General features: G+C 67.7%; 211 protein-coding genes, 4 tRNA genes, 1 other RNA gene and 5 pseudogenes (2 of these 221 only partly in view). 100 read left to right on the forward strand and 121 right to left on the reverse strand.

Translation table 11 applies throughout. The annotated features are described in order from the left end of the window. On the reverse strand, positions 1-87 hold the 5' end (the start) of the coding sequence (glgX, locus tag MJO54_RS20990; protein ID WP_434085420.1) for a glycogen debranching protein GlgX. Its footprint begins 2,046 nt before the window's first position; the window shows 87 of its 2,133 coding nt (coding positions 1-87); the start codon lies at positions 85-87; the stop codon falls past the left edge of the window. Positions 88-311: 224 nt separating this feature from the next. Here glgX and malQ point away from each other — a divergent pair, with 224 nt between their 5' ends. Genes malQ through MJO54_RS21005 form a run of 3 tightly spaced genes read left to right on the forward strand, consistent with a single transcriptional unit; the run spans position 312 to position 5,500 of the window. After that, entirely contained in the window at positions 312-2,309 is a 1,998-nt protein-coding gene (gene malQ, locus MJO54_RS20995; RefSeq protein ID WP_240175418.1) for a 4-alpha-glucanotransferase, read from the forward strand. A gap of 30 nt (positions 2,310-2,339) precedes the next feature. Beyond that, a complete protein-coding gene (treS, locus tag MJO54_RS21000; protein ID WP_064889265.1) occupies positions 2,340-4,151 on the forward strand; it encodes a maltose alpha-D-glucosyltransferase in 1,812 nt (603 codons plus the stop codon). Further along, on the forward strand, positions 4,148-5,500 hold the full coding sequence (locus tag MJO54_RS21005; RefSeq protein WP_240175419.1) for a maltokinase N-terminal cap-like domain-containing protein: 1,353 nt from the start codon (positions 4,148-4,150) through the stop codon (positions 5,498-5,500). The genes treS and MJO54_RS21005 overlap by 4 nt, the downstream gene beginning before the upstream one ends. Here MJO54_RS21005 and glgB read toward each other — a convergent pair. The 3 genes from glgB to MJO54_RS21020 form a co-directional block, all read right to left on the reverse strand. Further along, entirely contained in the window at positions 5,493-7,697 is a 2,205-nt protein-coding gene (gene glgB / locus MJO54_RS21010) for a 1,4-alpha-glucan branching protein GlgB (protein ID WP_105295056.1), read from the reverse strand. The two genes, MJO54_RS21005 and glgB, sit on opposite strands and share 8 nt — an antisense overlap. 7 nt (positions 7,698-7,704) lie before the next feature. Then, entirely contained in the window at positions 7,705-9,717 is a 2,013-nt protein-coding gene (locus MJO54_RS21015) for an alpha-1,4-glucan--maltose-1-phosphate maltosyltransferase (protein ID WP_065153015.1), read from the reverse strand. A gap of 93 nt (positions 9,718-9,810) precedes the next feature. Beyond that, on the reverse strand, positions 9,811-11,937 hold the full coding sequence (locus MJO54_RS21020; protein WP_396876971.1) for an acyl-CoA dehydrogenase family protein: 2,127 nt from the start codon (positions 11,935-11,937) through the stop codon (positions 9,811-9,813). A 224-nt stretch (positions 11,938-12,161) separates the two neighbouring features. On the opposite strand from MJO54_RS21020, the gene kstR reads away from it, so the two are divergent. The 4 genes from kstR to MJO54_RS21040 are packed head-to-tail and all read left to right on the forward strand — an operon-like array spanning position 12,162 to position 16,281. After that, positions 12,162-12,833, forward strand: coding sequence for a cholesterol catabolism transcriptional regulator KstR (gene kstR, locus MJO54_RS21025; protein WP_046283520.1), 672 nt, complete (start codon positions 12,162-12,164; stop codon positions 12,831-12,833). A gap of 16 nt (positions 12,834-12,849) precedes the next feature. Further along, the gene (locus tag MJO54_RS21030) at positions 12,850-14,115 is read left to right on the forward strand and encodes an MFS transporter (protein ID WP_046283521.1); all 1,266 of its coding nucleotides are present in this window, start codon (positions 12,850-12,852) and stop codon (positions 14,113-14,115) included. A gap of 4 nt (positions 14,116-14,119) precedes the next feature. After that, positions 14,120-15,040: an MBL fold metallo-hydrolase gene (locus MJO54_RS21035; protein ID WP_046283522.1), complete on the forward strand. Its 921-nt coding sequence runs from the start codon at positions 14,120-14,122 to the stop codon at positions 15,038-15,040. Further along, positions 15,037-16,281 (forward strand): ArsB/NhaD family transporter, encoded by a 1,245-nt coding sequence (locus MJO54_RS21040; protein WP_046283538.1) that lies wholly within the window; start codon positions 15,037-15,039, stop codon positions 16,279-16,281. The genes MJO54_RS21035 and MJO54_RS21040 overlap by 4 nt, the downstream gene beginning before the upstream one ends. 1 nt (position 16,282) lies before the next feature. Here the strand turns inward: MJO54_RS21040 and MJO54_RS21045 are convergent, their stop codons facing one another. The 3 genes from MJO54_RS21045 to cysS are packed head-to-tail and all read right to left on the reverse strand — an operon-like array spanning position 16,283 to position 19,521. Further along, positions 16,283-17,146, reverse strand: coding sequence for a glycerophosphodiester phosphodiesterase (locus tag MJO54_RS21045; protein WP_434085421.1), 864 nt, complete (start codon positions 17,144-17,146; stop codon positions 16,283-16,285). 23 nt (positions 17,147-17,169) lie between these two features. After that, on the reverse strand, positions 17,170-18,111 hold the full coding sequence (gene rlmB / locus MJO54_RS21050) for a 23S rRNA (guanosine(2251)-2'-O)-methyltransferase RlmB (protein ID WP_046283524.1): 942 nt from the start codon (positions 18,109-18,111) through the stop codon (positions 17,170-17,172). Next, positions 18,112-19,521, reverse strand: a complete 1,410-nt coding sequence (cysS, locus tag MJO54_RS21055) for a cysteine--tRNA ligase (RefSeq protein WP_046283525.1) — start codon at positions 19,519-19,521, stop codon at positions 18,112-18,114. Between the two features lie 126 nt (positions 19,522-19,647). Between cysS and MJO54_RS21060 the strand changes: the two genes are divergently transcribed. Then, positions 19,648-20,511, forward strand: coding sequence for a hypothetical protein (locus MJO54_RS21060; protein WP_131812796.1), 864 nt, complete (start codon positions 19,648-19,650; stop codon positions 20,509-20,511). Between the two features lie 17 nt (positions 20,512-20,528). Here the strand turns inward: MJO54_RS21060 and ispF are convergent, their stop codons facing one another. The 3 genes from ispF to carD are packed head-to-tail and all read right to left on the reverse strand — an operon-like array spanning position 20,529 to position 22,199. After that, a complete protein-coding gene (gene ispF, locus MJO54_RS21065; RefSeq protein ID WP_046283527.1) occupies positions 20,529-21,005 on the reverse strand; it encodes a 2-C-methyl-D-erythritol 2,4-cyclodiphosphate synthase in 477 nt (158 codons plus the stop codon). Next, positions 21,002-21,667: a 2-C-methyl-D-erythritol 4-phosphate cytidylyltransferase gene (gene ispD, locus MJO54_RS21070; RefSeq protein ID WP_046283528.1), complete on the reverse strand. Its 666-nt coding sequence runs from the start codon at positions 21,665-21,667 to the stop codon at positions 21,002-21,004. The genes ispF and ispD overlap by 4 nt, the downstream gene beginning before the upstream one ends. A 43-nt stretch (positions 21,668-21,710) precedes the next feature. Further along, the gene (carD, locus tag MJO54_RS21075) at positions 21,711-22,199 is read right to left on the reverse strand and encodes an RNA polymerase-binding transcription factor CarD (RefSeq protein ID WP_013830798.1); all 489 of its coding nucleotides are present in this window, start codon (positions 22,197-22,199) and stop codon (positions 21,711-21,713) included. A gap of 271 nt (positions 22,200-22,470) precedes the next feature. On the opposite strand from carD, the gene MJO54_RS21080 reads away from it, so the two are divergent. Together MJO54_RS21080 and radA are read left to right on the forward strand one after the other, a co-directional pair. Then, complete coding sequence (locus tag MJO54_RS21080) at positions 22,471-23,019, forward strand: copper chaperone PCu(A)C domain-containing protein (RefSeq protein WP_233428723.1); 549 nt, start codon at positions 22,471-22,473, stop codon at positions 23,017-23,019. 48 nt (positions 23,020-23,067) lie between these two features. After that, entirely contained in the window at positions 23,068-24,474 is a 1,407-nt protein-coding gene (gene radA / locus MJO54_RS21085; protein ID WP_046283529.1) for a DNA repair protein RadA, read from the forward strand. Positions 24,475-24,481: 7 nt separating this feature from the next. Here the strand turns inward: radA and MJO54_RS21090 are convergent, their stop codons facing one another. Together MJO54_RS21090 and MJO54_RS21095 are read right to left on the reverse strand one after the other, a co-directional pair. Further along, positions 24,482-25,246 carry a hypothetical protein gene (locus MJO54_RS21090; RefSeq protein ID WP_046283530.1) on the reverse strand — a complete coding sequence of 255 codons (765 nt, stop codon included), beginning with the start codon at positions 25,244-25,246 and terminating at the stop codon, positions 24,482-24,484. Between the two features lie 90 nt (positions 25,247-25,336). Beyond that, complete coding sequence (locus MJO54_RS21095) at positions 25,337-25,966, reverse strand: carbonic anhydrase (RefSeq protein ID WP_046283531.1); 630 nt, start codon at positions 25,964-25,966, stop codon at positions 25,337-25,339. Between MJO54_RS21095 and MJO54_RS21100 the strand changes: the two genes are divergently transcribed. Beyond that, positions 25,965-26,903 carry an iron-sulfur binding domain-containing protein gene (locus MJO54_RS21100; RefSeq protein ID WP_046283532.1) on the forward strand — a complete coding sequence of 313 codons (939 nt, stop codon included), beginning with the start codon at positions 25,965-25,967 and terminating at the stop codon, positions 26,901-26,903. The two genes, MJO54_RS21095 and MJO54_RS21100, sit on opposite strands and share 2 nt — an antisense overlap. On the opposite strand, the gene MJO54_RS21105 is transcribed toward MJO54_RS21100, so the two are convergent. After that, entirely contained in the window at positions 26,870-27,631 is a 762-nt protein-coding gene (locus MJO54_RS21105) for an alpha/beta fold hydrolase (protein ID WP_256364639.1), read from the reverse strand. The two genes, MJO54_RS21100 and MJO54_RS21105, sit on opposite strands and share 34 nt — an antisense overlap. Positions 27,632-27,654: 23 nt before the next feature. On the opposite strand from MJO54_RS21105, the gene mhuD reads away from it, so the two are divergent. Genes mhuD through MJO54_RS21120 form a run of 3 tightly spaced genes read left to right on the forward strand, consistent with a single transcriptional unit; the run spans position 27,655 to position 29,994 of the window. Next, a complete protein-coding gene (gene mhuD, locus MJO54_RS21110) occupies positions 27,655-27,972 on the forward strand; it encodes a mycobilin-forming heme oxygenase MhuD (protein WP_024442369.1) in 318 nt (105 codons plus the stop codon). A gap of 4 nt (positions 27,973-27,976) precedes the next feature. Beyond that, the gene (locus MJO54_RS21115) at positions 27,977-29,323 is read left to right on the forward strand and encodes a serine hydrolase (protein WP_192830553.1); all 1,347 of its coding nucleotides are present in this window, start codon (positions 27,977-27,979) and stop codon (positions 29,321-29,323) included. A 17-nt stretch (positions 29,324-29,340) separates the two neighbouring features. Continuing rightward, a complete protein-coding gene (locus tag MJO54_RS21120; RefSeq protein WP_046283533.1) occupies positions 29,341-29,994 on the forward strand; it encodes a dihydrofolate reductase family protein in 654 nt (217 codons plus the stop codon). 67 nt (positions 29,995-30,061) lie between these two features. Here the strand turns inward: MJO54_RS21120 and clpC1 are convergent, their stop codons facing one another. The 14 genes from clpC1 to ftsH all read right to left on the reverse strand — a co-directional run bounded on the left by clpC1 (position 30,062) and on the right by ftsH (position 44,902). Further along, complete coding sequence (clpC1, locus tag MJO54_RS21125; RefSeq protein WP_046283534.1) at positions 30,062-32,581, reverse strand: ATP-dependent protease ATP-binding subunit ClpC; 2,520 nt, start codon at positions 32,579-32,581, stop codon at positions 30,062-30,064. A 409-nt stretch (positions 32,582-32,990) separates the two neighbouring features. Then, entirely contained in the window at positions 32,991-33,326 is a 336-nt protein-coding gene (gene lsr2 / locus MJO54_RS21130; protein WP_024442366.1) for a histone-like nucleoid-structuring protein Lsr2, read from the reverse strand. Positions 33,327-33,441: 115 nt separating this feature from the next. Beyond that, positions 33,442-34,965, reverse strand: coding sequence for a lysine--tRNA ligase (gene lysS, locus MJO54_RS21135; RefSeq protein ID WP_046283535.1), 1,524 nt, complete (start codon positions 34,963-34,965; stop codon positions 33,442-33,444). Positions 34,966-35,016: 51 nt separating this feature from the next. Beyond that, entirely contained in the window at positions 35,017-35,829 is an 813-nt protein-coding gene (locus MJO54_RS21140) for a type III pantothenate kinase (RefSeq protein WP_105295053.1), read from the reverse strand. A 2-nt stretch (positions 35,830-35,831) separates the two neighbouring features. Then, positions 35,832-36,248 carry an aspartate 1-decarboxylase gene (gene panD / locus MJO54_RS21145; RefSeq protein ID WP_064889251.1) on the reverse strand — a complete coding sequence of 139 codons (417 nt, stop codon included), beginning with the start codon at positions 36,246-36,248 and terminating at the stop codon, positions 35,832-35,834. Next, on the reverse strand, positions 36,248-37,210 hold the full coding sequence (gene panC, locus MJO54_RS21150) for a pantoate--beta-alanine ligase (protein WP_105295052.1): 963 nt from the start codon (positions 37,208-37,210) through the stop codon (positions 36,248-36,250). The genes panD and panC overlap by 1 nt, the downstream gene beginning before the upstream one ends. Next, positions 37,207-38,109: a Rossmann-like and DUF2520 domain-containing protein gene (locus MJO54_RS21155; RefSeq protein WP_064889249.1), complete on the reverse strand. Its 903-nt coding sequence runs from the start codon at positions 38,107-38,109 to the stop codon at positions 37,207-37,209. Before MJO54_RS21155 ends, panC begins: the two co-directional genes overlap by 4 nt. 128 nt (positions 38,110-38,237) lie before the next feature. After that, positions 38,238-39,599, reverse strand: a complete 1,362-nt coding sequence (locus MJO54_RS21160; RefSeq protein WP_240175420.1) for a DUF6779 domain-containing protein — start codon at positions 39,597-39,599, stop codon at positions 38,238-38,240. Between the two features lie 105 nt (positions 39,600-39,704). Continuing rightward, positions 39,705-40,190, reverse strand: coding sequence for a DUF3180 domain-containing protein (locus MJO54_RS21165; protein WP_064889247.1), 486 nt, complete (start codon positions 40,188-40,190; stop codon positions 39,705-39,707). Further along, a complete protein-coding gene (gene folK / locus MJO54_RS21170; RefSeq protein WP_105294376.1) occupies positions 40,190-40,708 on the reverse strand; it encodes a 2-amino-4-hydroxy-6-hydroxymethyldihydropteridine diphosphokinase in 519 nt (172 codons plus the stop codon). Before folK ends, MJO54_RS21165 begins: the two co-directional genes overlap by 1 nt. Next, complete coding sequence (gene folB, locus MJO54_RS21175) at positions 40,705-41,094, reverse strand: dihydroneopterin aldolase (RefSeq protein ID WP_105294375.1); 390 nt, start codon at positions 41,092-41,094, stop codon at positions 40,705-40,707. The genes folK and folB overlap by 4 nt, the downstream gene beginning before the upstream one ends. After that, entirely contained in the window at positions 41,087-41,923 is an 837-nt protein-coding gene (gene folP / locus MJO54_RS21180) for a dihydropteroate synthase (protein ID WP_105294374.1), read from the reverse strand. Before folP ends, folB begins: the two co-directional genes overlap by 8 nt. Further along, on the reverse strand, positions 41,920-42,498 hold the full coding sequence (folE, locus tag MJO54_RS21185) for a GTP cyclohydrolase I FolE (RefSeq protein WP_046286499.1): 579 nt from the start codon (positions 42,496-42,498) through the stop codon (positions 41,920-41,922). The genes folP and folE overlap by 4 nt, the downstream gene beginning before the upstream one ends. A 16-nt stretch (positions 42,499-42,514) precedes the next feature. Then, a complete protein-coding gene (ftsH, locus tag MJO54_RS21190) occupies positions 42,515-44,902 on the reverse strand; it encodes an ATP-dependent zinc metalloprotease FtsH (RefSeq protein ID WP_105294373.1) in 2,388 nt (795 codons plus the stop codon). Positions 44,903-45,041: 139 nt separating this feature from the next. Between ftsH and MJO54_RS21195 the strand changes: the two genes are divergently transcribed. From MJO54_RS21195 to MJO54_RS21205, 3 genes are read left to right on the forward strand one after another with little or no spacing between them, the layout of a single operon-like run. Next, the gene (locus MJO54_RS21195) at positions 45,042-46,016 is read left to right on the forward strand and encodes an alpha/beta fold hydrolase (RefSeq protein WP_396876946.1); all 975 of its coding nucleotides are present in this window, start codon (positions 45,042-45,044) and stop codon (positions 46,014-46,016) included. Continuing rightward, a complete protein-coding gene (locus tag MJO54_RS21200; protein ID WP_240175421.1) occupies positions 46,013-47,218 on the forward strand; it encodes an LLM class flavin-dependent oxidoreductase in 1,206 nt (401 codons plus the stop codon). The genes MJO54_RS21195 and MJO54_RS21200 overlap by 4 nt, the downstream gene beginning before the upstream one ends. Next, positions 47,218-48,234, forward strand: coding sequence for a zinc-binding dehydrogenase (locus MJO54_RS21205; RefSeq protein WP_240175422.1), 1,017 nt, complete (start codon positions 47,218-47,220; stop codon positions 48,232-48,234). The genes MJO54_RS21200 and MJO54_RS21205 overlap by 1 nt, the downstream gene beginning before the upstream one ends. Here the strand turns inward: MJO54_RS21205 and MJO54_RS21210 are convergent. Then, positions 48,224-49,102: an SCO6745 family protein gene (locus tag MJO54_RS21210; protein ID WP_064889285.1), complete on the reverse strand. Its 879-nt coding sequence runs from the start codon at positions 49,100-49,102 to the stop codon at positions 48,224-48,226. The two genes, MJO54_RS21205 and MJO54_RS21210, sit on opposite strands and share 11 nt — an antisense overlap. 65 nt (positions 49,103-49,167) lie before the next feature. Here MJO54_RS21210 and MJO54_RS21215 point away from each other — a divergent pair, with 65 nt between their 5' ends. Beyond that, positions 49,168-49,908 (forward strand): SIMPL domain-containing protein, encoded by a 741-nt coding sequence (locus MJO54_RS21215; protein WP_046286971.1) that lies wholly within the window; start codon positions 49,168-49,170, stop codon positions 49,906-49,908. 125 nt (positions 49,909-50,033) lie between these two features. Beyond that, positions 50,034-51,332: pseudogene (locus MJO54_RS21220) on the forward strand (HNH endonuclease signature motif containing protein); the annotation flags it as partial. Positions 51,333-51,356: 24 nt separating this feature from the next. Here the strand turns inward: MJO54_RS21220 and MJO54_RS21225 are convergent. From MJO54_RS21225 to MJO54_RS21235, 3 genes are all read right to left on the reverse strand, one after another. Continuing rightward, entirely contained in the window at positions 51,357-52,655 is a 1,299-nt protein-coding gene (locus tag MJO54_RS21225) for an IS256 family transposase (RefSeq protein ID WP_240175972.1), read from the reverse strand. Positions 52,656-53,287: 632 nt separating this feature from the next. Beyond that, the gene (gene gjpA, locus MJO54_RS21230) at positions 53,288-54,142 is read right to left on the reverse strand and encodes an outer membrane porin GjpA (RefSeq protein ID WP_240175424.1); all 855 of its coding nucleotides are present in this window, start codon (positions 54,140-54,142) and stop codon (positions 53,288-53,290) included. A gap of 131 nt (positions 54,143-54,273) precedes the next feature. Next, positions 54,274-55,092, reverse strand: coding sequence for a class I SAM-dependent methyltransferase (locus MJO54_RS21235; RefSeq protein WP_065152703.1), 819 nt, complete (start codon positions 55,090-55,092; stop codon positions 54,274-54,276). Positions 55,093-55,275: 183 nt separating this feature from the next. On the opposite strand from MJO54_RS21235, the gene MJO54_RS21240 reads away from it, so the two are divergent. The 7 genes from MJO54_RS21240 to MJO54_RS21270 are packed head-to-tail and all read left to right on the forward strand — an operon-like array spanning position 55,276 to position 64,402. Then, positions 55,276-56,703 carry a PPE family protein gene (locus MJO54_RS21240; protein WP_259602751.1) on the forward strand — a complete coding sequence of 476 codons (1,428 nt, stop codon included), beginning with the start codon at positions 55,276-55,278 and terminating at the stop codon, positions 56,701-56,703. A 19-nt stretch (positions 56,704-56,722) separates the two neighbouring features. Further along, the gene (gene scoE, locus MJO54_RS21245) at positions 56,723-57,592 is read left to right on the forward strand and encodes a (3R)-3-[(carboxymethyl)amino]fatty acid oxygenase/decarboxylase (RefSeq protein ID WP_065152704.1); all 870 of its coding nucleotides are present in this window, start codon (positions 56,723-56,725) and stop codon (positions 57,590-57,592) included. After that, positions 57,589-58,152 (forward strand): FcoT family thioesterase, encoded by a 564-nt coding sequence (locus MJO54_RS21250; RefSeq protein ID WP_065152705.1) that lies wholly within the window; start codon positions 57,589-57,591, stop codon positions 58,150-58,152. The genes scoE and MJO54_RS21250 overlap by 4 nt, the downstream gene beginning before the upstream one ends. Positions 58,153-58,177: 25 nt before the next feature. Then, entirely contained in the window at positions 58,178-59,710 is a 1,533-nt protein-coding gene (gene fadD10 / locus MJO54_RS21255) for a fatty acid--CoA ligase FadD10 (protein ID WP_082977572.1), read from the forward strand. 4 nt (positions 59,711-59,714) lie between these two features. Next, the gene (locus tag MJO54_RS21260) at positions 59,715-59,948 is read left to right on the forward strand and encodes an acyl carrier protein (RefSeq protein ID WP_064888688.1); all 234 of its coding nucleotides are present in this window, start codon (positions 59,715-59,717) and stop codon (positions 59,946-59,948) included. Further along, a complete protein-coding gene (locus MJO54_RS21265) occupies positions 59,935-64,056 on the forward strand; it encodes an AMP-binding protein (RefSeq protein WP_105294949.1) in 4,122 nt (1,373 codons plus the stop codon). The genes MJO54_RS21260 and MJO54_RS21265 overlap by 14 nt, the downstream gene beginning before the upstream one ends. Before the next feature lie 13 nt (positions 64,057-64,069). After that, on the forward strand, positions 64,070-64,402 hold the full coding sequence (locus MJO54_RS21270) for a heavy-metal-associated domain-containing protein (RefSeq protein WP_133164974.1): 333 nt from the start codon (positions 64,070-64,072) through the stop codon (positions 64,400-64,402). Positions 64,403-64,430: 28 nt separating this feature from the next. On the opposite strand, the gene hpt is transcribed toward MJO54_RS21270, so the two are convergent. Genes hpt through dacB form a run of 4 tightly spaced genes read right to left on the reverse strand, consistent with a single transcriptional unit; the run spans position 64,431 to position 68,436 of the window. Further along, positions 64,431-65,057 (reverse strand): hypoxanthine phosphoribosyltransferase, encoded by a 627-nt coding sequence (gene hpt, locus MJO54_RS21275; protein ID WP_396876556.1) that lies wholly within the window; start codon positions 65,055-65,057, stop codon positions 64,431-64,433. A gap of 30 nt (positions 65,058-65,087) precedes the next feature. Then, positions 65,088-66,050 (reverse strand): tRNA lysidine(34) synthetase TilS, encoded by a 963-nt coding sequence (gene tilS, locus MJO54_RS21280; RefSeq protein ID WP_046284379.1) that lies wholly within the window; start codon positions 66,048-66,050, stop codon positions 65,088-65,090. Next, on the reverse strand, positions 66,029-67,063 hold the full coding sequence (locus tag MJO54_RS21285; RefSeq protein ID WP_082108243.1) for an Rv3626c family coenzyme F420 biosynthesis-associated protein: 1,035 nt from the start codon (positions 67,061-67,063) through the stop codon (positions 66,029-66,031). Before MJO54_RS21285 ends, tilS begins: the two co-directional genes overlap by 22 nt. After that, positions 67,060-68,436, reverse strand: a complete 1,377-nt coding sequence (dacB, locus tag MJO54_RS21290) for a D-alanyl-D-alanine carboxypeptidase/D-alanyl-D-alanine endopeptidase (RefSeq protein ID WP_046284377.1) — start codon at positions 68,434-68,436, stop codon at positions 67,060-67,062. The genes MJO54_RS21285 and dacB overlap by 4 nt, the downstream gene beginning before the upstream one ends. Before the next feature lie 79 nt (positions 68,437-68,515). Here dacB and MJO54_RS21295 point away from each other — a divergent pair, with 79 nt between their 5' ends. Then, complete coding sequence (locus MJO54_RS21295) at positions 68,516-69,004, forward strand: inorganic diphosphatase (protein WP_024441707.1); 489 nt, start codon at positions 68,516-68,518, stop codon at positions 69,002-69,004. On the opposite strand, the gene MJO54_RS21300 is transcribed toward MJO54_RS21295, so the two are convergent. Next, positions 68,985-69,683, reverse strand: coding sequence for a TetR/AcrR family transcriptional regulator (locus MJO54_RS21300; RefSeq protein ID WP_204368926.1), 699 nt, complete (start codon positions 69,681-69,683; stop codon positions 68,985-68,987). The genes MJO54_RS21295 and MJO54_RS21300 overlap by 20 nt on opposite strands. 110 nt (positions 69,684-69,793) lie before the next feature. On the opposite strand from MJO54_RS21300, the gene MJO54_RS21305 reads away from it, so the two are divergent. Beyond that, positions 69,794-70,231: a nitroreductase/quinone reductase family protein gene (locus MJO54_RS21305; RefSeq protein WP_046284376.1), complete on the forward strand. Its 438-nt coding sequence runs from the start codon at positions 69,794-69,796 to the stop codon at positions 70,229-70,231. On the opposite strand, the gene MJO54_RS21310 is transcribed toward MJO54_RS21305, so the two are convergent. Then, the gene (locus MJO54_RS21310; protein ID WP_046284375.1) at positions 70,220-71,209 is read right to left on the reverse strand and encodes a TerC/Alx family metal homeostasis membrane protein; all 990 of its coding nucleotides are present in this window, start codon (positions 71,207-71,209) and stop codon (positions 70,220-70,222) included. The two genes, MJO54_RS21305 and MJO54_RS21310, sit on opposite strands and share 12 nt — an antisense overlap. 78 nt (positions 71,210-71,287) lie before the next feature. On the opposite strand from MJO54_RS21310, the gene MJO54_RS21315 reads away from it, so the two are divergent. From MJO54_RS21315 to MJO54_RS21330, 4 genes and pseudogenes are all read left to right on the forward strand, one after another. Beyond that, entirely contained in the window at positions 71,288-72,562 is a 1,275-nt protein-coding gene (locus tag MJO54_RS21315; RefSeq protein WP_174549755.1) for an MATE family efflux transporter, read from the forward strand. Between the two features lie 27 nt (positions 72,563-72,589). Further along, positions 72,590-73,288, forward strand: coding sequence for a polyprenyl-phospho-N-acetylgalactosaminyl synthase PpgS (ppgS, locus tag MJO54_RS21320; protein ID WP_064888671.1), 699 nt, complete (start codon positions 72,590-72,592; stop codon positions 73,286-73,288). Beyond that, a pseudogene (locus MJO54_RS21325) lies at positions 73,285-73,617 on the forward strand (DUF2304 domain-containing protein); the annotation flags it as partial. The gene ppgS and the pseudogene MJO54_RS21325, both read left to right, overlap by 4 nt. A gap of 168 nt (positions 73,618-73,785) precedes the next feature. Beyond that, positions 73,786-73,956: an Rv1535 domain-containing protein gene (locus MJO54_RS21330; protein WP_165797910.1), complete on the forward strand. Its 171-nt coding sequence runs from the start codon at positions 73,786-73,788 to the stop codon at positions 73,954-73,956. Positions 73,957-73,966: 10 nt separating this feature from the next. On the opposite strand, the gene MJO54_RS21335 is transcribed toward MJO54_RS21330, so the two are convergent. Next, entirely contained in the window at positions 73,967-78,535 is a 4,569-nt protein-coding gene (locus MJO54_RS21335) for a cation-translocating P-type ATPase (protein ID WP_105295261.1), read from the reverse strand. A gap of 147 nt (positions 78,536-78,682) precedes the next feature. Beyond that, positions 78,683-79,627: an NAD-dependent epimerase/dehydratase family protein gene (locus MJO54_RS21340; protein WP_064888668.1), complete on the reverse strand. Its 945-nt coding sequence runs from the start codon at positions 79,625-79,627 to the stop codon at positions 78,683-78,685. Between MJO54_RS21340 and MJO54_RS21345 the strand changes: the two are divergent. From MJO54_RS21345 to MJO54_RS21380, 8 genes and pseudogenes are all read left to right on the forward strand, one after another. After that, positions 79,593-81,453, forward strand: a pseudogene (locus MJO54_RS21345) (hypothetical protein). The gene MJO54_RS21340 and the pseudogene MJO54_RS21345 overlap by 35 nt on opposite strands. Before the next feature lie 18 nt (positions 81,454-81,471). Next, a complete protein-coding gene (locus MJO54_RS21350; protein ID WP_064888687.1) occupies positions 81,472-82,716 on the forward strand; it encodes an APC family permease in 1,245 nt (414 codons plus the stop codon). Continuing rightward, positions 82,692-86,696, forward strand: a complete 4,005-nt coding sequence (locus MJO54_RS21355) for a Pls/PosA family non-ribosomal peptide synthetase (RefSeq protein WP_205843435.1) — start codon at positions 82,692-82,694, stop codon at positions 86,694-86,696. Before MJO54_RS21350 ends, MJO54_RS21355 begins: the two co-directional genes overlap by 25 nt. Then, positions 86,693-88,048 carry a M1 family metallopeptidase gene (locus tag MJO54_RS21360; RefSeq protein ID WP_046284368.1) on the forward strand — a complete coding sequence of 452 codons (1,356 nt, stop codon included), beginning with the start codon at positions 86,693-86,695 and terminating at the stop codon, positions 88,046-88,048. Before MJO54_RS21355 ends, MJO54_RS21360 begins: the two co-directional genes overlap by 4 nt. Before the next feature lie 106 nt (positions 88,049-88,154). Further along, entirely contained in the window at positions 88,155-89,420 is a 1,266-nt protein-coding gene (locus MJO54_RS21365; RefSeq protein ID WP_240175425.1) for a PPE family protein, read from the forward strand. Beyond that, entirely contained in the window at positions 89,417-90,631 is a 1,215-nt protein-coding gene (locus MJO54_RS21370; RefSeq protein ID WP_240175426.1) for a PPE domain-containing protein, read from the forward strand. The genes MJO54_RS21365 and MJO54_RS21370 overlap by 4 nt, the downstream gene beginning before the upstream one ends. 27 nt (positions 90,632-90,658) lie before the next feature. Beyond that, positions 90,659-91,423 (forward strand): response regulator transcription factor, encoded by a 765-nt coding sequence (locus MJO54_RS21375; RefSeq protein ID WP_046286242.1) that lies wholly within the window; start codon positions 90,659-90,661, stop codon positions 91,421-91,423. Next, positions 91,420-92,928: a sensor histidine kinase gene (locus MJO54_RS21380; RefSeq protein WP_105295267.1), complete on the forward strand. Its 1,509-nt coding sequence runs from the start codon at positions 91,420-91,422 to the stop codon at positions 92,926-92,928. Before MJO54_RS21375 ends, MJO54_RS21380 begins: the two co-directional genes overlap by 4 nt. Here the strand turns inward: MJO54_RS21380 and MJO54_RS21385 are convergent. Then, complete coding sequence (locus MJO54_RS21385; RefSeq protein WP_105295256.1) at positions 92,908-94,206, reverse strand: thioester domain-containing protein; 1,299 nt, start codon at positions 94,204-94,206, stop codon at positions 92,908-92,910. The two genes, MJO54_RS21380 and MJO54_RS21385, sit on opposite strands and share 21 nt — an antisense overlap. 288 nt (positions 94,207-94,494) lie before the next feature. Between MJO54_RS21385 and MJO54_RS21390 the strand changes: the two genes are divergently transcribed. From MJO54_RS21390 to epsC, 4 genes are read left to right on the forward strand one after another with little or no spacing between them, the layout of a single operon-like run. Then, positions 94,495-95,418: a family 2A encapsulin nanocompartment shell protein gene (locus MJO54_RS21390; RefSeq protein WP_046286244.1), complete on the forward strand. Its 924-nt coding sequence runs from the start codon at positions 94,495-94,497 to the stop codon at positions 95,416-95,418. After that, on the forward strand, positions 95,405-97,057 hold the full coding sequence (locus MJO54_RS21395; protein WP_105295255.1) for a family 2A encapsulin nanocompartment cargo protein cysteine desulfurase: 1,653 nt from the start codon (positions 95,405-95,407) through the stop codon (positions 97,055-97,057). The genes MJO54_RS21390 and MJO54_RS21395 overlap by 14 nt, the downstream gene beginning before the upstream one ends. Before the next feature lie 34 nt (positions 97,058-97,091). After that, on the forward strand, positions 97,092-98,027 hold the full coding sequence (cysK, locus tag MJO54_RS21400) for a cysteine synthase A (protein ID WP_046286246.1): 936 nt from the start codon (positions 97,092-97,094) through the stop codon (positions 98,025-98,027). Positions 98,028-98,035: 8 nt separating this feature from the next. Continuing rightward, positions 98,036-98,620: a serine O-acetyltransferase EpsC gene (gene epsC / locus MJO54_RS21405; protein WP_046286247.1), complete on the forward strand. Its 585-nt coding sequence runs from the start codon at positions 98,036-98,038 to the stop codon at positions 98,618-98,620. A 7-nt stretch (positions 98,621-98,627) separates the two neighbouring features. Here the strand turns inward: epsC and MJO54_RS21410 are convergent. The 3 genes and pseudogenes from MJO54_RS21410 to MJO54_RS21420 all read right to left on the reverse strand — a co-directional run. Next, a pseudogene (locus MJO54_RS21410) lies at positions 98,628-99,389 on the reverse strand (class I SAM-dependent methyltransferase); the annotation flags it as partial. Positions 99,390-99,551: 162 nt separating this feature from the next. Then, positions 99,552-99,627: transfer RNA gene (locus tag MJO54_RS21415), tRNA-Thr, on the reverse strand. A gap of 29 nt (positions 99,628-99,656) precedes the next feature. Next, the gene (locus tag MJO54_RS21420) at positions 99,657-100,883 is read right to left on the reverse strand and encodes a DNA polymerase III subunit delta' (protein WP_192830658.1); all 1,227 of its coding nucleotides are present in this window, start codon (positions 100,881-100,883) and stop codon (positions 99,657-99,659) included. A 69-nt stretch (positions 100,884-100,952) separates the two neighbouring features. Here MJO54_RS21420 and MJO54_RS21425 point away from each other — a divergent pair, with 69 nt between their 5' ends. Next, on the forward strand, positions 100,953-102,584 hold the full coding sequence (locus tag MJO54_RS21425) for an adenylate/guanylate cyclase domain-containing protein (protein WP_165797911.1): 1,632 nt from the start codon (positions 100,953-100,955) through the stop codon (positions 102,582-102,584). Position 102,585: 1 nt separating this feature from the next. On the opposite strand, the gene topA is transcribed toward MJO54_RS21425, so the two are convergent. The 3 genes from topA to MJO54_RS21440 form a co-directional block, all read right to left on the reverse strand. Continuing rightward, the gene (gene topA, locus MJO54_RS21430) at positions 102,586-105,402 is read right to left on the reverse strand and encodes a type I DNA topoisomerase (RefSeq protein ID WP_064888683.1); all 2,817 of its coding nucleotides are present in this window, start codon (positions 105,400-105,402) and stop codon (positions 102,586-102,588) included. 116 nt (positions 105,403-105,518) lie between these two features. Then, positions 105,519-106,130 (reverse strand): hypothetical protein, encoded by a 612-nt coding sequence (locus tag MJO54_RS21435; protein ID WP_105295219.1) that lies wholly within the window; start codon positions 106,128-106,130, stop codon positions 105,519-105,521. A gap of 126 nt (positions 106,131-106,256) precedes the next feature. Continuing rightward, positions 106,257-106,460 carry a cold-shock protein gene (locus MJO54_RS21440; protein ID WP_005138711.1) on the reverse strand — a complete coding sequence of 68 codons (204 nt, stop codon included), beginning with the start codon at positions 106,458-106,460 and terminating at the stop codon, positions 106,257-106,259. A gap of 369 nt (positions 106,461-106,829) precedes the next feature. On the opposite strand from MJO54_RS21440, the gene MJO54_RS21445 reads away from it, so the two are divergent. Both MJO54_RS21445 and MJO54_RS21450 read left to right on the forward strand, forming a co-directional pair. After that, complete coding sequence (locus MJO54_RS21445) at positions 106,830-109,193, forward strand: DNA 3'-5' helicase SftH (protein ID WP_105295218.1); 2,364 nt, start codon at positions 106,830-106,832, stop codon at positions 109,191-109,193. 297 nt (positions 109,194-109,490) lie between these two features. Continuing rightward, on the forward strand, positions 109,491-110,528 hold the full coding sequence (locus MJO54_RS21450; RefSeq protein ID WP_064888656.1) for a PAS domain-containing protein: 1,038 nt from the start codon (positions 109,491-109,493) through the stop codon (positions 110,526-110,528). Here the strand turns inward: MJO54_RS21450 and MJO54_RS21455 are convergent. The 7 genes from MJO54_RS21455 to ssd all read right to left on the reverse strand — a co-directional run bounded on the left by MJO54_RS21455 (position 110,525) and on the right by ssd (position 115,153). Then, positions 110,525-110,836: an Rv3654c family TadE-like protein gene (locus tag MJO54_RS21455; RefSeq protein ID WP_065152722.1), complete on the reverse strand. Its 312-nt coding sequence runs from the start codon at positions 110,834-110,836 to the stop codon at positions 110,525-110,527. The two genes, MJO54_RS21450 and MJO54_RS21455, sit on opposite strands and share 4 nt — an antisense overlap. Positions 110,837-110,852: 16 nt before the next feature. Further along, positions 110,853-111,203 (reverse strand): TadE family type IV pilus minor pilin, encoded by a 351-nt coding sequence (locus MJO54_RS21460; protein WP_240175427.1) that lies wholly within the window; start codon positions 111,201-111,203, stop codon positions 110,853-110,855. Between the two features lie 3 nt (positions 111,204-111,206). Then, positions 111,207-111,398, reverse strand: coding sequence for a DUF4244 domain-containing protein (locus MJO54_RS21465; protein ID WP_024441735.1), 192 nt, complete (start codon positions 111,396-111,398; stop codon positions 111,207-111,209). 95 nt (positions 111,399-111,493) lie between these two features. Continuing rightward, the gene (locus MJO54_RS21470) at positions 111,494-112,084 is read right to left on the reverse strand and encodes a type II secretion system F family protein (protein WP_174549753.1); all 591 of its coding nucleotides are present in this window, start codon (positions 112,082-112,084) and stop codon (positions 111,494-111,496) included. Then, the gene (locus tag MJO54_RS21475) at positions 112,081-112,893 is read right to left on the reverse strand and encodes a type II secretion system F family protein (RefSeq protein ID WP_105294914.1); all 813 of its coding nucleotides are present in this window, start codon (positions 112,891-112,893) and stop codon (positions 112,081-112,083) included. The genes MJO54_RS21470 and MJO54_RS21475 overlap by 4 nt, the downstream gene beginning before the upstream one ends. Further along, on the reverse strand, positions 112,890-114,074 hold the full coding sequence (locus tag MJO54_RS21480; protein ID WP_105294913.1) for a TadA family conjugal transfer-associated ATPase: 1,185 nt from the start codon (positions 114,072-114,074) through the stop codon (positions 112,890-112,892). The genes MJO54_RS21475 and MJO54_RS21480 overlap by 4 nt, the downstream gene beginning before the upstream one ends. Further along, positions 114,071-115,153 (reverse strand): septum site-determining protein Ssd, encoded by a 1,083-nt coding sequence (gene ssd, locus MJO54_RS21485; RefSeq protein WP_105294912.1) that lies wholly within the window; start codon positions 115,151-115,153, stop codon positions 114,071-114,073. Before ssd ends, MJO54_RS21480 begins: the two co-directional genes overlap by 4 nt. Before the next feature lie 427 nt (positions 115,154-115,580). Here ssd and MJO54_RS21490 point away from each other — a divergent pair, with 427 nt between their 5' ends. Continuing rightward, positions 115,581-116,447 carry an HAD-IB family hydrolase gene (locus tag MJO54_RS21490; RefSeq protein WP_046284857.1) on the forward strand — a complete coding sequence of 289 codons (867 nt, stop codon included), beginning with the start codon at positions 115,581-115,583 and terminating at the stop codon, positions 116,445-116,447. Between the two features lie 436 nt (positions 116,448-116,883). Here the strand turns inward: MJO54_RS21490 and MJO54_RS21495 are convergent, their stop codons facing one another. Then, a complete protein-coding gene (locus MJO54_RS21495; protein ID WP_046284850.1) occupies positions 116,884-117,630 on the reverse strand; it encodes an oxidoreductase in 747 nt (248 codons plus the stop codon). A 22-nt stretch (positions 117,631-117,652) separates the two neighbouring features. On the opposite strand from MJO54_RS21495, the gene acs reads away from it, so the two are divergent. Beyond that, positions 117,653-119,623, forward strand: a complete 1,971-nt coding sequence (acs, locus tag MJO54_RS21500; protein WP_234821539.1) for an acetate--CoA ligase — start codon at positions 117,653-117,655, stop codon at positions 119,621-119,623. A 48-nt stretch (positions 119,624-119,671) separates the two neighbouring features. On the opposite strand, the gene MJO54_RS21505 is transcribed toward acs, so the two are convergent. Next, positions 119,672-120,388 (reverse strand): chymotrypsin family serine protease, encoded by a 717-nt coding sequence (locus MJO54_RS21505; RefSeq protein WP_105295168.1) that lies wholly within the window; start codon positions 120,386-120,388, stop codon positions 119,672-119,674. A 306-nt stretch (positions 120,389-120,694) separates the two neighbouring features. Here MJO54_RS21505 and MJO54_RS21510 point away from each other — a divergent pair, with 306 nt between their 5' ends. Then, complete coding sequence (locus tag MJO54_RS21510) at positions 120,695-121,246, forward strand: phage holin family protein (protein WP_046285052.1); 552 nt, start codon at positions 120,695-120,697, stop codon at positions 121,244-121,246. Then, on the forward strand, positions 121,246-122,211 hold the full coding sequence (locus MJO54_RS21515; RefSeq protein WP_065152724.1) for an alpha/beta fold hydrolase: 966 nt from the start codon (positions 121,246-121,248) through the stop codon (positions 122,209-122,211). Before MJO54_RS21510 ends, MJO54_RS21515 begins: the two co-directional genes overlap by 1 nt. Before the next feature lies 1 nt (position 122,212). On the opposite strand, the gene marP is transcribed toward MJO54_RS21515, so the two are convergent. Genes marP through nth form a run of 4 tightly spaced genes read right to left on the reverse strand, consistent with a single transcriptional unit; the run spans position 122,213 to position 125,595 of the window. Beyond that, positions 122,213-123,406, reverse strand: coding sequence for an acid resistance serine protease MarP (marP, locus tag MJO54_RS21520; RefSeq protein ID WP_046285054.1), 1,194 nt, complete (start codon positions 123,404-123,406; stop codon positions 122,213-122,215). Next, complete coding sequence (locus tag MJO54_RS21525; RefSeq protein ID WP_082108311.1) at positions 123,403-124,224, reverse strand: NUDIX hydrolase; 822 nt, start codon at positions 124,222-124,224, stop codon at positions 123,403-123,405. The genes marP and MJO54_RS21525 overlap by 4 nt, the downstream gene beginning before the upstream one ends. Further along, positions 124,224-124,847 (reverse strand): TlpA family protein disulfide reductase, encoded by a 624-nt coding sequence (locus MJO54_RS21530; RefSeq protein WP_064889314.1) that lies wholly within the window; start codon positions 124,845-124,847, stop codon positions 124,224-124,226. Before MJO54_RS21530 ends, MJO54_RS21525 begins: the two co-directional genes overlap by 1 nt. Before the next feature lie 13 nt (positions 124,848-124,860). Next, positions 124,861-125,595: an endonuclease III gene (gene nth, locus MJO54_RS21535; RefSeq protein WP_105295172.1), complete on the reverse strand. Its 735-nt coding sequence runs from the start codon at positions 125,593-125,595 to the stop codon at positions 124,861-124,863. Positions 125,596-125,727: 132 nt separating this feature from the next. On the opposite strand from nth, the gene MJO54_RS21540 reads away from it, so the two are divergent. Next, a complete protein-coding gene (locus tag MJO54_RS21540) occupies positions 125,728-125,868 on the forward strand; it encodes a hypothetical protein (protein ID WP_165604556.1) in 141 nt (46 codons plus the stop codon). Between the two features lie 104 nt (positions 125,869-125,972). Then, positions 125,973-126,647 carry a cAMP-activated global transcriptional regulator CRP gene (crp, locus tag MJO54_RS21545; protein WP_013830875.1) on the forward strand — a complete coding sequence of 225 codons (675 nt, stop codon included), beginning with the start codon at positions 125,973-125,975 and terminating at the stop codon, positions 126,645-126,647. Between the two features lie 84 nt (positions 126,648-126,731). Here crp and MJO54_RS21550 read toward each other — a convergent pair whose 3' ends face one another. The 3 genes from MJO54_RS21550 to sp36 are packed head-to-tail and all read right to left on the reverse strand — an operon-like array spanning position 126,732 to position 128,141. Then, positions 126,732-127,508 (reverse strand): MBL fold metallo-hydrolase, encoded by a 777-nt coding sequence (locus MJO54_RS21550; protein ID WP_046285056.1) that lies wholly within the window; start codon positions 127,506-127,508, stop codon positions 126,732-126,734. A gap of 7 nt (positions 127,509-127,515) precedes the next feature. After that, the gene (locus tag MJO54_RS21555; RefSeq protein ID WP_046285057.1) at positions 127,516-127,983 is read right to left on the reverse strand and encodes a RidA family protein; all 468 of its coding nucleotides are present in this window, start codon (positions 127,981-127,983) and stop codon (positions 127,516-127,518) included. After that, entirely contained in the window at positions 127,980-128,141 is a 162-nt protein-coding gene (gene sp36, locus MJO54_RS21560) for a Sp36 family protein (RefSeq protein WP_105295166.1), read from the reverse strand. Before sp36 ends, MJO54_RS21555 begins: the two co-directional genes overlap by 4 nt. Before the next feature lie 47 nt (positions 128,142-128,188). Here sp36 and bagA point away from each other — a divergent pair, with 47 nt between their 5' ends. Continuing rightward, entirely contained in the window at positions 128,189-129,211 is a 1,023-nt protein-coding gene (gene bagA, locus MJO54_RS21565) for an ATPase BagA (protein ID WP_046285058.1), read from the forward strand. Next, the gene (gene bagB / locus MJO54_RS21570; RefSeq protein WP_046285059.1) at positions 129,208-130,359 is read left to right on the forward strand and encodes an ATPase BagB; all 1,152 of its coding nucleotides are present in this window, start codon (positions 129,208-129,210) and stop codon (positions 130,357-130,359) included. Before bagA ends, bagB begins: the two co-directional genes overlap by 4 nt. 31 nt (positions 130,360-130,390) lie before the next feature. Here the strand turns inward: bagB and MJO54_RS21575 are convergent, their stop codons facing one another. Further along, the gene (locus MJO54_RS21575; RefSeq protein WP_046285060.1) at positions 130,391-130,726 is read right to left on the reverse strand and encodes a WhiB family transcriptional regulator; all 336 of its coding nucleotides are present in this window, start codon (positions 130,724-130,726) and stop codon (positions 130,391-130,393) included. A 427-nt stretch (positions 130,727-131,153) separates the two neighbouring features. Here MJO54_RS21575 and ponA2 point away from each other — a divergent pair, with 427 nt between their 5' ends. The 6 genes from ponA2 (at position 131,154) to MJO54_RS21605 (ending at position 137,018) form a co-directional block, all read left to right on the forward strand. Further along, positions 131,154-133,574 (forward strand): transglycosylase/D,D-transpeptidase PonA2, encoded by a 2,421-nt coding sequence (gene ponA2, locus MJO54_RS21580; RefSeq protein WP_046285061.1) that lies wholly within the window; start codon positions 131,154-131,156, stop codon positions 133,572-133,574. A gap of 38 nt (positions 133,575-133,612) precedes the next feature. Continuing rightward, positions 133,613-134,578, forward strand: coding sequence for a metallophosphoesterase (locus tag MJO54_RS21585; protein ID WP_046285062.1), 966 nt, complete (start codon positions 133,613-133,615; stop codon positions 134,576-134,578). Further along, positions 134,575-135,681: an L-cysteine desulfhydrase Cds1 gene (gene cds1, locus MJO54_RS21590; RefSeq protein ID WP_046285063.1), complete on the forward strand. Its 1,107-nt coding sequence runs from the start codon at positions 134,575-134,577 to the stop codon at positions 135,679-135,681. Before MJO54_RS21585 ends, cds1 begins: the two co-directional genes overlap by 4 nt. 339 nt (positions 135,682-136,020) lie before the next feature. Then, positions 136,021-136,094, forward strand: a tRNA-Pro gene (locus MJO54_RS21595). A 162-nt stretch (positions 136,095-136,256) separates the two neighbouring features. Then, positions 136,257-136,514, forward strand: coding sequence for a DUF3297 family protein (locus tag MJO54_RS21600; RefSeq protein ID WP_046285064.1), 258 nt, complete (start codon positions 136,257-136,259; stop codon positions 136,512-136,514). A 93-nt stretch (positions 136,515-136,607) separates the two neighbouring features. Continuing rightward, entirely contained in the window at positions 136,608-137,018 is a 411-nt protein-coding gene (locus MJO54_RS21605) for a hypothetical protein (RefSeq protein ID WP_046285065.1), read from the forward strand. Between the two features lie 285 nt (positions 137,019-137,303). Here MJO54_RS21605 and MJO54_RS21610 read toward each other — a convergent pair whose 3' ends face one another. After that, complete coding sequence (locus MJO54_RS21610) at positions 137,304-137,768, reverse strand: GatB/YqeY domain-containing protein (RefSeq protein WP_046285066.1); 465 nt, start codon at positions 137,766-137,768, stop codon at positions 137,304-137,306. 25 nt (positions 137,769-137,793) lie between these two features. Between MJO54_RS21610 and MJO54_RS21615 the strand changes: the two genes are divergently transcribed. From MJO54_RS21615 to MJO54_RS21635, 5 genes are read left to right on the forward strand one after another with little or no spacing between them, the layout of a single operon-like run. Next, complete coding sequence (locus MJO54_RS21615; RefSeq protein WP_234821538.1) at positions 137,794-139,047, forward strand: hypothetical protein; 1,254 nt, start codon at positions 137,794-137,796, stop codon at positions 139,045-139,047. A gap of 10 nt (positions 139,048-139,057) precedes the next feature. Then, positions 139,058-139,666: a DUF4129 domain-containing protein gene (locus MJO54_RS21620; RefSeq protein ID WP_046285068.1), complete on the forward strand. Its 609-nt coding sequence runs from the start codon at positions 139,058-139,060 to the stop codon at positions 139,664-139,666. Beyond that, on the forward strand, positions 139,663-140,772 hold the full coding sequence (locus MJO54_RS21625) for a DUF4350 domain-containing protein (RefSeq protein ID WP_046285069.1): 1,110 nt from the start codon (positions 139,663-139,665) through the stop codon (positions 140,770-140,772). Before MJO54_RS21620 ends, MJO54_RS21625 begins: the two co-directional genes overlap by 4 nt. Then, the gene (locus tag MJO54_RS21630; RefSeq protein ID WP_046285070.1) at positions 140,769-141,746 is read left to right on the forward strand and encodes an AAA family ATPase; all 978 of its coding nucleotides are present in this window, start codon (positions 140,769-140,771) and stop codon (positions 141,744-141,746) included. The genes MJO54_RS21625 and MJO54_RS21630 overlap by 4 nt, the downstream gene beginning before the upstream one ends. After that, positions 141,743-143,062 carry a DUF58 domain-containing protein gene (locus MJO54_RS21635; RefSeq protein ID WP_046285071.1) on the forward strand — a complete coding sequence of 440 codons (1,320 nt, stop codon included), beginning with the start codon at positions 141,743-141,745 and terminating at the stop codon, positions 143,060-143,062. Before MJO54_RS21630 ends, MJO54_RS21635 begins: the two co-directional genes overlap by 4 nt. Before the next feature lie 22 nt (positions 143,063-143,084). On the opposite strand, the gene MJO54_RS21640 is transcribed toward MJO54_RS21635, so the two are convergent. Next, positions 143,085-144,077, reverse strand: a complete 993-nt coding sequence (locus MJO54_RS21640) for a stage II sporulation protein M (RefSeq protein ID WP_046285072.1) — start codon at positions 144,075-144,077, stop codon at positions 143,085-143,087. Positions 144,078-144,301: 224 nt separating this feature from the next. Here MJO54_RS21640 and MJO54_RS21645 point away from each other — a divergent pair, with 224 nt between their 5' ends. Further along, positions 144,302-145,132 carry an RDD family protein gene (locus MJO54_RS21645; RefSeq protein ID WP_105295165.1) on the forward strand — a complete coding sequence of 277 codons (831 nt, stop codon included), beginning with the start codon at positions 144,302-144,304 and terminating at the stop codon, positions 145,130-145,132. Positions 145,133-145,335: 203 nt separating this feature from the next. Next, positions 145,336-146,115, forward strand: coding sequence for a PadR family transcriptional regulator (locus tag MJO54_RS21650; protein WP_046282732.1), 780 nt, complete (start codon positions 145,336-145,338; stop codon positions 146,113-146,115). Positions 146,116-146,130: 15 nt separating this feature from the next. On the opposite strand, the gene MJO54_RS21655 is transcribed toward MJO54_RS21650, so the two are convergent. Together MJO54_RS21655 and glpK are read right to left on the reverse strand one after the other, a co-directional pair. Beyond that, positions 146,131-146,841, reverse strand: coding sequence for an HNH endonuclease family protein (locus MJO54_RS21655; protein ID WP_240175428.1), 711 nt, complete (start codon positions 146,839-146,841; stop codon positions 146,131-146,133). Positions 146,842-146,861: 20 nt separating this feature from the next. Beyond that, positions 146,862-148,379, reverse strand: coding sequence for a glycerol kinase GlpK (glpK, locus tag MJO54_RS21660; RefSeq protein ID WP_046282751.1), 1,518 nt, complete (start codon positions 148,377-148,379; stop codon positions 146,862-146,864). A gap of 293 nt (positions 148,380-148,672) precedes the next feature. On the opposite strand from glpK, the gene MJO54_RS21665 reads away from it, so the two are divergent. Then, positions 148,673-150,943 (forward strand): DUF7159 family protein, encoded by a 2,271-nt coding sequence (locus MJO54_RS21665; protein WP_105295163.1) that lies wholly within the window; start codon positions 148,673-148,675, stop codon positions 150,941-150,943. Positions 150,944-150,962: 19 nt separating this feature from the next. Here the strand turns inward: MJO54_RS21665 and egtE are convergent, their stop codons facing one another. The 9 genes from egtE to MJO54_RS21710 form a co-directional block, all read right to left on the reverse strand. Continuing rightward, on the reverse strand, positions 150,963-152,045 hold the full coding sequence (gene egtE / locus MJO54_RS21670; RefSeq protein ID WP_105295162.1) for an ergothioneine biosynthesis PLP-dependent enzyme EgtE: 1,083 nt from the start codon (positions 152,043-152,045) through the stop codon (positions 150,963-150,965). Continuing rightward, positions 152,042-153,010, reverse strand: coding sequence for an L-histidine N(alpha)-methyltransferase (egtD, locus tag MJO54_RS21675; RefSeq protein WP_105295161.1), 969 nt, complete (start codon positions 153,008-153,010; stop codon positions 152,042-152,044). Before egtD ends, egtE begins: the two co-directional genes overlap by 4 nt. After that, complete coding sequence (gene egtC, locus MJO54_RS21680; RefSeq protein WP_105295160.1) at positions 153,007-153,708, reverse strand: ergothioneine biosynthesis protein EgtC; 702 nt, start codon at positions 153,706-153,708, stop codon at positions 153,007-153,009. The genes egtD and egtC overlap by 4 nt, the downstream gene beginning before the upstream one ends. Continuing rightward, positions 153,708-154,988, reverse strand: a complete 1,281-nt coding sequence (gene egtB, locus MJO54_RS21685; protein WP_105295159.1) for an ergothioneine biosynthesis protein EgtB — start codon at positions 154,986-154,988, stop codon at positions 153,708-153,710. The genes egtC and egtB overlap by 1 nt, the downstream gene beginning before the upstream one ends. Next, positions 154,985-156,271 carry an ergothioneine biosynthesis glutamate--cysteine ligase EgtA gene (egtA, locus tag MJO54_RS21690; RefSeq protein ID WP_105295158.1) on the reverse strand — a complete coding sequence of 429 codons (1,287 nt, stop codon included), beginning with the start codon at positions 156,269-156,271 and terminating at the stop codon, positions 154,985-154,987. The genes egtB and egtA overlap by 4 nt, the downstream gene beginning before the upstream one ends. 64 nt (positions 156,272-156,335) lie before the next feature. Then, positions 156,336-156,989: a sensor domain-containing protein gene (locus MJO54_RS21695; RefSeq protein WP_234821537.1), complete on the reverse strand. Its 654-nt coding sequence runs from the start codon at positions 156,987-156,989 to the stop codon at positions 156,336-156,338. Next, positions 156,982-158,430 carry a catalase gene (locus MJO54_RS21700; protein WP_046282724.1) on the reverse strand — a complete coding sequence of 483 codons (1,449 nt, stop codon included), beginning with the start codon at positions 158,428-158,430 and terminating at the stop codon, positions 156,982-156,984. The genes MJO54_RS21695 and MJO54_RS21700 overlap by 8 nt, the downstream gene beginning before the upstream one ends. Before the next feature lie 134 nt (positions 158,431-158,564). After that, complete coding sequence (locus tag MJO54_RS21705) at positions 158,565-158,936, reverse strand: hypothetical protein (RefSeq protein WP_046282723.1); 372 nt, start codon at positions 158,934-158,936, stop codon at positions 158,565-158,567. Positions 158,937-159,017: 81 nt separating this feature from the next. Next, positions 159,018-159,353 carry a hypothetical protein gene (locus tag MJO54_RS21710; RefSeq protein WP_046282722.1) on the reverse strand — a complete coding sequence of 112 codons (336 nt, stop codon included), beginning with the start codon at positions 159,351-159,353 and terminating at the stop codon, positions 159,018-159,020. A gap of 228 nt (positions 159,354-159,581) precedes the next feature. On the opposite strand from MJO54_RS21710, the gene MJO54_RS21715 reads away from it, so the two are divergent. The 3 genes from MJO54_RS21715 (at position 159,582) to MJO54_RS21725 (ending at position 162,418) form a co-directional block, all read left to right on the forward strand. Then, entirely contained in the window at positions 159,582-160,322 is a 741-nt protein-coding gene (locus tag MJO54_RS21715; RefSeq protein ID WP_133164997.1) for a hypothetical protein, read from the forward strand. A 192-nt stretch (positions 160,323-160,514) separates the two neighbouring features. Further along, on the forward strand, positions 160,515-161,243 hold the full coding sequence (locus MJO54_RS21720) for a helix-turn-helix domain-containing protein (RefSeq protein WP_133164996.1): 729 nt from the start codon (positions 160,515-160,517) through the stop codon (positions 161,241-161,243). 338 nt (positions 161,244-161,581) lie between these two features. Next, positions 161,582-162,418 carry an Ntn hydrolase family protein gene (locus MJO54_RS21725; RefSeq protein ID WP_105295154.1) on the forward strand — a complete coding sequence of 279 codons (837 nt, stop codon included), beginning with the start codon at positions 161,582-161,584 and terminating at the stop codon, positions 162,416-162,418. A 203-nt stretch (positions 162,419-162,621) separates the two neighbouring features. Here the strand turns inward: MJO54_RS21725 and MJO54_RS21730 are convergent, their stop codons facing one another. The 14 genes from MJO54_RS21730 to MJO54_RS21795 form a co-directional block, all read right to left on the reverse strand. Next, positions 162,622-167,196 carry a phage tail tape measure protein gene (locus tag MJO54_RS21730; protein WP_105295153.1) on the reverse strand — a complete coding sequence of 1,525 codons (4,575 nt, stop codon included), beginning with the start codon at positions 167,194-167,196 and terminating at the stop codon, positions 162,622-162,624. Between the two features lie 12 nt (positions 167,197-167,208). Next, entirely contained in the window at positions 167,209-167,454 is a 246-nt protein-coding gene (locus tag MJO54_RS21735) for a hypothetical protein (protein WP_105295152.1), read from the reverse strand. Positions 167,455-167,674: 220 nt separating this feature from the next. After that, a complete protein-coding gene (locus MJO54_RS21740) occupies positions 167,675-168,331 on the reverse strand; it encodes a hypothetical protein (protein ID WP_105295151.1) in 657 nt (218 codons plus the stop codon). Between the two features lie 13 nt (positions 168,332-168,344). Further along, positions 168,345-168,764 (reverse strand): helix-turn-helix domain-containing protein, encoded by a 420-nt coding sequence (locus MJO54_RS21745; RefSeq protein ID WP_105295150.1) that lies wholly within the window; start codon positions 168,762-168,764, stop codon positions 168,345-168,347. Next, complete coding sequence (locus tag MJO54_RS21750) at positions 168,754-169,065, reverse strand: hypothetical protein (RefSeq protein ID WP_105295149.1); 312 nt, start codon at positions 169,063-169,065, stop codon at positions 168,754-168,756. Before MJO54_RS21750 ends, MJO54_RS21745 begins: the two co-directional genes overlap by 11 nt. Positions 169,066-169,122: 57 nt before the next feature. Further along, a complete protein-coding gene (locus tag MJO54_RS21755) occupies positions 169,123-169,317 on the reverse strand; it encodes a DNA-binding protein (protein ID WP_105295148.1) in 195 nt (64 codons plus the stop codon). 49 nt (positions 169,318-169,366) lie between these two features. Beyond that, positions 169,367-170,101, reverse strand: a complete 735-nt coding sequence (locus tag MJO54_RS21760; RefSeq protein ID WP_240175429.1) for a DUF2637 domain-containing protein — start codon at positions 170,099-170,101, stop codon at positions 169,367-169,369. Continuing rightward, complete coding sequence (locus MJO54_RS21765) at positions 170,098-171,720, reverse strand: hypothetical protein (RefSeq protein ID WP_234821535.1); 1,623 nt, start codon at positions 171,718-171,720, stop codon at positions 170,098-170,100. Before MJO54_RS21765 ends, MJO54_RS21760 begins: the two co-directional genes overlap by 4 nt. Continuing rightward, complete coding sequence (locus MJO54_RS21770) at positions 171,717-172,088, reverse strand: DUF2742 domain-containing protein (RefSeq protein ID WP_105295146.1); 372 nt, start codon at positions 172,086-172,088, stop codon at positions 171,717-171,719. The genes MJO54_RS21765 and MJO54_RS21770 overlap by 4 nt, the downstream gene beginning before the upstream one ends. Continuing rightward, positions 172,085-172,771 carry a DUF6011 domain-containing protein gene (locus MJO54_RS21775; protein ID WP_205843433.1) on the reverse strand — a complete coding sequence of 229 codons (687 nt, stop codon included), beginning with the start codon at positions 172,769-172,771 and terminating at the stop codon, positions 172,085-172,087. Before MJO54_RS21775 ends, MJO54_RS21770 begins: the two co-directional genes overlap by 4 nt. Beyond that, entirely contained in the window at positions 172,771-173,199 is a 429-nt protein-coding gene (locus tag MJO54_RS21780) for a DUF6907 domain-containing protein (RefSeq protein ID WP_491562442.1), read from the reverse strand. Before MJO54_RS21780 ends, MJO54_RS21775 begins: the two co-directional genes overlap by 1 nt. Further along, on the reverse strand, positions 173,196-173,504 hold the full coding sequence (locus MJO54_RS21785) for a hypothetical protein (protein WP_133164995.1): 309 nt from the start codon (positions 173,502-173,504) through the stop codon (positions 173,196-173,198). Before MJO54_RS21785 ends, MJO54_RS21780 begins: the two co-directional genes overlap by 4 nt. Beyond that, positions 173,501-173,752, reverse strand: coding sequence for a hypothetical protein (locus MJO54_RS21790; protein WP_105295144.1), 252 nt, complete (start codon positions 173,750-173,752; stop codon positions 173,501-173,503). Before MJO54_RS21790 ends, MJO54_RS21785 begins: the two co-directional genes overlap by 4 nt. 168 nt (positions 173,753-173,920) lie before the next feature. After that, on the reverse strand, positions 173,921-174,133 hold the full coding sequence (locus MJO54_RS21795; RefSeq protein ID WP_234821534.1) for a helix-turn-helix transcriptional regulator: 213 nt from the start codon (positions 174,131-174,133) through the stop codon (positions 173,921-173,923). Positions 174,134-174,219: 86 nt separating this feature from the next. On the opposite strand from MJO54_RS21795, the gene MJO54_RS21800 reads away from it, so the two are divergent. Both MJO54_RS21800 and MJO54_RS21805 read left to right on the forward strand, forming a co-directional pair. Beyond that, on the forward strand, positions 174,220-174,840 hold the full coding sequence (locus MJO54_RS21800) for a helix-turn-helix domain-containing protein (RefSeq protein ID WP_105295142.1): 621 nt from the start codon (positions 174,220-174,222) through the stop codon (positions 174,838-174,840). After that, positions 174,827-176,047, forward strand: coding sequence for a tyrosine-type recombinase/integrase (locus tag MJO54_RS21805; RefSeq protein ID WP_105295141.1), 1,221 nt, complete (start codon positions 174,827-174,829; stop codon positions 176,045-176,047). The genes MJO54_RS21800 and MJO54_RS21805 overlap by 14 nt, the downstream gene beginning before the upstream one ends. A 2-nt stretch (positions 176,048-176,049) precedes the next feature. Here MJO54_RS21805 and MJO54_RS21810 read toward each other — a convergent pair whose 3' ends face one another. The 3 genes from MJO54_RS21810 to MJO54_RS21820 form a co-directional block, all read right to left on the reverse strand. Further along, entirely contained in the window at positions 176,050-177,186 is a 1,137-nt protein-coding gene (locus MJO54_RS21810; RefSeq protein WP_105295140.1) for a DUF4185 domain-containing protein, read from the reverse strand. Positions 177,187-177,250: 64 nt separating this feature from the next. After that, positions 177,251-178,288: an aspartate-semialdehyde dehydrogenase gene (locus tag MJO54_RS21815; RefSeq protein WP_046282720.1), complete on the reverse strand. Its 1,038-nt coding sequence runs from the start codon at positions 178,286-178,288 to the stop codon at positions 177,251-177,253. Beyond that, positions 178,289-179,554: an aspartate kinase gene (locus tag MJO54_RS21820; RefSeq protein WP_046282719.1), complete on the reverse strand. Its 1,266-nt coding sequence runs from the start codon at positions 179,552-179,554 to the stop codon at positions 178,289-178,291. A gap of 281 nt (positions 179,555-179,835) precedes the next feature. Here MJO54_RS21820 and leuA point away from each other — a divergent pair, with 281 nt between their 5' ends. Both leuA and MJO54_RS21830 read left to right on the forward strand, forming a co-directional pair. Then, positions 179,836-181,653 carry a 2-isopropylmalate synthase gene (gene leuA / locus MJO54_RS21825; protein WP_105295139.1) on the forward strand — a complete coding sequence of 606 codons (1,818 nt, stop codon included), beginning with the start codon at positions 179,836-179,838 and terminating at the stop codon, positions 181,651-181,653. A 40-nt stretch (positions 181,654-181,693) separates the two neighbouring features. Further along, a complete protein-coding gene (locus MJO54_RS21830) occupies positions 181,694-183,523 on the forward strand; it encodes a sigma-54-dependent Fis family transcriptional regulator (protein WP_105295138.1) in 1,830 nt (609 codons plus the stop codon). Here MJO54_RS21830 and MJO54_RS21835 read toward each other — a convergent pair. Then, positions 183,505-184,614, reverse strand: a complete 1,110-nt coding sequence (locus MJO54_RS21835) for an alpha/beta hydrolase fold domain-containing protein (protein WP_105295137.1) — start codon at positions 184,612-184,614, stop codon at positions 183,505-183,507. The two genes, MJO54_RS21830 and MJO54_RS21835, sit on opposite strands and share 19 nt — an antisense overlap. A gap of 108 nt (positions 184,615-184,722) precedes the next feature. Continuing rightward, positions 184,723-185,721, reverse strand: coding sequence for a DEDDh family exonuclease (locus tag MJO54_RS21840; RefSeq protein ID WP_046282716.1), 999 nt, complete (start codon positions 185,719-185,721; stop codon positions 184,723-184,725). Between the two features lie 73 nt (positions 185,722-185,794). On the opposite strand from MJO54_RS21840, the gene MJO54_RS21845 reads away from it, so the two are divergent. The 7 genes from MJO54_RS21845 to MJO54_RS21875 all read left to right on the forward strand — a co-directional run bounded on the left by MJO54_RS21845 (position 185,795) and on the right by MJO54_RS21875 (position 191,925). Then, entirely contained in the window at positions 185,795-187,015 is a 1,221-nt protein-coding gene (locus MJO54_RS21845) for a Mur ligase family protein (RefSeq protein ID WP_064891143.1), read from the forward strand. A gap of 45 nt (positions 187,016-187,060) precedes the next feature. Next, complete coding sequence (locus tag MJO54_RS21850; protein WP_192830531.1) at positions 187,061-187,771, forward strand: type 1 glutamine amidotransferase; 711 nt, start codon at positions 187,061-187,063, stop codon at positions 187,769-187,771. Between the two features lie 13 nt (positions 187,772-187,784). Further along, entirely contained in the window at positions 187,785-189,074 is a 1,290-nt protein-coding gene (locus MJO54_RS21855; protein WP_064891145.1) for a PucR family transcriptional regulator, read from the forward strand. A gap of 106 nt (positions 189,075-189,180) precedes the next feature. Then, the gene (locus tag MJO54_RS21860; protein WP_240175430.1) at positions 189,181-190,404 is read left to right on the forward strand and encodes an alkane 1-monooxygenase; all 1,224 of its coding nucleotides are present in this window, start codon (positions 189,181-189,183) and stop codon (positions 190,402-190,404) included. Next, complete coding sequence (locus MJO54_RS21865) at positions 190,404-190,577, forward strand: rubredoxin (protein WP_105295136.1); 174 nt, start codon at positions 190,404-190,406, stop codon at positions 190,575-190,577. The genes MJO54_RS21860 and MJO54_RS21865 overlap by 1 nt, the downstream gene beginning before the upstream one ends. Next, positions 190,574-190,756 (forward strand): rubredoxin, encoded by a 183-nt coding sequence (locus tag MJO54_RS21870; protein ID WP_105295135.1) that lies wholly within the window; start codon positions 190,574-190,576, stop codon positions 190,754-190,756. Before MJO54_RS21865 ends, MJO54_RS21870 begins: the two co-directional genes overlap by 4 nt. Next, complete coding sequence (locus tag MJO54_RS21875) at positions 190,753-191,925, forward strand: NAD(P)/FAD-dependent oxidoreductase (protein WP_105295134.1); 1,173 nt, start codon at positions 190,753-190,755, stop codon at positions 191,923-191,925. Before MJO54_RS21870 ends, MJO54_RS21875 begins: the two co-directional genes overlap by 4 nt. On the opposite strand, the gene MJO54_RS21880 is transcribed toward MJO54_RS21875, so the two are convergent. The 3 genes from MJO54_RS21880 to MJO54_RS21890 all read right to left on the reverse strand — a co-directional run bounded on the left by MJO54_RS21880 (position 191,922) and on the right by MJO54_RS21890 (position 193,848). Beyond that, complete coding sequence (locus MJO54_RS21880) at positions 191,922-192,770, reverse strand: type IV toxin-antitoxin system AbiEi family antitoxin (protein WP_105295133.1); 849 nt, start codon at positions 192,768-192,770, stop codon at positions 191,922-191,924. The two genes, MJO54_RS21875 and MJO54_RS21880, sit on opposite strands and share 4 nt — an antisense overlap. A gap of 130 nt (positions 192,771-192,900) precedes the next feature. Beyond that, positions 192,901-193,512 carry a recombination mediator RecR gene (gene recR / locus MJO54_RS21885; RefSeq protein WP_046282710.1) on the reverse strand — a complete coding sequence of 204 codons (612 nt, stop codon included), beginning with the start codon at positions 193,510-193,512 and terminating at the stop codon, positions 192,901-192,903. Then, positions 193,513-193,848 carry a YbaB/EbfC family nucleoid-associated protein gene (locus MJO54_RS21890; RefSeq protein ID WP_024443029.1) on the reverse strand — a complete coding sequence of 112 codons (336 nt, stop codon included), beginning with the start codon at positions 193,846-193,848 and terminating at the stop codon, positions 193,513-193,515. It abuts the gene before it with no gap. Between the two features lie 119 nt (positions 193,849-193,967). On the opposite strand from MJO54_RS21890, the gene MJO54_RS21895 reads away from it, so the two are divergent. Genes MJO54_RS21895 through MJO54_RS21905 form a run of 3 tightly spaced genes read left to right on the forward strand, consistent with a single transcriptional unit; the run spans position 193,968 to position 197,475 of the window. Beyond that, positions 193,968-194,741, forward strand: a complete 774-nt coding sequence (locus MJO54_RS21895; RefSeq protein ID WP_105295132.1) for an Rv3717 family N-acetylmuramoyl-L-alanine amidase — start codon at positions 193,968-193,970, stop codon at positions 194,739-194,741. Positions 194,742-194,794: 53 nt separating this feature from the next. Then, on the forward strand, positions 194,795-196,174 hold the full coding sequence (locus tag MJO54_RS21900; RefSeq protein ID WP_105295131.1) for an FAD-binding oxidoreductase: 1,380 nt from the start codon (positions 194,795-194,797) through the stop codon (positions 196,172-196,174). Beyond that, positions 196,171-197,475, forward strand: coding sequence for a class I SAM-dependent methyltransferase (locus MJO54_RS21905; RefSeq protein WP_064891155.1), 1,305 nt, complete (start codon positions 196,171-196,173; stop codon positions 197,473-197,475). Before MJO54_RS21900 ends, MJO54_RS21905 begins: the two co-directional genes overlap by 4 nt. Positions 197,476-197,488: 13 nt before the next feature. On the opposite strand, the gene MJO54_RS21910 is transcribed toward MJO54_RS21905, so the two are convergent. Then, entirely contained in the window at positions 197,489-198,712 is a 1,224-nt protein-coding gene (locus tag MJO54_RS21910; protein ID WP_105295169.1) for an FAD-dependent oxidoreductase, read from the reverse strand. A gap of 81 nt (positions 198,713-198,793) precedes the next feature. Between MJO54_RS21910 and MJO54_RS21915 the strand changes: the two genes are divergently transcribed. Then, a complete protein-coding gene (locus tag MJO54_RS21915) occupies positions 198,794-200,104 on the forward strand; it encodes a class I SAM-dependent methyltransferase (protein ID WP_064891157.1) in 1,311 nt (436 codons plus the stop codon). A gap of 4 nt (positions 200,105-200,108) precedes the next feature. On the opposite strand, the gene MJO54_RS21920 is transcribed toward MJO54_RS21915, so the two are convergent. The 4 genes from MJO54_RS21920 to ffs all read right to left on the reverse strand — a co-directional run bounded on the left by MJO54_RS21920 (position 200,109) and on the right by ffs (position 204,133). Continuing rightward, positions 200,109-202,055: a DNA polymerase III subunits gamma/tau gene (locus MJO54_RS21920; RefSeq protein WP_240175431.1), complete on the reverse strand. Its 1,947-nt coding sequence runs from the start codon at positions 202,053-202,055 to the stop codon at positions 200,109-200,111. A gap of 54 nt (positions 202,056-202,109) precedes the next feature. Beyond that, positions 202,110-202,730, reverse strand: a complete 621-nt coding sequence (locus tag MJO54_RS21925) for a CHAP domain-containing protein (RefSeq protein WP_105295344.1) — start codon at positions 202,728-202,730, stop codon at positions 202,110-202,112. Position 202,731: 1 nt separating this feature from the next. Next, a complete protein-coding gene (locus tag MJO54_RS21930; protein ID WP_064891161.1) occupies positions 202,732-204,006 on the reverse strand; it encodes an aspartate aminotransferase type Ic in 1,275 nt (424 codons plus the stop codon). 32 nt (positions 204,007-204,038) lie between these two features. Further along, positions 204,039-204,133, reverse strand: an RNA gene (gene ffs / locus MJO54_RS21935) — signal recognition particle sRNA small type. A 372-nt stretch (positions 204,134-204,505) separates the two neighbouring features. On the opposite strand from ffs, the gene MJO54_RS21940 reads away from it, so the two are divergent. The 3 genes from MJO54_RS21940 (at position 204,506) to MJO54_RS21950 (ending at position 206,781) form a co-directional block, all read left to right on the forward strand. Further along, positions 204,506-204,591: transfer RNA gene (locus MJO54_RS21940), tRNA-Ser, on the forward strand. Positions 204,592-204,672: 81 nt separating this feature from the next. Continuing rightward, on the forward strand, positions 204,673-205,413 hold the full coding sequence (lucA, locus tag MJO54_RS21945) for a lipid uptake coordinator LucA (protein ID WP_064891163.1): 741 nt from the start codon (positions 204,673-204,675) through the stop codon (positions 205,411-205,413). A gap of 30 nt (positions 205,414-205,443) precedes the next feature. Then, entirely contained in the window at positions 205,444-206,781 is a 1,338-nt protein-coding gene (locus MJO54_RS21950) for a DUF4226 domain-containing protein (RefSeq protein ID WP_105295345.1), read from the forward strand. A gap of 38 nt (positions 206,782-206,819) precedes the next feature. On the opposite strand, the gene MJO54_RS21955 is transcribed toward MJO54_RS21950, so the two are convergent. From MJO54_RS21955 to MJO54_RS21970, 4 genes are all read right to left on the reverse strand, one after another. Further along, positions 206,820-207,383: a hypothetical protein gene (locus MJO54_RS21955; RefSeq protein ID WP_052741091.1), complete on the reverse strand. Its 564-nt coding sequence runs from the start codon at positions 207,381-207,383 to the stop codon at positions 206,820-206,822. A 10-nt stretch (positions 207,384-207,393) separates the two neighbouring features. After that, the gene (locus MJO54_RS21960; protein ID WP_373693076.1) at positions 207,394-207,867 is read right to left on the reverse strand and encodes a DUF5078 domain-containing protein; all 474 of its coding nucleotides are present in this window, start codon (positions 207,865-207,867) and stop codon (positions 207,394-207,396) included. A gap of 216 nt (positions 207,868-208,083) precedes the next feature. Further along, the gene (locus tag MJO54_RS21965) at positions 208,084-210,984 is read right to left on the reverse strand and encodes an MMPL/RND family transporter (protein ID WP_046282701.1); all 2,901 of its coding nucleotides are present in this window, start codon (positions 210,982-210,984) and stop codon (positions 208,084-208,086) included. Next, positions 210,981-211,400: an MmpS family transport accessory protein gene (locus MJO54_RS21970; protein WP_240176016.1), complete on the reverse strand. Its 420-nt coding sequence runs from the start codon at positions 211,398-211,400 to the stop codon at positions 210,981-210,983. The genes MJO54_RS21965 and MJO54_RS21970 overlap by 4 nt, the downstream gene beginning before the upstream one ends. Positions 211,401-211,513: 113 nt before the next feature. Here MJO54_RS21970 and MJO54_RS21975 point away from each other — a divergent pair, with 113 nt between their 5' ends. After that, positions 211,514-212,197, forward strand: coding sequence for a TetR/AcrR family transcriptional regulator (locus tag MJO54_RS21975; protein WP_105295346.1), 684 nt, complete (start codon positions 211,514-211,516; stop codon positions 212,195-212,197). Between the two features lies 1 nt (position 212,198). On the opposite strand, the gene MJO54_RS21980 is transcribed toward MJO54_RS21975, so the two are convergent. From MJO54_RS21980 to MJO54_RS21990, 3 genes are read right to left on the reverse strand one after another with little or no spacing between them, the layout of a single operon-like run. Continuing rightward, positions 212,199-213,218, reverse strand: a complete 1,020-nt coding sequence (locus MJO54_RS21980; protein WP_046282699.1) for a DNA polymerase domain-containing protein — start codon at positions 213,216-213,218, stop codon at positions 212,199-212,201. Position 213,219: 1 nt separating this feature from the next. Then, positions 213,220-214,263 carry an ATP-dependent DNA ligase gene (locus MJO54_RS21985; protein WP_046282740.1) on the reverse strand — a complete coding sequence of 348 codons (1,044 nt, stop codon included), beginning with the start codon at positions 214,261-214,263 and terminating at the stop codon, positions 213,220-213,222. Between the two features lie 16 nt (positions 214,264-214,279). Further along, on the reverse strand, positions 214,280-215,197 hold the full coding sequence (locus tag MJO54_RS21990; protein WP_046282698.1) for a haloalkane dehalogenase: 918 nt from the start codon (positions 215,195-215,197) through the stop codon (positions 214,280-214,282). A 78-nt stretch (positions 215,198-215,275) separates the two neighbouring features. Between MJO54_RS21990 and MJO54_RS21995 the strand changes: the two genes are divergently transcribed. The 3 genes from MJO54_RS21995 to MJO54_RS22000 are packed head-to-tail and all read left to right on the forward strand — an operon-like array spanning position 215,276 to position 217,730. Then, the gene (locus tag MJO54_RS21995; RefSeq protein ID WP_046282697.1) at positions 215,276-215,692 is read left to right on the forward strand and encodes a DUF302 domain-containing protein; all 417 of its coding nucleotides are present in this window, start codon (positions 215,276-215,278) and stop codon (positions 215,690-215,692) included. Positions 215,693-215,704: 12 nt separating this feature from the next. Then, complete coding sequence (locus MJO54_RS23855) at positions 215,705-215,839, forward strand: DUF8730 family Cys-rich protein (protein WP_448480598.1); 135 nt, start codon at positions 215,705-215,707, stop codon at positions 215,837-215,839. 34 nt (positions 215,840-215,873) lie between these two features. Next, entirely contained in the window at positions 215,874-217,730 is a 1,857-nt protein-coding gene (locus MJO54_RS22000) for a fatty acyl-AMP ligase (protein ID WP_046282696.1), read from the forward strand. On the opposite strand, the gene MJO54_RS22005 is transcribed toward MJO54_RS22000, so the two are convergent. From MJO54_RS22005 to MJO54_RS22020, 4 genes and pseudogenes are all read right to left on the reverse strand, one after another. Next, positions 217,727-218,200, reverse strand: coding sequence for an NUDIX hydrolase (locus MJO54_RS22005; protein WP_046282695.1), 474 nt, complete (start codon positions 218,198-218,200; stop codon positions 217,727-217,729). The two genes, MJO54_RS22000 and MJO54_RS22005, sit on opposite strands and share 4 nt — an antisense overlap. A gap of 3 nt (positions 218,201-218,203) precedes the next feature. Next, positions 218,204-219,562: a WS/DGAT/MGAT family O-acyltransferase gene (locus MJO54_RS22010; RefSeq protein WP_046282694.1), complete on the reverse strand. Its 1,359-nt coding sequence runs from the start codon at positions 219,560-219,562 to the stop codon at positions 218,204-218,206. Between the two features lie 39 nt (positions 219,563-219,601). Beyond that, entirely contained in the window at positions 219,602-220,981 is a 1,380-nt protein-coding gene (gene tnpB, locus MJO54_RS22015) for an IS607 family element RNA-guided endonuclease TnpB (RefSeq protein WP_046282693.1), read from the reverse strand. Continuing rightward, positions 220,981-221,100: pseudogene (locus MJO54_RS22020) on the reverse strand (IS607 family transposase); the annotation flags it as partial. The gene tnpB and the pseudogene MJO54_RS22020, both read right to left, overlap by 1 nt. Before the next feature lie 163 nt (positions 221,101-221,263). Between MJO54_RS22020 and MJO54_RS22025 the strand changes: the two are divergent. From MJO54_RS22025 to MJO54_RS22040, 4 genes are all read left to right on the forward strand, one after another. Then, positions 221,264-222,004, forward strand: coding sequence for an Rv3717 family N-acetylmuramoyl-L-alanine amidase (locus MJO54_RS22025; protein ID WP_064891175.1), 741 nt, complete (start codon positions 221,264-221,266; stop codon positions 222,002-222,004). Positions 222,005-222,006: 2 nt separating this feature from the next. Beyond that, the gene (locus MJO54_RS22030; RefSeq protein ID WP_064891177.1) at positions 222,007-223,470 is read left to right on the forward strand and encodes a neutral zinc metallopeptidase; all 1,464 of its coding nucleotides are present in this window, start codon (positions 222,007-222,009) and stop codon (positions 223,468-223,470) included. Positions 223,471-223,804: 334 nt separating this feature from the next. After that, a complete protein-coding gene (locus MJO54_RS22035; protein WP_105295347.1) occupies positions 223,805-224,128 on the forward strand; it encodes a DUF4333 domain-containing protein in 324 nt (107 codons plus the stop codon). Between the two features lie 164 nt (positions 224,129-224,292). Further along, a complete protein-coding gene (locus MJO54_RS22040; RefSeq protein WP_046282690.1) occupies positions 224,293-225,135 on the forward strand; it encodes a formate/nitrite transporter family protein in 843 nt (280 codons plus the stop codon). Between the two features lie 98 nt (positions 225,136-225,233). Here the strand turns inward: MJO54_RS22040 and MJO54_RS22045 are convergent. The 3 genes from MJO54_RS22045 to MJO54_RS22055 form a co-directional block, all read right to left on the reverse strand. Beyond that, positions 225,234-225,324, reverse strand: a tRNA-Ser gene (locus tag MJO54_RS22045). A gap of 29 nt (positions 225,325-225,353) precedes the next feature. Next, a complete protein-coding gene (locus tag MJO54_RS22050; RefSeq protein WP_046282689.1) occupies positions 225,354-225,821 on the reverse strand; it encodes a nucleoside deaminase in 468 nt (155 codons plus the stop codon). Then, positions 225,818-226,339, reverse strand: a complete 522-nt coding sequence (locus MJO54_RS22055; RefSeq protein WP_046282688.1) for a tRNA adenosine deaminase-associated protein — start codon at positions 226,337-226,339, stop codon at positions 225,818-225,820. The genes MJO54_RS22050 and MJO54_RS22055 overlap by 4 nt, the downstream gene beginning before the upstream one ends. Before the next feature lie 84 nt (positions 226,340-226,423). Between MJO54_RS22055 and MJO54_RS22060 the strand changes: the two genes are divergently transcribed. Next, positions 226,424-227,365 (forward strand): prephenate dehydrogenase, encoded by a 942-nt coding sequence (locus MJO54_RS22060; protein WP_046282738.1) that lies wholly within the window; start codon positions 226,424-226,426, stop codon positions 227,363-227,365. Here MJO54_RS22060 and MJO54_RS22065 read toward each other — a convergent pair. Continuing rightward, positions 227,331-227,927 (reverse strand): putative glycolipid-binding domain-containing protein, encoded by a 597-nt coding sequence (locus MJO54_RS22065; protein ID WP_046282687.1) that lies wholly within the window; start codon positions 227,925-227,927, stop codon positions 227,331-227,333. The two genes, MJO54_RS22060 and MJO54_RS22065, sit on opposite strands and share 35 nt — an antisense overlap. A gap of 104 nt (positions 227,928-228,031) precedes the next feature. On the opposite strand from MJO54_RS22065, the gene MJO54_RS22070 reads away from it, so the two are divergent. Then, positions 228,032-228,361, forward strand: coding sequence for a LapA family protein (locus MJO54_RS22070; RefSeq protein WP_046282686.1), 330 nt, complete (start codon positions 228,032-228,034; stop codon positions 228,359-228,361). Between the two features lie 9 nt (positions 228,362-228,370). Here the strand turns inward: MJO54_RS22070 and MJO54_RS22075 are convergent, their stop codons facing one another. From MJO54_RS22075 to MJO54_RS22085, 3 genes are all read right to left on the reverse strand, one after another. After that, positions 228,371-229,015, reverse strand: a complete 645-nt coding sequence (locus tag MJO54_RS22075; protein WP_064891183.1) for a histidine phosphatase family protein — start codon at positions 229,013-229,015, stop codon at positions 228,371-228,373. Between the two features lie 14 nt (positions 229,016-229,029). Then, entirely contained in the window at positions 229,030-230,097 is a 1,068-nt protein-coding gene (locus MJO54_RS22080; protein ID WP_207543225.1) for an IS110 family RNA-guided transposase, read from the reverse strand. A 241-nt stretch (positions 230,098-230,338) separates the two neighbouring features. Further along, positions 230,339-230,686: the final stretch of an alkyl/aryl-sulfatase gene (locus MJO54_RS22085; protein ID WP_105295341.1), read on the reverse strand. 1,524 nt of this gene lie beyond the right edge of the window; only the last 348 of its 1,872 coding nucleotides appear in the window; its start codon lies off the right edge, out of view — the gene reads right to left on this strand; the stop codon is at positions 230,339-230,341.

The following is a 230,686-nucleotide window of genomic DNA, read 5'->3' on the forward strand; positions in this document are numbered from 1 at the left end:
CTCCGAGAAAAGGGCGAAGTTGGTTCCGCCACCGTCGTAGCTGGCCCCGAGTGGGGCGCTGTTGCCCGGCCAGACGGTGTGCGACACAGGTGCGGGTTCAGCTGAATCCCTGGCCGCGGTGACCACCCTCGCCGGATTTCGGGTAGTGCCCATACTCGCCCAATCTCGTCACGACATCTGCTTGCACGTGCCTTTGCCGAGGGTGGCTACCCGCCTGCCGGGCGGTCAAACTATCGCCGGCATACGACACTACGGTCCGCTTCGCGGGGGTGGGGAGTTGAAATGCGTCCCAGGCGGGTATAGGCGTTGTCGTGGCGCCCGATGACCTACGCCGACTGGCAGCGGCGCACGGCGTCGCCACCGTCTATCGCAACGAACGGCGCGAGTTGGTGCAGGTGGACGCCGGCGTCGTGGTCCAGATCCTGCGGCTGCTCGAAGTCGAGGCCGGCAGCGACGCGGATCGTCGTGCCGAATTGGTCAGGCTGGACGAACGCGAGCGTGCGGGGGTTTCGGCTCCGACGCTCGCCGTGCGACTGACCGGGAGTCCCCTACCGTTGTCCGGGGCCGCCGCTCTGGTGAGCGAAGACGGCGAGCGCACGGTGGTGCGCGAGGAACTGCCCGCCGATCTGGAGCCGGGCTGGTATCAGCTTCAACTGCGCGATGACCAGGAAGTCACGCTGGTGGCGGCGCCCGCCCGGGTTCCGCAGGCGCCGGTCACGTGGGGGTGGATGCTGCAGCTCTACGCGTTGCGATCCGCCCGATCCTGGGGCATCGGCGACCTGTCAGACCTGCGGGATTGGGTGGCCTGGACAGCAGCCGAGCAGGGCGCCGGAGCGGTGCTGCTCAATCCGCTGCACGCACCGGGACCGACGCATCCCGTGCAGCCGTCGCCGTATACGCCGTCGAGCCGGCAGTTCGCCAACCCGCTGGCACTGCGCATCGAAGACCTCGACGCCTACCACCGGTGCGACCCGGCAACCCGGTCGGAAGTCGATGCGCTGCGAGTCGCCGCGGACACCATGAAGATCGACTACGACCTGGTCTGGGCGTCCAAACGCGCGGCCCTGGAGTTGCTCTGGCGTGCTGAAGGGCGTCCCTGCCCGCTCGACGAGCCGTCCGGGACCCGGGCGTTGCGTGACTGGGCCACCTACTGTGCGCTGGCCGAACGCCATGGCGGTCGATGGTCCAGTTGGCCGGTGCCGCTGCACGACGCAACCGGCGTCGCGGTGGCAGCCGCGCGGCTCGAGCTCGCGCCGCGCGTCGCGTTTCATGCCTGGGTGCAGCAACGCTGTGTGGAGCAGCTGCGTGCGGTACAGCGCGCCGCCAAAGACTCGGGCATGGCGCTGGGCGTGCTGCACGACCTGGCAGTCGGCGTCGACGGCGACGGCGCTGATGCGTGGGCGCTGGCCGACGTACTGGCCGGTGGGGCCAGTGTCGGCGCGCCCCCCGACACGTTCAGCCCTCGTGGGCAGGACTGGTCGCTACCGCCCTGGCGGCCGGACCGCTTGGCGGACACCGGCTACCAGGCGGTACGCGACATGCTGCGGGCCGTCCTGGCCCACGCGGACGGCGTGCGCATCGATCACGTCGCCGGCTTGTGGCGGCTGTGGTGGATCCCGCCTGGCGAGAGCCCCGATCGGGGCACCTACGTCCACTACGACGCGGACGTCATGCTCGCGGTGCTGGCGCTGGAGGCGCATCGCGCCAACGCCGTGGTCATCGGCGAGGATCTGGGAACCGTCGAACCGGAAGTCACCCGCGCCCTGGCCGACAACGGAATGCTGGGCTGCGCGGTCTCCTGGTTCACCCGTGACGAATCAGTGCCCGGCCAGCCGTTGCTTGCGCCGTCGGCGTGGCCTTCGCGAGTGGCTGCCAGCATTTCCACGCACGATCTGCCCACCGCAGCCGGATTCTTTGGCGGCGAGCACGTACGGGCACGCGCCGAGCTGGGTCTGCTCGACGACGTGGCGGCCGCCCAGTGCGCCGCCGAGCAGGAGCGAGCCGAATGGCTCGCCCTGCTGCGCTCGGAAGGTTTTCTCGAGCAGGACGACATGTCCCCGGAGGAGCCGCAGATCATCGATGCCATGCACCGCTTTCTGGCGGCTACCCCGAGCCGACTGAAACTCGTCTCCCCCTACGACGTGCTGGCCGAGCCTTGTCAGCCCAACCTGCCCGGCACCGTCGATCAATATCCGAACTGGCGTCTGCCACTGCCGGAGTCACTTGAGCAGCTGCAGACCGACCCGAGGATCGCCCGCACCGCGGCGATCTTCTCGCACGATCCAGGTCACCAATCGTCTGCCAGGTAATCACGTCCGGAATGGGGTACATGTCGAGATATGGCCATCGACGCTGACGACGAATTTGGTCAGGACCTAGACCCCGGGGCGGGCAGCCATGTCGAGGACGGCATCGTCGAGCACCCGAGCGCCGACGACTTCGGCGACGCCGCGGCCCTGCCTGCGGATCCCGCCTGGTTCAAGCGAGCGGTGTTCTACGAGGTGCTGGTCCGGGCGTTCTACGACTCCAACGGCGACGGCATCGGCGACCTGAGGGGCCTGACCGAGCAGCTCGACTATCTGCAATGGCTCGGCGTCGACTGTCTGTGGCTGCCGCCGTTCTACGACTCGCCGCTGCGCGACGGCGGCTATGACATTCGGGATTTCTACAAGGTGCTGCCGGAGTTCGGCACGGTCGATGACTTCGTCGAACTGCTCGACGCGGCGCACCGGCGCGGCATTCGAGTCATCACGGACCTGGTGATGAACCACACCTCCGACAGCCACCCCTGGTTTCAACAGTCGCGGCAAGATCCCGACGGCCCCCACGGCGACTACTACGTGTGGAGTGACACCAGCGAACGGTACGCCGATGCCCGAATCATCTTCGTCGACACCGAGGAGTCCAACTGGACGTTCGACGCGGTACGCAAGCAGTTCTATTGGCACCGGTTCTTCTCCCACCAGCCCGACCTGAACTATGACAACCCGGCGGTACAAGAGGCCATGATCGATGTGCTGCGGTTCTGGCTGAACCTCGGCATCGACGGGTTTCGCTTGGACGCGGTGCCATACCTTTTTGAAAGGGAGGGCACCAACTGCGAAAACCTGCCCGAGACACATGATTTCCTGAAACGCTGCCGCAAGGTCGTCGACGACGAGTTTCCCGGCAGGGTTCTGCTGGCCGAAGCCAATCAATGGCCCACAGATGTGGTCGAATATTTCGGCGACCCAGACACCGGCGGCGATGAATGCCACATGGCATTCCACTTCCCGCTGATGCCACGCATTTTCATGGCGGTGCGGCGCGAGTCACGCTTCCCGATCTCGGAGATCATGGCGCAGACGCCACCGATACCTCACCTGGCGCAATGGGGAATCTTCCTACGTAACCACGACGAACTGACCCTGGAAATGGTCACCGACGACGAGCGCGACTACATGTACGCCGAATACGCGAAAGACCCGCGGATGAAGGCGAACGTCGGAATCCGGCGCCGGCTGGCCCCGCTGCTGGACAAGGACCGCAATCAGATCGAACTGTTCACCGCCCTCTTGCTGTCGCTACCCGGCTCCCCGATCCTCTACTACGGTGACGAGATAGGGATGGGTGACATCATCTGGCTGGGCGACCGCGACGCGGTGCGCACCCCGATGCAGTGGACACCCGACCGCAACGCGGGCTTCTCCACCGCGAACCCCGGCCGCCTTTACCTGCCGCCCATTCAAGACGCGGTCTACGGCCATCAGTCCGTCAACGTCGAATCGCAACGCGACACCTCTACATCGTTGCTCAACTGGACCCGCACCATGCTCGCGATTCGACGCCGGTATGAAGCCTTCGCCCTCGGCGGGTTCCGCGAACTGGGCGGGTCCAATCCATCGGTGCTGGCCTTCGTGCGGGAGATGGTGCGGGAGGTCTCCGGTAGCAATGGGAGCGTCCAGGGTGACACCGTCTTGTGCGTCAACAACCTGTCCCGGTTTCCCCAACCGATCGAGTTGAACCTGCAGCACTGGGACGGCCACATACCGGTGGAACTCACCGGCTCGGTGGAGTTTCCGAGAATCGGAAAACTGCCTTACTTACTCACGCTGCCCGGGCACGGCTTCTACTGGTTTCAGCTGTGCGAGCCGAGGGAGGACATGTCATGACTGGTGGCACCGGCGAACCAGCGGGCCTGCCGTGGGCGGAATGGCTGCCGACCCGACGCTGGTACGCGGGACGGAATAGGCAACTGGCGCAGACAGATCCCTTCCTCGTGGTGGAGTTGGGGGGCGGGCTGCAGCTGGTACTGATCGACGTCGGCTACACCGACGGCACCGCCGATCGCTACCAGGTGATAGTCGGCTGGGACGTGGACCTGGCACCGGAGTACGCCCAGATCGCGACGATCGGAACCCACGCCGGCCATACCGCCTCCGACGCACTGTATGACGCTGGGGCAACCCGAGTGTTGTTGTCACTGATCGATTCGTCAGCCCAGCGGGGCGATGTCACCTTCACTCCGGAGCCGGGGGTGACGCTGCCGGTTCGCGCCGATTCGCGCGTATCGGAAGCCGAGCAGAGCAACACCAGCGTCATCGTCGAGGAAAAAGTGGTCCTCAAGGTGTTCCGGCGAATCAGAGATGGGATCAATCCGGACATCGAACTCAACGCAGCGCTGGGCCGAGCCGCCAACCCCCACGTGCCGCGACTGTTCGGCTCCTACCAGATCGAGTTGCCGGGCGACTCCGGCGTGCGGCCCTACGCGCTGGGCATGGTCAGCGAATACGCGATGAACTCCGCCGAAGGCTGGGCGATGGCCACCGCGAGCGTGCGCGACCTGTTCGCCGAAGCCGATCTGTACGCCTACGAAGTGGGCGGTGACTTCGCCGGGGAGTCGTACCGACTCGGCGAGGCTGTCGCATCGGTGCACCGGTCACTCGCCGACACCCTGGGGACTTCGCAGTCGGCATTCCCTGCCGAAGCGCTGTTGGCGCGGTTGTCGGCGACCGCGGAGACGGTGCCCGAAGTACGCCCACATCTGTCCGCGATCGAAGAGCGATTCGCCGCACTCGCCGGTGAGACCATCACGGTGCAACGAGTTCACGGCGACCTGCATCTGGGTCAGGTGCTGCGCACCCCGAACGGGTGGCTGCTGATCGATTTCGAAGGCGAGCCCGGCGCACCGTTGGCGGAACGTCGCAGGCCGGACTCGCCGCTGCGCGATGTCGCCGGCCTACTGCGGTCCTACGAGTACGCGGCGTACGGGAAACTGGCGGATCTGTCGCGCGACGGCCAAGACCGGCAACTGGCCACCCGGGCCCGCGAGTGGCTGGACCGTTGTCGCAGCGCCTTCTGTGAGGGTTACGGGGCGGAATCTGGCACCGACCCGCGTGACAGCGCAGCACTTCTGGACGCCTACGAGTTGGACAAGGCGGTCTACGAGGCCGGCTACGAGTCCCGGCACCGGCCCGCCTGGCTACCGATTCCGCTGCGGGCGCTGAGCCGACTCAGCTAGCGGGATCGGGTTCCAGCCACAACGCCGACAGGGGCGGCAGCACCAGCACCGCAGAGGCCGGGCGCCCGTGACGTGGCTCGTCGACGGCGTCCACACCCCCGAAATTGCCGACGCCGCCGCCGTTGTAATCAACGGCATCGGTATTGAGTATCTCGCGCCACCGTCCCGGGAACGGCAGGCCGAGGTGGTAGTCGGTATGAGCCACACCAGAGAAGTTGAATACCGCCGCGAGCACTGATCCGTCCGAGGCGTAACGCAGGAAGCTCAGCACATTATTGGCGGAGTCGTTGGCGTCGATCCAGGAATAGCCGGCCGGGTTGAAGTCTTCGCTCCACAGCGCGGGACGGCTGCGGTACACGGAATTGAGATCGCGTGCCAGGCACTGAATTCCCGCAGAGAACCCCGGCGAGTCGAGCTGGAACCAGTCCAACCCGCGTTCCTCGGACCATTCGGCACGCTGGCCGAACTCCTGGCCCATGAACAGCAGCTGTTTTCCGGGATGCGCCCACTGATAAGCCAACAGACTGCGCACCCCGGCCGCCTTGACATGGTCGTCGCCGGGCATGCGGCTCCATAGTGTGCCCTTGCCGTGCACCACTTCGTCATGGCTGATCGGCAGTACGAAGTTCTCGCTGTAGGCGTAGAGCATCGAGAAGGTCATCTCGTGGTGATGGTAGGAGCGGTGCACCGGATCGTGGCTGAGATAGGCGAGGGTGTCGTGCATCCAGCCCATGTTCCACTTCATCGAAAAGCCCAGCCCACCAAGGCTGGTCGGCCTCGACACACCGGGCCACGACGTCGATTCCTCGGCGATGGTGACGATACCGAGCGCCGATTTATGTGCGGTGGCGTTCATCTCCTGCAGGAACTGCACCGCCTCCAGGTTCTCGCGACCGCCGTAGACGTTGGGCGTCCAGCCGCCCTGGGGTCGCGAGTAGTCCAGGTAGAGCATCGATGCCACGGCGTCCACTCGTAGCCCGTCGATGTGGAATTCCAGCAGCCAGTACAGCGCATTGGCCACCAGAAAGTTGCGCACCTCGGGTCGGCCGAAGTCGAACACGTAGGTTCCCCAGTCGAGCTGCTCACCGCGTCGCGGATCAGCGTGCTCATACAACGGGGTGCCGTCGAATCGCCCCAACGCCCAGGCATCTTTCGGAAAGTGCGCCGGCACCCAGTCCACAATGACTCCGATGCCGGCACGGTGCAGCACGTCGACCAAGTAACGGAAATCGTCGGGCGTGCCAAAACGCGCGGTCGGCGCGTAGTACGAGGTGACCTGATAGCCCCACGATCCGCCGAACGGGTGCTCGGCAACCGGTAGCAGTTCGATGTGGGTGAACCCTTGCTCCACAACGTAATCCGTCAGTTCAGTGGCGAGCTGCCGGTAGCTCAGCCCGGGCCGCCAGGACCCCAGGTGTACTTCGTAGATGCTCATCGCTTCGAACGCCGGATTTGCGGTGGCCCGTCGATTCATCCAGTCGCTGTCGCTCCAGGTGTAGCGACTGGTAGTGACGCGGGAAGCGGTGTGCGGCGGGGTTTCGGCCGCGAACGCCATCGGGTCAGCCCGCTCGGTGACCAGATCGTCTGCACCGTGAACCCGGAACTTGTACAGGCCATCGATCGGAAACCCCGGCCAGAACAGTTCCCACACACCGGAAGAGCCGAGTGCCCGCATGGGCGCTCCGATACCGTCCCAGCCGGTGACGTCACTGATCAACCCGATTCCCTTGGCGTTGGGCGCCCACACCGCGAACGACACACCGGTCACGGTCCCGTCTGGAGTGGTGAACGAGCGCGGATGAGCGCCGAGGACCTCCCACAGCCGTTCGTGTCGCCCCTCGCCGAACAGGTGCAGGTCGATCTCACCCAGCGTCGGCAGAAAGCGATACCCATCGGCCACCACGTGCGGTTCCGCTGCGCCGGGATAGTCGATCTGCAGCCGATAGTCGATCAGGCCCGCGAAGGGCAGTGTCGTCGCAAAAAGCCCGTTACCCAGGTGTTGCATCGGGATCCGGTCACCGCCCACCAGAACCGCCACGGCGCTCGCGCCCGGGCGCAGGGCTCGGATCACGGTGTTTTCACCGTTGTCGTGGGCGCCGAGGATCGCGTGCGGGTCGTAGTGCACGCCGGACATCAGCCGGTCGAGGTCCTCGGGGCTCACCTGAAGCCCGCTGAGTTGGCGTTTTATTCGGGTCATCGGGTCTTCACCTCCGATGCAGCAACTCGGTTCGCGCGGGTGTACTCATCTCCGGCATGTTGATGATGTGGGCGATCGCTCGGCTCGGGTCGAGTCGCACGTAATTGTCCTGCCCCCATTGGTATTCCTCCCCGGTGATCTCGTCACGCACCCAGAACCGCTCGTAAGGCGCCATCCCCAGCGCCGCCATGTCCAGCGACAACGTCGCTTCCTCGGCGGTGAACGCGTTCAGCGTCACCACCACCAGCACGGTGTCACCGCTGGCCGGGTCGAATTTGCTGTAGGCCAGCAGCGCGTCGTTGTCGACGTGATGGAAATGCAGGGTGCGCAGTTGCTGCAGGGCAGGGTGCCGTCGGCGAATGGCGTTGAGTTGACCGATGAACGGCTCCAGCGATCTGCCCTCACGGCGCGCGGCGGCGTAGTCGCGTGGTCGCAGTTCGTATTTCTCCGAGTTCAGGTACTCTTCGCTTCCCTCGTGCAGCGCCTGGTGTTCGAACAATTCGTAGCCGGAATACACGCCCCAGGAGGGGCCCATCGTCGCGGCCAGCACCGCCCGGATGGCAAACATGCCGGGGCCGTGATGCTGCAGACTGGCGTGCAAGATGTCCGGCGTGTTGACGAACAGATTGGGACGGCGAAAATCCGCGAATTCGGCGATCTCTTCGCCGAATTCGACGAGTTCGGTCTTGGACGTTCGCCAGGTGAAGTAGGTGTAGGACTGGGTGAAACCGAGCTTGGCCAGGCCGTATTGTCGTGCCGGCGGAGTGAAGGCCTCCGACAGGAACAGCACATCAGGGTCAGTGGCCTTCACCTTCGTGATCAACCATGCCCAGAACCCGGGTGGTTTGGTATGGGGGTTATCGACCCGAAATATTTTGACCCCGTGTGAGATCCAGAACTGCACCACCCGATGCACCTCGGCATACAGGCCGGCGGGATCATTGTCGAAATTCAGTGGATAGATATCCTGGTATTTCTTCGGCGGATTCTCCGCGTAGGCGATCGTCCCGTCCGGTAACTCGGTGAACCACTGACGATGTTGACGTGCCCACGGGTGATCCGGAGCGCACTGCAACGCCAGGTCCAAGGCAACCTCCAGGCCGAGTTCACCCGCGCTGGAAACGAACTGGTCGAAGTCATTGAGTGTCCCCAAGTCGGGGTGCACCGCGTCGTGGCCGCCCTCGTCGCTGCCGATCGCCCATGGCGACCCGACATCGCCGGGCTCGGCAACCGCGGCGTTGTTGCGGCCCTTTCGGTGCACCTTTCCGATCGGGTGGATCGGCGGCAGATACACCACGTCGAATCCCATCTCGGCGATCCGCGGTAGCGCCGATGCCGCGGTGGCCAGCGTGCCGTGCACCGGAGCGCCCGCCGAGTCCCATCCGCCGGTGGAGCGCGGAAACATCTCATACCAGGAGCTGAAGCGAGCCCGCGGCCGATCCACCCAGACCCGATACTGCTGCCCGCGAGTGAGCAGGTCGCGCAGCGGATAGCAGCTGACCAGCTGGGAGATCTCGTCGGACAAGGCCGGCGCCGCGCGATCCATCGGGTCGCCCGGAGCGCGCAACGCCGCAGCCGCTGCCACCACGGGCTCTCGCCCGCTGCGGGGCATCGCCGCCGCGGCACGGTCCAGCAGCTCGGCGCCGATCAACAGATCGTTGGCCAACTCGGCCTCGCCCTGGCCGGCGTCCAGCTTGGCGACCACCGCGTCACGCCAGGTGCGGATCGAATCGGTCCAGCCGTCGACCCGAAAAGCCCACATTCCGGTCTGATCGGGCACGAACTGGCCATGAAAGACGTACGGCTCGTCACCCTCGCCCATCGGAAGCAGCGCCGGCCTTATTCGGCAGGAGTCCGCACTGCCGAGACAGCACACCACCAAGGTCGCCGCGACCACTTCGTGTCCGTCACGCCACACCGCGGCGCGCACCGGCACGGTCTCCCCGACCACTGCCTTGGCGGGTTGCCTGCCGCAGGACACAACCGGCGTAACGCCATCGACCTCGATTCGGCCCGGCACCCAGCACTCCGTTCGTCGGCAGCGATTCCGACTGTGGGTACCCCCGGCGACGGAAAGCTACGCGAGGCGACGACCGGCGCGACCGGCAGAGAGCTAGCCGCGCGGCAGCCCCAGCAGGCGCTCGGCGGCCAGCGTCAGCAGGATCTGCTCGGTGCCCCCGGCGATCGACAGGCAGCGGGTGTTGAGGAAGTCGTGCACTTCGCGCCCGGCCACCGCGCCGCCCCCATCGGCCACATCCATCCGGAACTCGGCCAGCTCCTGGCGATAGCGCACCCCGATCAGCTTGCGCACCGAGGACTCCGAGCCGGGGTCTTGACCGCCGACAGCGAGCTGGGCGATGCGTTGATCCAGCAGCGAACCCGCCTGGGCGGCGATGATCAGCCGGGCCAGCCGCTCGGCGGTGGCGGTGTCGGGTTCCCGATCCGCCAGGGTTTTCAGCAGCTCCTCCATCGGGTTGCCCAGCGCGGTCCCGCCGGCGATCGCGACGCGCTCGTTGGCCAAGGTGGTGCGGGCCAGCCGCCAGCCGTCGTTGACGCCGCCGACCACCTGCTCATCGGGGACAAACACGTCATCGAGGAAGACCTCGTTGAACAGGGCCTCGCCGGTGATCTCCCGCAACGGCCGGATGTCGATGCCCTCGGCGGCCATGTCGACCAGGAAGTAGGTGATGCCCTTGTGTTTCGGAGCGTCGGCATCGGTTCTGGCCAGGCAGACGCCCCATTGCGAGTCGTGGGCGCGCGACGTCCACACCTTCTGACCGGTCAGCCGCCAGCCGCCGTCGACCTTCACCGCCTTGGTGCGCAGTGCCGCCAGGTCCGAGCCGGCGCCGGGCTCGGAGAACAGCTGGCACCAGAACACCTCGCCGGTCAGGGTGGCCGGGATGAAGCGCTCGATCTGCTCGGGCGTGCCGTGCTCGAGAATCGTCGGGGCTGCCCACCAGCCGACCACCAGGTCGGGACGCCCGACGCCGGCCGCGGCCAGTTCCTGGTCGATCACCAACTGTTCGGCGGGGCCGGCCGCGCGTCCGTAGGGAGCCGGCCAGTGCGGCGCCAGCAGACCCGATTCGGCCAGCGCCACTTGGTGCTGGTCGGCCGGCAACGCCGCGATGCGTGCCACCTCGGCGGCGATTTCGGGCCGGACGTCGGTGGTCTCACCGAGGTCGACCTCCAACCGGCGGCGCAGGCCGTCGCGGGTCAGTGCGGCGGTGCGGCGCAGCCACCGCTCGGGCCCGCCGAGTGCCTGACCGATGCCGTAGGCCCGACGCAGGTACAGGTGCGCGTCGTGCTCCCAGGTGATGCCGATGCCGCCGAGCACCTGGATGCAGTCCTTGGCGTTGGCCTTGGCGGCGTCGATGCAGATCGCGGCGGCGACCGCGGCCGCGATCGTGAACTGCTGGTCATCCGGATCGGATGCGGCGCGCGCCACGTCGGCGGCGGCCACCGCGGCCTGATCGGCCCGGCACAGCATCTCCGCGCACAGGTGCTTGATGGCCTGGAAGCTGCCGATCGGCTTGCCGAACTGTTCACGCACCTTGGCGTATTCGACCGCGGTGTCCAACGCCCAGCGGGCGACCCCGGCGGCCTCGGCGGCCAGCACCGTGACCACCAGGTTCTCTACCCGGCTACCGGCCTCCAGGACCACTGCCGGCACTGCGGTCAAGGTCACCTTGGCCAGCGGTCGGGAGAAGTCGGTGGCGGCGAGGGGCTCGACGTTCACCCCGTCCGCGCCGGCGTCCACCAGGATCCAGTCCTGTCCGGCCGGCAACAGCAGCAGACCGTCGGCGGTGGCGCCGAGCACCCGCTCAGCGGTGCCGGAGGCCTGCCCGGCTGCGGCGTCGAAGCTCACCGACGCCGCGGACGGGTCGGTGACCACGCCGGCAACCCGCTCGCCGGCTGCCAGAGCTTCGACCAGGGCCGGATCGGTGACCACCAGGGTGGCCAGCGCGGTGGTCGCCACCGGCCCGGGGACCAGGGCCTTGGCGGCCTCATCGACCATCGCGCAGAGGTCCTCGAGTCGCCCACCGGCCCCGCCGGACTCCTCGGGCACCGCCACACCGAACAGGCCCAAATCGGCCAGTCGAGCGAAAACAGCTCGCCAGGAATCGGTTTCACCCAATTCCGCGGCACGAATCGCCTCGGCGGTGCCCGCGGCGGCGGCCCAGTCGCGGACCAGCTCGCGAGCGGCGAGCTGTTCGGCGGCACTGGTCTCCGTGGTAGTCACTGACACGCTGGGCTCCTCCGAGTCGAGATGGGCTTGAGAGAGGCGGGTCACGAACGCCCCCACCAACCACTAGAACGTGTTCTAATAGTGCCAGCGTCCGAGCGTCAAGTCGAACCGTAATGGCTGGACACGTTGGGTCCGACCGATGTCGGGAGTAGGAAAATTCAACTACGCGGTGCGTATCGTTATGGGCCAGTAGATCGACGGAGGGAGCCGCGCAGCACATGTCGTCACCAGCTGAGGGCACCACAGGCCGCGGATCGAGCAGCCAACCGCGCGAGGTGGTCAACGTCGCCGTGCTGACTGAATCCGACCTGGGCTCCGAAGCGCAGCGCGAACGCCGCAAGCGCATCCTCGACGCGACGCTGGCGATCGCGTCCAAGGGCGGCTACGACGCGGTGCAGATGCGTGCCGTCGCCGACCGCGCGGACGTGGCCGTCGGCACCTTGTACCGCTACTTCCCGTCGAAGGTTCACCTGCTGGTCTCGGCGATGGGCCGAGAGATCGCGCGGGTGGACACCAAGACCGACCCGGCGACGTTCGCCGCAACCACCCGCCACCAGCGGCTGAACCTGGTGGTCAACAAACTCAACCGCGCCATGCAGCGCAACCCGCTGCTCACCGAGGCAATGACCCGGGCATATGTCTTTGCCGACGCCTCGGCGGCCGGGGAAGTCGACCACGTACAGAAATTGATCGACTCGATGTTCGCCGGGGCCATGAGCGACGGCGAGCCGACCGAGGAGCAGTACCACATCTCCCGGGTCATCTCGGATGTCTGGCTGTCCAACCTGCTCGCCTGGCTGACCCGGCGGGCGTCGGCCACCGATTTCAGCACCCGACTGGACCTGGCTGTCCGGTTGCTGATCGGCGACGACGACAGTCCCAAGGTCTAGCCCCCCTTCTGCGAAGATGAGCACCGGTTCGACAGTTTCAGAACCGGTAGCGGAGCGTATTCCGCGCCGGCTGGCGCACGCACTGGACCTGTTGAACTTCACCCTGGCCGACGTGCGCGACGGGCTGGGCCCCTATCTGTCGGTCTACCTGCTGGTGACCCACCATTGGGACCAGGCGTCGATCGGCCTGGTGATGGCGATCGGCGGAATCGCCGCGGTGGTGGCGCAGACCCCGGTGGGTGCGCTGGTCGACCGGACCACGGCCAAGCGAGCACTGCTGGTTGTCGGTGCGCTGGCGGTCACGGCGGCGGCCTTGGCGATGCCGCTGTTCCCCGGCTTCTACAGTGTCGCCGCGTTGCAGTTGCTGACCGGGATCGCGGGCTCGGTGTTCGCACCGGCGCTGGCCGCGATCACCCTGGGCGTGGTCGGTCCACGGATGTTCGCGAAACGGCTCGGCCGCAACGAATCGTTCAACCACGCCGGCAATGCCGCGACCGCAGCGGCCACGGGGGCCCTGGCCTACTTCTACGGCCCGATCGTGGTGTTCTGGATGCTGGCCGCCATGGCTGCGCTGAGCATCCTGGCCAGCCTGCGGGTTCCCGAGTCCGCGATCGATCACGACGTGGCCCGGGGCATGGATCATCTGGCCGGCCAGCCCCATCCGCAGCCATCGGGATTCGCGGTGCTGCTGCGCAACCGGCTATTGCTGGTGTTCGGCGCGACCGTGGTGATGTTCCACTTCGCCAACGCGGCGATGCTGCCGTTGGTCGGCCAGGAACTGGCTCTGGTCAACACCGAGGTGGGCACCGCACTGATGGCGGTGTGCATCGTGGCCGCCCAGCTGGTGATGGTTCCGGTGGCCTATCTGACGGGCTCCAAAGCCGATGTCTGGGGCCGCAAACCGATCTTCCTGGTGGGATTCGCGGTGCTGACCATCCGCGGGCTGCTCTACCCGGTCTGGGACAACTCCTACTGGTTGGTCGGGGTTCAGCTGCTCGACGGGGTGGGCGCCGGCATCTTCGGTGCGCTGTTCCCGTTGGTCGTGCAGGACATCACGCACGGCACCGGCCGCTTCAACGTCAGCCTGGGGGCCATCACTGCGGCCTGCGGCGTGGGCGCGGCACTGTCGAACTTCATCGCCGGTCACATCGTCTCGGCCGCCGGCTACAACACGGCGTTCATCGCCCTGGCCGCGGTGGCCGGCGCGGGGTTCGTGCTGTACCTGAGCGCGATGCCCGAGACGGCCAGGATCAGCGGCACCACCGCGCCACCGTTAGCCTGAGCGGATGCGCCTCAAGCTCGGCCGCCCCGACATCGGCCGGTACGCCGACCGGTTCGACGTCACACCCGCGGCGCCGGGCGCGCCGTTGTCGGTGACGTGGCTCGGTGTGACCACCATGGTGATCGACGACGGGTCTTCCGCGCTGATGACCGACGGCTACTTCTCCCGCCCCAGTCTGGGTCGGGTGGCGCTGGGCAAGGTATCGCCGTCAGCCGCTCGCATCGATGCCTGCCTGGCTCGCGCCGGCGTGCATGAACTGGCGGCGGTGATCCCGCTGCACTCACACATCGATCACGCGCTGGACTCCGCGGTGGTGGCCGAACGTACCGGTGCGACCCTGGTGGGTGGTGAGTCGACTGCCAATGTCGGCAGGGGTCAAGGGCTCTCGGCCGATCGCCTGATCGTCGCGACACCCGGAACGCCCCTCGAATTGGGCGCCTACGACGTCACCCTGATCGAGTCCCGGCACTGCCCACCAGATCGCTTCCCCGGCGTGATCAGCGCCGCGGTGGTTCCACCGGTGCGGGCGTCTGCCTATAAATGCGGTGAGGCCTGGTCGGCGTTGGTGGCCCACCGCGCCTCGGGGCGCAACCTGCTGATCATGGGCAGCGCGGGCTTCATCCCGGGGGCGTTGGCCGGCCGCAGCGCCGACTTGGTCTACCTAGGCATCGGCCAGCTCGGCATTCAGCCCCGGCCCTACGTGGTCGACTACTGGAATGAGACGGTTCGGGCCGTCGGCGCGTCGGCGGTGGTGTTGACCCACTGGGACGACTTCTTCCAGCCTTTGTCAAAGCCGTTGCGCGCCTTGCCCTACGCCGGCGACGACCTCAATGTCACGATGCGTGTCCTCAGCGAGCTGGCCGAGTCCGACGGGGTCGGCCTTCACCTGCCCACGGTCTGGCGTCGTGAGGATCCGTGGGCCTGAACCTGGCACTTGCACTGCTGCTGCTTGCCGTGGTGCTCGGATTCGCGGTGGCCCGCCCGCGGGGCTGGCCGGAGATGTTCGCGGCGGTGCCGGCCGCCGCCATCCTGGTTGCCACCGGCGCGATCTCGATGCACGACGCACTCACCGAAGCCGCCACGCTGCTGCATGTCGTCGCGTTCCTGGGCGCGGTGCTGGTGCTGGCGCAACTCTGTGATGATGAGGGCCTGTTCGAGGCGGCCGGCGCGGCGATGGCACGGGCCGACGTCGGTCCGCCGCAACACCTGCTGCGCCGGGTCTTCGTCATCGCCGCCGGTCTGACCGCGGTGCTGAGCCTGGACGCGACGGTGGTGCTGCTGACGCCGGTGGTGCTGATGATGGCCCGCCGCCGCCACGCCCCGATACGCCCACACGCATATGCGACCGCGCACCTGGCCAACACGGCCTCGCTGCTACTGCCGGTGTCGAACCTGACCAATCTGTTGGCGTTCAACCAGGCCGGCCTGTCGTTCGTGAGGTTCACCGCGCTGATGGCGGCGCCGTGGCTGGCCACCACCGCGGTCGTCTACCTGATCTTCCGCTGGTTTTTCCGCGCCGATCTGCGGGCTACACCGGTGCACCAGCACGCCGGGCCACCGCCCCCGGTTCCGGTGTTCGTGCTGGTGGTGCTGGGGCTGACGCTGGCCGGCTTTGTGGTCGCCGAGACGTTCGGGGTCCCGGCGGCATGGGCAGCCGTCGCCGGTGCGGCCGTGTTGGCCGTCCGTGGTCTGGCGCAGCGGCGCAGCACCCCGGCCGGAATTCTGCGGGCCGCCAATCCCGGTTTCCTGGTGTTCGTGTTGGCCCTCGGCGTGGTGGTGCGAGCCGTCGTCGACAACGGCCTGGGTGCCCAGATGTCTACGGTGCTGCCAGCGGGATCGAGTCTGGCGGCGCTGCTGGGCATCGCGGCGGTCGCCGCTGTGCTGGCCAACGTGGTCAACAACCTGCCGGCGACGCTGGTACTGGTGCCGTTGGTGGCATCGAGCGGCCCACTCGCGGTGCTGGCGGTGTTGATCGGGGTCAACATCGGCCCCAACCTCAGCTACACCGGCTCGCTGTCGAATCTGCTGTGGCGCCGAGTGTTACGCCGCTACGACGTCGCGGCCGGAGTCGGCGAATACACCCGCCTGGGACTGTGCACGGTGCCGGCCACGCTGCTGGTGGCCGTGCTGGCGCTGTGGGCGAGCGCTCGACTGCTGGGGGTCTAGGTCAGCGATAGGCGGGCGGCAGCGGCATGCCGAGTTCGGCCATGACGGCACGCAGCCGGCTCGGATAGTCGGTGATGAGCCCGTCGACGCCGGCGGCAATCTGTCGCCGCATGGCATCGGCATCATTGACCGTCCACGGAATCACCCGCAGCCCAGCCGAATGTGCGCGTTCGGTGAAGGCGCGATCCACCACCGAGTAGTCCGGGGACACGATGTCGGCGCCGACCGCCACCGCCCCGGAGATCGGATCCGGCCCCTGCTCGGCCAGTGCGACTAACGGAACAGTCGGTTCCGCGGCCCGCACCAACTGCAGTGTGCGCCAGTCGAAACTCTGGATCTCGACGGCGTCCAGCTTGCCGGCTGCCCGCACCGCCGCCAGGATCACGTCGACGATCTGCTGCTGGTTGTCCGCGTCGACCTTGGTCTCGATGTTGTAGCGGACGCCCGCGTGACCGGTGTGCGCGAAAACTTCCGGCAAGGTGGCGATCACATTGCCCGGCACCACTTCCGCATCCGGGAATTCCGGCAGCAGGTGACCGCAGTCCAGCGTTCGGATCTGGGCGAGGGTGAGATCGGCTACCCGCTTGCCCACATACGGGTAGTCGGGGTCGCCGGCGAACACCGGTCCGGTGTCGGCGCACTTCGCCGGCTCGATCACCGGGTCGTGCCACACCAACGGTTGTGCGTCGCGCGTGAGCACGATGTCCAACTCCAGCGTGCTGACCCCCAACTCGAGCGACTTGGCGAAGGCACGCAACGATTCCTCGGTGGTCTCGCCCCGGCCGCCGCGATGCGCCTGCAGATCAAACGTCGACGGCTGCGCGGCCGCCGTCGACGATGGATTCACCACCGCAGCCGTCAGCACCGCCGCAACCAACGCGCGGCGAATCACCGTCGCTGGCGGGCGATCTCGGCCAGCACGACCCCGGCGGCCACCGACGCGTTGAGCGACTCGGTGGGCCCCGACATCGGAATCGACACGATGGCGTCGCAGTTCTGCCGGACCAGGCGGGACAGGCCCTTGCCCTCGGAACCGACGACCAACACCATCGGGCTGGTGCCGTCCAACTCATCGACCACGGTGTCGCCGCCGGCGTCCAACCCGACGATCTGCAGGCCGCGGTCTGCCCACGCTTTCAGCGTTTGGTTCAGGTTGGGTGCCCGCGCGATCGGAACTCGCGCCGCCGCACCGGCACTGGTACGCCAGGCCACCGCGGTCACCGATGCCGACCGACGCTGCGGGATCACCACACCGTGTCCACCGAACGCCGCGACCGACCGCACGATCGCACCGAGATTGCGCGGATCGGAGATGTTGTCCAGTGCCACCAGCAATGGCGGCGCGACATCGCGGCGCGCGGCGGCGATCAGGTCGTCGGGATGCGCGTAGCTGTAGGGCGGAACCTGAAGCGCGATGCCCTGATGCAGCCCGTTGGTGGTCATCTTGTCCAGGTCGGACCGCGGGACCTCCAGGATCGGCAATCCGGAATCGGCTGCCCGAGTGACCGATTCGGTTAGGCGCTCATCGGCCTCGGCGCCCAGCGCCACATACAGCGCGGTGGCCGGGATTCCGGCACGCAGGCACTCCAGAACCGGGTTGCGCCCCAGCACCGTCTCGTTCTCGTCGGTGCGCTTGGCGGTCCGGTAGGCACGCTGCTTTGCCGCACGCTTGGCCGCCTTGGCCGCCGGGTGGTATTCCCGCTGGTGCGCCGGCGGGGTGGCGCCACGGCCTTCGAGCCCACGGCGGCGCTGACCTCCGGAGCCAACCGTCGGCCCCTTCTTGGTGCCGGGCTTGCGCACCGCACCCTTGCGCTTGGAATTTCCGGCCATCTACTCAGACCCCTCCACCAGTAGTGACCATTGCGGACCATCCCCGGTGTCGGTGACGTCGATACCGGCATCCTTGAGCCTGCAGCGGATCTCGTCGGCTAATTGCCAATCCCGTTCCGCGCGAGCGGTTTCCCGGCGTTCCAGCTCGGCGCGCACCAAGACGTCGACCGCGGCCAGCGCCGCCGAGGTCTCATCGCGCGATTCCCAGCGTTCGTTGAGCGGGTCGCAACCCAGCACGTCCATCATCGCCCGGATCGCACCGGCCGCGACCAGCGCGCCCTCGTGGTCACCGGTGTCCAGCGCCCGGTTGCCTTCCGCGCGCATCCGGTGCACCTCGGCCAGGGCGATCGGCACCGACAGGTCGTCGTCGAGGGCTGCGGCGAAGCGGTCCGTCCAGGTGGTGGGGACCACCGCGCCCACCCGGCTGCGCACCCGGTGCAGGAAGTCTTCGATGCCGACGTAGGCGTTGACGGCGTCGCGCAGCGCGGTCTCGGAGAACTCGAGCATCGACCGGTAGTGCGCACTGCCCAGGTAGTAGCGCAGTTCGGCCGGCCGGACCCGTTGCAGCACCGCAGACATTGACAGCACGTTGCCCAGCGACTTGCTCATCTTCTCGCCACCCAGGGTGACCCAGCCGTTGTGCAGCCAGTAGTTCGCGAATCCGTCTCCGGCGGCGCGGCTTTGAGCGATCTCGTTCTCATGGTGCGGGAAGACCAGATCCATCCCGCCGCAGTGGATGTCGAATTCGGCACCGAGGTAGGAGCGGGCCATCGCCGAACATTCCAGGTGCCAGCCCGGACGACCCGCGCCCCACGGCGTGGGCCAGCTGGGCTCACCGGGCTTGGCGCCTTTCCACAACGTGAAGTCGCGCGGATCGCGCTTACCGGTGGCGACCCCCTCGCCCTGGTGCACGTCGTCGATGCGATGACCGGACAGTTGGCCGTAGTCGGGGTAGCTGAGCACATCGAAGTACACGTCGCCGCCGCCGGCATAGGCGTGGCCCCGCTCGATCAGGCGTTCGATCAGCTCAACCATCTGCGTGATGTGCCCGGTGGCGCGCGGTTCGGCCGACGGTGGCAGCACCCCCAGCGCCTCATATGCGGCGGTGAACTCACGTTCGTGGGTGGCGGCCCACTCCCACCACGGCCGACCCGCTGCGGCGGCCTTGGTCAGGATCTTGTCGTCGATGTCGGTCACGTTGCGCACGAACGCGACGTCGTAGCCGCGGGCGGTGAGCCACCGGCGCAAGACATCGAACGCCACACCGCTTCGGACGTGGCCGATGTGCGGCGCCGCCTGGACGGTGGCACCGCATAGATAAATAGAGGCATGACCGGGCCGCAGCGGGACAAATTCACGCACGGCGCCGGTTGCCGTGTCGTGCAGCCGCAGGCTGGGGCGATCGGTCACGACGGGCCAGCTTACCGGGCGCTGAGCCGACGACCGCCACGCGCGCCGCTAGCAGGGGCTTCCCAGGATCGGCGACCGATCGCCGCATCGGTGGACAGGGGGTGTGACGTGGCATATATTGCGGCAGTGAGTAAACGTCTGGTGGCAGTCTCTGGAGCGGTCTTGGCTGCGGTCGCATTTGCAGGTAGCGCGACGGCATACGCCGATGAGCCGAACAACAACCAGCAGCCCCAGCCGCAGCCCGCGGAAGTTGTAGCCGCCGTTACCCCTGCGCCGGTCGAGCACCCGGCTATGCAAGGCGTCCAGGCCCAGAACGAGGCGACTCCGGACACCCACGCTCAGAGCGAGGCGATGCAAGACGCCCAGGCCGAGCAGCAGCGCCAGCAGGCCGAGGCGCAGGCCGACCAGGCGACTATTGGCGCCGGCGCCGCAGGTGCCGCCGGCGCGACCCAGGCCAGCGCAATGGGAAGCCAGATCGGTATGTCGTTGGCGATGATGGCCCCGATGGTCGGGATGATGGGCTTGCCCCTCGTGACGCCCCTGTTGACCACCGGACTGACCGGTCTCGCCACCTCGGGCGGGAACAACGCTGCAAACGCGCTTGCCGACGCCGGTTCGGCCGCTGCGACCGACGCTTTCAGCTCGGGGGCGCCGGAAATCGGCTCGGCCGCTGCGACCGACCTCTTCAGCGCGCCCTCCGCTGCGGATCTGCCATTTGATCTGGGCAATATCGACTTCTTGTCCACCGTGGATCCCGACCTGGTGACGGGGGCTACCGGGGACGTCCTCAGTGGCGCCCTAGCCGACGCCGCCGGCGACACCGCGATCAACACGTCCGGTGCGCTTCTCGACACACTGCCCGACCTTGGCACCAACATCGGCGCGGACGTCGCCAACCTTGGCGCGGACGCCGGCGTGCAGATCGGCACGGCGGTGGCCACCGAGGTTCCGTGTGGCATCATCGGCGCCATCTTCGGCTTCGGCTGCTAATAGCCCTGCCGAGCCAACTACCCCGGCACCACCAACGCGGTAGCCACCGCGGCCAGTCCTTCGCCTCGTCCGGTGAGCCCTAGGCCGTCGGTGGTTGTTGCCGACACCGAAACCGGTGCGCCCAGCAATTCCGAGAGCAGCTGCTGCGCTTCGGCGCGGCGGGGTCCCACTTTCGGCCGATTGCCGATGACCTGCACCGCGGCATTGCCGATCACGAAGCCGCTCTCGGCGAGCAGTTCGCGCACATGTCCGAGCATCACAGCACCGGTTACTTGCGCCCAGCGGGGCTCGTCGACGCCGAACACTGTTCCGAGGTCCCCCAACCCTGCCGCCGACAGCAGCGCGTCACACAGGGCGTGTGCGGCCACATCGCCGTCGGAGTGCCCGGCACAACCGTCGGCGTCTGCAAACAGCAACCCCAGTAGCCAGCACGGCCGGCCCGGCTCGATCGGGTGTACGTCGGTTCCCAGCCCGACCCGCGGCAGCGCGCTCACCGATTCACCACCGCCTCGGCGAGCATCGCGTCCAGTGCGGTGGTGATCTTGAAGGCCAGGGGATCGCCTTCGACGGTCTGGACCTGGCCGCCGATGTGTTCGACCATCGACGCGTCATCGGTGAATTGCGTGCCCGTGCCGGCCTGCTGGTAGGCCCGCAGCAGCAGGTCGGCGGCGAACCCCTGCGGGGTCTGCACGGCCCGCAGGCCGGCCCGCTCAGGCGTGCCGAGGACCGTTCCGTTCGCGTCGACCGCCTTGATGGTGTCGGCGACCGGAAGCGCCGGGACGACGGCACGGTATCCGGCATGCAACGCCTCGACCACCCGGGCCACCAGTCCGGGCGGGGTCAACGGACGTGCGGCGTCGTGGACCAGCACGAATTCGGGGTCTTTAGCGCTGGCCAGCGCCAACCGGACGGAATCGACGCGGTCGGCACCGCCGGCGACGACGGTGGCAGCCCCACCGAGGATCAATTTGGCCTCGTCGGTGCGATCCGGCGGCACCGCGACCACGACCTGGTCGATGACCCCGGACTCGTGTAGACCTGCCACGGCGCGCTCAACCAGCGTTACGCCGCCCAGTAGAAAGAACGCCTTCGGTATTCCAGCGCCCAGCCGCACACCCGAACCTGCGGCCGGCACCACGGCTACTGTGCTTGGCACCGGACCCCCGGCAGCCCCGAACGACGCGGTAAGGACACTGCGGTCAGGACGCTGCGGCCAGCACCTCGTCGAGGATGGTCTCCGCCTTGGCGTCATCGGTGTTCTCGGCCAGGGCCAGCTCACCGACGAGGATCTGACGCGCCTTGGCCAGCATCCGCTTCTCACCTGCGGACAAACCACGCTCCTGGTCACGCCGCCAGAGGTCACGAACGACCTCGGCTACCTTGTGCACATCGCCGGAGGCGAGCTTCTCCAGGTTGGCCTTGTAACGACGCGACCAGTTGGTCGGTTCTTCGGTGTGCGGGGCACGCAACACCTGGAAGACCTTGTCCAGCCCTTCCTGGCCGACAACGTCACGCACACCGACATATTCGGCATTTTCAGCGGGAACTCGAACGGTGAGGTCGCCCTGCGCCACCTTAAGGACCAGATAGTCCTTTTGCTCGCCTTTGATGGTCCGGGTTTCAATCGCCTCGATCAACGCTGCACCGTGGTGTGGATATACGACGGTGTCTCCGACCTTAAAGATCATCTGATTTGAGCCCCTTTCGCTACCCCATGCTAACACGCCGCCACAACACGCGACCACCAACGGTGCAGGTCAGGGGCACCGCGGCCCCAGGAGGGGGGTTGACACCGCGACGGAAGCGTGCTGGGTCGAACCTGATCGGAGCCTGATCCGGGCTGGTCGGTGGGGTCTCGGTGGGGGTCATGGGCGACCGGTAACCCTGCGCTACCGCCAGCAGATGGTTGCTACTACAGTGCATAGTCACAAGTCGCGACGGCCGAGCAGGAGACCACACGTGAACTCGTTCAGCAGGGCCTTCAACAAGGCTGCGATCGCGCTGATTGCTGCGACGGCGCTGGCCGGCTGCGGTACCGGACAGATCTCTCAGACCGCTGACCAGGCATCCGCGGTCAACGGCGCCTCGGCGACCGTCGGTGATCTGGCGCTGCGCGACGTGCGCATCCAGGCGACGCAGACCGGTGACGCGTTGGAGCCCGGCCAGACCGTCGACCTGGTGTTCGTGGTCAGCAACCAGTCGACCGAGGCCAACGACGAGCTGAGCGACATTAAGACCTCGATCGGCAAGGTGTCACCGACCGGCAGCAAGACCGTGCCCGTCGGCGGCGTCCTGGTCGTCAGCGCTCCGGCAGGCCCCGACCTGCCGACGGCTCCCGCCGCCAAGGCGCTGCCGGAGGTGGCCAACGCCAACACCGCTTCTGCGACGGTGACCCTGGACAAGGCGATCCGCAACGGACTCACCTACGACTTCACCTTCACCTTCAAGAGGGCCGGCGAGGTGCGCGTGGACGTGCCGATTTCGGCCGGCCCCGTCTCGCACCACTGACGTCGCGTCGCGGCCGGCACTGTCGGACCTAACCGATACGGTCGCCGAGTGGCCAAAGCACGTTCGCTCTTTCGCTGTTCGGAATGCGGGAACACCACCGCGAAGTGGTTAGGCCGCTGCCCGGAGTGCGGTAGCTGGGGCGGTATCGACCCGGTAGGCGAAGCCGCAGCACCGGCGGGTGGGCTGCGGCCGGCGGCACCGGCACGGCCCGCGGTGCCGATCAGCTCCATCGAGGCAGGTCGCGCACGACCGGCGCCCACCGGCGTCACCGAACTCGACCGGGTGCTGGGCGGCGGGGTGGTCCCCGGCTCGGTCACCCTGTTGGCCGGCGATCCCGGGGTCGGCAAATCGACGCTGCTGCTTGAGGTCGCTCACCGCTGGGCGCTGGCCGGGCGCCGCGCGCTGTACGTGTCCGGAGAGGAGTCCGCGGGGCAGATCCGGCTGCGCGCCGAACGCACCGGATGCAGCCACGACGAGATCTATCTGGCCTCCGAATCGGACCTGCAGACGGTGCTGGGGCACATTGAGGCGGTGCGGCCCACCCTGGTGGTGGTGGATTCGGTGCAGACCGTGGCCGCCGCCGACACCGACGGCGTGGCCGGCGGGGTCACCCAGGTGCGGGCCGTGACGGCCGCTTTGACCGCGGCCGCCAAGAGTGCCGATGTGGCGCTGGTCCTGGTCGGGCACGTGACCAAGGACGGCGCGATCGCGGGCCCACGTTCACTGGAGCACCTCGTCGACGTGGTGCTGCACTTCGAGGGTGACCGCAACTCGGTGCTGCGAATGGTGCGGGCGGTCAAGAATCGTTTCGGAGCTACCGATGAGGTGGGGTGTTTTCTGCTCCGCGACGACGGCATCGAGGGAATCGCCGACCCGTCCGGGCTGTTCCTCGAGCAGCGCAGCGAGCCGGTGCCCGGCACCGCAATCACCGTGGCACTGGACGGCAAACGCCCCTTGATCGGCGAAGTGCAGGCGCTGCTGGCCAAACCGGCGGGCGGCTCGCCACGCCGCGCGGTCAGCGGCATTGACCACTCCCGGGCCGCAATGATCACCGCGGTGTTGGACAAGCACGCCGAACTTCCGATCGCGGCCGGCGACATCTACCTGTCGACGGTCGGCGGTATGCGGTTGACCGATCCGTCTACGGATCTGGCTGTCGCGATCGCGCTGGCGTCGGCCTATTCGGATCTTCCACTGCCGGCGACCACCGTGGTGCTGGGCGAAGTGGGCCTGGCCGGTGACCTGCGCCCGGTCAGCGGAATGGACCGCCGGCTCGCCGAGGCGGCCCGGCTCGGCTTCACCACCGCGCTGACTCCCCCGGGCGCTCCGGCCAGTGTTGGCGGCCTGCGTACGGTTCCGGCAGCCAACATCGTTGCCGCGCTGCACCACCTGGTCGAGATCGCCGACCGGCGCGGCGGTCATGTAGCGCCGCCGCAGCTTCTCGATCGGGCCTAAGAAGCGATCAGTTGCCCGGCGGCGGCGCGTCCGGCGGGGGCACCTCCTGCCCCGGCGGCGGTAGGTCCGGCGAGGGCTCCGTAAGCATGAATGGCACCGTCGCGGATCTCAGATTGCCGAGTTGGACGACGAGGTTGTAGGTCCCAGGTCCGATCGGCTGCCGCGGCAGTGGGCACTGCGGCGCCGAACCCATTCCGGTCCAGGTCACCGTGGTGGTCACCTGCTCGCCGGGGTCGAAGGTCTTCACCAAAGTCTCGTTGGACGGCGCGCAGTCCAGGTTCGACCACAGCCGCTGGTTGTCCAGTGAATAGACGTAGGCAGCCAGCACTGCGGCACCGACATCCCGCTTGCAGGCCACCAAGCCGATGTTGGTGACAACCATGGTGAACTGCGGCTGCTCCCCCACCGTGTACTGCGGGCCGGTCAGACCCTTGACCGCCAGCGTCGAGTCGGGGCAGTCGTCGCCCTCCTTGAGCACCGGAGGCGGCGTCACCGCGGCGGTCGGGGTCGGCGCTTGTGGTGGTGCCTGCTCCGCGGGCGCCACCACGGGCGTCTTGACCTCTTCGGGCGAGGGGTTCTGTGGCTTGGCGTGCTGCGCGGCGGTGGATTTCTTCCCGTCGGCATTGTCGGCACCGGCGCTGCTGCCGTGAACGACGCCGAAGATGATGGCCGACACGACTGCAATCACGATGAGCGCAATGCCCAGCGCGAGGCCACGTCGTCGCCAATAGATCTGCGAAGGCAGCGGACCCTGCGGTTCCAAATCGAGCACGTTCTCACGGTAGGACGACCTCACCGCGAGTTGTCCGACCCGTCCCGGCGTGTCGTAGCCGCGTTGTGACCTTCAGGGACTAAATCAGGCCTATTCGGCGCCGAAATCGCCGATGTCGCCCAGGTGGTTGCGTGCCGATACCCGTCCGTCGGCCAGGTGATAGGTGGCGCCGACGATGGCCAGCGAACCGGACACGATCCGCTCGGCGATCGCCGCGGACCGCGTTGCCAGCTGGGCCACCGTCTCCGTCACGTGCCGGGCTTCGAACTCGTCGACGGCACTGAGCCCGTCGCGGCGGCCCACCAGGATCGACGGCATAACCCGCTCGACGATGTCCCGCAGATAACCGCCCGGGACGGCCCCGCCGTCCAACGCCGCCAACGTCGCCTTGACCGCGCCGCAGCTGTCGTGGCCGAGCACGACGATCAGCGGAACGTTGAGCACCTCCACCGCGAATTCGATCGAGCCCAGCACCGCCGAGTCGATGACGTGGCCGGCGGTGCGGACCACGAACATGTCGCCCAGGCCCTGGTCGAAGATCAGCTCGGCGGCCACCCGACTGTCACCGCAGCCGAACACCACTGCGGTCGGCTTCTGGCCAGCGGCCAGTGCAGCGCGCCGCGCGACATCCTGGCTGGGATGGCTGGGCTCGCCGGCGACGAAGCGCTCGTTACCCTCTTTGAGTGCTTTCCACGCTGAGATCGGGTTGGAATTAGGCATGCCCGATATTCTGCCTGTGAATTCAGCGTTGCGCGCGGCGAGGATCGAAGTTCACCAGCTGTTCAGCTGGTTCGCGTCGGCTGAACGCGATCTGCCTTGGCGGGCGGGCGATGTCACGCCGTGGCAGATATTGGTGAGCGAGTTCATGCTCCAGCAGACTCCGGTCGCACGGGTCCTACCGATATGGCCGGATTGGGTGGCACGCTGGCCGACGCCGTCGGCGACAGCGGATGCGAGCCAGGCCGACATCCTGCGGGCATGGGGGAAACTCGGCTATCCCCGCCGCGCCAAGCGGCTGCATGAATGCGCGACCGTGATCGCTCGGGAATTCGCAGACGTGGTGCCCGATGACGTGGATGTCTTGCAGCAGCTGCCCGGCATCGGCAGCTACACCGCCAGGGCGATCGCCAGCTTCGCCTACGGCCGACGGGTTCCGGTGGTGGATACCAACGTGCGCCGGGTGGTGGCCCGGGCCGTGCATGGACTCCCCGACGCCGGTGCCCCGTCGACAAAGCGCGACCACGCCGACGTGGAAGCCCTGCTGCCCAAGGCCGACCAGGCCACCAGGTTCTCCGCGGCGCTGATGGAGCTGGGCGCCATCGTCTGCACCGCACGGTCGCCGCGTTGTGATGACTGCCCGCTGCGGCACAGCTGCAGCTGGCGGCTTGCCGGTTCACCGCCGGGAACCGGACCCAAACGGCCGGCTCAACGCTATGCCGGCACCGACCGCCAGGTCCGCGGACGATTACTGGATGTGTTGCGGGACAACGCCGTTGCGGTGACACGTGCCGACCTTGATCTGGCCTGGCCGGCGGATGCGGTACAACGCGAACGCGCCCTGACCTCACTGTTGGGCGACGGCCTGGTGGAGCAGCTCGCCGATGGCCGCTTCGCGCTGCCCGGTCAGGACAGGAACGACTCGACGGCCTCGCGGTAGATCTGCGGCGCGTCGTCGTGCACCAGGTGGCCTGCATCTGGGACGTGTAGATAGGTGCTGTCGACCGCGAGACGGTGCATTTCGCGCATCTGCCCCGGCGGCGTCACCGAGTTGCCGGCCTCGATCAGCAGCGTCGCGCAGCGCACGTTCTGCCACTGCTCCCAGTAGTCACGGGTGCCCCATTCGGCCGCGATCTGCAACCACCACTCGGGTCGGCCGTGCAGCCGCCAACCGGTCTCGGTGCGGTCGAACGCCTCCAGGAAGTACCGGCCGGCGATGTCACCGAATTCGGCGACCACCTCCTCGGCACTGGGGAACTCCACGGGCAGGGCATGCACCCACGGCTCCCAGGGGCCGGTGGTGCGGCCCCGGAAGTCGGGCGCCATGTCCTCGACCACCAGCGCCGAGACGAGCTCGGGGTGCCGGGCCGCCAGGCACCACGAGTGCAATCCGCCCATCGAGTGCCCGATCAGCCGCACCGGGCCCGGCAACTGCTCGACGGCGACGGCCAGGTCGGCGACGAAGCGTTCGGTGGAGATCGGATGCGGGTCGGCGACCTCACGGCCGCGATGCCAGGGAGCGTCGTAGGTGTAGACGGCACCCAGCCTGGTCAGCCACGGCAGTTGCCGCGGCCAGGTGGTGCCACGGCCCATCAGTCCATGGACCAGCACCAGCGGCGCCCCGTGTCCACCGCGGTAAGTCAGCAGCTCGGTCGACGCGATTCCCACCCGGGGCACGGTAGCCTAGGCCCATGTCAGTGGTGAAGATCAATGCAATCGAGGTGCCCGCCGACGCCGGGCCCGAACTGGAGAAACGGTTCGCAAATCGCGCGCACGCGGTGGAGAACCAGCCCGGTTTTCTTGGCTTCCAGCTGCTGCGCCCCGTCAAGGGCGACGACCGCTACTTCGTGGTGACGCACTGGGAGTCCGACGAAGCGTTCCAGGCGTGGGCACAGGGGCCCGCGGTCGAAGCCCACGCCGGACAGCGGGCCAAGCCGGTAGCGACCGGAGCATCGTTGTTGGAGTTCGAGGTCGTGCTTGACGTCGCCGGAACCGCCGCACAGGCCTAGCCCCGTGCGGCGCCACCTGGCGGCATGGACGACCGCTCTGACCCTGGTCGCCCTCGCCGCCGGGGCAGCCGCCGGCTGCGCTCCTTCACCGGCATCTCCCGCCGACGCCGGTTCCGACAGCGGCGTGACGATTTCGACCAAGACTCCGCCGGGCCTGCGCGCCAAGCAGACCATGGACATGCTGAACTCCGATTGGCCGATCGGGCCGATCGGGGTGGCGACCCTGGCCGCACCGGACAAGGTCGAGCAGGTGGTCGCGACCATGGAATCGCTGTGGTGGGACCGGCCGTTCCACCTCGACAGTGTCGACATTCGGGCCGGCGCGGCCACCCTGCACCTGACCACCTCCTACGGTGCCCGCCAAGACATCAGGCTCCGCACCGACGACAACGGCATGGTCGACCTGTTCAAACCGACCACCGAGGCACCGTCCATCGGCTCCTGGCACGACCTCGATGCGGTGCTGAACAAGACCGGCGCACGGTACTCCTACCAGGCGTCGCGGATCGAAGGTGGCGTCTGTAAACCCGTCGCCGGCGCCAATACCGCCCAATCCCTGCCGCTGGCATCGATCTTCAAGTTGTATGTGCTGCTGGCGGTGGCCAACGAGGTGAAGGCCGGGACGGTGTCGTGGGACGATCCGCTGACCATCACTGGCCGGGCCAAGGCAGTCGGCTCGTCCGGCCTGGAGGAGCTGCCCGACGGCGCCCATGTCTCGGTGCGCAGGGCCGCCGAGAAGATGATCGCCACCAGCGACAACATGGCGACCGATCTGCTCATCGGCCGGGTGGGGACCCGCGCGGTCGAGCGTGCACTGGCCGCGGCCGGGCACCACGACCCAGCCAGCATGACGCCTTTTCCCACCATGTACGAACTGTTCTCGGTGGGCTGGGGCAAGCCCGATCTGCGCGAGCAATGGCAGCACGGTTCCCCGCAGGAGCGGGCAAAGCTGCTGCAGCAGGCCGATTCCCGGCCCTATGAGCCGGATCCGATTCGTGCGCATATCCCGGCGTCCGCCTACGGCGCCGAGTGGTACGGCAGCGCAGAGGACATCTGCCGGGTACACGTCGCGCTACAGGCCGCTGCGGTGGGCAAGGCTGCACCTGTCCGGGAGATCCTGTCCGCGGTGCGTGGCATCGATCTGCCGCGCACCGACTGGCCCTATATCGGCGCCAAGGCCGGCGGTCTGCCCGGCGACCTGACCTTCAGCTGGTACGCCGTCGACCGGGGCGGTCAGCCGTGGGTGGTCAGCTTCCAGCTCAATTGGCCACGTGATCACGGCAAAAGCGTCGGCAGCTGGATGCTGCAGGTCGCCAAGCAGGCGTTCGGCCTACTGCCGACGCAGCGCTAACCCCAGGGAGGGATCCCATGCGACAACTGGTCCGGGTGCAGAACTTCAGCATCTCCAGCGACGGGTACGGCGCCGGGGAAGGACAGAGCCGCGAGCGTCCGTTCGGCCATGCCGATCCGGCGGATTTCATGTCCTGGGCTGGCGCCACCGCGCACTGGGTCAACCGGACCGATCCCGGCGGCAGCTTCGGACTCGATGACTACATCACCCGCGACTGGGCCTACAACATCGGCGCAGAGATCATGGGGCGCAACAAATTCGGTCCGCAGCGCGGGCCGTGGCAGGACTACGACTGGCAAGGATGGTGGGGCGATGAGCCCCCGTTCCGCACCCCGGTGTTCGTCCTCACCCACCATGTGCGGCCGTCATTCACCTTGGGCGACACCACATTCCATTTTCTCGACGCCTCCCCCCAGGAGGCACTGGCGCGCGCATTAACCGCGGCTGACGGCAAAGACGTGCGCATCGGCGGCGGCGTTGCCACGGTTCGGGAGTTCCTCGACGCCGATCTCATCGACACGATGCACGTCGCGGTGGCACCGGTCGAACTCGGCCGCGGGGAAAGGTTGTGGTCAAACCCCGATGAGCTTGTCGAGCGTTTTCATCTTGAGCAGATCCCAAGCCCCAGCGGGATGGTGCACCACTTCTTCTGGCGGCGAGGCCTGCACTGACGGGCCGCTGAACGCGAAACGGGCGGCACCTCAAGTGAGGGTACCGCCCGTTTCGTGTCAGTCGCGACTACTCGGCGCCTGCCTTGGCGAGGTCGGACGCCTCCGCCGTCGGCTTCGGGCTACCGGCAAAGGTGAACACCGCGTTCTCGTGCGCACCCTCGCCATCCCAGTTCTCGACGTCGACGGTGACCAGCTGGCCGGGGCCCAACTCTTCGAACAGGATCTTCTCCGACAGCTGGTCTTCGATCTCGCGCTGGATGGTGCGCCGCAGCGGACGCGCACCCAACACCGGGTCGAAGCCGCGCTTGGCCAGCAGTGACTTGGCCTTGTCGGTCAGCGCGATGTCCATGTCCTTGGCCTTGAGCTGCTTGGCCACCCGGCCGATCATCAGATCGACCATCTCGATGATCTCTTCCTTGGTGAGCTGGTGGAAGACGATGATGTCATCGATGCGGTTCAGGAACTCGGGGCGGAAGTGCTTCTTGAGCTCGTCGTTGACCTTGAGCTTCATCCGCTCGTAGTTGTTCTCCCCGCCACCCTGAGTGAAGCCCAGTCCGACCGCCTTGGAGATGTCGGAGGTACCCAGGTTGGAGGTGAAGATCAACACGCAGTTCTTGAAGTCCACCGTGCGGCCCTGCCCGTCGGTGAGCCGGCCGTCCTCGAGAACCTGCAACAGGCTGTTGTAGATCTCGGCGTGGGCCTTCTCGATCTCGTCGAACAACACCACCGAGAACGGCTTGCGCCGCACCTTCTCGGTCAGCTGACCGCCCTCTTCGTAGCCGACGTAGCCCGGAGGGGCACCGAACAGCCGCGACGCGGTGAATCGGTCGTGGAACTCGCCCATGTCGATCTGGATGAGCGCGTCGTCGTCGCCGAACAGGAACTCGGCCAGCGCCTTGGACAGCTCGGTCTTACCGACACCGGACGGGCCGGCGAAGATGAACGAGCCCGAAGGCCGCTTGGGGTCCTTCAACCCGGCGCGGGTACGCCGGATCGCCTTGCTGACCGCCTTGACCGCGTCCTCCTGGCCGATGATCCGCTTATGCAGCTCGTCTTCCATCCGCAGCAGGCGGGTGGTCTCGGCCTCGGTGAGCTTGAACACCGGGATACCGGTCCAGTTGCCCAGCACCTCGGCGATCTGCTCGTCGTCGACCTCGGCAACGACGTCAAGATCTCCGGAGCGCCACTGCTTTTCCCGTTCGGCGCGCTGCGCGACGAGTTGCTTCTCCCGATCCCGCAGGCTGGCCGCCTTCTCGAAGTCCTGCGCGTCGATCGCGGATTCCTTCTCCCGGCGCGCGTCGGCGATCTTCTCGTCGAACTCACGCAGGTCTGGCGGCGCGGTCATCCGGCGGATTCGCATCCGAGCACCGGCCTCGTCGATCAGGTCGATCGCCTTGTCCGGCAGGAACCGGTCGTTGATGTACCGGTCGGCCAGGGTGGCTGCCGCCACGATCGCCGAGTCGCTGATCGAGACCCGGTGGTGGGCCTCGTAGCGGTCCCGCAGCCCCTTGAGGATCTCGATGGTGTGCTCGACGGTGGGCTCACCGACCTGCACCGGCTGGAACCGGCGCTCCAGTGCGGCGTCCTTCTCGATGTACTTGCGGTACTCGTCGAGGGTCGTGGCGCCGATGGTCTGCAGTTCGCCGCGCGCCAGCTTCGGCTTGAGGATCGAGGCCGCGTCGATCGCGCCCTCGGCCGCACCCGCACCCACCAGGGTGTGCAACTCGTCGATGAACAGGATGATGTCGCCGCGAGTGTTGATCTCCTTGAGCACCTTCTTCAGGCGCTCCTCGAAGTCACCGCGGTAACGGCTGCCGGCCACCAGCGAACCCAGGTCCAGGGTGTAGAGCTGCTTGTCCTTGAGCGTCTCGGGGACCTCACCGGCCACGATGGCCTGCGCCAGACCCTCGACCACAGCGGTCTTGCCGACGCCGGGCTCACCGATCAGCACCGGGTTGTTCTTGGTGCGCCGGCTCAACACCTGCATGACCCGCTCGATTTCCTTCTCGCGGCCGATGACGGGGTCGAGCTTGCCCTCCATGGCAGCCGCGGTCAGGTTACGACCGAACTGGTCGAGCACCAGCGAGGTGGACGGTGAACCGGACTCGCCGCCCCGTCCCCCGGTGCCGGCCTCCGCGGTCTCCTTGCCCTGGTAGCCACTCAGCAGCTGAATCACCTGCTGGCGGACCCGGGTCAAGTCAGCACCCAGCTTCACCAGAACCTGGGCGGCGACACCCTCACCCTCACGGATCAGGCCGAGCAGAATGTGCTCGGTCCCGATGTAGTTGTGGCCGAGCTGCAGCGCCTCACGCAGGCTCAGCTCAAGCACCTTCTTGGCACGTGGGGTGAACGGGATGTGCCCAGACGGCGCCTGCTGGCCCTGGCCGATGATCTCCTCGACCTGGCTGCGCACCCCTTCCAAAGAGATGCCCAGGGACTCCAGCGACTTGGCGGCTACGCCTTCACCCTCGTGGATCAGGCCCAGCAGGATGTGCTCGGTCCCGATGTAGTTGTGGTTGAGCATCCGGGCCTCTTCTTGGGCCAGGACGACAACCCTGCGGGCGCGGTCGGTAAATCTCTCGAACATCGGCGGCTACCTGCTCTCCCTCGCGATCGGCACTTGATCGGCCTCGGCTCGGCCGGCGTGCCTGCTGTCCACTCTAGTGGGCGGCGCAGCGCGCTGTGACCTGCCTTGCAGTGCGTACTGAATCGACCATCCGATAGCCCGTCCCGAAAGACCTGGCACCGGATGCAAGGGACCAACGTCTAAACCCACCGAATGTGTTCCGACGGGCGCAAGGTTCGCCAGCAGCGAAACCTACTGGACCGTTGCGGCGGTCCCAGTGTCGGCTCTCCTGCGTCGAGCCTCGCTGAACCGCTGGGTCCACACGGCGGTCCCAGTGTCGGCTCTCCTGCGTCGAGCCTCGCTGAACCGCTGGGTCCACACGGCGGTCCCAGTGTCGGCTCTCCTGCGTCGAGCCTCGCTGAACCGCCGACTAGGTTGCGGCGTGAAATGCGTCGATGATGTCGGCCGGGATGCGCCCGCGGGTCGACACATTGTGCCCGTTACGGCGGGCCCATTCGCGGATCGCGGCGCTCTGCTCGCGGTCGATGGTTCCACGGCGACCGCCACCGGAGCGGCCACGCCGGCGGCCTCCGACCCGACGGCCCGCGTCGGCCCACTTCTTCAGTTCTGCGCGCAGTTTCGTAGCATTCTTGCTTGAAAGGTCGATCTCGTAGGTCACCCCGTCCAGGCCGAATTCGACCGTTTCGTCGGCGGCACCCTCACCATCGAAATCATCGATCAAGGTGACGGTCACTTTTTTCGCCATTGGTACCCCTTGGTTAGCTTTCGTGCGCGCAATCGTTGCGCAAGCCGTATTCGACCTCGCCGACTAATCTGCCATAAAAATACGCCTGCTTCAACACAACAGGCTTCGGCGCAGTTCAGTTACCTTGACGGCGAACAATCGGAAACAAAACGGTGTCTCTAATTGATAGACCCGTCAACACCATCAACAGGCGGTCGATACCCATTCCGGTACCTGTGCAGGGCGGCATCGCGTGTTCCATCGCCGCCAGGAAGTCCTCGTCGAGCGCCATCGCCTCATCATCTCCGGCGGCGGCTGCACGGGCCTGGGCAGCGAATCGGTCGCGCTGTACCACCGGGTCAATGAGCTCGGAATAGCCGGTGGCCAGTTCGACACCGCGCATATAGAGATCCCACTTCTCGGTGACGCCTTCGATGCTGCGGTGCTGGCGAGTCAGGGGCGTCGTCTCGACCGGGAAATCCCGAACGAATGTCGGGGCACTCAGAGCATGGCCGACAGCATGTTCCCAGAGTTCCTCGACCAGTTTGCCGTGACCATAGCCGCGATCTTTGGGTATTTCCACGCCGAGTCGATCCGCGATCGCCCAGAGGTCGGCCACCGAGGTGGCGGGGGTGATCTCCTCACCAAGTGCGGACGACAGCGATGGATACATTTCAACCGTCGCCCATTCGCCGTCAATGTCATAGATGCTGCCGTCGGGCAGCGGCAGTTGACGGGTCCCGATCACCTCATCGGCGACCTCTTGAATAATCTCGCGGGTAGCCACTGCAGAGTCGTCATAGGTGCCGTAGGCCTGGTAGGTCTCCAGCATCGAAAACTCGGGCGAATGCGTGGAATCGGCGCCTTCATTCCGGAACACCCGATTCAGTTCGAAGACCCGGTCGAACCCACCGACAACGCATCGTTTCAGGAAAAGTTCTGGTGCGATTCTCAGGAAAAGGTCCGCGTCGAGGGCGTTTGAATGGGTGACGAAAGGCCGAGCGGCCGCTCCGCCGGCCAATGTCTGCAGCATCGGCGTTTCGACCTCAAGGAATCCGCGGCGCTCAAGCGCGTTGCGCACCGCGCGAATGACCGCGATGCGCTGGCGGGCCACCGTACGCGCCTCCGGACGAACGATCAGGTCGACGTAGCGCTGCCGGACTCGCGACTCCTCGCTCATCTCCTTGTGCGCCACCGGCAGCGGCCGCAACGACTTGGAGGCCATCTGCCAGGAATCCGCCAACACCGAAAGCTCGCCGCGGCGGGAGCTGATCACCTCGCCGCGCACGTAGACGATGTCACCGAGGTCGACGTCGGCTTTCCACGCCTCGAGCTCCTGCTCCCCGACACTGGCGAGGCTGATCATCACCTGAAGCTGGGTGCCGTCGCCCTCCTGCAGGGTCGCGAAGCACAACTTGCCCGAGTTGCGGGCGAATACCACTCGCCCCGCGACGCCGACGACGTCGCCGGTGGCGGTGTCGGCAACCAGGTCGGGGTAACCGGCCCGGATCTGGGCGAGCGTGTGCGTACGGTCTACCGCCACGGGATAGGGATCGCGGCCTTCGGCCAGCAACCGAGCCCGCTTGTCGCGGCGGATCCGGAACTGCTCGGGGAGGTCGGATTCGTCCTGCGTGTCGGGGGAAACGTCGGCGGAGCTCACGACCCGCCAGCTTAGAGGAACAGGGGCTACAGAACGAAAAGCCGGCGGCGCTCAGCGCGCCGGACGGAGCCTGCCCCGCTGACTGTCCCGGTTGCGTTCGAACACCAGCCGCAGTCCGTCCAGAGTCAAATTGGCGTCGTGATGGTCGACCGTCTCCAGATCGGCCAGTAACAGCGGTGCGGAGTGGCCGGTGGCCACCACGGTCACGTCGTCCCCGGCGCCCGCGGCCTCCTCGCGTACCCGGCGAACCAGACCGTCGACTAGCCCAGCGAACCCGTAGACCGCGCCGGCCTGCATGCATTCGACGGTGTTCTTACCGATCACCGAGCGCGGCCGGGTGAGCTCGACCCGGCGCAGGCCGGCGGAGCGGGCAGCGGCGGCGTCCGAGGAGATCTGGACGCCGGGCGCGATGGCACCGCCCAGGAACTCGCCCTTGGCCGAAACCACGTCGACACAGATCGACGAACCGAAGTCGACGACGATAGCTGCCGTCTTGAACTTGTGAAACGCGGCCAGCCCGTTGACGATCCGGTCAGCCCCCACTTCCTTGGGGTTGTCCACCAGCAGCGGGATCCCGGTGCGCACCCCGGGCTCGATCAACACGGCGGGGACGGAGGGCCAGTACTGGTCGAGCATCAACCGAACTTCGTGCAGCACCGACGGGACGGTGGACAGCGCGGCGGCACCGGTGAGTTGTTCGCCGTCGTCGCCGATGAGTCCATCCAGAGTCAGCGCCAGCTCATCGGCAGTGATCTCCGCCTCGGTCCGAATCCGCCACTGCTGCACAACTTTTCCGTTGTCACCGGAACCGGAGATCAGGCCGATGACAGTGTGGGTGTTGCGGACGTCGATTGCCAGCAGCACGGTTAGTGCACGCTTCTGGGCGAGAGCAGATCCGAGACGTCATCGGGAACGAAGGCCGGGTCGTCACCGAGGTCCACCTGCTTGTTCTCGGCGTCGACGAACACGATCCGCGGCCGGTAGGCACGAGCTTCGGCGTCCTCCATGGTGCCGTAGGCGATCAGGATGACCAGGTCGCCAGGGTGCACCAGATGCGCTGCCGCACCGTTGATTCCGATGACGCCGCTGCCCCGCTCGCCGGTGATGGCGTAGGTGACCAGGCGGGCGCCGTTGTCGATGTCGACGATCGTGACCTGCTCACCCTCGAGCAGGTCAGCAGCGTCCATCAGATCGGCGTCGATGGTCACCGAGCCGACATAGTGCAGGTCAGCATGAGTGACCGTGGCACGGTGGATCTTCGACTTGAGCATCGTCCGAAACATCAATTCCTCCGGGTTACGTGATCTCCATCTGAACCGGCCTCCGAACCGGCTAACGCCACGTCGGCGTCGATGGGAAGTCCGAGCGTGATCGCCGCGTTGTCGAGCAGTCGGGTCGAGCCGACCCGGGCGGCGATCAGCAGGCGTCCGGCTCCATCGGCGGGCGCCGGCCCGAGGTCGACGCCTCGAACCTCCAGATAGTCGACGTCGACGGCAGGTACCGCGGACAGCACCGCGGCGGCAGCATCCAGGGCCGCTTGTGCCCCGGCCGCGGCCGCACGCTCACCGGCAGCCAGGGCGGCCGACAGAGCCGTCGCGGCTTCGCGCTGCACGGGGTCCAGGTAGCGATTGCGCGAAGACATTGCCAGACCGTCGGACTCACGCACAGTGGGAACGCCCACCACCGTCACGTCGAGGTTGAGGTCGGTGGCCATCTGACGCACCAAAACCAGCTGTTGATAGTCCTTCTCCCCCAAGAACACCCGGTCGGGGTTGACGATCGACAGCAGTTTGCAGACCACGGTGAGCATGCCGGCGAAGTGGGTCGGGCGCGCCGCCCCTTCGAGTTCGGCTCCCAGCGGTCCCGGGTGCACGGCGGTGCGCGGGCCGTTCGGGTACATGGCCGCGGCAGTCGGGGTGAAAACCAGGTCGACCCCTGCGGCGCGCAGCGCAGCCAAGTCGTCGTCCAGGGTGCGCGGGTAGGCGTCGAGGTCCTCTCCAGCGCCGAACTGCAGCGGGTTGACGAAGATCGACACCGCCACCACCGAGCCGGGCACCCGCTGCGCCGCGCGGACCAATGACAGGTGACCTTCATGCAGGGCGCCCATGGTCGGCACCAACATCACCCGGCGACCGGTCGACCGCAGCGCGCGGCTGACCCGCGCGACGTCGTCCGGGCGCTCATAGACGTTGAACCCGCCGGCGGTGAAGGTGGGCTGCGGACCCCGGACCGTATTCGAGCTCATCGAGCCAGCACCTCCAGCACGTCGTCGGCGGCACCGGCGCGGTGCGCCGTGCGCAGGGCGTTGGTGCGATAGGCCTCGGCCAGGTCGGGGTCCACGGCGGCCAGCGCCCGCAGGTGCCGGGCCAGGGTGGCCGAGTCGCCGCGCGCCACCGGACCGGTCAGCGCGGCCCGGCCGTCACGCAGGGTGTTGGCCAACGCGGCGCGCACCAGCGGTCCGAGCACCCGCTCGGCGATACCGTCGGGGTCATCGGCCACAGTCGAGCCGATCCGCCCCGGCAATGCCGCCCGCAACGCCGTCAGCGCATCGTCGATGACGGTGACCACGTGGTTGCCGCCGTGGCAGAGCGCAGCGTGGTAGAGGGTGCGGGCGGATTCCTCGACGCGGAACGGCTCAGCGCCGATCTCGAGCGTCAGTGCCTCGGCGATGGCAAAGCCGATCTCGTCGGCTGCGGTGATACCGAAGCAGCTCTCCGACAACCGGTCGATGTCCTCATCCGAGCCGGTGAAGGTCATCGCGGGATGGATAGCCAGCGGTAGGCAGCCCTGCTCGGTCAGCGGCGCAAGCACACTGATCCCGATGGCCCCGGACGTGTGCACGACGATCGTGCCGGCGCGCACCGCACCCGTGGCGGCCAGACCGGACACGATGCCGGCCAGTTCGGTGTCGGGGACGGCGAGCAGCAGCAGTTCCGCGTCCGCGGCAACATCGGGCGCCGGCAGGATCAGGCTGTCGGGCAGTCGGCGCTGGGCGCGCTGCCGCGACTCCTCGGAGATGGCGCTGCAGGCCACCACGACATGCTCGGCGCGCTCCAGCGCAACACCGAGTGCGGTGCCGACGCGGCCGGCCGAGATGACGCCGACCTTGAGCCGGGCGGGCCGCAGTCCGTCGAACTGCGCCATGCAGACGACCTCACAGGTTCTCGTGGTTTTCGTTCCAGTCCCGCGTTGCGGGTACCGGACGGTCGCCGGTGAGTCTATCCCGATCGGTCCCGACACTGCGAGTGACGTTGGTCGCAGTTGAGCGGGGATCAGTCCTCGCGGCGGCGGTGCCGGCGACCTTCGGTCGGGGTGGGCTGCAACCGGGCCAGCAAGTCAGCCACCGACTGGCCGCCGGTGCTGGGGCCGTCAGCGCTCCCGTCGGCGCCGGCGGAATGGCGGGACGCGGCCGCGTGGGCGTGGGCGGGAGCCGCCGGCTCGGCCGCCTGCGGCTCCGTGACTACCGGCGGTGCCGGGTTGACCGGAGTTGACTGAACTTGGTCGCCGGCCGGATCCGCCGCGTGCCGAGAGCGCGCCCGACGGCGTCCCCCGCCCTCGTGGCGTGCCGGTTCGGCGCCGTTCACCGGACCGGCGGCGGGTTCGGCCGGGCCGGAGTGGCGACCGTGGCGGCTCGGCGCTTCGGCGCTCTGCTCGGAGACACCGTGCCGTCCGGTTTCCGCCGGAACATCCGCGGACCAGTGGCTGCCGGGAGCGCCTGGCGGCAACCATTCCCCCTCGGCGCCAACGGGTTTCCAGGACGGGGTCGGCGCTGCAGCGCGAGGAGCAGGCGGCGGGGCCGGAGGCGGCTGCGGCGGCTCCGGCTCGTGGCGGGGTTCGGGCGCGACGAAGGGCTGCGGCGGTTGGGCCCAGCGGGCGGCGGCCGGTTGTGACGGCGGGGTCTCCTCGGGGGTCCGAGGTGGTTCGTCGGCGCTACGGCGATGCGAACCGCGGCGCCCCTCGACGTGGGGCGCCTGCGGTTTCTGCGGTGCCTGGGGCGGGGAGCTCCCGGCGGCCGGGATCCGCACCTCCGGAACGTCGATGATCGGGTTCTCTGCGGTCTCGGTGACTGAGTCCGGCGGGTAGCTCGTGGTGGCCGACGACGCGACCCGGGTGGCGCCGGTGTGGGGCTGCTCAGCGGAGCGCGCCCAGTCGCTGTAGGCGCGGACCGGGGTGCGCTCAGGTTCGAGGGCCGGCCGCTGGCTCAGGTCGGCGTCGAAGAGAATCTCCAGGTTGGTGCGCAGCGCGGACAACTCGGCGCGCAACGCTGCGACCTCGTCGGCGGCCTGTGCCCGCAGTTCGGAGGCCAGTTCGCGGCGCAGCTGGGACTCCACCGTCAGCTCGTACTCGCGCCGCGCGGAAATCTCCCGGTCCAGTTGCAAGTCGTAGACCAGCTTCAGGTCTCGGGCCCGGGCCTGGTCCACATCGCTTTGCCGCCGATAGATCACCGAGACGAACGCCGCCGCGACCGCGGCCCACAGCGCGATAATGACGGCGAGTTTGAGCAGCTCCACCCGACTGGTGAACACCAGCGCCGAACTCGCGGCGATCGCGAGGATCAGCAACGCCGTCATCAACGTCCAGCCCGGCCTGCGAACTCCACGCCGACCCGGGGCGCGGGACAGGACCGAATTCATCTGCGCCGCTCCACCTCGTCGCTCTGTCGGGTACCGCTGCTGGCGCGCATTGCCCGACTGTACCTGTACGAGGTCAATCCGCGTGTCGCCCCACTCCGGCGATTCTTACCCGGGTTGGTTTCCGGTCAGCTCGGTGGGCGGGCCCGGATCGTGCGGCGACTTGCAGCGGTTCTGCAGCCACAGCGCGGCGATGAGCAGTGCCAGTGCGCTGGCCGCGGCGACCACGGCGCCGCCGGTGTCCTGGGCCGCAACCTGCAGCGTGGACCGGCGTGGCAGCAGGTAGCCGAGCACACCCAGCCAGAAGCCGAGCACCAGCGCCCCCATCCAGGCCGACGCCTTGGCGACCACCACAGTGCGAGCCACCGCGAGCGGATGCAGCCGGCCGGCCCCGGCGCCAATCTCGCCGTCGTCGATCTTCGCGCCGACGTAGCGGCCCCAGGCCCCCTCGGCGATCGCGACCGCCAGTAGCGATATCCCGGTCCACACTGTGATGGGCGGGAACCATCGGTACAGCAGCGGGACCGCCAAGTAGCTGATGATGGCGACCGCAGCGGCCGCGGCGGTCACGTCACGTTTGCGAGTCGGGCCCATCAGAGCTGCAGCACCAGGTCGGTCAGCGACACTCCGGCACGCTCCGCCGGTTCCAGCTCGTCGAGCAGATCTGTCACCGCACGCGGGCGGCCGTCTACGGTCAGTCGTGCTTCCGGCTCGATCGATAACCAGGGCACCAGGACGAACGCACGCAGATGGGCCCGGGGATGGGGCAGGGTCAGCTCGTCGTCGTCGGACAGCACCTCCGTCCCGTGCAGTTCGTGGCAGCTGATCACGTCGACATCCAGGGTCCGCGGTCCCCAGCGCTGCGTGCGCACCCGCTCGGCCGCCTGCTCCAGTTCGTGCGCGCGGCGTAGCCAGATTTCTCCGTCCGCGGCCGGGTCGTCGACGATCAGCACCGCGTTGAGGAAGGGGCCCTGTTCGACACCGCCCCAAGCTTCGGTCTCGTACACCCCCGATACCGCGCGCACCGCGGGGCTCAGGCCATCAACTGCCGATTGCAGCAGGGCCAACCGGTCCCCCAGGTTTGACCCGATGGAAAGCACAGCGCGCGTCACGCCGGCACCACCTTGCCGCGGCGGTCGGTGCGTGAGCGCCGGGCGACCACCGCAACGTCGGCGAAGGTGAGCGGGATCGGGGCGCGTGGCTTGTGCAGCGTCACCTCGACGGCCTGCACCCGCGCGTCGCCCATCACCTCCTCGGCGATCTCGGCGGCGACGGTCTCGATGAGATCGCGGGCCGGGCCCGCGACGATATCCGCGGCGCGCTGTGCCAGCTGTCCGTAGTCATAGGTATCGGCCAAGTTGTCGCTGGCCGCCGCGGTGGCGAGGTCCATCCAGACCGTGATGTCGACGATAAAGTCCTGGCCGTCGGCACGCTCGTGCGCGAACACACCGTGATTGCCGCGAACCTTCAAGCCGCGCAATTCGATCCGATCAGTCATCGCTTGCGCCTCCTTGACTCCAGGCTTCCAGGACTCGTAGCGCGTCGACCGAGGCCCGCACGTCGTGCACCCGCACGCCCCAGGCGCCGTGCAGCGCGGACAACGCCGATATCACCGCGGTGGCCGTTTCGCGCTCGTCGGGCGGCCGCGGTGTGCCGTCCTCGCTCGCCAGCAGCGTACCGAGAAATCGTTTGCGTGACGCGCCGACCAGCACCGGCACGCCGAGGTCGACCAATTGCGGCAACGCATGCAACAGGGCCCAATTGTGTTGCGCGGTCTTGGCGAAGCCCAGACCAGGATCGACGATCAATCGCGCCGGATCCACGCCGGCGGCCACCGCCGCGTCGACGGCGGTGAGCAGATCCCGGCGGACTTCGGCGGCGACGTCGCCGTAGCACGGCACCCGATGCGGATTGTCGGGATCGACCGGCCGCCAGTGCATCAGCACCCATCGGGCACCCGAAGAGGCCAACAACGGAGCCATGCCGGGGTCCGCCGCTCCCCCGGACACGTCGTTGACGATCGTGGCACCGGCGTCCAGCGCGGCCTCAGCGACGGCGGCGTTCATCGTGTCAACGCTGACCGTAATACCGTGGCCAGCAAGTTCTTTCACTACCGGAACCACTCGCTGCGCTTCCGCCCGCGGGTCGGTGCGCACCGCGCCGGGCCGAGTCGATTCGCCCCCCACATCAATGATCGCCGCACCCTGGCCCGCCAGCTCTCGGCCGTGCTCAACGGCGCGATCGACGTTGAGGTAGCGCCCGCCGTCGGAGAACGAATCGGCGGTGACGTTGACCACCCCGACGACCAGCACGCGTGTCTGGCTCACTTGCGCCGAATGAGTTCCAGGGCCTCAGCGCGCGACGTGCTGTCGGTTTTGAACTGCCCGCGGACCGCCGACGTGGTGGTGATCGCACCGGGCTTGCGGACTCCGCGCATCGCCATGCAGAGGTGCTCGGCCTCGACCACCACGATGACTCCGCGCGGATTCAATTTGCGCATCAGGGCGTCGGCGACCTGTGCGGTCAACCGCTCCTGTACCTGCGGCCGCTTCGCGTAGAGGTCGACCACCCGCGCCAGCTTGGACAGACCGGTGATCCGGCCGTCATAGCCGGGGATGTAGCCGACGTGGGCGACACCGTGAAAAGCCACCAGGTGGTGCTCGCAGGTCGAGTAGAGCGGGATCTCCTTCACGATCACCAGCTCTTCGTGCTGCTCGTCGAAGGTGGTCTCCAGCACCTCGTCGGGGTCGGTGTAGAGCCCGGCGAACATCTCCCGATAGGCCCGCGCAACCCGAGCCGGGGTGTCGAGCAGACCCTGGCGGTCGGGGTCTTCGCCCACCGCGAACAGCAGCTCGCGCACGGCGGCCTCAGCGCGCGCCTGATCGAAAATTGCCGACGTCATCGTCGACCCCGCTTTCTCAGTCACCGGACGGCTGCTCGGACCGGTTGTTCTCCGTGCCGTGACCGCCGCCGTCTGCCTCACCGGACGGTGCCGGCGGTGGCGGTGGCTGACCCGCGCCGGGATACGGCTGGGGCTGGTGCTGATACGGCGGGTAGTGCTGAGCGGGCGGGTAACCACTCTGCGGCCAGTGCTGGGGCGGGTACCAGTAGCCGCCCTGCTGCGGCGCCTGCGCCTGCTGCTGCGAAGGCGGCCAACCGGGCGCGTGCCAGCCGGCCGGGGCCCCGTAGTCGGGTTGGGTGCCCGCGTCACCGCCGGCGGGCACCCCGTTGCTGCCGTTGGGACCGGATTCGCCCGCCCGGGCCGCCGCCTCGCGCGACGCCTGAGCGATGGCGGCCTTGAACGCCGGCTCCGGCTTCGGCTGCGGCCACGGCTCGCCCCGCTCGATGGCCAGCTCACCGGGGGTCTTGATCGGCGGCTTGTCGGACGGGACCCGCCCGCCGAAGTCGTCGAACGCCGTCAGCCGCGGCCGCTTGTTCACGTCGCCGAAGATCTTCTCCAGGTCGGCACGGTGCAGCGTCTCCTTCTCCAACAACTCGCCGGCCAGCACGTCGAGCACGTCGCGGTACTCGGTGAGGATCTCCCAGGCCTCGGTGTGCGCGGCCTCGATCAGTTTGCGGACCTCGTCATCGATGTCGCGGGCCACTTCGTGGGAGTAGTCGGGCTGGGTGCCCATCGCCCGCCCGACGAACGGGTCACCGTGGTCGCTGCCGTAGCGAACCGCGCCGAGCTTGGCGCTCATGCCGTACTCGGTGACCATGGCGCGGGCGACTGCGGTGGCCTTCTCGATGTCGGAGACCGCGCCGGTGGTCGGCTCGCGGAACACCAGTTCCTCGGCGGCGCGCCCACCCATCGCGAAGACCAGCTGGGCGATCATCTCCGAGCGGGTGCGTAGCCCCTTGTCCTCTTCGGGCACCGCGACCGCATGCCCGCCGGTACGGCCGCGGGCCAGGATGGTGACCTTGTAGACCGGGTCGATGTCGGGCATCGCCCACGCCGCCAGGGTGTGGCCGCCTTCGTGGTACGCGGTGATCTTCTTCTCGTGCTCGCTGATGATCCGGCTCTTGCGGCGCGGACCGCCGATCACCCGGTCCACCGCTTCTTCCAGTGCCGCGCCGGTGATCACGGTGCCGTTCTCGCGCGCAGTCAGCAGCGCCGCCTCGTTGATCACATTGGCCAAGTCGGCACCGGACATACCGACGGTGCGCTTGGCCAGCCCGTCCAGGTCGGCGTCGGGTGCGATCGGCTTGCCCTTGGAGTGCACCCGCAGCACCGCGCGCCGCCCCGCGATGTCGGGGTTGGTCACCGGGATCTGACGGTCGAAGCGGCCGGGCCGCAGCAGTGCGGGGTCGAGGATGTCAGGCCGGTTGGTGGCCGCGATCAAGATGACCCCGGCGCGCTCGCCGAACCCGTCCATCTCCACCAGCAACTGGTTGAGGGTTTGCTCACGCTCGTCGTGCCCGCCGCCCAGTCCGGCGCCGCGCTGGCGGCCGACCGCGTCGATCTCGTCGACGAACACGATGCACGGGCTGTTCTGTTTGGCCTGCTCGAACAGGTCCCGTACCCGGGAGGCGCCGACACCGACGAACATCTCCACGAAGTCCGAGCCGGAGATGGTGAAGAAGGGCACGCCGGCCTCACCGGCGACCGCGCGGGCCAGCAGCGTCTTGCCGGTGCCGGGCGGGCCGTAGAGCAGCACGCCTTTGGGGATCTTGGCGCCCAGCGCCTGGTAGCGGCCCGGGTTCTGCAGGAAGTCCTTGATCTCGTAGAGCTCCTCGACCGCCTCATCCACGCCGGCGACGTCGGCGAAGGTGGTCTTGGGCATGTCCTTGCCCAGCTGTTTGGCCCGCGATTTGCCGAAGCCGAAGCCCATCCGGGCGCCGCCCTGCATTCGGGAGAACATCACGAACAAGCCGATCAGCAGCAACATCGGCAACATGTAGATCAGCAGTGAACCGAGCAGGCTGCCCTGGTTCACCACGGTGTTGATCTCGGCCTTCTTGGCCGTCAGCGCGGTGTAGAGCGGAACGGCGTACCCCGTCGGGTACTTGGTGATCAGCTTGTCGACCTTCTCGGCCCGACCGGGTTTGTCGGCTTTACCCGACTTGCCGGCTTTGTCGGTCACCTCAACGCTGGTGAGCGGGGTCTTCAAGACCAGGCGCAGCTGTTGCTCGCGGTCGTCGAGCTGGGCGCTCTTGACGTTGCCACTGTGGATCTGGGCCACCGCCACCGAGGTGTCGACCGGCTTGTATCCGCGGGTGTCATCGCTGAAATAGAAGAACGACCAACCGAGCAGCAACACCACTGCGATCGCGGTTACGGTGCGGATCACGTTTTTGCGATTCATCAGACATCGGCCGGGCGCGGCCAAATCCTTCCAATACATGCAGCTGGGCATGTTCAGGCTACCGTCCCTTGCGGTTAACCTGCCTGGCCGGACTCGGGAACCCTGTTCGATAGCGGCCCGGTTGTGCTTTGGTGTGACGGTGGCTCCCGCAATCGAACGAGCAACTCAACGATTCGTCGACACCAACGGCGTGACCCTGCGGGTCACCGAGGCGGGCGATCGTGGCGCCCCGGTGGTGTTGCTAGCCCACGGATTCCCGGAATTGGCCTTCTCCTGGCGCCATCAGATCCCGGCACTGGCCGACGCCGGCTTCCATGTCCTGGCACCCGATCAGCGCGGCTACGGAGGCTCGTCGCGACCCGACGAGATCTCGGCCTACGACATGGCCGCGCTCACCGGCGATCTAGTCGGCCTGTTGGACGACGTCGGCGCCCAGAAGGCGATTTGGATCGGTCACGACTGGGGCGGCTCGGTGGTGTGGAGCGCAGCGCAGCTGCACCCGGACCGGGTGGCCGGCGTGGTGGGAATCAGCGTGCCGCCGGTGCCCCGGTCCCAGGCCTCTCCGACGGAGGCGTTCCGCAAGATCTTCGGCGAGAACTTCTTCTACATGCTCTATTTCCAGGAGCCCGGCGTGGCCGACGCGGAACTGGATTCCGATCCGGCGCGCACCATGCGCCGGATGATGGGCAGCCTCAGTCCGGGCGACCGCGAAACGGCATTGCTGATGGCGGCTCCCGGGCCGATGGGCTTCATCGATCGGCTTGCCGAGCCGGCGGCGCGTCCGGATTGGATCAGCGCCGGCGAACTGGACCACTACATCACCGAGTTCACCCGCACCGGGTTCACCGGCGGGCTGAACTGGTACCGCAATCTCGACCGTAACTGGGAGATCATGGCCACGCCGCCCGCCACCACCATCGGGATTCCCACCCTGTTCATCGCCGGGTCCGCTGATCCGGTGCTGACCTTCACCCGCCGCGACCGGGCAGCAGAGCTGGTGACCGGCCCCTACCGCGAGGTGATCATCGACGGCGCCGGCCATTGGCTGCAACAAGAGCGGCCCGAAGAGGTCAACGCGGAGCTGCTGGGATTCCTGAGCGGGGTGCAGCTGTGACCGCCCGGCCGCTGCGCTTCGGGGTCTTCATCACCCCCTTTCACGCGCTGGGTCAATCACCGACGGTCGCACTGGAATACGACCTGGAGCGCGTCGTCGCCCTGGACCGGCTGGGCTTCGACGAAGCCTGGTTCGGGGAGCACCATTCCGGCGGATACGAGCTGATCGCCTGCCCCGAGGTGTTCATCGCCGCCGCTGCGGAACGCACCAAGCACATCCGGCTGGGCACCGGCGTGGTTTCGCTGCCGTATCACCACCCGTTGATGGTGGCCGACCGTTGGGTTCTGCTGGACCACCTGACCCGCGGCCGGGTGATGTTCGGCGCGGGACCGGGCGCGCTGCCCACCGACGCCCACATGATGGGCATCGATCCCGTCGAGCAGCGCCGAATGATGCAGGAGTCCCTGGAGGCGATCCTGGCGCTGTTCCGGGCCGAGCCGGGTGAGTTGATCACTCGCCATTCGGACTGGTTCACCCTGCGCGACGCGGCCCTGCACATTCGCCCCTACACCTGGCCCTATCCAGAAGTCTCTGCGGCCGCGATGATTTCGCCGTCCGGACCGCGGTTGGCCGGTGCGCTGGGCACCTCACTGCTGTCACTGTCGATGTCGGTTCCGGGCGGGTTCGCGGCCCTGGAGAACACCTGGGAAGTGGTGCGCGACCAGGCCGCCAAGGCCGGGCGCGACGAGCCGGACCGGGGTGACTGGCGGGTACTGAGCATCATGCACATCGCCGACACCCGCGGGCAGGCCGTGGCCGACTGCACCTACGGACTGCAGGACTTCGCGAACTACTTCGGTGCGGCCGGGTTCGTACCGCTGGCCAGCGAAGTCGAAGGCTCACCACAGACGCCGACCGAGTTCGTCGAGGCCTACGCTGCGGCCGGGAGTAGCTGCATCGGCACCCCCGATGACGCGATCGAACACATCACCGGCTTGCTGGAGCGCTCCGGCGGCTTCGGTACTTTGCTGTTCCTCGGGCACGACTGGGCCTCGCCCGAGGCCACATATCACAGCTACGAGCTGTTGGCTCGCAAGGTGATTCCCCACTTCAAGGGCCAGCTGACCGCGCCCAGGGCGTCGCACGAATGGGCCCGCGGCATGCGCGACCAACTGTTCGGCCGGGTCGGCGAGGCGATCACGAACGCCGTCGTCGAGCACGTGGCCGAGTCCGCGCCCCCCGAAACGGATAGTTCGCACTGATGCGCGCGTCGGTGCTGCGCGACGGGCGGATGATCTACCGCGACGACGTGCCGGAGCCGACGCCGGGTCCGGGCCAGGTGCTCGTTGCGGTGACCGCCTGCGGCATCTGCGGATCCGACCTGCACTTCGCCTCGCACGGCGAGCAGGTGCTGGCCGCGACGCAGGCCATGTCCGGCAGCCCGTCCGCGCGGGCATCGATCGATCTGGGTGCCGATATCTTCATGGGCCATGAGTTCAGCGCGACAGTGCTCGAAGCCGGTCCCGGTACCGACACCTTTGCCGCCGGAACGCCCGTCACCTCCATCCCGGTGTTGCTGGCCGCCAAGGGTATTGAACCGATCGTCTATTCCAACACCACGGTGGGCGGCTACGCCGAGAAGATGCTGCTGTCGGCTCCACTGCTGGTGCCGATCCCCAACGGGCTCGATCCCCGCCACGCCGCATTGACCGAGCCGATGGCGGTGGGACTGCATGCGGTCAACAGATCCGGCATCGTGGCCGGCGAGACGGCGCTGGTGTTGGGCTGCGGACCGATCGGGATGGCAATCGTCGCAGCCTTGCGTACCGCTGGGGTGGAAGACATTGTGGCCGCTGACTATTCGGCCGCCCGGCGAGATCTTGCGACGACCATGGGTGCGCATCGCACCCTCGACCCGGCGCAGGGGTCGCCGTTCGACACCGTCACCCCGAATGTGATCTTCGAGGCGGTCGGCGTGCCGGGCATCATCGACGACGTGCTGCGGCGCGCGCCGGCGCGCAGCCGGCTGGTGGTGGCCGGAGTGTGCATGGAACCCGACACCGTGCACCCGTTCTACGGCATCGCCAAGGAGATCAGCGTGCAGTTCGTACTGGCCTATGAGCCGGCGGAGTTCGCCGCGTCACTGCGGGACATCGCCGAGGGCCGGATCGACGTGGCTCCGCTGATCACCGGCGAGGTTGGACTCGACGGTGTGGGCACCGCTTTCGACGAGCTGGCCGACCCTGGCCGGCACTGCAAGATCCTGGTTACCCCTTAGCCGCAGCGCCCAGCCACGCCCGCGGGAAGCCACCGGCGTCGACCAGCTGCTTCGACCACCCGCCCACCAGCTCCACCAGTTCGCCGAGGTCGTCGCCGAGGCGGGCCACGACCGTGGCACATGCCGCATCGGTCGCCGTCTCGACCGCTTCGCGCGCGGCGCGTCCGGCATCGCTGAGTACGCCGTCGCGCGCCAGACCGCGCTCGGCCAGCCGGGCCTCGCCCCCGGTCAAGTCGTCATCGCTCCACGCCCGGGACCGGACGTAGGTGCGCCGCGGGAATCCGCGGTAGAGCTCGGTGATCAGGCCGATCTCGACGCCATCGAATCCCGCTGCCACCCAGGCGTTCACGTGCGCATCGCCGCGGAATTCGCGCAGCTGGTCAGCCAACAGCCAGGCATCGGTGAGCGGCTCGCCGGCCAGCCCGTCGGCAACCAGCCCGGCGAACAGTGGCTTGCCCGCCACCGACAGACCATCGGCAGCGCGGCGCAGCAATTCCACCGCGCGCTCGATACCGTCAGGGGCCGCACCCAAGACCCGGCGCAGCTGAGCCACCGCACCTTCGGTGCGCGCCGCCCGGATGGTCGGCGCGTCGGTCAACTTCCAGCCGTAGCCGACGGCGGGAACGACCACCGCCGGATTGAACACCCCGAACGTCGCGGCGATCACTTCGCCGGGCGCCTGCCCCAGCGCGGAGCCGCGGCTGCAGAAGTACGCTGGCCCGTCCGGCATTTCAACCCCATCGGTTGTTGCGGGGCTGGCACCGAAACCGAGTGCCGCGTAGCCGCGGTGACACTCCGGGGAGAAGTACACCTGGCCGGCGAACGGCTCGATGGCGCTGGACAGTGCTCGCGACGGCGCGGAGGTCATCACCTCAGTGTGCCGCACGGGTCTTTTCCGCCGGTGTGCGCGTCGACTCCGCTAGGGTGCCAGTCATGCCGACACACAGTGCCCGGATGGTTCTCCGCTGGTCGATGACGATGGCGCTAGCCGGTGTGGCCGCCCTCGCGATGGCCGGCTGTGACGCCGCGCCCGGCGGCGGAACGGACATCCCGCGTCAGGTGACCGTGGTGGGCACCGGCGAGGTCCAGGGCGTTCCGGACACGCTGACCACCGAGGCGGGCATCGAGTTCGTCGCCGGAGATGTCACCAGCGCGATGAACCAGACCAGCGAGCGTCAGCAGGCGGTGATCGACGCACTGGTGGATGCCGGTGTGGACCGCAAGGACATCAGCACCACCCAGGTCAGCCTGCAGCCGCAGTACGGCAACCCCGACGCCAGCGGGTCGGCCAACATCACCGGCTACCGGGCCGGCAACACCATCCGGGTCAAGGTCGAGCGCGATTCCGCCTCCCAGGTCCTGGCGGTGATCGTACGAGCCGGCGGGGACGCCACCCGGATCAATGGGGTGAGCTACTCCATCGAGGACGATTCAGCACTGGTGCGCGGCGCCCGGGAGCGGGCCTTCAACGACGCCAAGGACCGCGCCGAGCAGTACGCCCAGTTGTCGGGCCTGCGGCTCGGTCAGGTGATCTCGATCTCGGAGATCGCCGGCGAGACGCCGCCGACGCCGGTCGGGATGCCGATGCCCCGCGCGATGGCCGCCGCTCCCCCGGTCGAGCCCGGTCAGCAGACCGTGAGCTTCACCGTGACCGCGGTCTGGGAGCTGAGCTAAGACTCCTAACCTTCTGATCCGTAGTCGGATCTCACTCCACAGCCGTCCGACAGTGACGGCAGTTATCCACAACTGGCGGCCCTGTCAGAAAGTTTGAGTCAGTGGATTCCGCTACAATCGAACGTATGTTCGAACAGTCGTCGCGGGTTCCGTCTCCGGAGTCGGTGGCGCGGCTTAATGAGCGGTTCCAGCGGCGGTACCCCTCGGTGACGGCGGAGTCGGCGGTGTTGGTGGATCGGGTTTGTGTGTCGGCGCGGGCGGAGAATCGGGCGGCGGCGGCGCAGTTGGTGGCGATCGGGGAGTTGTTCGCGCTGCGGTTGAGCTGCTGTGGTGAGACCAAAGAGTGGGCGGTCGATACCGAGGCTGCGGTGGCTGCGGAGGTGGCGGCGGCGTTGCGGATCAGCCAGGGGCTGGCGGCTAGTCGGTTGCACTATGCCCGGGTCATGCGCGAGGAGTTGCCGCAGGTGGCGGAGGTGTTCAAGGCCGGCGATATCGATATGCGGTTGTTTCAGACGATCGTGTATCGCACCGGGTTGATCACCGACCGGGAGGTGCTGGGGGTCGTTGATGGGCAGTTGGCGGCGCAGGTGGGTCGGTGGCCGTCGCTGACCAAGAGTCGGTTGGCGGCCAAGATCGACAAGATCGTGGCCCAGGCCGACGCTGATGCGGTGCGCCGCCGCACAGAACGCCAAGCCGAGCGTGAGGTCGGCTTCAGTGATCAGGAGGGCGGGATCACCGAGATCTATGGCAGCCTGTTCACCACCGATGCCCGTGCCCTGGACAAGGCCTTGGATGCGTTGGCGGCCACGGTGTGTGAGCACGATCCCCGCACGCGTGTTCAGCGGCGCGCCGATGCGATGGGGGCGTTGGCGGCCCGCGCCGATCGGCTGGGTTGCCGTTGCGGGCGCCCGGATTGTGCGGCGGGTTCCCGTCCCGGGGCCTCGCCGGTGCTGATTCATGTGATCGCCGGGCAGGCCACCGTCGACGGGACTGGGGATGCACCGGGTTCGTTGGTCGGGGCCGATGGGCTGATCCCGCCGGAGTTGATCGCCGAGCTCGCCCGGTCGGCCCGGTTGGTGTCGTTGGTGCATCCCGGCGATGCTCCACCGGAGCCCGGTTATGTGCCGTCGAAGGCGTTGGCTGATTTTGTGCGGTGCCGGGATATGACTTGTCGCTGGCCCGGTTGTGACTGCCCGGCGCTCGACTGCGATCTGGACCATACGATTGCCTACGGTGACGGTGGGCCCACGCATGCGTCGAATCTCAAATGTTATTGCCGTACCCATCATTTGGTGAAGACGTTTTGGGGGTGGCGGGATCAGCAGCTGCCTGATGGCACGGTGATCCTGACTTCGCCGGCGGGGTGCACGTACGTCAGCACCCCGGGCAGTTCGAGCGTGTCAAGTTTTCTGTGTAAGTCGTCTGCCTGAATAGTTCGGTTGTGGTGCTTACAGATACGGATCGATGCGATCTGGGTAGACCAGCGTGAGCTGTTCGAGGGCCTTCTTCCAGTTGGTGACCACCTGTCCTTCCACGAGCCGTCCGGGGGCTGTTCGGCAACGTTTCTGGCCGCGTTCCTTGGCCCGATCAGCGGCCCGTTTGTCCTCGATGTTGCAGATCGCCAACCAGAGCAACTTCACCACGGCGGCGTCGTTGGGGAACTGGCCGCGAGTCTTGATGACTTTGCGCATCTGGTAGTTCAGCGACTCGATCGAGTTCGTCGTGTAGATCACCCGCCGCAGCTCAGGTGGGAATGCCAGGAACGGAATGAACTGCTCCCAGGCCCGATCGAAGACCCTGGTCACCGTCGGGTTCTTGGAGCCCAATTCCGATGCCCCGAAGGCATCAAGCTCGGCGCGGGCAGCGTCGGCGTCGACCGCGGTGTACACGGGTTTGAGGGCGTTGGCTACGGCCTTGCGGTCGCTGTAGGACACGAATCGCAGCGCGTTGCGGATTAAGTGCACCACACACGTCTGCACGGTGGCCTGTGACCAGGTGGCCGCGATCGCCTCGGGGAACCCGGTCAACCCGTCGCAGCAGACGATCAGCACGTCCTTGATCCCGCGGTTAGCCAGGTCAGCACACACCGACGCCCAGAACGCCGCTCCTTCGTTGTTCTGGACCCAGATGCCCAGAACATGCTTGATCCCGGCCATATCGACGCCTACGGCGATGTGAGCGGCCTTGTTGCGGGTATGGCCGCCGTCTTTGACCTTCACGATCATCGCGTCGAGGTAGATCACCGGGTACAGCGACTCCAGCGGCCGGCGCTGCCAGCTCAAAACCTCATCGGAGATCTCGTCGACGATCTTGGAGATCGTCTCATGGGAGACCTCGGCGCCGATCGTGGAGGCCAGGTGAAATTGGATGTCTCGCAATGTCATTCCACCGGCATACAGGGAGATGATCATGTCATCGAGGCCCCCGATGCGGCGTTGGCCCTTGGGCACCAGCCGCGGGGTGAACGAACCGTCCCGGTCCCGAGGCACATCCAAAGGCACCGGGCCCGCCTCAGTTAGCACCGTCTTGGGTGACGCGCCGTTACGGGCATTGGGCAGCTCCCGGCCGACCGGATCACCCTTCTCATAGCCCAGGTGATCAGTCAGCTCGGCCGCCAAACCCCGCTCCAAGGCGAGCTTGATCAAGCCGGGCAACAAGCCGCCCTCACCGGTCAGCGCAACCTGTCCGGTATCGATCTGAGCCAGCAGCTCATCCACCGTGCCCGAGGCCCGAAGCGCCTCGGCCATCTCCACCGTGGAGCCAGCCTCAACCAACTGCGAGTCCACATCCCTGTCTGTCGTCACGTCCTGAGATCCTTCCGCTTCCCGGACCTACACAGACCATCTGACACCCCCGCAGTTCGTGGCTGTTCCCGCACTTGTGCGCACCCACCGGGGAGTTGCCAGCACCCAAGCCACGTGTCGATGACCGCTGTGGGGACCGGACCGCGATGATGCCCCGCCGACGGCGTACCCGCGCCCAACACCGCGCGGCCCGTATCGCTATCGAACGCAACCAGAACCGCAAAGCCCGCCAAGCCCGACACGCCGCATTCGACGCCGTCTGGTTCCCCAAACTCGCCCCCGCCGCAGACGACGACCCACCGCCCTTCTAACGGGACCCGTTGGTCCGGGGTGGGATCGCCTCGCCTGCACCGGTGCCGCTTCCCCAGGCAGAACGCTCCGCCGTCGCCACATGGATTCGGCGACTCGCCGTCCCAATCATCGGTCACCGCGATGAAGCGAATCGGCAAAGTCTTCGGCGAGTACACCTCCGACCGCTCGGCGATGATCCCGAATTGAAAGGGAGCCAGAGGCGGGCGTCCCAATGATGCTGAGGGCGCCCGCCTCCGTCGCTCACCTGACGAACACTCCGTTCGTCAACTCATCCCGCCCGCAAACATTTCGACAAGGCTGACCAACGACGCGATGAGACCAACGCCCTCGCCCGGGGCCGAGTACGGCATTCCCATCCCCACCATCTGCAGGTCGAGACCGAGCGAGTTGTAGATCGAACCACCGATGCTGCCGGAATCTGTTGTTCCGGGTGTGAAAAGACCGCCGAAATCGAAGCTGGCCCCGAGGACCGCATTGCCTTCCGGGACCTGCAGAGCGTCGTTCAACATCGGCACCAACGCATCAAGGTTCAGGGTGGCCCCGTTGAAGAACGCGCCGACCATGTTCGCGGGGGTGGCCAGCAGCTCTTGCACCGCGGCCTCAAAGTCTCCGCCGCCAAGGCTGTCGACGATCGACCCGACACTGTTGATCAGCTCCACTCCGGGACTGACCAGCGGGCCGACCAGTCCCATCAGCACACCGCTCAACGGTGACGACAAGAGCGTCAGGATTGTGGCCGCGGGCTCAGCGGCTTCTACCGGCACGACCCCCATGCCCATGTCCATTCCGGCCAGGTACTGCAGACCCCAAAGATGGCTCCAGTCCAGAGTTTGTGCCGCCAGTTCCGAGCCCTCGGGGGTAGCGACGTCGACACCGAGGAAGGTCACCGCGGCAAAAGCCTCTTGCAGAGAACTTGGGAACCCGAAGTCAGCTTCCTTGATTGCGTCGAAGACCTCAGTGGCGTTGGCCAGCGTGGTGTTGAAAACGTCAACCCATGGCCCGAACAGGTCGAGCGACGCGGTCAGTTGCACGGACGGCGGCGCTGAGACGGGAAGCGCTGGCATCACTGGGTTTACCGCGATCAATCCGGAAACGGCCAGGGCAGTTCCTCCGGCCATGAGGCCACGGAAGTCGATGCGGGGTACAAGGTAGTGAGAGTCACGAGACGGTGTCATGCCTAGTTTGTCGCGCGGCAGATGAGGTTGGTTCCTGCTTCAGAAGAGATTCTGAAGTGACGTACATCTAATTTTCAGGGCCGGCCGAACTCGACCAGAGTGGTCGGCGCACGAAACCTCGCCAGACCACGCACGCCGTAGATCAGCGGAAGCGCCGCGCCAAGCACCCTGCCCCGTCCGCGCGGCATGCCGAGTTCAGAGACGGCCCTGACCCCGGGCACCGCACGCAGTTGGTCGTAGTCATTCGCAGTGAACCAGAACGGCATTGGTGGCGCCGTGTAGTTGTCGCTGAGCTTGAAGCCACGGCGTGAGCGTGAGTAGGCACTCAACAATCTCGGGACACTGTCGAAGATCATCCGCCCGCCGGGAAACCTCCGGGCGCAGGCGGCGAACAGCTCGAACACCGCCGCGCGGTCCAGGTACTGCAGTAGCCCTTCGGCTGTGATCAACACCTCAGCGGATTCGCCAACCTCGTCCATCCAGGAGTAGTCGAGCGCCGACTGGGCACAGTACCGCAGCCGGCTAGATTCCGGCAACAGCTGCTGTCGCAGTCGAACAATAGGTTCCAAATCCACCGAAAGCCAACGTAACTGACCGTTATCAACCCGCCAGAAGCTGGTCTGCAAACCCTCGGCAAGGGCGACCACGGTGGCACGCGGATGCACCGCTAAGTATCCACGGGTGGCCTGGTCGAACACCAACGCCCGCATCGCGGTGGCCTGGTGAGTCCTGCCGAAATCGGCGTAGTCGTACTCAAGGCTGTTGAGCAACTCGATCGCCATCGGGTCAACGATCAGCCCGTCCGGACGCTTCGCCTCGGCAGCCCGCTGATACAACGTGAGCAGCGCGGTCTCCGATATCCCATCGAGATGACGGGCGTCAATGACTGGCACGCCTTCAGACCGTACCCGCCGAGCCCCCGCGAGTCGCTGCGAGAAATCTAACCGCAGTCGACCGGAACTTTTTGATTCACGTCTCCGACCACCTCGTTGGCGGGAATCGGCCCGCGCCTTGCGTTCCGCGTAATCCACGACATCAGAGGAGGTGCCATCCTGACCGCCCCGATCTGGATGGCAATGCCTCCCGAGGCGCACTCCGCCATGCTCGCCGCTGGCCCAGGGCCGGGACCTCTGTTGGCAGCCGCCGAACAATGGCAGCAGCTCAGCGTCATCTACGACGACACCGCCGCTGAATTGACCCAGGTACTTGGCGGGGTGCAGACCGGCCACTGGCAGGGCCCCAGCGCAACGGCCTATCTGTCCGCGCACACGCCTTATCTGACCTGGCTGGAGCAAGCGGCCGACGACAGTGCCACGACTGCCGCACAACACCAGACGGCCGCCTCCGCATATAGCGCCGCGCTGGCCTCAATGCCCAGTCTCGAAGAACTGGCCGCCAACCACGCGGTTCACGCGGCGCTGCTCGCCACGAACTTCTTCGGCGTGAACACCGTCCCGATCGCGGCCAACGAGGCCGACTACACGCGAATGTGGGTGCAGGCCGCCGAGACCATGTCCGTATATCAGGGCACTGCCACCGCGGCCGTGGCAGCGACCCCCCAGATCCGCCCCGCGCCACCCATCGTCGCCAACCCCGCGGCGGCCACCTCCCCCGAGGGCGTTACAGACGGCAATTGGCTGCAGGACCTGGCACACCTCATCACTGAACTTCTCAACAACGCTGGCAATGTCGAAGAACTGCTGCGCATCTTCGAGGACTTCTTCCAAAACCTCGGCTTCAACCCGGCGATCGCCACCTTCCTGGCGGCCGTCGCGTTGGTGGCCTACGACGTGTTGTGGTACCCCTACTACGCGTCATATGGCCTGTTGCTCTTGCCGTTCTTCGCTCCCGCGCTCAGCGCGCTCAGCGCCTTGAAGTTGCTACCGCTGCTGAACGGCCAACAGATCCCCGCTGATCAGGGACCGGACATGCTCGCACCGCGAGCCGGTGGCGCACGCGTAGACATTCCCGTTGCGGCGATGGTGGCCCCGCCCGCTGCGGCCGGCTCCTCCACCGGTCTGGGCGGCACCGCCGGTGCACCGGGACCGAACGCACCCGTCGTCGTCCCGAGCGCCGACGGCGTTGCCGCGCTGATCCACTATGTGGTCGCCGGCTGGGGACCACCCGGCGTCGAGACCGGACCCAAAGACGACATGGCGGCCTCCAACAGCGCTGCGGCCACCAGCCGTGCGACCGCTCCGCGGACCGTCTCCACCGATGCCCGCAGCCGACGCAGCCGACGTAGCACCGGCCGGATTCGTATGCACGGCAATCGTTACGAATTTCTCCAGGCCGGCGATGGCCCGGTCACGGCCGCGAACTCTGATGCCGGGCCCACCGCTCACCCCGAGGCCATCGCAGCAGTAGTCGCCTCTACCCGCGCCTCTGGACTCACTGGGCGCGCTGACGAAATCCGGCAAGTACCAATGTTGCCCACCAGCTGGTGCGCCTCCGACCAGGTAGAGCAACTGACACAACCGATGAAGGACGGAAAAGAAGAATGAGCAAGAAAAGCCAGATCGGATGACGCTGACCGTCACAGGCACCGGCCTTGGAGCGCAGATCACCGGGGTGGACCCCAATGATCTGAGCAACATCACCCGCGACGAAATTCGCGAGATCGTATACGCCAACAAGCTCGTCATCATCAAAGGCGTTCACCCCTCGCCGGAGCAGTACCTCCAGCTCGGCAGAATCATCGGCGACATCGTGCCCTATTACGAATCCATGTACCACCATCACGAATTTCCGGAGATCTTCGTATCCTCCACCGAAGAACACCAAGGCGTTCCGCGAACCGGCGCGTTCTGGCACATCGACTACATGTTCATGCCGGAGCCGTTCGCGTTCTCAATGGTGTTACCCCTGAACGTTCCCGGACCTGACCGCGGTACCTATTTCATCGACCTCAACCAAGCCTGGGCGTCGGTACCAACCGCCCTACAGGACGCTGCCCGCGGAACATGGAGCACCCATGATCCACGGCGGCACATCAAAATCCGTCCCGACGATGTCTATCGACCGATCGGGGAAGTGTGGGACGAAATTACCCGGACCACGCCGCCCATCAAATGGCCGACCGTGATCCGGCACCCGAAGACGGGCGAAGAGATTCTCTACATCTGCGCGTCGGGGACCACCAAGATTGAGGACCAGGAATCCCGAGCGCTCGAACCGTCGGTGCTCCAAGAGCTGATGGCCGCAACCGGGCAACTTGATCCCGCGTTCACACACCCCTTCATTCATACCCAACACTACGAGGTAGGAGACATCATCTTGTGGGACAACCGAGTTCTGATGCATCGAGCCAAACACGGCAGTTCCGCGGGCACCTTGACGACCTATCGGCTGACAATGCTCGACGGGCTCAAGACCCCGGGATACCCGGCATGAGCGCCACCGGTTCGACGCCCCCAGCCTTGACCGACGCGACCCCGATCTCCGAGAACCTATTGTCCAAGGTGCTGGAGCCTTACGCCTACAAGGGGTGCCGGTATCTGATCGATGCCGAAGCCCAAGCTGACACCGATTCGGTGTTGGCTCAAGGAAGTTTCTCGATCGCCGAATCCGCCTATATCCGCAGCACCGGCCATTTCAATGCAGTCGAATTGGTGCTGTGCTTCAATCAGCTCGCCTACTCTGCTTTCGCGCCCGCCATCGCCGACGGCGTGATCCCCGCGTTCCATGGTTGGACATTCGACGACTACTGCAAGCACCAGCTCTCCAGCATGTACATCAGAACGTCGTCGTCACGGTTCAGAAGACCGATTGATGCCACCAAGTTCCAGGCGCGGCTGCACTGCCACAACCTGGAGATCGTCGAACGCACGGTGCGGTATCTGCGCGTGCCATGCGCCATTGAGTTCTGGGATGAGCACGGCGGCTCGGCGTATGGCGAGTTTGAGCTAGCTGCCCTGAACATCCCCGGATGCCAGCCAGAACAAGCCCGCTGACATGAGGACGCAAGCCCCCTCCAGCATGCTGGAGCGCATTCTCGAACACGTTCGCCAACGGCCCGACGCGATCGCGTTGCGCCGTTGCGATGGAACCGGTTTGGTGAGCTACCGCGATCTGGCCGCGGAGTGGGACAGGCTGGCCGGTGCACTGCACCAGCAAGGGGTGTCGCGGGGATCGCGAGTGCTGGTCGTCTCCGACAACGGGCCACAGACCTACCTCGCGGTCCTGGCGTGCGCCCGACTCGGTGCCATTGCCGTTCTCGTCGACGGCGACCTGCCGGTGGCCACCATCGATCGGTTCGCCCAGCTGACCGATCCCTCCGCAATGCTGCGCACGGTCGGTACCAGGATGCCTACCGCGGGCCTACCGGACCGCCTGGCAGCGATCCCGACACTGTCGGTCGCCGACCGCCAGGCTTTTCGCAACCCGCCGGGGAGCCTGGGTCATCCGAGCGGAGCCGCCGATGATCCCGTAGCGATGATCTTCACCAGCGGAACCACGGGTGAACCCAAGGCTGTGTTGTTGGCCAACCGAACTTTCTACGCCGTTGCCGACATTCTGCGAGCGGAGGGCTTGACGTGGATCGACTGGGTGGCCGGCGAGACGGCGTATTCGCCGTTGCCGGCAACGCATATCGGTGGGCTGTGGTGGATCCTGAACTGCCTGATGCAGGGCGTGTCATGTGTCACCGGCGGCGAGACCGGCGCGTCGTTGCTGGAGATCCTCTCGGTCAATGACGTCGCCACGGTTTGTCTGGTCCCCACGCTGCTGTCACGCCTGGTGGCCGAATTGAAGGCGACCGGAGCACCGGTACCGGCCTCGCTGCGCTTCCTGGGCTACGGCGGATCCAGGGCTATCGCATCGGACGTACATTTCGTCGAGGCTGCCGGAGTGCGGACCGCACAGGTCTATGGCCTGAGTGAAACCGGTTGCACCGCACTGTGCCTTCCCACCGGGCCGGGTTCGATCGACGCCATCGAGGCGGGTGCTGTCGGCAGGCCGTATCCGGGCGTAGAGGTTCATCTCGACGGCGACGGCAGTGGGCCAACGGGGCCTTCGGCTTCGTCGGGCACCCTGTGGATCAGATCGCCGGCAAACATGCTCGGATACTGGAACAACCCCGACCGCACCGCTGAAACGCTGCGCGACCGGTGGGTCAACACGGGCGACCTGCTCGACGCAGGCAGCGACGGTCTGTTCTATATCCGCGGACGAGCGTCGGAGATGATCATCTGCGGCGGCGTCAACGTGGCTCCCGATGAGGTCGACCGGGTCGCGGAGTCGGTCAGCGGTGTCCGCGACGCCGCTTGCTACGAGATTCCCGATCCGGAATTCGGTGCGCTGGTGGGGCTGGCGGTGGTCGCCGCGGAGAATCTGGACGAGGCAGGCGCCCGCGCCCTTAAGCAGTCGATCGCGGCCCGATACCGCAGCGAGGTGGAATCTGCTGCCCGCCCGTCGACGATCGTCTTGGTCACCAGCATTCCGAGAACCCAATCAGGCAAGGTCATGCGCACGTCGCTGGCCGCGGCGATCGATGCACGCGAACGTGAGTGAGCCTATACGGCAGCGGATTCTGGCTGCGGTCTGCGACGTGCTTTACATCGACGAGAGCGACTTCCTCGACGGTGACGCCACCGACCTACGCGACCTCGGATTGGATTCGGTGCGCTTCGTTCTGCTGATGAAACGACTCGGGGTGGACCGCGAGTCCGAACTTCCGGCTCGCTTGGCGCGCGATCTTTCGATCGCCGCCTGGGTCACCGAATTGGGAGATTCCGGTGGGCATACCTGACTCGGCGCGTGCGCGGCGCATTCCACTGTCCGTCTCCCAGCAGAACATCTACCGGGGGGTACTGCAGGATGGGGACCCCACGCTGTATCTGATCGGTCGCAGCTACCGGTTGCGTCCACTGCCGCTTCGAGAATTTCTTCTCGCGCTGCAGGCCTGCGTCCGCAACAACCCAGTGCAGCTATGCGTACTGGAGGAGACCGAGTCGGAGTACCCGGACCTGGTGCCACGGCTCGCAGTGGACGAGCTGGTACGGATTTCCGGTCCTGAAGTGGATCCGTTGGTCCACGAGTGGGATTCGGGCATCCTCGATCGGCCGCTGGTGCGCCACACCGTGCATACCGGCGCGAGCGGCGAAGTCATCGGGCTGGAGGTGCACGCCCATCACATTCTGCTCGACGGCGGCGCAACCGGACTGATCGAAGCCGATCTGGGCCGGCTCTTGTCGGATGGACCCGGTGAAATGCCCGACATCGCAGCCGGACTGGACCGGCTCGCCGAGGCTCATCGCCGGGAGGCTGAGAAGGTGCGCGCAGCACACGATCGGCTGACCGAATCGATCCAGCGTGAACTCACCGCTGAGATCAACATCGGCGGCCAACCGCAGTCACCGTCCGCCTCAGGAAGCGCGCGGCGAGGATCGCTGCGTGAATCGATACAGATCACCGGGACCCGATACGACGCGATAGCAACGCTGGCCGAACAACAGCAGATCCCGCTGCACATACTGGTGACGGCAGCAGTTGCCGCGGTCGATGCGAGCCGTCGACACAGCGCCGACGCCATGGTGGTGCACGCAGTTGACAATCGATTCGGCGAACCGGCCCTTGATGTGGCTACCTGCCTGGTCAATTCGGTCGCCCAGTCGGTGCGATTTCCGGCGTTCGCCTCAGTGCGAGACCTCGTCAGCGCCTTAGACCGCGGCTATGTGAAGGGAGTGCGTCGCCGCTGGTTTCGCGAAGAGCTTTATCGCCGGATATATCTGACGACCAACCGTGCGCCCCAGATGGAGGCGGTAGCGCTCAACTACCTACAGCAGCCCTGTGCACCCGAACTGCGTCCGTTCCTGAACGGCCTGCCGTCGACAACGGACATCGGGCCGATCGAGTGCCCCACCGTAGCCGTCGTGCACGACGACCTGGGCCGAACACTGAGCCTGTCAATCTGGGATGGCGGCCCCCCGCAAACCCGTGGCGAATCCACGGGAACCGCAAACCTGATCGCCGAGGCACTGCGACGGTTCCCGACAGGCTGGGATCGACCGGTCGCGATGAGCGTCGGCGCCTGGCTCGAGGTCTGTTCCGACGGCAGCTGCCTGCCTTCCGGGAGCGCAGCCGGGCCTAACGCCGAGACCCCATCGGCTTGGTTTCTGGACACGGCCGCCGACGTCGGCAGTTTGCGCCGACGCCGCCGTTACGTCGACGCATGGGTCAGCTGGTTGGTCACCAACGGCGTCGAGCCGGGTGAGGTGCTGGTTCTCGCCGACGACCACACCGACAAGACCCTGGACCTCTTGTTTGCCTGTCACTTGGCCGGCTGTGGGTACAGCGTTTGCGACATCGCAGACGATCTCACCGAGCGCGCCAACGCGATCGCAACGCAAGGCGAAGTCTCGTCGCGGGTCATCGACGTGGCCGCGGCCGCGCCTGCGCCAGATCCGGCGATAGTCGACGACCGCCTCCGTCGGGTCCGCAACGACGCCATGTTGGCGAACAGGATCGCGTACGTCATGCCTACCTCGGGCTCCACTGGGGTTCCCAAGTTGGTCCCGATATCCCATGGGGCGCTTGCGCTCTTCTGCCAAGGACATCGCGGCGCCTACGGTTGGCAGTCGAGCGATACCGTCTTGCAGTGCGCGCCGTTGACGTCGGATATCAGTGTCGAGGAGATCTTCGGCGCCGCCCAGTGCGGCGCTGATCTGATTCGGTCATCAGCCGTACGAACCGGCAATCTGCTGCAGCTGGGCGACGACTTCGAGCGACACCGGCCCACCATCCTCGACCTGCCCACCGCGGTCTGGCATCTGTGCTGCGAGGAGCCGGAGATTCTCGAGATTCTGGCAGCATCCGGGTTGCGCCAGATTGTGATCGGCGGCGAAGCTGTTCGCCGGCGTTCACTCGAAAAGTGGCTTGCAGCCGTTGAAGTTTCGCATATCGCTTTGATTTCCAGTTACGGCCCGACCGAGGCCACCGTGGTGGTGACCTACCTGCCGCTGAGTGGGCAGGGATCCGTCATCGGATCGGACACCCGGCCGCGGGTGGGTCGCCCGATAGTTTCGAAGACGGTTTTCGTCGCCTTCGGTGAGATCATCGTTGTCGGAGATATGGTTTCGACCGGCTATCTGGGCAGGTCCGGCGCCTTCGGCACCGTGGTCGACGCCGACGGCACCCGACGCCGCGCGTTCGCCACTGCCGACCGCGTCACCTGGGACCGTCAGGGATTTCTGGTGTTCGCTGGCCGCAGGGATGCCGTCGTGAAGCTCGCCGGACGGCGGGTCGACATCGCCGAGATCACCCGACTTATCGCCGAGGACCCCGCGGTCTGCGATGTCGCCGTCGAGCCCGAGGAGACCCGGCTCGGAGTGTGGTTTCAGACTCTGCTCACCCGTGACGGAGCACAGGATATTGAGGCTCGGGAACGCATTCGAAGCATCCTGCTGGCCGCCCGAGTACCCGGATTCGTGGTGTCGGGGGTCGCCGAGATCCCACGCAAGCCCGGCGGCAAAGTCGACGTCGACCGACTGCCCAGGATCCGACTCGAAAGCACCGGAAACGCAGGAGGTCAAGCGGCCGGCCTGGCCGAACTTTGGAGTCGGTGCCTCGACCGCGAACTTCAGCCTCATTCTTCGTTACTTGCTGAAGGCATCGGTTCCCTGGACTTGATCCGCATCCTGCCTGCCACCCGCCGCTACCTCGGGTGGCACCTGTCCCTGCTGGACGTGATCAGCGCCGACAACGCGAGCCGTCTGCTCGAGTACACCGACGGTATCGGGTTGGACGAGGCCACTGCCGCCGAGATCGACGACGATCTCACCCGCCTGACCGCGCCTCCGCCTGCTGTAATACCCGGCCCCCTGGCCAGCGAGACTGGTGCCGTTCTGGTGCTGGGCGCCTCCGGAATTCTCGGCACCGGATTCGCTAGCGCCATAGGCGAGCTGCGCGCCGATGGATTCGCCTCCGAGCTGATCCTGGCAACCACATCGAACCTGCCGGACGCCGCCCCTTGGCGCTCACTGGCCGGCATCGAGGGCGTTCGCATCAAACGCATTGCCCCAGAAGGAATTTCCGATCTGATACGCACCACTTCAGCTGCGACCGTGGTGAATGCCATCGGTAACACCAACGTGGTGGTGCCATATCGCGAGTTGCGACCTGCCAATGTGGCGGCGGTAGCAGACATCGTTGCGGCCTGCGCGGCTCACGGCGCCGGGCTGGTGCATCTGTCGACCTCGGTGGTGAACGCGCAAAACGCTGCACCGCAGGTCGTCGATCCGCGCGCCGCCCCCTATCCCTACGCGGCGTCCAAGGCGCTGGCTGAGCTGATCGTCGCGCGCAGTGCGCCGAATCTGGACTTCACCCTGGTGCGGCTGCCGCGGGTGCTGGGAGAACCGCATCAACTGCGTACGTCCGCCGACATTCTGGTCGCATTGGCGGATGCATGTGCGGCGCTGGGTGCTCACCCGGCCGTGTCGTTGACCGAGGAAGTCACCGTTGGCCGCTCGGCAGCGGCTGCCATCCTGGGCACGCTCTCGACTTCCCTAGGCCGCACCATCACCGTGCTGCGGGGCACGCCCGTGGAGTATTCGGCGTTCCTCTCTCGGTTCGGCAACCGTCAAAGAGATGCCGACGAGTGGAAGAGCCAGCTGGATGACAGTGACTGGGCACGACAGAACCCGCGTCGCTGGGCTGTCATCGACGCCTGGCTCACGCTCGGAACACGCCTGGGCGATCAGTCCTACGCGCAGTACCTGGCGCGCTACCCGACTGTCGGCATAGAGGTCGACAGTGTCACCGCGTTGACTGCCACCGCTTCGTCGCTGCCCGAATTGGTGAGTCACGGATGTTCGCGGAACCGGACGGCCCTGCCCCACGACCACTCCCAGAGGACCTGACGAAGGAGAAGCCTTGTCCGACATTCGACGGATCGAACTCGACGTAACCGGAATGACCTGCCGCATGTGCTCGGCGCATATCGAGCTGAAACTGAACTCGATCAACGGAGTTCGGGCCTCGGTGGACTTCCCGACCGCGACAGCCACCATCGACGCCGACGCCACCGTGGCTGTCGCAGCATTATGCGGCGCCATAACGGATGCCGGTTACCACGGCGAGCTGCGATCGGAGCGAGCTCGCACCGCGGAGGATGTGCAGATCGCCGGCGGCACCATCGGGCGAATCGCGAGCCTGACTCGATTCCTATCGCGGGGCCGGCGCAAACCGGCGATGCACCAGATCTGAAAATCCGTTGCCGCCCTGCTAGCGGGGCTCAGCCCTGATAAACCCGCGGGTCCAGGGTGCCGATGTAGGGCAGGTCCCGGTAGCGCTCGGCGTAGTCCAGGCCGTAACCGACCACGAAGTCGTTCGGGATGTCGAAGCCCACGTAGGCGATGTCGACGCCGGCGCCCAGCGCGTCGGGTTTGCGCAGCAGGGTGCACACCCGAAGGGACCGGGGCCGGCGGGTGGCCAGATTGCGCAGCAGCCACGACAGGGTCAGTCCGGAGTCGACGACGTCCTCGACGATCAACACGTCGCGGTCGCTGATGTCACGGTCGAGGTCCTTGAGGATGCGCACCACCCCCGACGACGACGTCGACGAACCATAGGAGCTGACCGCCATGAACTCGAACTGCGTGGGCAGCGGAATCGCCCGGGCAAGATCGGTGACGAACAGCACCGCGCCCTTGAGCACGGTGATCAGCAGCAGGTCGCCGCTCTCGGCGCTGCCCTCGGCGTAGTCGGCGGCGATCCGCGCAGCGAGTTCGGCAGTGCGGGTCCGGATCTGCTCCTCGGTCAGCAACACCGATTTGATGTCACCCGCGTACAACTCGGGTTTTCCCCCCGGCAAGATCGCAGCCACCAGCACAGCGTGCCATGGCAGGAGTTCGACAACCAACTGCAGCGACGGAAACTCCCACCCCGTGGCTCAGACCGGCTCGCTGCGCAGCCGCAGCAGCCCGTCCCCGCGAACCGCGAACAGCCGCTGTCCCCGCAGGTCCGATCCGATCGCCACTCCCCCCTGGCCGCGCCAGGCCGTCACCAGCCGGTCCACCGCGCGGATCTGCAGATCGGTCAGGCCGCGTCCGCCTCCGTCGATCAGCCAGCGCCGGATCACCGCCAGCCGCACCGGGCCCGCCAAGGTCGCCAGCGCGGCAGCGTCCAACGCGGCGCCCGTGGTGGCGCCGGACAGCGCCTGCTCGGCCAAGCCATCGATGAGCTCGGTGTTCTCTCGCAGCGCGATCGCGGTGCGGGCCAGCGCTTCGGCCACCCCGCCGCCCAGCACATCTTCCAACAGCGGCAGCACTTCGGCCCGCAGCCGCACCCGGGTGAAGCGACCGTCGCTGTTGTGCGGGTCGAGCCACGGCGTCAGCCCCAGTTCGGTGCAGGCTTGTGCGGTCTGGGCGCGCCGCACCCCCAGCAGCGGCCGGCACCACGGTGGGTCGTATGGCCGCATCCCGGCCATCGACCGGGCGCCCGAACCGCGGCCCAGCCCGAGTAGCACTGTCTCGGCCTGATCGTCGAGGGTGTGTCCGAGCAGTACGGGATCCCGGCCGCGGGCTTCGGCCAGCGCGGCGTAACGGGCCGTCCGCGCCGCCGCCTCCGGACCTCCCGCGACCCCCACGGTCACCGGAATGACCTGCGCATCAACGCATCCCAGGTCGAGCGCCTGACGGTACGCAGTCTTGGCCACCTGGGCCGAACCGGCTTGCAGGCCATGGTCGACGATCAGCGCGGTGGTGGGCCGCATCGCGGCGGCGACGGCGGTCAGCGCCAACGAATCCGGTCCACCGGACAACGCGACCGCCCAGCGTCCCCTCTGCGGCAGAAACTGCTCGGCGAACGCCCCCAGCGCGGCGCGCAGCGCGGCTACAGCACCCGGTCGATCCACCGCTGGGGCTCTTCGATCTCGGCGGGCAGCGGCAGAGTCTGCGGACCCGACCACACCACGTTGAACCGGTCCATGCCGACGCGACCGACCACGGCGTCGACGAAGGCCTTGCCGCGGGTGTACTGGCTCATCTTGGCGTCGAGGCCAAGCAGCGCCCGCAACAGCCGCTGCAACGGCGGCTGGCTGCGCTGACGGCGTTCCTCGAAGCGGTTCCGAATGGTCGCCACCGATGGCACCGCCAGCGGCCCGACCGCGTCCATCACGTGGTCGGCGTGGCCTTCGAGCAGCGTGCCCAGCATCAGCAACTGGTCCAGCGCGGTGCGCTGCTCCTCGGACTGCACCGCCCGCACCAGGCCCAGGATCCCCGACGGTCCCGGCGACTCGTCGTCGTTCTGGCGGCCCCGCAGATAGTCGGCCAACCGGCCCACCACCTGGGTGAGGTCCGGGCTGCTGTCGCCGGTCAGTACCGCCAGCGCATCCGACATGTAGCCGGCCAGCCACGGGTTGACGCTGAACTGCACGCGGTGCGTCACCTCGTGCAGGCAGACCCACAGCCGGAAGTCGGCCGGCGTCACCTGCAGCTGGCGCTCGATGGCCACCACGTTGGGATAGACCAGCAGTAGCGCCCCACCACCCGCACAGAACGGGTCGTATTGCCCGAGGATGCCCGACGACACGAAGGCCAACACCGCACCGGCCTGCGCCCCGGTCAGCCGGCTGGTGAGGAAACCGGCGGGCCGCTCCGAGGCGCCCATCATCACCCGCATCGATTCGGCGGCCGCGGCGATCCACTGCCGCCGGTCGACCACGCGAGCGTCGGGGACCGGGCCGTCCTCGCCGAGACCGGTGACCTCTCGGACCAGCGGTTCTGCCGCGCGGGCACTGGCGTGCAATTCCTCGATGACCTGGCGGCGGGTGTAGTCGGTCATCGGCGGTGCGGGCCGTGCCAGCCAGCCACCGACCGTCGCGGCGAACTCGAAGTCCACCGCGCTGCCGACGTCGGATTCGCTCATCCGCATCCGCAGGTTCGCAGCACCGCGGCCAGCGCGTCGATCGCCGTGCGCCCGGTGGGACCGGCGTCGTTGGAGATGAACGCAAACGTCAGCACCCGCTGGTCGCGGTCGGTGACGATGCCGGCCAGCGCATTGGTGCGGGTCAGCGAGCCGGTCTTGGCCCGCAGCCAGCCGGCTGCGCCACGCCCGATCTTGGGGTTGAGAAACCGCTCGGACAGCGTGCCGCTGCCGCCGGCGACCGGCAGCATGTCCAGCAGCGGGCGCAGCTCGGGCAGGTCCGGCCCAGCGGCCGCCTGCACCACCGCATCGAGGGTCCGGGCCGACAGCCGGTCGTCGACCGACAACCCGCTGGAGTCCTGCAGGCTGGCTCCGCTGACCGCGATGTGGGCGGTGGCCAGCCGGTTGGTCACCGCGTCGACCGCTCCGGAAAACGAGCGGGGCCGGCCCATCGCCGCGGCCACCTCACGGGCGATGGATTCGGCCATCACGTTGTCCGAGGCGTTCATCATCTCGCCCAGACGGACCACCAGCGGCGCCGATCGGACCGCGCCCAGCTCGCGTCCGGTCACCGACGAGGACGCGATGCTCACGTTGTCGGGGTCGACGCCCAACTCCGCGGCCAGTGCCTTTCCGGCGTCCAGCGCCGGTGTCGTCGATCGCCGGGACTCGACGGTGGTCGGCTGGACGCGGCCGCCGTCGACCATCACCGCCTCGATCGGGGCGATGTCACCGCCTTCGATGTCCTCGGCGTCCCAGCCCTGGGCCATGGTCGGGCCGGTGAACGCCGACGTGTCGACCTGCACCTCGGTGACGCTCACCCCGCTACGGCGCACCTGCTCGGCCAGATCGCTGATGCGCGCGGCTTCGCGATACCAGGTGTCCTGACCGACCTCGGCCGTCGACAACGTGGGGTCGCCGCCACCCACCAACACCACCACCCCGGGCTGATCGCTCGCCGTCACCCGGGTGGTGACCCGGGCGCCCTGATCCAGCGCCAACAGGGCGGCCGCCGCGGTGAGCACCTTGTTGGTGGACGCCGGCTGCATAGGCAGGTCTTCCTGCTGGGTCCACAGCGCCTTGCCGGTGAGTGCATCGGTGATGCGGCCGGTGAGCCGGCCCAGGTTCGGGTCGGCCAACGCCTGGGCCATGGCTGCGGCAAGTGCACTGCCCACCGGCATCGGGGCGTCGTCGGAAACCGGAACCACCCCGGGTTTTGCGGTCGCCACCGGTGCTGGCGACACGACGCGCGCACCTGCGCCGGATTCGTCCGGAAGCACAACGACCGCCACGACCACCACGGCGGCGGCCAACGCCAGCACCGCAGCCGCGATACCCAGATGGGCGCTGCTGTGTCGCCACCGAGTGGGTTGCATGTCTCTCCTGCCTGTCAGGCGCAATTGTGCCGGACGGGCGGAGTCCGGGCGTGAATCCGGGCCGCTCTAGACTGACCCGGTGCAATTCGACGTGACCATCGAAATCCCCAAGGGCCAGCGCAACAAGTACGAGGTCGACCACGCCACCGGGCGGGTCAAGCTCGACCGCTACCTGTACACGCCGATGGGCTACCCCACCGACTACGGCTTCATCGAGGACACCCTCGGCGAGGACGGCGACCCGCTGGACGCGATGGTGCTGCTGCCGCAGTCGGTGTTCCCCGGCGTGCTGGTCGAGGCACGTCCGGTCGGGATGTTCCAGATGACCGACGAAGCCGGCGGCGACGCCAAGGTGCTGTGTGTGCCGGCCGGTGACCACCGGTGGGACCACATCCAGGACATCAGCGACGTGCCCGCCTACGAGCTGGATGCGATCAAGCACTTCTTCGTGCACTACAAGGACCTGGAGCCGGGCAAGTTCGTCAAGGCCGCCGACTGGGTTGACCGCGCCGAAGCCGAGGCCGAGATCACCCGGTCGATCGAGCGGTTCAAGACCTCCGGTCACTGACCCCCAACACGTCCAGCAGTAGCGTGAGCTGGACGTCGAACACCGTCCCCGGTGCCGACAAGGTGTCCTCGCCATACCCGCCGAACACCTCCAGGCTGACCGCGCCAACCAGAGCCGCCCACAGCAGGAAGCATTTGGCGATGACGGCATCGTCGCCGGGGAAGCCGAACTCGACGCGGAGTCGTTCGAAATCCGCCGACAGAGGTTGCGCTGCACCATTTTTCCCCGACGCGATATCGCCGGCCGCGATGCCCGCCGCGATCGCTTCGAAGAGCGCTCCAACAACCCGGGTGCCTGGAACCACGGTCTGTTCAGCCGGCGCGTGATAGCCGGGAACCGGGCTGCCGTACAGCAGCGCCCACCCGGCCGGATGGGTTAGCGCCCAGTCCCGCACCGCGTGGGCGATCGTCACGATGTCCTCGCGCCACGGCACCGACGGGGCCGATGCGCGGGCCCGGCCGACGGCATCGGCCAGGTCGTTGTAGGCGTCGACCAGCAGCAGGGTGATCAACTCGTCGCGGCTGCCCACGTACCGGTAGACCGCCGAGGACACCATGCCCACATCGCGAGCGACCGCTCGCAGCGACAGCCCGGCCGCCCCGTGGGTGTGCAGATGACGCCGTCCGACCTCGATGATCTGCGCCTCGATGCGTTCCCGCGATTCCTGCCGCTTTCCCACGGCACCAGTCTGACAGATATGAGAGCGCTGCTCTTGTTTTGGCCCCGCCAATATGTCACGATCAGCAAAACGAGAGCGCTGCTCTCGCTATCGTCAGCAAGGGGAAGCCCGTGGCCGCCGGATACGACCGACCCAACGCCGCCGCCCGATTCGCCAACACGGTGATCCGCAAGCTGGCCGAGTCGGGCATCAGCATTGCCGGCACCCGCGCGATCTCCGTGCGCGGCCGCAAGAGCGGCAAGCGCCGCGGTGTCGTGATCAATCTGCTGACCGTCGACGGGGTGGACTACCTGGTCTCGCCGCGCGGCAACACCGAGTGGGTTCGCAATGTGCGCGCCGCCGGCGAGATCGAGGTCGGGCCGCGGTGGCGGCCGCGCCCGGCTCAGGTCATCGAGGTGCCCGACGAAGATAAACCGGAGGTGCTACGCCGCTATCTGCAACGGTGGTACTGGCAGGTCAAGGGATACGTGATGGGGCTGACGCCGGATGCCAGCGACGACGAACTACGGGGCGCGGCGCCGTCATTCCCGGTCTTCTCACTGCGCTGAAGTAGCCCCGCGGGTCCGGTACAAGCTGGCCCCCGTCGTCAGCAGCAATACCCCCACCACGACCCCCAGACTGACCGGGGTCGGGATCTCCGGGACATTGAGCGGACGGCCGGAATTGATGAACCACACCTCGTTGGTGCGCAGGGCGTGCAACACCATCCGCACCCCGATGAAGCCCAGGATCACCGCCAGACCCTGGGACAGATAGACCAGCCGGCTCAGCAGCTTGCCGAGGATGAAGAACAACTGCCGCAATCCCATCAGGGCGAACACGTTGGCGGTGAACACCAGGTAGGGCTGGCGAGTCAGCCCGTAGATGGCCGGGATGGAGTCCATCGCGAACACCAGATCGGTGGTGCCCAACGCGAGCGCGACCAGAAACATCGGGGTGACGGCCCACGCCCCGGCGTTGTCCCGGACGAAGAACCGCACGCCGGCCCAGCGATCAGTGGCGTTGAAATGGGTGCGCGCAAACCTCACCACGGCGTTGTTGCCGCCCTCGCCCTCACCTTCCCCGGTGGGGTCGGAATGACGCAGCAGTTTGATCGCGGTGTAGGCCATGAACGCACCGAACACGTAGAATGTCCAGGACAATCGCTGCACGGCGACGCCGCCGAGCGCGATGAACACCGCCCGAAACGACAGCGCCAGAATGATGCCGACGAACAGCGCCTCCTGACGGTACTTCTTGGGCACGTTGAAGCTGTTCATGATGATCACGAACACGAACAGGTTGTCCACCGACAGGCTGTACTCGGTCAACCAGCCCGCGTAGAACTGCATGCCGTATTTCGCGCCGTGAAAATGCCACACCCAGACGCCGAACGCCACCGCCAGCCCGATGTAGCACGACAGCCGGATCGCGACTTCGCGCATCGACGGCTCGTGTACGCGGCGGGCCACCAGGAACAGATCGAAACCGAGCACCGCGCCCAGGCCTGCGAATGTCACCAGCCATTCCAACAGCGACGGGTCCAACGGGGGGCCTCCGGTCGTCGAGTCAGTTCAGCGGGCTGACCGACCGTACCCTGCGACCCGCTTAGTATTTTCGCCGTGGTGACCGATGTCGGTGGTACCGGATCCCCCGGGTTCCCGCGTGGGGTGGCCACGGGCCCCGTCGCCCGAGCCAGTATGGCGCGGGTCGGCACCGCAACCCTGCTCAGCGCCCTCTGCGGCTACGCGGTGCTATACCTGGCGGCACGCGATCTGGATCCGGCAGGTTTCTCGGTGTTCGGCGTTTTCTGGGGCGCGTTCGGCCTGGTCAACGGCGCCGCCAACGGGCTGCTGCAGGAGACCACCCGGGAAGTCCGGTTTGCCGGAGACTCGGCCCGCAAGCGCCCCTCCACGCCACACACCCGCCCGCTACGGGTTGCCGGGCTGACCGGGCTGGTGGCGGCCGGCGTGGTTGCTGCCAGCTCGCCGCTGTGGAGCGGCCACGTGTTCGTCGAGGCACGCTGGCTGTCGGTGGGCCTGCTGTGCTTCGGGCTGGCCAACTTCGCGGTGCACGCCACGCTGCTCGGCATGTTGGCCGGCGCCAACCGCTGGACGCAGTACGGCGCGCTGATGGTGACCGATGCGGGCATCCGGGTGGCGGTGGCCACCGCGACGTTCGTCATCGGCTGGGGCCTGCTCGGGTTCTTGTGGGCCACCGTGGCCGGCGCGCTGGCTTGGCTGCTGCTGCTGGCCGCCTCACCCACCGCCCGCTCCGCTGCGCGACTGCTGACTCCGGTGAGCACGGCGGGATTCCTGCGCGGTGCGGCGCATTCGATCACCGCAGCCGGAGCCAGCGCGGTCCTGGTGATGGGTTTTCCGGTGCTGCTGCAGGCCACCTACGGCGAATTGGGCGCCGCGGGCGGCGTGGTGATCCTGGCGGTCACGGTGACCCGGGCACCGCTGCTGGTGCCGCTGACCGCCATGCAGGGCAACCTGATCGCGCACTTCGTCGACCAGCGGGGCCGCCGACTGCGGGCGCTACGCACCCCGGCGGCGGCCGTCGCCGCACTGGGCGCGCTGGGCGCCGTGGCCGCGGGTCTGCTCGGGCCCTGGCTGCTGCGCACGGTGTTCGGCGCGGATTACCGTGCCGACGGGCTACTGCTGGCCGGGCTGACGACGGCAGCCACCGCAATCGCGCTGCTGACGCTGACCGGGGCGGCGACGGTGGCCGCGGCACTGCACCGCGCCTACGCGCTGGGCTGGGTGGGCGCCACGGTGGCCTCGACCTTGCTCCTGCTGCTGCCGCTGGACCTGCCGACCAGAACCGTGGTGGCCCTGCTGTGCGGTCCCCTGGTGGGAATCGCCGTGCATCTGGCCGCGTTGCGCACCGATTCGTAAGCCGGGCAGGCGTGTATTTTCTAAACCATCGATACCCGCTACCCCGATGTCTGGATCATCGTCCCGGCGTTCAACGAGGCGACCGTCATCGGTGACGTGATCGCCGGGATCCGTTCGGTTTTCGACTACGTGGTCTGCGTGGACGACGGAAGCACTGACGACACCGCCGTCACGGCGCGGCGCGCGGGCGCCTACGTGGTGCGCCATCCGGTCAACCTCGGTCAGGGTGCGGCCATTCAGACCGGCGTCGAGTTCGCCCGCCGCCAGCCCGGCGCACGACTGTTCGCCACCTTCGACGCCGACGGCCAGCACCGGGTGGCCGACCTGAGGCGCATGATCGACCATCTCGACACCGCCGACCTCGACATCGTGATCGGCACCCGGTTCGCCGCACCCAAAGCGGCCGCGACGGTGCCGCCGCTCAAACGGGCGGTGCTGCGGACCGCGGTATGGATCAACCCGCGAATTCGCCGACTTGGGCTCTCCGACGCCCACAACGGCCTGCGGGTGTTCAACCGCCGAGTGGCCGATTGCCTCGACCTCACCATGAACGGGATGAGCCACGCCGGGGAGTTCATTGCCCTGATTGCCGAGAACCGCTGGCGGGTGGGCGAAGAGCCGGTCGAGGTGCTCTACACCGACTACTCGAAGTCGAAGGGGCAGCCGCTGCTCAACGGCGTCAACATCCTGTTCGACGGGCTGCTGCGCAAGAGGATGTCGCGATGAACTGGATCAAGGTTCTGCTCATCGCAGCGGTGCTGATGCTGCTGATCTACCTGTTGCTGTCGCGTCGGTCCGCCCAGTCGCGGGCGTGGGTGAAGGTCGGCTACCTGGTGTTCGTGGTGGCCGGTATCTATGCGGTGCTGCGCCCCGACGACACCACCGTGTTGGCCAACTGGCTCGGGGTGCGCCGCGGCACCGATCTGATGCTGTACGTGCTGATCATGGTTTTCGCGTTCACCACGCTGAGCACCTATATGCGATTCCGCGATCTGGAGCTGCGCTATGCCCGGCTGGCGAGGGCGATAGCGCTTACCCAAGCCCAACCGCCCGAAACCGGCGGATTAGCGAAGCTGGAACCGCCTAAAACCGGCGGTTTAGCGAGGCTCGACGCAGGAGAGGCGAAGCTGGAACCGCCTAAAACACAGTAATTCGGCAACAGTTGTCCCAGCGGTAACAGCGGGTTTGCCGATCGTCCGATTCCAGCCCTCACCGTTGCAGGTATGCGGGGTAGCGACATCCTGGCAGAACCTCTGGCCGACGTGACAGGGGCACTCCTGACAGTGCCGGTGGTCGAGCTGTACGCAGTGCTCTGGCGCGCCGGACTGCTGGAGGTGCGACTTCGCGCACCCAAGCGACCACTGCCGCAGGTGACAGTGCTTCAGCCGGCGTAACGGGACGGCCTCAGCGCACCAGCTCCAGCTTCGCCGACGACTTCTTCGCGGCGGCCTTTCTGGCCGGCGCCTTCTTGGCCGGGGTCTCCTTGGCCGCCGCGGTCTGCTTGGCCGCGGCCTTCGTCACCGGGGCTTTCTTGGCCGGAGCCTTCTTCACCGGGGCCTTCTTGACCGGCGCCTTCTTGGCGGCGGCCTTCTTGGCAACTGGAGCCTTCTTCTCCGGAACCGCCGGAACCGCCGACAGCGCCTTGATGGGGGCCTCGAGCTCCTGGGTGGGAGCGGCGATCTCCTTGGCCTCCTTGGCGGGCGCCGCGAAGCGGCTCGCCACGGCCACCGCGGCGGTGGCCGCCGCGGCCGTGCCGAGGCCCTGCGCCCAGCCGATCGGGCCGACCGGCGTGCAACCCAACAACTGGCTGACCCCGGGCGTGGAGACTATCGCCGCGAACAGCGCGAACGATCCGGCCGCGGTAGCCAGCACCATCGGCGCCCGCGAATCCACCACGGTCTGACCGAGTTCGGTGGTCACCAGCGAGATCAGCGCCACCGTTGCCGCCCGCTGCGGCAGACCCGTTGCGGAGGCCATCGCCCAGGCTGCGGTGCCCGCCGCGGCGGTGACTCCGCCGCGGAACGCCACCGCGCGCCACAGTTTGCGCTCGTCGAGTCCAGGCACCGCGTCACCGATCGGGCCGGCCGGCGTGCTCACCGCCACGGCGGTGGCCGGCAGCGCGTCGGTCAGGGTGTTCATCAACAGCAGCTGCCGGGTGTTCAGCGGTGAATTCCCGGTGATTGCCGTGCCGATGACGGAGAACATCACTTCGCCGGCGTTGCCGCCCAGCAATCCGGAGATGGCCAGTTGCACACCGCGCCACAGTCGCCGACCCTCGTCGATCGCGTCGACCAGGGCACCGATCTTGCCGTCGGTCAGCACCACGTCGGCCGTGGCGTGTGCCGAGTCGCTGCCGTGTGCCACCACACCCAGCCCCACCGTGGCGGCCCGGATCGCGGCGGCGTCGTTGGCGCCGTCGCCCACCATCGCCGATACCCGGCCAGCACGCTCCAGAGTCTGGACGATCTGCACCTTGTTCTCCGGCGACATCCGGGCGAAGATCACCCGCTCGCAGACCACACGCTCTTGTTCCTTGCGGTTCAAGGCATTCCACTCCGAGCCGGTGATGACCTGCTCGGGGGCGACGGTCACGCCCATCTCGGCGGCGATCGCGGTGGCCGTGATCGGGTGATCACCGGTGATCATTCGGATGTCGACGCCGCGGGCGGCCAGATCGGCGAGCAGCTGCGGAGCGTCGGCCCGGGGGGTGTCGGCCAGGCCGAGGAACCCGAGCAGCGTCAGCCCGGATGCGCTGACCTCCACGAGACGTTCGGAATCGTCCTGGACGGCCTGCACCTGGGCGGCGGTCAGCTTGCCGTGGGCGACCGCGATCACCCGCAGACCCTGGGCGGCCATCGCGGCCACCTGCTGCTCGACCTTGGCGTCGGCGTTCTTGCAGGCCCCCAACACCACTTCCGGCGCGCCCTTGACCAGCAGCTCCGATCCCAGCACCGACGCCGAGAAGGCCCGGCCGGAACGGAACGGCAGGTGAGCGTCGGGCTCGATCCACGGCCGGGCGCCGGCGGCGGCCGCCGCGCCCTCGACGATGGCCTGGTCGGTGGCGTGCGCGTGGGCCGCACCGTCGGGAGCCGGCGCCGCCTGCGCGGCCGTGCCGAGTACGTCGTCGTCGGAATATCCCGCAAGCGGTCGCACCGTGGCGACCCGCAGCCGGTTCTCCGAAAGCGTTCCGGTCTTGTCGAAGCAGACCACGTCGACCCGGCCGAGCGCCTCCACCGACCGCGGGATGCGCACCAGCGCACCGGTTTTGGTCAACCGCTGTGACGACGCGTGCTGGGCCAAGGTGGCCATCAGCGGCATGCCCTCCGGGACGGCGGCGATCGCGACCGCGATCGCGTTGCCCAGTGCGACCCGCAGCCCGCCCTGGCGCAGCAGGCCGAGCGCGCCGACCGCTACGCCGCCGGCGGCGCTGTAGGGGAAGGTCCGGTACATCAGCTGGGACAGGTGGTGCTGCAGGCCGACTTCGGGCAGCTCGCCGGCGGCCAGTTCGGAGGCCCGGCGGGCCTGAGTGTCGGCGCCCACGGCGGTCACCATCGCCAGCGCCTTGCCGGCGATCACCGTGGTGCCCGCGTACAGCATGGAGCTGCGCTCGGCCAGTTCGGCGCCGGGAGTCGGGTCCAGCTGTTTGCCGACCGACAGCGATTCGCCGGTCAGCGCGGATTCATCGACTTCGACGTCGGACACCTCGATCGTCCGGGCGTCGGCGGGCACCACCTCGTTGCTGCGCACCTCGATGAGGTCACCCGGCAGCAGTTGCTCGGCGGGGATCTCGTGGTAGGACGGGGTGCCGTCAGCACCCACCAGCACAACCCGGGCCGGCGGGGCCTGCTGGGCCAGCAGGGTGTTCAGCCGGCTCTCGGCCCGCAACCGCTGATAGGCGGCCAGCATGGCGTTGCCGGTGAGCACCGTGCCCACCATCACGGCGTCGATCGGCGAGCCCAGCATGGCGGTCGCCGCCGAGCACAGCGCCAAGATCGGCGTCATCGGGTCGGACAACTCTTCACGCACGGCGTGGAAGTACGGCCAGAACATGCCCTGCGTCTCCGCGTCGACCGGCGCGCGTTCGGCCAGCGGCGTCACCGCGTCCGGCGACAGCAGCTCGCGCGCCTGCTCGACCGTCATAGCGTGCCACTCGTAGGCCGGTGCCGGCTTCGGTGCGTGCGCCCGCAGGACCCGGCGCGCCAGCAGATACCCCGAGAGCATTCCGGCGCCCGCACCGACGGTCACCGGGCCCGGGCCGCGGCTCGGGCCGGCCCCGACACCGGGGATGGTCGCCCGAACCCCGCGGACCAAAAGCAGCCCGGCGATGGACGACGCCCCGATCGAGATCGCGACCCCACGCTCGGTGGCCGTGCGGGCGGCCGGCAGTGCGCGCAGCACCTGCCAGGCCCCGGCCAGGTCGGCCAGCAGCAGGTCGGCATAAAAAGGCGGCGGGGTGTCGGGGTGCTCGCTCGTCGGCATGACGCCCAGCGCCAGATCCGCCGACGCCAGCGCCTGCGCCGCCCCGGTCGACAACACCGCAACGGTGCGGCCGGTCTGCTGCAGGTCGGCCACGGCTGCGGCCAGCGCGCCGTCGAGATCTTCACCGGAGACCGGCCGGATGTCGTCGAAGCCGGGACGCAGCTCGCCGAGGATCTCGGTGTCCACCGTGACCAGCTCCGCGCCGGAGGCACGCCCTTCGAGCACCACCGCCGAGGCCAGCGCGTGGTGCGCGGGCAGGATCAGCGCCTCCACCGACTCCGTGCGGGTCGAGCCGCGGGCCGTCATCCCGGGAACCCGGTGCCAGCCCGGGCGCAGTCCGGGCTTATCGAGCAGGCTCTGCGCGCTGTGCCACGCCTTCGGCAGCTCATGCTCGCTCGCACCGCGAATCTGCACCACCCGGCGTTGTTCACCGATCAGCGCCCGCGGGTCGATGACGACGGTGTCGATCTTGTCGAGGCGGCGCAGGCTGTCCGGACGCAGCGGCAGCACGCCGTGCGCGTCGGCCAGACCCTGACCCAGGGTCGCAGCGAACGATTCGCAACTGGTGCGCACCGCTTTCGGCGAGGTGGCCAGGATCGCGCTCGAGGTCATGTCCAGGTTGCGGGTCAGTGCACCCACCGCCCCGGCCGCGACCACCTGCGCCACCGCGGTGCGCTTCAGGTAGCGCTCGGCCAAACCGTCCGGCCGCGGGACAGGCCGGGCGGCGGGGTGCACGTCCGGGTGCTCGGCGTACCGGGCCAGCTCCGGCTCGTAGCGATTCCAGGCCAGCGCCCCGGCGCGGGTCTCGGAGGCTTTGAGGCCCTCCACCATCAGATCCACCGCCAAGATCGCCGGGGACATGGTGATGACGTGCGACCCGAGCGAGACCAGGGAAAGCACCCTGTCGGTCTTGGCCGGGCCGATCCGGCTCGCCAGCGCGTTGCGGACCAGCGGCTGGTAGCGGGCCACCGACGCCGCGGCGTCGAAGACCTTGGGCGCGGCCGGCCAGCGCATCGCACTGCCCACGGTTGCGATCGCCAGCCCTACCGCGTTGGCCCCCACCATGGCGCCCTTGGTGGCCAGCAGCAGTCCATCGCCGGGCAACGCCGCGGTCTCGGTCAATTCGGCATTCTTCGCTTCCTTTTCCAGGGCTTCCACCGTGGCGCACAGATCAGCCAGCGAAACGTGGTCGCCGATCTCGACGACCACGCGCGACAACGGGCGGTTCAGCCGCACCGAGGTGACGCCGGGCTCGGCCCGCAGGGCTTCGGAAACCTCGGCACCGATGTCCACACCGTCGGAGTCGTCGAGCCCGTGCACTTCGATCCAGGCCCGCCCGGCGCCGCGCCAGCTGCGTCGGCTGGTCAGATCGGAACGCTCACCGGCCAGGATCTTGGCGCCTTCGCGCAGTGGGATGGCGGCGAGATCCAGGCTGGCCGATGCGACGGCGCCGACGGCGTCCAGCCCGAAACGGCCGATTGCGAAAACATCCATGGATTGCCTCCAGCGTTATTGCAGCGCTGGAGGTCTCTTCCGCCGGGTGGCCGGCCCACAGCCCCGGTCACCCGATGACGGGCGACGTGATGACGACACTGCGAATTGGGGAATACTCCCCTCCGACCGGCCAGTATGCCACAAAGTTCAGATGGTCTTCATCTGCCGGAAGTATGCGACGGTGCGTGTCACCCCGTCGGCCAGCGCGACCTGTGGACGCCAGCCCAGCACGTCCGCGGCCCGCGAGATGTCCAGGCAGGACCGCTTCAGGTCACCGAGGCGCGGCGGGTGGAACTCCGGGTCATCAGACGCACCGACGGCGGCGGCAACCGCGGTATGCAGCTGCCTATCGGAGGTTTCCACCCCGGTGCCGACGTTGAAGCGTTGCCCGTTGCCCTGCTCACCCGACGCCCGCACGAAGGCGTCCACCACGTCATCGACGAACACGTAGTCACGGGTGTTCGATCCGTCGCCGAACACCTTGGTGGGCCTGCCCTCCAGCAGCGCCTGGGCGAAGATCGCCACCACCCCGGCCTCGCCGTGCGGGTCCTGGCGAGGTCCGTAGACGTTGGCCGGCGCGATGTGGGAGCACTGCAGCCCGTAGAGGTGGCCGAAGGTGTTGAGGTAGATCTCACCGGCCACCTTCCCGGCGGCATACGGCGAAGCGGGATCAGTGGGGACGTCTTCGCCGGTTGGGTAACGCTTCGGGGTGCCGTAGATCGACCCGCCCGAGGAGGTGTGCACGATCTTGCGCACCCCCGACGTCCGCGCGGCCTCGGCCAGCCGGATCGTCCCGACGACATTGACCGAGGCGTCGAAGACCGGGTCGGCCACCGAGTGGCGTACATCGATCTGAGCGGCCAGGTGAAAGACCACCTCAGGCTGGTGCTGCGCCAGGATCGCCTGCAGGTCCGCCGAGACGATGTCGGCCTCGACGAAGGTGAAGCCGGCGTCGCCGGCCAGATGCTCGATGTTGACCGCGCGGCCGGTGGCGAAATTGTCCAGCCCGACTACCTGGTGCCCGTCCGCCCGCAGGCGGTCGACCAACGTCGATCCGATGAACCCGGCTGCTCCGGTGACCAGTGCTCGCACCGGCCCACCATACCGACAGGTAAGAAAGACCCATGCGCACCCGGACTGCCGCCCTGCCGTGGGTCTGCTGGGCGGCGCTGGCGCTGATCGCCGCGCAGCTGGTGGTCCGGGCGGTGGTGGCATTCGGGGGCTACTTCTACTGGGACGACCTGATCCTGATCGGCCGCGCCGGCACCCACCCGCTGTTGTCGCCGGCGTACCTGTTCGACGACCACGACGGTCATGTGATGCCGGGCGCCTACCTGGTGGCCGGGGCGCTGGCCAAGCTGTGGCCGCTGCAGTGGGCCGCGCCGGCGATCAGCCTGGTGGTGCTGCAGCTGCTGTCGTCATGCGCGTTGCTGCGCGTGCTGTGGGTGATTCTGGGCTGGCGGCCGGTGCTGCTGGTACCACTGACTTTCGCGTTGTGGACTCCGCTGGGCCTGCCGGCCTTCGCATGGTGGGCGGCGGCACTGAACTCGCTACCGCTGTGCGCCGCATTGTCCTGGGTATGCGCCGACGCGATCCTGTTGGCGCGCACCGGGAATCGACGCTACGCGTGCACCGCCACCCTGGCCTACCTGGGCGGGCTGGTGTTCTTCGAGAAGTCCGCGGTGATCCCGTTCGTCGCGTTCACGGTGGCGGCACTGCTGGGCTATGTCTCCGGTAAGCCGCTGGCCGGCGCGGTCGTCGGGGCGTGGCGGGCCGGCGCCCGGATGTGGACGGCGATGCTGGCGGTGACCGCCGGGTGGATCGGGGTCTACCTGGCGGTGGTGAATCAGAAGCGGTGGAGTTTCGACCTCGACATGACCCGCGACCTGCTGCTGCGCTCGATCACCCACGGCATCGTCCCGAGCCTCGCCGGTGGCCCGTGGACCTGGGCCCGCTGGGCGCCGGCCTCGCCGTGGGCGCTGCCGGGACCAGTGGTGATGACGCTGGGGTGGCTGGTGCTGGCCGGGCTGTTGGCGGTGTCGCTGGCGCGCAAACACCGCCTGGTGCCGGTATGGCTTGCCGCGGCCGGGTACGCGGCGGCCTGCCAGGTACCGATCTATCTGATGCGCTCCTCGGCGTTCACCGCGCTGGAGTTGGCTCAAACCCTGCGCTACCTGGCCGATCTCGTCGTGGTGCTGGCGATCCTGGGCGCGGTCGGGTTGTGCGCCCCGAACCGCGCCTCGTCACGGCGGCTGGACGCCTCACCGCTGCGCACCGTTGCGGTGACAGGCCTGGCGGTGACGTTCACCGCGAGCAGCCTGTATTCGACGGCGACGTTCTTGTCCTGCTGGCGGGACGATCCGGCTCGGGCGTACCTGCAGAATGCCCGCCACGGTCTGGCCGCGGCACATGCCGCCTCCGATGCGCCGATGCTGGACCAAGAGGTCGACCCGCTGGTGCTGCAACGGGTCGTCTACCCGGAGAACTTGGCCAGCCACATGTTCGCCCTGCTTCGCGACCGACCCGAGTTCGCCTCGGCGACGACGCAGTTGCGGATGCTGACCAACGCCGGGACGGTGGCCGACGCCCAGGTGACGTGGGTCCGCTCGCTGGTTCCCGGGCCGGTGCCCCACTGCGGCTACCTGATCCAGCCGGACCGGCCGGCGACCCTGCCGCTGGACGGCCCGCTGCTGCCCGCGGACTGGACCGCCGAGATCAACTACCTGGCCAACGTCGACGGTGCGATGACACTGTCGCTGTCGGACGGCCCCGATGTGCGCGTGCGGGTCCGACCGGGCCTCAACCGTGTCTTCGTGCGACTGCCCGGCGCCGGATACAACATGTCCGCGCGTGCCGACACCGCAGCGCTGTCGGTGTGCGTCGCGGTCGGCCCGATCGGTTACCTCGCGCCAAAGTAGGGACGGCAGGTTGGGTTGATGGATGAGCTTCGCCGGCAGCTGGGCGTGTTCGACGCGGTGACGATCGGGCTGGGTTCGATGCTCGGTGCCGGCATCTTCGTGGCGTTGGCGCCGGCGGCCGCAGCCGCCGGTGCGGCGATGCTGATCGGGCTGGTCGTGGCGGCGGTGATCGCCTACTGCAACGCGATTTCCTCGGCGCGGCTTGCGGCACGGTATCCGGCCTCCGGCGGTACCTACGTATACGGGCGTGAGCGGCTGAGCCCGTTCTTTGGCTATCTGGCCGGCTGGGGATTCATCGTCGGCAAGACCGCATCGTGCGCCGCCATGGCACTGACGGTGGGTTTCTATGCGTGGCCCGAGCACGCGCACGCGATCGCGGTGGCGGCGGTGCTGGGGCTGACCGCCGTCAACGTGCTGGGCGTGCAGAAATCGGCGTGGCTGACCCGGGTGATTGTGGCGGTGGTGCTGGCGGTGCTGGCAGCGGTTGTGGTGACCGCACTAGGCACCCGCGGTATCGCGGCCTTTGGACTCGACCACTCGTCTGTGTCGGTGCCGGGGGTGCTGCAGGCAGCCGGCCTGCTGTTCTTCGCGTTCGCCGGCTATGCCCGCATCGCCACGCTGGGCGAGGAGGTACGGGATCCGGCCCGCACCATTCCGCGCGCGATCCCGATCGCCTTGGCCATCACTTTCGTGGTGTATGCGCTGGTGGCCATGACGACACTGAATGTTCTTGGCCCAGAAGGTCTTGCCGGCGCATCGGCGCCCCTGGTAGAGGTGGTGACGGTCGCCGGGGCGGCCAAGCTGACCGTGGTGGTCCAGATCGCAGCGGTAGTCGCCGCGACGGGGTCCTTGCTGGCCCTGATTCTGGGGGTGTCGCGTACTACCCTGGCCATGGCCCGTGACCGGTATCTGCCCGGGTTCTTGACCGCGGTGCATCCCCGGTTCGGGGTGCCGCACCGCGCCGAAATCGCGGTCGGGCTGGTGGTTGCCGGGCTGGCCGCCACCACCGATATCCGTGACGCCATCGGGTTTTCCTCGTTCGCGGTCCTGGTGTACTACGCCGTGGCCAACGCCGCGGCCTGGACCTTGTCTGCCGCCGAGGGCCGTCCCCCGCGCCTGATCCCGATCATCGGCCTGGTGGGCTGCGTCGTCGTCGCGTTCGCCTTGCCCGTCACCTCGGTCCTGGCCGGACTGGTGGTGTTCGGTGTGGGTATCGCCGCTTACGGCGCGCACCGTCGGTGGGGCTACAACGCGCCGGCGTGACGGCGCCGCGCTGCACTCCCCGACCGTGCTGGGTACGTTCTACAGTCGTGCCCTCACTGCAAGTCCCCGCGCAATATCTGCGCGGCTCGTCGGCGCCGCAGCCCCGCACCCTGATCGACATTCTGCTCCAGACCGCTGCGCGCTACCCCGATGCTCCGGCCATCGACGACGGCCATGTGGTGTTGACCTACGCGGAGCTGATCGAGGACATCGCCGACAGTGTCGCGTGGCTGGCCGCGCGCGGTCTGGGTCGCGGTGATCGCATCGGCATTCGGATGCCGTCGGGCAATTACGCGCTGTACGTGGCGATCCTGTCCACGCTGGCCACCGGTGCGGCCTACGTGCCGGTGGATGCCGACGACCCGCCCGAGCGCGCCGAGCTGGTGTTCAACGAAGCCCAAGTTGCGGCGGTGATCACCGAACAGGGGTTGACCCGCGGCCCCGGCGCGTCCCGCGGCTGGCGGGCCACGGCGCCGCAGACCAGCGACGACGCCTGGATCATCTTCACCTCGGGGTCCACCGGCACCCCGAAAGGCGTGGCAATCACGCACCGCAACGCGGCGGCCTTCGTCGACGCCGAAGCCCAGCTGTTCTTGCAGGACAACCCGATCGGGCCCGGCGATCGGGTGCTGGCGGGGCTGTCGGTCGCGTTCGACGCGTCCTGCGAGGAGATGTGGCTGGCGTGGCGTTACGGTGCCTGTCTGGTGCCGGCACCGCGGTCGCTGGTACGCAGCGGCATGGACCTGGGTCCATGGCTGGTCTCGCGCGACGTGACCGTGGTGTCCACCGTGCCCACCCTGGCGGCACTGTGGCCGGCCGAGGCGCTGGAGGCGGTGCGGCTGCTGATCTTCGGCGGGGAAGCCTGCCCGCCGGAGCTGGTGGCCCGGCTGGCGGTGGACGGCCGCGAGGTGTGGAACACCTACGGCCCCACCGAGACCACCGTGGTGGCCTGCGCTGCGCAACTCGACGGCACCGGCCCGGTTCAGATCGGATTGCCGCTGCTGGGCTGGGATCTGGCCGTGCTCAGCCCCGATGGGGCGCCGGTGGCCCCCGGCGAGGTCGGCGAGCTGGTGATCGGCGGTGTCGGGCTGGGCCGCTACCTGGACCCCGACCGCGACGCCGAGAAGTACGCGCCGCTGCCCGAGCTGGATTGGGCGCGGGCCTACCGCAGCGGCGACCTGGTGCGGCTGGATGCCGACGGGCTGGTGTTCTGCGGCCGGGCCGATGACCAGGTCAAGGTCGGCGGCCGGCGCATCGAATTGGGCGAGGTGGACAGCGCCCTGGTGACACTGCCCGGCGTCAGCGGCGGTGCGGCGGCGGTGCGGACCAGTGCTGCCGGGACACCACTGTTGGTCGGTTACCTGGTCAGCACCGACCCGGACTTCGATCTAGGGGCCGCTCGCGCCGAGCTGGGCCGGCAACTGCCCGCCGCGCTGGTGCCCCGACTGGTGCTGGTCGACGAACTCCCCACCCGCACGTCGGGCAAGGTGGACCGCGATGCGTTGCCGTGGCCGGTCGGGCCGGAGTCCGGCGGCGCGGGCCTGGCCGGCGGAGTCCTCGGGGACGACCCGGACAGCACCCTGGGCTGGCTGGCCGGGTTGTGGCGCGACGTGCTGGGTGCCGCGGTGGACGACGAGCAGGCCGACTTCTTCGCCCTCGGCGGCGGATCGCTGCAAGCCGCACAGCTGGTCGCCGCGGTACGGCAGCGTTACCCGCAGACCACCGTCGCCCAGCTCTACGACCGTCCGCGGCTCGGCTCGTTGGCCGGGTTTCTCGACGACACGGGCCGCAGTGATCCCGGAGCCGAGGCCGCGTCCCGCGCGGTCGCGCCCACGCCGTGGCAGACCCAGGCCGCACAGGTGTTGCTGTCGGTTCCGCTGGCCACGCTGACCGGACTGCAGTGGGTGACGTGGCTGGCGCTGATCAATAACGTGGTGTCGGCGGTGCACCCGGTGGGCTGGCTGGTGCGGCTCGACTGGTGGTGGGTGATCGCCGCCTTCCTGTTGTTCGTGACCCCGCTGGGCCGGATGGGCATCGCCGCGCTGGGGGCGCGCGCATTACTTTCCAACCTTCAGCCGGGCACGTATCGGCGCGGCGGCCCCGAGCACCTGCGGGTCTGGATCGCCGAACGGCTCGCCACCGCCAGCGGCGCCGAGAACCTCTCCGGCGCACCGTGGCTGGTGTATTACGCCCGGGCACTGGGTAACAAGATCGGCGAGGGCGTCGATCTGCACTCCGCCCCGCCGGTAACCGGGATGTTGACCCTGGGCCACCGGTGTTCCATCGAACCGGAGGTGGATCTGACCGGGCACTGGATCGACGGCGATGCGTTTCACGTCGGTCCCGTGACGGTAGGTAACGACGCCACCATCGGTGCCCGCACCACCCTGCTGCCCGGCGCTGCGGTCGGCAAGGACGCCGACGTCGCCCCGGGGTCCGGGGTAGTCGGCGAGGTGAAGAAGGGCCAGTACTGGACCGGCTCGCCGGCGGTGAAATCCGGTAAGGCGCACCACCCCTGGCCGGATCACCGGCCACCGCCGCGCCCGATGTGGGCTGCGGTGTACGGGTTGACGTCGCTGCTGCTCGCCGGCCTGCCGCTGCTGGCGCTGGGCGCCGGACTGGCGGTGCTGGGCTGGGCCGTTCGGGACTGCGCCACGCTGACCGAGGCGATTCGGCCGGCGGCGCTGGCCACCCCGCTGGCCGCGCTGGTCGCGATGTTCAGCTACGCCGCCCTGACCGTGATCGGGGTGCGGCTGTTGTCGATCGGGCTGCGCGACGGCTACCACCCGGTGCGCAGCCGGGTGGGTTGGCAGTTGTGGGCCACCGAACGTCTGATGGACGACGCGCGCGACTATCTTTTTCCGGTGTACGCCAGCCTGATCACGCCGTGGTGGCTGCGATTGTTGGGCGCCAAGGTGGGCTCCGGCACCGAGATCTCCACGGCGCTGGTCATCCCGAAGTTCACCACGATCGCCGACGGCGCGTTTCTCGCCGACGACACCATGGTGGCCTCCTATGAATTGGGCGGCGGCTGGATCCACGTCGCACCGGCCACCATCGGCAAGCGGGCATTCCTGGGCAATTCCGGGATCACCCAGCCGGGCAGGCGGGTCCCCGACAACTCCTTGGTGGCAGTGCTGTCAACGGCACCGCACAAGGCCAAGACGGGCTCGTCGTGGCTGGGCAGCCCACCGGTGCGACTGCGGCGTAAAGCCGCCGACCTCGACGCCGAGCGAACGTTCGAACCGCCGCTGCGGTTGAAGGTGATGCGCGCCGTCATGGAGACATTCCGGCTGATCCCGGTCATCGTCACGTTTGCGATCGGAGCCGCGGTTTTGGGCGCGTTGCAGTGGGGGGCAACAACGTTCGGCTACGGCTGGACCGCGCTGGGCAGCGGCGTGACGTTGCTGGCCGCGGGTGCGGTGGCCGGCGGCAGCGCGGTGGTGGCGAAATGGCTGACCGTGGGCCGGATCCGGGCGTCACAGCGCCCGCTGTGGTCGTCGTTCGTGTGGCGCAACGAGGTCTCGGACGCTTTCGTCGAAACGGTTGCCGCCCCGTGGTTCGCCCGCGCCGCAACCGGCACCCCGGTGATGAGCCTGTGGTTGCGGGCGCTCGGCGCCACTATCGGCCGCGGCGTGTGGTGCGAGACGTACTGGCTACCCGAAGCCGACCTGGTGACGCTGGGTGCCGGCGCGACGGTGAACCGCGGCTGCGTGGTGCAAACCCACCTGTTTCACGACCGGATCATGCAGATGGACACGGTCACATTGGATGCAGGCGCCACGCTGGGGCCCAACTGTGTGGCGTTGCCCGCGGCCCGACTGGGCGCCGGTGCCACCGTCGGGCCGGCCTCGCTGGTGATGCGCGGCGACGAAGTACCGGCGGCGACGCGCTGGCAGGGCAATCCGATCGCGCCGTGGCTGGTATCGGGCAAGAAGCGTGGGTCTTCGGCTGCCGCGCGTCAGGAGCCCGCGGCATGAGCAAACCCGCGAAGATTCCCGCCAAGACAGCCAAGGCCCCAGCACCTGTTCTCGACCCCTATCTGCCCGACAGCGGCAACAGTGGTTACCGGGTCTCGCGCTACGAACTCGACCTGGAGTACAAGGTCAGCAGTAACCGGCTCTCGGGCACCGCGACCATCACGGCGGTCGCGCTGACTGCACTGCGCGAGGTCACCCTCGACCTCGCCGACACGATGTCGGTGGCCAAGGTCTGGATCAACGGTCGCCCACCCGCGCGGTTCGCCACCTCCGCGGCCAAGCTGCGAATCACCCTGGCCGCCACGGTGCCGCCCGGTGCGGCGCTGGTGATCGTGGTCCGATACTCGGGATCACCGCGCCCCAGCGAAACACTGTGGGGCGAAGTAGGTTTCGAAGAGCTGTCCGACGGAGCGCTGGTCTCCGGCCAGCCCAACGGCGCACCGTCGTGGTTCCCCTGTGACGATCACCCCTACACCAAGGCCAGCTACCGAATCCAGATCAGCACCGACAGCCCGTACTACGCGGTGGCCAACGGCGAACTGATATCGCGGCGCGCCCGGGCCACCCGCACCACCTGGACTTACGAGCAGCCCGAGCCGACCCCGACCTATCTGGTCACCCTGCAGATCGGCCGGTACGTGGCCCGCCGGCTGCCCGGTTCGGCGGTGGCAATCCGTGCGGTGCTGCCGGCCCGCCTGCAGACCGAGTTCGAGCAGGATTTCGCAGCGCAGGCACAGATGATGGAGCTGTTCGTGCGGCTGTTCGGGCCCTACCCGCTGGCGGCCGGCTACACCGTGCTGGTGACCGACGACAACCTGGAGATCCCCCTTGAAGCACAGGGGATTTCAATCTTCGGCGCCAACCACTGCGACGGCACCGGGGGATCCAACCGACTGATCGCCCACGAACTGGCCCACCAGTGGTTCGGCAACAGCGTCACCCTGCGGCGCTGGAGCGATATCTGGCTGCATGAGGGGTTCGCCTGCTACGCCGAATGGCTGTGGTCGGAGCATTCCGGCGGGCCGAGCGCCGACCAACTGGCGCGGCGCTACCACCGCCAACTGGAGGGCCTGCCGCAGGATCTGCTGTTGGCCGATCCCGGGCCGGCCGACATGTTCGACGACCGGGTGTACAAGCGCGGGGCGATCACCCTGCATCTGCTGCGCGGCCGGCTGGGCGACGATGCCTTCTTCGCCCTGCTGCGCGACTGGACGTCGCGCTACCGCCACGGCAACGCCGGCACCGAAGACTTCACCGCACTGGCCGCCGGATACGCGGGCGAACCGCTGCAATCGTTGTGGCAGGCCTGGCTGTATTCCACGGCAGTCCCCCCGCTGGCAGCGCCCCGTTAACCAAACCGGGTCGGTAGATATGTGTTTCGTATGAGTCATCACTGCCGAGTTGCCCGGTCGTAGCGGCCGAAAATAGCGTCAAATATCGGCGATCGAGGAGTAGCCGATGAATTTCGCAGCGCTGCCACCGGAAGTCAACTCTGGCCTGATGTACGCCGGAGCCGGTTCAGGCCCCATCCGCGCCGCCGCCACCGCCTGGAAAACCATGGCAGCCGAACTCGAATCAGCAGCCAACAACTACCGAACCATCATCGCCGAGCTCACCGACCAAACCTGGCAAGGCCCCTCGGCAACAGCCATGGCCGCCGCCGCCACCCCCTACGCCGCCTGGATGAGCACCACCGCCACCAAAGCCAGCCACGCCGGCACCCAAGCCGCAGCCGCCGCCACCGCCTACGAAACCGCCTACGCCATGACCGTGCCCCCAGCTGTCATCGCCGCCAACCGCGCCCAACTGGCCACCCTGATCGCCACCAACTTCCTCGGCACCAACACCACCGCCATCGCCGCCACCGAAGCCCACTACAGCGAAATGTGGGCCCAAGACGCCACCGCCATGCACACCTACGCCACCAACGCCGCAGCAGCCACCCAACTGCCCACCTTCACCGCACCCGCCGACACCACCTCGGACGGGTCATACGACGGCGCCGGCGAGGAAGGACTGCTACTCAACATCCTGGTCGCGCTGCTGGAGGTGGACAGCATCGCGCCCTTCGAAGGCGGCGGTGCGGGACTGGAATTCGGCGGCCTGGCCATCGAAACGGCCAGCCTGGCGCCCTTCGCAGGCCTGGGCTTCACCGGCGATTTCGGTGCCGTCGGCCCCCTGGGCCTGCTCGGTGACGCGCTGCCCGCCGGCGGTGTGTTCGGTGTTGCCCCGGCCGCAGTGGCGCCGGTGCCCTCCGCGGGCCTGGTCAGCACGGGCCGCGCCGCAATGCCCTGGGCCGGTGTGGGCAAGGCGATACCGGTGGGCGGCATGTCGGCCCCGCGGGCCTGGGCGGCGGCCGCGCCCGCGGCACTGCGCGAAATCACCTTGCTCTCAGCCCAATCCAGCGCCATGTCAGCGGCAGCAGCCGGCACTGAACTCCCGTTGGCTGAGATGGCGCTGGCCGGCGCGGCGGGACGGGCCTTGACCAGATCGGCCGGCACCGTCGGCGCCGCACACCGGTCCGCCTCGGTGACGGCGCCCAAACAGGCGGATCCGGACCCATCGGAGGAGCCCGAGGACACCGTGACGGGTGTGGAGGTTCTGGCCGAACTGCGCGGGCTTACCGAACTGCGCGAATCGGGAGTCCTCACCGACCAGGAATTCCATCGGCAACGCGAACGCGTCATCGACATGTTCGTCGACTGGGCGGAGGCCGGCCAGTGAATTTCGCAGCGCTGCCACCTGAAGTCAACTCTGGCCTGATGTACGCCGGAGCCGGTTCAGGCCCCACCCGCGCCGCCGCCACCGCCTGGAAAACCATGGCAGCCGAACTCGAATCAGCAGCCAACAACTACCGAACCATCATCGCCGAACTCACCGACCAAACCTGGCAAGGCCCCTCGGCAACAGCCATGGCCGCCGCCGCCACCCCCTACGCCGCCTGGATGAGCACCACCGCCACCAAAGCCAGCCACGCCGGCACCCAAGCCGCAGCCGCCGCCACCGCCTACGAAACCGCCTACGCCATGACCGTGCCCCCAGCCGTCATCGCCGCCAACCGCACCCAACTGGCCACCCTGATCGCCACCAACTTCCTCGGCACCAACACCACCGCCATCGCCACCACCGAAGCCCACTACAGCGAAATGTGGGCCCAAGACGCCACCGCCATGCACACCTACGCCACCAACGCCGCAGCAGCCACCCAACTGCCCACCTTCACCGCACCGCAGCCCAATACCGCTGCTGGAACCGGCACGGTGTCTACCGGTCTGCTGTTCGATATCGTCAGCGCGGTTTTCGAGGTGGGCAGCGTCGGGCCCTTCGGGGCGATCGGCCTGGGCGGCGCGTTCGGCGGCCTGGCGATGACGCTGGGAGAACTCGCCCTTCCCGAGGGGGCCGAACTGGGGGCGCTGGGTCTGATCGGGGAAACCACGCCCGCCCTGGGCGGTTTCGTCCCGACCGCCAGCCTGGCGGGAACCGGCACGGCGTGGGCCAGTGTCGGCAAGGCGATACCGGTGGGCGCCATGTCGGTACCGCGGGCCTGGGCGGCGGCCGTTCCCTCCGCACTGCGCGACGTCACCGGAGTATCAGCTCCATCCGGTAGCGCCTCCGCCACAGCGGGCCCGATGGCGACCGCGGCCAAGCTCCCGTATTCCCAGATGGCGCTGGCCGGCGCGGCCGGGGGCGCCTTGACTCACCCGGCGGGCAACGAACGCCGTTCTCCACCGGCCACCCAACGCGTTTTCACCGCACCGCCCAAGCGGGCCGCAGCTCCCGAAGATCCGGATGCCTCGGTAAAGGTCGACAAAGCCGACAAGTCGAAAGCCATCGGTGTTGTCGCCGAACTACGCGCTCTGGTCGAATTGCGGGATTCAGGCATTCTGACGCCGGAGAAATTCGCCCAGCGGAAGCAACGTCTGCTCGGCGAATGACCCCGACTCGGTGGAAAATGGCGACCGATGGCGGGTAACACGGACGGTCAAGCTCCGCGCAAGGCGATCCTCGGACAGCTTCCGCGGATCTATCGCCCGGACGGCTCCCCGATTCGGGTGCTGCTGGTTGATGACGAGCCGGCGCTGACCAACCTGGTGACCATGGCCCTGCATTACGAGGGGTGGGTGGTCGACGTCGCCCATAACGGACGCGACGCTGTGACCAAGTTCCACGGCGGGACGCCGGATCTGCTGGTGCTCGACATCATGCTGCCCGATATCGACGGGCTGCGGATTCTGCAGCGGGTCCGCGAATCCGATCCCTACACGCCGACACTGTTCCTCACCGCCCGCGACTCGGTGACCGACCGGGTGACCGGACTGACCTCGGGCGCCGACGATTACATGACCAAGCCGTTCAGCCTGGAGGAGTTGGTGGCCCGGCTGCGGGGGCTGCTGCGCCGGTCGAGTCAGCTGACCCCGCCGATGAACGAGGTCCTCACCGTGGGCGACCTGACGTTGGACGGCGCCAGCCGACAGGTCACCCGCGGCGGCACCGCGGTGGCGCTGACCACGACCGAGTTCGAACTGCTGCGCTTTTTGATGCGCAACCAGGGCCGGGCGTTGGGCCGTGCGGAGATCTTGGATCGGGTCTGGAATTACGACTTTGCCGGGCGGACCAGCATCGTCGACCTCTACATCTCCTACCTGCGTAAGAAGGTCGACGCCGACCGGGCGCCGATGATCCACACCGTGCGCGGTGTGGGATACATGTGCAAGCCACCCGAATGACCGCCGCCCCCAAGCCTCCTCGGTGGCGTCCACGTGGTCTACGCCGGCAGTTGGTGCTGGGGGTGTCGGCCGTGGTCACCGTGGTGTTCGTGGCGGTGGGTGCGGTGTCGGTGCTGAGCCTGCGCACCTACGTCACCGCCACGAGCGACGCCGACCTCTACGAGTCGCTCAACGCCTTCAGCCACTACTTCGCCGACTATCGCCACGTCGACAACGTGGTGGGTCCCGACGGCCGGTCGAACATCGGCAGGGCCATGCTCGGTTTCAGTGATCAGACCCCGGGAAACGTGCTGGCGGTGCTGCGCGACGGCGTGGTGATCGGGGCGGTGGTGTTCACCAAGCGGGACCCCTATCCTGCGCCCGCCGACGTGGTGGCCACCATCGCCGAGGGGCGCTGGTCCAGTGGTCCGCCGCAGACGGTGGAGTTGGGCAGCCTGGGCGCCTATCGGGTGGCTACCCGCGCGGTCGATGACGACGACCTGTTGTTCATCGGCGGCTCGATGCACCTTGCGAACCGCACCGTCGATCGCCGGATGGCTGCTGCCTCAGCGCTTTACACATTGGCGTTGCTGGTCACTGCGGGGTTGACCATCACCGTGGTCAGCTATGCGCTGCGGCCGCTGCGCCGGGTCGCGGCGACCGCCGCCTCGGTGGCGGCGATGCCGCTGGCCGAGGGTGACGAGCGCATCACCATCCGGGTGGCCGATGACGACGTCGACCCGGGCAACGAGGTGGGAATCGTCGCCGGCGCCCTGAATCGATTGTTGGACAACGTCGACAGTGCACTCGCCTATCGCAGTGACGCCGACCGGCGGATGCGACAGTTCATCACCGACGCCAGCCACGAGCTACGTACACCGCTGGCGGCCATTCAGGGGTATGCCGAACTGACCCGGCAGGACAGCGCGTCCCTGCCGCCGACCACCGAGTACGCGCTGGCCCGCATCGAGTCCGAGGCCCAGCGGATGGCCTCGCTGGTGGAGGAGCTGTTGTTGCTGTCGCGACTCGGCGAAGGCCAGGACCTGCAGCTCGAAGAGGTCGACCTGGCTGACCTGGTGCTCGATGCGGTCAACGACGCGGCCGCCGCCGCACCGGCTCACCACTGGATCAAAGACCTGCCCGATGCCCCGGTGTGGGTTCGCGGCGATCGCGCGCGGCTGCACCAGGTCGTCACCAACCTGTTGAAGAACGCCTGGGTGCACACCCCGCCCGGGGTGACGGTGACGACGGCCATCACCGCGGGTGGGCCGGCCGCGGAGTTGACGGTGGCCAACGACGGCCCCGGTATCGACGCCGAGTTGGTACCGCATCTTTTCGAGCGGTTCGTCCGGGCGGATAAGGCCCGCTCGGGTGAATTGGGCAGCACCGGACTGGGGTTGGCGATCGTCTCCTCTATCGTCGGCGCGCATCGTGGCTCGGTGAGTGTGGAGTCGACCGAGGGCTGGACGGTGTTTCGGGTGCGGCTGCCGCTGGTGGATCCGGCGCTAGGCGGATCGGGCTCCTGACCGCGGTCGCCGGGACCGGTGCGGCAATGCCCGCCGCTGCGACCAAGAGAGGTCGAAGTCGACGACCAGCGCGGCCGCAACCGCCAGCGCCACCGGGGTGAACGTCTGCGAGTCCTGTTCTGCGGCAAGGCCGGTGAGGACCCGGCCGCCGTAGCCGTCTTCGGTACCGGGCACCGTGACGCGCACTCGGGCCGACACCGCGCCCGGGTACGGACGCAGGTAGAACACGCTGCCCGGCTGCACCGGGCCGGCTAGCTCGTTGCCGTCGGCGTCCAGCAGCTCCGCGCCCTCGACGCTCAGCGCGGCGGAATCTGCGACGGACAGGCGCAGCGGCCCCACCAGACCGTCGGCCATGGTGGCGGCCGAAACGTTCAGTCCGGGTGCGGTGGTGCGCGCCCGGGCCGCGCCGGCCAGCAGGTAGCGGTAGAGGGCCACGATGCGGTCTGCATTGCGATAGGTGCTGGTGCCGTTGAGCCAGAAGTCGACGTCGCCGAGGGTGGCTGCCGCCCCGGGATCGGCCACCGACAGGCGGTAGAACCGGTGTCCGCCGACGGTGGCACCCACGCCGAGTGCCTTGCGATGCGCGCCGGCGGACTTGACGGCCAGCCGCGACGAGGGCACCTCCCGCCAGCTACGGCCGTCGTCGGACTTGTGCAGGGTCACCGTCACCGGCTCCGAGGCCACCAATTCCAGGGTGTAGCCGCCCAACTCAAGAGCCTCTTCGAACTCGACGGTCACCCCGTCGGCGTCGCGCAGCACCCGGACCGGCTCGGTGCGGGCGCGGGTGTCCAGCTCCAAACCGTTGGTCAACCGCCAGATCGCGGCCTGGGTGGCGGCTATCGCCTCGTGCTCGGTGATGTTGCCGCGGCCCAGCTGGTGGCCGGCCTCCCGCAGCCGACGGCTCAACTCGACGGTGGACAGCCGCGGGACCGAGTTGCGCAGGATCCAGTCGACCTGAACTTCGCGGGGGTCACGGGCGCCGGCACGCAGGTTCGGAACCGCCGACCAGGTGTCGATCCGGTATGCCGATGGCCGGGTCGGCGCGATGCCGTGGAAATCCAGCGAATAGGCCGCGATGCCGGGATTCAGGCGAATCAGATCGGTGCGTGCGCTGGTGCCGTCGGTGAAGACGATCCGGTCGACGGTGTGCGAATAGGTGCCGCCGTGATAGCGGGTCATTCGGTCGATGTCGACGGCGGGGCGGGGTTGCACCCGGCGGCGAACGGTCACCGTCGGTTCGGTGTCGAGAAAAGGAAAAACGGAGGTTGAAACGGTCATGCCGAGTCGACTTTCTGGTCTGAAGCGCGCACGGCAGCATCTCGCCGAGAAAAGGGGGCGGGCTGCGACGCTAAGGAATCAGGGCGTCAGAGAATCAACAACAACAACACGCGGCAAGGCGGCACAAAGCGTGCGGCTGTGGCAGCGTGATGTTCGACATACACATACCCTACGACATGTACCGCAGCGGCGCGAACTGCGAGGGATTCAATTCGCCCTGAGCGCAACTGGTGGGCAAACCCGGACCATGGTCCATGATTGGCGCCGTCACTCATCAGGAGGAAAGCAATGACGTCCGCTCAGAACGAATCTCAGGCGCTCGGGGACCTCGCCGCACGGCAACTCGCGAATGCGACCAAGACGGTCCCGCAACTGGCCACCATCACGCCGCGCTGGTTGCTGCACCTGTTGAACTGGGTCCCGGTCGAAGCCGGTATCTACCGGGTCAACCGGGTGGTCAATCCCGGCCAGGTCGCCATCCATGCCGAGCAGGGCGCCGGTTCGACCGAACCGCTGCCGCAGACGTTCGTGGACTACGAGACCAGCCCGCGGGAGTACACCCTGCGGTCGATCTCCACCCTGCTTGATGTGCACACCCGGGTCTCCGACCTGTACTCCAGCCCGCACGACCAGGTCGCACAGCAACTGCGCCTCACCATCGAGACCATCAAGGAACGCCAGGAGTACGAGCTGGTCAACAACCCGGAATACGGGCTGTTGGCGCAGGTCACGCCGGAGCAGACCATCTCCACCCTGACCGGCCCGCCTACCCCCGACGACTTGGACTCGCTGATCACCAAGGTGTGGAAGACCCCCGGGTTCTTCCTGACCCACCCGTTGGGAGTGGCCGCCTTCGGCCGTGAGGCCACCCGCCGCGGTGTACCGCCGGTGGTGGTGAACCTGTTCGGCGCCCAATTCATCACCTGGCGCGGCATCCCGATCGTGCCCAGCGACAAGGTGCCGGTGGAGGACTCCAAGACCAAGATCCTGCTGGTACGCACCGGCGAGGAGCGTCAGGGCGTCGTCGGACTGTTCCAGCCCGGCCTGGTCGGCGAGCAGGCGCCGGGCCTGTCGGTCCGGTTCACCGGCATCAACCGCTCGGCGATCGCGTCCTACCTGGTCACGCTGTACAACTCGCTGGCCGTGCTCACCGACGATGCGCTCGCCGTGCTCGACGACGTCTCGGTGGACCGTTTCCATGAGTACAAGTGACCCCAGGCCGGTAAACCCACCGGTCAGCGCCGCTGAGCTGGAGGTACTGGCCAATCAGCTGTATGCCGCCCGGCCTGGTCCGGACTCGCCGCCGCAGACCACCGCGGTGGCACCCCGGGGCGGCGTACCCGACCCTTCCGGGTTATTGCCGCCGGGGCTAGCCGACCTGTCGGTGTTCGCGGTGCCGAGCGGCATCGTGCCGACCGTGCCCGGGGTGCTGGCCGGTTCGCCGGCCGGTGCGGTCCCGGTCGCGCCTCGTGGATCGGCGCCCGGCTGGCCTGGGGGCGTCCCGGCGGTTCCGCAGCTGGATTGGCACGGCTCCCCCACGCCGGCCGCCGGTGGCGACGAAGCGAACTACGCCTTCTTGTCGCATCGGGTGCCGGCCGCCGAACCGGCTCCGGCGGTGCCGGACTCGCACGAGATCTTCGACGTCAACGCGGTGCGCGCTGACTTTCCGATCCTGCGCGAGACCGTCAACGGTAAGCCGTTGATCTGGTTCGACAACGCCGCGACCACACAGAAGCCGCTGGCCGTCATCGACCGGCTGTCGCACTTCTACGCCCACGAGAACTCCAATATTCACCGTGCCGCACACGAACTCGCGGCCCGCGCCACCGACGCCTACGAGGACGCCCGCGACACCGTGCGGCGATTCCTGGGCGCACCGCGCAGTGAGGACATCGTCTTCGTGCGCGGCACCACGGAGGCGATCAACCTGGTGGCATACGCCTGGGGCGGCAAGAATCTGCGCGCCGGCGATGAGATCGTCATCACCCACCTCGAGCACCACGCGAATATTGTTCCGTGGCAATTGATCTCGAAGAAGACCGGGGCGATTTTGAAGGTGGCCCCGGTAGACGAGGCGGGCAACCTGCTGCTGGGCGAATTCGAGGACCTGCTGGGCCCGCGAACCAAACTGGTTGCCGCCACACATGTCTCCAACGCGCTGGGCACCGTCACCCCGGTGCACGACATCGTCGAGCTCGCCCACCGCTACGGCGCTCGGGTGCTGATCGACGGGGCACAGTCGATCCCCCACATCCCGATCGACGTGCAATCGCTGGGCGCGGACTTCTTCGCGTTCTCCGGACACAAGATCTTCGGTCCCACCGGGATCGGAGTGCTCTACGGCACCGCCGAGGCGCTGGCCGAGACGCCGCCGTGGCAGGGTGGAGGCAACATGATTGCCGACGTCACCCTGGAGCGCTCGCTCTACCAGGAACCGCCCAACAAGTTTGAGGCGGGCACTGGCAACATCGCCGATGCGGTCGGCCTGGGCGAAGCCCTGCGCTATGTGGAACGAGTGGGCATCGAACGCATCGCCGCCTACGAGCACGCCCTACTCGAATACGCCACACCGCGCCTGGCCGATATTCCCGGGGTGCGGCTCGTCGGCACCGCCGACGAGAAGGCCAGTGTGTTGTCGTTCGTGCTGGCCGGCCACGAGCCGTTGGAAGTGGGCAAGGCACTGAACTCCGAGGGCATCGCGGTGCGCGCCGGTCACCACTGCGCGCAGCCGATCCTGCGCCGCTACGGCCTGGAGGCCACCGTGCGGCCGTCGTTCGCGTTCTACAACACTTTCGAAGAGATCGACATCTTCATCAAGGCCGTACGGCGCATTGCCGAAGGGAGCGCGTAGCACCTATGGCGGCCTTGGCAGGAAAGGGCATTTGATGGGCAGGATCTACGACAACGTCACCGAGCTGATCGGCCATACGCCGCTGGTGCGGCTCAACCGGCTGACCGAGGGACTGGGCGCTCAAGTGGCGGCCAAACTCGAGTTCTACAACCCAGCCAACAGCGTCAAGGACCGCATCGGTGTCGCGATCATCGACGCCGCTGAGCAGTCCGGCCAGCTGCGCCCCGGGGGCACCATCGTCGAGGCCACCAGCGGCAACACCGGCATCGCCCTGGCGATGGTCGGCGCCGCCCGCGGCTACAAGGTGATCCTGACCATGCCGGACACCATGTCCACCGAGCGCCGGGTGATGCTGCGCGCCTACGGCGCCGAGATCGTGCTGACGCCCGGCTCCGAGGGCATGGCCGGCGCCGTGGCCAAGGCCAAGCAGATCGTCGCCGACACCCACAACGCCCTGTCCGCCGACCAATTCGCCAACCCGGCCAATCCGGCCATCCACGAACGGACGACCGGCGAAGAGATCTGGAAAGACACCGATGGCGCTGTCGACATCTTCGTCGCCGGCATCGGCACCGGAGGCACGCTGACCGGTGTCTCGCACACCCTCAAGGCCCACAAGCCCGAGGTTCAGATCGTCGGCGTGGAGCCCAAGGACTCGGCGATCCTGCACGGCGCCGACCCCGGCCCGCACAAGATTCAGGGTCTGGGCGCCAACTTCGTCCCCGAGGTGCTCGACCGCGACTGTTATGACGAGATCATCGACGCGCAGTTCGACGACGCCATCCGGGTGGCTCGCGCGCTGGGCACCGAGGAGGGGATCCTCGGCGGGATTTCGGCCGGCGCCAACGTGTGGGCCGCCCTCGAACTGGCCAAGCGCCCGGAGAACGCCGGAAAGCTGATCGTGGTGGTGGTTCCCGACTTCGGCGAGCGCTACATCTCGACGCCGCTGTTCGAACACATTCGCCAGTGAGCGCACTCATGAGCATGTGGGCGGCGCTGCGCGAGGACCTGCGCAACGCGCGCGAGCATGACCCGGCCGCACGCGGGGATTTCGAGAACGCCCTGGTCTATTCGGGCCTGCACGCGATCTGGTCATATCGGCTCGCGCACCGGCTGTGGGCCAAGCCGGCGCTGCGCGGGGTGGCCCGCGTGCTGGCTCAAGCCACCCGATTCGCCACCGGTATCGAGATCCACCCCGGCGCGACGATCGGGCGGCGCTTCTTCATCGACCACGGCCTGGGCGTGGTGATCGGCGAGACCACCGAGATCGGCGATGACGTCATGGTCTATCACGGTGTCACCCTCGGCGGGCGCTCGCTGAGTCACGGCAAGCGCCACCCGACCATCGGCAACGGCGTCACGGTGGGCGCCGGCGCGAAGGTGCTCGGTCCGATCACCATCGGAGACGGCAGCGCTATCGGCGCGAACGCCGTTGTCACCCAGGATGTTCCGGCGGATTGCATCGCCACCGGGATCCCGGCTGCGGTGCGTCATCGCACCGAGAAGCAGCGCGAGCCGCTGGTGGACCCGACCAGTTACATCGACCCGGCGATGTACATCTAAAGACAGTTCAGCGCAAGGGTTCCGCGGCGATCACGTAGTCGTGACCGTGCCGCAGACCGCCGTCGCGGGCGAGGACGAGCAGCGCTCGAAGCCGTAGCTCTTCGACATACTGGAGCATCCCGCTGCCGAGCGCCGCGGACCCGAAACGTTGAAGTCGCCCGCGGCACATATCAAGCTGGCGGTTGACATGACCGGGTCCGTAGCGGATCGGGAAGCGTCGGCTCTCCACGATCGCAAACCCGGCCCGTTCGAGCTGCCGCAGCATCCATTCGAGCGGATATTCACGGTAGGGCCGCTCCCCGGCCAGCAGCAGACACGCGTCGCGGGCCCGCCCGATTTCCCAGATGATTCGGCCGCTGTCGGTCTCGGGCTGGTACTGAACGTAGGGTTCCAGCCCAGTGATATAGAGCCGGCCGTTGTCGGCGACCAGCGGACGCAATCGTGCAAACACCTGGTCCTGCCAGTACGGAGCAAAGCCCTCGATCGCGCCGACGAGATAGTCGACGAGCACGGTGTCGAAGGTTTCGCCGGCGAGCAGGCTGTCATCGATCCAGTTGCCGACCAGCAACCGGTCTTGTGGCCGGATTCCATCGCCCAGTGCCGCACGAGCCGCCTCGGCCATGCCGGGCGCCGCAGTGATCGCCGTCCAACGGTCGGTCGGCAGCGCCTGGATCCATTGCAGGGACTTCACCCCGGCACCGGAATCCAGCATGGCGCCCCACGCTCGATCGCCATGCAGGGTCTCCACGTAGCGAAAGAGCGATGAGACTTCGGGTTTGGCGCTGGTGGACAACGGGATTGCTCGCTTCGTCGGCGCGGTGTGGTGCGGCACCGGCAGCGACCGTTGCGGTCTCGGCGATGCGCGGCTCTCAGGCTAGCGCGCATCGACGTTATTGACAATGATTGTCATTAGCGTGAGGGGTCGAGCTTGTGGAGCCACCTAGGAGAATCGAACTCCTGACCTATTCATTACGAGTGAATTGCTCTACCGACTGAGCTAAGGTGGCGCGCCCCGCCTAAACCGGGCCGGGTCAGTCTACAGGTCGTCTCGCAGGGCCTGCCCGACGGTGGCCACCATGGCCCCGACCGCGAAGCGGGGCTTGACGTTGGCCGCCAGTGCGTCGCGGCATTCGAGCACCGCCTCGATGCAGCGCAACAGCCGATCCGGCGACGCGTGGGCGGCGATGGCCGCCACCGCATCGGTCATGTCCGGATGGTTGGGCCGGGCGACGCCGGCCGACGTAGTGGCCACCAGCAGGGCATCGCGGAAGTAGGTGGCCAGGTCGATCAGGGCCCGATCCAGCGCGTCACGCGAGGCCCGGGTCTGCCGGGACTTCTGCCGGCGCTCCAGGTCCTTGATCACCCCGGCGGTGCCGCGCAGTGTTCCGGCGGTGCCCTTGCCGGTCCCGCCGGCCCCCAGCGCGGTGCGCAGCTCCTCGGTCTCGGCCTCGGCGCGTTCAGCGGTCAGATCCCGCGCCTCGGACTCTGCTGCGGCCACCAACTCGTCGACCGCGGTGAACGCCCGCGACGGGGTCGCCGCGTCACGCGCCAGTGACAGCGCCCGCTGGCGGCGCTGGCGGGCCTCGAAATCGGTGGCCAGGCGCCGGGCCCGGCCCACGTGGCCACCGCTGACCGCGGCCGCCCAGTCCGCCGTCTCGCGGTCGAGCCCGTCGGCGTCGATCAGCACCTGGGCGATGGCCGCCGGCGGCGGCGTCACCAGCGCCACGTGGCGGCAGCGGGACCGCAGCGTGATCGCGATGTCCTCGGGATCGACCGAGGGGGCGCACAACAGGAACACCGTCGAGGGCGGCGGCTCCTCGACGACCTTCAGCAGGGCGTTGCCCGCGCCCTCGGTGAGCCGGTCGGCGTCCTCGACCACCACGATCTGCCAGCGGCCGGTCCCGGGGCGCCGGGAGGCGGCCTGCACGATGGCCCGCATCTCATCGACGCCGATGGACAGTCCCTCCGGCACCACCCGCCGCACGTCGGCGTGGGTGCCGGCCATCGTCGTGATGCAGGCGCGGCAGTGACCGCAGCCCGGCCCGCCGTCGGCCTCGTCGGCGGTGCACTGCAGCGCCGCGGCGAAACACACCGCCGCGATCGACCGCCCCGATCCCGGCGGACCGGTGATCAACCACGCGTGTGACATACCGCCGGCGGTCATACCGCTGTGTGCTACATCACGCCGAGCTGCCCGCGCGGCAGCCAACAGCTCGGCTTCGACCGACTGCTGGCCCACCAAACGCGCGAAAACCCCGGACATCATCGGTCACAGTAGTGGCTTGACCGGACATTCGGGCTCCGGCTTTGTCGCCTCGACCGATACGGTGTGCTGGTGAGCACCACGACCCTGGTCGGGCGGATCAACCGATTCGTCCGCTGGGTCGTGCGCACTCCCTGGCCGGTTTTCACGCTGAGCATGCTGCAAGCCGACATCATCGGGTCGCTGTTCGTCTTCGGTTTCCTGCGGTTCGGCCTGCCCGAGGAAGACCGCATCAATCTGCAGGACCTGCCGCGCCTGAATCTGGCGTTGTTCGCCATGGTGCTGCTGTGCCTGTTCGCGCTGGGCTTTTCGATCAGCACCGCATTGCTGATGCCGGTCTTCCGCTGGCAACGCCGAGAGGCGCTGCTGGCCGATGTGGACGCCACCGACTCCGATCCGGCAGATACCGAACTGGCCCGGTCCCGGGCGCTGCGGATGCCGTTCTACCGCTCCCTGGTCAGCATCTGCTACTGGACGGTCGGCGGGGTGGTGTTCGTCGTCATCAGCTGGCAGGTGGTGCACAACGTGGTGCCGGTGGTGGTCACCGCCACCGCCCTGGGTGCCGCCGCCACCGCGATCATCGGTTATCTGCAGTCCGAGCGGGTGCTACGGCCGGTCGCCGTCGCGGCCCTGCGGGACGGGACCCCGGAGAAGCTGCGGGCGCCGGGAGTGATCCTTCGGCAGCTGCTGACCTGGCTGCTGTCGACCGGGGTGCCGGTGCTGGCGATCGTGCTGTCGGTGTTGGCCGGCAAGGCATCGTTGCTCAACGCCTCACCGGACAAACTGTTCACCCCGATCCTGCTGATGGCGCTGGCCGCCCTGGTGATCGGGCTGGCCGGCACCGTGCTGGTGTCGATGTCGATCGCCGACCCGCTGCGCCAGTTGCGCTGGGCGCTGGGTGAGGTGCAGCGCGGCAACTACAACGCGCACATGCAGATCTACGACGCCAGTGAGCTCGGGCTGCTGCAGGCCGGGTTCAACGACATGGTGCGTGACCTGGCCGAGCGGCAGCGGCTGCGTGACCTGTTCGGCCGCTACGTCGGCGAGGACGTGGCCCGGCGGGCCCTGGAGCGTGGCACCGAGCTGGGTGGCCAGGAACGCGACGTGGCGGTGCTCTTCATCGATTTGGTGGGTTCCACCCAGCTGGCCGCGACCCGGCCGCCCAGCGAGGTCGTCAACCTGCTCAACGAGTTCTTCCGGGTCGTGGTCGAGGCCGTCGGACGCCACGGCGGTTTCGTCAACAAGTTCCAGGGTGACGCGGCGCTGGCCATCTTCGGCGCGCCCATCGAGCACCCGGACGCCTCCAGTGCGGCCTTGGCGGCGGCCCGCGAACTGCACGACGGCCTGCTGCCGGTGCTCGATTCCGAAGAGTTCGGCATCGGGGTGTCGGCCGGGCGGGCCATCGCCGGCCACATCGGTGCCCGGGCCCGCTTCGAGTACACCGTGATCGGCGACCCGGTCAACGAGGCTGCCCGGCTGACCGAGCTGGCCAAGTTGGAGGACGGCCACGTGCTGGCTTCGGCGGTGGCGGTCAGCGGCGCGGTCGACGCCGAGGCGCTGTGCTGGGAGGTCGGCGAGATCGTCGAGCTGCGTGGGCGCGCCGTTCCCACTCAGCTGGCGCGGCCGCTGAACCTCGCAGCGCTGGAACCGATCCCGGCCGAGATCGTCGAGGACGCCGAGCCCGCGGCCGCAGCCGACTGACTCAGCTCTTTGTAGCCTTCTTCGCGGCTGCCTTCTTCGCCGGCGCCTTTTTCGCGGGTGCCTTGCGGGCCGTCTTCTTGGCGGCCTTCTTGGCCGGCCCCCGAGCCCGCCGGTCGGCGAGCAGTTCGGCGGCACGCTCATCGGTGATGGTGGCCACCTCGTCGCCCTTGCGCAGGCTGGCGTTGGTCTCACCGTCAGTCACGTACGGACCGAATCGGCCGTCCTTGATCACCATCGGCTTGCCGCTCGCCGGGTCAGCACCCAGCTCCCGCAGCGCGGCAGTCGCCGCCGCTTGGCGGCCACGGCGCTTCGGCTCGGCGTAGATCTTCAGCGCCTCCTCAAGGGAGATCTCGAAAATCTGCTCCTCGGTGGCCAGCGACCGAGAATCGGTGCCCCGCTTCAGGTATGGCCCGTAGCGACCGTTCTGCGCGGTGATCTCATCGCCGGACTCCGGGTCGACGCCGACCACCCGCGGCAACGACAGCAGCTTCAGCGCATCGTCGAGCGTCACGGTTTCCAGGCTCATGCTGCGCAGCAGTGAACCGGTACGCGGCTTCGGGCCGGTCGGCTTCTTGCCCTTCTTGGCGGTCGCCCCGGACTCGTCGTCCGGCGGGGGCGGCAGAACTTCGGTGACGTACGGGCCGTAGCGGCCGTCCTTGGCGACGACCTCGTGCCCGGTGGCCGGGTCCACACCGAGCGACCGGCCCTCCTGCGGCGTGGCGAAACGTTCCTCGGCCAGCGCCAGGGTCAGCTCGTCCGGTGGCAGCGAGTCATCCAGGTTTGCCCGCTGCGGGGTCGGCTCGCCGTCGTCCCCGGTGACCATGCGCTCCAGGTAGGGGCCGTTCTTGCCCACCCGTACATAGACCGGCCTGCCTTCGGCGTCGTCGAACAGCCGGATCGAGTTGATCTCGCGGGCGTCGATGCCCTCCAAGTTGACCCCGACCAGCTTCTTCAGGCCCCCGGCGCGGGCGATCGAGTCCTCGACCCCGTAGTCGCCGCCGAAGTAGAAGTTGTGCAGCCAGTCGACGCGGCGCTGGCGCCCGGCGGCGATCCCGTCGAGCTCGTCCTCCATGGCGGCGGTGAAGTCGTAGTCGACCAGCCGGCCGAAGTGCTGCTCAAGCAGCCCGATCACCGCGAAGGCCACCCAGGTGGGGACCAGCGCGCTGCCCTTTTTGTAGACGTAGCCGCGGTCCTGGATGGTCTTGATGATCGAGGAGTACGTCGACGGCCGACCGATGCCCAACTCCTCGAGCGCCTTGACCAGCGAGGCCTCGGTGTAGCGCGCGGGTGGGTTGGTGGCGTGGCCGTCGGGGGTCAGCTCGGTGGCGTCCACCCGCTGGCCCTGGGTCAGCTGCGGCAGCCGCCGCTCGGCGTCGTCGGCTTCACCGCCGGCCAACTCGTCGACGGTCTCCACGTAGGCCTTGAGGAAGCCGGCGAAGGTGATGGTGCGGCCGCTGGCGGCGAACGTCACCTGCTGAGAGCCGGACTGCCCGCCGATCCGCAGGCTCAGCGTGGTGCCGCGGGCGTCGGCCATCTGCGAGGCGACGGTGCGCTGCCAGATCAGCTCGTAGAGCCGGAACTCGTCGCTGCCCAGCTCATTGCGCACCGCGTCGGGGGTGGCGAACGTCTCGCCGGCCGGCCGGATCGCCTCGTGGGCTTCCTGGGCGTTCTTGACCTTGCGGGTGTACTGCCGCGGCGACGGCGAGACGTATTCCTCGCCGTAGAGCTGGCGAGCCTGCGTGCGGGCGGCATCAATAGCGCTGGCCGACAAAGTCGTCGAGTCGGTACGCATATAGGTGATGTAGCCGTTCTCGTAGAGCCGCTGGGCGATGCTCATCGTCCGCTCGGCCGAGAACCGCAGCTTGCGACCGGCTTCCTGCTGCAGCGTCGAGGTCATGAAGGGCGCGTAGGGGCGACGGGTGTAGGGCTTGTCCTCCACCGAGGTCACCGACAGCGACGCACCGCGCAGTCCAGCCGCCAGGGCAGTGGCCGCGGCCTCGTCGAGCACCGTGACCTCGGCGGGCTTCTTCAGTGCCCCCAGCGAGTCGAAGTCGCGTCCGCTGGCCACCCGCAGCTCGTCGACGGCGACCAGTCGGGCGCTGAAGTTGGGCGGGGAAGCCGTCGGGTCGGAGACGCTGGCGTCCAGTTGGGCGACCACGTCCCAGTAGGAGGCACTGCGGAACGCCATCCGCTCGCGTTCGCGCTGCACGATGATGCGGGTGGCCACCGACTGGACGCGGCCCGCCGACAGCTTCGGCGCGACCTTTTTCCACAGCACGGGGCTGACCTCGTAGCCGTACAACCGGTCCAGGACGCGCCGGGTCTCCTGCGCGTCGACCAGGTCGATGTCCAGGTCACGGGGATTTTCGGCGGCGTTGCGGATCGCCGGCTCGGTGATCTCGTGGAACACCATCCGCTTGACCGGGATGCGCGGTTTCAGGGTCTCCAGCAGGTGCCAGGCGATCGCCTCGCCCTCCCGGTCACCATCGGTGGCCAGATAGAGCTCGTCGACGTCTTTGAGCAGGTCCTTGAGCTCGGCAACGGTGCTCTTCTTGTCGGGGCTGACGATGTAGAGCGGTTCGAAGTCGGCGTCGACGTTGACGCCCAGACGCGCCCACGCTTCGGTCTTGTACTTCGCCGGTACGTCGGCGGCGTTGCGCGGCAGGTCCCGGATATGCCCTCGGGAGGACTCAACGACGTAATCGCGGCCCAGATAGCCCGCAATTTTCCGTGCCTTGGTGGGCGACTCGACAATGACGAGCCGCCGCACGGGTGTTTTATCGCCATTGCGGGCGCTCACCGTCTTAGAGTCAGCCACCTTGCGCTTACCACTCCACTTCTGTCCGCACCGCCGCGTCACGCCGCCGGTGGACAACTGACAATCTCGCACTCACGCCCATGCCGATGCAAACCGGCGTTCAGCAGTGCATTCTCTCAAAGTCCGTCCGCATGGCCCGGGATCGCGGCTCCGACACGCGGCCATTGACTCAACGCTTCGGGATCCGCGGGTGATTCCCCGACGTTCTCGACCAGCCGCGATAACCTGCGGCGGCCGGTGATCCGCAACGCCGGATGGCCGCCGCGGGTCCCGATCAGCGTGGGCGCGATACCCACCCGCATCATGGCCGAAGCCAGTGGCTCGTAGGTGTCCGGCGCGTGCGGATCGAGTCCGAGCAGGTATCGGTCGTCCTCGGCGGCCCCGGCCGCCAGCGTCCACGCCCGCAGTTCCCGCGGACCCGGCAGCCATTGCGGCGGCACCGTTTTGACCGCCCCGCGGGTCCAGGCCTGGGCCAGCACGCGCAGGCGCGCGTCGACCGCAGTCCGCACCAGCGGGGTGTCTTCCTCGGTGCGAGTGACCTCGGACAGCAGACCGGCTTCGCCGATCAACTCGGCCAGTGCCACAGCTCGCCAGGGGGCGTCGACCACGACCGACAGCCGCGCGCCGTCACCCACCACGACGATCTGTCCCGGACCAGCCAGCACCCCGGTGAGGTCGGCAACGCTGGGCGGCACCGACTCTGCCGAAAAGAAGGAAAGCTGGCTCACGTCACCGACAGTAAGCCGGTCCACCGTCCGGCGGTATCCGGGGCGGTCTTACCCGCCCGAAACGAAACCCCCCGGCTTAGCTCCGTTGGTGGGAGCTGCCCGGGGGGTGACGTCAAATTCCGTTGCTTAGACGGCGCGGACGCCCGTGGCCTGGGGGCCCTTGGGGCTCTGGCCGACCTCGAACTCCACCCGCTGGTTTTCCTCGAGGGTGCGAAAGCCGGACCCTTGGATCTCCGTGTAGTGGACAAACACGTCCGCCGACCCGTCTTCAGGCGCGATGAAGCCGAAGCCCTTTTCTGCGTTGAACCACTTCACAGTTCCCTGTGGCATTTGTCGATCTTTCCTTACTCTTCTTGCCCGGTGCGGTGCGCACCGTTGTTCGGGGCACCGATTTTCGCTGCCCCGGGCCTGTTCCGACCGCCGTACCCTGGCGGTCGGTCGGTGCTGCCACCGAACTCCCCCGCGGGCACTGCGGCCGCAACCACAGATCCTGCGAAGGCTTAACACGAACACAGAAGCTACGACCGCCCATCAGTCAACCATGTTCGTCGCGCCGAGGACAGACTGCGGTGCCGAAATCTCGGCCGAAGGGTGAACAATACGGCGGCGGACATTCGAGGCCGGCGGTTCAGCGAGGCTCGACGTAAGAGAGGCGAAGCTGGGACCGCCGCATAAAGCAGGCAATTGAGGAAGGGACCAATGACGGCGAATTTCGGCGGTGAATTACTGGCCGCCGCGCTCGCCGGGGTCGAAACCGGTGAAGATCCGCTGTGTCACGTGGCCGATCTGCCGGCGTCGGCGGGCCACTCCGGAGCCTGGCCGGACTGGGCCGAGCCCGATGTGATCAGCGCGTTCACCGGGCGCGGGATCGAGGTGCCGTGGTCGCATCAGGTGGCCGCCGCCGAATTGGCGCACGCCGGCCGTCACGTAGTGATCAGCACCGGCACGGCGTCAGGGAAATCGCTGGCCTATCAACTGCCCGTGCTGCAAGCACTGGCGACCGACCCGCGTGCCCGGGTGCTCTATCTGTCGCCGACGAAGGCGCTGGGGCACGATCAGCTGCGCGCGGCGTACAGCCTGTCCGCGGCGGTGCCCCGGCTGGGTGGCGCGGCCGGAGCCGTGGCACCCACCGCCTACGACGGCGACAGCGCCGCCGAGATCCGCCGGTTCGCCCGGGAACGGTCCCGCTGGGTGTTCTCCAACCCGGACATGATTCATCTGTCACTGCTGCGCAACCATGCCCGCTGGGCGGCCTTCCTGCGTGGGCTGCGCTTCGTGATCGTCGACGAATGCCACTACTACCGGGGGATCTTCGGCTCGCACGTGGCGATGGTGCTGCGACGGCTGCTGCGGTTGTGCGAGCGCTATGCGGCGCCGGGGGCGGCTGCCGGGCCCACCGTGATCTTCGCCAGCGCCACCACCGCGTCACCGGGCGCCAGCGCGTCGGCGCTGATCGGACAGCCCGTCGCCGAGGTCACCGAGGACGGTTCGCCGCACGGGGCCCGGACGGTGGCCCTGTGGGAGCCGGCACTACGCACCGATATGACGGGTGAGAACGGCGCGCCGGTGCGTCGCGCCGCCGGCACCGAGGCGGCCCGGGTGATGGCCGACCTGATCGCCGAGGGGGCACGCACGCTGACCTTCGTGCGCTCGCGTCGAGGCGCGGAACTCACCGCGCTGGCGGCCCGCACCCGGCTGGAATCGGTCGCCCCGACCCTGGTCGACAAGGTCGCCTCCTACCGGGCCGGTTATCTGGCTGAGGATCGCCGTGCCTTGGAGCGCGCGCTGGCCGACGGCGAGCTCTACGGCCTGGCGACTACCAACGCCCTGGAACTGGGGGTCGATATCGCCGGGTTGGATGCGGTGGTGATGGCCGGCTTCCCCGGCACGGTGACCTCGTTCTGGCAGCAGGCCGGCCGATCGGGTCGGCGGGGCCAGACGGCGCTGATCGTGCTGGTCGCTCGCGACGACCCGTTGGACACCTATCTGGTGCATCACCCCGCGGCGCTGCTGGACAAGCCGATCGAGCAGGTGGTGATCGATCCGGCCAACCCCTATGTCCTGGGGCCGCAGCTGCTGTGTGCGGCCGTCGAACTGCCGCTGACCGTCGCCGAAGTGGCGCAGCTGGGTGCCGCGCAGCTGGCCGACAGCCTGGTCGACGACGGATTGTTGCGGCGGCGCTCTGACCGGTACTTCCCGGTGCCTGGGCTCGACCCGCACGCGACGGTGGAGATCCGCGGGTCGGCCGGTGGGCAGGTGGTGATCGTGGAAGCCGACACCGGGCGACTGCTCGGCAGCGTCGATGCCGGGCGAGCGCCGGCCACGGTGCACACCGGCGCGGTGTATTTGCATCAGGGCGAGAGTTATCTGGTCGATTCGCTGGATATCGAGCGTCAGATCGCGTTCGTGCATGCCGAGGATCCCGGCTACGCCACATTCGCACGCGAGATCACCGACATCGACGTGACGGGGGAAGGCGAACGCGCCTGGTTCGGCCCGGTCAGTCTCGGCCTGGTGCCGGTGACGGTGACCCGCCAGATCGTCGGCTATCTGCGACGGCTGCCGACCGGGGAGGTGCTGGATTTCATCGACCTGGACGTGCCACCGGCGACGTTGCCGACTATGGCGGTGGTCTACACCATCGCTGCCGACGCGCTGACCGCCTGCGGAGTCGCCGAACGTGCCATCCCGGGTGCGTTACATGCCGCCGAGCATGCGGCGATCGGGCTGCTGCCACTGGTGGCCAGCTGCGATCGCGGCGACATCGGCGGCCTGTCCACCGCCGTGGGTCCGGAAGCGCTGGGGAGCCTGCCGAGTGTCTTCGTCTACGACGGTCACCCCGGGGGTGCCGGCTTCGCCGAGCGGGGATTCCGCGCGGCGGCCACCTGGCTCACCGCCACCGCGGAGGCGATCGAATCCTGCGAGTGTCCGCACGGCTGTCCGTCGTGTGTGCAATCACCCAAGTGCGGTAACGGCAATGACCCGTTGGATAAGGAAGGTGCGGTGCGAGTGCTGCGGCTGGTGCTCGGCAACCTCGACAGCTCGCACACGGGCTCTGGATGACTGCGGGAGTCGGCCGACCCCCCGAACGGCCGACTCCCCCGAGCCCTTACCCCGTCAGCTGCATCGCAGTGACGGGCGTCACCACGCGAAAGGACACGCGGGACAGTAAGACGAACGGTCGAGAGATGCGATCCGTTCCCAAACCGGTACATGACCGGATGCGGCCGTAAGTTACCGGCTGCACCGGATCTTCCGCAACTTGGCAAACGCGCGGACCGTGGAAAACCTGCCTCAAATCCGGGAGATATTTCACTGTTGGGGCAGGTAGAAAGGATGATAGTCGTAAAATCCCGAACTATGGCGCACGACTGGTTGCTGGTAGAGACCCTCGGGGGTGAACCGGTAGTCGTCGCGCAGGGCCGCCAGCTGAAGAACCTCGTGTCGCTCACTCAGTTCCTGCGACGCAGCCCACACCTGGCAGCGATTCAGACCGCGATCGCCGAATCGGTGCGGACCGGGGAGAGCCTGGCCAGCATCACTCCGCGCCGAGATCGGGTTATCCGCACCGAACCGGTGGTGATGTCCGATGGCCGGGTGCACGGCGTGCACGTCTGGACCGGGCCGGCCGACACGGAGCCACCCGAGCGCCCCGTCCCGGGCCCGTTGAAGTGGGACCTGACACTGGGCGTGGCCACCGACACCAGGGAGTCGCTGGCCAACAGCGGCAAGGACCCGGAGGTGGAGGCCACTCATGGCCGCGCGTTCGTCGAAGAGCTGCCCACCCGCGAGTTCAGCCCCAACGAGAACAAGGTGCTGGCCCTGGCGATCCGTGCCGAACCTGGACAGACCATCTGCAGCAGTTGGGATGTCACCGATTTCAACGGGGAGACCATTCGGGTGGGCTTCGTGGTCCGCACGGCCCGCGAGGTCGTTGCCGACGGCCGGGAGCATCTGGTGACCCGGGGGATGAACTGGCGTGGCCAGTTCGACGGCGCGGTGCAGCGCCCCGACTTTCTGGCGCAGCAGATCCTGCACGCGCTGGCCCAGCCGGGCGTGCACCGGGCCATGGTCGATCTGGCCAACCGGCGGCTGCTGAAGTGGCTGGATGAGCCGTGCCCGTTTTACGACTGGCGCAGCCCGGCGGATGTTTCCCGGGTCCATCCCGACGACCAGGTGCAGATCGCCCGGATGGAAACCGTCCTGTCCCGCTCCCAGGCACCGGCGAGCGGGGTGCTGCGGCTGCGCCAGATGGACGGCAGCTGGGCTCCGGTCCACGTGACGGTGAACCGGGTGGAACTCGACGAGGGCACCGTGGCCGGGCTGATTGCGCTGCGCTTGCCCACCGAGGCCGAACTCGCGGACGCTGGGCTGAGCGCCACCGTCGAAGCTCCCTAGCCGACAGGCCCGGCGCGAGCCGTCGCGCGGGCGGGGCCAAGTCGCCAGCCGGGCACCGGCATCGCGGCGGTGATCACCACATCGAGTCCGTCGACCGTGCAGCTGATTTCGCCGGCGTGCATCCGCGATCCCACCATCCTGGCTTGCGCGCAGGCGCCGGCGGGCCCGGCCGGAACCCGGCCCGCACCGGCCAGGGCCGCCAGGTCGGCGATGGCCTGGGCGCGGTGTCGCGCGATGACCGCGGCACCGAGCACAAAGCCGCCGCCGGTGACGCTCAACAGCACCACCACCATCGCGGCCGCGGCCACGGTGGCCCCGCCGGCCTCACCGCGACGGCTCGAGCGCCGAGACCGCTTCGGCGGTGATCGCCATGCCGGGCAACAGAACCGGCCGAGCGGTGACACGGGCAACCACCACGTCGCCTTCGGAGCGCAGCCGCACCGCCGCGCCGTCCGGTGCGATCTGTCCCACCACCGCGGTGACCGCGGCGGCGTCTCCGCGTGCGGCCAGCCGGGCGGCTTCCCGCGCGGCATCGACGCAGCGGATCTGGGCGGACACCGCGGTGATCCCGGCCAGACAGAGCACCAGCACCGAGACCAGGGCCGCCAGCGCGAATGCCGCCTCGACCGTGCTGGCTCCGGAATCGTCGACAAATCGTGCATGGCCGCGCACCACCGCTCAGACCTTGGTGTTCAGCGCGCGCCCGATGACGCGGTTCAGTGCCGACACGATCGAATCACCGGTGACCACGGTGTAGAGGATCGCGCCGAACGCCGCGGCAGCAATCGTCCCGATCGCGTATTCGACAGTGGACATCCCGGAGTCATCGGATGCCAGCAGCACCATCTTCAACGACAGGACGCGAAACATGTTGCGCACCTGAGATACCCGAGTACTCACACACCCTCCTTCATCGGTAACCTTCTTCCGGTTTTCTCGCGGCCGGTCCGCGACGCACCGCCCGATCACAGCAAGCCCGACCGCAGCACGTCACCGGCCAGCCCGGCCACGACCGGCACGATGCCCAGGCACACGAATGCGGGCAGAAAGCACAATCCGAGCGGCCCAGCGATCAACACCCCGGCCCGCTCTGCGGCGGCCGTCGCCGAATGCGCCGCCTCGTCGCGACACTGCGCGGCAAGTTCACCGAGCCCAATGGCCAGCGCGGTACCAGATGACCCCGACCTTCGGGCCAGGCGCAGCACCGCGGTGGTTGTCGGGTCCAGCCCCGCCGCAGCCGGACCGTTCGGCGCTGACCAGGCAATGCCCGGTTCGGCGCCCAGCGCCAGCAGGTCCGCGCCGCGGCGCAATGCCGCCGCGAGTGCCGGCGGCGCGTGGCGGGCGGTGGCCGTAGCCGCCCCCGACACAGACATCCCCGCGGCCAGGCAGAGCGCGAACACCTCAAGGTCGGCCGCCAGCGCCAGCGCATCGGAGCCCGGGGCTGCCCGCCGCAGCGCCGGACGCTCTGGCCGAGGTAGCCCGGCCCGCTCCCGCACAGTCGCCGGTCCGGCTGCGGCGAGCACCGCCACAGCCAGCAAGATCGCGGCTGCGGTCATAGGACACCGCTCGCCTGAGCGGTGATCCGGTCTGACCACAGCAGTCCGGCGCAGACCAGGCCTATCCCGATCAGCGAGAGCAGCCCGCCCGTTCCGCCGAGCAGAAAGACCATCGGCCGCGCTCCGATCAATTGCCCCAGCAGCACACCCAATACCGGCAGGCAGGCCAAGAGCGTCGCCGAGGCCCGGGCGCCGGCCATGCCGGCTTCGGCACGCGCCGAGAACCTTTGCCGGGCAGCGATATCGCGTTGCGCGGCTTGCATCAGCGTGGCAATCGCCAAGCCGTGCTGTCCCCCAAGTTCCCAGTACGCAGCGAGCCGCGCCCACTGCGAGGGCAGCGCCGAGGATCTGGCGGCCTCACGCAGGCCGGTCGCAACATCGGCACCCAGCCGCGCCCGAGCCGCGACGCCGCCCAGGCCGGCTACTACCGCGGGGTGGTTGGACTCGGCGGCCGCCAGAGCGAACGCCCGCACCGGATGCGCTCCGACGCGCAGCTCACCGGCCAACGCATCCAGTGCGGTTTCCAGGGCGTGTGATTCCGCGACGGCCCGACGATGGCGCAGACCACGGCGACGTCGCACGACGACGGTGGTTGCCAGTACGACTCCGGCCAGCCACGCGCTGCGCGGCAGGACCAGCGCGACCAGTACGGCGGCCCCGGACACCGCGCCGATGCAGCTCCATCGGCCGGCCCGCCCCGCCACGGCACCGCGGAGCGGGCGGCCGGCCGGCGTGATGCGGCGGCGTGGCGAAGAACCGAGCAGCATCGCCGCGGCCAACGCCAGTGTTGCGACCGCGGGGCCGCTCACGCGGACATCCGATCGCGTAGTAGGGAGCGGAATTCGGCGACGTGGTCGGTCAGTCCACGTCCGAACTGCCACACCGGCGCGGCCTGCACATACCCGGCGGCGGTGCGGCGCAGTATCGAGATGTCGGTGAGCCGCCGGACGCCGTCGCGGTCCCGCGCGACGTGCATCAGCACCTGGACGGCCGCCGCCAGTTGGCTGTGCAGGCCGGCGCGGTCCAGACCACCCAGTGCGGCAAGTGCTTCCAGGCGGGCCGGGACTTCGGCCGAATTGTTGGCGTGCACGGTTCCGGCACCGCCATCGTGGCCGGTGTTCAATGCGGCCAGCAGGTCGACCACTTCGGCGCCCCGGACTTCGCCGACCACCAACCGATCCGGCCGCATCCGCAGCGCCTGCCGGACCAGCTCGCGCAGGCCCACCTCGCCGGCGCCTTCGACGTTGGCCGCGCGGGCCACCAACCGGACCAGATGCGGGTGGCGGGGCTGCAGCTCGGGTGCGTCCTCGACGCACACCACCCGCTCGCGTTCGCTGACCGCGCCGAGCAGAGCGGCCAGCAGGGTTGTCTTCCCGGCGCCCGTACCGCCGGAGACCAGAAACGCCAGCCGGGCGGTGATGATGTCGGACAGCAGGGCGGCCGCCTGCGGCGCAATGGCGCCGGCGGCGGTCAGTGCGGCGAGGTCTTGGGTCGCCGGACGCAGCACCCGCAATGACAGGCACGTCCCGTCGGCGGCAACCGGCGGCAGGATCGCGTGCAGTCGTACGGTGAACTCGCCGGTGCCCCCGACGTTGAAGCCGTGCAGCTGCCCGTCGACCCAGGGCTGGGCGTCGTCGAGCCGGCGACCCGCAGCTACCGCCAGCCGCTGGGCCAGCCGTCGCACCGCGGCTTCATCGGCGAACCGAATCTCGCTGCGCCGCAAGCCCGCCCCGTCGTCTATCCACACCGCATCGGGGGCGGTGACCAGCACGTCAGTGGTGCCCGGTGAGCACAGCAGTGGTTCCAGCACGCCGGCACCGGTCAGTTCGGTCTGCAGAACCCGCAGGCTGGAAAGCATTTCGGTATCGCCAAGCACACCACCGGATTCAGCCCGGATCGCTGCGGCCACCGCCTGGGGGCGCAGCTCCGAGGAGCCTCCGGACTCTGATGCCAGGCGTTCCCGGACCCGGTCGATCAGCGAATCCCTCATGTGGCCAGGGCTTTCCGCTGCGGCAACAGTTCAAGGACCCGACCGGCCGCCGCCGCCAGCGCAGAGCGGCGGGGCAATCGCAGACCCGAGTGTTCGAGACGCTCGGCCAGTCGGGGTTCGGCCCGCAATGCGGCCAGCAGCGGCAACCCGACGATCTCTGCCACCTCCGCGGCCCGGAGGCCGCCGGGAGCCGGTCCGCGCACCACCAAGCCGACCTGGGGATTCACCGCGCGCAGCCGTGGTGCGATCGCGGCGGCGGCCGCGCAGGACCGTATGTCGCAGGAGCTGACCACCACCACGAGATCGGCTACGTTCAGCGCGGTTTCGGCCGAATCGGCCAACGCCCGGGGAAGGTCGCAGACCACGGTGACCCCGCCGCGACGGCCCGCATCCACGATGGCGTCGACGGTACCGGCGTCGACGCCAGTGGCCTCGTAGGCCGCGTCGCCCCGGCTAGCGCCGGACAGCACACTCACCCCACGCTGACGGGGCAGCGCTTCGCGCAGTGCCGGCCAGGTCAGCCGCCCGCTGCGCTGGGCCAGGTCGCACCAGCGGAGGCCGGACGCGTTCTCGGTGCCCACCAGCAGATCGATGCCCCCACCCCAAGCGTCGAGGTCGACCAGCAGCGCATCACCTGCGCGCTGGGCCAGCGCCGTCGCCAGCACCGATGCGCCCGCTCCCCCACGCGCGCCGATCACCGCGATGACGTCGCCGCGGCGTGCGCCATCACGCACCGTTTCGCCCGCCTCGGCCAGCTCGGCCACCAGCTCGTTGCCTTCGGCGGGCAGGGCCAGCACCCGTTGCGCCCCGACGGCTATGCCGGCTTGCCAGGTGTGGGTGGTGGGCTGGCCGCCGGTGAGCACGACGACGTGGGGGCGGCGCGGTAACCGGGCCGGGCCGCACCGCGCGGCAGCCTCCTCGTCGAGCACCACGGCCGCGGCAGCCGACCAGGCCCTGCGGTTGGGCGTCTCGGCACCGAGGTGAATGACGCGTGTACCCGCCGCCGCGGCCACCCGGTCCAGTTCGTCACGCAGCACCGGTTGGGTGACGAGGGCCAACAGGCCGGTGGCTGTGTTCACCGCCTCACTGTGGCGCGGCGACCCCCATCACGGCACCCGGATCCCGGCGAGTGTGGATGAAATTTCGGACTGTGGATAACTCGAAGTTATGGATTACCGATTAAACCAAACTAATCGTATGAAAAGCCGGATCTGTAACACGTTCCAGTCAGCGTGAGGGCTCTCCGGCGAACTTATTACCGGTTAAAAAAGACGACCCCCGCCAGGGGGGGAGGAGGCGGAGGTCGTCGCGTATCAACCCCGGGGGGTCGGGCCGATACACCCTCAGCATAAGCCGAGTAATGCCACTATACACACGACAGGGCGGTCCGGCGCAAGTGTTTGCAAGTGTTGCTATCAAATGGCGGCCTAAATCTCGCACTACGTGTGAAGTGCTCTTTCTTCCGTAGCACGGGGTTAGCAGACCTCTCGCACCTATGCTGTGGCGGTGACCGCATCCACCCCGCAGCCGCACTCAGCGCCTACGTCACCGGCCGATCCTGCGGCACCTTTTACGGCACCTCGAACCCGTACAGCAGCCTTCTTGGACCTCGATCAGACGGTCATTGCGAAGTCCAGCGCGCTGGCCTTCAGCAAACCCTTTATGGATCAGGGACTGATCAACCGTCGCACCGTGCTCAAGTCCAGTTATGCGCAATTCCTGATGCTGCTGTCCGGTGCCGACCACGATCAGATGGAGCGGATGCGCGCCCACCTGACCAACATGTGCACCGGCTGGAACGTGGAACAGGTCAAGGCGATCGTCAACGAGACGATGCACGACATCGTCACCCCACTGATCTTCGCCGAGGCCGCCGAGCTGATCGCCGATCACAAACTGTGCGGCCGCGACGTGGTGGTGGTCTCGGCCTCCGGCGAGGAGATCGTGGCGCCCATCGCCCGGGCGCTGGGCGCAACCCACGCCATGGCGACCCGCATGGTCGTCGCCGACGGCAAGTACACCGGCGAGATCGCGTTCTACTGCTACGGCGAAGGCAAAGTGCAGGCCATCCGCGAGCTGGCCGCCCGCGAGGGCTACCCGCTGGAGCACTGTTATGCCTACTCGGACTCGATCACCGACCTGCCGATGCTGCAGGTGGTCGGGCATCCGTCGGCGGTGAACCCCGACCGCGCGCTGCGCAAAGAGGCGATCGCCAACGGCTGGCCGGTGCTGACCTTCTCGCGACCGGTGTCGCTGCGCGACCGCATCCCCGCGCCCTCCGGCGCCGCGCTGGCCACCACTGCCGCGGTCGGCGTCAGCGCACTGGCCGCCGGCGCGCTTACCTACTCTCTGCTGCGCCGACTGGTGCCTTGATCCGGTCTCCAGCAAACATCGCTGATCACAATCCGGTGACGCGACACACGCCGGATGCGTTTGACCCTTGCTGTGTCGTGCGTCACGTAGTACAAAGGAAGCACGGAAGCCGGTAAGGCCAGGGTCGACCCGGAAGAGAAGGATCGACCTCCCGAACCGCACTTCCCAGTACGGAGAGCGGTACCCACGCGGAGCCACAGCCGCGAAGATGGCAGAAGTGTTGCGGGCCTGCGTAATTGCGGAACGTGATCGGTGTTGCCAACCCTTTGGGTGGGGTTGCAGCCGAAGAACACCGCAGGAGCGCCGAGGCCACCCACGCAGCCCAAGTTGGACGCTTGGTAACCGTGTACCGTGCTAGCGGGCGGCGATCCGAATCATTCGGAACGCCGCCCGCTTCGTTCGTTCCAGGACCTCTTCAAGTGGCCCGAATCAGCGCCTAGCGACCCGCCTCAGCAATCCCCAGCGCATCGAGCGCTCCGGTGCGCATCGCGCCGCAACACAGCAGCAGCCAGGCACTGACACCCTCGGCTGAGCCGGTCGCGAAGCCCGCCGCCGCCCGCCGGTAGTCGCGCGCGTTGCGCATCCAGGTCACCTCGGGCACGCCCAGCCCGTGACGGTCCAATCCGCTGGCGATGGTGACCAGCCGGGCCGCGCCGCGGGCTACCACGCCGTCGGCGCTGCCGAACGGCGCGAGCGTCAGCAGTTCACCGTGCACCACCGCGGCGAACACCGGCGCGGCCACCGACGTGCCGCCGGTCGCCAGGTCGGCCAGCATCTCCAGCCGGCGCCCGACCGCCGCGCCGCCTTCGGGCCGGCCCAGGCGCTCCTCGTCGACGAGGTCCGCGGCGGCCAACACGTGCAGCCGGGCCAAGGCCTGCAGCGGCGCACGCCGCCACACCTCGACCAGGGTGGTCTCCCCGCCTTCCAGAGCCTGGGCCACCCGCAGGGCCCCGGCGAACACCGGATCCGAGGTCGATTCGGCGTCCACGGCCGCGGGACCCCCATCGAGCACCGAGGACGCCCGCGCTGCCCGCAGGGACGCCTCCGCGGCACTGACCGGCCAGCCCCGCATGTTGGTCTTATGCCGATGCACCCGGGCCAGCTCGTCGCGTACCTGCTCACTGGCCTCGGAGACACCGGGCAGCGCAGCTAACGGGGCGAGTGGGTCCTCCGCGGTGGTCACGGGCTGTGACACTACCGCCGAGATGATTAGGCTCCTGACCGTGACCGCAACACCTGCCGCTTCAGCGCCGTCGTACCCGCCTGCCGCCGAGTTCGTCGCCCAGGCCAACGCGGGTCCCGAGTTGTACCGCGCAGCCGAATCCGATCGGCTCGCGTTCTGGGCCGAGCAGGCCAACCGGTTGAGCTGGGCAACGCCCTTCACCGAGGTGCTCGACTACTCGGGCGCCCCGTTCGCGCGCTGGTTCGCCGACGGCAGGCTCAACATCGCCTACAACTGCGTGGACCGCCACGTCGAAGCCGGCCACGGCGACCGGGTGGCGATCCACTGGGAGGGCGAGCCCGACGGCGATGCCCGCACCATCACCTACGCGGACCTGCTCGCCGAGGTCTCCCGGGCCGCCAATGCGCTGACCGGGCTCGGCCTGGTCGCCGGTGACCGGGTGGCGATCTACCTGCCGATGATCCCCGAGGCGGTCATCGCGATGCTGGCGTGCGCGCGGTTGGGCGTCCTGCACACCGTGGTGTTCGCCGGTTTCTCCGCGCACGCGCTGCGCTCTCGGATCGACGATGCCGAGGCGAAGGTGGTCATCACCTCCGACGGGCAGTTCCGCCGCGGCCAGCCGGCACCGCTCAAGCCCGCGGTCGACGAGGCGGTCGCGGATGCTCCGAGCGTCGAGCATGTGCTTGTGGTGCGCCGCACCGGCGGGGAGGTGTCCTGGAACCCCGACCGCGACCTGTGGTGGCACGACGTGGTGGATCCGGCCGCACCAGAGCACACCCCGGAGGCGTTCGAAGCCGAGCAGCCACTGTTCCTGCTGTACACGTCGGGGACCACGGGCAAGCCGAAGGGCATCGTGCACACCAGCGGCGGCTACCTGACGCAGGCGGCCTACACCCACCACTACGTCTTCGACCTCAAGGCTGCCTCCGACGTCTTCTGGTGCACCGCCGATGTCGGGTGGGTCACCGGCCACACCTACGCGGTCTACGGGCCGCTGGCCAACGGCGCCACCGAGGTGATCTACGAGGGCACTCCGGACTTCCCCGACCAGCACCGACACTTCCAGATCATCGAAAAGTATGGTGTGACAATCTATTACACCGCACCCACCTTGATCCGTACGTTCATGAAGTGGGGCCACGAGGTCCCTGACGCTCACGACCTGTCCAGTCTGCGGCTGTTGGGTTCGGTCGGCGAACCGATCAACCCGGAGGCCTGGCGCTGGTACCGGCGGGTGATCGGCGCGGACGCGCTCCCGGTGGTCGACACCTGGTGGCAGACCGAGACCGGCGCGGCGATGATCACCCCGCTACCCGGTGTGGCCGCAGCCAAGCCGGGTGCCGCGATGACCCCGCTGCCCGGGATCTCCGCTCGCATCGTCGACGATCACGGTGATCTGTTGTCGCCGGATGACGCAGCCGGGGAACCGGTTTCGGGTTACCTGGTGATCGATCAGCCGTGGCCGTCGATGACCCGCGGAATCTGGGGCGACTCGGAGCGTTTCATCGAGACCTACTGGTCGCGCTTTGCTGAGCAGGGTTGGTACTTCGCCGGTGACGGCGCCCGCTACGACGCCGACGGCGACATCTGGGTGCTGGGCCGGATCGATGACGTGATGAACGTGTCCGGGCACCGCATCTCCACCGCTGAGGTGGAGTCCGCGCTGGTCGGTCACGAAGCGGTGGCCGAGGCCGCCGTCGTCGGCGCCGTCGATGAGCAGACCGGCCAACGGATCTGCGCGTTCGTGGTGCTGGCGGCATCGCACACTCACGTGGGCGGCACGATCGTCGACGAACTGCGTGAGCGTGTCACCGTAGAGATCTCGCCGATCGCCAAGCCCCGCAACGTCCATATCGTCCCGGAGCTGCCCAAGACCCGCAGCGGCAAGATCATGCGGCGACTGCTGCGCGATATCGCCGACGGCCGCGAACTCGGCGACACCTCAACCCTGGTGGACCCCAGCGTGTTCGATGCGATCCGAGCGGCCGACTGAGCCAATGCGGCCACCCGCGGCGCCCGGCTCCGGCCCGCTTGCGCTCGCCTAGCCGATCGGGACGAAGCCCGCGCCCGGCCGGTCGTTGGCGTTGATGTCGCCCAACACGGCGTTGATCGACACCACGACCGCCGGTGTGTGCAGCGGGATGTACTTGATCACGCAGGTCGGCAGCGCGTCGCTGAACGCGCCGTGGATCATGCCGACCAGCATGTTGTTCACCACGACCGGCCCGCCGGAGTCGCCGGGGCGACCGCAGACCTGCATCACGATGGTGCCGGGGTCTTGGCCCGGCCCCCAGGTGAGGCCGCAGGAGTTGCCGGTGGTCCGGCCCTGTTTGCAGGCGATCTGACCGAAGATCGGGTCCGGACCGATGCCGCCGATCACGAAGCCGCCGAAGTTGGACACCGGCGTCACCTTGTTCGGGTCGAACTCGATCACCGCGTAGTCCAGGCCGTCATTGCCGGCCACCATGTGGCCGATGATGCCGTTGCCTTCGGAGCCCTCGGCGGCCACCTGCGCGCCAGGGCCACCGCAGTGTGCCGAGGTGAAACCGATCAGCGCACCGGTCTTGTCGTGGCCGATCGCGGTCAGCGTGCACAACGTGTCCTCGTCGACCACGATGCCGGCGCCCCCGCCCATCACCACCTTGTCGTCGGCGGCGACTCGGGCCACCGGTGCGACGACGGTGGCCAAGGCGGCACAGGTCACCCAGGCCAACAGCGCCGTGGCGCTGCGTAGCAACCAGCGGTGTGCGATCAGCACAGCGGTTCTCCCGTCGATCAACTCCACCCCCGGTGGTAGAGAAACAGCCTAGCGGCGGTCGCAAGGACGACGGAGTCGGACGCGCGGGCCAACGCCATCAGGCCCAGCGGCGGTCGCAAGGACGACGGAGTCGGACGCGCGGGCCAACGCCATCAGGCCCAGCGGCGGTCGCAAGCGCGGCGAAGCCGGGCGCCGCGGGCCGCCGCCATGCGCCGAGAGCTGCCGCAGCTTTTCCGGGGTCACTCGTCGGGTCAGCTACCGCATGGCAACATTAAGCCGCGACGACGGCGAACGGGAGGACAGCCAGTGAGCAAGGCCGATCGCAGGAATGCATTACGCGCCGCGGCCAAGGCGGACCGCAACGGCGTGCCCAACACCTTGGCGACCATCCCGTTGGCCGACCCGCACGCGCTGCCCGCCGACCCGTCCCTGGGTGACCTCGTCAAGGACGCCACGGCACAGATGTCGACGTTGGTGCGCGCGGAGGTAGAATTGGCCCGCGCCGAGATCACTCGGGACGTCAAAAAGGGCCTGACCGGCAGCGTGTTCTTCATCGCGGCCCTGGTCGTGCTGTTCTACTCCACTTTCTTTTTCTTCTTCTTCGTCGCAGAGCTGCTCAACATGTGGCTGCAGGACTGGGCCGCCTATCTGATCGTGTTCGGGATCATGCTGGTGGTGACCGTGGCCCTGGCGCTGCTCGGTTTCCTGCGGGTGCGCCGCATCCGCGGGCCGCGCCAAACGATCGAATCGGTGCGTGAGGCCCGCGACGCGCTGCGTCCCGACCCGGACCGCCTGCACGCCTCGTCGGCGTCGGCGGGCTCGCCCGGTAGGCCGACCACCGATCCCTCGGGCTGGTAGTGCCGCCACCGGATCCGTCGATCACCCGTATCGACGGGCCGTGGCGACACTGGGACATCCACGCCAACGGCATTCGCTTCCATGTCGTCGAGGCGACAACGGTCGGCAAAGACACGACCACCTCCGCCGACGCTCCGCCGACGTCGCGGCCGCTGGTCATGCTGCTGCACGGGTTCGGCTCGTTCTGGTGGACCTGGCGTCATCAGCTGCGCGGGCTGAGCGATGCCCGGGTCGTCGCCGTCGATCTGCGCGGCTACGGCGGTAGTGACAAGCCTCCCCGCGGCTACGACGGCTGGACGCTGGCGGGTGACACCGCCGGACTGATCCGGGCCCTGGGGCACTCTTCGGCGACCCTGGTCGGCCACGCCGACGGTGGCCTGGTGTGCTGGGCGACCGCGCTGCTGCACCCCCGATTGGTGCGCGATATCGCCGTAGTCAGCTCGCCGCATCCGGCGGCGCTGCGCAACTCGGCGCTGACCCACGCCGAACAAGGCCGGGCGCTGTTGCCATGGTTGCTGCGGTACCAGGTGCCGTTCTGGCCGGAGCGCTCCCTGACCCGCCGCGATGGAGCCGAGCTTGAGCGCTTGGTGCGCAGTAGAGCTGGGGCGAACTGGCAGACCAGTGCGGACTTCGCCGAGACCATCGGGCACCTGCGAACCGCGGTACAGATCCCCTCGGCGGCGCATTGCGCGCTGGAGTACCAGCGCTGGGCGGTGCGTAGTCAGTTCCGCGCTGAGGGCCAACGGTTCATGAAGGCGCTGGACCTGCGCACGCTGAACATTCCGCTGCTGCACCTACGCGGCGAGGACGACCCCTACGTGCTGGCTGACCCGGTCAACAAGACGCGGCAGTACGCGCCGCACGGGCAATACGTGTCGGTTCCCGGCGCGGGACATTTCGCTCACGAAGAGGCGCCCGAGGTGGTCAACGGCCACCTGATGCAATTCCTAAGCGGCGGAGCGTAACTCACTCTCCCCCGACGCAGGTCTGCGTCGAGACCGGCTGGGTGTCGCCGATGCGGGCGAGCTGACCCGCAACCTCCTCGGCGGTCATCACGAACCCGGTGTCAGCGTCGTCGACGGCCGCACCGAACACCACGCCGATCACCCGGCCGTCCATGTCGATCATGGGCCCGCCGGAATTACCTTGCTGCACAGTGCCCCTGATGGTGTAAACCCGGCGGGTGACAGTGGTGTTGCGGTAGATGTCGGGACCCTCAAGGTTGATGACGTCGCGGATCCGGGCCGGGGTGGCCTCGAAGACCCCGCCGCCGGGGTAGCCCAACACCAGCGCATCGGTGTCGGCCTGGGCGGGCGAGGAGGCGAACGCCAACGGCGGCAACGGCAGATCGGGCACCGCCAGGATCGAGATGTCTTCCTTGGGATCGAAGGAGATCACCGTGGCCTCATACGATTTGGTTCCGCTCTCCACGGTGACGCTGTCCGAGCCGGCTACCACGTGCGCGTTCGTCATCACCCGGGTGGGCGAGATGACGAATCCGGTGCCCTCCAACACTTTCTGGCAGTTGGGCGCCACACCACGGATCCGCAGCACGCTCGGCGCCGTGGCTTCCACCACCGGGCTGGCGGCCAGTTCCGGGTCCGGCGCATCCACCGCGGCGATCGGGGCGTGACTGAAGGGCTCCAGCACGGCGGGCAGCCCGGAATCGTCGAGCACCGCCGAGAGCCGCCGAGGCACGTTCTTGAGCCACTGCGGCGCGACATCGTCGACCTGGCGCAACACTCGCGAATCGTTGACGGCGGCGGCCAGGTTCGGCTGATCGGATGCGGTCAACGGGGTGGCCAGCAGCCAGGCCGCGATCAGGACCACCCCGAGCTGCAGCACTACCCCGATGATGGAGTCGACTCCGCGGACACCGGGGTTGCGGATCGCACCGCGCACCGCCCGGCCCAGCACCACTCCGGCAACCTCGCCGATGACAACCATGGCCAGGATCAGAAACAACGCGGCGAACAGTTTCAGCCGCGCACCGGAGACGCTCTCGATCAGGTGCGGGGCCAACAGCACGCCGGCCATCGCCCCCAACGCAACACCGACAAAAGAGAGCAGGGAGCCCAGGGCGCCGGAACGCCAGCCGGATACTGCGGCAACGAAGGCGATCGCCAGCACGGCGATGTCCAGCCACTGCGACGACGTCATATCCCAGTCATCCCCGTTCCACCAGGTTCTTCTCCAACCAACGCCATGGCCTCGTCCAGCCCGAGTACCGCGCTGGTGTCCCAGGGCTGTGCCCAGCCGGCCACATCCAGCATCGCCGAGATCACCTGGGCGGTGAATCCCCAGACCAGCATCTGGTTGAGCCGGAACGCCGGCATGGCCCAACGCCGACTGCGCGCATCACGGTAAACCATCAACCGGTTCTCGGGGTTGATGAATGCCCGGACTGGAACGCGGGCCACGATCGCGGTCTCGCCCGGGTCCACGGCGGTCACCGGTCCGGGATCCTCGGAGTAGGCCAACACCGGCACCACGTGGAACCCCGAGGGGGCGATGAAGATCTTGTCCAACGTGACCAACGGGTGCACCCGGACCGGGTCGATCCCGGTCTCCTCGTTGGCCTCGCGCAACGCGGTGGCAATCGGACCGTCGTCGCCCGCGTCGACCGCTCCGCCCGGAAATGCGGCCTGCCCGGCGTGATGGCGCAGCGTCGAAGCCCGCACCGTGACCAGCAGGTCAGCCGATTCCGATATCGCCTCCGGCGGGCCGTCGGGCGGGCCGGAGAACAGCACCAGTACGGCCGCGTCGCGCCGGCGTCCGGTGACGCTGGCCTTGGCATTGGCCGCCGTGATCATCGCCCGAACATCGGCGGGCAGTCGGTGCAGGTAGGCCGTCGGCACCTTCTCGACGTTGTCGACCAGCGGGCGCAGCCAAGACGGGGCGCGCGACGGGGCCCAGGACTGGGACTCGCCAGCGCTCACCGCGCCTCCCTTGCGTGCCGGATCCTGATCACCCCACATCAGCGGCCACTGTTCTCGACGGCGGCGGCGATCTCTTCGGCATTGGCGAAGGGCTGCGGCAGGATGCGGGCAACGCTACCGTCCGCGGCCAGCACCACCGTCGCGGGCATCACATTGGGAACCCGTAACGCCGCCGCCAGCTGCCGGCGGCCGTCTTGCAGGGTGGGCAGCCGCACGCCCAGCTCGGCCAGCAGGGCCAACCCGGCGGCTTGGTTGTCGTCTTGATGCACCGTCACCACCGTCACGGTCGGCCCGACCCGGCGCTGGTATTCGGCGAATGCCCGCAGCTCGGCGCGGCACGGTCCACACCAGTACGCCCACAGGTTGAGCACTATCTTCCGACCGGCGAACATCGCCGCCACGTCGACGGGCGAACCATCGGCCGCGCACTCGACGGTGACGCCGCGCAGGATGCTCGGCCCGCTGTCGCCCGGTCCCGCTTGGCAGGGTGGCAGGTCGGCGCGTTGACGCAGTTCGGCCAGGTCTGGCCCGGAGCCGACCACGCTCGTCGTGCCGCCCGGTCGCAGCACGGCCGGTTCGCGACGAAGTTCGCTCACCAATCCGGCAAGCAAAGCGGCCACCACCGCCAGTATCGCGATCGTCCATCGCGTCGACCTGCTCATCCTCGGCGGGCCGCTACACCCGATTGCGGCGGCCCGCTGCGCCCGACTCCGTCGGGCTGGCGACCGCCGCTAGCCCGGCCAGGGCCAGCAGATGCTCGGTCTCGGGGCCTTTGACCAGCGCGGCAGCTTCCATCGGAGAGGTGGGCCCGATTCCGAACGAGGGGCAGTCCTTGGCCAGCACGCACACCCCGCAGGCCGGCTTGCGGGAGTGGCAGACCCGTCGGCCGTGAAAAATCACCCGGTGGCTGAGCAAGGTCCATTCCTTGCGTTCGATGAGCTCACCGACCGCGTGCTCGACCTTGACCGGGTCTTCCTCGCTGGTCCAGGCCCAGCGTCGCACCAAGCGGCCAAAATGGGTGTCCACGGTGATGCCCGGGACCCCGAACGCGTTGCCCAGGATCACGTTGGCGGTTTTGCGCCCCACCCCGGGCAGGCGCACCAGCTCGTCCATGGTGTCGGGCAGTTCGCCGTCGAAACGTTCCACCAAGGCCTGGCCGAGGTTGATCAGAGAGGCCGCTTTGTTGCGATAGAAGCCGGTGGGCCGAATCAGCTCCTCCAGCTCGGTGCGGTCGGCCTGGGCGTAGTCCAGCGCGGTGGGGTATCGGGCGAACAACGCCGGCGTCGTCAGGTTCACTCGCACGTCGGTGCACTGCGCCGACAGCACGGTGGCGACAGCCAACTCCAAGGGATTGGTGAAGTCCAACTCGCAGTGGGCGTCGGGAAAGGCCTGCGCCAGAGTCCGATTCATCCGACGAGCGCGCCGGACCAGTCCGGTCCGGGTCTCGGTCCGCGCCGCGCTGGGCGCCTTGTCCACCGTCACCTCCGACAGGGTACTAATTTGTGACCCTAACGAGACTTTGCCCATGTTTACTGACGACTTGTGTCCTGGTTGCTGATCACCGCCATCCCGACGCTGCTGATGCTGTCGGCGGTCGGGCTGGAACGCATCGAAACCGGGTTGAGTCAGGTGGAGAAGGCGAATCCGCAGTTTCCCCCGAATCGGCGTACCAACCGTGTGTAGCGTTGTAACCTCGCTTGACGCCTAGCTCTAGACTCAGGTGGCTGGCCGGGTAGCGGCCCGCACTTACGATTTCAAACCTTCATCAAAAACATCTAAGGGGCATCGTGGACGAGATCCTGGCGAGGGCCGGAATCTTCCAGGGAGTTGAGCCCAGCGCCGTAGCAGCGCTGACCAAGCAGCTTCAGCCCGTGGACTTTCCGCGCGGACACACCGTGTTCGCCGAAGGAGAGCCCGGCGACCGGCTGTACATCATCGTCTCCGGGAAAGTGAAGATCGGCCGGCGTTCTCCTGATGGCCGGGAGAACCTCCTGACCATCATGGGTCCCTCGGACATGTTCGGTGAGCTCTCGATCTTCGACCCTGGTCCCCGGACCTCGAGCGCGACCACCATCACCGAGGTGCGCGCGGTCTCGATGGACCGTGACGCCCTGCGGTCGTGGATCTCCGATCGGCCCGAGATCGCCGAGCAGCTGCTGCGCGTGCTGGCCCGCCGGCTGCGCCGCACCAACAACAACCTGGCCGATCTGATCTTCACCGACGTGCCCGGCCGGGTCGCCAAGCAGCTGCTGCAGCTGGCGCAACGGTTCGGCACCCAGGAAGGCGGGGCCCTGCGGGTCACCCACGACCTGACTCAGGAAGAGATCGCCCAGCTGGTCGGGGCCTCGCGGGAGACGGTGAACAAGGCGCTGGCCGACTTCGCCCACCGTGGCTGGATCCGGCTCGAGGGCAAGAGCGTGCTGATCTCTGACTCCGAGCGGCTGGCCCGCCGGGCGCGCTAGTCGCGTCACTCACGTCGAAACCGACGTTTTGCAGAGTTCTACTCGCACTTTCGCTGCAAAACGTCGGTCTCGACGCGGGGTTCTTCAGCTCCGCAAGTAGTTCAGCTGGGCCTGCACCGACCATTCGGCGGCACCCCACAGCTCTTCGTCGACGTCGGTGTAGACGTATTCGACGACCTGTCGGGCGGTGGCGTCCTCGCCCAGCGCGACCAGCGCGGAGCGCACCTGGTCGAGCCGCTGTTCGCGGTGCTCGAGGTAGCCGCTGGCCACCGCCTCGATGTTGGGCAGCTCCGGTCCGTGCCCGGGCAGCACCGTGCGTCCACCCAGGCCGCGCAGGCGCCGCAGCGAGTCCAGGTAGCGCGTCAGGTCGCCGTCCTCGGAGTCGATGACCGTCGTGCCGCGCCCCAGCACGGTGTCGGCGGTCAGGACGGCGTCGTCCAGCACGAACGACAGCGAGTCCGCGGTGTGGCCCGGGGTGGCAAACACGGTGATCCGCAGGCCAGCCGCGTCAATCACCTGACCATCGGTCAACCCGCCGCCGAGCCGGCGCTGAAATCCGCTCCCCGCGGAGTACACCGGTGCCCCGACGGCGTCCACCAGCTTGTCGATGCCCTCGGTGTGATCGAAGTGCCGGTGACTGATCAACACCAGGGCGATCCGGCCGACGTCAGCCAGCCGGCCGATGTGCTCGTCATCGTCAGGCCCCGGGTCAACGATCACCACCTCGTCGCTGCCCCGGCCACGCAACACCCAGGTATTGGTGCCATCCAGGGTCATCAGCCCGGGGTTGTCGGCCAGCAGCACCGACGCGGTCTCGGTGACCGGCCGCAGCCGACCGTACGCGGGATGACTGGCCGACACCGCTGCGCTACTCCGCCGCGGCCTTCAGCTCGACGATCAGTTCGACCTCCACCGGCGCGTTCAGCGGCAGCTCGGAGACCCCGACCGCGGAGCGGGCGTGCTTGCCGGCATCGCCGAACACCTCACCCAACAGCTCGGAGGCGCCGTTGACCACGGCGGGCTGCCCGTTGAAGTTCGGCGCCGACGCGACGAATCCGACCACCTTGACCACCCGAGCCACGGCATCGAGCCCGACCAGGGCATCCACGGCGGCCAGCGCGTTCAGAGCGCAGATCCGGGCCAGCGCGTGGCCCTCCTCCGGGCTGACCTCCGCGCCCACCTTGCCGGTGCGCGGCAATTCGCCGGCCTGCATCGGCAACTGCCCGGAGGTGTAGACGAGGTTGCCGGTGCGCACCGCCGGCACGTAGGCCGCCAGCGGCGCCACGACGCCGGGCAGCGCGATCCCGAGTTCGGTCAGCCGGGCCCGCCAGCTCATCGCGGACGCTTCAGGAAGGCGATGAGCTGCTCACCGGAAGGCCCCGGCAGCACCGACACCAACTCCCAGCCGTCTTCTCCCCATTGGTCGAGGATCTGCTTGGTGGCGTGCGTGATCAAGGGGACGGTGGCGTACTCCCAGACCGTGCGTTGACTCATGGCAGCGAGCTTATCGCTAGGACGCCCAAGTACTTGGTTAGCATGCAGTGGTGACAGCCACATCCAGCAGCGAGCCGCTTCTCGGCTGGCCTTCGCGATTGACGAAGGCCCGGCTGCATTTCGTGACCGGCAAGGGCGGTACCGGCAAGTCGACGGTTGCGGCCGCACTGGCGTTGTCGCTGGCAGCCGGCGGGCGGCGGGTGCTGCTGGTGGAAGTCGAAGAGCGCCAAGGCATTGCGCAACTCTTTGACGTGCCGCCGCTACCCATCACCCCACTCAAGGTCGCAACCGCCGAGGACGGTGGGCAGGTCGACGCGCTAGCGATGGATATCGAAGCCGCGTTCCTGGAATACCTGGACCTGTTCTACAACCTGGGGATCGCCGGGCGGGCGATGCGACGCGTCGGTGCGGTCGAGTTCGCGACCACCATCGCGCCCGGCCTGCGCGACGTCATCCTCACCGGCAAGATCAAGTACCACGTGATCCAGACCGATAAGAACAACAAGCCGATCTACGACGCGATCGTGGTGGACGCGCCGCCGACCGGCCGGATCTCCCGGTTCCTCGACGTCACCAAGGCGGTGTCGCAGCTGGCCAAGGGCGGCCCGGTGCATTCGCAGGCTGACGGCGTGGTGAAGTTGCTGCACTCCGACCAGACCGCCATCCATCTGGTGACGCTGCTGGAGGCCCTGCCGATGCAGGAGACCCTGGAGGCCATAGATGAGTTGCGGGCGCTGGACCTGCCGATCGGCAGCGTGATCGTCAACCGCGACATCCCCGCACACCTGGACCCCGCGGACTTGGCCAAGGCCGCCGAAGGCGTCGTCGACGCCGACGCGCTCCGGGCCGGACTGTCCGCGGCAGGGATCACGCTGAGCGACGACGACTTCGCCGGCCTGCTGACCGAGACCATCCAGCACGCCACCCGCATCAGCGCCCGGACGGAAACGGCCGAGCAGCTGCAGCAGTTGGACGTGCCGCGCCTGCATCTGCCGACGATCACCGACGGGGTCGACCTCGGCAGCCTCTATGAACTTTCCGAGATCCTCGGCCAACAGGGGGTTCGATGACACCCGACACGACCGGCAAGCCACTGGCGCTGGACTTGGCGACAATCCTGTCCGATACCGCCAATCGCGTGGTGGTGTGCTGCGGCGCCGGCGGCGTCGGCAAGACCACCACCGCCGCATCGATGGCGCTGCGGGCCGCCGAATATGGCCGCACCGTGGTGGTGCTGACCATCGACCCGGCCCGTCGGCTGGCGCAGGCGCTGGGCATCGAAGACCTGGGCAATAACCCGCAGCGGGTACAGCTACCTGCGGAAGTGCCGGGTCAGCTGTACGCGATGATGCTCGACATGCGCCGCACCTTCGACGAGATGGTGACGCAGTACTCCGGCCCGGAGCGGGCCGAGGCGATCCTGGGCAACCAGTTCTACCAAACGGTCGCCACCTCGCTCTCCGGCACGCAGGAGTACATGGCGATGGAGAAGCTCGGCCAGTTGCTGAGCGAGGACCGTTGGGATCTGGTGGTCGTCGACACCCCGCCGTCACGCAACGCCCTGGACTTCCTGGACGCACCCAAGCGGCTGGGCAGTTTCATGGACAGCCGGTTGTGGAAGTTGCTCTTGGGCCCCGGGCGGGGCATCGGCAAGCTGGTCGCCGGTGCGGTCGGCCTGGCGATGAAAGCGCTGTCGACCGTGTTGGGTTCGCAAATGCTTTCCGACGCAGCGAATTTCGTGCAGTCCCTCGACGCCACCTTCGGCGGCTTCCGGGAGAAGGCAGACCGCACCTATGACCTGCTCAAGCGCCGCGGCACCCAGTTCGTAGTGGTGTCGGCAGCCGAACCCGATGCGTTGCGGGAGGCGTCCTTCTTCGTCGACCGACTCTCCGAAGAGCACATGCCGCTGGCCGGGCTGATTCTCAACCGCACCCACCCGATGTTGTGCGACCTGCCCATCGAGCGCGCTATCGACGCGATCGAGACGCTGCAGGAGCCCGGCACGGCCCTGCCCGAGGGGACGAAGGCACTCACCACGGCTGCGCTGCAGATTCACGCCGAGCGCGGCGCCACCGCCAAGCGTGAGATCCGACTGCTGTCACGTTTCACCCGGGCCAACCCGCGGGTTCCCATCGTGGGGGTGCCGTCATTGCCGTTCGACGTCTCCGATTTGGAGGCGCTCGGCGCGATCGCCGACCAGCTGACGGCGAAGAAGTAGAAGTAGAAGCGAAGAGAGACTCAGCCCGGCGTCAGCCGGCGTCACGCTGCTTGCGCTGAGCGGCGAAGTACTCGCGCCAAGACGTCACCTCGGGGTGCTGCTTGAGCAGTGCCCGGCGTTGCCGCTCGGTCATGCCCCCCCACACGCCGAACTCGACCCGGTTGTCGAGGGCGTCGGCCAGACACTCGAGGACGACCGGGCAGTGCCGACAGATCACCGCGGCTTTGCGTTGTGCCGCACCGCGTACGAAGAGTTCATCGGGATCCGCACCGCGGCAGACGGCTTTGGAAACCCAGGCGATTCGGCCCTCGTCCTGCACGCCGCGCAAGACGGCTCGGGGGGCTTGGGATGCTGAAGCCGTTGGCATGCTGGTGTTGTGAACCGCTGTCCCTGCAACAGACACTGACGATCCTCCGTCCCGGCCGCCGCCGGCAGCCACCTATTCAACATCGGCGCCGACCGACACATTGCGATCTACGCCACATCGTGTCATCAGTGTTACCTGAATCGCACTTGATGTCCAAGTTAGGTGGTCAGGTGCTGTCTGCGCAACAGGTTGATCGGCACTTTTTTGGGACGACCGTGCAGTCCGATCATGATCTGCGCGACGGTCAGCAGTGGGACCGTCGGATGAACCGCCCTTTTTTGACGCCTACGTCAGTTAAAGCGGCCTTGCGGTTCCCGCGGCGTTGGGGGTCCTAGGCGAGCACCACTGCTACCGGGGGCAGGGTTGATGGCAGTGGCCCCCATCGCCCGGCTCCGCCGCGCTTGCGACCACCGCTAGTGTGTAAGCCATGTCGGAGCGCCCCCCGACCGGCCCTACTGTGCTCAAACTGGCCGGGTGTTGTCTGCTCGCCGCCGTGTTGCTCGCGGCGCTGCTGTTTCCCGTCGCCGGCGGTATCGGCCTGATGTCCAACCGCGCCTCCGACGTGGTGGCCAACGGGTCGGCCCAGCTGGTCAGCGGTGACGTGCCCGCGGTATCGACGATGGTCGACGCCAAGGGCAACACGATCGCGTGGTTGTACTCGCAGCGCCGGTTCGAGGTGCCCAGCGACAAGATCGCCGACACGATGAAGCTGGCGATCGTCTCCATCGAGGACAAACGGTTCGCCGAGCACAGCGGGGTGGACTGGAAGGGCACGCTGACCGGGCTGGCCGGCTATGCCTCCGGAGATATCGACACCCGCGGCGGCTCGACGCTGGAGCAGCAGTACATCAAGAACTACCAGCTGCTGGTCCTGGCCCAGACCGACGCCGAGAAGCGTGCCGCGATCGAGACCACTCCCGCGCGCAAGCTCCGCGAAATCCGGATGGCGCTCACCTTGGATCGGACCTTCACCAAGCCGCAGATCCTGACCCGCTACCTCAACCTGGTGTCATTCGGGAACAACTCGTTCGGCATCCAAGATGCCGCCCAGACCTACTTCGGTGTGGACGCCGTGGACCTGAATTGGCAGCAGTCGGCCCTGCTGGCCGGAATGGTGCAGTCGACCAGCACGCTGAACCCCTACACCAATCCCGAGGGTGCGCTGGCGCGACGGAACCTGGTGCTGGACACGATGATCGAAAACATCCCCGGCGAGGCCGACGCGCTGCGCGCGGCCAAGCAGGAGCCGCTGGGCATCCTGCCGCAGCCCAACGAGCTGCCGCGGGGCTGCATCGCGGCCGGCGACCGGGCCTTCTTCTGCGACTACGTGCAGGAGTACCTGACGCGGGCGGGGATCAGCAAGGAGCAGGTGGCCCGCGGCGGCTACGTCATCCACACCACGCTGGACCCCGACGTGCAGGCCCCGATCAAAGAGGCGATCGACAGCTTCGCCAACCCCAACGTGCAAGGCATCGCCAGCGTGATGAGCGTGATCAAGCCCGGCAGTGACGCGCACCCGGTGCTCGCCATGGCCAGCAACCGCACCTACGGGCTCAACGCCGACCTCGGCGAAACCATGCGGCCGCAACCGTTCTCACTGGTCGGTGACGGCGCCGGGTCGATCTTCAAGACATTCACCGTGGCCGCGGCGCTGGAGATGGGCATGGGTATCAGCGCCGATCTCGAAGTGCCCGGCCGGTTCCAGACCAAGGGCATGGGATCGGGCGGCGCCAAGGGCTGCCCCAAGGAGACCTGGTGCGTGGTCAACGTCGCGCCCTACCGGTCCCCGATGAACGTCTCCACCGCGCTGGCGACCTCGCCCAACACCGCGTTCGCGAAACTGATCTCCCAGGTCGGCGTCGGCCGCACCGTGGACATGGCGATCAAGCTAGGCCTGCGCTCCTATGCCGATCCGGGCACCGCCCGCGACTACGACCCGGACAGCAACGAGAGCCTGGCCGACTTCGTCAAACGGCAGAATCTGGGCTCGTTCACCCTGGGCCCGATCGAGGTCAACGCGCTGGAGCTGTCCAACGTTGCCGCCACCTTGGCCTCCGGTGGGGTCTGGTGCCCGCCGAATCCGATCGACAAGGTCTTCGACCGCAACGGCAACGAGGTGGCTGTGACCACCGAGACCTGTGAGCGAGTGGTTCCTGAAGGGCTCGCGAACACGATGGCCAACGCCTTGAGCAAGGACATCCAAGGCGGCGGCACCGCGGCGCCGGCCGCCGGTTCGGTGGGCTGGGATCTGCCGATGGCGGGCAAGACGGGCACCACCGAGGCGCACCGCTCGTCGGGTTTTCTGGGCTTCACCAACCGTTACGCGGCGGCCAACTACATCTTCGACGATTCCCTCTCGCCCGGAGATCTGTGCTCGTTCCCGCTGCGGCACTGCGGCGACGGGGACCTCTACGGCGGCAACGAGCCGGCCCGGACCTGGTTCGCGGCGATGAAACCGATCTCCACCGAATTCGGCGACGTCATAATGCCGCCGACTGATCCGCGGTATGTCGATGGCGGCCCCAACTCACGGGTGCCCAGCGTCACCGGCCTGGACGTGGACGCCGCCCGGGCTCGCCTCAAGGAAGTCGGATTCCAAGTCGCCGACCAGCCGAACTGGGTCAACAGCAGCGCCCGTTCGGGGGCCGTGGTCGGCACCTCACCGAATGGTCAGACCATTCCCGGCTCGATCATCACCATCGAGGTCAGCAACGGCATCCCGCCGCCACCGCCACCGCCGCCGGACGGCCTGCCGCCGATCGGACCGGTGGGTTCGACGGTGGTGGAGATTCCCGGGTTGCCGCCGATCACCATTCCGCTGCTGCCGCCCCCTGCGCCGCCGCCGTAACCGCGGTAGCGCGCTGTGGGCGCAGTAGTCTGAACGCCATGGCTCCTTCACCTGCCCTGACCCGGTCCGTCGTCGCCGCTTCGGCGGCGCTCGGGCCGGCGGCTCTCGCGATCGGATACGGCGCGCTGGTCGAACGCAACGCGTTCGTGGTGCGCGAGGCGACGATGCCGGTGCTGGCGCCCGGCTCCGCACCGCTGCGGGTCCTGCACATCAGCGACATCCACATGCGTCCCGGGCAGCGCCGCAAGCAGGCCTGGCTGCGGGAACTGGTGCGCCTGGAGCCCGATCTGGTGGTCAACACCGGCGACAACCTTGCACATCCGAAGGCGGTGCCGGCGGTGGTGCAGGCCCTGGGTGACCTGCTGTCGGTGCCGGGCGTATTCGTGTTCGGCAGCAACGACTACTTCGGTCCGCGGCTGAAGAACCCGGCCAAGTACCTCACCAAGCCGACGCATCGCATCCACGGCGTCCCGCTGCCCTGGCAGGATCTGCGCGCGGCCTTCACCGAACGGGGCTGGCTGGACCTGACCCACAACCGTCGTGAATTCGATGTGGCCGGCCATCGGATTGCCGCGGCCGGTGTCGACGACCCGCACATCGAGCGGGACCGCTACGAGACCATCGCCGGCCCGGCCGACCTGACCGCCGACCTACGCCTGGGGCTGACCCATTCGCCGGAGCCACGCGTGCTGGACCGGTTCGCCGGCGACGGCTACCAGTTGGTGATGGCCGGCCACACCCACGGCGGCCAGCTGTGCGTGCCGTTCTACGGCGCACTGGTCACCAACTGCGGGCTGGATCGCTCCCGGGTCAAGGGGCCCTCGCAGTGGGGTGCGCACATGCGCCTGCACGTCTCCGCGGGCATCGGCACCTCACCGTTCGCGCCGGTGCGGTTCGCCTGCCGTCCCGAGGCCAGCCTGCTGACCCTGGTGGCGGCGCCCACCGGCGGTGACGACTCGCAACTCACCCGCGGCTCGACCCAGCCCTCCGTGTCGGCCCGTTGACCGGACGGATCGCCGATCACGGGCATCCACGGCGCTGGGCCGACAACGCGATCCGGCTGATCGAAGCCGACGCACGGCGCAGCGCCGACACCCATCTGCTGCGTTATCCGCTGCCCGCGGCGTGGGCCGCCGAAGCCGACGTGGCGCTGTACCTCAAGGACGAGACCACCCACATCACCGGCAGCCTCAAGCACCGGCTGGCCCGCTCGCTGTTTCTCTACGGACTGTGCAACGGCCGGATCGCCGAGGGCACCACGGTGGTCGAGGCGTCCTCGGGGTCCACCGCGGTCTCAGAGGCCTACTTCGCGGCCCTGCTGGGCCTGCCGTTCGTCGCAGTGATGCCGTCCTCGACCAGTGCATCAAAAGTGGCGCTGATCGAGGCGCAGGGCGGGCGCTGTCATTTCGTCGCGCATTCGGCCGATGTCTACGCCGAAGCAGAGCGGATCGCCGCCGACACCGGCGGGCACTACCTGGACCAGTTCACCAACGCCGAGCGGGCCACCGACTGGCGCGGCAACAACAACATCGCGGAGTCGATGTTCTCCCAGATGCGCGACGAGGCCCATCCGATCCCGGATTGGATTGTGGTGGGGGCCGGCACCGGCGGCACCAGCGCAACGATCGGCCGCTACATCCGGTACCGCCGGCACGCGACCCGGTTGTGCGTGGTGGACCCGGAGAATTCGGCGTTCTACCCCGCCTACGAGCAGTGCCGCTACGACGTGGTGGTCGAGGAATCGTCGCGGATCGAAGGCATCGGCCGGCCGCGGGTGGAACCGTCGTTCCTGCCCGACGTGGTGGACCGGATGGTGGCCGTGCCCGATGCCGCCTCGGTGGCCACGGCGCGGCACGTCAGCGCGGTGTTGGGGCGTCGGGTAGGCGCCTCGACCGGCACCAACGTCTGGGGAGCGTTTGCGCTACTGGCCGAGATGGTTGCCGACGGGCGCAACGGATCGGTGGTCACCGTGCTGGCCGACAGCGGCGACCGCTACGCCGACACCTATTACAACGACGACTGGCTGGCGCAGCAAGGGCTGGACCCGACGGCTGCGGCCGCAGTCTTGGCCGAGTTCGAGAGGTCCTGCCGGTTTGCGTTCGCCTGAGCCTGCTCTTCGGCTGCGTCGGGGTTGGTGGCGGCAAGCCACACCGCAGCCAGAGCGAAGAAACCGGCATACACCGCTCCGCCTAACAGCGTCATGATCTGACTCCCTTTGCGCTAAACCTTATTAGCCAGTCTGCCTAAGTCCGCCTATGTTTGCGAGCTCCACGCGCCGGATGTGGGGCGTTTCATGCTCCGGGGAGCTAGTGAGCTGCGCCTCGATGACGGTTACGCGGGGGATCGAAAGCGCGGCGAAGCCGGGCGCTGGGGGTCTCCGCTATCGGCACAGCCTGGGCGTTTGGGTGACCGGCGGCGCGGTGCGATACGCTGTCGTGGCTTCACACGGGGTGTGGCGCAGCTTGGTAGCGTGCTTCGTTCGGGACGAAGAGGTCGTGGGTTCGAATCCCGCCACCCCGACTCAGGTTGTTGCAGGTAGAGGGCTCTGACCGGTTATTCCGGTCGGGGCCTTTTTCCGTCGCGGTCCCCAGTATGCCTGTGATTTCATCCACCAGGCTTGGTCGCGTAGGTTCTCAGAGAACCAAATCCGAGAACGTAACGCAGCATTCAACGAAGGCCATCATGTCCGAGGATCAGAACACAGACGTTCCGCCGAATCACCTCTCAATCGATCCGCGCAGCGCCTTCTATGACGAAGAGGTGCTCCGCCGCGACGTGGGTATTCGCTTCAATGGCGTCGAGCGAACCAACGTGCACGAATACGACGTGGCCGAGGGCTGGGTGCGTGTGGAAGTGCCTACCGCCAAGGATCGCCGCGGAAATCCGATGGTCGTCAAGCTCAGCGGCACGGTTGAACCGTATTTCCGCGTAGCGGAATAGCCGACGCCCCTCGGTTACTGGCGCGGTTCTGACTTTGTCAGGCCGTGCCTGGTTGTATCGAATCCGGTCCACCGACTTCCTTGGCGGTAGACAATGTCTGCTGTGGACTTCCCGATGCGCTACGACCGGTGGTATCGGCCACTGGCGACCGTGTTCGGCCTGGGGCCCGGGCGGGCCAGCATCCGGGTGGCCGACGGACTACTGCACGTCCGCAGCGGATGGGCTTTCGCCATGGACATCGCCTTGAACAACATCGAATCCGCCCGGCCGGCACCGGAACGCATGTGGGGCTGGGGCGTCCATCAGGCGTGTAATGGCTGGCTGGTCAACGGATCCCGGCACGGTGTGGTCCAGATACGGCTCACCCACGGCGTCAAACCGAGCAAGGCACCGACGGCCGGCTTGTTCAACAGGCCGGTCCGCAGTCTCTACGTCAGCGTTACCGATCCCGACAGCTTCATCGCCGCGCTGACGGGTTGGCAGTTGCCCGCAACCGGTTCCTAGAGCCGTTCCGGCCCGGCTCCTGCCTGCCGGAACCGGCCTATGCTGGTGGTGTGATCGAAGCGGTACTCCCGTGGGCGCTTCCCGTCGTCGTCATTCTCGTCATCGTGGCGATCCTGATCGCGCTTTCGGCACATTTCAACCACGACTGAGCGGTGTTTGCGACTCGGCGACATCGAGACCGAAACTCGGCCCCGATGGGGCCAGGCCTGGACCGCCCTTCGGCGCTGGCTACATCACCGCAGGGCCTGTTCCGAAATTCCTTTGAGCGCTACCGCCTTGACCGCGCTAGAGCCGTTCACGGACCGCGGCCGACAGCCGCGAACCGTCGGCCTTACCCGCGGCAATCGCGGTGGCGGCCTTCATCACCTGGCCCATGTGCTTCATGTGCGGCCGCTCCCCGATCGCCTCGGCGACCTGCGCCAGCGCGGTGTCGACGACGTCGGCCAATTCGGCGTCGCTGAGCGGCGCGGGAAGGTACTCGTCGATGATCCGAGCCTCGGCGTGCTCTTCGGCGGCGAGGTCACCCCGGCCGTTCTGGGTGTAGATCGTCGCAGACTCCGCACGCTTGCGGGCTTCGCGCGCCAACACCTTCAGGACGTCCTCGTCGGTCAGTTCCCGGGCCTGTTTGCCAGCTACCTCTTCGGCCTGGATCGCAGCCAACAACATTCGCAGAGTCGCCGTGCGCAGCTTGTCCTGCGCCTTCATCGCCGCCGTGAGATCGGTACGCAACTGGGATTTGAGTTCCGCCATGCCCCATAACGCTACGCTCAGCCACATGGTGAATCCGCCTCCGCCGGGCTACCCCGGACCTGGTTTTCCGCCTCCCGGCTACGGCCCGCCACCGGGCTACGGCCCCCCGCCACCGGGCTACGGTCCCCCGCCCCCGGGTTACGGCCCCCCGCCCGGCTACAGCCCACCTCCTCCGGGCTACGGTCCCCCACCTCCGGGCTATGGCCCTCCGCCCGGCTACGGAGCACCTCCTCCGGGCTTCAGTTCCCCACCCGGCTACGGCCCGCCGCCCGGATACGGCGCCCCGGTGGGCTATCCGCAACCTGAACTCAAGCCCGGCATCATTCCGCTGCGCCCACTGAGCCTGACCGACATCTACAACGGCGCCGTGGGCTACATCCGGGCCAACCCGAAGACCGTGCTCGGCCTTACCGCCGTGGTGGTGGTGGCCACCCAGATCATCAGCGGAATCGCCCTGTTCGGCCTGCTGTCGGCGCTCGGCCCTTCAGGCCCGGGTAGGTCGTCGTCGGAGCTCTCCGGCGGTGATGTGGCGGCGTGGCTGACCGGTTCTGTCGGCGCGGCTATCGTGACCGCCCTGGGCACCATCGTGTTGACCGGCCTACTGACGGTGGTGGTCGGCCGCGCGGTGTTCGGGTCGCCGATCACCATCGCCGAAGCCTGGGCGATCGTGCGTGATCGCTTCGGTCCGCTGATCGGACTGACCGCCCTGATCGGCCTCGCCGCGGCGGTGCTGTGTGGTTTCGCGGCGGCCCTGATCGCGTTCGCCGAAGGCGCGGGCGGCACCGGCGCCGCAGTGTTGATCGCCGTGCCGATGGTACCGGCACTGATCGCAGCATTGGCCTACGGCTACACCGTGCTGGTCTTCGCGCCGACCGTGATCGTGCTCGAGCGCCAACCCGTGTTCGAAGCGATGCGCCGCTCGTTCTACTTGGTGCGCAACAGCTTCTGGCGAGTGCTGGGCATCATGGCCCTGACGGCCCTGATCGTCTCCCTGATCAGCAGCGCAGTGGCGTTTCCCTTCAACATCTTCGGGATGATCGTCACCCACGGCGCAGACGCCCTGACCGGCGGTGCACAGTTGGGCCTGTTCTCCCGGATCGGAACGACGATTGGTCAGATCATCGTGCTGCCCTTCAGCGCCGGGGTGTCGGTTCTGCTATACACCGACCGCCGCATCCGGGGCGAGGCCTTCGACCTGGTACTGCGAACCGGCGCCGCCGGTGGGCCGTATGTCGGCGGGTGGACTGACAACCTCTGGCTGACCCGGCCCCCGGGGTAAGGATCCCGGGGTGCCCACCGTCGACGTCGACCGCGAAGCCGCCCGCGAAGCGGCCGAACGCGAGCTGGCAAAACCGATGTACCCGCGGCCGTCGCCCAAGCAGCAGTTCCTCGACTTCATCGAGACGCTGGTACGGCGGTTGGTGCTCAAGGGTGCGGAGTTGCCCGGCGGATGGTTCACCATCAGCGTGTTGCTGATCGTCCTCGCGGCGGCCGTGGTGGCCGCCGTCCACGTCAGCCGTCGCATGCTGCACGACGGCCACCGCGGCGATCCGTTGTACGGCGCAACACAGCTCAGCGCCGCCGAACATCGCGCCGCCGCGCAACTGCATGCCGCAGCGGGCGATTGGGTCGAGGCGATCCGGCACCGCCTGCGGGCCGTGGCTCGCGGGCTCGAGGAGAACGGGGTCTTGCATCCCGCCACGGGCCGCACCGCCACCGAACTGGCCCGCGACGCCGGTGCGGCGCTACCCGCCCTGGCCGGTGAGCTGTTCCGGGCCGCCGAGACGTTCAACGACGTCAACTACGGCGAGCTGCCCGCCACCCCGGAGGGATATCGGATCGTCACAGAACTCGATGAGCGGGTGCAGGCCACAACACAGGCTCGGCAGTACCGATGACGACCAGGCGGCGGACATGGCTGTGGGTCGCGGCGGCCTTGGCCGTGATCGTGGCGGTTTCGGCGGTGGGCGCCTACCTGACCACACCGCGGCCGGGCGGCCGAATGGATCCCGATGCCACCGGCCCCGAGGGTGCGCACGCATTGGTGACACTGCTGCGTCACCGTGGGGTCGAGGTTGTGCCCGCCGCAACCGTCGATGACGTTGCCCTGCAGGCACGTCCCGACACGTTGGTCTTGGTGGCCCAGACCCCGCGCATCGCCGGCAACGAGCTGATGAACCGGCTGGCCGATCTGCCCGGCGACCTGCTTCTGGTGGCACCGGACGCCCTGGCCCGCAAGGCCCTCGCGTCCGGCATTCGGTCCGGCCCCGCACGGGCGTACACCCACCAGCCCGATTGCGGCCTGCGCGAGGCGCAACGGGCCGGAGCCGTCGACCTGCGCACCACTGCGACCTATGTTGCAACCAAAGGCCATTCACTGGAAAGCTGCTACGACGGTGCCCTAGTGCGCTACCGCGACGGCAAGCGGACCATCACCGTGATCGGCAGCGAGACGTTCATGACCAACGCCGACCTGGCCCGGGAAGGCAACGCCGCGCTGGCTATGAACCTTGCCGGCACCTCCGATCGCCTGATCTGGTATGCGCCCCAACATATTCAAGGCGCAAAATCAGGGAAAGCCGCGATTGCCGGCCTGATCCCACCGAACCTACGATGGCTGTTCTGGCAACTGTGTGTGGCACTGGCCCTGGCCGCCATTTGGAAGGGCCGCCGACTCGGCCCCCTGGTCGCCGAACAATTACCCGTCGTCGTCCGCGCATCGGAGACCGTCGAAGGGCTCGGCCGGCTCTACCGCTCGCACCGGGCCCGCGATCGAGCAGCCGCCGCCCTGCGCACTGCCGCCCTGCGCCGACTGGCTCCGCGCCTGGGGTTGGGCCCGGGACCCGAACCGCCCGCGTTGGTCGCGGCAGTGTCGACACGCATTGGGGCGCACCCCGACTGGTTGTGGAACTTGCTGTTCGGTCCGCCTCCGGAATCCGACGAAGCCCTGATCGCCCTGGCCCACGCACTCGACGACATCGAAAGGCAGGTCACCCACTCGTGACTCACACTCCCGCAGAGAATCCGGCCGCTGCCGCAGCCCGCGATGCATTGCTGGCGTTGCGCAGCGAAGTCGCCAAGGTAGTGGTCGGCCAGGACGCTGTGGTCAGCGGCCTGGTGATCGCGCTGTTGTGCCGCGGCCATGTACTACTCGAAGGTGTTCCAGGCGTGGCGAAAACACTGCTGGTCCGAACTCTGAGCGCCGCGTTGCGGTTGGACTTCAAACGGGTCCAGTTCACCCCGGACCTGATGCCCGGAGACATCACCGGCTCGCTGGTCTACGACACCCACACCGCGGAGTTCGTGTTCCGGCCCGGACCGGTCTTCACCAATCTGCTGCTGGCCGACGAGATCAACCGGACCCCGCCCAAGACCCAGGCCGCGCTACTGGAGGCGATGGAGGAAGGTCAGGTCAGCGTCGACGGCGCGGCCAAGCCGCTGCCCGACCCGTTCATCGTTGCCGCCACCGCCAACCCCATCGAGTACGAGGGCACCTACCGGCTGCCGGAGGCTCAGCTCGACCGATTCCTGCTCAAGTTGACTGTGCCGCTGCCGGTACGCGAAGCCGAGATCGACATCTTGGCTCGGCATGCGCAGGGCTTCGATCCGCACGACCTGTCCGCGGTGGCCCAGGTGGCCGGCGCACAGGATCTGGCGGCCGGGCGTGCCGCGGTGCGCCAGGTGCTGGTGGCCGACCAGGTGCTGGGCTACATCGTCGACGTGGTGGCGGCGACCCGGCACTCGCCCGCCTTACAGCTGGGTGTCTCACCGCGCGGTGCGACCGCGTTGCTCGCCACCTCGCGGTCGTGGGCGTGGCTGTCCGGGCGCAATTACGTGACGCCCGACGACGTCAAGTCGATGGCTCGCGCCACGCTGCGGCACCGGGTGATGTTGCGCCCGGAGGCCGAACTCGAAGGCGCCACCGCCGACGGCGTTCTCGACAGCATCCTGGCCTCGGTTCCGGTGCCGCGCTGGTGATTCTGACCGGTCGTGCCGCGCTGATCGCACTGCTCTGCGCCGTGCCGATCACGCTGGCCCCTTGGCCGGCGGCCGCCTTCGCGCTGCTGCTGGCTGGGCTCTCCGCGGCAGTGCTGCTCGACGTCGCGTTGACGACAGATCCCGCCGCGCTGCACATCGACCGGTCCATGGACAACGCGATACGGCTCGGCCAGACGATCACGACCACGTTGTGGATCGTCAACGGCAGCCGCCCATTCCGCGGTCAGATCCGTGATGCCTGGTCGCCCAGCGCCTGCGCCACACCGCGCTCGCATCCGCTGGAGCTGGCGGCCGGTCAGCTATCCCGAGTGGTCACCGAGCTACGGCCGATCCGCCGCGGCGACCAGCAGGCCGCCCGGGTCACGGTGCGCTCGATCGGCCCGCTGGGACTGGCCGGGCGGCAGCGCTCTCGGCAGGTGCCGGGGCAGGTGCGGGTGCTTCCGCCCTTCTTGTCCCGCCGGCACCTGCCGGCACGGCTGGCCCGGCTACGGGAGGTCGACGGGAATCTTCCGGCACTGGTACGCGGCCAGGGCAGCGAATTCGACTCGCTGCGCGAATACGTCGCCGGCGACGACGTGCGCTCGATCGATTGGCGCGCCACCGCACGGCGCTCCGAGGTGGTGGTGCGCACCTGGCGTCCCGAACGGGACCGGCGGGTCGTCATCGTGCTCGACACCGGACGCACGGCGGCCGGCCGGATCGGGGTAGACCCCACCGCACGCGATCCCGCGGGCTGGCCGCGCCTGGACTGGTCGATGGATGCGGCACTGTTGCTGGCGGCATTGGCATTACGCGCCGGCGATCACGTCGATCTGCTCGCCCATGATCAAGTGACCCGCGCCGGGGTATTCGGGGCATCGAGGACTCGGCTGTTCGCTCAACTGGTCGACGCGATGGCGCCACTGCAGCCGGCGCTGGTCGAATCCGATGCCGCGGCGATGCTGGCCACCTTGTCCCGACGGGCGCGCCGAGGCAACCTCGTTGTGCTGTTGACCGATCTCAACCCCTCCGCCCTGGAAGAGGGCCTGCTACCGGTGTTGCCGAATCTGACCGCGGCCCACCAGGTGATCCTCGCGGCGGTTGCCGATCCCCGAGTGGAACGGCTGGCCCAGGGACGCGGCGACGCGGCCGCGGTCTATGACGCCGGCGCCGCCGAGCGGGCCCGCAATGACCGCCGCGCGATGGCGGCCCGATTACGTCGCAGCGGCGTGCAGGTGATCGACGCCCCGCCCGAGGATCTGGCGCCGGCGCTGGCCGATGCCTATCTGGCGATGAAGGCCGCCGGGCGGCTCTGATCGCGGGGCTTGCAGGACGGGGCTAGCCGGTGGGGACGACATCGGGGGCATCGGCGATGTCACCGGTTTCGTCGGCGGCCACCGCTTTGCGCCCGAAGTACACGACGTAGGCCAGAAACGCGACCTCCACTGCGGCCCCGATGCCGATCCGCAGCCACGTCGGCAGCGGCGATGGGGTCACCACCGCCTCGAGCAGGCCGGCCACGGCGAACACCACGACCAACCCTACGGCGACCGCGACGACGGCGCGGCCCTGTTCGGCGAGTGCCTGCGCGCGGGGCCGATCGCCCGGGGCGATCACGGTCCAGCCCAGGCGCATGCCCACCGCGCCGGCCAAGAACACCGCTGTCAGCTCCAGTAGCCCGTGCGGGGCAAGCAGTCCCAGCATGAAGCCGCCCCGGCCGGCGTGGAACATCAACCCGAGTCCCAAGCCGAGGTTGGCCGCGTTGGAGAACAACAGCGCCGGGATCGGCAGGCCCAGCAGCACGGAGAACGCAATGGCGCGAGCGGCCACCCAGGCGTTGTTCACCCAGACCTGCAGCGCGAAGGATCCGGCCGGGTGATCGCTGTAATAGGCGGCGAAGTCGTGGTTGACCAACCGGTCGATCTCGGCGGGGGTGCCGATCACCGCCTGCACGTCGGCGTTGCCGGCCACCCAGCAGGCGATGACCGCCGACACCGCCAGGAACACCACGGCGGTGCCCAGCCACCACCGCCAGGCGCGGTAGGCAACCACCGGAAACGACACCGTCACGAAGCGGACGAATTCCGAGGCCAACGGCGCATGGGCACCGGTTACCGCGGCACGCGCCCGCGCCACCAGCGCGGAAAGTCGGCCGATCAGCGCTGCGTCCGAAGATGACGAGCGCACCACCGAAAGATGGGTGGACACACGCTGATAGAGGTCGACCAGCTCGTCGACCTCTGCGCCGGCGAGCCGCCGCCGATTCTTGACCAGTGTCTCCAGCCGGTCCCAGGTCGGTCGATGGGTCAGCACGAAGGCGTCGACATCCACGTCGCCGAGCGTAGCGAGGACTGCGAGCACGGCGAAGCCGGGCGACGCAGGTCCGCGCGCCAACAGGCACAGCGAGGACTGCGAGCACGGCGAAGCCGGGCGACGCAGGTCCACGCCAACAGGCACAGCGAGGACTGCGAGCACGGCGAAGCCGGGCGATACAGATCTGGCGGCCCGGCCGCGAGCGCCTCGATGTGACCTGTTCGGCGAGTAGCGTCTGAGCTATGGCGAACCGCAGCCCCGAGCTGGTGACCGGCGACGCCGTCGTCCTCGACATCGCGATCGCGCAGCTGCCGGTGCGCGCGGTCAGCGCGCTGATCGACATCACCGTCGTGATCGTGGGATACCTGTGCGCGATCGTGCTGTGGGCCACCACGCTCGGCCGGTTCGACGACGCGTTGACCACGGCCATCATGATCATCTTCGCGGTGCTGCTCTTGGTCGGTTATCCGGTCATCATGGAGACCGTCACCCGGGGCCGGTCGCTGGGCAAGATGGCGATGGGGCTGCGGGTGGTGTCCGATGACGGCGGCCCGGAACGCTTCCGGCAGGCACTCTTTCGGGCGCTGGCCTCAGTAGTCGAGATCTGGGCTTTGACCGGCAGTCCGGCGGTGATCTGCAGCCTGCTGTCACCGCGCGGAAAACGCCTGGGCGATATCTTCGCCGGCACGGTGGTGATCAGCGAACGGGCCCCGGCCTCGACGCCGCCGCCCATGATGCCGCCGGGGCTGGCCTGGTGGGCCTCGACGTTGCAGTTGTCGGGCCTGCGGGCCGAATCCGCCGAACTGGCACGGCAGTTCCTTGGCCGGGCCGCACAGCTCGACCCGCATACCCGGCAGATGATGGCCTACCGAATCTCCGGTGACGTGCTCGCGCACATCTCACCACCACCGCCCCCGGATGCTCCGCCCGAGCTGGTGCTGGCGGCCGTGCTGGCCGAACGGCATCAGCGCGAGCTGGCGCGGTTTCAGGTCATGCCGCCCGGGCCGTATTTCCCGCCGCCTCCGGCGCCGTGGCCGCCATCGAATACTGGCGGATTCCTCCCCCCGAGCTAGCCGACCAAGCCCTTGCACCCTGGCGGTCAAACGACCGGCAGGGCTTCCGCCGGCGATGGCGCTGACGCTTCCGATTCCGTTCGGCATTGTCCCGACCGTCCCTCGGCCGGCCCGACGTTATCGTTGCATCTCGATAGTTCTCGATATATCGTTAGTGTATCGGGAGCGAATCGCGCTCCCCCTTCCCAAGCAAAGAGGTACGCATGAACAGCCCCTTTGGTCCGCCCGGTGGACCCTTCACAGAAGATGCCGAACACCACGTCGGGTTCGGTTTCGGCCCCGCGACGCCACACCAGCGCCGCGCGGCACACATCGCGCGCCGGCAGGCCCGGCGCGAGTTTCGCAGGCAGTTGCGCGACCACGCCGCCGAGCACTGCGCGCCGTTCGGCTTCGGTCCGGGCCACGAGGCCGTCGGCCCCGGATTCGGCCCGGATTTCCGGCACGGATTTGGTCCGGGGTTCGGCCCTGGTTTCGGACCGGGCGGTCCGGGCTTCGGTTTCGGCTTCGGCCCGGGCGGGCACCGTGGACACCGGCGCGGCAATCGCGGCCGGCGCGGCGATGTGCGGCTCGCCATCCTGGCCCTGCTGGCCGAGGGCCCGATGCACGGCTACGAGATCATTCAGCAGATCGCCGAGCGCAGCCAGCAGCTGTGGCGTCCCAGCCCCGGATCGGTCTACCCGACCTTGCAGATGCTGGTCGATGAAGGCCTGATCACCGGCACCGAAACTGACGGCAAGAAGCGCCTTTTCGAATTGACCGAAGAAGGTCGCGGGGTCGCCGAGACGATCGAGACCCCGCCGTGGGAACAGATCGCCGACGGCGCCGACCCGGGGCAGATCAACCTGCGCACCGCGACCGGCCAGCTGTTCGGTGCCGTCGCACAGGCCGGCCAGGCAGCCACGCCAGAGCAGCAGCAGCGCATCGTCGACATCATCAACAGCGCCCGCAAGGAGATCTACGGGATCCTCGGGGAAACCGACTGAGTCTGACCGTGCGGGTCAACAGTGACGAAGGACCCGATGCATCGCGGTCTTTTCGTTCGATGAAACCCACAGTCCGTAAGCGGTTTTGACCGTGATCTGACGGGCGACGAATTCGCATTCGAACGCGGCGTTCGCCGGCAGCCAGCCGGCGGCGTCGCGGAATGCTTTGTCGAAGTTGGCTTGAGCACTGACCGCGAGCAGGTTGCGCGGATCGTTGGCGAAATCGCGGCGGCGCCTGTCGTCCCAGGTTCGCGCTCCCTTATACCAGGCGTCGGCCAGCGAGACGAGATGGTCGACCTGCACGGCCTCGGACGTCTCGGGGCCACGGGCAAAGGCGATGGCCTCTCCGGAGTACGGGTCGTGCAGGATGCCACGCTGCACCAGGCAGGTGCCCCGTCGCAGTTCGATCTGAGTCAGGTCGCGGCGCAGGATGTCGTCGCGGGTATTGCAGCCGTTGTGGCCGAATTCGACGTCGACGTCGTCACTCCACCGCTCGCCGAATCGGTAGCGCTTGAAGTCCTTCTCGCGATCCCAGCCCTTGACCGGCAGCGCTTCGAGCAGGCGGCGGGCGTCGTCATAGCCCGGATCCAGCGGCGCTGCGCTCGGCGTCGGCGGCGTCGGAGGCGGCGAGGGCCCCGACGGCTGCGTGAACCACTCGGCCTGCTGCCACCACGCCCAGCCGACAACGGCCACCACGACCAGCGCAACCAACGCGCCGGGCAGCACCCGCCTGCGTGCGGCCATTCTCAGGGCAGCTCGACCCAGTCCAGCGTGCGCTGCACGGCCTTTCGCCACCCGGCATAGCCTTCGGCACGCTGCTCATCCGACCAGTTCGGGGTCCAGCGCCGGTCTTCGCGCCAATTGGCGCGAAGGTCGTCGGGCCCCTTCCAGAAACCGACGCCCAATCCGGCCGCATACGCCGCGCCCAGTGCGGTGGTTTCGGCCACCACCGGTTTGACCACGTCCACCCCGAGCACGTCGGCCTGGATCTGCATACATAGATCATTGGCGGTGATACCGCCGTCGACCTTCAAAACCCCAAGGTGCACACCGGAATCGGCTTCCATAGCCTCGGCCACATCGCGGCTCTGGTAACAGATCGCCTCCAGCGTGGCCCGGGCCAGATGCGCGTTAGTGTTGAAGCGGGACAGCCCCACGACCGCGCCACGCGCATCCGAACGCCAGTACGGCGCGAACAACCCCGAGAACGCCGGCACGAAGTACATCCCGCCGTTGTCGGAGACCTGCCGGGCCAGGCTCTCGACCTGTGTGGCGCCGCTGATGATGCCCAGCTGGTCGCGCAACCACTGCACCGCAGAACCGGTGACCGCGATCGAGCCCTCCAGCGCATACACGGGCTTGGCATCGCCGAACTGGTAGCAGACCGTGGTCAACAATCCGTTGTTGGAGCGGACGATCTGCTCACCGGTGTTGAGCAGCAAGAAGTTTCCCGTGCCGTAGGTGTTTTTCGCCTCACCCGCCGACAAGCACACCTGGCCGACCATGGCGCTCTGCTGATCGCCCAGGATGCCGGCGATCGGCACCTCGCCACGCAACGGTCCGGTGCTCGCGGTGACCGCATGCCGGCGTCGCGTCGACGACGCCGTGATGCGCGGCAGCATCGCCTTGGGGATCGAGAACAACGCCAGCAGTTCGTCGTCCCAATCCAGGGTCTCGAGGTTCATCAGCATGGTGCGGCTGGCGTTGGTGACGTCGGTCAGGTGCGCGCCGCCGCGCGGCCCCCCGGTCAGGTTCCACAGCACCCAGCTGTCGCAGGTGCCGAACAGCGCGTCGCCACGTTCGGCGTCGGCGCGCACCCCCTCGACGTTGTCGAGAATCCACTGCAGTTTGCCGCCGGAAAAGTAGGTGGCCGGCGGCAAGCCGGCCTTGCGCCGGATCACCTCCCCATGGCCGTCGCGCTCCAGGGCCGCGGCGATAGCGTCGGTTCGGGTGTCCTGCCAGACGATCGCGTTGTGGTAAGGCTGGCCGGTCTTGCGGTTCCACACCACCGTCGTCTCGCGCTGGTTGGCGATGCCAAGCGCCGCCAGATCCGACGCGTGCAGCTTGGTGGTGTTGAGCGCCGAGACCAGCACCGCGGCGGTGTGGTTCCACAATTCGAACGGATCGTGTTCCACCCAGCCGGCTCGCGGCAGGATCTGCTCGTGTTCGAGCTGATGGCGGCCCACCTCTGCACCGTCATGGTCGAAGATGATGCAGCGAGTGCTGGTGGTGCCCTGGTCGATCGACGCGACGAAATCGGCCAAGTCTGACTCCTGTCCATACCGGTGCCGGTCGGTGCCGCGTCCATCATCGCCCACCTGGTCCGATCGGGTGGCGCTACACGGCAGGATCGCGACTCCCGGGCAGGTCAGTCCACAAAATTAGACATTCTTCACGAAGCCATCAGACGCTATTCATTCACTCGGGCGCATATTTCGATGTATTGCGAGTACATCTCGTGTTGGTGAACAAACGGTGTCGGAACGCCGCCGATGTCTGTGCCCCCAGAAGCCGCCGTGGCCGACCGCGTGCAGGTCAGAACTGAATCGGAGAAGACATGGACGTCGTCCTCGGTGTGGCACTTGCGTCGAGCGCGCCCACCACGATCCACACCGTACTGCTCTGCGGAGAACGCGGGGACGGCGTCACGCTGGAAGAACTCAGCATTGACGTGCCTTCCGACGACTCCTCCGAGTTCGCTGCCGTCGACGCGTTGATCGCGGCGATCCTGCGGGCGCGTGACGCCGCGGACTCGGCCGGTCTTCACCTGGTGTCGACCGGCGTGACGGTGACCGATCCGCTAGACGCGGCAGCACTGAGTTCACGGCTTTCCAGCGGTGCCCTCGAGGGTTTGGAGAACGTGGCACTGGTCTCCCCGGTGCTTGCGGCGGCAAGCTTGGCCCACAACCTGGGACAGACGGTCGGCTGCGACCAGATGGGGCTGCTGTCCGTCGAGGCGTCGACCGCGACACTGGCCATGGTCGACTGCACCGACGGCACCATCACCCGGATCTTTCGGCAAGCCCTCGATGACGGCGACGCCACCGCCGCGGTCGATACGGTCGCCGAGCAGCTCAACGCCGCCCACACGGCTCCGGACGGTCTGTTTCTGATCTGCGCCGAGGGCGATTCGACCGCGTTGCGGCCGCGACTGGAAGCGACGGTCGACCACGAGGTGTGTGAACCCGCGGAGCCGCGCGCCGCGCTGGCCCGCGGCGCGGCACTTGCCTCTGCCCGCCTGGTCGGTGTCGAGGAGGAGGCCGCCGCGCTGGCCTACACACAAGAACCCGCATCCGGTGCTGTCGGGCCCTGCTACTACGACATCCCCGGCTTTGACGCCGACGATCTGGCCTACAGCGCAGTGCCCGACGAAGACGCCGAGGCGGCCACCGAGATCTTCGAACCGGTGGGCCACCCGCCTCGCCGTCCGCTGCTGGTGGCCGGCGCGGCGTTGGCGTCTGCCGCGTTTGCCGCAGCGTCGGCGCTGATGGTGGCCATGACGCTGGACATCACTCCCAACCTGGTGGCGCTGCGGCCGGATCTGGGGCGCGCGCTGACCATTCCGCACCGGGCTCCGAATCTTCAGGTGCCCGCCACCGAGCCGTTCGGGGGACAACCGCCGGTGATGGGGCAGGCACCGGCGGACTCGATTCCGCTGCCGCCGTTGAGCCTGCCGTCGGTGCCCGACCTTCCGGCGGCGGTGCCGCTGGGTGCCCCGGCGCCCGATCTGCCGGCTCCACAGGCGGTGGCGGCCGGGGCCAGCACCGGGCCGTTGTTCGTTCCCGCCCCGATCTTCGGTCCGCCGTTGCCCATCCACCCGCCGGCGGCGCACACGCCCTCGCCCTTCGTGTTAGCGCCGCTTCCGCAGCCTGCCCCGCACCGGCCCGTCCTGTCGGGGATGCCCGATCTGTCATTCCTGTGGGGATTGCCCGGCAAGAAGCCGACGGCACCTGCCCCGCCGGTGGTCAAGCCCCAACCGCCCGAGGTCAAGCCCGAACCCCCGGTGGTCAAGCCCACGCCGCCCGTCGAGCTCCCCAATCCCCCGGTGGTCAAGCCCGATCCGCCGATCGTGAAGCCCCATCCGCCGGTGGTGAAGCCGAACCCGCCGATCGAGCTTCCCGATCCACCGGTCGTGAAGCCCAATCCCCCGGTGGTCAAACCCGAAATCCCGGTGGTCAAACCCGAAATCCCGGTGGTCAAACCCAACCCACCGGTGGTCAAACCCGAAATCCCGGTGGTCAAACCCAACCCACCGGTGGTGAAACTGCCGGACCCGCCGGTTCAGGTCCCGGACCTTCCCGTCATCAACCCGAACCCGGGTATTCAGCTGCCGGAGCTGCCGGTCAAGGTTCCCGACGCACCCGCCATCAACCCCACCCCGGGAATTCAGTTGCCGAATCTGCCGATTCAGCTGCCGAATTCAGGGCCCCCGGCCGGACTTCCGGTTCCCGAGGCGCCTTCGCTGCCGTTGCTGCCCGCACCGCAAGCGCCTTCGCTGCCGTTGCTGCCCGCACCGCAAGCGCCTTCGCTGCCGTCGCTGCCCGCACCCAAGGCACCGTCGCTGCCGTCGTTCACCGCACCGCAGGCACCGTCGCTGCCCTCGCTGCCGGCACCCAAAGCACCGTCGCTGCCCTCACTGCCCGCACCGAGCGCTCCCTCCATGCCCAATCTGGGTGGTGGCCTGTTCGGCGGCGGCAAGCCGGGCGGAATCTTCGGTGGCGGCAAGCCCGGCGGCGGCCTGTTCGGCGGCGGGGGTGGTGGCGGACTCTTCGGCGGTGGGGGCGGCGGCCTGTTCGGCGGCGGAGGCAAGGGCCTGTTCGGCCACTAGCGTTTGCCGAGAACAGCCTTCACCCGCCGTCCGGCGCAGCGGCTAACGCCGTGGCGAGCACCTGCACGTCATCCTCGGTGGTGTCGACGTGCGGTGAGATACGCAGCACGGGCACGATCAGCTCGAGCGGTGCGCGTTCGACTCCGGCTGCGGTGGTGACGATCCCGTGCTCGGTGATCAGCCATGCCCGCACCGCCACCGGATCGGTACCCGGGGGCGGTACCAAGGTGGTGATCGCGCTCGGCTCGTCGAGCGGTTCCACCACCCGCCAGCCGGGTAGCTGAGCCAGCACCCGTCGGCTCCGGGCACCCACGCCGGCCAGCGCAGCGCGAACCGCCACCGGCCCGGCCGCCAAATGTTCCCCCAGCGCAACCGAGAACCCCAGCTGCGCCGCGACGTTGATGTCACCGGCCTCCGGCCCGGGCTCCGACAGTTCGGCCAACGCCGGCCGCAGCGCCAGCGCCCCGACACCGCGCGGTCCGGCAAGCCACTTGCGTGACGACGAATAGACGGCTTCGGCGCCCACGGCACAGTCGATCTGCCCCAGGGCCTGCGCCGCGTCGACAACCAGTGGAACGCCGAGCCCGCGGCAGATATCCGCCATCTGCGCCAAGGGCTGTACCAGCCCGCGGTGACTGCCTACTGGGGTCAGGTGCACAAGGCTCGGCGGGTCGGTGGCTAGTGCGGTCGCCGTCTCATCAAGCACCAGGCGGCCGGTGTCGTCCACCGGCAGCAGCCGCCGGCTGAACCCGTGCGCCGCCATCACCGCCAGATTCGGGCCGTACTCGCCAGGCAGGCAGGCTATGGTGCGCTGCGCCCCCGGCCATCGGGACAGCAGTAGATCCAGCGCATTTCGCGACCCGGTGGTGAATACCACGTCGGCGTCGGCCATGCCGGTCAAGGCCGCGAATGCGGCCCGCCCGGCATCCAGTACCGGCGCGGCCGCCTCGGCGACGACGTAGCCACCGACCTCGGCTTCGTGACGGGCGTGGCGGGCTGCGGCGTCCAGTGCCGCGTAGCTCTGCCGTGAACAGGCCGCACTGTCCAGGTGCAGCCCGGCAACCGGTGGGCGCGCGGCGCGCCAGCTGTCAGCGAGGCTCATTTGATGGCGAGCGACAGGCCGAAATCGCCTGCCGCGTCGGTCCACCACCGTCGGCGCCGCAGACCCGCTGCGGCCAGTTCGTCGGCCACCTGCTCCGGCCGGAATTTGCAGGACACCTCGGTCAGCATCTCCTCGCCGGCTGCGAAATCGACAGCCAGATCCAGCGCACCGACCACGACATGCTGGGCGCGACCGGCCCGCAGCCACATCTCGATGCGCTGTTCCGCCGAATTCCAGCGCGCCACATGGGCGAACTCGTCCAGGTCGAAGTCGGCGTCGAGTTCACGATTCACCACCGCGAGCACGTTACGGTTGAACGCCGCGGTCACCCCGGCCGCATCGTCGTAGGCACGCACCAGCCTGCCGGTGTCTTTGACCAGATCGGTCCCCAGCAACAGACCATCACCGTCGTGCATGACTGCGGCGAGGTCGGCCAGGAAATCGGCGCGTGGACCCGGCGTCAGGTTGCCGATGGTCGATCCCAGGAACACGAACAGCCGCCTGCCACCATCGGGGATCTGCCCCAGATGGTGCTCGAAGTCGCCGCAGACACCGTCCACCCGCACGCCGGGATAGTCACCGGAAATCGCCTCCCCCGCCGTTTCCAGCACCCCGGCGTCCACGTCGAACGGGATGAATCGGCGCAGCGTCCCGGCGTCCTGCAGTGCGTCGAGCAGCATCCGGGTCTTTTCCGAGGTGCCGCTGCCCAGTTCGACCAAGGTGTCCGCACCCGACAGCGCCGCCACCTCGCCCGAATGTGCCCGCAGGATCTCCGCCTCGGCGCGGGTCGGGTAATACTCGGGCAGCCGGGTGATCCGGTCGAACAGCTCGCTGCCGACATCGTCGTAGAACCACTTGGGCGGCAAGGACTTCGGGTGCTGCGCCAGCCCGTGGCGGACATCGGCCCGCAGCGCGGTGCGCGCAGCATCGGCGGCCAGGTGATTGGCGATGGTGACCCCCGTCATCGGGTCACGCCCAAGGCGGTGACACGGACTTCTCCGTCGTGCACATCCACCAGGTGGCAATCCGGGATATCCACCCAGCGTGGGTCGTCGTCGTAGGGCTCACTGGCCAGCACCACACCGTCGGCACCGTGCAACATCGACAAGGTATCCCCCCAGGTCGTCGCCAACATCCGGGAACCGTTGGCGGCCACTATGTTCAGCCGTGCTTGCGGATCGGCCGCACCGACCTCCGGGATCACCTCACCCAGCGAGTCCACCCCGCGGGCAAAGATCGCCGCGGCCAGTACGGCACTGTCGCAGACCGATTCGGCACGATCTGTAGTAGTCAGAACTTCGCGGTTCACCACGCCGTTGTGCGAGAGCAGCCAACTGCCGTCGGTGAACGGCGCGGTGGCGCTGGCCTCAATGGGCATCCCGACGGTCGCCGACCGCACCGCGGCCACCACGCAGTGGCTGGCCAGCACCGGGGCGATCGAGGCGAACGACCCGTCACTCCACAGCGGTGCCGCGCTGCGCCACCGGCGAGGCACCCCGCCGTTGGCGGCATCGAAAAATCCTGCGCCCCAACCGTCTGCGTTGAGCAAACCGTGCTGCTGCCGGCGCGGAGCATACGACTGCACCAGCAGCCCCTGTGGCGGTTCCAGCATCAGCTCGGCCAATGACCGCGGCCGACCCAGCCAGCCCAGGTGCCGGCACATCAGGCGTCCCAGGCCAGTCGGACACCGGCGAAGATCTGCCGCCGATAGGGGTGGTCCCAGTTACGAAAGCTCGGCCGCAGGATCTCGCGGGCGACCGCCCACGAGCCACCGCGAAGCACCCGGTAGTCGCCGCCGAAGAACGGCTCCGAATAGCGTTGGTAGATCATCGGAGAAAAGCCCGGCCACGGTTGCAGGGGCGAACTCGTCCACTCCCAGACATCGCCGAGGAGTTGTTGGGCGCCATAGGCCGACGCTCCGTCCGGGTAGGCCCCGACCGGCGCCGGTCGCAGCGCTGCACCGCCCAGGTTGGCCACCTCGGCCGACGGATCGGTGCCGCCCCAGGGATAGCGGCGTCGCGCGCCGATGACCGGATCCCAGGCGCAGGCCTTCTCCCATTCGATCTCGGTGGGCAGCCGGGCCCCGGCCCATTCCGCGTATGCCTGCGCCTCGAAGTAACTGATGTGTTGCACCGGCTCGTCGTCGGGGAGAGCCTCGACGTGACCGAACCTGACCCGGGATCGATGATCGGGGCCCCAGAACTCCGGCGCCGTCAATCCCGCTTGCAGACAGTGGCGCCAGCCCCGTTCGCTCCACCAACGAGGTTGCCGATAGCCGCCGTCGTCGATGAATCCCCGCCATTCGCGGTTGGTCACCGGCACCCGGCCGATCCGGAACGCCGCCACATCGATGTAGTGCGCGGGGCGCTCGTTGTCGAGCGAGAAGGGCTCATCGCCGGCATCAACGCCGAGCACGAATTCACCGCCCGGTACCAGCACCGAGGTTCCTGCCAGGTCGGGCCGCCCGGCGGGCAGACCGTCGCCGACGCCGAGCAGCGGTGGGCCGACACGTAGGTTCAGCGCCTGCAGCATGGTCTCGTCGTGCTGGTGTTCATGGCTGAGCACCAAGCCGAACACGAACCCGTCCCCCGGGTCGTCAGGCAGGGTCTCCAGCTTGTCGAAAACTTTGGAACGCACGGTGGCGCAATACTTCCGGGCCTGCTCAGGCGCCAACAGCGGCAGGTCGACGCGGCTGGCCCGGGGATGGATGAAGGCGTCGTAGAGGCCCTCGACATCGGAAGGCAGCAAGCCGGGGCGCACCGGGTCCCCATCGCGCAGCAGCCACAGCTCCTCCTGCTGACCGATATGAGCCAGGTCCCACACCAGTGGACTCATCAGCGGGTCGTACTGGCGGTGCAGCTCCACGTCGTCGAAATCGACGAGCGTCAGCGTGCGCTGCCGCGCCCGGGCCAGGTCGCGGGCCAACATCTCGGATGTCGTCATAACTGTCTGCGCGCCAATCGAGTCACCATCGCCGCGGCATCGGACCGGGTCACTTCGTCGGTGACGTCGTCGGCCGGGCAGCGACCTCGTTCGACCATGCCGACCAGCCGTTCCATCCCGTCACGCAGGGATACTGGTGCCCGATCCGCGACCAGTCCAACACAGCATCCGGCTGCCGCATGCAGCCGCGGGTCGGCCAGGCCGATCCGGGCGGCGACGTCCCAGGCGGTGGCGACGGGAGCGACGGCGTCGGCGGCGCTGTCGGCGACGACCGGGTCGTCGAGCAGGGTGGCCAGGGTGAAAACCAGTGCCGGCCAGAGGGTGTCGTCGACACTGTCGAGATAGCGGATCTCCAGCCATCCGCGTGGCCGTACCGGCGGAAACAGTGTGGTCAGGTGGTAGTCGAGGTCTTTGACCCCGGCGCGGCGATCGCCGAGCCGCACCCGCCCGTCGGCCCAGTCGGCGAACGGCACGTAGCGGCTGACCGGAATCGCTTCGGGAGTGTGCACCAGCATGACAGGCGCTTTGAGCGCGTACCGCGCCCAGTCGGTGGCGGGGTCGGTGCCGTCCAGGCCGAGGACGGGACCACAGCGCGCCGAGTCCAACCGGCTCCATACCCGCTGGCGGGTGGAGCGCCATCCAGAGAACTCCCCGGCCAGCAATGGGGAATTCGCGGCGATCGCGACCATCGTCGGGCCCAGCGCGTGGGCCAGCCGCACTCGGTCGGCCCAACCGGAACGCGTACCGGCATCCAGGTTGAGCTGGACCGACGCCGTCGCTGTCATCATCGCCGCACCGGCCGAACCGGTGTGGCTGGCGGCGAAGAACTGTTCCATGGCCGCGTAACGCTCGCCGGGGTTGACCCGCTCCGTGGGCCGCAGCGGGTCGGCGCCCAGCTGTACCAGCCCCAGGCCGGCATCGGCGAACGCCGCCCGCAGCACCGCCTGGTCGGCCGCCATCGCGTCGATCGCGGCGAGGGCATCGGTCAGCGGCGGACCGGAGAGCTCGACGGCGCCGCCGGGTTCGACCGTGACGACACTGCCGCCCGGCAAGGCCGGCAGGGACCGCAGCACGTCACCGATCTCGGCCCAGCCGGGCCGGCGGTGCGGGTCGGTCGGGTCGAAGCAGTGTGCCTCGATCTCCAGACCCACGCGGCCGTGCGGGGCGTCGGTGAGACATCGTTCGGTGATGTAGTCGGCGGCGTCGGCGGCACCGGACAGCTCGGGGCCGCCCAGGCAAGACTCATCTCCGCGGGACAGTTGCGTCGCCGCGGCGAACCCCATATCAACCCCTCCGCCCGTCGATCTTCCCGACGCTACCGGAGAGGGGCGACAAGCGGACCGATGATTACTGACCTAGGGAGTTCTGCATCGCCCCTGCCAGCACGTTCACCGCGGGGCCGGCGTTACCGGTCTGGCAGACCTTGGCCTGCAGCAAGACGTTGGCCCGCAGCCGGGTCTGGGTGAAACAGCGCCGGTCGGTGCCGGCCTCCTGCTTGGTCCAAGCCTCGTCCGTGGCCGTGGCCGGCCCGCCGCTGAACTCCCAGACCTGGGTGGCTCCGGTGTCCAGATGCATCGCGGTGGTGCGGCCCGAACAGCCGCCGGTCCGGTCCACGACACGGTGGAATGCCGCGGTGGCAGCATCGTTGGTGGCGAACACCCCCACCACCTGCTTGACGAAGTGGCCCTGATCGGTGGCCGAGGTCTGGGTGACGGCGCTGTTGAACGACGCCAGGTCGGGATCGTTGTAGACCTCGGGCAGTCCGATGTCGGCCCAGTTGTTACATGCCGGGTCGTCGACCCAGTAGGCCTGGTACGGCTGGCCGGAGACGGCTTCGAAGCCCATCGGGGCGCCGACGATGTTGCCGACCGATCCCTTGGGCAGCACCGCGTAGGAGACCACGCCGGGTTCGGAGGGCCCGGCGGTCGCGACCGCTGCACCGGCAGCGACCAGTCCCAGTCCCGCCAGCAGAGTCGCGGCGGCACGCCGGCCGTCAGGCAAGGTTGGCCCGCACCCCGGCCTCCACCGCGCGACCCAGGTCCGGGTCCACGTTGCGCCAGTACTCGAACACCCGGGACAGCACCGGCTCGGTGACTCCGGCCGATACATGCCCAATAATATTGGCGGCCAACCGCTTCCGCGCGTCGTCGTCGAGGACATCGCGGACTAGGGTCCGGGCCTGGCTGAAGTCGTCGTCGTCGGGGCGCAGCGTGTAGGCGGAGCGCACCATGTCCCCGTCGGCGTGCCAGCGCACTTCGGCGGCACGGGCCGGGTCAGCCTTGGGACCGCCCATCGAGTTCGGCGCGTACACCGGGTCCGTCGCATTGACGAACCGCATGGCGCCGTCCTTGGAGTAGCTGTGCACCTCGGATTTCGGTGCGTTGACCGGCAATTGACTGTAGTTCGTCCCGATCCGGGCCCGATGGGCGTCGGCGTAGGAGAAACCTCGAGCCAGCAACATCTTGTCCGGGCTCAAACCGGTGCCCGGCACCATGTTGTTGGGCTGGAACGCCGCCTGCTCGATCTCACTGTGATAGTCGCTGACATTGCGGTCCAGGGTCAGCTTGCCGACGTCGATCAGCGGGTAGTCGGCGTGCGGCCACACCTTGGTCAGATCAAAGGGGTTGTAGCGGTAGGTCTTTGCCTCCTCGAACGGCATGATCTGCATCTTCAGCGTCCAACTCGGGTACTCACCGCGCTCGATCGCCTCGTACAGGTCCCGCTGGTGGTAGTCGGCATCGACGCCGGCCAACCGGTCGGCCTCATCCTGGGCGAGGAACTCCACGCCCTGGTCGCTGATGAAGTGGTACTTGACCCAGAAGATCTCTCCGGCGGCGTTGATCCAACTGTAGGTGTGACTGGAATAGCCGTTCATGTGGCGCCAGTTCTTCGGGATGCCCCGATCCCCCATCAACCAGGTGACCTGGTGGGCCGACTCCGGCGTGAGGCTCCAGAAGTCCCACTGCATGTTGTGGTCGCGCAGATTGCTGGCCGCGCGACGCTTCTGCGAGCGGATGAAGTGTTGGAACTTCAACGGATCGCGCATGAAGAAGACCGGGGTGTTGTTGCCAACCAGGTCGAAGTTGCCCTCAGAGGTGTAGAACTTCGTCGCGAAACCGCGCGGGTCCCGCCAGGTGTCTGGGCTGCCGCGCTCACCGGCGACGGTGGAGAACCTCGTCAGCGTCTCGGTCTTGGCGCCCGGTGCAAACACCGCGGCCCTGGTGTATTTGGTGACGTCCGCGGTGACCTCGAAGTGCCCAAATGCCCCACCGCCCTTGGCGTGCGGCTGACGTTCGGGGGTGCGCTCCCGGTTGAACATCGCCATCTGTTCGATCAGATAGTGGTCCTGCAACAGGATGGGGCCGTCCGGGCCGATCGTCAGCGATTCACCGTCGCTGGGCGCCGGGATTCCGGCATCGGTGGTGGTGTGGTGCTCGGTCATCTACCTGTCTCCTCTTGCACTCAAGAGCTTGTGAATCAACGCGTTTGACTCAGGCCGCCGACGAGTGTGCGGTTACCTTCGCCTGACATGGCACGTCGCCCAGGAAATCGCACATTCGGCAACATTGGAAAGGATCAGCGGTGCGGTGGCGCCGACGGCGGAGGTGGCGGCGGCGGCGGCGATGCGGGCGGTCCGCCGGGACCGCCGGGACCGTTACCCGGGCCGGCCGGCCGGTATCCCGGCCACTCCGGGCCCTCGCCGGGACCGAAACCGGGCCCACCCGGCCCGAAGCCGGGGCCCATCGGCGGACCGTGATGCATCATGCACGGTCCGTGGTGGCGGTGCCCGTACCAACCGCCGCCGCTGAGGTAAACACCGGTGCCGAAGATGACGGCGGCGACGAAAACGGTTCCGGCGATGATCACCACCCAGGCGGCGGCTTGGTAGAGCCGGTTCGGCGGTGGTGGCGGAGGAGGCGGTGGGGTGGAAACTGGCGACTCGCTCATACCGATCAATCATGCCCCACAACGACGCCGGCCGCCGCCCTTCGGGAGGGGCGGCGGCCGGTTGCTCGTGGCCGGGCCGGGTTACCGACCGGGTGGGGGCGGCGGGGCCTGGGTGCTCACCGAGGGCGGCAGCTCGCCGGGTCCTCGCTGGTCCGGGCCGGGTCCCATCGGTCCCGGGCCGCGGTGGTGGCCCTTGTGGAACATCGCGTGCTGGCCGTGATGCCCGTGATGTCCGTGGCAGTGGTGCCCGCCCGGGCCACCGCGGCTGACCCAGACGCCGGCGAAGAAGATCGACGAGACGATGAAGACGATGCCGGCGACGATCGCGACCCAGGCTGCGAGCCGATACAGCCAGTAGGGCTTGGGCTCACCCGGCGGTGCCGGTGGGGTGGTTGTGGTGTCAGGTGTTTCGCTCATGGAGCCATCCTGCCGGGGACAACGCCAGGCACCGCTAGGTCTTGGCTATGCATCCGCTATGAGTCGGAGGTCCCGCGGAGCCCGACGGAGACCCTATAAATAACGTCAGAAAGTCCAGGGAAAACCCTGTATCCCCACCACCCCTCGCGCTCCTAGCATCGCTCCCAGAACCAGCCATCAGGGCGGGGAGCAGCAGGGGAAGGCACAACAATGGGGAATCTGAAACGTGTGGGCTGCCTTAGCGTATTGGTGGCCGGGGTGGGCATCGGCGCCGCGCTGGCGGCCACGCCGGGGGTCGCTTTCGCCGGGACAAACGCGGTGGACGGCGGCGCGGGTGCACTGGGCGTCGCCGGGGCACTGGCGGCGACCATCGGCGATGCCGCCGCCACGGTAGGCACGGCAGCCGCGGTATCGCTGCCGACCCTTCCCGACGACTTCGGTAACTTCGCCATTTCGATCAGCGGTATGCCGCTGCTGAGCCTCGGCACCGCGTCCGCGAGCTCAAGCTTCGGGAACATCGCGATCGCCTACGGCGACTACTCAACCGCCAACGCCATGAGCGGCTTCTTCAACTACGCCACCGCCCAGGGCGACCACAGCGTGGCGGCAGTCGGAGACACCGGGTCGTTCAACTACGCCTCCGCAGTCGGCGATCACGCCAGCGCACTGGCGGCCTGGGGCAACGGCAACGTGGCTACCGCGACCGGCGACTACGCCGTCGCCAGTGCGGGCGCCTCGGTGGTGCCAGGCGTCTACGACAGCCACTTCAACACTGCCACCGCCGAAGGCTTGCACGCCATCGCATACGCCGGCTGGGACGGCAGCAGCAATAACGAGGCGAGCGCCATCGGCGATTACGTCCAGGACTACGCCCCGGATGGCGGCCCCTGGTCTGCCGACGCGGACGCCAACCTCCTCGGTGATGGCGGCACGGACTTCTGGGCAGACCTATGGAACCTGTTCAGCTGACCGACCAGGGCTTGAACGGGTTCACCGCGAACCCGTTCCTGCGCGTTTGGCAACGTTGATACTGCTTGCAGTACACCATCCATGCAGCTCAGCGGCGTTGGTGGTGTTGGTGGCAAACGGGGTGCGCTGAAACTACTGCGGACGCTCTGCGGACGGACGGGGGCGCGGGCTGAGCGTGGGCACGATGTGCGTATGAGCGATCAACCTGACGAACGTGACGCGGTAGCAGGCCGCCAGGCCGATGCCTTTCTAGATGAAGGTGCCGGATCGTCCGAAAGCCAGTCCACCTATTCCGGTCCGGAAGAGGTGGGCCAGTCACTGAAGACGTACAGCTTGTCTGAGGTCGTGGCGTTGGTCCTTCCGGAGTTGAGCCACGGTGAACGTTGGCTCGCCGAGCGGCTCCGACGCGGCGAAATCCGCGGGTACAAGATCGGTCGGACTTGGCGGATGACCCATGGAGACGTTGAAGATCTCATCGCGCGCCACCGGAACTCGCCGCGGCCAACGCTTCTTCCCGCGGAGCCCGAGCGCTATCCGGGCGGCCTAACCCGCCGTTCGTGGCTGTACCGCCAGCGATACGGGCTTGAGGGAAATCCCAACCTTCGAGGGCCGCGTCGCACCGCGCCGCCTGCCGAACCACCCCCGGCCGTTAAGCCCGTGCCGAGCGATTTCCGGTACGTCATTCCAGAACCAAAGGAGACTATCGAAGCGATGCCGCCACTGACTGAGACCCAGCAGCAACTCCTGCAGCGCGTAGAGCGCGAGGGAGCGGTGGCGGTGACCGGCCGCTTCCGCAAGACGGTTGAGGGCCTAGTCAGGCGGGGGCTCGTCAAATACGAGGTCGCTCACGTGCTAAGTGAGAGCGAGAAGGCGCCTGGCTACATCTACCGCTTTACTGTCCAGCGCATGACCGACAACTAAAAGTGCGGAGCGCCCAGCGTCAGCGTGACTTGCGGCGTAGCATTGTCGGCGCAGGGGGCACCACCTCGCCTTAGCCCTGAAATAACGGGCCGTCAGAACGGGCTTGCATGGGCCCCCTGCTTGCTCTTCAACGAGGTAGCATCGTCGGTGCAGAGGTTCCCTCCCGCTCCAGCCTTGAAATAACAGGCCGTCAGAAAGAGCGGGGAATGGGGCCTCTGCGTCACGTTCAGCCCCTATCGGGGGGCGGCCCCGCCCTAGCCGCCCTGCAAAAGAGCGTGCCGCCGCGTGTCGAAGGAAAGCGGCTACATACGCCACGGCTCCTGCTATCGTCCCCCGACGTGACGGTCGCAGTGTTGGTCAAGGTATTCGACGGCATCGTTCTCGCCACGGACTCTGCCACGACCATCGAGCTTCCCGACGGGTCTGCGCAGGTGTACAACAACGCCGACAAGGTCTTTAACCTGCATCGGAAGCTTCCCATTGCAGCGATGACTTGGGGGCTGGGCCAAGTTGGGCCAGCCAGCGTGTCCACGGTCGCAAAAGACCTGCGGAAACGCCTTATGGGGAAGGCCGGGAGAAAGTACGAAGCGTGGAAGCTCGACAAGCATTCGTACGCCATCGAGGATGTCGCGAAGCGATTGGCTGAGATGTTCCACGAACTGCTGAGCGCCAACAGCGAGGAACTCCCTGACAACTGCCTGCTGGGAATGCTCGTCGCTGGATACTCGGCCAACGCCTCTCAGCCCGAAGCTTGGGTGCTGTACCTCGACGGCAAGGGCTCGAAGCCGAAACCTCTGCTGGTAGGTGGCCCGGAGGACAGTGGGTTCCTCGCGTACGCGCAACCACGCGCCGCTGATCGACTGTTCCGCGGATTCGATGAGCAGTTGGCGAGGGCCGTCAAGGCTGCGGTGCCCGACGATCATCATGCTGCGATCGACGCCGCGCTCAACGATCAGACCCTGAGCCCGGTAATACCTCCCATGCCGTTCCCCGACGCCATCGACTTCGCCAAGTACTTAGTCGAGGTCACGGCGGGTTTCTCGCACTTTCTACTGGGGCCAGATACAGTTGGTGGACCAATCGAAATTGCTGGAGTGAACCGGCATGAGGGCTTCAAGTGGATCGCGCGTAAGCACTACTACACGCCAGAACTAAATGTAGGGGTGAAACAATGATCCATAACGCGAGCTCAACGCCTACAGGGCCAGGCAACCATCGCAGAGAAGCCCCTGAACCTCAGGTCACTAGCTCAAGTGGGCAGATGCGATCCATGCGAGAGCCATATCGAGCCAGCCAGCCGGCCAGGGTGCAACGTGAGCGTCCAGCGGGGTCGTCCCGGTAGCAGTTAGCTAGCCCCTTCCCTAGATCAGTACGGCTCTCATCTGGGCTTTCCCGCCTTGTGCCACCCTGCGCTGAACGCCTTATTGATTTCGTGGCGTACAGCAGTTGGGTCCGCACCGTTGATCCCACCGTTGATCACAACGGCGGGGTCACTCGGCCCAGGCGCTGCCCCGGTCCCCAGGTGGGCCGTGTTCAGCTCTGTGGGTCCGGGATTCGGCGTTTTCAGCAGGTCCGCGATGCCGGGCATTTTGAGGTCCGGCAAGCCGAGCCCGCCGCCGCCGGAACCGTCACCTGATCCGGCGAACTGTTGGAACAGCCCACCAGCGAAATTCGCCGCCGCCATCAACGATTTCGCATTCGGGGTGTCGAACGGGTTCATGAACAATGACCCATCCAAGCCGAGGGCTTGCAGTGCCCCCGACACCAACGATTGCCCCAGGTTCTCGCCCAGCTCCCCAGTGCCATTGCCACGTCCACCAGCCGTGGCCTTCTCCTTGGCCGTAGCCAACTTGTCCTCAGCCTCAGCCTGACGCTGCTGCGCGTTCGTCAACGCCTCCTGCGCCTTGTCCCGCTTCTTCTCCGCCGCCGCAAGCTTCTTCGCCGACGCCCCCTGCGCCTTCAGCTCATCCAGTTCGGCGTTGGCAGTGTCCAAACGGGACTGCGCCGACCCCACCGACTGCCGTGCCTTCGTCACCCGATTCGACGCCGACACCACCTGCGAGCTGGCAGAGAAATTGCTTGCACCATTGGGGTCATCCCCACCCGCTAGAGCGATCCAGGCGCGTTGCGGGAACATCGACGCACCCGCCGCAGTCCCACCGAACTGCCCCCCACCGGACCGGCCACCCATTTCGATGTTGACGTTGCCATTGAACGGGTCCACGATCGTCCCCGCAGTGTGCCCACCACCAGCACCGCCAGTTCGCCAACCGATCCAGTAGGCGGAGATGCCTTTCGGTGGGTCACCCATCTGGAAGCCACGCGACAGTAGGGCCGCGGCTTCATCACCGGTCCCGAAGCGTCCTGTTCCTCCGGTGATGAAGTTCGCCAGCGTGGATTGCGCACCCGAGCAGTCGGTATCGAACGTGTCCCCCTCACCCTGACCCCACTTGTAGGGGCGACCGGCGATCCCGGACGCGAACTGCCGCAAGGATTCAGGGGTAATACCGCCGTCTTCGCGTGCGGTGAGCTGCATGCCGAACATGGCGGCGACTTCGGACAGGATCTGGGTGGATCGACCGCGCTTGCTGGTCGCGAGGGGAATGTAGGCCTCGCCGCCGGTTTCCTTCTCCGCGAAGATCGTCCCCGCTCCACGCCCGGCATACAGGCCGGCGTCTTCGGGTTTGATGATCCACTTCAACCCGTTGAAACCACCGTCAGCCCTGGGAACAATCGCCCCGACCGAACGCGGAGCAGGCGGGGCATCCAGCGGAGCGGCGCCGAAAGCCTCACGCAGCGTATTGATCCGGATCAGCTTGTTCTCCGGCTTCTTTAGCTCTTCAATGGCCTGCTTGGCGGCATCGACCCCGTCCAGCTTGACCAGGATCAGCTTCCCCTCCTTGATCTGCGCCTGGTAGTGCAGCCTCTCCAGCAGTTGTTCGACTTCCTTACCGAGGGGCGCGTCGACTGCGATGGTTTTGTCGTTGCCCTCACGGACCTGCACCCCCAGGGCGGACAGCAGGTCGAACACTTCTTTGCCGCCGGGCGCGTCGACCTTGATCGGGAGGTCGGTAGGTATCTGCCCGGACTGGATCAGTTTCGCGATGCCGCCGAGCCGATCACCGTAGGTGGCTAGGGTGCCGCCAAGGTCGTCGAAAGCGGCCTTGATGTGCGGTACGTCGGTCTGGAACCGCCGCGCCAGTTCCGCGAAGTTCTCCTCATTCTTGGCGATGACCGCGGCCATGTCGCCGCCGTTCTGGGAGACATCAACCGTCGCATCCACCAGGCGCTTCAAGGTGTCATTGAGCTCGACACCATTGACCATCAGAGTGTTGACCTCACCGCCGGCTTTGAACAGCGCGTCGCCGACGCCACCCGCAGCATCAACAGGGGTCTGGCCTTGCTGTTGAATCGCCGCGGAAGCGCGTGTATGCGCGGCCTCCGCGTCAGCCTTCGTGCGAGCTGGATTCAACGCGTCCAGGGCGGCCTTGAGCGCATTGGACTTGTCCGCCGCGGTGGCGGTGTCATCGGCCAGGGTGCGCATGGCCGAGGCCATCTCATACACCCCGGGTGCGGTGTTCGCAGCAACCTGCTGCTGAGCCATGAACTCAGTACGCGCCCGACGCAACGCATCAGCAGCGCCGCGGCCGCCAACACCAGCAGCTTCAAGCTGACCAACCATGGCATCAAAGCCAGCCTGCGAACCGTACGCGGCATCCGACAAGGACTGCTGGCCGAGCTTCAACGCATCGATGGCCTTCAGGGCATCCTTGGCGGCATCGGCCTCGGCTTTGATCTTGTCGGAGTAGCTGGCCGCCGGCCCGGAGAATGGGTTGATGCTGCGGTCAGAGTCCCTGAACTTGTCCAGGAAGGAGCCGGTCCGCTTCGCCGCGGCCTCCAGCTCCGTACTGATTGACCGGATCCGCTCAACAGCGGCTGGTTTCACGGTGTCGTCGAATGCACCCCGTGATTTCTGCAATGCCTCGTTGAGTTCCACCTGGGCACGCCCGGTGTTACGGACCGCATCCTGGTAGGCCGCAAGGGACTGCGAGGACTTCTGATTCTGGGCGGAGATGTAGGCGAACGCGGCTCCGCCAGCCATCAACGCTACGGAGAGTCCCCCACCTAGGGCGTTGATGACACCGGTGGTGGCCCCGCGCAGGGTGTTCATTGCTCCGCTGCCGCGCGCCGCCAATGTCGCCCATGCGGACCCGGCTGTGCTGATCTGCTGGCCGGACATTGCCGCAAGGGACTGCTGCAGCCGCATCTGATCCCGGAAGCCGCGGAACACTCCGACTGTCTGCTGGCCAAGGTTCGTCACCGCACTGGACGCTGCGGTCGTCGCCGGTGCGATGCGCCCCAAGATCTCTGGGACGATCCGGAATCCGGCCCATGCCAGGGCTGCGGCCGTGACCAGCCCTTGATGGTTGCTCATCAGACCGGCGATTACCGTCAACGCCGGTGTGACCGTGTGCAGCACACCAGCAGCGGCCTGCAATGTCGTGACGAACGCTTTCCAGGCGGCACCACCAACACTCGCCGCAGCCTTGCCCCCCGACTTCGCGATCTCACCCAGCGCTGGCCCCACAGACCGAAAACTGTCCACCAATCCGGCGAACGCGGCGCGCGCGTCCTGCACCGCGGGGTTGGCCGCCAACTTCTCCCAGGACTCACCGAGCCCGTCGATGCCCTCCGAGAGCTTGCTCATCAACCGCTCGGCCGGGCCTTCCAACCGGTCGTAGACATCCAGCTTCAGCGATTCGAGACTGTTACTGACCCGCTCGATCGCGCCAGGCAATCCCCGGGTCTGCGCCTTAGCCATCCGGGCAGCAGCACCATCATCGAACGTCTTCGCCAAGTTCTTGTCGAAGTCGGCGACGTTGCCCAACATGGCGCCGCGCATCGCATCCGAGCCGAACAGAACGTTGGAGGCCGCCTGGAACTGCTCACTGCTCATGCGACGTTTGGCTTCGTCGAGCTGCCGGAACAATTCCCGGAACCCCACGAACTGCATATCGCCCGTGTCTTGCAGCTTGTACAACTCCAGGCCGAGCTCTTGGATCGCCGCCTGCGCAGGGTTGCCCTGATCGGTGATCGACTGCAACGTCGTTTTCAGCAGCGTGCCGGCATCAGAGCCCTTCACCCCCGCATTGGCGAGCATCATGATCGCCGCAGCAGTACCGTGAACGTCCTCCCCGAAGCCCTTTGCAACACCAGAGACTTGCTGCATGGCCTGCGCGACGTCGGTGATGCCGGCCGATGAACCGATGTCGGCGTTGGCGAGAACATCAGCCACTTCGCGGGCTTTATCCGGCGCCATCTTGAACGCGTTCAAGATGTTGGACTGAATCTCCCCCGCGCGCTCGGCATCGACCTGCGCCGCAGTCGCCAACTGCAAGGTTCCACGGGACGCGGCGATAGCCTGATCCGCCGACATACCCGCCTTGGCGAGCTCCGTCATGGCCTTGGCGGCATCCATGGTGGAGGTGCCAGCCAGGTCCACGTCATTGCCCAGAGCCCGTGCTGTCGCACGGAACCGGGCAAGGTCGGCCTCCGACGCCTCGGTGACACCGGCAAGGTTGTTCATGGTGCGGTCAAATCCCACACCGACCGACATGACCTCTCTCAAGGCACCGGTGACGGCGGCAGCGCCCGCGGTCACCCCACCGGCAGCCATGAGACTCTTGGCTACCGAGGAGAATCGCGTCCCGAACGCGCGTCCTGCTGCGTCGCCCTGCGCACCGAATCGAGCACTGTCGATACGGGCTGCCAGAGAAAACCGCTCACCAAAAGTTCGGCCGGCCCGAGACCCTTGCGCGCCGAGCTTGTTGGCGTCAATCTTCGGGTTAAGGCGGGCACTGCGGTTGGCCTGCTCCATCACACGCGTGATGTCGCGCTGCATACCGGGAGCCCTGACCGCGAGGGTGACCCATGCGCTGGCTAGCTCTGGCATTCGAAAGCCCTCCTAGCTCGTCGACTTCTTCTGAAAGCGGCTGGGATCGAACGGAACCACCTTGCCCGACCCCTTCGGTGGTTTCGTCACCCGCAGCCGAGCGATTTCAGCCTTCGCCCGCTCCAACGCCGGATTCAAGTTCCCCCGCAACTGCGGCGACGCCTCGAAAGCCTCAGCAAGAAGCCGATACCGGATCTCCGCCTCGGCGAGGTCATCCTTGGCTTCCATCGCCTCATTCAGTGAGGTGTATTTGGCCATGCGGGCCGCCTTCCGGGGGGAGGGGGTAGGGGGGCCTGACACACACACTCGCCTATGCCACGAGGGGCCTCCGAGGTGGGGGTGGTGGGGGTGGCCCCCTGGTGGGGTGAGCGGCGGCGGCGCAGGTTTGTCCAGTGACTCCCAGGAGGGAGAGTCGTGGAGTTCCTTTGCCCACGCGAAAGGAATGAAACTCGTGGGGGTTTGACGCCGCCGCCGCTGGTCACCACCACCCCGTGCCGAACCCTTCGCGAAGTGGTCGGGGTCCGGATGGTTCGCCGATGGAGTTGAGGGGCGGGACTTCCGGCATGCCTGAGGGCCACGGGAGATTCAACGTGGGCGGCATGTAGTGGCCCACGTTGAGCAAGCTGTTCTCCGTGTATTTGGCGAGGGCGGCGAGGTCGTCGATGTCGTTGCGTGCCGCGGTGTTGCGTTCGAGAAAGTCATCCCTGATGGATGTCCAGCCGCGTACGAGTGCCCGCTCCAGCACTGCTGTTGCCAGGATGTTGTCGCCGGATCGCTTTGCCGATTCGTAGAGTTCTGCGGCGTCGTCGTCGTGTTCGAGTTCGCGGACGCGGGCTTGCGCGTCTCTGTAGCTGACGACCTTCGCTGGATCGCTGCTCGCAGTGGGTGATAGGCCGAAGACTCGGCGCTCAAGGTTCTCTTTCATGCCTTTGACTGCCGCCTTTTCGCGGGCGAGTAGGCCCATGATCTGGTCGGTGACCTCTTGGTGCAGTGGTTCGAGGCGTTCTCGTCGTCCGGTGGTCGTGAGATTGGGGTCGGCTTCGACCTCGGCGTGTGTCTGCATGAATTCTTCGGAGAGTCGGGCGGCTTCGTCGCGGTAGCCCTGAACTGTGGCTTGTAGGGCTTCGAGACTCATATCGTGTTCTCCTTTACGCGGTGGCCTTGAGGGCGGTGATGCTGTTGGAGTCGATGAGCCACCGTCCGCCGACCCGCCGTGCGTGTAGCTTTCCGGCGGCACACCATTTGCGGATGCATCGGTCGGTGACGTTCAGCGCTTGTGCTGCCGCTGTTGTGGTCATCAACATTTCTGATTGTGCGGTATTCGGTTGGGCCGCAGTGGGTTCTGTTCCGTTACCGGAATAGCATGCGGAGATGTGAAGGGCCGTGAGTGCGACGTACGCGTCGGGGTCGGTGGTGCGTAAGTTGATTCGGCGGTCTTCGGTCATGCCGGATTTGCGGTCGAGCCAGCGCGCCATTCGTGGGGAGATGATGGCCGACCCGTCGGCTGTGATGCGCTGCGCTATGCGGACTTCCAGCGACGGGGTCGGGCCTTCCGGGTTATGTGTCATGCTCCCCCTCGATGTCGGCTTCGACCCCGGCGAGCTGTAGCTCTAGCGCCATAAGGAGGTTGGGGCCGTAGGTGCTGGCGAGGGTTCCTAAGGCGAATCCGGCGAGACCGAAGAAGAGCCGGGCTGCGCATTCCGGGCAGCTGCCGGTCTGCTCTTGTGCGACGTTGCGGGGGTCGACGTTTTCTCCGGTGCTGGCTTTTGCCATTGCGATCAGGATTCGGAGTGCCCTGGCCTGGGTGATCGGCCCTCCTCCGCCGTTCGTGGTGTCGGGGTCGCAGCGATGGGCTGGCTGGTTGGTCATTGGGGCCTCCTGGGGGTTGGTTCGATGGGCAGTGCGGTAGGGGCGCACATGGCGCTATTAGCCTGGCTCGAATGGTTGCGATTCCATCCACGCATCCAACTTGTCACTGTCGATGCGTGCGTTCTGAATCGTGCTGCCCTTGAACGGGTTAACGGCAGGAAGATCGCCATCCTTGATGGCTTGCGCGATCCTGCGAGTGTTCTTCGCCCCGATCCGAGCAGCAGCTTCGGAAAGTGTGAGCCAGGTCTTCATGCGGAATACTCCACCCTCACGTGGATGTCCTGCTTCTCTGGGTAGGTGGTCATCTTGGCTCCTGGGGTTGGTTTTCGAGGATCTTGGTGACGGTTGAGTAACCGACGCTGAGCCGGCGGGCGATCATGCTGGGTGCGGTGCCGGCTGATTGTTCGGCGAGCACCTTCGCGACGCGTTCGGGCGAGATGCGCACGATGCCTTGGGCGACGAGGCGATGAGCGGCGGCCAGGTGTGCATCAGGTGCGGGCTTCGGCTGGATGATCTGCTTGTCAAGCAGGTCGTTCCTCCCTTCGGTGTGCACACTGTTGTGCGCCTCCACGTGCACGGCGCTGTCAGCGCCTTGTTGTGGCTCAACGTGATGTGCGTGCACTTGTTGGCTCCGTTCGGCGTTGGTGAGTGCAAACAGGGCGATCAGGCTGCTGGCCATCCCCAGGTCGACGACTATCGGCACGATCCACGCCAGTGAAGTCGGGATGGCTGCCTGGGTGATGACGAGGTCGCGCAGTTGTACGAAGTTCACCGTGAACGCGAGCGCAGCCAGTGTCACGGCGATGCACAGAGCGGCGCGGTATGCACCGCCGACGAGTCCGGCTTGTGCGAGTGCGTGCACACCATAGGTTGCGGCGAGTTGGATAGCGACGGTGAAGAACGCGACGGCTGAGGCGATTGTGGTTGAGTTTGCGTCGCCGATCTGGGCATGCACAACCACACCTAGCGTCGACACCACCGCCGAGCCGATCAGCCAGGCCCAGAAGAACCGGCGAGCGTTCCGGTGGGCCCTCACGCTGTCACCTCGTCGTCGACTGCGAGGCGCCACATCGAGCCTCGGCCTGCGCCCGACGACTCGATTCGAGGATTGCCACCGCGCTGCTGGGCGGCCTTGAGGGTGGCGTGCTTGTAGCCGATATCGGTTCCCGCAGCGATGACGACAGCTGGTTTCACCCAGTGCCCTGGTTGACTGTTGGCCCGGAACCAGCAAACCATGAAGGTGTGAGCCTCGACGGTCGCCAGGGTGCATGCGCTGCACTTGCCGGTGTCCGTTCTGGCGGGGTGTTGGTGACATTCAGAGCATGTTGACCTGCGTGAATCGAGGTTAGTTACGGTTGCGGATGGTTCAGCGGTGAACTCGGGGGTCAGCGCCTCTGACCTGGCGTTTTGGGTGCTGAACTGCGGTTCAGCGGTGAACTCGGGGGTCAGCTCGTAGTGAGTGCCGCCCTGCGGTGCCGCAACGGCCGACAAACTGCAGTCTGCAGCTAACTCGGCGATAGCCGAATCGAGCAGTTCTCGGTACTCGCGCTTGCCCATCCTGGACATCAGATCCCGCCGCGCGGTACGGCCGTTGGTCAACACCTTGATCACCCGGCGCTTGACGACGGCGAGGCGGCGGTCATCTATGACCTCTTCGCCTACTGCACGGCTTATCGCCCGCTCGCGGATCTTTGCTCGGGCGGCCCGGCGGTCGTGCTCCAAGACGACGTTTCGGGTGGCGTCGGATACCTGCATGACGGCCTCGGACAGTGCCCAGTCCTGCTCGGAGACGACTGACCGGTGGTGCATGATCGCCAGGAGGGCGGCGACCTTGCAGCGGACCAACATCGCGTGACCATCGAGGGCGTCACCGTCGCCGCGCTGGCGGGCTAGGTGCGCGGCGATGATCGTCTCGGTGATCTCCGCCGGCCCGTAGGCGATCTCCACTACTCCGTCGGCACCGGGCGCCCATAGGGGGATGCCGGTGTCGAGCGGGCCGGGGTCAGCGGAACGTTCGTCGGGCATCTGCGGGTCTGTCGAGGGGAACCACAAGGTGCGCTGAGGGGTTCCGCCCGTCGCGTCATCGAGGATCACCCCGCAGTGTCCGAACTGGCCGGCGACCGAGAGGCACATGCGATAGGTGTGCGGCGCGACCATCCGAGACGTGGCCGACGAAGCCCCCTTGCTGCCGAGCCGTTCACCCATGATCGCGGCCTTGAGGGTGGCGCGGGTGTTGTTCCCTTGCCCTGCGTCCAGTGCGGCCAGGTGGTCGATCTCGGGCACCATGAAGATCGCCCTGCTGATCCGGTCCTCGGGGTTCTTCGTCTCCTTGAACAACTCGGAGATGCCCTGACCCGATCCGAGTCCTTCCTCGTGGATATCAGCCGGCCATGCCAAGCGGGCTGTCGCGTCTGAGATGCCCTTGCCGCCACCGGATGCCGCGACGAACACGGCCATCATGTTGAGGCTGGCTCGGCCGCCGATGACGCCGGGGAGTTGCACGTGCGGACCAGTGCTGGCGGCCACCCGGAGCAGGACGGCGCCGAATACGGCCCAGGGGGCTGCGTAGCGTGCGCGCGCCCACTGGTAGATCCGGGTGAGTTGGTCGGACTCGGATTCGAGGAAGAACCTGTTGGTCAGGTCGGGGTCGATCACGCGGTGGTCTCCTTGTGTCGAGGGACGTAAGCAGGGCCTCGGCCGGCCCGGATCTGGCGGGCGACAGCGGACCAGTTCTCCGACTGTCGGAGAACTGGTTCGCTGGCCGCGGGTCCGGATCCGGCGGCGGCGGTCAGGAGGCCCGCGGCGCCAATCGTTTTCGATGCGTCCGCCGCAGCCTCTTGGGCGAGGTCCACGCGCAGGGCGTGGTGCACTCCCGCGGCCAATACCGCAGCGAGCTTGTCGGGGTGATGGTCGTCGAGCTGACACCACTGAGGGGTGCCGGCGGCCAAGACGTTGGCGGGGTTGATACCGCGGCGCTCGACGAACTCAAGCACCGCGGTCCAACAGACCTGCCGATTGGTCATCCGGCCTCCCGCAGGGCGCAGGAGGGTCCGATGCCGGCCTGGACGCTGGCCGGGTCGGTCAACCAGCGCCCACAACCCCGGCAGCGCATCGCCAGGCGCCACTCCGGCAAATCGGTGGGGACGCCGGGCCGAAGCCCGGTCCCCCCTTCGATGGCCGGTCCACCGGACACGACCTCCTGGACCACCAGGCCGATCGGGTCGATGACGTACTCATCCTCGCCGCGGCCAGATCCCTCATCGCGCACGTGAGTGATGTGGGCCAACAGGCGATCTGCCGGCACGGTCGCTGTCCATAACCGGCCGCCGGTGAATCGGTCACGGAACCATTCCGCGGTTTCCCGCCTGCCGGTCCACGCCATCCTGTTGGGGTCGGCACCACCGCGGTACAGCACCACCTGATCGGGCGGCTGCGCGGTTACTCCAGCCTCGGTGTAGCCGACATCCCGCCACCACGTAAGCCACTGGGACTGTTCGATGTAGGACTCCGGGAATTCCGCCATGCACCACGCCTCGATCACCGCTCGCCGCATGGTGGCGGCATCGAGACTGTCAGCCACCAGACCCAGCATGTTGGGCAGCTCGTTGCGAGGGAGACGACAGGTCAGGGTGTCCCAGTCCTCAACACCGCCGAAGTAGGCAGCCTCGGCATCCTGGTAGGTCAGCAGCAGCTCCGCATCGGCCATCACGCACCGCCCTGAATCTCGGCGGCGACGGTCATCAGATGTTTGGCCAACGCGACGGCTTCAGCCGGCGTCAGCCTGAATTCCGTATCGACATTCAGGAACGGCCTGGCGCTCTCCCGGAACAGATGCAGTGCTACATAAGGCAGCCGGTAGTAGCGTCCGCAGGCGTAGGCGCTGATGTGCGGATCGGCGTCGTCGAGCTGCTTGTGTGACGCCGGGGCGTTCTCTTCGAGACTGCACCCGACCGTGTAGAGCTGCCCCTGGCACCACTGATCCACCCGGTGGGACTCCCTCGGGTGTCCATCATCATCAATGCACCAGGGGGCGCAGGGCCAACCGTCGGTGCTGGTCGACTCTGCCGTAGCCCAAGCTCTGGCAACCGTGGCTGCCGCGTCCCGCATCGTTGTCGTCAACGAGTCGGTGGTCATCGCTGCCCTGCCCACAGTTCCGCGAGGTCCGCAGCTTTGCTAATCGCCGCGGCAACCGCACGAGCGATCGCTGGGGAATATCCCGTGTCGCACCAGTGGATCGCCACCGCCTCATCCGGGTCGTCGGTGACGATCCGACCGTCGCCGGTCTGCGTGCAGACCACGCGAACGTCTACACCGAACTTTGCCGGTACTGGTATCGGTTCTGACCAGACTTGCCGCAGCGGAACTCCATCAACGACTTCCCAGGCGTCAATCCATTTTGGGTCGGCTCCGGGCGGCAAAGGGATCGTGTAGGCGCTCATCGGGCGCCCCCCTCGGCAGCGGCGGCGATGAGGCTCTGAGCGGTACGTAGGTGGCTTACCGCGTTCGCCAAATCGATGCCGACACTGATCCCGGTGTCGGCGGGCATCACAGAGAAGGCGTCCTCGCCAGCATCTTCGAGGGCGTAGCGCACGTGTTGCGCGGCCTCAGCCAGGGCGCCAAGGAAGGCAGCAGCGCTCGGCGTCGGGTCGTCATCGATCGGGGTCGGTTCCGGAAGGGGTAAAGTCATGGCTAGAACTCGCTTTCTGTGGTTGTGGTGACTACGTGGTGGTTCTGCCCTCGGCTGGTGTCGGCGCACCACCGGGGGCAATTTCTTTTCGGGGCCGAAGATCCTCGGTCCTGTCCATCTCGGGCGCGATCCCCAGATCGGGATGCCATTCCTGCGGGTAGATGCGCATCAGGCCGCATCACCGCCACCGCGCCGGGTCGCCTGCTCCTGCTCGGCCAGCCAGCGCTCGATCTCGCTGCGGCGGTATACGACCCGGCCTCTAGGGCCGAGGGTGAACGACGCCGGGCCCTGGTCCGTGCATCGCCAGAACCGCAACGTTCCCGCGTTGATCCCGTACTCCTGCTCCACCTGCTTCGTGTGAAGCAGATCGCCATCTGCCACTGATGCTCCTTTCACAGCGCGATGTTGATATCGCATTGTCAGGTTGCCACTGTTGGCAATGCTGGTCAAGCATTACGCTGTGATTTATGCATCAGCAGGTAGATGGTTCGCCGTCCGAATCCGTCAGTCAGCAGTTCGGAGACTTGATGCGGCAACGCAGAGAGGACCGAGGCTTGAGCCAACGGCAGCTAGCCGAGCTGCTCCGTGACGTCGATCTCCATCTTGACCCGTCCGCGATAACCAGAATCGAACGCGGAACCCGCGAAGTAAAACTGTTCGAGGCTCTCGCGATCTCGAAGCTGCTGGAGTTCGATCTGGACTACATCGCGTTCTCCCCTGACAAGCAATTTCAGATCTCGGGATCAAACCTGTCTGTGGCGGCCACGCGCGCCCGAAAGGTGCTGCTTCAGGCCATCCGCTACGTGGATCACTGGGCAAACCACACCGACGACGAAACCGAGCAACGCCTGATGGCGCGGCACGGGTGCGATGTTGTTGACCTCTACACCGAAATCCTTAAACAGTCACCAAGTTTCAAGTACGGGAGCTTCCTAGCGAGTTTCGAGGGTGACAACTTTGCCGTTTACTTCAACGAATCAGACCATGCAATAAAGCAGGCGGTTGTTGAAGCGGTGACAGCTCACATCTTGGTGAGCGAAGACGAATTCGATCAGATTGGGAAGGCCCACCGCGATGCAGCTACGTAACCGCCGCGCTGGTGTCGAGGATCGCTGGCATCGCGTCGGCGACGGTGAGCCGTGCACGGACAAGGGGCACGGCAAGCTCGGCACGTTGGCCCAGAGCAAGAGTCATGGCGTCGGGAAGCGTTGGCGGGCAAGGTATGTCGATGAGAACAGCAAGGAGCACGCCAAGAGCTTCGCGCGTAAAACTGATGCGCAGGACTGGCTCGATGAGATCACCGCGGCGTTCACCACCGGCACCTATATCGACCCGCAGCGCGGCAAGATCACCTTCGCCTCGTTTTACAAGGGGTGGTCAGCCCGCCAGGTCTGGGTGTCGGGAACCCAGCACGCGATGGACCTCGCCGCCAACAACGTGACGTTCGGCAACGTCACCTTCGGTGATCTGCGGATGTCCCACATCGAGGAGTGGGTAAAGCGGATGCAGGACCGCGGCCTGGAGGCCACCACGATCCGCACCCGGTTCTCCAACGTGCGCAGTGTCATTCGGGCAGCAGTGAAGGATCGGGTAGCGCCGCGTGATGTGACCGTCGGGGTGAAGCTGCCCAGGGTTCGCAAGAGTGCGGCAGCGATGAGTATCCCGACAGCCAAGGAGGTCGGCGCAACCATCCGGGCGACCACCGATATCGAGCCGACCTACGGGGCGTTCATCGCGGTGTGCGCGTTCGCCGGCCTACGCCGCGGGGAGGCCTCGGCGCTGAAGATCTCCGATGTCGATTTCATGCGCCGGGAGATCCATGTGCAGCGTCAGGTGCAGTGGACTGATGACGGCCGGATGGAGATCCGCGGGCCGAAGTACGGATCGGAGCGCACGATCTTCGCACCGGAGGGCATGGTGACGATCCTCGCCGAGCACGTCCGGCTGTACCGGGGCGGGGATGACCCAGACAGGTGGCTGTTCCCCAGCTCCCGCGACAAGGCTCTACCGGCGCATGCCGCCACGGTCGGGCGCTGGTGGCGGATCGTTCGCCAGAAGGTCAACATCGACTACCGGCTGCACGATCTGCGGCACTTCTACGCGTCCGGGTTGATCGCCGCCGGCTGCGACGTGGTCACCGTTCAGCGGGCGCTCGGGCACAGCTCGGCGTCGGTCACCTTGGACACCTACGGGCACCTGTGGCCGGACGCCAACGACCGGACCCGCAAGGCCGCTGAGGGGCTTGTCGAGCAGGCGCTTGGAACTACTGCGGACGCACTGCGGACGGATGCCTGAGATTAGGCCTGTGACCAGGGCTTGAACGGGTTCACCGCGAACTGGATCACCCGATAGGGCGCGCGATCACGCGGCTGGGTGTTCCATTGGCTGACAAACACCCGCAGCTCATCGAGGGTCGATCCCGGCGAGATGTAGCCGCCGTAGGGCTGGGCCAGCCGGTTGTCGAACGGTGACGGCAGGGTCTCGACGGGCACCGGCGGTTCCGGCCACTCGGCGTGCTGCACCACCGTGGTCACCGGGGCGGTGCCTAATCCGGTCGGTTCGTAGGCCACCCGCACTTCCATGTTCCCGGTGGTGCCGTTGAAGTAGGTCAGCACCGGCCTGCCGTCGATCTGGCGCAGGCTGAGCTCGCCGATCTGGTCGTTCCACAGCGGCGTGGGAGCATGCCCCCAGCCCGCGGTGGCCGACCAGCCCTGCCAAGCCGACCGGTCGGTGAATTTGCCCGGCGCGACCCGGTACAGCGTCACCGATGCGCTGCGGTCAAAGTTGTTGGCCACCACATACACCCAGCCGGTGACCGAGTCCGGCGTCGGAATCGGGTCGTAGTAACCACTGATCTGAGACTGGCCGTAATCCTGATAGGACGCCGGCCGCGCCGATCCCGGCACGGTTTGCCAACCCGGTTGCGCCGGATCGGCTTTCACCAACCGTGAGCTTTGCGGCACCAGCATCTTGGCGGTGGTCACCATCAGATAGTTGGTCCGGTTGATCGAAACGATCCCGGCCGGCAGCTGAGTAGTGCCCGCCGGGCCCGGGTCGGCCAGCAGCGGCTTGTCCACCCCGAGCACCCCGGTGTAGCGCACCCCGTCGGAGTCGTCGACCGAATCGGGATCCAGCCGCAGCGCGATCGGCGAATACCAGCCGCCATACCCGACGCCCTGGCCGGCGAAGCTGTCCCCACAGATCTGCAGCACCGCGCTGGGGAACTCCATGAACTCGCACAGGTCGGTGGCGCCGATACCGTAATCGCCGGTGGGCGTTCCGGTTCCGGCACTGGGGCCGATTCGGACCACTTGACCTTCGGCCAGTGGCCACAGCACCGGACGTGGGATGGGCGCGGGCGGCTCGGCGCGCGCCACCCCAGGCAGAGCCAACAGCAGTGCCAACAACGCCGACCCCGCCGAGCGTGTATTCACTGCGACGTTTTCAACGATTTTTCGCAGTGGTTGCACGTTGGGCGCATTGAGGCGGGCCGGACGGTTAAGACCCAGCCAGCAACTCGGCGATCTGAATCGTGTTGAGCGCCGCGCCTTTACGCAGGTTGTCCCCGGAGACAAACAGCGCCAGGCCGCGCCCGTCGGGAGCACCCGGATCAACCCGGATTCGGCCCACCAGCGAGTCGTCGGCGCCGGCGGCAGCCAGCGGAGTCGGCACATCGGTGAGCGTCACACCCGGGGCCTCGGCCAGGATCTCCGCGGCCCGTTGCGGCGACAGCGGCCGAGCGAACTCGGCGTTGATCGACAGCGAGTGCCCGGTGAACACCGGCACGCGAACACACGTGCCGCTCACCAAAAGCTCTGGCACACCCAGGATCTTGCGGCTCTCGTAACGCAGCTTCTGGTCCTCGTCGGTCTCGCCCGAGCCGTCGTCGACCAGCGAGCCCGCCAGTGCAACCACGTTGAACGCGATCGGTGCGACGTACTTGTCCGGCGCCGGGAAATCCACCGCGCCACCGTCGTGCACCAGTTCTTCGGCGCCGTCGACGACCGCACGGACCTGCGTCGCCAGCTCCTGCACGCCGGCCAGACCGCTACCCGAAACCGCCTGGTAGGTCGAGACGATCAGCCGGGTCAGGCCGGCCTCGTCGTGCAGCGGCTTGAGCACCGGCATCGCCGCCATCGTGGTGCAGTTCGGGTTGGCGATGATCCCCTTGGCCAACTTCTTCCCGCGTACGTCGCGGTCGAAGTTCACCTCCGAGACCACCAGTGGGACATCGGGGTCCTTGCGCCATGCCGAGGAGTTGTCGATCACCGTGACCCCGGCGGCGGCGAACCGCGGTGCCTGCACCCGCGACATCGTCGCGCCGGCGGAGAACACCGCGATGTCCAGCCCGGACGGGTCTGCGGTCTCGGCGTCCTCGACCTCGATCTCGGCTCCGCGGAATTCCAGCTTGCGTCCGGCCGAACGCGCCGAGGCGAAGAACCGCACCTGCTCGGCCGGGAAGTTGCGCTCCTCCAGCAGGGTGCGCATCACCTGGCCGACCTGGCCGGTCGCACCCACAACACCGATGGAAACCATTTAGCGCCCCGTCCCGCCGTAGACCGTGGCCGCCTCGTCGGTGCCGAGGCCGAACGCCTCGTGCAGCGAAACGACGGCCTTGTCCAGATCATCTTCGGCGCACAGCACCGAGATACGAATCTCGGAAGTGGAGATCAAGTCGATGTTGACCCCGTTGTCGGCCAGCGTCTCGCAGAAGGTGGCCGTCACGCCCGGGTGGCTGCGCATCCCGGCGCCGATCAGCGACACCTTGCCCACCTTGGCGTCGTAGAGGACCTCGGTGAAGCCGATCTCGCCCTTGAGCGACTCCAGCTTGGCCACCGCGGCCGGCCCGTTGTCGCGCGGGCAGGTGAAGGTGATGTCGGTCTTGCCGTCCTCGATCTTCGAGACGTTCTGCAACACCATGTCGATGTTGATGTCGGCGTCGGCGACGGCGCGGAAGATCTTGGCGGCGTAGCCGGGCAGGTCGGGGATGCCGACCACGGTCACCTTGGCTTCGCTGCGGTCGTGTGCGACTCCGGTCAGGATGGCGTCTTCCATGGGGATGTCCTTGATCGATCCGGAAACGATGGTGCCGGGCTTGTCCGAGTAGGAGGACCGGACGTGGATGGGCAGGTGGTAGCGGCGGGCGTACTCCACGCAGCGCAGCATGAGCACCTTGGCGCCGCACGCGGCCAGTTCGAGCATCTCTTCGAAGGTGACGGTGTCCAGGCGCTTGGCGTTGGGCACGATGCGCGGGTCGGCGCTGAAGATGCCGTCGACGTCGGTGTAGATCTCGCAGACGTCGGCCTTCAGCGCCGCGGCCAGCGCAACTGCGGTGGTGTCCGAACCGCCGCGCCCCAAGGTGGTGACGTCCTTGGTGTCCTGGCTGACGCCCTGGAAACCGGCGACCAGCACCACCTGGTCTTCGCCGAGCGCGGCCTGCAGCCGGCCCGGGGTGACGTCGATGATCTTGGCCTTGCCGTGCGCACCGGTGGTGATGACCCCGGCCTGCGACCCGGTGAACGAGCGGGCGTTGCAGCCCAGCTCCTCGACGGCCATCGCGACCAGGGCGTTGGAGATCCGCTCTCCGGCGGTCAGCAGCATGTCCAGTTCGCGGGCCGGCGGAGCAGAACACACCTGCTGCGCGAGGTCCAGAAGGTCATCGGTGGTGTCGCCCATCGCCGAGCAGACCACCACGACCTCGTTACCAGCTCGCTTGGTCTCGACGATGCGCTCGGCGACCCGGCGGACCCGGTCGGCGTCGGCCACCGACGATCCGCCGTATTTCTGCACGACGAGCGCCACGGTCGTCCTTTCCGCCGATCTGACTGATCGGGCCTCTACAAGAACCTCAACAAGGATAGGGGAAGGACTTCGCGGGTTCACTCGGCCTCCGAAGCGACAACGTGCGAGGACATCGCGCTGCGGCCGCTGGATCGGCGTGTAAGCTTCTCCACGTGCAGCGCGTGCTCCTGCTCGGACGCCGCGACGGGGTCTGACCAGGACCGGCTCCCCGTCGCGGGTTTCGCCGATGCGCCGGTTCTTGAGTCCACTGGACAAGTCCCTGACAAGCCGGAGCGAAAATCGTGACTACCTATTCCAGCCCTTCTCACCCGGACGCCTTCACGTCTACCCGTGCCATCACCACACCCGCGGGGCCTCCCAACCCCGGCCAGCCCGCCTGGAACCCGCAGCGCGGGTCGGCGATGCCGGTCAACCGGTACCGCAGCTTCGCCGACGAGGTCGAGAACATCACGCTGCCCGACCGCACCTGGCCCGACCGTGTCATCGACCGCGCCCCGCTGTGGTGCGCGGTGGACCTGCGCGACGGCAACCAAGCGCTGATCGACCCGATGAGCCCGGCCCGCAAGCGCCGGATGTTCGACCTGCTGGTGGCGATGGGCTACAAGGAGATCGAGGTCGGCTTCCCGTCGGCCAGCCAGACCGACTTCGACTTCGTCCGCGAGATCATCACCGAGGGCGCGGTGCCCGACGATGTCACCCTGCAGGTGCTGACCCAGTGCCGCGACGAGCTGATCGAGCGCACCTTCGAAGCTTGCCAGGGCGCCAAGAACGTGATCGTGCACTTCTACAACTCGACGTCGGTGCTGCAGCGCCGGGTGGTGTTCCGCGCCGACCAGGCGGCGGTGCAGGCCATCGCGGTGGCCGGGGCACGCAAGTGCCTCCAGGAGCAGGCCAAGTACCCGGACACCCGATGGCGCTACGAGTACTCCCCGGAGTCCTACACCGGAACCGAACTGGAATACGCCAAGCAGGTGTGCGATGCGGTTGGTGATGTGATCGAGCCGACGCCGGACAACCCGATCATCTTCAACCTGCCGGCCACCGTGGAGATGGCGACCCCGAACGTCTACGCCGACTCGATCGAGTGGATGAGCCGCAACCTCAAGCGTCGCGACTCGGTGATTCTGAGCCTGCACCCGCACAACGACCGCGGCACCGCCGTGGCCGCGGCCGAGCTGGGCTATGCGGCCGGGGCGGACCGGATCGAGGGCTGCCTGTTCGGCAACGGCGAGCGCACCGGGAACGTCTGCCTGGTGACGCTGGGGCTGAATCTGTTCTCGCGCGGCGTGGACCCGCAGATCGACTTCTCCAACATCGACGAGATCCGCCGCACCGTCGAGTACTGCAACCAGCTGAACGTGCCCGAGCGTCACCCCTACGGCGGCGACCTGGTCTACACCGCGTTCTCCGGCAGCCACCAGGACGCCATCAACAAGGGCCTGGACCAGATGAAGATCGACGCGGATGCGGCCGACTCCGACGTCGACGACATGCTCTGGCAGGTGCCCTACCTGCCGATCGACCCCCGCGACGTGGGCCGCACCTACGAGGCGGTGATTCGGGTCAACTCGCAGTCCGGCAAGGGCGGCGTGGCGTATGTGATGAAGACCGACCACGGCCTGGTGCTGCCGCGCCGGCTGCAGATCGAGTTCTCCCGTGTGATCCAGCAGCTGACCGACGGGGAGGGCGGCGAGGTCACGCCGAAGGAGATGTGGGACGCCTTCGCCGACGAGTACCTGAACCCGATCCGGCCCCTGGAGCGCATGCACCAGAAGCTGCTGGCCGCCGAGACCGACGACGGCACCGACCGCATCGAGGCCGTCGTCAAGATCGACGGAACCGAGACCGAGATCACCGGGTCCGGCAACGGCCCGCTGGCCGCGTTCGTCGATGCCCTGGGCAGCGTCGGTGTACAGGTCCACGTGCTCGACTACTCCGAGCACGCGATGAGTGCCGGCGAGGAGGCCCAGGCCGCGGCGTACGTGGAGGCGCAGATCGGTGGCAACACCGTCTGGGGCGTCGGTATCGCACCATCGATCACCACCGCATCGCTGCGGGCAGTGGTCTCAGCGGTGAACCGGGCGGCCCGGCTCGGCTGACACGACCTACGGGGGGGGCAGGCATGACGCGAGTGACGCGATGTCCGGGGATGACAACCCGCTGCTGAGGGCTGCCGCCGACCGGATGGCATTCCTCGAGTTCGGCAGGTCAAGCGTCGCGGGAGTCTCCGACCTGGTTGTCGCTTCGTGGGAGCGCAGCCGGGATGCCGGTGTGGATGCCGTCCGCCCGATCAGCACGTTCACCGATGAGATCGACACCGATTCGCTGTTGGCGCGCTGCGCGCGCCCAGTGCTGCAGCAGTTGGGCGACGACACGTCCGCCGCCAACCTGCCGCTGGCCATCGGACTGAGCGACCGCAAGGTGCGCGTCGTCCAACGGATTGACTCCTCCTCGACGGCCACTCACCTGTTCGACCGGGTCCAGTACGCGCCCGGATTCGACTTCTCGGAAGCGGCCGTGGGCACCAACGGGGCCGGAACCGTCTTCGAGTCAGGCCAGCCCGTCAGCATCGTCGGCCCGGAGCACTACAGCGAGAGCCTGGAGAATTTTGCCGCCTGTGGCGCTCCGATCCTCGACCCGGTCACCGGCCGCGTCGAGGGCGTCGTGGCGATCGCCACCTTGACCCAGGCGTGGAACCCCGTCATGCACGTGCTGGTCAAGAACGCCGCGAAGGAGATCAGCCGCAACCTGCTGCTGGACCGCAGCCAGACGCAACAGGCCGTCTTCGACGCCTACCTGCGCGTCACGGCCCGGTCGGCCCGCGCGGCGGTGTTCGCCTTCGGTGCCGCGCTGCTGATCGCCAGCCCCGCCGCCCAGCAGATGTTCGACGCCGGGGAACAGCAGGTGCTCCGCGACCACGCGACGTTCCTGCTGGCACGCAGAGAACGTGCCAGCGACACCGTCGTGCTGCCGAGCAGTCAACGCATCGTGCGCATTCGCGGAACCCGTGTCTTCGCTGGTACCGAAGTCGCCGGCATGCTGGTGATCGCCGAACCGGCGACCTCGGGGCGCGCCGGATCGGCGGGGGCCGCCGCTGAGCCCGGCGTGGTCCCACTCGGGGTGACCACACTGTTCGGCTCGCAGAAATCCCTGGCCGGCGGTCGCACCCCGGCATGGGTGCGGGCCTGCGATGAGCTACGCGAGGCACTGGAGAACCAAACGCCGGTACTGCTGGTCGGCGAATCCGGAGTAGGCAAGTTCACTCTGGCGACGCAGCTTTTCCAATCGGTCCATCCCGGCGCTCGCAACATCACCATCGACGCCGAACAGCTTGCGGCACACGGCGCCGCCGGCCCGCCACCCAACGGTCCGGGTGGACCCGCTTTGCACATCGCGCGTGACATCGATCAGGCGAGCCCGGCGGGCGTCGCGGCATTGACCGCCTACTTGGCTGGGGTCAAAGCGCTCGCCTTACCCGGCTGGGTAGTCGCGACGGTGTCGCAGGACCCGTCGGGCTCAACGCAATCAACGCCGGAGTTCGGTGAGCTGCTGAGCCACTTTCATGCCGCGATCACCGTGCCGCCGCTGCGATACCGCACCGATGACCTGCCGGGCATCACCGCCGCCCTGCTGCGCGGGATCGCACCGGAACGCAAGGTGCGGCTCAGCCCGGCGGCGGAACGGCTCATCAGCCGATACCCGTGGCCCGGCAACATACCTCAGCTGCGGGAGGCCTTGGCACATGCGCTTCGCCAACGCCAGATCGGTGAGATCGCCGACACCGACCTGCCCGGATACTGCCAAAGCGTCACCCGCCGGGCCTTGACTCAGCTCGAAGGCATTGAACGAGACGCGATCGTTGCGGCCCTACGACAGGCCGGCGACAACCGGGCCGCCGCCGCCGCACAACTGGGGATGTCGCGGTCGAGTCTTTATCGGAAGCTGAAGACCTACGGGATCACCACGTAGTCGTCGATCGCGTCCGGAACCGTCATCCAATCGGTCGCTTCGCGGATGTACTGGCCGATCTGGCGCAACGACCGGATGGCCTCTGGCACCATCGGGCCGGCGATCTGGAACACATGCATCTGGCCCGGCCACACCCGCAGCTGGACCGGAACGCCGACATCGGCCAGGCTGTGCGCAACCAGCTTGGCGTCCTGCAACATGACCTCGGAGCCGGAGACGTGAATCAGGGTGGGGCACATCCCGGATTCGATGTGATCCAGTGGTTCGAAGACCTCCTCGCGCGTGCCGTCGGTGCTGCGGCGCTCGGCGGAGTGGGTGATCAACTCGACCAGCGCGTCGAAGGCCTTGGCCGGGAACATCGCATCGGTGCCGCTATTGGCGTGCGTACGCCGAGATGCCTTGGCGATCTGGGTCAGCGGCGACATGCAGACCAGGGCCGCGGGTTGTTCGGCCTCATCCAGGAGCCGTCGGGCCAGCGCGAGAGCCAGGTAGCCGCCGGCGGAGTCACCGGCCACCACGATCTGGTCGGGCGCATATCCCTGACGACGCAGCCACTGGTAGCCCTCGTAGCAGTCGTCGATCGCCGCCCCGACCGAGTGGGTGGGGATCTTGCGGTAGTTGACCGCCAATGCGGGGCTGTCCGCGTACTTCGACAGCGTGGTGATCAGCCGGTCGTGGGTGTTGACGCCACACGTCAAGAAGGCGCCGCCGTGCAGGTACAGCACGACGCGCCCGGTACCGTCCGCCGGCAGTACGCCGGCGGCGCGGACCAACCGTGCCGTGCAGTGCGGCAACCGAACCGTGTGGCGAACGCTGCCCGGGGCGGAGGGGACGACCCGGGCAGCGTGGTCCACCAGGCCCCAGGGCCATGGCGCCTTCGGCAGCTGACTGCCGATGGCCAGGATGGGCCAGATGCTGAGGCGGGCGGCGAGCCCGACGAGTTGGCCGGCGAGGCTGGGACCGTTTTCCACAACCTCGTCCGGCATCGAAGAAGCCCGCCGGCGACCCGGGGTCGACGCGCCTCGACGCACCCGGCCCAGCAGCGGGGTCACGCCGGGAGTTGCCCGGTCTTCGCGTACAGCGGTGGTCATCGCTGGACCGCCGATGACCCCAAATGTTTCGTCACGGTTAACAGCATGGCGTTATCCGTTCACCTGTCGATGTCCCAATTTGGGACACTCGCCGCCCCGGGAGAACCCCTAGAACAGCGAGATCTGATCTCCGGCGACCCCGGTGTCGACGAATTCCTCGATGCCGGTGCCTCCGACGACGCCGCCGATCCCGCCGACATACGCCATGAAGTCGGAGTCGGAGACCATCGGCACGCCCAATTCGCGCGCCAGGTAGCCCTTGCCCTGCTCGGGGCGGTCCTCGTTGCAGATCACCAGTGACGTGTGGGCGTCGACGACGTCGCTGTAGGCCAACCCCGCGTGCAGGATGCGTTCGACGAGCTCCTCATGGGTGCGGGTGCACTCTGCCGACAACGCCACCCGCATGCCCTGCACCAGCGGTCGTCCCCGCACGTAGCGGCCCGGGTTGAGGTAGGCACACGGCATCCGCGACGCCAGCGCCTTCAGCGGCCGTAGTTCCTCGTGGGTGATCCGCCCGTTGGGCCAGCGCCGCCGGGTCACCGGCCGCACCGGCAACCACACGTCGCGCTCCCGGGCGCGCTGCAGCGCAGGCTCGAGCACCCCGGCCAGCACCCGCGCGTCATCGAGTGCGTCGTGCGCCCGGGTCTGGACGACACCCCAATGTGCGGCCAGCGTCTGCAACCGCAGGTTGGGCAGGCCCAGGTCCAACCGTCGCGCAAGCTCCAGAGTGCACATCACCGAATCGACGGGCAGTACCGCACCGGCCATCTCCGCTTCGGCAGCCAGGAACGTGTAGTCGAACGCCACATTGTGGGCCACCAGGGTGCGGCCCGGCAGCAGCGCGACCACCTCGTCGACGACATCGGCGAACTGCGGCTGGCCGGCCAGCATCTCCGCGGTCAGCCCGTGTACGTGCGTGGGCCCGGGGTCGATGCCCGGGTTGACCAGGTGCGACACCGCGTGCTCCACCCGACCGTCGGCGTCGAGTGCCAACGCGGCGACACTGAGCACCCGTGCCTGCCCGGGCCGAAACCCCGACGTCTCGACGTCGACCACGACCCAGCCGTCGCCGGGTTCGCGAGCCGGACGGCCCCACCGAGCACTCATGTGACGAGGATGGCATGCCGGTGTGACCGATCCGGGCCGCCACCGCCCGTGTCGCCGCCTTAAACTCACCGCCATGATCACCGCCCGCGGACGCCTGGCGCTGGCCGCCGGCGCGAGTGCCCGGTGGGCGTCGCGGGTGACCGGCCGCGGTGCCGGCGCGATGATCGGCGGTCTGATCGCGATGACCCTGGACCGATCGATCCTGCGTCAGCTCGGCACTGGGCGACGCACCGCGATCGTCACCGGCACCAACGGCAAGTCGACCACCACCCGCATGCTCGCGGCCGCGCTGAGCGACCTGGGCGCGGTGGCCACCAACTCCGAGGGCGCCAATATGGACGCCGGGCTGGTGGCGGCGCTGGCCGCCGATCGGACCGCGCAACTGGCGGCGCTTGAGGTCGACGAGATGCACGTCCCGCACGTCTTGGACGCAGTAAATGCCGCGGTAGTCGTTTTGCTCAACCTCTCTCGGGATCAGCTGGACCGGGTCGGGGAGATCAATGCCGTGGAGCGCGCGCTGCGCACCGGCCTGGCCCGTCATCCGCAGACGGTGGTGGTCGCCAACTGCGACGACGTGCTGATGACTTCGGCCGCCTACGACTCCCCCAACGTGGTCTGGGTGGCCGCCCGCGCCGGCTGGTCGGGCGACTCGGTCAGTTGCCCGCGCAGCGGCGAGGTGATCGACCGCCACGAGGACCACTGGCGCTCCACCGGAAGCGAGTTCAGCCGGCCCACCCCGCAGTGGTGGTTCGACGACGACTCGCTCTACGGCCCGGACGGGCTGGTGCTGCCGATGCGGCTGGCCCTGCCCGGCACCGTCAATCGCGGCAACGCCGCCCAGGCCGTAGCGGCCGCCGTCGCCCTGGGCGCCGACCCGGCCAAAGCGGTGGCCGCGGTCTCCGCCGTCGACGAAGTGGCCGGACGCTACCGCAGCGTGCAGGTCGGCGACCACACGGTGCGGATGCTGCTGGCCAAGAACCCGGCCGGCTGGCAGGAGGCGCTGTCGATGGTCGACAAGCACGCCGCCGGGGTGGTGATCGCCGTCAACGGGCAGGTGCCCGACGGCGAAGACCTGTCCTGGCTGTGGGACGTGCGTTTCGAGCACTTCGAGGACACCACCGTGGTGGCGGCCGGGGAGCGCGGCACCGACCTGGCGGTGCGGCTGGGCTACGCCGGTGTGCAGCACACCCTGGTGCACGACACCCTCGCCGCGATCGCGTCCTGTCCGCCCGGACCGGTCGAGGTCGTCGCCAACTACACCGCGTTCCTGCAATTGCAGCGGCGGTTGGCATGACGGCGCAGACGATGCGGAGCGCAGCGACGAGGAGGAGGCGGCGCAATTAGCACCGTACGGATCGGGCTGGTGCTGCCCGACGTGATGGGCACCTACGGTGACGGCGGCAATGCGGTGGTGCTGCGGCAGCGACTGCTGCTGCGCGGGATTCCCGCCGAGATCGTCGAAATCACCCTGGCCGAACCGGTGCCCGAGTCCTTGGACCTCTACACCCTCGGCGGCGCCGAGGACTACGCACAGCGACTGGCCACCCGGCACCTGATCACCCACCCCGGTTTGCAGCGCGCGGCGGCGCGGGGAGCGCCCGTGCTGGCGATCTGCGCGGCCATCCAGGTCCTGGGACATTGGTATGAGACCTCGGCCGGCGAGCGGGTCGAGGGGGTCGGGTTGCTCGACGTGACCACCTCACCGCAGGAGTCGCGCACCATCGGCGAAGTGGTCGCCACGCCGCTGCTGGCGGGGCTGTCGGCACCCCTGACCGGCTTCGAGAATCACCGCGGCGGCACCGTGCTGGGGCCGGACGCCTCGCCGCTGAGCGCGGTCACCAAGGGCGCCGGCAACAGGGCCGGCGACGGCTATGACGGCGCAGTGCAGGGCAGCGTCGTCGCCACCTACCTGCACGGGCCGTGCCTGGCCCGCAACCCGGAGCTGGCCGATCTGTTGCTGGCGAAGGTGGTCGGCGAGCTCGCGCCCCTGGAGCTGCCGGAAGTGGACGTGTTGCGCCGCGAACGGCTGGCTGCGCCCCGGCGGGTCTGACTACGGTCAGACCATGACCGATCAGAGCGCCCCGGATGCCCCGGATGCCCCAGTGGCCGAGGCCGCGATCGCAATCTCCCAGCGCCTCTACGATCGCCTGGCCGAGACGATCGGGGTCATCGAGGATCTGGTCGCCAAGGAGTCGCCGGACCTCACCAGCGACTCGTCGCTGCTGCAGCTGCTGCACGAGACCGTGTCGGCGAACGTCGACACGTACTTCTCGGCGATCCGCCACAACATTCCGGTGGCTGACATCGCGGCACCGCCGGTCGCCCTGGAACACGCCCGCCGGCTGGCGCAGCGCGGGGTACCGGTCAACGCGTTGGTGCGCGGTTACCGGCTGGGCCACTCGGTGGCGCTGCAGCTAGTGCTGGCCGAGATCCGTTCCGCCGAACTGGATCCCGACCTGAGCCTGAACGTGCTCGGCGCCATGTCGACACTGATGTTCGGCTATATCGACGAGATGTCGCAGCAGGTGTCAGCCGTCTACCAAGCCGAGCGGGAACGCTGGCTGGAGAGTCGAAATGCGGTGCGCGCGTTGCGGGTGCGCGACATCCTGGCCGACGAGAGCCTGGACGTCGACGCGATGACAACCGCGATTCGCTACCCGCTGCGGCGCACCCATGCCGGGATCGTGGTGTGGTATCCCGATTCGTCCGGCGACCGGCTGGCCGCCGCGGAGGGTTTTATCAAGCACCTCGCCGAGTCGCTGCCGGTGCATGGGGCACCGCTGTTCGTGCCGGCCGACAGCGCATGCGGGTGGGCGTGGCTTCCGCTGTCCTCGGACGCCGCAGACGATGTGGTGGAACAGATCCGCGCCTGCGCGCTGGCCGCGGAGGGCGAGCCGTGGGTGGCGATCGGTGATCCGCTGCCCGGCGTCGAGGGTTTCCGCCGATCGCACCAGCAGGCCCTGGCGGCCCACGCCCTGGCGGTCGCCTCCGGGGCCACCGCGAATCGGGTCAGTGCGGCCGGCGACCCCGGGCTGTCCGCGGCGGCGCTACTCGGTGGGGACAACCTGACCGGCGCGCGGGCCTGGGTCGCCGAGGTGCTGGGCCCGCTGGCCTGCGCGACCGAGAGCGACGGCCGGCTGCGCGACACCCTGCGGGTGTTCCTGCGCACCGGGTCCAGCTTCAAGGCGGCCGGCGAGCAACTCCATTTCCATGTCAACACCATGAAGTATCGGGTGCAGCGGGCGGTCGAGCGCCGCGGCCGCCCAATCGCCGACGATCGCCTGGACGTCGAGATCGCGTTGCTGCTGTGTCAGTGGTACGGCGCTGCCGTGTTGTCTTCGCAGGACGAATAGCCGTCCGAATTCCGGCCGCGCGGGACGAGCGGCGAGGCTGCGGCGCTACCTAACGTCAGGCACATCCGAAAACACGTGGTGTGACCGAGGCGAGGGGTTGAACGCGATGAGCACCGAGATGGCCAGCGGACCGAAGCTCTGGCAGGACAAGAAACGTCACCTGTGGCTGTTGGGCCTGGTGGTGCCCACCATGCTGTTCTTGATGGTGCCGCTGGTCTGGGCGCTGAACCAGGCCGGCCTGCACACCGCGGCGCAGCTGCCGTTGTACATCGGGCCGATCCTGCTCTACGTGCTGCTGCCGGCGCTGGACCTCTGGATCGGCGCCGACGGGCAGAACCCGCCGGACGAGGTGATGGCGGCGCTGGAGAACGACAAGTACTACCGCTACGCCACCTACGCCTACATCCCCTTCCAATACGCCAGCGCCATCTTCGGCGCCTACCTGTTCACCGCCTCAGACCTGGGCTGGCTCGGGTTCGACGGGTCGCTGGGCTGGTTGGGCAAGATCGGGGTGGCGCTGACCACCGCGACCGTCGCCGGGGTCGGTATCAACACCGCCCACGAGCTGGGTCACAAGCGGGAGTCGCTGGAGCGCTGGCTGGCCAAGATCACCCTGGCCCAGGTCTGCTACGGCCACTTCTACGTCGAGCACAACCGCGGCCACCACGTCCGGGTGGCCACCCCCGAAGACCCGGCGTCGGCCCGCTTCGGTGAGACGTTCTGGGAGTTCCTGCCCCGCAGCACTTTCGGCGGCATCCGCTCTGCGTGGGAGTTGGAGGCCCAGCGGGTCCGCCGGACCGGCAAGAGCCCGTGGAACCCGCGGACCTGGGCAGACAACGACGTGGTCAACGCGCTGGCGATGTCGGTGCTGTTCTGGGGCGTGCTGATCGCGGTGTTCGGCGTCGCGCTGCTGCCCTACGTGCTGATCAACGCCATCTACGGGTCGTCGCTGCTGGAGTCGGTGAACTACCTGGAGCACTACGGGCTGGTGCGCCAGAAGCAGTCCAGCGGCCGCTACGAGCGCTGCACACCGCAGCACAGCTGGAACTCCGACCACATGGTCACCAACCTGTTCCTCTACCACCTGCAGCGGCACAGCGACCATCACGCCAACCCCACCCGGCGCTACCAGACGCTGCGCAGCTTCGATGACTCGCCGAACCTGCCGGCCGGCTACGGGGCGCTCATTGGGGTGACCTACTTCCCGACGGTGTGGCGCAAGCTGATGGACCACCGGGTGCTCGAGCACTACGCCGGTGACATCACCCGGGCCAACATTCACCCGCGGGTGCGCGACAAGGTGCTGGCTCGATACGGAGCGGCCGTCTGATGGCCGTCTACGGGTGCCCGGGCTGCGGCTACCTCTACGACGAGGCCACCGGGGAACCCCGCGAGGGATTCCCCGCCGGCACGCCCTGGCAGCAGATTCCCGGCGACTGGACCTGCCCGGACTGCGCGGTACGCGAAAAGCTGGATTTCGAACCGATGGGAGTGAACTCATGAGCGACTACAAACTGTTCCGGTGCCTGCAGTGCGGCTTCGAATACGACGAGGCGCTGGGTTGGCCGGAGGACGGCATCGAGCCGGGCACCCGCTGGGCCGACATCCCCGAGGATTGGAGCTGCCCGGACTGCGGCGCGGCCAAGGCCGACTTCGAGATGGCGGAAGTGGTACGGCCGTGAGCGGCGTGGTCATCGTCGGGGCCGGCCTGGCGGCGGTGCGCACCGCCGAACAGCTTCGGCGCAACGGCTTTGGCGACCCGATCACGATCGTCGGCGCCGAAGAGCACCCGCCGTATGACCGGCCGCCGCTGTCCAAGCAGATGCTGCGCGGCGAGGTGAATGATGTTGCCTTGAAACCGGCGAGTTTCTACGACGACAACGGCATCACGTTGCGCCTCGGTGTCCCGGCTCTTGGTATCGACGCCGCGGCGCACACCGTGGAGCTGGCCGACGGACAGCTGCTCGGCTACGACCAGCTGGTGATCGCCACCGGCCTGGTGCCGCGGCGGTTGCCGACGTTGGGCGACCTGGCCGGCATCTGCGTGCTGCGCTCGCTGGATGACTGTGTGGCCCTTCGTGATCGGGCGACGACCGTACGCCGGGCGGTGGTGATCGGCGCCGGCTTCATCGGGTGCGAGGTTGCCGCCAGCCTGCGCGGCCTGGGCGTGCAGGTGACGCTGGTGGAGCCGCAGGCCGCACCCCTGGCCGCCGTGCTGGGCGTGCAGGCCGGGACGTTGATCGCCCGGCTGCACCGCGATGAAGGCGTCGCCGTGCGCACCGGTGTGGCAGTGGACTCCATCGCCGGCGGCGAGGCCGTCGAGTCGGTGACGCTGTCGGACGGCTCTGTGGTGGCAGCCGATCTGGTGGTCGTGGGCATCGGGTCGCGCCCGGCCAGCGACTGGCTGACCGGCAGTGATGTCGAGGTCGCCGACGGCGTGGTCTGCGACGCGGTCGGGCGCACCAACGCCCCCGATGTATGGGCGATCGGCGACGTGGCGTCCTGGCGGGATGCGACCGGAACCCAGATCCGCGTCGAGCACTGGAGCAACGTCGCCGATCAGGCGAGGACCCTGGTGGCGGCGATGCTGAACCTGGAAGCGGTGGTGAGCCCGGGCGTGCCCTACTTCTGGAGCGACCAGTACGACGTCAAGATTCAATGCCTGGGCCGGCCCCGCGCCGACGACACCGTGCACGTGGTCGACGATGACGGCCGCCGCTTCCTGGCCTACTACGAGCGTGACGGGGTGCTGGTCGCGGTGGTGGGCGCGGGCATCCCGGAGAAGGTTCGGACCGCTCGCGCCGGGATCGCCGCCCGGGTGGCGATCGCCGAAGTGCTGCAGCCGGTCTAGGGGCGCCAGCCGCGGGCGTGTAGCGCCTGGGTGACACGGTGGATGGTCTCTTGGGGGTTGTCCTCGTTGATCACCTGGATGTTGATCCAGCCCAGGCGTTCCAGCTTGCGCTGGCGCTGGTGGTCTTTGACGTACTGCGCACGATCCTTCTGATGGTGTTCCCCGTCGTATTCGGCGGACACCTTGTAGTCCTCCCATCCCAGATCAAGCCAGGCGAACGGCCAGTAGCGGCGGTCGCGCACCGGGATCTGGGTGGTCGGGGTGGGCAGGCCTGCGTCGACCAGCAGCAGCCGCAGCCAGGTCTCCTTGGGCGAGGCGGCGCCGGCGTCAACGAGCGGAAGCGCCGCCCGCAGCCTTCGTAAATAGCGGGCGCCTTGGTGATGCTTGGCGATCAACAGCACGTCCTCGGTGCTGAACGGGGTAGCCCGGGCCAGGGCGTCGAGCCGGGCGACCGCATTGCCGCGGGGCAGGTGGCGGGCCAGGTCGTAGGCGGTGCGGGCGGGTGTGGTGACCGGTAAGCCGGCGACTTTGGTGACCTCGTCGTCGGCGAGGGTTTCGTCGCGAACGATCAGGCCTGGTTGCGCGCGGGTGTTCTGCGCGATGAGCTCGATGTCCACGTCGGCATCCACCCACTGAGCCCCATGCAGGGCCGAGGCGGCCAGGCCGGCGATCACCCCGTGACGCCTCGAGGCGAGCCATGCCGCCGTCGTGCGATCCCGCAAGGCGGGCGTTGTGTCCTTGCGGAGGTAGACCCCCCGAAAGAGCAGGCGATACCACCGCCGCAGCTCGTGGCGGGTCAGCCGGCCAGCGACGGTCGCCTCGCTGCCGATGAAGACCCCGTCCATGGCGGAATGATGCCAGCGGCCACCGACACATCCGCTTCTCCTCGCCGAGACCGACTTTTTGCAGGGAAAGTGCGAGAAGGGGTCTGCAAAACGTCGGTTTCGCGGAGGTGGAAGGGGTGCAGGCGGGAAGTCAGGCCATGGCGCGGCGGCCGGTGAAGGCCCGGCCCAGGGTCAGCTCGTCAGCGAACTCCAGGTCGCCGCCCATCGGCAGCCCGGACGCCAAACGCGTCACGCTGAGCCCGGGAATGTCGCGCAGCACCCGCACCAAATAGGTGGCGGTGGCCTCGCCCTCGGTGTTGGGGTCGGTGGCGATGATCACCTCGCTGACGTCCACCCCATCGACCCGCTCCCCGACCCGATTCAGCAGCTCACGCACCCGCAGTTGCTCGGGGCCGATCCCTGATAGGGGATCCAGCGCGCCGCCGAGCACGTGGTAGCGACCGCGGAACTCCCGGGTGCGTTCGATGGCGGCGACGTCCTTGGGCTCCTCGACGACGCAGATCTGGGCGAAGTCGCGGCGCGGGTCCCCGCAGATCCGGCACCGCTGAGCGTCGGAGACGTTGCCGCACACCTCACAGAACCGCACCCCGTCGCGGACCTTGGTGAGCACCGCGGTGAGCCGGTCGATCTCCGGCGGCTCCACCGACAGCAGGTGAAACGCGATCCGCTGGGCGCTCTTGGGGCCGATGCCCGGCAGCTTGCCCAGCTCGTCGATCAGGTCCTGAACCGGACCCTCAAACACCTAGGCTCCCGGCATGCCGAGCGCGCCACCCATGCCGCCGGCCAGCGGTGACAGCCGCTGCTGGGCCAGCGTGTGCGCCTTCTTCGAGGCGTCCGCGAGCGCTCCCACGAGCAGGTCCTGCAGGGTTTCGATGTCCTCGGGGTCGACGACCTTCGGGTCGATGTGCACCGCGAGCACCTCGCCGCTGCCGTTGGAGGTGACCTTGACCAGGCCGTTTCCGGCCTCCCCGTGCACCTCGGTGACGGCCAGCTCCTGCTGCGCCTGCAGCAGGCGCTGCTGCATCTGCTGAGCCTGGGCCAGCAACGCCGACATGTCGGGCGGGCCTCCTGGTTGCATGACACTCCCCTTGCGTTGTCGTGTGCGTGGTCTCGACTGGGTTGCGGCTTGGTTACAGCTGGAGAGACCCGGTGCGTGTGAGAGTTCCAGCGTAGTCGGCCCCGGCCTACGTTGGCGGCGTGCGCGTACCAGTTCTTGTCCGTGTCGGTATCGCGATCACCACCGGCCTGGTGGTGGCCGCCGCGGTGCCGAGCGCCCCGCTGGCTCCCTTGGCCTCGGCAGCCCCCGGCAACATCGCCGGCATGATCGTGTTCCTCGACCCCGGACACAGCGGCGCGGGCGACCCCGCCGCTCTGTCACGCCAGGTACCCAACGGCCGCGGCGGCACCAAGAACTGCCAGACCAGCGGCACCGCGACCAACTCCGGCTATCCCGAGCACAGCTTCACCTGGGACACCACGCTGCGGATCCGCCAAGCCCTCAATGCCGCCGGCGTTCGCACCGCGATGTCGCGAGGTGACGACAACGGGCCGGCTCCGTGCATCGACGCACGCGCCGCAGCGGCCAATGCGCTGCACCCCAATGCCATCGTGTCCATCCACGCCGACGGCGGGCAGCCCGCCGGCCGCGGGTTCCACGTCAACTACTCCGCGCCTCCGCTGAACCCGGCCCAGGAGGGCCCGGCGGTGCGGTTCGCCCAGATCATGCGCAGCCAGTTGCAGGCGGCGGGCATTCCGCCGGCCAACTACATCGGCACCGACGGCTTGAAGGGTCGCGCCGACCTCGCCGGGCTCAACCTGGCCGAATACCCTTCGGTCCTGGTCGAGCTGGGCAACATGAAAAACGCCACCGATGCGGCCCTGATGGAGAGTCCGGCGGGCCGCCAGCGCTACGCCGACGCGGTCGCGCGCGGCATCGCCAGTTTCCTGAGCGCTCAGACACAAGTGCCCTAACTCGCAGCACTGCTGCGTGCACGCCCGCCGATCCGCCGTTAGCGTGGGAGGTGATGTCCGTTCGGCCGGCCGATACACCGACATCCCACGCGCGGGGGGTGCGGCTGCTGCTGGACAGCTACCGCAACATCCCCGCTGACGAATCGGTCCGGCTGGCCAAGCCCACCTCCAACCTGTTTCGGGCGCGCGCGAGGCGCCAGGCACCAGGTCTGGACACCTCGGGCCTGGTGAGCGTCATCGCCGTCGACCCGGAGAATCGCACCGCCGACGTCGACGGCATGTGCACCTACGAGGATCTGGTCGCCGCCACCCTTCCCTACGGCCTGGCGCCGTTGGTGGTCCCGCAGCTCAAGACGATCACCGTCGGCGGTGCGGTCAGCGGGCTGGGAATCGAGTCTGCGTCGTTCCGCAACGGGCTTCCCCACGAGTCGGTGCTGGAGATGGACGTGCTCACCGGCGACGGCGAACTGCTGACGGTATCGCGTGACGAGCATGAAGATCTGTTCCACGCGTTTCCGAATTCCTATGGAACGCTGGGGTATTCGACGCGCCTGCGGATCGAATTGGAGGCCGTAAAGCCATTCGTCGCGTTGCGGCACATCCGCTTCGATTCCCTGGACGAGCTGGTCGCGACGATGGACCGCATCATCGATACCGGCGGGCTCGAAGGCGTTCCGGTGGATTACCTCGACGGCGTGGTGTTCAGCCCCCGGGAAAGCTACCTGTGTGTCGGTATCGCGACCGATTCCCCCGGCGCCGTCAGCGACTACACCGGCCAGCAGATCTACTACCGCTCGATTAGGCACGCGCACGGGATCAAAGACGACCGGCTGACCATCCACGACTACCTGTGGCGCTGGGACACCGACTGGTTCTGGTGCTCGCGCGCGTTCGGCGCCCAGCATCCCCTGGTGCGCCGGTGGTGGCCGCGGCGCTACCGGCGCAGCAGTGTCTACTCGAAGCTGATCGCCTACGACCAGCGCTTCGCCATCGCCGACCGGATCGAGAAGCGGCACAACCGCCCACCTCGCGAGCGAGTGGTGCAGGACATCGAGGTCCCGCTGGAGCGCTGCCGGCAATTCCTGGACTGGTTCTTCGCTCACGTCCCGATCGAACCGGTGTGGTTGTGCCCGCTCCGGCTGCGCGGCGACGAGGAGTGGCCGCTGTACCCGATTCGGTCTAATCGCACCTACGTCAACGTCGGGTTCTGGTCGTCAGTCCCGGCCGGCGCCACCGAGGGCGCTACCAATCGGCTGATCGAGGCCAAGGTGAGCGAGCTCGACGGCCACAAGTCGTTGTACTCCGACTCCTACTACACCGCCGCGGAGTTTGACGAGCTCTACGGCGGTGAAACCTATCGGAGGATCAAGAAGACTTACGACCCCGACTCGCGGCTACTGGACCTCTACGCCAAGGCGGTGCGACGACGATGACGATCGACAGCGAGCAGGTACGCACGCCGACCGGCAGATTGAGCCTGGCCCAGGTGCTGGAGACCCTGGCCACCGACGGACACCTGCCGCTGCGCTTCACCGCCTACGACGGCAGCAGCACCGGCCCCGAGGACGCACCCTTGGGCCTGGACTTGCTGACGCCGCGCGGCACCACCTATCTGGCCACCGCGCCGGGCGACCTGGGGATGGCCCGGGCCTACATCTCCGGTGACCTGGGGCTGCACGGCGTGCACCCCGGCGATCCCTATCGGCTGCTCAAGGCGCTGGCCGACGAGCTGCACTTCAAACGGCCCTCGCCCAGAGTGCTGGCCAACATCGTGCGCTCGATCGGGATCGAACATCTGGTGCCGATCGCCCCGCCACCCCAAGAGGCACTCCCCCGGTGGCGACGTATCGCGGAAGGTTTGCGGCACAGCAAGTCTCGGGATGCCGGGGCGATCCATCACCACTACGACGTGTCCAACGACTTCTACGAGTGGGTGCTCGGTCCGTCGATGACTTACACCTGCGCGGTCTATCCAACGCCGGATGCGACGCTGGAGCAGGCCCAGGAGAACAAGTACCGGCTGGTCTTCGACAAGCTGCGGTTGAGCCCCGGAGACGTGCTGCTCGACGTGGGCTGCGGCTGGGGCGGCATGGTGCGCTACGCGGCGCGCCACGGGGTGCGTGCTATCGGTGCGACGCTGTCGGCCGAGCAGGCCCAGTGGGCGCAGCGCGCGATCGCCGACGCCGGCCTGTCCGACCGAGCCGAGGTGCGGCACTGCGACTACCGCGACGTCGGCGAATCCGGGTTCGACGCGGTCTCCTCGATCGGGATGACCGAACACATCGGCGTGGCCAACTACCCCGCCTACTTCGGATTCCTCAAGTCCAAGCTGCGTCCCGGCGGCCTGCTGCTCAACCACTGCATCACCCGGGCAGACAACAAATCCACTGCGGCCGCAGGCGATTTCATCGACCGCTATGTGTTCCCCGACGGAGAGCTGGCCGGATCCGGCCGGATCATCAGCGAGATTCAGGACGTCGGCCTCGAGGTACTGCACACCGAGAACCTGCGCAACCACTACGAGCTGACCCTGCGCGACTGGTGCGCCAACCTGGTGGCGCACTGGGACGACGCCGTGGCCGAGGTCGGGCTGGCCACCGCCAAGGTCTGGGGCCTGTACATGGCCGGTTCGCGGCTGGGCTTCGAGCACAACGGCATTCAGCTTCATCACGCGCTGGCGGTCAACGGCGCCGACGGCGCCGGCCTGCCGCTGCGGCCGTGGTGGCGGCCCTAGGAGCTCTAAAGCCCTAGCGGCTCTGGCGGCGCGCGAAGGCCGGGGCGCGCTCCGGGCGCACGCCCACACCGACCAGGTAAGCCGGAATCGCCGAGAGCCAGGGCAACATCGCGAACAGCCTGCCCACGCTCGCCGGCGGGCTGAGGTTCTGGCCGCGCAGGATGGGGTTCAGCGCCCGGTGCGCTGCCCGCTGCACCGATTGGGTGACGACGGTGGGCAGCTGTCGACGTCGCTGCACGGCGGCCAGATCCCGAGCGGTCACCCGCCCTTGCCGGAGCGGCTCGGCCAGGATGGTCGCGGCGGCCACCGCATCCTGCACCGCCAGGTTGATGCCGACCCCACCCACCGGTGACATGGCGTGTGCGGCGTCGCCGATACACAACAGCCCGTCAATGCTCCAGTGCCGCAACCGATTCACCCGCACATCAAGGTGTTTGACGTCGTCCAGGCTCTGCAGCGCCTCCACCGAATCCGCGGCCTCGGGAATGAGCTCGACCACGTCACGGCGGAACCCCTCGATACCGCGGGCCCGCTTGTCGGCGTCGGTGCCCTTGCGCCCCAGGTAGGCGACCTGAAAGTAACTGTCGCGCGGAATCATGATCGCGGCCCGCCCCGGTCCGAGGCGGGGTAACAAGGTGGGCTGGGTGGCGCGGTCGTTCGGCAGCCGGAACCACCACACATCGAAGTTCACCGGAAACTCGCGTGAGTGCAGGCCCGCCTCATGCCGTGCGACCGACCAGCGCCCGTCGCAGGCCACCGTGAGATCGGCACGCAGTTCCCCGGTGCCCTCGGCGTCGCGGTAGCGCACTCCGGCCACCCGCCCGTTCTCGTGCAGCAGCCCGGTGACCTCGGTCTGCATTCGCAAGGTGAACGTCGGCTCGGTCTGCGCGGACTCGGCGAGCAGGTTGAGCAGGTCCCACTGCGGCACCATCGCAACGTAGGGGTGCGGCTGGCGACGCAGCCGGCCGAAATCGACCACCGTGACGTCGCGCCCGGCCACGTCGAGGCTGACCTGATGGATCTCACTGTGCGCCAGCGTGGTGAAGCGCTCCCAGAGCCCGAGCTCATCAAGAAGACGCAGGGTCGTGGGGTGCACGGTGTCGCCACGGAAATCACGCAGGAAGTCGGCGTGCTTCTCCAGCAGCGTCACCGCTATGCCGGCCCGGGCCAGCAACAGTCCGAGAACCATGCCTGCCGGTCCGCCACCGACGATCGCGCAGGTGGTTGCTTCGGTCATATCGCCCATTGCGGTGCCACGTTACGCGTGTTTGAGGCGGCGCCCGGGCGGTTATTCGCATCTCGGCAAGGGGGGTACATCATGACTGCCAAAACACTGACCAAAGGCACGAAAACCACCAACGGCAAGCTCGGTTTGGCCGAGGTTCTGATGCTCCTGGCGGGCGGAGGCCAGCCACCGCTGAGGATCTCCGCCTACGACGGCAGCAGCGTGGGCCCCAGCGACACGGAGCTGGGCGTCGATCTGCTGAATTCCCGCGCCACCGCCTATCTGGCCACGTCACTCGGTCAGCTCGGGATCGCCCGCGCCTATGTCGCCGGTGACCTGGAACTGCGCGGCGTGCATCCCGGCAATCCGTACCCGGTGCTCAACGCCATGGCGGACCTGGAGTTCAAGCACCCGTCGCCACGCGAGTTGGCCAACATCGTCCGGTCTATCGGGCTGAAGAACCTGAAGCCGATCGCGCCACCGCCGGAGGAAGCCCCACCCCGATGGCGTCGTACCGCGGAGGGACTGCGGCATTCCAAGGCTCGCGACGCCGACGCGATCCATCACCACTACGACGTCTCCAACACCTTCTACGAGTGGGTGCTCGGCCCATCGATGACCTACAGCTGTGCGATCTACCCCAACCCCGGCGCGAGCCTGGAGGAAGCGCAGGAGAACAAGTACCGACTGATCTTCGAAAAGCTGCGCCTGCAAGCCGGCGACCGGTTGCTCGATGTGGGCTGCGGCTGGGGCGGCATGGTGCGCTACGCGGCGCGCCGCGGCGTTCAGGCGCTCGGGGTGAGCCTGTCGGCCGAACAGGTCGAGTGGGCACGAGCGGCAATCGCCGACGAGGGACTCGCGGGCCTGGCCGAGGTGCGGCACTGCGACTACCGCGACATCCGCGAGGACGGGTTCGACGCCATCTCATCGATCGGGGTGAGCGAGCACATCGGGGTGAAGAATTACCGCTCCTACTTCGGATTCCTCAAGTCGAAGTTGCGCACCGGCGGGTTGCTGCTCAATCAATGCGTGACGCTGCCGGACAACTCGATCTACCGCGGCGACGCCTTCACCGACCGCTACGTCTTCCCCGACGGCGAGATCACCGGCTCGGGCCGTGTGATCTCCGACATTCAGCAGACCGGGCTCGAAGTGCTGCATGAGGAGGACTTCCGCCACCACTACGCGATGACGCTGCGGCAGTGGAGCCGCAACCTGGTGTCGCACTGGGACGAGGCCGTCGCCGAGGTCGGGCTGGGCCGGGCCAAGGTGTGGGGGCTGTACATGGCGGCCTCGGTGCTGTGCTTCGAACGCAACCTGTTCCAGCTGCATCAGGTGTTGGCCAGCAACGTCGACGGGGACGGCGACGACGACCTGCCGCTGCGGCCTTGGTGGCAGCCTTAGCCGATCAGTCGCCGCTGATCCGGCGGGCGCCCAGCTCGTTCTGCAGCAACTCCAGGGCCACTTCTTCGGGGTCGCGGCGAGGCGGGGCACCGGAGGCGTCCGCCGTGTTTTCCAAAGCCTCGGCCAGCATGGCCTCCTCGTCGGCGCGGCGTGCCGACTCCATGTCGACCTGAGCGGGCGCCGCCGACTGGCCCGCGTCCGGAGCAGCAGGTCCGCCGGCCTCGCAGCGCACCCGCCAGTTCACCCCGAGGGCATCCTTGAGCGCTTCGATGATGACGTCGGCGTTGCGCTGCTCGGAAAGCCGCCGGGCCAGCGGGGCGGATTCGTGACTGAGCACCAGCGTGTTGCCGTCCACGGTGCGCACGGTCGCGCCGGCGAGCATCACCTCGGTGGTGCGGCTGCGCTGACGAACCTTGTCGCGCACTGTAGTCCACATCGCGCGCACGGCGGCGGCATCGGGCTCGCCCGGAGTGACCCCCGCAGCGGGTGCGGGTGCCGGAGGCGCTGCAGCGGGCGGCGGCGCGGGGGCCGGCGCGGGTGGTGCAGGGGGTTCGGGTTCGGGCACCGTCGCGGCGGGCGTCGGCACCGGCTCGGGAGTGGGTGCGGCGGCGGGCACCGGCGCAGGCGTGGGCGCGGCTGCGGGCTCAGCGGCCCGGGTAGAGCGACGGGTGAACTGCTTGGCGGGTGACGCGGCGGGCGGCTCTTGCGTGGCGGCAGCGGCCGGAGCCGGCGCGCTCGCGGCGGGCGCGGCGCCGGTCCGTACGGGTGCCGCCGGGATCGACATGTCCAGTCGGCCCTCGATGCGCTCGACCCGTTGCAGCAGTGCGGCTTCGGTGTCGGCGGCCGACGGCAGCAGCAGCCGGGCGCACACCACCTCCAGCAGCAACCGGGGAGCAGTCGCGCCGCGCATCTCGCCGAGGCCGGCGTGCACCACCTCGGCATAGCGGGCCAAGGTCGCCGGGCCCAGCCGGGCGGCCTGCTCATACATCCGCTCCAGCATGTCTTCGGGCGCGTCGACCACACCCTTGGCGACCGCGTCGGGGACCGCCTGCAGCACGATCAGGTCCCGAAAACGCTCCAGCAGGTCGATGGCGAACCGGCGCGGGTCGTGGCCGGCGTCAACGACCGCCTCCACCGCTCCGAACAGCGATGCGGCGTCCCCGGCGGCCAAGGCGTCGACCGCCTCGTCGATCAGCGCGACATCGGTGGCCCCCAACAGACCCAGCGCCCGTTGATAGTGGACGTGGTCAATGCCGTTCTCGTCTTTCTCCGAGCCGGCCAGCAGCTGGTCGAGCACCGAGAGGGTGTCACGCGGCGAGCCGCCACCGGCACGGATCACCAAGGGATACACCGCGTCGTCGACGGCGACCTGCTCCTGCTCGCAGATTCGGCCGATCAGCTCGCGCATGGTTCGCGGCGCAAGCAGCCGGAACGGGTAGTGGTGGGTACGCGACCGAATGGTCGGCAACACCTTCTCCGGTTCGGTGGTGGCGAACACGAAGATCAGGTGGTCGGGCGGCTCCTCGACGATCTTGAGCAGCGCGTTGAAACCCGCGGTGGTCACCATGTGCGCTTCGTCGATGATGAAGATCCGGTAGCGCGACTGGGCGGGTGCGTAGAAGGCGCGATCGCGCAGATCGCGGGTGTCGTCGACGCCACCGTGGCTGGCCGCGTCGAGTTCGACGACGTCGATGCTGCCCGGGCCGTTGGGGGCCAACGCCACGCACGAGTCACACGTTCCGCACGGCGTCGGCGTCGGCCCCTGCGCACAATTCAGCGATCGGGCCAGGATGCGCGCCGACGAGGTCTTGCCGCAGCCGCGCGGTCCCGAAAACAGGTAGGCGTGGTTGATCCGGCCCGCCGACAACGCGGTGCACAGGGGTTCGGTGACGTGCTCCTGCCCCACCACTTCGGCGAAGGATGCCGGCCGGTATTTGCGGTAGAGCGCCACGCCAGCAGGGTACTTGCTCGGCCCGACGACGGTGCAGGCCCGGCAGCCGAAGCGCTACGGCTTCGGGCGCAGATACCCCAGCGTGTTCCACATGGGGCTGACGTCACGCCAGTTCAGCGTCACGAACAACCGGCCACTGGAGTTCTGTTCGGCGACCTCGTACTGAAGCAGGCTGCCGCTGCCGCGCACGGCCGTGACGACCCCGGCATGCCCGTGTTCACTGACATACCCACCGGGACCGTAGACCACGACGTCCCCGACCTGCGGTGCGTTCAGGCCGCCGTCGAACGGCACCTGGTCGAAGTATTGGCCCAGACCATTGGTGGCGAAATGCTCGTAGAGATCGAAGGCATTGCCGCTGGGGTCTCTATTTCGCCATGAACCCAGCGCCTGAATGTATTGCTGCACGAGCGGGTAGCACTGGCCGTCGCCGTACATCACCGGATTTCCCAGTGCGCCCTCGGCGGCATCGCGGCGGAAGCGGTCGAGTTCCTCGACGGCCCGCGCCGGCAGCGCCGGGGCCTGGTCGGCCGCGGGGGCCGCATCGAGTGCCGCCGCGGGGGCCGGCACCGGCTTGGGTTCGACGGGCGGGCCCGGCAGCGCGTGGGCCGCGGGGACCGCACTCAGCGCTATGAAGGCCGCCGCCACCGCCACCCGGCCGCAGATTCCGGGCATGTCAGCCCAACAGCTGCTCTGCGGCGGCCAGCAGCGCACAGGTGGCCAGACCGTCGACGGCATTGCGCAGGTCATCGAGGGACGGGAACGACGGGGCGATCCGAATGTTCTTGTCGTCGGGGTCCTTGCGATACGGGAACGACGCACCGGCTTCGGTGACCGCGATTCCGGCATCCTTGGCCAGCGCCACGGTGCGCCGGGCGGTGCCCGGCCAGACGTCGAGGCTGATGAAGTAGCCGCCCTTGGGGTCGGTCCACGACGCGATCTTGGAGTCACCGAGCCGGTTCTCCAGGATCTCGGCGGCCAACTCGAACTTGGGCGCCAGGATCTCCTGGTGGCGGCGCATGTGCAGCCGCACGCCGTCAGCGTCGCCGAAGAACCGCAGGTGACGCAGCTGGTTGACCTTGTCCGGGCCGATCGAGCGCTTCCCGGCGTACTGCAGATACCAGGCGATGTTGCCCAGCGAGCCACCGAAGAAGCTGACGCCGGCACCGGCGAAGGTGATCTTCGAGGTGGAGGCGAACACGTACGGCCGGTTCGGGTTGCCCGCGGCCGCGGCCAGTCCCAGCACATCGATCTGGTGGGGGAATTCGGTGGTCAGGGTGTGCACCGCGTAGGCGTTGTCCCAAAACAGCCGGAAGTCGGGGGCGGCGGTCTTCATCTGGACCAGCCGGCGCACGGTCTCCCAGGAGTAGGTGATGCCGGTGGGGTTGCCGAACACCGGCACGGTCCACATGCCCTTGATGGCCGGGTCGGCGGCGACGAGTTCTTCGATCAGGTCGACGTCCGGGCCGTCCTCGCGCATCGGGACCGGGATCATCTCGATGCCCAGGGTCTCGGTGATCGCGAAGTGCCGGTCGTAGCCGGGCACCGGGCACAGGAATTTGACGACCGGCTCCTGGCTCCAGGGCCGCGGTGAGTCCACGCCGCCGTGCAGCATCGAGTAGACGACGACGTCGTGCATGAATTCGAGGCTGGCGTTGTTGCCGGCGATCAGGTTGGGCACCGCGATGCCGAGCAGCTCCCCGAAGATGGAGCGCAGCTCGGGCAGACCATGCAGGCCGCCGTAGTTGCGGGTGTCGGTGCCGTCGTCGCCGCGGTAGTCGTCCGGGCCGGGCAGGGCCAGCAGGCCGTTGGCCAGGTCGAGCTGCTCGGGCGCCGGCTTGCCGCGGGTGAGGTCCAGTGCGAGCTTCTTGGCCTGCAGTTCGGCGTAGTCCCGCTGGTAGCGCTCATATTGCGCGGTCAGGTCGGCACGGTTGAGGGTATGCAGCGACACGGGTGCGCCTTTCAACGTCGAAGGCCCGAGATATAAGGGGACCCCGCGCACCCGCCAGAGCCCATTGACCCTTGCTGCCTTCCGGCCCTGGGGGAGTTCACAGGATGGACGCCGCGCGGGGTCCACGGGCAAGTCTAGCGGGGGTCGCGAGCGCGGCGAAGCCGGGCGCTGCGGGCCACCGCCGCCGGACACAGCGGGGGTCGCGAGCGCGGCGAAGCCGGGCGCTGCGGGCCACCGCCGCCGGACACAGCGGGGGTCGCGAGCGCGGCGAAGCCGGGCGCTGCGGGCCACCGCCGCCGGACACAGCGGGGGTCGCGAGCGCGGCGAAGCCGGGCGCTGCGGGCCACCGCCGCCGGACACAGCGGGGGTCGGGCGCCCGGCGACGATGCGGTTGCCGGAGCAGACCGCTAAGGAGTCGGGCGGTCCAGCAGAGTGCGGCGAAGCCGGCCAATAAGAGGAGTGCGCAGGGCACGCAAGGGACTCAGCTACCATTGCCGACGGAGGATTCGCCTAGTGGCCTATGGCGCTCGCCTGGAACGCGGGTTGGGTTAATAGCCCTCAGGGGTTCAAATCCCCTATCCTCCGCACCCGATTCAGGTGCGGCCGGACCGAAAGATCGAGGTCCGGTCGCACCTGAATCACTAGCTGACGAGCATGGGAGGTGGCGTGAGTCGTACCGTCGCCACGGTTTGGCACGCGTCGCTCTCGACTCTCGCCGCCATCCTGTATTTCCTCTTTGTCCTGCCGCGGTGGTGGGAGCTGACCGGCTTCAGCCCGCACGTGCTAGGCACCGTGATGCGAGTCCTCCTCGGACTGCTGGTCGGGGCGATGGCCCTGCCCGTGGCCGCGGTGTTGAAGCAGTCCCGCAAGCCCGAGTACGGCACCCCGCAGCTTGCGCTGTCGCTGCGGACCGGCTCGATCGTGGCGCATCTGGTGGCCGCAGCGTTGATCGCCGGCACCGCGGTCAGTGAGATCTGGTTGTCGCTGGACAGCTTCGGCGTGTGGCTGTTCGGGATCTACGGCGCCGCAGCCGCGATCGCCCTGTTGGGGATCGGCGCGTTCTACCTGGCGTTCGTCGCCGAACTCCCGCCGCCGCCGCCCAAACCGATCAAGCCCAAGGCCGAGAAGCAGCCCAAGGGAGGGCGTCGCCGGGGCAAGAAGTCCGGCGACGCAAAGGCCGAGGACTCCGAAGACGCCGAAGACACTGAGGCCTCGGCAGACGCTGAAGGCGACGACGAGTCCGACGACGAGTCCGACGACAACGCCGGCGCTGACGCCGAGGTCGATGACGAGCCTGAGGCCACCGAGATCGTCGAGTCGACGGGCGAAGAAGCAGGCGAGTCAGCCCCAACCGACGAGGCCAAGTTGCGCCCGTCCGGCAAGCGCCGGGCGAAAAAGGGCCAGTAAGCCCGATCCGCCGCGGCTACCCTGTTCGCTATGGCCGAGAACCTCGGCGGTGCCTTCGCGGATGCGGCGCGCGCGCGTGAAGAGGAGCTCGCGAACCGGCTGGCCACATCGGTAGCAGCCGACAAGGAGCTCCAGACGATCCTGCAGCAGGCCGTACGCAACGCTGTGAGTTCACGGCAACGCCTCGACGCCATCGAGGCCGAGATCCGCGAATCGGCCGCCACCTGGCCAGGACTGGACACCCCCACCGGCTCCCGCCAATTCCAGCGATTCCTCACCGCCAAGACCCGCGAGATCCACCGGGTGGTCTCCGACGCCGCCGCCGACAGCCGGCACCGGTCGCAGCTGGCGCAGACCCTGACCAACCACTACAAGCTGGGCAGCGGCGAGGATGGCCAGGATCCGCATATCCGGCTGGTGGACAACACAATCCCGACTGACGGGCAGCAGCCCCGCGATCCCACCATCGCCGGCGTGGGCAGTCCGCCGATGCCGGAGAAGCAGGATGGTTCGCCGTATGACCTGGGTGCGACGATCCCGGGCACCGGCATCGTCATCACCGGCGACCCGGAGAGCGGCCACCCCCGGTTGCACACCCCCGGCAAGCCCGACATCGATAACCCGTTCCCCGTCGACGAGGGTTTCCGGGCGCTGCCGACCGGCACCGCCGTCGGCCCCGACGGCCAGCAATATGCCTTCTACAGTGTGCGGCCCTACGGGCTCGGCACTTCGCCCGAGAATTACATCGCGCCGGAATCGCGGGTCCAGAATCTGGCCGATCCGGCAACGGATTTGGGGCCGCTGCTGGGCACCCCGCTCGGTTCGGACACCAAGGTGGGCATCTCTCAGGCCAGCGGCGTCTACGACCCGGCATCCGGAACGATGATGATCGTCGGCAACGTCGGCCAGGACGGTCAGCGCGCCCTGTGGCAGTCGGCCCCGGTAGCCGCCGGTGACCCGCCGAATGCCTGGATGAACAGCCTGCACGAGGTCGGCACCTTCAACAATCTCGGTCCGGCCGATCGGGAGAATCAGATTGTGTCACTGCCCCAGGGCGGGTATCTGTTGGCCAGCGCCAGCGACGACGGCCAGGTCGTGGGGGTCACCGCGGGCAGCCCGCAGGGGCTGCTGCAAGCTCCCTCACAAGACCTCACCGGCCCCGGATTCATCCCGAGCCCCGGTAATCAGCCGGCCGTTCCGTACGGGCCGAGCATCGTCAACGTCGAGACGCTTCCCAACGGCCAAGAGCAGGTCACGATGCGAGTCAGCACGTGGCCGACGCCTGAAGGCTGGCCGACCGGGCCGGACGCCCCGCCACCGCCCTATCACCCGCGGACCTACACCACCACGTTCAACATCAACCGGTAGCGCAGGCGGGGCCTTGAAAGCCCGAGGAGCCGGAGAGCCTAGAACGCCGTGCTGCCCGACGGGCTCAGCACGAAGCCGTGATGCCCCAGAGAGGTGTCCAGGCAGGCGACAAGCTGGTCGGTGCCCACCGCGCAGGTGACGTTGCCGTACGACAACTTCTGCCCGACGCCCAGGAAGGCTCCGTTGGAGAATTGGCGGCCACAGCCGGTCGATTCGCGGTTCAGCCGCAGACCCGCCGCGCCCTGCGAGCGCACCGTCCCGATCACACAGCCGCCGGGCACTGGGGCGCCCGAGCCCAGCGGCGCGTTGGCCAAGCCCGGCATATCGCCGTCGCACATGATGGCCTGCGACGATCCCGCGGGCGGGTCGACGGCGTCGAACTGGCAGGCGACGTTGTAGGGCGTGGAGAAGTTCACCCAGCGCCCCGGCCCCTTGGGGCCCGTCGAGATGTAGTTGTCCACCGGGACCGCGGTGAAGTCGTCGAAGTTGGGGAACCCCGCAGGTTGCGCGCCCGCCGGTAACCCCGGAGCCCCGAGAAACAAGCCGCCCGCCGCGCCGGCGACGAGCAGAACCCGCATGACTCGACGGGTGGAACCGTTCATCGGTCTCCTGTTACGGCTTGGGGGCCCAGTCCCACACCGACATGTCGTCGCGCGGGTACTGACTGCAGGCCTCGGTCGACTTGGCGACGACGCCCTTGTTGTTGAAGAAGATCTTGGCGTGGTTGGGCCACGACACCGTCAGCGGGTCGGCGAAATTGGTTGCCAACTCCTCGGAGTAGGCCCGGCGCTGATCGGGGTTCAGCGAGAAGAACCAGTGCATCTTGTCGATGGTGGCCTGCTGCACCTGGACCGGCTTGTTGTGCATGTCGATCATGTAGCGCTCGTAGTAGATCGGCGACAGATCGCGGCTGGCGGCCAGCATCTGCTCGGCGCTGCAGTCGGTGCGAATCACGCGACGCGGGATCGGGAAGTCGTCGGTCGCGTCGGCGGAGGCGGTGGCGGGCAACAGCACCGCGGCCACGGCTGCGCCGGCGGCGGCAGCGGTCACGACGATGCCCCGCAGAATCGAGCGGTGCGTACGCATGGAGTCCACTGTAGCCATTCCCCCGGTCCTTTCACTCCGTCAGTTTTCGGACGCTAAACCCGCCGGTGAGACCACTGAGTCGGGTGAAGCAGGTGAGGCGAATGCGCCAGCAAATGGCCGCTCAGCCATTCGAACTCAGTAAGCAATGCTACATAACTTTAGTCATGCTACCTAATTGGTTTTCTGGCCCCTGAGCATGCGATCGCTCACATCCGGCTACCGGTTGTGGGCCAGCTCCTCGGTGTCATCCCTGCGCGCGAGGGCGGCAGCTTCTCGATGCCGGGCGGCTTTCCCGCCGACGTGCGGCAGCACGTTGATCGGCCACCAGAACCAGCGCCCCAGCAGCGCCGCGATCGACGGCGTCATGAATGCCCGCACGATCAACGTGTCGAACATCAGCCCCAATCCGATAGTGGTGCCGATCTGTCCGATGATGCGCAGGTCACTGACCGCCATCGACGTCATGGTGAAGGCGAACACCAGCCCGGCCGACGTCACCACCTTCCCGGTGCCGCCCATCGCGCGGATGATGCCGGTATGTAGGCCGGCGTGGATCTCCTCTTTGAACCGGGCCACCAATAGCAGGTTGTAGTCGGAGCCCACCGCCAGCAGGATGATGACCGACATCACCAGCACCAGCCAGTGCAACTGCATGCCGATGAGGTACTGCCAGAACAGCACCGACAGCCCGAACGACGCACCCAGCGACAACGCCACGGTGCCGACGATCACCAACGCCGCGATCAGGGCGCGGGTGATCAGCAACATGATGATGAAAATCAGGCACAGCGAGGCGATTCCGGCGATCAGCAGGTCGTAGTTGGAACCGTCGTGCATGTCCTTGAACAGCGACGCCGTCCCGCCGAGATAGATCTTGGCGTCTTCGAGCGGCGTGCCCTTGAGCGCTTCCTCGGCCGCGACACGGATCTTGTCGATGTGCGAAATGCCTTCGGCCGTAGCCGGATTGCCCCGGTGCGAGATCATCATTCGGACGGCCTTGCCATCCGGGGAGATGAACATTTTCATGGCCCGCTTGAAGTCCGGGTTTTCGAACACCTCCGGCGGCAGGTAGAACGAATCGTCGTTCTTGGATTCGTCGAACGCCTTACCCATCGCGGTGGCGTTGTCGCTCATCTCGTCCATCTGATCGAAGATCCCGGACATGGTGCTGTGCATCGTCAGCATCATGGTCCGCATGGTCTCCATGGTGTCGATCATCGGCGGGAAGGTGGTCAGCATCTGCGGCATCAGGGCGTCCATGTCAGCCATGTGCGCGATCATCTTGTCCATGCTCTCGCTCATCGGATCAACGCTGTCGACCATGTCGAACGCCGAGCGCAGCGAGAAGCAGATCGGGATGTCGTAGCAGTGCGGTTCCCAGTAGAAGTAATTGCGGATCGGCCGCCAGAAGTCTTCGAAATCGGCGATGTGGTCCCGGATCTCGTAGATCTGGCCCTGTAGGTCATCCATGTCGACGACCATCTCGTGGGTGGTGTTGGCCAATTGCGTCATGTAGCCCAGCATCTGGCGCATGGTGGCGATGGTCTGCTCCATGGCCTCGGCCTGGGTGAGCATGTCATCCATGCGCTTCTTCTGGAACTGCATGGTCTGCAGCTGGCCGGCGTTCTGCATGCTGATCTGGAACGGGATCGAGGTGTGTTCCAGCGGGGTGCCCTGCGGGCGGGTGATCGCCTGAACCCGGGAGATCCCGACGACTTTGAACACCGACTTGGCCAGCTTGTCGATGATCAGGAAGTCCGACGGGTTGCGCATGTCGTGGTCGGACTCGATCAGCAGTATCTCGGGCATCATCCGGGACTGCGAGAAGTGCCGGTCTGCTGCGGCGAATCCCTCGTTGGCGGGGATGTCGGTGGGAATGTACTTCCGGTCGTCGTAGGCCGGCTGATACCCCGGCAGCGTCAGTAGGCCGACGGCCGCGACTGCCAAGGAGGCGACCAGAACCGGGCCCGGCCAGCGGACGATCACCGTCGCCACCCGCCGCCACCCGCGGGTGCTCGTCGCGCGCTTGGGGTCGAACAGGCCAAACCGGCTACCGACCGTGATGATCGCCGGGCCCAGCGTCAACGCTGCGATGACCGAGATGAGCATGCCCACCGCGCACGGGATACCCAGCGTGACGAAGTAGGGCATCCGGGTGAAGTGCAGGCAGAACACCGCTCCGGCGATGGTCAGGCCCGAGCCCAGGATGACGTGCGCGACGCCTTCAAAAGCCGTGTAGTACGCCGATTCCCGGTCTTCGCCGGCTTGGCGCGCCTCGTGGTAACGGCCGATCAGGAAGATCGCGTAGTCGGTGCCGGCGGCGATCGCCAGCGAGACCAGCAGGTTGACGGCGAACGTGGTCAACCCGACCCAGTGGTGGTGGCCCATGAACGCCACCACGCCGCTGGCGGCGTTGAGCTCCATGTAGACCATGCCCAGCAGCAGCACCACCGTGATGATCGACCGGTAGACGAGCAACAGCATGGTCAGGATCACCAGGATGGTGACCACCATCATCTTGAACATCGACTTGTCGCCGGCGTGGTTCATGTCCTTGGCCAGCGCCGCGGTGCCGGTCACGTAGACCGTCAGCCCGGGCGGGGCCTGGACCGAGTCCACGATCTGGCGAACGGATTCGACGGAGTCGTTCGCCGCCGCCTGGCCGATGTTGCCGACCAGGTTCAGTTGCACGTACGTCGCTCGGCCGTCGGGGCTTTGGGCGCCCACGGCAGTCATCGGGTCACCCCAGAAGTCCTGCACGTGCTGAACGTGTGCGGTGTCGGCCTTGAGCTTCTCGACCACTTCGGCGTAGTACTCGTGCTCGGCATCGCCCAGCTCGTGGTCGGACTCCAGCACGACCATCGCGGTGCTGTCGGAGTCCGACTCCTGGAAGACCCTGCCCATCTCGGTCATGGCCTGCATGGACGGGGCGTCTTTAGGACTCGCCGAAACGGCGTTCTGCTTGCCGACCTCCTCCAGTGGCGGGACGGTGGCGACGAGTACCGCGATCAGCGCCAACCACGCCAGGATGATCGGTATGGCGAACCGGCGGATGGTCCGCGCGATGAACGGTCGCTGCGGTTGGACGCCGGCGCCGTGGGTGCCGGGCTGGCTCATGCCGCCTTCAACAGGCAGAAGGTGTAGGCGTTGACCTCGTTGGAGATCCGTTCCGCCTTCACTTCTCCGTCCACCGCGATGCGACAGCCGATGCTGTTGCTATTGCCTTGGGCCATGATGCTTCCCACTACCGCGGGAAGGGTGGTGACGATTTCGAGGTGCCACGGCAGAGTGGCGTCGGAGACACGCTGCGGTTCGGAGTTGACGTCGAAGTAGCTGATGTCGGCCACCGTTCCTGGCGGGCCGAAGATTTCGTAGGTCAACCGCTTGGGGTTGAACGGCTTGGTTTCGTCGTTCTGGCCGTCGGAATACGAGGGGCGCTTCTCGGAGCCGAACAGGCCGTGGATGCGCGTCACGGCGAATGCGGCGACACAGACCACCGCCAAGATCACCAGGGGTATCCACACCCGGCTCAGTACCTTGAAAATCGAAGTCCCCTCACACCAGCAAGCTTTGGATACCCTAACCCACGTCAACGTGCGTAAACGCACGCTACAGCACTCCCACGGAGGGCCGCAACGCACATCATGTGCGTTATCCTCGCGCTGTGCGCCAGGCGACCTTCAAACGCGCCCGCAGCGACGCGAACAAGCGTCAGCGGGCTGAAGCGTTGATGGAGGCCGCCCGCTCGGTGGCAATCGAGGCCGGCGTGGCATCGGTGACCCTGACCGCTGTGGCCAGCAGGGCCGGGGTGCACCACTCCGCGGTTCGGCGCTACTTCAGCTCGCACAAAGAGGTGCTGCTACGACTGGCCGCCGAAAGCTGGGAAAGCTGGTCGGACACCGTCTGCACCGCACTGCAACAGTCCGAAACGATGTCGCCGGATCGGGTGGCCGCCACCCTGGCCAGCGGATTGGCAGCCGATCCGTTGTTCTGCGACATGCTGGCCAACTTGCATCTGCACCTCGACCATGAGGTAGACGCCGAGCGGGTGATCGAGATCCGGCGAAAGATCACCGCGGCGGGGCTGACCATGGCCGACGCCCTCCTGCAGGCACTCCCCCGACTGGGCAAGCAAGGTGCCTTCGACCTGTTGTTGGCGTCGTATTCGCTGGCAGCGCCGTTGTGGCAGGTTGCGCACCCTCCGACGAAACTGGCCGACGCTTATGCCGCCGAGCGGCAGGTACCACCGGAGTGGAACTTGGACTTCACCACTGCGTTGACCCGGCTGCTCACCGCCACCTGCGTCGGGCTGCTGGCGTCGCCCAACTGACTCAGTCCGATTTCTCCCGGCTGGGCTGCACCCGCTTGGGCTCCCCCGGCATCTTCGGGTAATTCGGCGGGTAGGGCATGTCCCCCAGCCCCCGGGCTTCGTCGGCAGCCACCATGTCGAGCAACGGCTCGAGGGACTGCTCGAGGTCGTCGATGGTGCTCCACGGGTCACCGCGGTGGGCAATCAGGTCGGGCACCGTGCTGATGGTGTAGTCGTCCGGATCGGCGCCGGCGGCCAACTCGTCCCACGTCAACGGCGTCGAGACGGTGGCGATCGGCGTGGCCCGCACCGAATACGCCGACGCCATGGTGCGGTCGCGGGCGTTCTGGTTGAAGTCGACGAAGATCCGCGCGCCCCGCTCTTCCTTCCACCACGAGGCAGTGACTGCGTCCGGCGCGCGCCGCTCGATCTCGCGGGCCAGCGCGATACCGGCCCGGCGGACCTCGATGAAGTCCCAGTCGGACTTGATCCGCAGGTAGACGTGCAAGCCGCGGCCGCCGGAGGTCTTGACGTAGCCGACGAGCCCGAGCTCGTCGAGCAGCGGGCGCACCACCTCCAACGCGACCGCACGTGCCTGCGCGAAGCCGGTGCCCGGCTGCGGGTCCAGGTCGATGCGCAGCTCGTCGGGGTGGTCGGTGTCACCGCAGCGCACCGGCCAAGGGTGGAAGGTCACCGTGCTCATCTGCACGGCCCACAGGATGTCGGCGGGCCGGGTGACCTTGAGGACGTCGGCGGTGCGGCCGGACGGGAACGTCACCTGGCAGGACTGCAGGCTGTCCGGACGTCCACGCGGCAGCCGCTTCTGATAGACCTCGTCGCCCTCGATGCCGTCGGGGAACCGCTGCAGGTGGCTCGGCCGGTCGGCCAGAGCGTGCAGCAGCGGCCCGCCCGCCACCGCCAGGTAGTAATCGGCCAGCGCCCGCTTGGTGCCGCCGTCACCCAGCCGGGGGAAGTACACCTTGTCGCCGCTGGTGAAACGGACGGCGGTGCCATCGACATCTAGCTCCTCGGGCCCGGCCATCTCAGGTCTCCAGTACGTCGGCGAGGTCGTAGTTCAGCGGCACCTCGAGCTGATCGAAGGTGCAGCTGGCCGGGTCCCGGTCGGGGCGCCACCGCAGCAGTTTCACGGTGTGCCGAAAGCGGTCCCCCTCCATCTGGTCGTAGGCGACCTCAGCGACCCGCTCGGGCCGGATCGGGACCCACTGCTTGTCGGCGGCAGAGTTCCATCGGCTGGCCTCGCCCTCGCGGACGTCACCGATGCGCAGCGGCTCCAGCTCAACCTGGAGCTTGAGCCGATCAGCGTCGGTGAACGCCGACGAGCCGCCCACCATCGCCAGCTCGCCATCGGGGCGATACAGCCCCAACAGCAGAGAACCGATGCCGACGCCGCTCTTGTGGATGCGGTATCCCATCACCACGCAGTCGGCGTCCCGGTGGTGTTTGACCTTGACCATCTCGCGCTTGCCGGGCAGATACGGCCCGTCGTTCCGTTTGGCGACCACCCCATCCAGCCCAGCGCCTTCGAATGTGGTGAGCCAGCGGGTGGCCTGCTCGGGGTCCGCGGTGGCCCGGGTGATGTGACAGCTGGCGCCGCCGGTGATCAGATCGGACAGCGCCTCGCGTCGCACCCGAAACGGCTCGTCGAGCAGCGACGCCAAACCGGTGGCCAGCGCGTCGAAGGCGATGAACTGCGCCGGGGTCTGTTCGGCCAGCAGCCGCACCCGGCTCTCGGCGGGGTGAATCCGCTGGCTCAGCGAGTCCCAGTCCAGCCGGGTCCGCCCGCCGATCTGCCGCGGCACCACCACCTCGCCGTCGAGCACGCAACGCGGGGCGGTCTCGGCGCACAGAGCCTCCAGCAGCTCCGGGAAGTAACGGCTCAGCGGTTTGCCGTTGCGCGACTGCAGCAGTACCTCGTCACCGTCGCGGAACACAATGGCGCGAAAGCCGTCCCATTTGGGTTCGTAGGACCAGGAGTCGGGCGCTGCGCCGTCGCTGGGAACCTTGGCGGCCGCCTTGGCGAGCATCGGGGCTACCGGCGGGGCCACGGGTAGGTCCATGGTGTCCATCATGGGCGGTGGAGAGTCAGCGGCGCAGGAACTCCACGACGTGGCGGGCGAGTTCTTCGCCGGCATCCTCCTGCAGGAAGTGCCCGGCGTCGTGGATCGTCGGGTGCGCCCGGCCGTGCGCCCCGACCATCTCGCGCTCGAAGATCGGCGCCATGGCCCCGGTGATCGGGTCGCCGTCACTGAACGCGACCAGCATCGGGGTCTGCGATGCGCACAGCGCAGCCCACGCCGCCCGGTTGGCCGGGGCCGCGGGATCCTCGGGCGTGGTCGGGATCAGCGACGGCATGGTCCGGGGACCGACGCAGTAACTGTCGTCGGGGAACGGGGCGTCGTAGCCGGCCCGCACGGCGTCGCTCATCGGCCGGCGGCATCCGGCCTGCACGAACCATCCGACGTTGATCGTCGGTGCGGTCTGGATCGCCTCCCGGAAGCGCCACCAGACCTCCGGCATCGGAATGTCCCCGGTGGGCAGACCGGTGTTGGCCACGACTACGCCACTGAACCGGTCCGGGTTCTCCGCCAGCACCCGCAGCCCGATCAGCCCGCCCCAGTCCTGGCACACCAGCGTCACGTTCTGTAGGTCGAGGACGTCGAACGCCAGCGCACGCATCCATTCGACATGGCGCGCATAGGTGTGGTCTTGCGCGCGGGTCGGCTTGTCGGACCGGCCGAATCCGACCAGGTCCGGACAGATGACCCGATACCCCGCCTCGGCCAGGATCGGCATCATCTTGCGGTACAGATACGACCACGACGGTTCGCCGTGCAGCATCAGGATCGGGTCCCCGTCTTCGGGACCGTCTTGCACCCACGCCACCCGCAGCGTGCCGCCTGGCTCGTCCTCGTCCAGGTCGTCGAGGTCGCAGAACTGCGGCGGGTAGGGGAAATCCGGGAGTCCGGCGAACCTGTCGTCGGGCGTTCGCAGGGTCTGCATGAGGCGACGATACCGCGTCGGTATATACCCCCGGGGGTGTCTGATAGACTGGGCTCATCGCGACCAAGGAGGTCTGGAATGTCCGTGGCAATGAGTACCGCAGTGACCGGCGCCGATTTCGACGCAGTCACCGAGAAGACCCGAGAGATTTTGAAGGACAACGGTTTCGGCGTACTGACCGAAATCGACATGCAGGCCACACTGAAGGCCAAGCTCGGCGAGGAGATGGAGCGCTACCTGATCCTGGGTGCCTGCAATCCGCCGCTGGCGCACCGGGCCGTGACCGCTGAGAAGCGCATCGGGGTGCTGCTGCCCTGCAACGTCGTGGTGCGCGAAGACACCGAGCATCCGGGCACGGTGCTGGTGGAGGCCATGAATCCGCAACTGATGGCCCAGGTCATCGACAATCCGGCGTTGGCCGCGATCGCCGACGAGGTGAGCGAGAAAATCCGCACCGTCATCGATACGCTGGCGGTTGCGTTGCGCACCACCTGAAAGGAACCGCCGATGTGCTACCCCGTGCCCTGCCGAGTCTGCGGTAAAACCACCTGGGACGGGTGCGGCGAGCACATCGCAGAGGTGAAGGCTCAGGTGCCTCCGGAGCAGTGGTGCGCCGGCCATTCAGAGACGCAACGCTCCTAGTCCCGCCGCTGGGCACACCGTTTATGGTGTGGGGATGGCCGAGCATTTCATGCCGAACGCACACACGCTGGTGGACATGCTGCGGCTACAGGCGGACCGGTACGGGGACAAGGTTGCGTTCCAATTCGCTCCCGACGGCAACAACGTCACCGCCAGCCTGACGTATCGAGAACTCGACGCCAAGGCTCGGGCAGTTGGCGCCGACCTCCAGCGGCAGGGCGCTGCCGGACAACGGGTGCTGGCGATCTGCCGGCCGGGCCTGGACAGCATCATCAGCATTTTCGGCTGCTTTTACGCTGGGGCGATCGCGGTGCCGGTCGACACTCCACTGGCCCGCCTGAAGCTGGTCGCGCCCGACGCCCAGGCCACCTTCGCGGTGGCGACCTCCACCACCCAAACCCAGCTTCAGATGGCGGCCGCCGATGTGGCCGGCATGTCGGAGCTACGGTGGTGCGCCATCGACGAAGCCGTCGCCCCGGAAGCGTGGCAGGCGCCCGACATCGACCCGAGCACCACGGCGATGATCCAGTACACCTCCGGTTCGACAAAGTCACCCAAGGGTGTGGTGGTGACGCACGGCAACCTCATGCACAACCTGGAATCGATCCGGCAGGCCTACCACGGCAACGAGCACGAGACGAGCGTCTACTTCCTGCCGCAGCAGCATGACATGGGACTGATCGGTGGGGTCCTGGAGATGATCTACGTCGGCTGCACCACCGTATTGATGTCGCCGATCGTCTTCTTCCAGCGCCCGATGGCGTGGCTGGAAGCGATGTCCCGGTTCCGCGCCAACACGACCGCAGCACCCAACAGTGCCTACCGGTTGTGTGTCAAACAAAGCACTCCCGAGCAGCGTGCGGCACTGGATCTGTCGCACTGGACCACCGCCGCAAGCAGTTCCGAGCCGATCCAGGCGTCGACCATTCAGGAGTTCGCCGACGCGTTCGCTCCGGCGGGATTCCGCATCGAGGCGTTTCTCCCGTGCTACGGCCTGGCCGAGGCCACCCTGCTGGTCTCCGCAGACCCCACTCCCGGTGTCGCCGGCGTCCGCTACGTCGACAGCAAGGCACTGAGCGAGAACCGCACCGTCGACGTCGACGCCACCACCGACGCCGTCGCCGTGGTCAGCTGCGGCCCACCGGTGTACGGCCAACGGGTCGTGATCGCCGACCCGGAGACTCGCCGCCTCCTGGGACCGGACGAGGTCGGCGAGATCTGGGTGTCGGGCCCCAGCATTGGGCAGGGGTACTGGGATCGGCCGATAGAGAACGCACACAGCTTCGCCGGATTCCTGTCGGATACCGGTGAAGGTCCCTTCCTGCGGACCGGCGACATGGGATTCCTGTGCCAGGGTGAGGTATTCGTCACCGGGCGCTGGAAAGACCTCATCACCATCGGCGACAGCAACTATTTCCCGAACTACATCGAGCCGACTGTGCAGGACAGCCATCCGGCGTTGCTGCCCGACCGCGGCGCGGTCTTCGCGGTGCAACCGAAACCGAATGCCGACAGCCGCCTGGTGATCGTGCAGGAGCTGGACTATCGGCAGCAGGTCGCCGAGAGCGAATATCCCGGCATCATGGAGTCCATCCGCGCGGCGGTCAGCGAACAGCACGGTCTGGACGCCCATGACGTATTGCTGGTGCCGGCGATGCGGGTGCCCACCACCTCAAGCGGCAAGATTCAACGGGGCGAATGCCGGCGACAGTTCCTCGCCGGCGAACTCAATGCGCTGGCGCAGTGGCATGCCCCGGCGGCGCCGGCCGTACGGCACCCGGAGGCACCCGCAGGAACCGGAGCGAGCACGCTGGCCCGGATGATCGTTTCCAGCTTGGCGCAGCGCCGTCAGCAGCAACACGGAACACCGCCGAATCCCGCCAACAATTAGGGCTTAGCCCCTAGGAAGTCCACCAATCGGTCGAGGACGGGCCGCTGCCCGGCCAACAACTTGATTCGCGCCTGGGCCACCGAGAACCAGCCGACCCGGTCGACTTCCGGAAACTCCCGTCGTTGTCCCGACCGCGGCGGCCACTCCACTTCGAAGGTGTTGCTGCGGGCGTCGGTCACGTCGAGGTCGCCGCGCACGGCGAACACCGTGACCACCTTTCCGCCGGCCTGGCGCACCTCACCCAGATCGGCTCGCTCGCCGTGCGGCGGCGGTAGACCGAGCTCCTCGGCGAATTCACGTCGCGCTGTGTCCCACGGGTCCTCACCCTCGGGTTGTTCGCCCTTGGGAATCGACCAGGCCCCGTCGTCCTTGCGCGCCCAGAACGGTCCACCGGGATGGGCGATCAACACCTCGACTCCGCCGTCGGCGCTCGACCGGTACACCAGCAATCCGGCGCTGCGCTTGGCCACGCCTCACACCCCCACGGCGTGTTCCAGGTCTTCCAGCGCGGTGTTCAAGTGCCCGAGCAGGCGCTGTAGGTGCGGAATCGAGCGACGACAGCCGACCAGCCCGAAATCGAGGTTTCCGGCGTTGCTGACGACGGTCATGTTCAGGGCCTGCCCGTCCAGCGCGATCGACATCGGATAGTTGCCGTCCAGACGGGCGCCATGCCAGTACAGCGGCTCGGCCGGGCCGGGCACGTTGGAGATGACGATGTTGAACGGTGGCTTGGCCGCCGAGACGAATCCGGGGATGGCCGCCAAGGCCAGCGGCGCCATGTTGGCCGCCGACAACGCCAGCGCCTGGGTGCGCGGCAGCTCGCTGAAGACCTTCTTGTTGCGGCACATCGACTCGCTGATGGTCTCCAACCGCTGCGCCGGGTCTTCGACGTCGGTGGCCAGGTTGCACAAGATGGTGCCGACCATGTTGCCGCCGGAGTCGGCTTCGGCTTCGGTGCGAAGGCTCACCGGGACCATTGCCACCAGCGGATGGTCCGGCAGGGCGTTGCGCTCATCGAGGTAGCCACGCAGCGCGCCGGCGCACATCGCCAGCACCACGTCGTTGAGGGTGACGCCGGCCGCCCGTTTGACCGCGATCACCCGCTCCACCGGCCAGGACTGCGCCGCACACCGGCGGGCGCCGCCGATCTTGACGTTGAGCATGGTGCGCGGCGCTTCGAACGGCAGGGTCAGCTGTTGCTCCAGCAGTGCGGCACGCGCCAGCTTCACCGTCGACGGTCCCAGGGCGGCAACGCCTTTGACCATCGAGGTCAATTCGCTCAACGGTGACGGAGAATCCGGGCGCGGCCGCGACTGGGGCCGCACCGACCACGGCGTGCGCAGTTCCGACTCCCGCGGGTCGGTCGAGAGCGTGTGGCGCATCAACCGCAGCAGCGAGACACCGTCGATCAGCGAGTGGTGAATCTTGACGTAGACGGCGAACCGGCCGTCGGCCAGCCCCTCCACCACGTGGGCTTCCCACAACGGGCGGTGCCGGTCAAGCAGGCTGCCGTGCAGCCGAGAGGTCAGCTCCAACAGATCGCGCACTCGCCCGGGCACCGGCAGCGCCGAGCGCCGCACGTGGTACTCGAGGTCGACATCGTCGTCGAAGGCCCAGCGCAGACTCGAGATGCCACCGAACAGCGACGCCGGACGCTTTCGGAATGCGGGCTGCAGATCACGGGCGCCCAGCAGGCCCCGGTAGATCTCGCCGACGAATTCCGGTCCGGAGCCCTCCGGCGGTTCCAACAACATCAGCCCGCCGACGTGCATGGGGTGCTCACGCGTTTCGGTCAGCAGAAAGACCGAGTCGAGCGGTGACATCAGCTGCATCAATCCATTAGACCGTTCCAAGTGAGTGATCGTTAGTGATCACGCGACTTGCACCCCGTCTCGGGGTTGTTCGGCAGCCTCGCGGCCGCGTCCCTTCCGCGCTTCACAGCCACCGGCCCGGCTACGCCGGGTCTTACGGTCGGCTCCACGCTTGACGGCGGCCCCAACTGGGCCGACGACGCTATTGGGTTCCTCGTAGCGCGCGAGGTTCACAGCGGCGCAATCATCACGCTGATGGAAGGCTGAACACGAGTCGCATTGCCAGTGTTCAGCCCAGCCGATGTCCTGCACATGCCGGCAGGCATGACAAATTTTCGACGACGGAAACCAGCGGTCAGCGACCACCAGTTGTGACCCGTACCAGCGTGTCTTGTAGGACAGGTGCCGGCGCGGTGTGCCCAGAGCCGCATCGGAGAGGCCGCGCCGGCGAGCGCGGGCCCCCGGCAGGCCCTTTTGTCGCAGCATCCCCGCCGCATCCAACCCTTCCATCACGATGCGGCCGTGAGTTTTGGCCAACCGTGTGGTCAGGACGTGCAGATGATGGGTGCGAACATCGTTGACCCGGCGATGCAGCCGGGACATCTCGGTGCTGCGCCCACGATAGCGGCGCGAGCCTTTCCTACACCGGGAGCGGGCACGACTGACGTGCCGCATTGCTTTGAGTGCCGCTTCGAGCGGTCGCGGATTGGGCACCCGCTCAATCACATTGCCGTCAGCGTCGGCGACGGTGGCCAGCCGGCGCACCCCGACATCGACCCCCACCCGCGAGCCGGGACGGGCGGTATGGGGCTGTTGGGGGCGTTGCACCACCACCCGAACCGACAGGTCCAGCCGCGTACCGTTGCGCCGCACCGTCATCGCCAGGACCCGCGCCCGCCCCGCTCGGATGAGCCGTTCAATCCGACGGGTGTTCTCATGCGTACGAACAGTGCCAATGACCGGCAAGGTTAAGTGCCGGCGGTCGGGCTCGACGCGCATCGCCCCAGTCGTGAACGACACTCGATCGGCGTCACGGCCCTTGCGCTTGAACCGCGGGAAACCCACCCGCTTACCGGTGCGCGCACCAGATCGGCTCTGCTGCCAGTTCCAGTACGCATCCACCGCACCGGCCACCCCGTCGGCGTACGCCTCCTTCGAGCACTCCGGCCACCACACAACCCCGGTCTCGGCGTTGACACACACGCCGTCTTTGGCCTGATTCCAGCGTTTACGCAGTGACTGCAGCGACGGTTTCGCCGTCTCGACACCAGTCTCACGCCACGCCCTGGTATCGGCTTTCAGAACCGCCACAGCCCAGTTATATGCCTTACGGCGAGCACCGAAATGCCTAGCCAACGCGCGGGCCTGATCTTCGGTCGGGTCCAAAGTGAACCGGAAAGCCTGTACCCAACAGCCTTCGGGGATCTCGAAGCGCGCCATCAGGGCGCCTCACCGTCATCGGCAGCCACAATAGCTCTTTTAGCCGGGTTGGCCGCGGCACGTCTCCCGTAGACCTGGGCACACGTGCGGGTGAGGATCTCGGTCATATCGCGCACCAGAAACCAGCGATACGCGTTCACCCGAGCAGCACCGTTGCAGTCAGCCGCCGCCGCCAGATTCATACACCCGTTCCTACAACGCACCACCGACAACTACCGAGCACCCAGACCTCAACAGCTGACAACCCCGGAGGGGCGCATGGCCGCTTGCTAGTCTTGCCCCGTGCGCCGGCGGGCCGTTGTCTGTGTCGCCTCGGCCGCGTGCTTGCTCGCGGCCGGCATTGTCGCGCCCGCCGCGCCGGCAGATCCCGCAAACCCCGCCGTCGCCGGCAAGATGGTGTTTCTAGACCCCGGGCACAGCGGCGCCAACGACGCCTCGATCGCCCGGCAGGTTCCGAACGGGCGCGGCGGTACCAAGCCGTGTCAGACCAGCGGAACCGCCGCCGACGACGGCTATCCCGAGCACAGCCTGAACTGGGACGTGACCAACCGGATCCGGACGGAACTCGAGCGGCTTGGAGTGCACACCGAACTCTCGCGTGGCGACGACACCTCGGTAGGCCCATGCATCGACGCGCGCGCCGCAGCGGCCAACGCCGCGCACCCGGACGCGATCGTGTCCATCCACGCCGACGGCGGGCCCGCCTCAGGCCGCGGGTTTCACGTCAACTACTCCAGCCCAGCGCTCAATGACGCCCAGTCCGGTCCGGCGGTGGCGCTGGCCGGCGACATCCGGGATTCCCTGTTGGCCGCGGGAATTCCCCAGTCCAGCTATCTCGGTGCCGACGGCCTGTACGGGCGCGCGGATCTGGCCGGGCTGAATCTGGCCGAGTATCCGGCGGTGCTGGTCGAGTTGGGCAACATGCGTAATGCCCAGGACGCGGCGCTGCTGGAAAGTGCCGACGGGCGAGCTCAGTACGCCGCGGCGGTCACCAACGGGATCGTGGCCTACCTCAGCAGGTGACGATGTCTCAATGCGGATTCGGCCGTGCCGCCAGAACACTTTTCGGGGTGGCCGCCCTGACCCTGGCGCTGACGGGCTGCTCAGGCAACAGCACCCCGACGGTGATCGCTGGGCATGCGATATCGATGCTGTATGACCCCGGACGGGTCGGCGGGCTGCCCACCGCGGAAGGTCCCAGCGGCCCGCGCGGTGACGTTCCGCCGGTCACCGCCCGGGTGCAAAACAGCGACGGCGGGGACATCGACCGCCTGTCGCTGCTGGCGATCGATGACATCGAGGACTTCTGGGCGCAGCACTACGCCGAGGCGCTGCGCGGACGCTTTCAGCCGGTCTCGACGCTGATGTCGTATGACTCCACCGACGCAGACGGCCCGTCGGTGTGCGGCGGCGACGTCTATCACCTGCCGAACGCGATGTATTGCCGCCGGATGGACACCATGGCCTGGGACCGCGCCAAGTTCTTGCCCACCGCCCGAAAGTACTTCGGCGACATGGCGATCAACGGGACGCTGGCTCACGAATACGGGCATGCCCTGCAGAACATGGCGGGGATCGTCAACCCGCTGACGCGCACCCTGGTCCGCGAACAGCAGGCCGACTGTCTTGCCGGGGTGTATCTGCAATGGGTGGCCGCGGGCAGTTCCTCACGAATGCAGTTGAGCACCGGCGACGGCCTCAACCATGTGCTGGCCGGGCTGATCGTGATCCGCGACCCGGTGTCGACGCCGGACAATCCGGTCTCGATCTCTGATGAGCATGGCACCGCGCTGGACCGGGTCGGTGCTTTCCAGACCGGCTTCGACGGCGGCGCGGCGATGTGCGCCGAGATCGACATGGACGAGATCCGCAAGCGCCGCGGCGATCTGCCCAATTCCCTGTTCGATTCGGAGAACCCGCAAAGCGACCTCACGATCGACGCGTCGGTGTTGTCGACCCTGATGGAGCAGCTGGGCCAGATCTTCGGCTTGTCCCGTCCGCCGGAGCTGTCCACGTCGGGCAAATGCCCCAGTGGCCGCCACCCCGACCCGGTGGCCTACTGCCCGGAGTCCAACCTCATCGTCGTCGATCTGGCCGGCCTGCAGGAGATGAGCGCGCCGACCGATCAGTCGACGCTGGGTATGCCGCAGGGCGACAACACCGGATTGTCGGCTGTCACATCGCGGTATGCGCTTGCGGTGCAACGGGAACGCGAGGTCGGCTTGGAGTCGGCGGCGGCGGCGTTGCGCACCGCGTGCCTGACCGGGGTGGCCCAGCGCCGGATGGCCGAGCCCATGACGCTGTCATCGGGCCAGGGCTTGACGCTGGCCGGCGGCGACCTCGACGAGGCGGTGACCGGCCTGCTGATGAACGGAATCGTCGCCAGCGACGCCGAAGACAACACCGTGCCGGCGGGTTTCACCCGGATCCTCGCGTTCCGCTCCGGGCTGCACGGCGACATCGACGGATGCTTCGAGCGGTTCCCGTGATGGGCGTGACGTCATGAACCGCCCCGACGACCCGCGCGAACGGCCGGAGCGGCGAACCACGCCGATACCGCGGCCCCCACAGCAGCCGCAGCGGCCGCGCGGGCCACAGGGGCCACCGCCGCAGCGACCACGGCCACCCGAACGGCCCTGGTATCTGGAGGTCCGCCGACCCCCGACACCCCCGCCGCACCGAGTGCCACCGCCCCCGCAGCCGCACCGGCCGCCGCCGTCGGGACCTCGGGCTCCGGTACCGCCGGACCGTCGCCAGGCGCGGGCGGGCTCGGATGGCGGTGCCCCGAAACCGGGGGGCCCGCAACCTCCGTCGAACCGCGCCGTGCTGATCGCCGCGGGCCTGACCGGACTACTCGCCCTCGGCGTGCTTCTGGTGTTGGTACTGCGCGGCACCGTCGGCGGCTCGGGCCCCGTCGAACTCGATGTGCTCAAGGCCCAAGACGGTGTCCGCCAGGTGCTCACCGACCCGATCAACGGCTATGGACGTGACAACGTGACCAATGTCCGATGCAACAACGGGGTGAATCCGACCGTGCGCAAGGGCACCAGTTTCAGCTGTGTGGTCACTGTCGACGGCGCTCAGCGCCGGGTGCTCGTGGAGTTCACCGACGACGCCGGGACGTATGCGGTCGACCGTCCGCGGTGAGGTCTTAGCTGGTAAAACGCGGAAATGTCACCGCAAAGACGTTGTTGGGCAACGTCTGTGGGCTGGCTAGGAGTTGGCTGGCGAGCTAGGACCGACCGGGCCGCAGCGAAATAGGGTCACACGCGCCGATCCAACTACCGCGCCCCGTGGCCCTGAGGAGTTCGATGACCTACGTCAAGCCGCCCGAGCTGATCAATGTGATGATCGACGCCGGCCAGTCCAAGATTTTCATGTCCACCCGCGACACCCTGATCCGCGCATTCATGGCCGGCGCGACACTGGCACTGGGCGCGGCGTTCGCGGTGACCATGACGGTGCAGACCGGTCACGCGATCATCGGGGCAATGCTGTTTCCGGCCGGTTTTTGCATCCTCTACCTGCTCGGATACGACCTGCTGACCGGCGTGTTCGTGTTGGCGCCGCTGGCCTGGCTCGACAAGCGTCCCGGTGTCACGATCGGCGGGGTGCTGCGGAACTGGGGACTGGTCTTCCTCGGCAACTTCGCCGGCGCTTTCACCGTCGCGGTGCTGATGGCGATCGTGTTCACCTACGGCTTCTCCAGCCCGCCCAACGAAATCGGTCAGGCGATCGGGCACATCGGCGAGGCGCGCACGCTCGGTTATGCCGCACACGGCTTTCCGGGCATGCTGACGTTGTTCGTGCGCGGCATGTTGTGCAACTGGATGGTCTCCACCGGCGTCGTCGGGGCCATGCTGGCCACCGACGTCACCGGAAAGGTGATCGCCATGTGGCTGCCCGTATCACTGTTCTTCGCAATGGGATTCGAGCACTCTGTCGTCAACATGTACCTGTTCCCCTCCGGCCTGATGCTCGGCGGGCACTTCACCATCCTGGACTACATCGAGTGGAACGAGATTCCCACGGTGCTGGGCAATCTGGTGGGCGGATTGGCGTTCACCGGGTTGGCGATGTACGCGACGCATTCGCGGACCGCACCCAAACGCAACACTGCGACGGTGCAGAAGGAAGTGATCGCGGGGGTCTGACGGCCATCCGGTAGATCCACCGGGGCGGGCCATGGCGGCCTGACGACCAGTGAACGCAAAAATGACCCCCTACCTGCAGCTGCAGATAGGGGGCATTTTGGCGGTGGCGGAGGGATTTGAACCCTCGGTGGGGGGTTACCCCACACACGCTTTCGAGGCGTGCTCCTTAGGCCGCTCGGACACGCCACCGCGGGACAGCGTACCCAATGAGGGGGCGATCAACCCAATCGCTGCCGGGCGAAGAACGCTTCCAGTGGTGCAGCGCACTCTGCGGCGAGCACTCCACCACGTACTTCGGGGCGGTGGTTGAGCCGGCGATCCCGCACCACGTCCCACAGCGAACCGACCGCCCCGGTCTTGGGTTCGAAGGCCCCGAACACCAGGCGTTCCACCCGCGCGGCCACCAGCGCGCCCGCGCACATGGTGCACGGCTCCAGGGTGACGGCCAAGGTCGCGCCGGTCAGCCGCCAACCGTCACCGAGGACGGCGGCAGCAGCGCGGATGGCCAGCAGTTCGGCGTGCGCGGTCGGGTCTGACAGGGCTTCGCGCGCATTGGCGGCCTGGGCCAGCACGGTGCCGTCGGGACCTACCACCACCGCACCCACCGGCACGTCGCGGGGCCCGGCCTGGCCGGCGGCCACCAGGGCCGCGCGGATCAGGTCCTCGTCGGTGAGCGGACCGCTCACCGATTGCGTCGCGGCAGGGCCGCGGTGAGCTGCTCGTCGAAGCCCATCTCGTTGGCGATTCGGTGCAGCTGCTCGTCGACGGCCAGGTCGGACTCGTCGAGGATGACGCCGAGCACCGCGGCGGGCAGGCCGATGTCGGACAGCACCCCCAGGTCGCCCTCTTCGAAGGGGTCGGCATCTTCCAGGTCGTCGGCGTCGATGTCGGCGTCGATCTCCTCAAGTACCTCGTCGGCGAGGTCGTAATCCAGGGCTGCCGTGGCATCCGAGAGCAGCAGGCGGGTGCCGGCCGGGCCCGGCCGGATAATCACGAAGAACTCGTGGTCGACATTGATCAGACCGAAAACAGCTCCGGCGCTGCGCAGTTCACGTAGCTCGGTCTCTGCTGTGGACAGGCTGGTAAGGGCCGCGGCACGCATCGACGTACAACGCCACTTGCCGTCTTCGCGCACAACAGCCACTCCGAAACCGTCCAGCGTCTCTGCCGGCCGGCCCGGTGCAGACGAGCTCTGTGCTCCCATGGGCGCCTACGGTAGTCGCCGCTTACGCCCTTGACCAGCGTGTGCCAACCTGGACAGGTGGCAGTAAGCGCAGTGAAAACTCCGGTGTGTGTTTTGGGGCTCGGCCTGATCGGCGGTTCGGTGCTGCGTGCAGCCGCGGCGGCAGGCCGGATGGCGTTCGGCTACAACAGGTCGGCCGACGGGGTGAACGCCGCCGTCGCCGACGGATTCGACGCCACCACCGAGCTGGAGACGGCCCTGAAGCGGGCCGCGGCGACCGGTGCGCTGATCGTGATCGCCGTCCCGGTCCCGGCGCTGCCGATGCTGCTCGGCCCCATCGGCCGCCTGGCACCCGAATGCCCGTTGACCGACGTCACCAGCGTCAAGAGCCCGGTGCTCGACGAGATCACCGCCGCGGGACTGCAAGCTCGCTTCGTCGGCGGCCATCCGATGGCTGGCACCGCCCACTCCGGTTGGCCGGCCGGGCACGCCGATCTGTTCCAGGGCGCACCATGGGTGATCAGCGTCGACGACCACGTGGACCCGGCGGTGTTCGCTGAGGTGCTGGACCTGATTCTGGACTGCGGGTCGCTGGCGGTACCGGCGCGCTCGGAGGAACACGATGCGGCCGCGGCCGCCATCTCTCACCTGCCGCACCTGATGGCTGAGGCGCTGGCGGTGACGGCGGCCGACGTACCGCTGGCGTTCGCGCTGGCCGCCGGCTCCTTCCGCGACGGCACCCGGGTGGCCGGCACGGCTCCAGACCTGGTCCGGGCCATGTGTGAGGCCAACTGGCAGCGGTTGCTGCCGGCGCTGGATCGCGCGATCGCACTGTTGGCCGATGCGCGTGATTCGCTGTCGGCCTCGGATTCGGTAGCCGAACTGGTCAATCATGGGCACGCCGCCCGAACGCGCTACGACAACTTCCCCCGCAGCGAGATCGTCACGGTCGTCGTCGGTGCCAAGGACTGGCGCCGCGAATTGGCCGCCGCCGGCCGGGCCGGCGGGGTGATCAGATCCGCGTTGCCAACCCGGGATAGTCGATGACGAAGCCGTCGGCGTCGACGGTGATGGTGGTGCCGCGGGCATCGGTGCCCGGGGTGATCACCTTGATGCCAGGCTGGGTCCCGGCGCTGCTGTAGCTGGCGGTCGCCGCCACCACCGACATGTCGGGCAGGTTCAGGTACAGCGTGGGCAGGGTGATCGCTGCCGCCCGCTCGTGCAGCCGGGCCCGCCGGATCGGCAAGGTGTTGAAGAACGGGCTGAACAGCATGTCGATGTCCAGGGCACCGTCATAGCCGGCGCGGGACTGGCCCCGGGCGTCAGTGACCAGCCACATGTTCTCTTCGTCGCGGGCGATCACCAGCTGGCGTTCCCGTTCGGCGAGGGTGACCGTCAGCCCCAGCCGTTTGGTGGCGCCGGACTCATCGGTGTGCAGGTCGTAGTAGACGCCGAACGCCGGATGGTCGGCGGTGGCCCCGGCCACGATGCGGCCGTTGGCCCGAATCCGGTTTCCGGACAGCTGCACACGTACCGATTCCATCCGGGGGGCGTCGGGCGCGCGCCAGGTCAGAATCGCCGGCCACTGGCCGGACGGGGCTGCACTCACCAACCCACCGTAAGCGACCGGCCAACGATCCGCAGTGAGGCCCCCCGCCGCGCAAACTCACCAGAACCCGTTCATTTCCGGGTCCTACGCGGCAAGATGTCCTCATGAGCAGCGACCCGAGCGTGCCCGTCGACCCGCCTGCGGGCGAAGCCAGCACCCCGCCGCCTGCGGCGACGATGCCGTTCACCCGTGCCGGCGCGCTGTGGAGCGCGCTGATCGCTGGTTTTCTGGTCCTGATCGTGTTGCTGGTGTTCGTCACCCAGAACACGGATCCGGTCGACCTGGCGTTTTTGACCTGGACCTGGAGCCTGCCCAAGGGCGTGGCGATCCTGCTGGCGGCGATCTGCGGCGGGCTGGTGACCGCCCTGGTGGGGACCGCGCGGATCTTCCAGCTGCGTCGCGCCGCCAAGAAGACCCTCGCGGCCCGGCGGTAGCCCGCCGGATCAGCCCGCGGCTTCGCCGCTTTCGTCACCGCCGGGCAAGCGGGCCTGATTGCGCGGCAGCAGGTCCCAGACGTGCTCGGTGCCGTTCGTCGATGCCACCGCAGCCTGGCCCGACCGCGAGTACAGCAGCCGGGTGATCGACACATAGTCGATGGGAAACGACAGCAGCCGCTGGGTGCCCAGAACCTGGTGCAGGATCACGTTGATCACGCCACCGTGGCTGAACACCGCGACCGTGTCGTCGGGCCCGGAGCCGGCCACCACGTCGGCGACCGCGTCAGCGACTCGGGCGCAGAACGCAGCCTCGTCGACGTCGGCGGGCAGGTGCCCCTGCGCCATCCGGGCCCAATCCTGGGGCCGTTCGGTGCGCAACTGTTCGACGGGCAGATAGCCGGCCAGATCGCGGTCGTACTCGGCGAACCGCTCATCGATGTCGACGCTGCGGTCGAGCTGCGCGGCCAGCGGCTCGGCGGTCTGGATCGCACGACGCTGCGGGCTGCTGACCAGCCGGGTGATCGGGAACCGCGCCAGCGCGTCCGGCAGGCGTTGCGCCTGGGCGAAGCCGGTCTCGGACAACTCGGGGTCTGAGCCCTGGCCGTACTCGCTGCGCAGCGGGAGGGCATGGCGAATCAGCAGCAACTGCACGCGTTTCTCCTATGTCAAGCCGCTGCTTGTTGGCAGGGCTGAGTTCGGTTGTAGTGGTCGGTGTGGAGGCGCCCGAAGACGACGCGGCACAGGCGGCGTTTGAGGCAGCGCAGGGCTTCGCGGTTGGAGTCCCCGGCGTCGAGGCGTTTGCGATAGTAGGCCTGCCCGAGTCCGTCGAGGCGGATTTGAGTGATGGCGATGCGGTGCAGGGCGGCGTTGAGTTGGCGGTTGCCCGATCGGGTCATGCGGACGCGGCCGGCGGTGTTTCCCGACCACACCGGGATGGGCGCGGTTCCGGCGTGGCGGGCGAAGGCTGCCTCACTTTTGAACCGGGCGACCCCGGCGGTTTCACCGACGAGCTTGGCCGCAGTCAGCTCCCCGCAGCCCGGCAGCGCCAACAACGCCGGGCAGACGGCACGCACGCGTGCGCTGATCCGCTTGGCCAACTCGTTGATCGCCTCGGTGAGCCGGGTGATGTCGGTGAGCTCGTCACGGGCCAGCTCGGCGACCAGGCCGTCCATGGTGGCCAGCCAAGAGCCGAGGATGGTGCGGTGCTTGGGCAGATTCAGCGAACGAGCCTTAGGTGCGCGTTCGGGGTCGAGTTCGTGTACCCGCCACACCAATCGGTTGATCATTGCAGTCCGTTGCGCGACAAGGACTTCGCGGCGATCCACCAGCAGCTTCAGCTCCCGCGAGACTTCGTCATGGGAGGCGACCGGCAGATCCGGCTCGCGCAGAAATGCCCGGGCGACCGCCAGTGCGTCAATCGGGTCGGATTTGCCTCGAGTACGTGCCGAGGCACGAGTTTGGGCCATCAATTTCGGTGGCACCCGCACCACTTTCTGGTCAAAGCCCAGCAGGTCGCGCTCCAGCCGCGCCGATAGATGCCGACAGTCCTCGATCGCCCACACCACCTCAGCCCCGAAACGTTCCCGGGTCCACATCACTGCCTCGGCATGGCCGGAGGTGGTGGCTGTGACCACCTTCTCACCCACCTTGCGTCCCACTTCGTCGACCGCGACGCAGGTGTGGGTCCGCTTGTGTACATCGACTCCAACAACAACCATGGTGGTTGCCTCCATTCACTGTGAGGTGACGGTTGGGCCGGTCGGCGGACAAACCTCAGTCGGGGGCGATGCCACGCTCCTATCAAGTCACGCCGGCCGGTCCTTCACACCCGGTGCCGACAAAACGCGTGCACGCCAACCCAAAGGCGGCAGGCACCCTACGAGCCAGACACCAGATGATCAGGATCCAACTACCGCAACGCGGCACCTCACCCTGACACTGACTGTCACCCTAAGGGGCCAGTTCGGCCCGGCCTCACGGGGTGACGATGTTGAAGTTCGGGTCGGGGTTGTCCAGTGCACCGAGCAGGTTCGCCCAGGCGCTCTGGTCGCCGGAGACCTCCAGCCCACCATTGCCCAGCAGCGCCGCCAGCAGCGCCAGCTTGGTGGGCGCCGTGACGGTGACGTCCGCGCTGTCCGGGTCCGCCGGCGTCTTGCGGTGCACGAGCACCCCGTTGCGCAGGGTGAGGCGATAGTTGACCCCGGTGTCGGCGAACGAGACATCCAGAGCCAGCGCCAGATCCCAGGCCCGCGGCCCATTGATCCGGATCGCCAGACTCTCGAAGAGCTGCTCGGGGCTCAGTTGCGAGATCAGTGCCACCGA

The organism is Mycolicibacter virginiensis, assembly GCF_022374935.2.
Classification (GTDB): Bacteria; Actinomycetota; Actinomycetes; order Mycobacteriales; family Mycobacteriaceae; genus Mycobacterium; species Mycobacterium virginiense.

Excerpts from the sequence above, each read along its gene's own strand:
- MJO54_RS22080 (WP_207543225.1), bottom strand. The coding sequence starts at position 230,097 with ATGGAGGCAACCACCATGGTTGTTGTTGGAGTCGATGTACACAAGCGG.
- MJO54_RS21450 (WP_064888656.1), top strand. The coding sequence starts at position 109,491 with ATGGCGCACGACTGGTTGCTGGTAGAGACCCTCGGGGGTGAACCGGTA.
- MJO54_RS21860 (WP_240175430.1), top strand. The coding sequence starts at position 189,181 with ATGAGCACCGAGATGGCCAGCGGACCGAAGCTCTGGCAGGACAAGAAA.
- MJO54_RS21375 (WP_046286242.1), top strand. The coding sequence starts at position 90,659 with ATGGCGGGTAACACGGACGGTCAAGCTCCGCGCAAGGCGATCCTCGGA.
- MJO54_RS21585 (WP_046285062.1), top strand. The coding sequence starts at position 133,613 with ATGGCTCCTTCACCTGCCCTGACCCGGTCCGTCGTCGCCGCTTCGGCG.
- MJO54_RS21730 (WP_105295153.1), bottom strand. The coding sequence starts at position 167,196 with ATGCCAGAGCTAGCCAGCGCATGGGTCACCCTCGCGGTCAGGGCTCCC.
- MJO54_RS21365 (WP_240175425.1), top strand. The coding sequence starts at position 88,155 with ATGAATTTCGCAGCGCTGCCACCGGAAGTCAACTCTGGCCTGATGTAC.
- acs (WP_234821539.1), top strand. The coding sequence starts at position 117,653 with ATGATTAGGCTCCTGACCGTGACCGCAACACCTGCCGCTTCAGCGCCG.
- lsr2 (WP_024442366.1), bottom strand. The coding sequence starts at position 33,326 with ATGGCGAAAAAAGTGACCGTCACCTTGATCGATGATTTCGATGGTGAG.
- egtA (WP_105295158.1), bottom strand. The coding sequence starts at position 156,271 with ATGGGGTTCGCCGCGGCGACGCAACTGTCCCGCGGAGATGAGTCTTGC.
- dacB (WP_046284377.1), bottom strand. The coding sequence starts at position 68,436 with ATGCAACCCACTCGGTGGCGACACAGCAGCGCCCATCTGGGTATCGCG.
- MJO54_RS21100 (WP_046283532.1), top strand. The coding sequence starts at position 25,965 with ATGCCCGATATTCTGCCTGTGAATTCAGCGTTGCGCGCGGCGAGGATC.
- MJO54_RS21395 (WP_105295255.1), top strand. The coding sequence starts at position 95,405 with ATGAGTACAAGTGACCCCAGGCCGGTAAACCCACCGGTCAGCGCCGCT.
- MJO54_RS21250 (WP_065152705.1), top strand. The coding sequence starts at position 57,589 with ATGAGCGCCACCGGTTCGACGCCCCCAGCCTTGACCGACGCGACCCCG.
- MJO54_RS21915 (WP_064891157.1), top strand. The coding sequence starts at position 198,794 with ATGACTGCCAAAACACTGACCAAAGGCACGAAAACCACCAACGGCAAG.
- MJO54_RS21775 (WP_205843433.1), bottom strand. The coding sequence starts at position 172,771 with ATGGCCGATGCGGAGCTGCTGCTGACCTACCAGGATGCCGAGGCTGCC.
- MJO54_RS21420 (WP_192830658.1), bottom strand. The coding sequence starts at position 100,883 with ATGTCCGGGGTTTTCGCGCGTTTGGTGGGCCAGCAGTCGGTCGAAGCC.
- MJO54_RS21830 (WP_105295138.1), top strand. The coding sequence starts at position 181,694 with ATGTCCGGGGATGACAACCCGCTGCTGAGGGCTGCCGCCGACCGGATG.
- MJO54_RS21705 (WP_046282723.1), bottom strand. The coding sequence starts at position 158,936 with ATGAGCGAGTCGCCAGTTTCCACCCCACCGCCTCCTCCGCCACCACCG.
- epsC (WP_046286247.1), top strand. The coding sequence starts at position 98,036 with ATGAGCATGTGGGCGGCGCTGCGCGAGGACCTGCGCAACGCGCGCGAG.
- folE (WP_046286499.1), bottom strand. The coding sequence starts at position 42,498 with ATGACGTCGGCAATTTTCGATCAGGCGCGCGCTGAGGCCGCCGTGCGC.
- gjpA (WP_240175424.1), bottom strand. The coding sequence starts at position 54,142 with ATGGCCGGAGGAACTGCCCTGGCCGTTTCCGGATTGATCGCGGTAAAC.
- MJO54_RS21735 (WP_105295152.1), bottom strand. The coding sequence starts at position 167,454 with ATGGCCAAATACACCTCACTGAATGAGGCGATGGAAGCCAAGGATGAC.
- MJO54_RS21385 (WP_105295256.1), bottom strand. The coding sequence starts at position 94,206 with ATGACCGTTTCAACCTCCGTTTTTCCTTTTCTCGACACCGAACCGACG.
- panD (WP_064889251.1), bottom strand. The coding sequence starts at position 36,248 with ATGTTTCGGACGATGCTCAAGTCGAAGATCCACCGTGCCACGGTCACT.
- cysK (WP_046286246.1), top strand. The coding sequence starts at position 97,092 with ATGGGCAGGATCTACGACAACGTCACCGAGCTGATCGGCCATACGCCG.
- MJO54_RS21330 (WP_165797910.1), top strand. The coding sequence starts at position 73,786 with ATGCGGGGTAGCGACATCCTGGCAGAACCTCTGGCCGACGTGACAGGG.
- MJO54_RS21985 (WP_046282740.1), bottom strand. The coding sequence starts at position 214,263 with ATGGACACCATGGACCTACCCGTGGCCCCGCCGGTAGCCCCGATGCTC.
- glgB (WP_105295056.1), bottom strand. The coding sequence starts at position 7,697 with ATGACCCGAATAAAACGCCAACTCAGCGGGCTTCAGGTGAGCCCCGAG.
- MJO54_RS21205 (WP_240175422.1), top strand. The coding sequence starts at position 47,218 with ATGCGCGCGTCGGTGCTGCGCGACGGGCGGATGATCTACCGCGACGAC.
- treS (WP_064889265.1), top strand. The coding sequence starts at position 2,340 with ATGGCCATCGACGCTGACGACGAATTTGGTCAGGACCTAGACCCCGGG.
- MJO54_RS22070 (WP_046282686.1), top strand. The coding sequence starts at position 228,032 with ATGAGCAGCGACCCGAGCGTGCCCGTCGACCCGCCTGCGGGCGAAGCC.
- MJO54_RS21610 (WP_046285066.1), bottom strand. The coding sequence starts at position 137,768 with ATGGCGGAACTCAAATCCCAGTTGCGTACCGATCTCACGGCGGCGATG.
- MJO54_RS21005 (WP_240175419.1), top strand. The coding sequence starts at position 4,148 with ATGACTGGTGGCACCGGCGAACCAGCGGGCCTGCCGTGGGCGGAATGG.
- bagB (WP_046285059.1), top strand. The coding sequence starts at position 129,208 with ATGACACCCGACACGACCGGCAAGCCACTGGCGCTGGACTTGGCGACA.
- MJO54_RS21465 (WP_024441735.1), bottom strand. The coding sequence starts at position 111,398 with ATGTTTCGCGTCCTGTCGTTGAAGATGGTGCTGCTGGCATCCGATGAC.
- MJO54_RS21215 (WP_046286971.1), top strand. The coding sequence starts at position 49,168 with ATGCCGACACACAGTGCCCGGATGGTTCTCCGCTGGTCGATGACGATG.
- MJO54_RS21710 (WP_046282722.1), bottom strand. The coding sequence starts at position 159,353 with ATGAGCGAAACACCTGACACCACAACCACCCCACCGGCACCGCCGGGT.
- MJO54_RS21785 (WP_133164995.1), bottom strand. The coding sequence starts at position 173,504 with ATGAGCGCCTACACGATCCCTTTGCCGCCCGGAGCCGACCCAAAATGG.
- MJO54_RS21240 (WP_259602751.1), top strand. The coding sequence starts at position 55,276 with ATGCCTCCCGAGGCGCACTCCGCCATGCTCGCCGCTGGCCCAGGGCCG.
- MJO54_RS21440 (WP_005138711.1), bottom strand. The coding sequence starts at position 106,460 with ATGCCACAGGGAACTGTGAAGTGGTTCAACGCAGAAAAGGGCTTCGGC.
- MJO54_RS22030 (WP_064891177.1), top strand. The coding sequence starts at position 222,007 with ATGTCTCAATGCGGATTCGGCCGTGCCGCCAGAACACTTTTCGGGGTG.
- MJO54_RS21155 (WP_064889249.1), bottom strand. The coding sequence starts at position 38,109 with ATGGCGCAGTTCGACGGACTGCGGCCCGCCCGGCTCAAGGTCGGCGTC.
- tnpB (WP_046282693.1), bottom strand. The coding sequence starts at position 220,981 with ATGGCGCGCTTCGAGATCCCCGAAGGCTGTTGGGTACAGGCTTTCCGG.
- MJO54_RS21880 (WP_105295133.1), bottom strand. The coding sequence starts at position 192,770 with ATGGACGGGGTCTTCATCGGCAGCGAGGCGACCGTCGCTGGCCGGCTG.
- MJO54_RS21360 (WP_046284368.1), top strand. The coding sequence starts at position 86,693 with ATGAGCAAACCCGCGAAGATTCCCGCCAAGACAGCCAAGGCCCCAGCA.
- MJO54_RS21390 (WP_046286244.1), top strand. The coding sequence starts at position 94,495 with ATGACGTCCGCTCAGAACGAATCTCAGGCGCTCGGGGACCTCGCCGCA.
- MJO54_RS21225 (WP_240175972.1), bottom strand. The coding sequence starts at position 52,655 with ATGGCCGAGGCGCTTCGGGCCTCGGGCACGGTGGATGAGCTGCTGGCT.
- MJO54_RS21555 (WP_046285057.1), bottom strand. The coding sequence starts at position 127,983 with ATGAGCTGGCGGGCCCGGCTGACCGAACTCGGGATCGCGCTGCCCGGC.
- scoE (WP_065152704.1), top strand. The coding sequence starts at position 56,723 with ATGACGCTGACCGTCACAGGCACCGGCCTTGGAGCGCAGATCACCGGG.
- MJO54_RS21445 (WP_105295218.1), top strand. The coding sequence starts at position 106,830 with ATGACGGCGAATTTCGGCGGTGAATTACTGGCCGCCGCGCTCGCCGGG.
- MJO54_RS21840 (WP_046282716.1), bottom strand. The coding sequence starts at position 185,721 with ATGAGTGCTCGGTGGGGCCGTCCGGCTCGCGAACCCGGCGACGGCTGG.
- MJO54_RS21285 (WP_082108243.1), bottom strand. The coding sequence starts at position 67,063 with ATGAGCGAATCCGACGTCGGCAGCGCGGTGGACTTCGAGTTCGCCGCG.
- MJO54_RS21745 (WP_105295150.1), bottom strand. The coding sequence starts at position 168,764 with ATGACACATAACCCGGAAGGCCCGACCCCGTCGCTGGAAGTCCGCATA.
- MJO54_RS21530 (WP_064889314.1), bottom strand. The coding sequence starts at position 124,847 with ATGAGCAGGTCGACGCGATGGACGATCGCGATACTGGCGGTGGTGGCC.
- MJO54_RS21625 (WP_046285069.1), top strand. The coding sequence starts at position 139,663 with ATGACGACCAGGCGGCGGACATGGCTGTGGGTCGCGGCGGCCTTGGCC.
- MJO54_RS21925 (WP_105295344.1), bottom strand. The coding sequence starts at position 202,730 with ATGCCCGGAATCTGCGGCCGGGTGGCGGTGGCGGCGGCCTTCATAGCG.
- egtB (WP_105295159.1), bottom strand. The coding sequence starts at position 154,988 with ATGACGACATCCGAGATGTTGGCCCGCGACCTGGCCCGGGCGCGGCAG.
- panC (WP_105295052.1), bottom strand. The coding sequence starts at position 37,210 with ATGAGCTCGAATACGGTCCGGGGTCCGCAGCCCACCTTCACCGCCGGC.
- MJO54_RS21855 (WP_064891145.1), top strand. The coding sequence starts at position 187,785 with ATGACCGATCAGAGCGCCCCGGATGCCCCGGATGCCCCAGTGGCCGAG.
- egtC (WP_105295160.1), bottom strand. The coding sequence starts at position 153,708 with ATGTGCCGGCACCTGGGCTGGCTGGGTCGGCCGCGGTCATTGGCCGAG.
- MJO54_RS21700 (WP_046282724.1), bottom strand. The coding sequence starts at position 158,430 with ATGACCGAGCACCACACCACCACCGATGCCGGAATCCCGGCGCCCAGC.
- mhuD (WP_024442369.1), top strand. The coding sequence starts at position 27,655 with ATGTCAGTGGTGAAGATCAATGCAATCGAGGTGCCCGCCGACGCCGGG.
- MJO54_RS23855 (WP_448480598.1), top strand. The coding sequence starts at position 215,705 with ATGTGCTACCCCGTGCCCTGCCGAGTCTGCGGTAAAACCACCTGGGAC.
- folB (WP_105294375.1), bottom strand. The coding sequence starts at position 41,094 with ATGACTGATCGGATCGAATTGCGCGGCTTGAAGGTTCGCGGCAATCAC.
- MJO54_RS21910 (WP_105295169.1), bottom strand. The coding sequence starts at position 198,712 with ATGACCGAAGCAACCACCTGCGCGATCGTCGGTGGCGGACCGGCAGGC.
- MJO54_RS22040 (WP_046282690.1), top strand. The coding sequence starts at position 224,293 with ATGACCTACGTCAAGCCGCCCGAGCTGATCAATGTGATGATCGACGCC.
- egtE (WP_105295162.1), bottom strand. The coding sequence starts at position 152,045 with ATGAGCCTCGCTGACAGCTGGCGCGCCGCGCGCCCACCGGTTGCCGGG.
- MJO54_RS21335 (WP_105295261.1), bottom strand. The coding sequence starts at position 78,535 with ATGGATGTTTTCGCAATCGGCCGTTTCGGGCTGGACGCCGTCGGCGCC.
- MJO54_RS21210 (WP_064889285.1), bottom strand. The coding sequence starts at position 49,102 with ATGACCTCCGCGCCGTCGCGAGCACTGTCCAGCGCCATCGAGCCGTTC.
- rlmB (WP_046283524.1), bottom strand. The coding sequence starts at position 18,111 with ATGGCCGGAAATTCCAAGCGCAAGGGTGCGGTGCGCAAGCCCGGCACC.
- MJO54_RS21720 (WP_133164996.1), top strand. The coding sequence starts at position 160,515 with ATGAGCGATCAACCTGACGAACGTGACGCGGTAGCAGGCCGCCAGGCC.
- marP (WP_046285054.1), bottom strand. The coding sequence starts at position 123,406 with ATGACGTCGTCGCAGTGGCTGGACATCGCCGTGCTGGCGATCGCCTTC.
- MJO54_RS21995 (WP_046282697.1), top strand. The coding sequence starts at position 215,276 with ATGTCCGTGGCAATGAGTACCGCAGTGACCGGCGCCGATTTCGACGCA.
- MJO54_RS21160 (WP_240175420.1), bottom strand. The coding sequence starts at position 39,599 with ATGAATTCGGTCCTGTCCCGCGCCCCGGGTCGGCGTGGAGTTCGCAGG.
- MJO54_RS21835 (WP_105295137.1), bottom strand. The coding sequence starts at position 184,614 with ATGACCACCGCTGTACGCGAAGACCGGGCAACTCCCGGCGTGACCCCG.
- MJO54_RS21605 (WP_046285065.1), top strand. The coding sequence starts at position 136,608 with ATGTCTGCTGTGGACTTCCCGATGCGCTACGACCGGTGGTATCGGCCA.
- MJO54_RS21755 (WP_105295148.1), bottom strand. The coding sequence starts at position 169,317 with ATGAAGACCTGGCTCACACTTTCCGAAGCTGCTGCTCGGATCGGGGCG.
- carD (WP_013830798.1), bottom strand. The coding sequence starts at position 22,199 with ATGATCTTTAAGGTCGGAGACACCGTCGTATATCCACACCACGGTGCA.
- MJO54_RS21950 (WP_105295345.1), top strand. The coding sequence starts at position 205,444 with ATGGCCGAGAACCTCGGCGGTGCCTTCGCGGATGCGGCGCGCGCGCGT.
- MJO54_RS21030 (WP_046283521.1), top strand. The coding sequence starts at position 12,850 with ATGAGCACCGGTTCGACAGTTTCAGAACCGGTAGCGGAGCGTATTCCG.
- MJO54_RS21750 (WP_105295149.1), bottom strand. The coding sequence starts at position 169,065 with ATGACCAACCAGCCAGCCCATCGCTGCGACCCCGACACCACGAACGGC.
- MJO54_RS21805 (WP_105295141.1), top strand. The coding sequence starts at position 174,827 with ATGCAGCTACGTAACCGCCGCGCTGGTGTCGAGGATCGCTGGCATCGC.
- MJO54_RS21615 (WP_234821538.1), top strand. The coding sequence starts at position 137,794 with ATGGTGAATCCGCCTCCGCCGGGCTACCCCGGACCTGGTTTTCCGCCT.
- MJO54_RS22055 (WP_046282688.1), bottom strand. The coding sequence starts at position 226,339 with ATGGGAGCACAGAGCTCGTCTGCACCGGGCCGGCCGGCAGAGACGCTG.
- MJO54_RS22010 (WP_046282694.1), bottom strand. The coding sequence starts at position 219,562 with ATGCAGCTGATGTCACCGCTCGACTCGGTCTTTCTGCTGACCGAAACG.
- MJO54_RS21480 (WP_105294913.1), bottom strand. The coding sequence starts at position 114,074 with ATGAGGGATTCGCTGATCGACCGGGTCCGGGAACGCCTGGCATCAGAG.
- MJO54_RS21665 (WP_105295163.1), top strand. The coding sequence starts at position 148,673 with ATGGACGTCGTCCTCGGTGTGGCACTTGCGTCGAGCGCGCCCACCACG.
- MJO54_RS21960 (WP_373693076.1), bottom strand. The coding sequence starts at position 207,867 with ATGCGTACGCACCGCTCGATTCTGCGGGGCATCGTCGTGACCGCTGCC.
- MJO54_RS21600 (WP_046285064.1), top strand. The coding sequence starts at position 136,257 with ATGTCCGAGGATCAGAACACAGACGTTCCGCCGAATCACCTCTCAATC.
- MJO54_RS21980 (WP_046282699.1), bottom strand. The coding sequence starts at position 213,218 with ATGGCCGGGCCCGAGGAGCTAGATGTCGATGGCACCGCCGTCCGTTTC.
- MJO54_RS21575 (WP_046285060.1), bottom strand. The coding sequence starts at position 130,726 with ATGCCAACGGCTTCAGCATCCCAAGCCCCCCGAGCCGTCTTGCGCGGC.
- MJO54_RS21955 (WP_052741091.1), bottom strand. The coding sequence starts at position 207,383 with ATGAACGGTTCCACCCGTCGAGTCATGCGGGTTCTGCTCGTCGCCGGC.
- MJO54_RS21790 (WP_105295144.1), bottom strand. The coding sequence starts at position 173,752 with ATGACTTTACCCCTTCCGGAACCGACCCCGATCGATGACGACCCGACG.
- MJO54_RS21525 (WP_082108311.1), bottom strand. The coding sequence starts at position 124,224 with ATGTGGGGTGATCAGGATCCGGCACGCAAGGGAGGCGCGGTGAGCGCT.
- MJO54_RS21165 (WP_064889247.1), bottom strand. The coding sequence starts at position 40,190 with ATGGGCCCGACTCGCAAACGTGACGTGACCGCCGCGGCCGCTGCGGTC.
- sp36 (WP_105295166.1), bottom strand. The coding sequence starts at position 128,141 with ATGAGTCAACGCACGGTCTGGGAGTACGCCACCGTCCCCTTGATCACG.
- MJO54_RS21770 (WP_105295146.1), bottom strand. The coding sequence starts at position 172,088 with ATGACCAATCGGCAGGTCTGTTGGACCGCGGTGCTTGAGTTCGTCGAG.
- MJO54_RS21900 (WP_105295131.1), top strand. The coding sequence starts at position 194,795 with ATGTCCGTTCGGCCGGCCGATACACCGACATCCCACGCGCGGGGGGTG.
- MJO54_RS21470 (WP_174549753.1), bottom strand. The coding sequence starts at position 112,084 with ATGACCGCAGCCGCGATCTTGCTGGCTGTGGCGGTGCTCGCCGCAGCC.
- MJO54_RS21650 (WP_046282732.1), top strand. The coding sequence starts at position 145,336 with ATGAACAGCCCCTTTGGTCCGCCCGGTGGACCCTTCACAGAAGATGCC.
- ponA2 (WP_046285061.1), top strand. The coding sequence starts at position 131,154 with ATGTCGGAGCGCCCCCCGACCGGCCCTACTGTGCTCAAACTGGCCGGG.
- egtD (WP_105295161.1), bottom strand. The coding sequence starts at position 153,010 with ATGACGGGGGTCACCATCGCCAATCACCTGGCCGCCGATGCTGCGCGC.
- MJO54_RS21845 (WP_064891143.1), top strand. The coding sequence starts at position 185,795 with ATGATCACCGCCCGCGGACGCCTGGCGCTGGCCGCCGGCGCGAGTGCC.
- MJO54_RS21890 (WP_024443029.1), bottom strand. The coding sequence starts at position 193,848 with ATGCAACCAGGAGGCCCGCCCGACATGTCGGCGTTGCTGGCCCAGGCT.
- MJO54_RS21095 (WP_046283531.1), bottom strand. The coding sequence starts at position 25,966 with ATGCCTAATTCCAACCCGATCTCAGCGTGGAAAGCACTCAAAGAGGGT.
- MJO54_RS21350 (WP_064888687.1), top strand. The coding sequence starts at position 81,472 with ATGGATGAGCTTCGCCGGCAGCTGGGCGTGTTCGACGCGGTGACGATC.
- MJO54_RS21990 (WP_046282698.1), bottom strand. The coding sequence starts at position 215,197 with ATGCAGACCCTGCGAACGCCCGACGACAGGTTCGCCGGACTCCCGGAT.
- MJO54_RS21035 (WP_046283522.1), top strand. The coding sequence starts at position 14,120 with ATGCGCCTCAAGCTCGGCCGCCCCGACATCGGCCGGTACGCCGACCGG.
- MJO54_RS21780 (WP_491562442.1), bottom strand. The coding sequence starts at position 173,199 with ATGACCACCGACTCGTTGACGACAACGATGCGGGACGCGGCAGCCACG.
- MJO54_RS21800 (WP_105295142.1), top strand. The coding sequence starts at position 174,220 with ATGCATCAGCAGGTAGATGGTTCGCCGTCCGAATCCGTCAGTCAGCAG.
- MJO54_RS21815 (WP_046282720.1), bottom strand. The coding sequence starts at position 178,288 with ATGGTTTCCATCGGTGTTGTGGGTGCGACCGGCCAGGTCGGCCAGGTG.
- clpC1 (WP_046283534.1), bottom strand. The coding sequence starts at position 32,581 with ATGTTCGAGAGATTTACCGACCGCGCCCGCAGGGTTGTCGTCCTGGCC.
- MJO54_RS22000 (WP_046282696.1), top strand. The coding sequence starts at position 215,874 with ATGGCCGAGCATTTCATGCCGAACGCACACACGCTGGTGGACATGCTG.
- MJO54_RS21740 (WP_105295151.1), bottom strand. The coding sequence starts at position 168,331 with ATGAGTCTCGAAGCCCTACAAGCCACAGTTCAGGGCTACCGCGACGAA.
- nth (WP_105295172.1), bottom strand. The coding sequence starts at position 125,595 with ATGAATCGGACTCTGGCGCAGGCCTTTCCCGACGCCCACTGCGAGTTG.
- kstR (WP_046283520.1), top strand. The coding sequence starts at position 12,162 with ATGTCGTCACCAGCTGAGGGCACCACAGGCCGCGGATCGAGCAGCCAA.
- MJO54_RS21965 (WP_046282701.1), bottom strand. The coding sequence starts at position 210,984 with ATGAGCCAGCCCGGCACCCACGGCGCCGGCGTCCAACCGCAGCGACCG.
- MJO54_RS21645 (WP_105295165.1), top strand. The coding sequence starts at position 144,302 with ATGGCGAACCGCAGCCCCGAGCTGGTGACCGGCGACGCCGTCGTCCTC.
- fadD10 (WP_082977572.1), top strand. The coding sequence starts at position 58,178 with ATGCTGGAGCGCATTCTCGAACACGTTCGCCAACGGCCCGACGCGATC.
- MJO54_RS21380 (WP_105295267.1), top strand. The coding sequence starts at position 91,420 with ATGACCGCCGCCCCCAAGCCTCCTCGGTGGCGTCCACGTGGTCTACGC.
- ftsH (WP_105294373.1), bottom strand. The coding sequence starts at position 44,902 with ATGAATCGCAAAAACGTGATCCGCACCGTAACCGCGATCGCAGTGGTG.
- MJO54_RS21865 (WP_105295136.1), top strand. The coding sequence starts at position 190,404 with ATGGCCGTCTACGGGTGCCCGGGCTGCGGCTACCTCTACGACGAGGCC.
- MJO54_RS21905 (WP_064891155.1), top strand. The coding sequence starts at position 196,171 with ATGACGATCGACAGCGAGCAGGTACGCACGCCGACCGGCAGATTGAGC.
- MJO54_RS21870 (WP_105295135.1), top strand. The coding sequence starts at position 190,574 with ATGAGCGACTACAAACTGTTCCGGTGCCTGCAGTGCGGCTTCGAATAC.
- MJO54_RS21120 (WP_046283533.1), top strand. The coding sequence starts at position 29,341 with ATGCGACAACTGGTCCGGGTGCAGAACTTCAGCATCTCCAGCGACGGG.